Origin of the sequence: Rhizobium leguminosarum bv. viciae USDA 2370 (assembly GCF_002008365.1) — a bacterium.
In the GTDB taxonomy this organism is placed as follows: domain Bacteria; phylum Pseudomonadota; class Alphaproteobacteria; order Rhizobiales; family Rhizobiaceae; genus Rhizobium; species Rhizobium leguminosarum.
In genome coordinates this window covers 286793-517478 of sequence record NZ_MRDL01000036.1, presented here as the reverse complement: position 1 = coordinate 517478, position 230686 = coordinate 286793, and the positions used below count along the sequence as shown (strand labels likewise).

Below are 230686 nucleotides of genomic sequence, written 5' to 3'. Positions count from 1 at the left end.
GCTTTGCGGAATGGCATCGCCGATGAGAAAGGCGAAGGAAGCGACCTTGCCGGAGCCGGCATCGAGTTGGCATTTGAACTGAATATTGTACCACTTCCGTTTGCTGCGGAAGGCGCCGCCCTTCACCTCGACCCTGTTGCCGGTGACCTTTTCCGCCGCCATCGCATAGGGCGCGAGCGCATCCGGCGCCATCGCCGGCTGCGCGCGGCGCACCTGCTCCATCGCCTCCAGATCACAGAGCTGTAGATTGCGCTCGCTGCCGGCAAGGCCGCGCAGCGCCTCGCGGGCGCGCCGGCTGCGCGAATCTGACAACACCGTCTCCGAAAACAGCTGGCCCGCCTGGACGAATACACCAGGCTTCGGCGCGGCACCGGAGGGACGGAAGCCACTTCCGGCGACCTCGCGGCCGTCGGCGCCTCCTCCTGATGCGGCGGAGCGATCTCCTGGACCGACGCACTCGCGTCCGGCTTTGCCGTAGTGGGTGCAGGCGTCGCGACCCGCTGCGCTATCGCAGAAGGTTTGGCGACTTCGGGAACGATATCAACCGTAATGCCGTCGTCCGGCAACGGTGCCGGCGGCTCAGGTCTCGGAAGCAGCAGGAGCAGCAGTGCAAGCATGACGGCATGCAGAGCGAACGAGGCGAAAGCGCCCCGCTCGATGCCTTCGTCCCGATTTTCCCACACCAGTGCCATCGCTCAGGAAGCAGTTGTCGGACAATCGAAGGCAGCCATAAAACCCGGGAACGCTTTCATCAAGAGCCCTGCCGATACGCCACGAGGAATTAAGGACAGGGCGACAGTGCCAGTCTGACGCGAGTTGCGCAACGCTTATGATCGCCGATAGCGGTCCTTTGTCGCGATCAACCAAGCGAGCCGATGATCTCTCGATAGGCGGCCTCCGGGAATGCCTTCAGTGTCTGGGTGCGGACATTGCCGCCCATCGCCAGCGAGAGGCCAAACCGCGCCATGACGGCATCGTCAGGCGCTTCGCAGACAGCCACCATGTCGTGGCCGCCCATCGTCAGAAAGAACTGGTTGAAGGAGCCGCCCATGTCGCCGAGCAGCTTCTTCGCCGCATCCAGCCGTTTTGACGAGTCGCGAACATTGCGCACACCTTGGTCCGTCCAGTTGATCAACACAATGTAAGTGGTCATTTTGCACCTCCCAGCGGAGGATTCGCCCGACACGGGCATGCGTCGGTCCTCGCTCGCGCATCGCGATCGATTTCTTCCCCCGTGGCCGGACTATAATCTTGTCACCACCGAGCGACAAGAAAGCCGCCGGGATCATTGGTATTAGGCGTGTCGCCCAAAAGTGTGCGGCAGTGGCGCAAAGATCGAAAGCAAAAGCCGGACATGAAGCCCGGCTTTCGCAATCGTAGAGTTCTTGTCGCCCCTTAGCTGTCGAGGAACGAGCGCAGCTTTCTGGAACGGCTCGGATGCTTCAGCTTGCGCAGCGCCTTCGCCTCGATCTGGCGGATACGTTCGCGGGTGACCGAGAACTGCTGGCCGACTTCTTCGAGCGTGTGGTCGGTGTTCATGCCGATACCGAAGCGCATGCGCAGAACACGTTCTTCGCGCGGCGTCAGCGAGGCGAGAACGCGGGTCGTCGTCTCGCGCAGGTTCGCCTGGATGGCGGCGTCGATCGGCAGCAGCGCGTTCTTGTCCTCGATGAAATCGCCGAGATGCGAATCCTCTTCGTCGCCCACCGGGGTTTCGAGCGAGATCGGCTCCTTGGCGATCTTCAGGACCTTACGGACCTTTTCGAGCGGCATCGCAAGCTTTTCGGCCAGTTCTTCCGGCGTCGGCTCGCGGCCGATCTCGTGCAACATCTGGCGCGACGTGCGGACGATCTTGTTGATCGTCTCGATCATGTGCACCGGAATGCGGATCGTGCGGGCCTGGTCGGCGATCGAACGGGTGATCGCCTGGCGGATCCACCATGTCGCATAGGTCGAGAACTTGTAACCGCGGCGGTATTCGAACTTGTCGACCGCCTTCATCAGGCCGATATTGCCTTCCTGAATGAGGTCGAGGAACTGCAGGCCGCGGTTCGTGTACTTCTTGGCGATGGAGATGACCAGGCGAAGGTTCGCTTCGACCATTTCCTTCTTGGCGATACGCGCTTCGCGCTCGCCCTTCTGCACCATATGAACGATGCGGCGAAATTCCGAGATCGAGATACCGGTTTCGGTCGCCAGATTCTGGATTTCCTGGCGGATGTCACGGATCGTCGTGTTTTCGCCCCTGGCGAATTCCTTCCAGCCGCGGGCGGCCAGATTGCCGATCGACTTCATCCAGTTCGGATCGAGCTCGGCGCCCTGGTATTGCTCCAGGAAGGAGTCGCGCTTGACGCCGTAGGATTCGGCCAGACGCAGCAGGCGGCCCTCGTTGGAAACGAGGCGCTTGTTGATGTCGTAGAGCTGCTCGACGAGGGCGTCGATGCGGTTCTGGTTCAAGGACAGAGATTTGACAGCCTTGATGAGCTCATCTTTGAGTTCCTTGTAACGGCGCTCCTGGGCAGTGGACAGCGTGCCGGAAGCCGACAGCCGCTGCTCGACCTGCTGGTCCTGCAGCTTGCGCAGCTTCTTATAGGTCTCGGCGATCGTATCGAGCGTCTCCATTACCTGCGGGCGAAGCTCGGCTTCCATCGCCGCCAGCGAAAGGTTGGATTCGTCCTCGTCCTCTTCCTCCTCCTCGGGAGGCAGGCCTTCGCCGCCGACATCGGTGATGTCGTCGTCGCCGGAGCGGGCGCGACGGGTCTTTTCCTTCTCTTCTGCGAGCTTGCGATCGGCTTCGATCTTCTCCGGGCTCTGGAACTGCGGCGCAGCCTTGGCTTCAGGGCCGGAATAGGTCGTTTCGAGATCGATGATCTCGCGCAGCAGCGTCGTGCCTTCGTTGAGTTCGTCGCGCCAGATGATCAGCGCCTGGAAGGTCAGCGGGCTCTCGCAGAGACCCGCGATCATCGTCTCGCGGCCGGCCTCGATGCGCTTGGCGATCGCGATTTCGCCCTCGCGGGAAAGAAGCTCCACCGAGCCCATCTCGCGCAGGTACATGCGAACCGGATCGTCGGTACGGTCAGTCGGTTCTTTTTTCTTGGCGGTCGCCAGCGCCGTGCCGCTCGAAGGCGCGAGTTCGCCGCCTTCGCTCTCCTCGTCGCCGCCGGCGTCGTCGTCGTCGCTGCTGCCGGAAGCACCGGCTTCCTCGGCTTCCTCGTCTTCAATGACGTTGATGCCCATGTCGGACAGCATCGACATCGTGTCTTCGATCTGTTCGGACGTCACTTCTTCGGACGGCAGGACCGCGTTAAGCTCGTCCATGGTCACATAGCCGCGCTTCTTGGCGGCCTTGATCATCTTCTTGACCGCGTCGTCGGAAAGATCGAGAAGAGGGCCGTCGCTTGCGCCGTCGCGTTCGACTTCCGCGTCTTCGTTCTCTTTGACCTTGGTTGCCATTTATATCGTCGCCTTCCTGACGCTATCCAATCTCGCTACGGTGAACGGGCTGTCTCAGGGCCTGACGCGCCGCACGCGCCGCCCTCGAATCACCTTTGCCCACCTAACGGGATGACATTTAAAGCCTGATTAACCACGATTACCGGCACCGGACAGCAAAGCTTTCTTGCTCTTGGATTTCCGGCCATGGTTGCGCGATCCGCCTTGACCCAGTTCACCATTCAACAAGTCGAACGGTGATTCCCACATTTTTTGTTCTCGTCAAGCTTTTCCAGAAAAAAAGCCCACAAAAATACGGAAAAAGCCTTATCCACAGGCTTTGAACCGCGGCAGCGATCGCGAAGCCTTATTTAAGATGCGGCGAACAAAAGACAAGGGCAGCAAATATTTTGCCCGCCGTACCCAGTTGTTTCCATCATCTTTGCAGTTGTGCAGACGGTATATGCACCTTTAGAGCGCCGTGCGTCCTTTCGGACGCACAAAAGACGCTCTAACTCTTTCAATCCTCGCATCGTGCCTTACGAAAATGATTCCGATTCTCGGGCCGATGCGCTGGCCTGAGAAATAGTGGCTAATGCGCCGCGCCGTCATACGCCTTCACTGTCAGCGCGCCGAGATCGACCGCGGGAATGCAGCGCAGATTGATCGAAGCCATTGCCGCGCCGTCCGGGGCCACGCCTTCGCCGAACGGTGCAATGCCGCAATTGGCGCAGAAGTGATGCCAGATGACATGCCGGTTGAAAGTGTAGGTCGAGACACTGTCCTCCGGTGTTTTCGCACCAGCTTCTCGCGCGGCACGAAGGCGAGAAGTCCGCCCCGCCGGCGGCAGAGCGAGCAGTTGCAGTCGAGCGCCTCGGTGAATTCGCCTTCGACTTCGAAAGCCACATTGCCGCAATGGCAGCTTCCTTCATAGCGCATGTCGTCCTTCCTACATCCAGTCCATCACAACCTTGCCGGAATTGCCTGACCGCATCGCCTCGAAACCGTCACGAAAATCGTCGATGCCGATCCGGTGGGTAATGACGGGCGCGAGATCGAGGCCGCCCTGGACGAAAGCGATCATCTTGTACCAGGTCTCGAACATCTCGCGGCCGTAGATGCCCTTGAGATTGAGCATCTTGAAGATCACCTTGTTCCAGTCGATCTCGAAGCCCGCCGGCGCGATGCCGAGAATGGCGATCTTGCCGCCATTGTTCATCTTGTCGATCATGTCGCGGAAGGCAGGTGCGGCCCCCGACATTTCAAGCCCGACGTCGAAACCCTCCGTCATGCCGATCGCCTTCATGACGTCGGTGAGGTTTTCCTTCGATGCGTCGACGACGTAATCGATGCCGAGCTTGCGCGCCAGCTCCAGCCGGTGTGGATTGATATCGGTGATGACGACCTTGCGGGCGCCGGATCGCTTGGCGACGAGCGCGCCCATGATGCCGATCGGCCCGGCACCGGTGACGAGCACGTCCTCACCGACGAGATCAAAGGAAAGCGCGGTGTGCACGGCATTGCCGAACGGATCGAAGATCGCGGCGATCTCGTCTGATATATCATCCGGAATCGGCACGACATTGCTTTCGGGAATGCAGACGAATTCGCCGAAGGAGCCCGGGCGGTTGACGCCGACACCGAGCGTATTTCGGCAGAGATGCCCCCTGCCCGCCCGGCAGTTGCGGCACTTGCCGCAGACGATATGCCCCTCACCGGAGACCCGCTCGCCGACATGATAGCGGGTGACCGCCGAGCCGATCTCGGCGATCTCGCCGGAGAATTCATGGCCGACTACCATCGGCACCGGAATGGTCTTCTGTGCCCACTGGTCCCAGTTCCAGATATGGACGTCGGTGCCGCAGATCGCCGATTTCTTCACCCGGATCAGCACATCGTTCGGCCCGACCTCGGGCACCGGCACATTCTCCATCCAGAGCCCGACTTCCGGTTTCGCTTTGACCAGCGCCTTCATCATGTTCGACATCAACGATATCCCGCCTTGTTCTGGTGCCCGACTTTGCGACTCCCTCTTCTCCCCGTCGGGGAGAAGGTGCCCGTAGGGCGGATGAGGGGGCGGCACGGCACGCCATATAAACCTTACTTTGTTCCTCGCTTACCGCTCGAAACGTCGCTTCGCTCCTCCCCCTCATCTGTCCTGACGGACATCTCTGCCTGGGTCGAGCCACGGGTCTCGACCCGTCCTTGGGACCCCCGCTGGGGAGAAGAGGGAGATGGCAACGCTATTCTCAAATCACACCCAGTTCCCGCCCTGCCTCGGCAAAGACCGCGATCGACCGCTCCACATCTGCCCGCGAATGCGCCGCCGACATCTGCGTGCGGATGCGGGCCTGGCCTTTTGGCACGACGGGGAAGGAGAAGCCGATCACATAGATCCCCTTCTTCAGCATCAGGCCGGCCATATCCTGGGCGAGTTTGGCGTCACCCAGCATGACGGGAATGATCGGATGGCCTTCGCCGGCAAGTGTGAAGCCGAGCTTGGTCATCTCTGTGCGGAACAGATCCGCATTGTCGGAAAGACGCTTGCGCAAGGCATCGCCTTTTTCGATGAGGTCGAACACCTTGAGCGAGGCAGCGGCAATGACGGGCGCCAGGGTGTTCGAGAACAGATAGGGCCGCGAGCGCTGCCGCAGCCATTCGACGACTTCCGCCTTGGCGGAGGTATAGCCGCCCGAGGCGCCGCCGAGCGCCTTGCCGAGCGTGCCGGTGATGATGTCGATTCGGCCCTCGACGCCGCAATGTTCGGCAGAGCCGCGACCGTTCTTACCGACGAAACCGACGGCATGGCTGTCATCGACCATGACCATCGCGCCGTATTTCTCGGCGAGATCGCAGACACCGCCCAAATTGGCGATGATGCCGTCCATCGAGAAGACGCCGTCGGTGGCGACCAGTTTGAAGCGGCTGCCTTCGGCCTTTTTCAGTTCCTCCTCGAGCGCCGCCATGTCGTTGTTGGCGTAGCGAAAACGCTTGGCCTTCGAAAGCCTGACGCCGTCGATGATCGAGGCGTGGTTCAGCGCGTCCGAGATGATCGCGTCCTCCTCCGAGAGCAGCGTTTCGAAGAGACCACCATTGGCGTCGAAGCAGGAAGAATAGAGGATCGTGTCTTCCATGCCGAGGAAGGTGGAGATGCGCGCTTCGAGCAGCTTATGCTCCTCCTGCGTGCCGCAGATGAAGCGCACCGAGGCCATGCCATAGCCGTATCGGTCGAGCGCCTTCTTGCCGGCCTCTGCCAGCTCCTCGTTGTCGGCAAGGCCGAGATAGTTGTTGGCGCAGAAATTCAGCACCCGCTCGCCGGTGGAAATCGCGATCTCGCCCGCTTGCTTGGAGCTGATGACACGCTCGGATTTATAGAGACCGGCATCCTTCAGCGCCGAAATTTCAGCTTGAAGATGGGAGAGAAATTGCGAGGTCATGGGGCGGCCCTTCGTGAAGATTTCTCTACAGCGCCGCGCGTCTTTTCAGACGCGCAAAGGACGCCGTAACACTTTGAATTTGCGCATCGTGCTTTCCGAAAATCAATTCCAATTTCGGGCCGATGCGCCAGCCGAGTTAGCATATCACCATCTGCTTGTCTTCTTCAGCGCTGGACCGAGATCAGCACGAACATCGGCCGGTCCAGCTCCTCCGCCCAATCTGGATTGTCGTGGAGCTCATCTTCGTTCGGGCTCCACTCCTCGACATGGCGAATGGCAAAACCGGCCGCGATCAAGGTGTTGAGCGTCGTGCCGAGCTTGCGGTGCTGCTTGACGACACCCTTGGCGAGCCAGTCGGTGGTGCGTGGACCTTCGACGGAATAGCGGTCGAGCGGCCAGATGCGCCGCCCCTCGGCATCGGCCGCCCAGGCCGGGTGGGTCGGCGCCATGAAGATCGGATGCTCGATGGTGAAGACGAATTGCGATCCCGGCAAAAGCGCGCGATGGACCGTCGCGACCAGACCGGCGAAATCCTCGATATAATGCAGCGCCAGCGAGCTATAGGCAAAATCGAAAGAAGCTTGAGCAAGCCTGAGATGCTCGAGATCGGCGATCTCGTAGGTGATCACGGCTTCAGCCGTATCGGCCCTCGCTCTGGCGATCATCTTTTCGGAGATGTCGAGCGCCAGCACACTTGCAGCACCTTGGCTCGCGGCGAAACGCGAAAACCAGCCGAAGCCGCAGCCGAGATCGACGATACGCTTGCCGGCAAGATCAGGCAGCATCGCACGCACGGCCGGCCATTCGGACGCCCCGTCGAGCCCGTGAACGGATCGTCTCATGCCGCTATATCCGGCGAAGAATTCCGGTCGGTCGTAGATATTCTGGGCCATCGGCGCTCCTCCTCCAGAGGCAGCACTACCATGCCCCCTCGCCCGATCTCAAGGATCAGGCGGGCCGTTGTCCTGCGCCAGGATGATCTCCAGGAAGGCATCGCCGTAGCGTTCGAGCTTCGCCTGCCCGACACCTGATATGGCGAGCAATTCCTTGCGGCTGCGCGGCTTCTCGGTGGCGAAGGCGATCAGCGTCGTATCGGGAAAGACGACATAGGGCGGCACGCCGAGCGATTTCGCAATCGCCATACGCTCGGCCCGCAGCGCCTCGAAGAGACTGCCGTCTGCGCCTGATAGTCCCGATTTGCGCTCGCTGCGCTCCGCCTTCTTCGTGCGCCGTTCCGAGGCAGGCCGGTCTTTGCGGAAGAACACCTGTCGCTCGTGCTTGAAGACGGCGCGCGCCTCCGGTTCCAGCTTCAGCGCCCCGTAAGCCTCATGATCGACGCGGATCAATCCCATGGCAAGCAACTGGCGGAAGACCGACTGCCAGACGCGCGCCTGAATATCCTTGCCGGCGCCGAAGACCGGCATTTCGGCATGGCCGAAACGTTCGGTCTTTTCGTTGACGTTGCCGAGGAGCACGTCGACGACATGGCCAGCGCCGAAACGCTCGCCGGTGCGATAGATGGCGGCCAGCGCCTTGATCGCCGCCTCCGTGCCCTCCCAGGTCTCGACCGGCTTCAGGCAAGTGTCGCAATTGCCGCAATGGCCGGCATGCGCCTCGCCGAAATGGGCAAGGATCGCCTGGCGGCGGCAGGAGGCGGTCTCGCAGATCGCCAGCAATGCGTTGAGCTTGGCGCGTTCGACCCGTTTGATTTCCGCGGCGGCATTTCCCTCATCGATCATCCGGCCGCGCTGGATCACGTCGGCCATGCCATAGGCCATCCAGACCTCGGACGGCAGGCCGTCGCGGCCGGCACGCCCGGTCTCCTGATAATAGGCCTCGACGGAGCCCGGCAGATCGAGATGGGCGACATAACGCACATTCGGCTTGTCGATGCCCATCCCGAAGGCAACGGTGGCGACCAGGCAAAGGTTCTCTTCTTTGAGGAAGGCATCCTGATTGGCGTCACGAACCGACCTGTCCATGCCGGCATGATAGGCAAGCGCGCGGATGCCCTGACCGTTCAGCCATTCGGCCGTATCCTCGACCTTGGCGCGCGACAGACAATAGACGATGCCGCTGTCGCCCTTGTGGCCGGACAGGAACCGCAACAGCTGCTGGCGCGGCTGGTCACGCTCGACGATCTCATAGGCGATGTTCGGTCGGTCGAAGCTGGTGGTGAATATCTGGGCGGCATCGAGCCCCAGCCGCTCGATGATGTCGTCGCGTGTGTGCGGATCGGCCGTCGCAGTCAGCGCAACGCGCGGCACACCGGGATATTGCTCGCCGAGCCGGCCGAGCGCGCGATATTCCGGCCGGAAATCATGGCCCCATTGCGAGACGCAGTGGGCCTCGTCGATGGCAAACAGCGCGATCTTCTCGTTGGCGATCAGCTCGCGGAAACCATCGGTCAGAATGCGCTCGGGCGTGACGTAGAGAAGGTCGAGCTGGCCCGCCGAAAGCGCGCGGCGAACCTCGACGAACTCCTCGCGCGACAGCGACGAGTTGAGTGCCGCAGCGCGGATGCCGAGCTGCTTCATCGCCTCAACCTGATCGCGCATCAGCGCAATCAGCGGCGAAACAATGATGCCGACGCCATCGCGGCAAAGCGCCGGGATCTGGAAGCACAGTGATTTGCCCGCACCAGTCGGAAAGAGCACGACCGCATCGCCGCCGGAAACCACGTGCTCGACCACCTGCTGCTGCTTGCCGCGGAAGGAGGAATAGCCATAGACCTGCTTGAGAATATCGAGCGGCGAGCGGCCGGAAGAAAACAACGCGCCGGAAGCGGAAAAACCCGGTTCATTCCGTTCAGTCAGCGACATCAGTGGTTCGCCGCCCCTTTGACGCGGCCAGAAAGCACGCCGAAGCCATCGATGATTGCCTCCTGGTTCTCAAGGCGCACCCCTTCGAAATGCACTTCCTGCTGCGCTCGCATCAGCTGAACGATCGCCTCGCCGTCGCCGGCTTCGGTCGCCAGCGCGATCTCGCGCTCGAGCTCGATCTTCTGCCGGCGCAGCGCCTTCGCCCGCTTGTGGGAGGCCAGCGCCTGGCGGTATCCCTCACGCGCGTCCTCCATCGCCGCCTCCTCGGTCGCGATCCACAGCCGGGCATTGCGCACCTGCTGGTCGAGGCTCTTGATGAGCGGGCCGAAGCCTTCGAATTCCAGCCTTTCGGTCAGATATTCGCGCGTCAGATGCGGGCCGGCGACGGCCGCGGCTGCCCCCAGCATCGCCGACCAGAGCCGCTGCAGCTCGCGGCTGTCATATTCGATCGCGGCGATCTCGTCATAATCGTCGATCATCAGCGAGGGGTGATTGACGACGGTCAGCGCCAGCACGCTTTCCCGCAGCGCCGTATTGTTCTGGTGGCCGCGCACGGGGCCCGAGCGGGCGAGCCTTTCGGAAATGACGCTCGGGCTTTTCGGCCCTGCCTTGCCCGCATTGTCGCGGCCCGCCCGGTAATTGCCATTGCCGTTGAAGCCGCCACGGCGATCGCCATTGTTGCGGTTCTGGAACTGCGGCTGGAAGAAGGCATTCAGGCGGTCGCGAATATCCTGCTGGTAGTGGCGGCGCACGTTCTCGTCGGCGATGACGGCGACCAGTTGCTTCAGCCGCGCCTCCAGTTCGGCGCGCGCCTCGGGCGTATCGAACTTGCCGGTGTTGATCTCCCGGCTCCAAAGCATCTCGGAGAGCGGCTTTGCCTGGCTCATCACCTTGTCGAAAGGCGCGCGCCCGTCATCGCGCACGAGATCGTCGGGATCCTTGCCGTCGGGCAGAAGCGCGAAGCGAACGGAACGGCCGGGCTTCAGATGCGGCAGCGCCAGTTCGGCGGCGCGATTGGCGGCGCGGATGCCGGCGCCGTCGCCGTCGAAGCAAAGCACCGGTTGCGGCACCATCTTCCAGAGCAGCTCGAGCTGGTTTTCGGTGAGCGCTGTGCCGAGCGGCGCGACGGCATTCTCGATGCCCGCCTGATGCAGCGCGATCACGTCCATATAGCCTTCGACGGCGATGATGGTGCCGGTCGCATTGTCATCCTGAGAATCGCCGCGGCCCGGTCCCTGGATTGCGCGCCGCGCACGGGCGAAATTGTAAAGGACGTTGCCCTTGTGGAAGAGCTCCGTCTCGTTGGAGTTCAGATATTTCGCCGGCGCGTCGGCCGACATGGCGCGGCCGCCGAAAGCGATCACCTTTTCCCGCGACGAAAGGATCGGGAACATGATGCGGTCGCGGAAACGATCGTAGGAAACCGGCACGTTTTCATGGACGACCAGACCGCAGGCCTCGATCTGGTCCTTGGAGACACCCTTGCCGGCGAGGAATTCCTTGAGCGCATTGCGGCTGTCGGGCGCATAGCCAAGACGGAAGGTCTCGATGGTGCGCCCCGTCAATCCGCGGTCGCGCAGATAGGCGCGCGCCCTCGCCCCATTTGCCGTCTGCAACTGATCCTGGAAAAATTGTGTCGCCATTTCCATGACGTCGATCAACGAGCCGCGCTCCTTCTCGCGCTTCTCCATCACAGGATCGGCAAGCGGCATCGGCACGCCTGCCATATCGGCGATCTGCTGCACTGCCTCGGGAAAACTCAGGCCCTCCAGCTCGGTGAGAAAGCGGAAATGGTCACCGGTGACGCCACAGCCGAAGCAGTGATAGCGGCCCTTTCGGTCCTCGCAGTGGAAGCTCGGCGATTTCTCGCCGTGGAACGGGCAGCAGGCCCAGTAATCGCCGCGCGACACATTCGTCTTGCGCTTATCCCAGCTCACGCGGCGCGCGATCACGTTCGAAATCGGAACGCGGTCGCGGATATCATCGAGAAAGGTGTTGGAAAAGCGCATTTATACCTCTTGGCCAACCTCCATATAAGCTGCTTTGCCGCTCCATGCCACGAAACTTGTCATGAAAACCCGCTATTCACAGGCTATGTGGCCGTCATCGGCGGCTCCGGTTATCCGATCAACAACGCGTTATCGCCCCCTGCGACAGGGTGCGACATTATTGTCCCTTCAGAGCCGGAATTCCGCCGGCAGAAAAACTTCAGCAAGCGCAGCGGTCTCTGACGGAGACGAAGAATCCCTTTTAGAAACAAAAGATTAGCACCTCGGATGATTGCGCCTCATCAACCTCCGCGCCACCTCCCGAGAGTCCGCTTCGACGCCTCCAAACCGCCGATTCCGGCAATTATTATTTTTTTGTAATTTGAATAAGCCGCCGCACCGCAATAGGTTCGATCTCAACAAAGCGATCCCCGAGCGAAGCACCATCCCTACCCCCGGCGCCGCTTCGCAAGGGTGCCTTTGCAAATACCCTCCGGCTTGGGCTTCGGCCCTGCGTGCCGGTGGAAGCAAAGAGCAAGAAGGCAGGAGCGCCCCCAGCTCCTGCCTTCTTAAATTTTTGGCTCTCCCTGCGACAACTCTCCCTTTGAAATTAACCGCTTATTAACAAAACCGTTGACAGGCGGCGCTCGCATGAAAGATGTATGCGCCGAACTCCCTGGACCTCTCCAAATGGCTTTTACCGCGGACAATCTTGCAGCAGACGATCGCTTTCTCGCTGCCATCCTGCATTGCGCCGATCAGATGCTCTCCATTTATCGTGAGAGCCCGCGCATCGCCTCGATCTTCGCCGCGCAGCAGCGCTGGCTGATGGCCCATGCCGGCTTCGCGCTTCATTACGGTTATTCCGACGACGGGAAGAGCGGCGGCCTCTATTCCGGCCGCTTCATCGATTTTGCGGTCAGGAACGACATCGCCAGCCGCAACACGGCCGCGGCCTTCATGCAGGAGATGCTGGCCTATCGCTTCCTGCGACCGGTCCCCGGCCCCGACAAGCGCACACGCTACCTCGAGCCCACCGAAATCGCCGAGCAGCATTTCACCCGATGGCTCGTCGCCCATATGAGGATCCTCGACAGTCTCGACAGCGGTGAGCGCGCCGGTAAGATCACCGCCGATCCCTCTGCGATGATGGCAGCAATCCAGCCGCTGATCGCAAGGGCGATCATCGGGAGTGAAGCGGTGCGCAATCCGGGCGCCACCTTCAACCTCTTCAACTGGGCAAATTCCGGCGGCCTGGTGATGGACTACCTGATCTCGCGGCTTCCGGAATTTCCAAGGACGGCCGACCGCGCCGTTCTCGGTCCTCTGTCGCTCAGGGAAATCCGTGAACAGTTCATGATCTCCAACACCCACCTGAAGCGGCTTCTGACGCAGGCAGCGACCATGGAAAGCGTTGGCTGGACAGAACCCTCCCGCAAGGGCGACTTCTGGCTGTCGGGCCACTTCATCGGCGAATATTGGAATTATCAGGCGGCGAAATTCGCCATCATCGATGCCGCAGCGGAAGCGGTGCTCGGGCCTGCGGTTCGTAACGAACCGCAGGCAAGGCTCGTCATATGAGGCTTATCCGTTCAACAGTTCCTTGACGGTCGCCGACGCCTTGGCAAAATCCATCTGGCCGGCATAACGCTCCTTCAGCGCCGCCATCACCTTGCCCATGTCCTTGGCGCCCGCTGCACCCGTCTCGGCGATGATCGCCGAGACGTTGGCGCGCACTTCGCTGTCTGAAAGCTGCTTCGGCATGAAATCCTGAATGACGATGATTTCGGCACGCTCCTTGGCGGCAAGCTCCGGCCGGGAATTCTCCTCGTAGATCTTTGCCGATTCGTCGCGCTGCTTTACCATCTTAGCGAGGATCTGCAGGATTTCGTCGTCGCTCGCCTGTTCCTTGCCAATGCCGCGATTGGCGATATCGCGGTCCTTAACCGCGGCCTGGATCAGCCGGACGGTGGAAAGCCGCTCTGCATTCTTGGCCTTCATCGCCTCTTTCAGCTGGGTGGCGAGTTGATCGCGCAGCATGGTCTTCACTCCTGTTTTGATGCCGCTTCATAAACCACGCTGATGCGGGGGATCAAATAAATTGCGCGGTCAGTGCGATAAAGCGCAGGAAAATGGCAGCAATCTCGGCTACAAAGATTGACGCTAAGCGATTGCGTGGCTATTTACCGCCACCTGCACCAAAATTCGTGATCAGGCCTGAAGCGCGCGGCATTGCCGCGTCCACGCGCCTGCGAGATCAAAAGGCGGCGAGCCGCGGCAACGCGCGCACCGAACGCCGGAAACGGGATGAAGATGACCGCGACAGCACCCTGGACAATCGAGAAGCCGACCGCCCTGCTCGTTCTTGCCGACGGCACGGTCATCGAAGGCAAGGGCATCGGCGCCACCGGCAAGGTGCCGGCCGAAGTGGTCTTCAACACCGCGCTGACCGGCTATGAGGAGATCCTGACGGATCCCTCCTATCTCGGCCAGATCGTCACCTTCACCTTCCCGCATATCGGCAATATCGGCACCAACGATGAAGACATCGAGGATCTGACGCCTGCCGCCCGTCACGGCGCCGTCGGCGTCATCTTCAAGGCCGACATCACCGACCCTTCGAACTACCGCGCCGCCAAACACCTCGACCAATGGCTGAAGGCCCGCGGCGTCATCGGCCTTTGCGGCATCGACACGCGGGCGCTGACCGCCTGGATCCGCGAGAACGGCGCCCCGAACGCGGTGATCGCCCACGACCCGAACGGCGTCTTCGACATCGAGACGCTGAAGGCTGAAGCCAAAGCCTGGAGCGGCCTCGAAGGTCTCGACCTCGCCAAGATTGCCTCGTCGGGCCAGTCCTCGCAATGGACCGAAACGCCGTGGGTGTGGAATGAAGGTTACGGTGAACTCAAGGCGACGGAGGCGAAATACCACGTTGTCTGCCTGGATTACGGCGTCAAGCGCAACATCTTGCGCCTGTTTGCCGGCCTCGGCTGCAAAGTGACTGTTGTGCCGGCGGCAACGAGCGCCGAAGACGTGCTCGCCATGCAGCCGGACGGCATCTTCCTGTCGAACGGCCCGGGCGATCCGGCGGCAACCGGTGAATATGCCGTGCCTGTGATCAAGACGCTTGTTAAGACCGATATCCCGGTCTTCGGCATCTGCCTCGGCCACCAGATGCTGGGCCTCGCACTCGGCGCGAAGACCGAGAAGATGCATCAGGGCCATCACGGCGCCAATCACCCTGTCAAGGACCATACCACCGGCAAGGTCGAGATCGTCTCGATGAACCACGGCTTCGCGGTCGACTCGAAGTCGCTGCCAGATGGTGTTGAAGAGACTCATATTTCGCTTTTCGACGGCACCAATTGCGGCCTGCGTGTCCTCGGCAAGCAGGTTTTCTCCGTCCAGCACCATCCGGAAGCCTCTCCGGGGCCGCAGGACAGCCACTATCTCTTCCGTCGCTTCATCAACATGGTGCGTGAGAAGAAGGGCGAACCGGCGCTCGCCGAGCGCTGATTTCAAACAATGCCCATTTCAGATGAAGGCCCACCCAAGTGGGCCTTTTTCTCTAATCGCCTGTTGACCTCAACTTAACTTGAGGAACTACAGATCTGCCTGCAAACATTTATGCGGGAGAAAACCGGATGAACGGCGTTTTCTACAGGATCGACAAGTTCGCCGTGCCGGCCCCGGCACGCGACGAGTTCCTGATGCATATGGTGTGCACACATGCTGCAGGCGCAGGAAGGATTCACCGGACACTCTGTCCTGGAGCAGGTCGCCGGACCCGGCGAATTCAACTTCGTGACGATCGCCGAATGGGAAAATGCCGAGGCGTTCGAGCAGGCGCAGGCAGCGATCGCCGCCGCGCGGGCGACGGCAAACCTTAGTCCGCAGGAAATGTTCGAACGGCTCGGCATCAGCGCCGATATCGCCGGCTACAAGCCGGTCGCAGCCTGACCAGGAGATATCAGGCGCCGGCCGTCACTCCTTCGCGGCGAAGGAGAAGGTAGAAGCGCGCGCAGAGCATGACGGCGGCGGCGGCCAGCCCGACGAGGAAGCCGAACCAGATGCCGATGCCGCCGAAACCCAGCGGGAAGGCAAAGGCCCAGGCAAGGAAGAAGCCGATCGGCCAGTAGGCGATCAACGCCATGATCATCGGCACGCGTGCGTCCTTGAGGCCGCGCAGCAATCCATTGGCGATCACCTGCAGCCCGTCGACGAGCTGGAAAAGCCCGGCAACGACGATCAGCGGCCCGGCATAGGCAAGGACCTCGGGCGCCTCGGCCGCATTGACGTCGAGGAACCAGCTGCCGAGGAATTGCGGCATGGTGGCAAAGAGCACAGAACCCACCGCCGAAATGGCGCAGGCGAGGACGAGCACCGTGATCGAAGCGCGCACCAGCCCCTGATAATCACCCTGCCCGTGCGCGACACCGACGCGCACCGTCGCCGCCTGGCTGAGGCCGAGCGGGATCATGAAGGCGATCGAGGCCCATTGCAGGGCAATGCCATGAGCCGCAAGCTCGATCGTGCCGATATAGCCCATCAGGAGCGAAGCCACCGTGAACAGGCTGACCTCGGCAAGGATGGTGACGCTGATCGGGAAACCAAGCCGGATGACCTCCAGCAGCGCATGCCAGTCGGGCTTCCAGAACCGCACGAAGATCTCGTAGCGCCGAGTCTCCTCCCGCCGCTGCACGAAAGCCAGGATGAAGATGAAGCCGGCCGTCTGCACGACGACCGAAACGATCGCAGCACCTTCGAGCCCCATCGCCGGAAAGCCGAAATGGCCGAGGACAAGGATATAGGCGAAGATCGCGTTCATCACCAGCGTGGCGATGGTGACGTTGAGGATGATACCCGCCTTGCCGATGGCGCTGACCAGCGCCCGCATGACGTTGAAGAGCAGCGCCGGCAGCACGCCGAACTGGCCGATCATGATGTAGCCGTGGGCGAGCTTGGCCACCTCGGGCTTCTGCTGCGCGAAGAGAAGGATCTGCTCCGAATTGAAGAAGGCCGGCTGCATGATCACCCAATAGGCGATCACCACCCACAGACCCATGCGCAGCGACCGGCGCACCGACACGACGTCGCCGCGGCCATAGGCCTGCGCCACCATCGGAATGACGGCGATGGCAAAGCCCGAGCCGAAGATCAGGATCGTGAACAGGAACTGCGCCGCAAGCACCATCGCCGCTAGATGCTCGGCGCCGAGCCGGCCGACGATCATGACGTCGGTGGTGTTGATGCCGAGCTGGGCAAGCTGCGCGCCGATCAGCGGAATGCCGAGCGCCAGCGTTGCACGGAAATGTGCGCCCCAACGATTATCGGCTGTCGGCGCAAGCCTGCGCGTGTCGATCGGCGTGTCCATGACACCAGTCCTGTGATTGAAATATGCGTCGCCGCAGCTTGCGGCGAAATAACATCCGGACTTAGAGCAAAGCCCCGCAAAGAACCACCCCAGATGAGGCAAATGATGAAAAATTCATCATCGCATCAGCGTTTCTGATCGATCAACCTGCCGCTTCCAGCGCCTGGGCAGGCTCACGGACCCGGACCCGCATGAGGAACACGCCGGCGGCCAACAGGATGAACAGGGCGGCGGCAAGATAGGGCGCGCCGGCAAAAGTGACCGGCGCCTCGGGCCGCGTGAAATAACCGAACATCTGCGTGAAGATTAGCGGTCCGAGGATGGTGGTAATGCTGCTGAGGCTGGTGAGCGCGCCTTGCAGCTCGCCCTGTGCCGAGGGCGGCACCATGCCGGCGGCGATGCTGCGCAGCGGCGGATCGGCGACGTTTTCCATGACAGTCGCAACGATGATGACATAGACGACCCAGCCCTCCCAGGCGAAGGCATAACCGGTGAGCCCGACGGCCGAGAAGCAGAGGCCGAGAAGAGCGGTCTTCCACTCGCCGAGCACCGGCACGATCCGCGGCAGAACCAGGCCCATGACGATCGCGGCGCCGATGCCGTAAATGCCGAGCGACAAACCGATCTGTCCCTCGCTCCAACCGTAGCGATAGGTCGAGACGAACGACCAGACCGAGGGATAGACCGCATGCGCCAGGAAGAACAGGAACATGACGAGGCTGACCCAACCGATGCCGGGATAATGGCGCATCTGGCGCAACGCGCCGAGCGGATTGGCGCGCTTCCACTCGAACCGGCGGCGGTTTTTCGCCTCCAGCGTTTCCGGCAGCAGGAAGCAGGCGGCGATGAAATTGACCAGCGATAGCGCGGCCGCGCCAAGGAACGGCACACGCGGGCCGAATTCGCCGAGCAAACCGCCGATGACGGGACCGATCGTGAAGCCGACGCCGAAGGCGATGCCGATCAGCCCGAAATTCTTCGCGCGGTTCTCCTCCGTGCTGATATCGGCAATATAGGCCGAGCAGGTGGCGAAGCTGCCGCCACTGATGCCGGCAAGCACGCGGCCGACGAACAGCATCCAGTAGCTGGTGGCGATGCCACAGATGAAATTGTCGATCGCGAAGGTCAGCACCGAAAGCAAAAGGATCGGCCGACGGCCGAAACGGTCGGACAGGTTTCCGAGCAGCGGCGCAAACAGGAATTGCATGCCGGCATAGACGAGCATCAGCCAGCCGCCGTCAATCGCCGCGTCGCTGACGCTGCCGCCGGTCAGTTGCTCCAGATAAGCGGGCAGCACCGGCATGATGATGGCGATGCCGATAATGTCGAGGAAGAGGATGATAAAGACCAGAAAAAGGCCGCGGCGAACGAATTTAGGGTCAAGCATGAGGCATCTCTACAGCGATCGGTTCTGAAAAGACGATCTCGTCGCCAAGAAAGTGACATAGCTCAGAAAGGAAACCGAAACAATCCGTGAACATTTCAAAGTTTTTGATAATGCAGAACGGGAAGTTTATGAGACGTCTCAACCGAGGGGCGCGCGCTGCCGTTCCAGCTTCAGAAAATCGACGAAGGCGCGCAATGGTGCCGGCATATGCCGTCGACTGGCGTAATAAAGATACGGACCAGAAAATTCGCTGGCCCAATCGTCGAGGATAGCGACCAGTTGACCGGAGGCGAGGCCCGATTCCAGGAGCTCTTGGAATGAGCTGATGATGCCCAGCCCCGCGACGGCGGCGGCGAGCTCTATCTCGATCGAATTTGACGTAAGCGCACCGCTTGGCGAGATGGCAAAAGTCTCCCCGCCGCGCTCGAATTCCCAGGTGAGCCCGATCCCGCTGAGAAAGCGATGCCGGATGCAGCTGTGCTCCAGCAGGTCACGCGGATGTTGCGGCATGCCCCTTTCCTGCAGATAAGCCGGTGAAGCGGCGGTGACATAGCGCTGCCGGCTCGGACCGATCGGCACGGCGATCATGTCGCGCTCGATGCGCTCGTCATAACGGATGCCGGCGTCGAAACCGGCGGCGAGCACGTCGATGAACGTATCCTCGGCGACGATCTCCAGCTCGATCTCGGGATAGAGCTTCAGGAACCGGCAGGCAATGTCGGGCAGGAACAGCCGCGCCGCGACCGCCGGCACGTTGAGCCGCAGCGTGCCGGCCGGCCTGTCGCGGAAATTGTCGAGCGCCCCGAGTGCGGCGGCGACCTCGCCGAGCGCCGGCTCTAGTTGCGCCAACAATCGTTCCCCGGCGGCCGTCGGCGTGACGCTGCGCGTCGTCCGATTGAGCAGGCGCACGCCGAGCCGCTCTTCCAGCCGCCGCAGCGAGTCGCTGAGCGATGAGGCCGAAACCCCACGCTTGCGGGCGGCGGCGCGAAAGCTGCGCTCCCTTGCAATCGCCGTGAAGGCATCCAGATCACTCAAGGGAAGATCGCTCATTGTGCATTTTTCCGTACGGCCTGTTCGACACTATCCGGATTATCGCACAAATACGAAAGCGCTAAAACGGTGTCCGGCAGCGCCGCCCCGGCGCGGACGTCCGATAGCGCGCCGCTCCGGCGCAAAGAAGGAGAAGACAATGCAGACCTATCGTTTGGGAAAGACCGGACCTGATGTCTCGGCCATCGGCCTCGGCTGCATGGGCATGTCGGGCATTTATGGTCCCTCAGATCGCGCAGAAAGCATCGCGACGATCCATGCCGCGCTCGATGCCGGCGTCAACCTGCTCGACACCGGCGATTTCTACGGCATGGGCCACAATGAAATGTTGATCGGCGAGGCATTGAAGGGCCGCAGGCGCGAGAACGCCGTCATCAGCGTCAAGTTCGGCGGCCTGCGCGATCCGGTCGGCGGCTGGAACGGCATTGACGCCCGCCCGGTCGCGGTCAAGAATTTCCTCGCCTATTCGCTGCAGCGCCTCGGCGTCGACTATATCGACATCTACCGCCCCGCCCGCCTCGATCCGAACGTGCCGATCGAGGACACCGTCGGCGCCATCGCAGATTTGGTCAAGGCGGGTTATGTCAGGCATATCGGCCTGTCGGAAGTCGGCGCCGATACGATCCGCCGCGCCGCCACTGTTGCCCCGATCGTCGACCTGCAGATCGAATATTCGCTGATCTCACGCGGCATCGAGGAGAAGATCCTGCCGACGACACGTGAACTCGGCATCTCGATCACCGCCTACGGCGTGCTGTCGCGCGGCCTGATCAGCGGCCACTGGCAGAAGGGCCAGGGTGCGACGGCAGGCGACTTCCGTAATTACAGCCCACGCTTTCAGGAAGGCAATATCGAGCAGAACCTCGCTCTGGTGGAGAAGCTGCGCGAGATCGCCGAGGCAAAGAGCGTCTCGGTCGCCCAGATCGCCATCGCCTGGGTCGCCGCCAAGGGCAAGGATATCGTCCCGATCATCGGCGCTCGCCGCCGCGACCGACTGAGCGAGGCGCTCGGCTCACGCGCCGTCGACCTATCGCCAGAAGATTTCGAAGTTATCGAACGCGCCGTGCCGAAAGACGCGGCCGCGGGTGGGCGTTATCCCGAGCATATGCTGCAGCATATGGACAGCGAGAAGTAAGCAAGGGATGGAAGGGGCTGCGATGTGCTTGTGCCATGCGCCCCTTCTCACTACTCCTCAAATCGGGCCGGAGAACGTATCGCAGGCTGACAACTGGCCGCTGTCGAAGCCACGCTTGAACCATCTGACGCGCTGCTCCGAGGTGCCGTGGTTGAAGCTTTCCGGCACGACATAACCCTGTGACCGCTTCTGCAGCGAGTCGTCGCCGATCTGCTGGGCGGCGTTCAGCGCTTCCTCCAGATCGCCGGACTCCAGCAGGCCCTTCTGCTGGGTATATTTGCCCCAGATGCCGGCGAAGCAATCGGCCTGCAGCTCGACGCGCACCGACATCTTGTTGGCGTCGGCCTCGCTCATGCGCTGACGAGCCTGGTTGAACTTCGGCAGGATTCCGAGCAGGTTCTGCACGTGATGGCCGACCTCGTGGGCAACGACATAAGCCTCGGCGAAATCGCCGGACGCGCCGAAGCGGTCGGAAAGCTCCTGGAAGAATTCGGTATCGAGATAAACCTTGTGGTCGCTGGGGCAGTAGAACGGGCCTGTTGCAGATGATGCGGAGCCGCAGGCCGATGCCGTCGAGCCCGAGAACAGCACGAGGCGTGGCTCCTCGTAATTCTGGCCCTGCGCCTGGAAGATGCCCTGCCAGGTATCTTCGGTCTCGGCAAGAACGGTACGCATGAAAGCAGTCATCTCGTCATTGGCGGGCGTGCGTGTTCCGCCGGACTGGCTCTGCTCGTAGCCGGGACCGCTCGTCGTGCCGCCGGTATCGAGCACCTGCATCAGGTCGATGCCCATCGCCTTGAAGATAAAATAGATGACGACGAGGAAGATGATCGTACCGATGCTGAGGCCGCCGCCGGCGCGGCGAACGCCGCCGCCGGAAGGGAAATTAAAGCCGCCGCCGCGGCCGAAACCGCCACCGGTCGGATCGCCGCGGCGATCTTCGATATTGTCGGACTGACGCCGGCCTCTCCATTCCATCTTCGCTCTCCCCGGCAATGCCTGTGCTTGCACTCAAGGAGTCTATATATCCGTCGGCGGCTGGAATTCCAGCGACTTCATCGGGCAATCAGGCGCCTGCGTCGGCGGCGCGATTCTCCTCACCCGGACGGTAGTGTATCGTCCCGCCGCTGTTATAACCCGTTGCGATGATGAAATCGCAGATGCGGCGCAACATCGGCTAATCATCTTCTCGACCGATGTGCGTGACGAGAGCGGCACTCCTCTACCATTTCACGCTGAACCCGACCTTCGCCCCGATGGCGTTGCTGTCGCCAAAGTCCTTGAGGCTCGTGCGGGCAAAGGCTTCGCCGTTGAGCGCATAGCGGTCGTCCGACCAACTGAGCGAGCCGCCCACACCAAGGCCGCCCCAGAGCGCCTGGTTCTCGCTGACGAGGCTGGTCCCCGAGACATCGACATCCGAGCCGTTGAGGAAGTCATGATAGAGATTGGCGATGCCGTAGAGCTTCACGCGGTTGATCTTTCCGGAGGCATCCTTCCAGTCGCCGTCATAATCGGCCGAGATGCCAAGACGGCCGGTCAGGCTGTCGCCGTCGTCGAGCGATACATCGGCGCCATATTGATCGGTGAAGCTGTCGAAGCGCACGGAGGAATAGGCAAGCTGCGCCTGCGGCGTCAGCGACCACTGGTTCGTCAGCGCGATCTTCTGGCCGGCTTCGACGCTGAACCCATAGCCGAAGCCGTCATTGCCGTCGGTAAGCGTGGTACGAAGGGTCGAGGATTTGAGATCGCTGCTGTACCAGGTCACGCCAGCCTGCGTATCCACGTAAAAGCCGCTATTGCCGTACCAGGTCAACGTGCCGTCGAAGCCGTAGCCTGTCGTGTCGATGTCACCCTTCCCGAAGCGCGAGGAAATGTCGGCCGAGGCGGTATCGACATGGAAGCTCACGCCGCCGATCAGCGCGCCGGCTCCGCTTTCATGCAGCATTCCGTCGACGCCCGCCTGCAGCGTCCAGCTATTTACATCGTATTCGGTGCCCGCCGTCGAGGTCTCCGGCTCAAAATGCGAATGCGTTCCATCGATGCGCGTCCAGATCGCCCTTGTTGGCCCGTTCCCGGCGTCGTCGGCCGATTGACCGTCGTCTTCCTCGCGCCCGCCAGTGCGCTGGCGCAGCGTGCCGAACTCATTGAGGCTCTGCAGCACGCCGGCATAGGCTTCGTAGAGCGGCACACCGGGCGCATAGAGTGGCACGATCTCGGCGCCGGAGGGATCGAGCAGGGCCGAGCGAAGATACCAGTCGCCGTCAGCCGGGGTACTGGTGCCACCTTGGTAAAGGCGATAGCCATAGGCCCCGGCGACCACGGCTTGATCCCCTTCGAACACATAATCACCAAGCAGCGAGAAGCTGCCGGCCGAGGTGCCGCCGACATCGACGATCTTGATGCCTTCGAGGGTTTGCGCGCCACCGCCTCCGAGGTTGATCACTTTGACATTGGTTGTGCCTGACGTGTTGCCGGTGACGACGAGGCGGTCGGTCGATGACGTATCGTCGCCGAGCACGCTCTCGATTTCGAGCGTGCCGCCGCTGCCCGTATAGTTGCCGGAGATCGTCAGCGTGCCGATCGAATTGCCCGGCGCGATCGTGCCGGCATTGATCACATCGCCGAAGATCGTGCCGGTGCCGCCGAGAATGCCGGCTCCCGATGTCGTGACCGGGCTGGTGATCGAGCCGTTGACGGCAAGCCGGCCACTGCTCACCGTCGTCGCGCCGGTATAGGTGTTGACGCCCGAAAGCGTCTGCCTGCCACCAGTGACGGTCAGTCCGCCCGTGCCGCCGATGACGCCCGCGAACGTGTCGTTGGCATTGGTGATCGTCAGGGTTTGGGCTCCGAGCGCCACGGTGCCGCTGCCGGCCAGGCTCTGGATGGCAGGAGATGCAGAGGCGGAAACGTCAAAAGTGCCGTCGGCGACAACCCGGCTCGAACTGGCGATGGCGCCGGCGCCGGAAAGGGCGAGGCTGCTGCCGAGGTCGATCTGCGTCTGGCCTGAGTAAATGCTGTTTGCCAGCAAGCTGAAAGTACCGCCACCCGTGACGGTCAGACCGCCGACGCCGGTGAACCCGGACGCTGCGTCGGTGCCCAGCGCGAAGCCGGCGGTGTCAATCGTCAGCCCGCCGGCGAGCAGATTGAGCTCAGTACCGTTGAAACTGTTGATGAAGGTGGCATTATTGGCCCCCGCGCGCAGAATTCCGTTGTCAAAATTGGCCTGGCTCCCGCCGGGGCCGCCCCGAAGGGACAGCGTCTGCAACGTACCGCCGCCGCTGATGTTGAGTGTGCCCGACGACACGGCATTGCCACCCAGCACCGTATTGGACCCCGTGGTGACTTGTCCGTCGTTCTCAACGTTGAGCGTGCCGATGCCGAAAAAGCCGACATAAAAAGTTCCGCTTGGTATGTTCCATTGCGATCCAGGGCCGGTGACAGTGACGGTCCCGGCGCTTCCGGCTGGTACCCCAAGCCGGGAGCTGCCCGTGCTGGTCAGACGGCTGCCGTTCTGGATCGTCAAAGTCCCAGGCACAGTAGCGCTCTGGCCGACATTTATAGTACCCACCGAGACGCTGACCGAGCCGGTGACACCGAGGATTGCCGGTGTATTGCCCGGTGCACCCGGCGTACTGATGTTGACGGTTGCACCGGCACCAGGAACGGTGCCTCCCGACCAGTTACTCCCGTCCGTCCAGTCGCTGCTTGTCAGTCCGTGCCAGTCAGCGGTTTGAGCCGCCCCGGCGGATAGGACCACAAGCGCCGCCGCCGATACAGTCGAGAGGTACCGGTGTCGCCGAACTGACCACCGACGCCTTCCCGCGCCACTTACCGCAGTTCTCCTGTTAAATAAGACACCCGCCCGCATTATATCGCCCCTCAAAATACCCTTAGAGATTGACTCTAAACGGGATTCAACCGCAATTTACAACCCAGTCGCGAAAAGAACTAGCGGGTGTTCAGAAATTGTCACAGGCGCGGGTGAAAAATGACACCGGACCGCTCGGCAAGCGGCCGCGAGTTCAGCCGCCATTATCTTGGTGAGCTAAGGTCGTGGGCCCTGACGAAGCGAAAGAGCGGCGCGCCCTAGTCGTCTTTTGCCCGCGCTTCAAGGCCTCGTCTTCGGGTCGCTTGAATCTCAAGGGTTTTCTATAAGTGGGGCCGCATTTTCTGCCAATTGAATTTCCGTCCCACTTTCGTTGACCGCATCCCTTAGTTTTCAATGGCTTGCGATTTGAACGCTTGGGCCGGTCAGCCGCTGGCCGCCGTTTAGTGCCGAGATCTCGCGCGCAAACTCTCCGCTCGCTTCCGCCGCTTCCCCCCAAAACCCCTTACAGATCAGACGGTCCCGCGAATTCCCGGTAATTCCCAGATAATACCGGTTAGTGCCATGTGCTCTTGCGGGTTACATCACCGCCGCAGCAAGGGCAGCCGGCCATTCCGCTCCGGTGAAGACGACCGCGTGCATGATCCGGCCAGGCACGAAAGTGAACAGGCCGGCGAGGACGATGCCGCCGAAATAAAGGCCGGCGACGATGCGTTTGTGCAGACGGATATCGCCGCGGCGGGCCGCCGCGATCGCATTCCAGCTGCCGAACAATGTTGCGATCGACAAAATATGGATCGGGCTGACCCCGTAGAAGAGATCGACTTGGTGAATGAAGAAACTTGATATTGCCGTTACAATCATCAGCACCATCCAGATCCTGCCGAGCAGCCGGTGCAGCGGCGTGCCCTTGGGGCGCAACAGGATATAGGCGCCGAGAAGGGCCGCCGGCGTAACAGCGGCGACATGGATCTGAACGGCGAGCGGGGCATCGAAGAGCGGTTCGAGGGTCATGAGCGGCATCCGGTTGAATTCGATCGCTCTTTCCGCCAAGACTTCATCTGCCTCAATCCGAACCGCGCGAACGGCAGGAAAACTTCGTGATTCACCCCTTCTTGCAATCCACGCTTCGCGAATTGCAGGTCTTTCTCCACTCCCGGCGCTTCTGGGGAACCTTTGCCGCGATCGTCCTGCTCTTTGCCTTCACCGGCCCCTACGGCACGATGCAAAGCATGGCCTTCGGCGAACGCCTCGCCTATTGGCTGAGCCTGCATGCCCTTGCCTGGGTGATCGCCATCCTCTGCGCGGTCGCGGCCGAAAGACTGCTGCGGGAGGTGATCGTTTCCATGTTCGCCCGCATGATGACGGGTTCACTCGCCGCCGCCCTGCCGATCGGCTTTGCCATCGGCCTCGTCGACTATGTCTTCACTGGCGAAACGACCACGCTGCAAAGCGGCCTGCAGCGCGCGCTTTTTGCGGTGCCGCTCTGCGCCCTCTTCTGCCTTTTGACCTACATGGCGATGAGCCAGAAAATCGCCGAAGCCGCAGCACCTCACGAAACCAGCCCCGGCACCTCGATCCTCGACCGGCTGAAGCCTGAGAACCGTGGCCCGCTGCTGCGCCTTTCTGTCCAGGATCACTATACCGAGGTGGTGACCGGCCGCGGGCGCGAACTGGTGCTCTTGCGTTTTGCCGACGCGCTGAAGGAAACCGCCGCAACGCCGGGCCTTCGCGTTCATCGCTCGCACTGGGTGGCCGACGCCCATGTCGACAGCCTGAAACGCGACAATGGCAGGCTGCTGATCCTCACCCGCGACGGCACGAAAATCCCGGTCAGCCGCAGCTATGCCGAGGATGTGCGCCGCCGCTTCACGTAAAGAAGACGCGCCAAACGCTTGACGGGACTCCCGCTTTCGCTCCTCCTGAAGCAGGGTGGCGGCAAAATCCGGGTGGTGGTCGTGCCTGACGGGAAATAGTCTTTCGTGCCGTGTTGGATTCCTGTCGATTCCGCGATTTATGGGGTTCCGTTTGCAAATACATTTGCCTATAAGCCGCTTCTAGCCTGAAAAGACCCAGCATGCGCGACCCGACCCGGTGATCTCCCACCCTGGCCGGCTTTCTGCGCAGCCAGAAAACGGAAGCACTCATGCCGAAGCGCCAAGATATCAAATCGATCCTCATCATCGGCGCGGGACCGATCGTCATCGGCCAGGCTTGTGAGTTCGACTATTCCGGCACCCAGGCCTGCAAGGCACTGAAGGAGGAAGGCTACCGCGTCATCCTCGTCAACTCCAACCCGGCGACGATCATGACCGATCCGGGCCTTGCCGACGCCACCTATGTCGAGCCGATTACCCCCGAAGTCGTCGCCAAGATTATCGCCAAGGAGCGCCCGGATGCGCTGCTGCCGACCATGGGCGGCCAGACGGCGCTGAACACCGCGCTTTCGCTGAAGCGCATGGGCGTGCTCGACCGTTACAATGTCGAGATGATCGGCGCCAAGCCCGCCGCCATCGACATGGCCGAGGACCGCGCGCTGTTTCGCGAGGCGATGGCCCGTATCGGGCTGGAAACCCCGCGCTCGATGCTGGCGAACGCCACCGACATCAAGGACCTCGACCGCAAGACGCACGAGGCCGAGCGCAACAAGCTGCGCGAAAGCCTCTCCGGATCCGATCTCGACAAGGCGCTGGACGAGCTGGAAAATCAGTGGAACCTCGGCGAGAGCGACCGCAAGCAGCGCTACATGAGCCATGCCATGGCGATCGCCGCCCAGGCGATCGACCATGTCGGCCTGCCCGCCATCATCCGCCCCTCCTTCACGCTCGGCGGCACCGGCGGCGGCATCGCCTACAATCGCTCGGAATTCTTCGAGATCGTCGGCGGCGGCCTCGACGCCTCGCCGACCACCGAAGTGCTGGTCGAGGAATCGGTGCTCGGCTGGAAGGAATATGAAATGGAGGTCGTCCGCGACAAGGCGGACAACTGCATCATCATCTGCTCGATCGAGAACATTGATCCGATGGGCGTCCACACCGGCGATTCGATCACCGTCGCGCCGGCGCTGACGCTGACGGACAAGGAATACCAGATCATGCGCAACGCCTCGATCGCGGTGCTGCGCGAAATCGGGGTCGAGACCGGCGGCTCGAACGTCCAGTTCGCCGTCAATCCGAAGGACGGCCGTCTCGTCGTCATCGAAATGAACCCGCGCGTCTCGCGCTCGTCGGCGCTCGCCTCGAAGGCCACCGGCTTCCCGATCGCCAAGATCGCCGCCAAGCTCGCGATCGGCTATACGCTGGACGAACTGGATAACGACATCACCGGCGGCGCAACGCCTGCCTCCTTCGAACCGTCGATCGACTACGTCGTCACCAAGATCCCGCGTTTCGCCTTCGAGAAATTCCCCGGCGCCTCGCCGGTGCTGACGACCGCGATGAAATCGGTCGGCGAAGTCATGGCGATCGGCCGCACCTTCGCCGAATCGCTGCAGAAGGCGCTGCGTGGCTTGGAAACCGGCCTGACCGGCCTCGACGAGATCGAGATCCCCGGCTTTGAAGAGGGCGAATCCAGCCAGAACGCCATCCGCGCCGCAATCGGCACGCCGACGCCCGATCGCCTGCGCATGGTCGCCCAGGCGCTGCGCCAGGGCATGAGCGAAGCCGAAGTCCACGAAGGCTGCAAGATCGACCCCTGGTTCATCGCTGAACTGAAGGCGATCATCGAGATGGAGGCCCGGATCCGCGAGCACGGCCTGCCTGATGATGCCGCTAACCTGCGCAAGTTGAAGGCTATGGGCTTTTCCGACGCGCGCCTGGCGACGCTAACCGGCAAGCGCCCGAAGGAAGTGGCCGAGCTGCGCAATAGCCTGAACGTCCGCCCTGTCTTCAAGCGCATCGACACCTGTGCGGCCGAATTCGCCTCGCCGACGGCCTATATGTACTCCACCTATGAGACGCCTTTCGTCGGCGCCGCCCGCTCCGAAGCTGAAGTCTCCGACCGCAAGAAGGTCGTCATCCTCGGCGGTGGTCCGAACCGTATCGGCCAGGGCATCGAGTTCGACTATTGCTGCTGCCACGCCGCCTTCGCGCTGAAGGATGCGGGTTATGAGGCGATCATGATCAACTGCAACCCGGAAACCGTCTCGACCGACTACGATACGTCGGACCGCCTCTATTTCGAGCCGCTGACAGCCGAGGACGTGATCGAGATCCTGCGGGCAGAACAGGAAAAGGGCGAGGTCGTCGGCGTCATCGTCCAGTTCGGCGGCCAGACGCCGCTGAAGCTCGCCGAGGCCCTCGAAAAGAACGGCATCCCGATCCTCGGCACCGCGCCTGACATGATCGACCTTGCCGAGGACCGCGACCGCTTCCAAAAGCTCCTGATGAAGCTCGACCTCAATCAGCCGAACAACGGCATCGCCTATTCGGTCGAGCAGGCCCGCATGGTTGCCACCGAAATCGGCTTCCCGCTGGTCGTACGTCCCTCTTACGTGCTCGGCGGCCGCGCCATGCAGATCCTGCATTCGGAAGGCCAGTTGCAGAGCTACCTGCTCGATACCGTGCCTGAACTCGTGCCTGAGGATATCAAGCAGCGCTATCCCAACGACAAGACCGGCCAGATCAACACCCTGCTCGGCAAGAACCCGCTGCTCTTCGACAGCTATCTCAGCAACGCCATCGAAGTCGATGTCGACTGCCTCTCCGACGGCACCGATGTCTATGTCGCCGGCATCATGGAGCATATCGAGGAAGCCGGCATCCATTCCGGCGACAGCGCCTGCTCGCTGCCGCCGCGCTCGCTGTCGGTCGAACTGCTCGACGAGCTGGAGCGCCAGGCCAAGGCCATGGCCAAGGCGCTCAATGTCGGCGGCCTGATGAACGTCCAGTTCGCCATCAAGGATGGCACCGTCTACGTTCTCGAAGTCAATCCGCGCGCCTCGCGCACCGTGCCCTTTGTCGCAAAGACCATTGGCGCGCCGATCGCCAAGATCGCCGCCCACGTCATGGCCGGCGAGAAACTCGATGCGACCTTTGCCGCCTATGGGCAAAAGCCCGATCCGCGCAAGCTGAAGCACATCGCCGTCAAGGAAGCCGTCTTCCCCTTCGCCCGCTTCCCCGGCGTCGACACACTGCTCGGCCCGGAAATGCGCTCGACGGGTGAGGTCATCGGCCTCGATACCGATTTTGCGCTGGCCTTCGCCAAGTCGCAGCTCGGCGCCGGCGTCGAGCTGCCGCGCGACGGGACGGTCTTCGTCTCCGTCCGCGACGCGGACAAGCCGCGCGTGCTGCCGGCGATCCGCATCCTCGTCGAGCAGGGCTTCAAAGTGCTGGCGACCGGCGGCACTGCCCGCTTCCTTGGCGAAAACGGCATCACAGCTACCAAGATCAACAAGGTGCTCGAAGGCCGTCCGCACATCGAGGACGCGATCCGCAACCGCCAGGTCCAGCTCGTCATCAACACCACCGATGGCAACAAGGCGATCTCGGACTCCAAGTCGCTCCGCCGTGCGACGCTGATGCAGAAGGTGCCCTACTACACGACGATGGCAGGCGCAGAGGCCGCCGCCCAGGCGATCAAGGCGCTAAAAGCCGGCAATCTCGAGGTGCGGCCGCTGCAGAGCTATTTCGCCTGAGATATTGAACGCCATCGCTCGATGAGCGATGGCGCCAGCCTTGCCATTGCGGCGTCGCCGGAGGCTTCGGAATCAGTTTATGCAGCTGCCAGCATAAGGCGCTGAATTGTCAGCATATCTTCGCGGAATCGTGCCAGTTCATCCGCTTTCAGCCGCTCGTCGGGAATACGCAGCAGATAGGATGGATGCACCGTCACGAAGAGCGTTCGCCTCTCGTCGATCGCGATCGCTTTCCCCCTGACATCCTGCAGCCGCTGTTTCGTATCGGTCAGCGCCGCAAGCGCCGTCGCGCCCATGGCGACGACCAGCTTCGGCTTGATCAGCGCCATCTCCAGATCGAGCCACCAGCGGCAATGCTTTACCTCGCCCATATTGGGCTTCTGATGGATGCGACGCTTGCCACGCGGCTCATATTTGAAATGCTTGACGGCATTGGTGACGTAAAGCGATGAGCGGTCGATGCCCGCTTCAGTGATCACTTGATCGAGGAGCCTGCCGGCGGGACCGACGAAGGGGCGCCCTGATATATCCTCCTGGTCGCCCGGCTGCTCGCCGACGAACATCACCTCGGCATCGCGCGGCCCCTCCCCGAACACGGTTTGCGTCGCCTTCGCATGAAGCGGACAACGGGTGCAGGCGGCAGCTTCCGCGCGCAGCGCTTCCAGCGTGCCCGCCGGTGCTTCAGGTTCGGCGGGAAGGCTGCGTGCCGCCTGCTGAAGCCGGTCATGAAAAGGCAACGACTGGGTCGCCTCTCGTGCGGCCATGGCCCGCACCTTGCTCTCCGCCGATGCGATTAGCCCAGGGATGAGATCGGCTTCTGGCAGGTTCTTCCAGTATTTTTTCGGCATCTCCGCCTGCATCGCCTTCAGCTTCAATCGCGCCGGATTGAAAATGCTGGCGTAGTAGGTGCGCCAAAGTTCATCGGCAGCATCGGTGAGATTGGGTTTTTCGCACGGCTCGTCGCTCATCGTCAGCCGCTCGCCATCCCAGGCGGCCGATCCCTTGGGCGTGACGATCAGCCAGTCCATGTCGGTGAAGCGCCGTTGGAAGAAGGGGGCAGTGCGCCTGACGATATGGTGATCCGGTTCGAACCAGGCGAGGAATTTTCGACGGTCAGCCGATACCGCACCAACCTCCTTGAAGCGGACGAAGGCCGTCATCTTGTGCGCGTCGCGTCGAACGTTTTTCGCCATCAGCCTGGCACGGGCAACGTCCTCGTCGGAAGCCACTTCAAGCAGTTGCCGGTCCAGTTGCAGCCGCCAGAGCAGACGGTAAAGCAGGGAAAAGCGCGCCGGGTCGGAATGGCAGAGAACTGTCTGCGCGAGCTCGATGAAGGCGGGCGGCACCGTCATCGGCTTGCGTGCCATGATAGGCGCCGGCGGCATGGCGTCGCGTTGAAACGCAAGGTCCGCCTCCGCACCTTTTTCGCGCCAATCGATCTCTTCCGGCAGGATGCCCGCAGCCGCGAAAGCGCGCGCGGCGTCGCGCCATTCGGCAAGCTCCCCGCGTCCCGTAAGCACGACCCGGCGCATCACAGCAACGACAATTGTTCGGGTTGCGGTTCGAACATGGCGCGAAGGTCGGGGCGCTCGATCAATCGGCGCGGCGACCAGCCTTCCGCCGAGATGAAGGATTGGACCTTCTTGATCGAAATGCCGAGCCGCTGGAGATCGTCCAACCGCAACCGGCGAAAACGCCGGGCCGAAACGATCGCTTTGACTGTCTTGGTGCCGAGACCCGGCACGCGCAGCAACCGTTCACGCTCGGCTTTGTTGATATCGACGGGAAACTCGGCCCGGTTGGCGAGCGCCCAGGCAAGTTTGGGGTCGAGCGTGAGATCGAGCATGCCACCCGCCTGGTTCGCGGTGATCTCGTCGATGCCGAAACCGTAGAATCGGTAGAGCCAATCGGCCTGATAGAGCCGGTGCTCGCGCATCAGCGGCGGCTTGATCAGAGGCAGATTTTTCGACGAGTCCGGGATGGGGCTGAAGGCGGAATAATAGACGCGCTTCAGGCCGTAGCTGCTGTAAAGCCGGCCGCTGGTCGCAAGAATCGTCGCATCGTTCGCCCCGTCGGCGCCGACGATCATCTGCGTGCTCTGGCCGGCCGGCACGAAACGTTGACGCTTCTTCGTCCGCAGCGTCGGTTCGCTGGCGGCCTCGATCTTCAGCCTCAGATCTCCCATCGATCGCCGGATATTGGCAGGCTTCTTTTCCGGCGCGAAGCGGGTGATGCCGTTGTCCGTCGGCAACTCGATGTTAAGCGACAGCCTGTCGGCATAAAGCCCCGCCTCCTCGATCAGACGCGGTGACGCCTCGGGGATCGATTTCAGATGGATATAGCCGCGGAAATTATGGGTCACACGCAGTTCGCGGACGATGCGGACCATCTCTTCCATCGTGTAATCGGACGAACGAATGATGCCGGAGGAAAGGAACAGGCCTTCGATATAGTTGCGGCGGTAGAATTCCAGCGTCAGCCAGATGACCTCCTCGGGCGTAAAGCGCGCCCGTTCGACATTGCTCGACGAGCGATTGACGCAATAGGCGCAGTCGTAGATGCAGAAATTGGTCAGCAGTATTTTTAGAAGCGAAATGCACCGCCCGTCCGGTGCATAGGCATGACAGATGCCGGATCCCTCGGTCGAACCGAGCCCGCCACTTGCCCGGGAATCACGTGTCACCGTGCCGCTGGAAGCGCAGGAAGCGTCATATTTCGCGGCATCGGAAAGGATGGCCAAGCGTTCTGTGAGCGACTTCTTCATTAGTATGTTCACTATATGTTCTCTTATGCGGAGTCAATCGGGACGATCGGATTTCTGCCCATTCTCAAGGCGCACCACCTGATATCGGGGCGGGCGGCGTTTCTCTTATGCGAATTTTCTGGAAATCGGCCTTGGCGATCTGCTATAAGCGTCCGACTAAGATTGTGGCACGGTTCCGAAGCTCCCCTTCGGGACCTGTTTTCTTTTGTGTTCGCCGCTGATTGTGCGGATACGAGGATTGAAGGACAGAAAAATGGTTGAAAAGGTACCGATGACACCGGGCGGTTTCGTCAAGCTGCAGGAAGAGCTGCGCTGGCGCCAGCAGGAGGAGCGCCCCCGAATCATCGAGGCGATCGCCGAAGCCCGTGCTCATGGCGACCTTTCCGAAAACGCCGAATACCACGCCGCCAAGGAAGCCCAGAGCCACAATGAAGGCCGCATCAGCGAGTTGGAAGACCTGACGGCGCGCGCCGAGGTCATCGACCTCACCAAGATGTCGGGCGACAAGATCAAGTTCGGCGCCAAGGTGAAGCTCATCGACGAGGACACCGAGGAAGAAAAGACCTACCAGATCGTCGGCGACCAGGAAGCCGACGTCAAGGCCGGCCGCATCTCCATCTCCTCGCCAATCGCCCGTGCGCTGATCGGCAAGGAAGTCGGCGATTCCATCGAGGTCAACGCGCCGGGCGGCTCCAAGGCCTACGAAATCCTCCAGGTTTCCTGGGGCTGATCGCCCGCGAGCCGCGAGACCCCTCCCTTGCCTGATATCCGTGACGTCGAGATCATTGCGCCCAATTTCAAGCGCCGGCTCTCCGGCGTCACGTCGACGATCGTCCAGCTCATCCCGTGCCAGATCCGGCTCGGCATCAAGATCGCGACACTCGGCCCCGGCCTGCCGGAGGACCTGCCGAAACTGAAGTGGCGGCAGCTCCTCGGCCTTTGGCGCCCGCCGGCGCGCCGGCGCCGGCGTGTCTGGCACGCTCGCCGCAACAACGAGATGGCCGTCGGCATCCTGCTTCGCCATCTCACGCGCATGCCGCTGAAGCTTCTCTTCACCTCGGCCGCGCAACGCCGCCACACCGCCTATACGAAATGGCTGATCCGTCGCATGGACGCCGTCATCGCGACCAGCGACCGTTCCGGCTCGTTCCTCGAGGTGCCGCACACGGTCATCCAGCACGGCGTCGACCTTGCTCTGTTCCATCCGCCGGAAGCCGCAGAGGACGGCATCGCCGCCACCGGCCTGCCCGGCCGCCATCTGGTCGGCTGCTTCGGCCGTGTGCGCCATCAGAAAGGCACTGATCTTTTCGTCAGGGCGATGATCGAACTGCTGCCGCAGCATACTGAGTGGACGGCAGTCGTCTCCGGCCGCGTGACGGCGGAGCACGTGGCATTCGCAGACAAACTCAAGGCGGATGTCGTCGCCGCCGGACTGAGCGACCGTATCCTCTTTCTCGGCGAAGTGCCTGACATCAAGATCTGGTATCGCCGCCTGACGCTTTACGTCGCCCCCTCCCGCAACGAGGGCTTCGGCCTGACGCCGCTCGAAGCCATGGCCTCGCGAACCGCGGTGGTGGCATCGGATGCGGGCGCCTATGCCGAGCTCATCGTCACGGGCGAGACGGGTTCGGTCGTCGCCGCCAGCGATGGCGAGGCGCTGACGCGGGCAATCGCGCCCTATATCGCAGATCCCGCTCTGGCGGTCGCGCATGGCGAGAATGCGCTGCGGCATGTCAGGGCGAATTTCGCGCTGGAGAGGGAAGCAAGTGCGATCGGCGCCGTTTATAACAGTCTTCTCGGCGACAATCGCAGCTGAAGCCGAAAAGAGAAACGGCCCGTTGGATGACGGGCCGCTGCAGGGTTTCTAAGGATAAGGGGATAGCGGCTGACTATTCGGCCGGCTGCAGCCCGGCAGCCGAAGTATCCTCTCCGGTCTGGCCGCCCAGTGCTGCGGCGAGTTGCACCGTATCCAGCTCGTTTTCCCAACGTGCCACGACGATCGTCGCCACCGCATTGCCGACGAGGTTGGTCAGCGCCCGGCATTCCGACATGAAACGGTCGATGCCGAGAATGAGCGCCATGCCAGCGACCGGCACGGATGGGACGACGGAGAGCGTTGCGGCAAGCGTGATGAAGCCGGCGCCGGTGATGCCTGCGGCACCCTTCGAGCTCAGCATCGCCACCAGCAGCAGCAGGATCTGGTCACCCCAGGAGAGATGGATGCCGGTTGCCTGAGCAATGAACAGCGCTGCCAGCGTCATGTAGATGTTGGTGCCGTCAAGATTGAAGGAATAGCCGGTCGGGATGACGAGGCCGACGACCGAGCGCTTGCAACCGGCCTTTTCCATCTTGTTCATCAGCCCCGGAAGTGCGGCTTCCGAAGACGAGGTGCCGAGGACCAGCAGCAGTTCTTCCTTGATGTAGCGCAGCAGCGCCACGATCGAGAATCCGTTGTAGCGGGCAACAGCACCGAGAACGATGAAGACGAAGAGCAGAGACGTGATGTAGAAAGTGCCGATTAGCATGGCAAGGTTGGCGATCGATCCGACGCCGTACTTGCCGATGGTGAATGCCATGGCGCCGAAGGCGCCGATCGGGGCAGCCTTCATGAGGATGGCGACGAGCTTGAACACGGGAGCCGTCAGGGAATTGAGGAAGTTGACGACCTGCTCGCCCTTTTCGCCGACCATGGCGAGCGCGATGCCGAAGAGCACCGAGAAGAACAGAACCTGCAGAATATCGCCATCGGCAAAGGCGCCGACAATCGTCGTCGGGATGATGTTGGTGAGGAAGCCGACGATGCTCTGCTCATGCGCCTTGGCGGCAAAGGTGGCGACGGCGGCCGGATCCAGCGAGGCCGGATCGATGTTCATGCCGGCGCCTGGCTGGACGACATTGGCGACGATCAGGCCGATGATGAGCGCCAATGTCGAGAAGGTCAGGAAGTACAGCATCGCCTTGCCGGCGACGCGGCCGACCTTCTGCAGGTCGCTCATGCCGGCAATGCCGGTCGCAACCGTCAGAAAGATCACCGGCGCAATGATCATCTTGACGAGCTTGATGAAGGCATCGCCGAGCGGCTTCAGCTGGGTGCCGAGTTCGGGATAGAAATGACCGAGAAGGATACCCGCAGCGATGGCCACGAGAACCTGAACGTAAAGATGGCTATAAAAGGGCTTCTTGCCCTTGCTGCCTGCGACTGCATCGAGTGGTGCTGCGATCATGATGTCCTCCTAGTGGCTCGTCCGGAACGAACTCCGGCCTCCCGAGCCGTTCGCTTCAAGTCCAACAGCTCAGCCGTTGTTGCCACCTCCTTCGCAATCGCCGTGCCAGTTTTAAGTCGCCAACCAACCGATTGAATTTATTAATGAAAAATTTACGAGACTGCTAACAACTAACTAAGCAATGCGGAAATCCGCACAAATCCATTTGCGTTTCGTGCAGAAAAATGCACAAATCCGCCATGTCCGTGTCGCAGAAATTGTGGCCTTCCCTGCCCCTGCAACACCGCATCCGCCGGATGTGGTGGACCTATGCCGCGCTCGCCTTCCTCGCGGTCGTCGCAAGCCTTTGGACCAGCGGCGAGATCGGCCAGCACCGGGCGGAGGCTGCCCTCGAGGAGCAGGCCCGCATGGATGTGACGCTGAATGCGGCGTTGCTGCGCACGGTTCTTGAAAAATACCGGGCGCTTCCCTTCGTGCTGTCGCAGGACACCGCGCTCGCCGCGGCCCTGGTGGGAAACGATGCCGGCACGTTCGAGCGGCTCAGTCAGAAGCTCGAAATACTGGCGGCGGGCACGAAGGCCGCCGTCATCTATGTCATCGACAAGGACGGCATCGCGGTTTCGGCCAGCAACTGGCGCGAGCCGACGAGCTTCGTCGGCAATGACTACCGCTTCCGGGAGTATTTTCAGGGGGCGGTCGAACGAGGGCAGGCCGAGCACTTCGCGCTCGGCACGGTCAGCAAGAAACCGGGTCTTTATATCTCGCAGCGGATTTCGGGCAGCAATGGCTTGCTGGGTGTCGTTGTGGTCAAGGTCGAATTCGACGACGTCGAGGCGGATTGGAACGCCTCCGGCACCCCGTCCTACGTCGTTGACGAGCGTGGCATTGTCCTCATCACCAGTCTTCCATCATGGCGGTTCATGACGATCGGCCGGATCGCCGAAGATCGCCTGACAGCGATCCGCGAAAGCCTCCAATTCGGCGCTGCGCCACTTCAACCCCTGCCCCTCGACATGGTCCGAAACCTCGGCGAAGGGCTCGATGTCGTCGAGATCGTCATGCCCGGCGATGCCGGGAAAACCAGGTTTCTCGATGTCGCAACGTCGGTGCCGGCGACCGGATGGCATTTGCAGCATCTGGTGGCGTTGGGGCCGTCCGTCGATGCGGGGATTCGCGAAGCCCGCATGCTGGCATTGCTCATACTCTTGCCACTGCTGGCCGGAGCAGCCTTCCTCTTGCGCCGCCGCCATACGATCGCCCTGCGGATCTCGAGCGAACAGCAAGCACGAGAGGAACTGGAACGGCGGGTAGTCGAGCGGACGCTGGATCTCAGCCAGGCGCGAGACCGGCTGCAGGCTGAAATCATCGGCCACAAGAGCACGGAGCAAAAGCTGCAGGCGGTGCAGCAGGATCTGGTGCAGGCCAATCGGCTGGCCATCCTGGGCCAGGTAGCCGCCGGCGTCGCTCATGAGATCAACCAGCCGGTGGCGACCATCCGTGCCTATGCGGATAATGCCCGCACCTTCCTCGATCGCGGCCAGACTGCGCCTGCCGGCGAAAATCTCGAGAGCATTGCGGCGCTGACGGAACGCATAGGTTCGATCACCGAGGAGCTGAAGACCTTTGCCCGCAAGGGCCGCGGCAGCGCCGAACCAACAGGATTGAAAGACGTCATCGAGGGCGCGGTGATGCTGTTGCGCAGCCGGTTTGCCGGCCGCATGGATACGCTCGACATCGACCTGCCGCCCGACGAACTGCAGGTGATGGGAAACCGGATTCGTCTCGAGCAGGTCCTCATCAACCTGCTTCAGAACGCCCTGGAGGCGGTGGCGCCGAAGGCCGGAGAGGGTCGCGTCGAGATCAGAACATCAACTGACGCGGGGATGGTAACGGTGACAGTCGCCGACAACGGCCCCGGCATTCCCACGGAAATCCGCAAAGGCTTGTTCACGCCGTTCAATACCTCGAAGGAAAGCGGTCTCGGCCTTGGCCTCGTTATCTCCAAGGATATCGTCGGCGACTACGGCGGCCGGATGGACGTTGCAAGCGACAGCGGTGGTACCCGGTTTATCGTTCAGCTGAGGAAGGCTTGAGGTCATGGACACACTGATGCCCGTTGCGCTGATCGACGACGACAAGGATCTGCGCCGTGCCACCGCGCAGACGCTCGAACTCGCCGGATTTTCCGTTTCCGCCTATGACGGTGCGAAAGCCGCGCTGGCGGACCTGCCGGCGGACTTTGCCGGCCCCGTCGTCACCGATATCCGCATGCCCGAGATCGACGGACTGCAGCTCTTCGCCACGCTGCAAGGGATGGATGTCGACCTGCCGGTGATCCTGATGACCGGCCACGGCGATATTCCCATGGCCGTTCAGGCGATTCAGGACGGCGCCTATGATTTCATCGCCAAGCCCTTCGCAGCCGATCGGCTCGTGCAGAGCGTGCGTCGCGCAAGCGAGAAGCGCCGGCTTGTTCTGGAGAACCGCATGCTGCGGAAAGCAGCCGAAGATGCGCAGGAGAATTTGCCGCTGATCGGCCAGACGCCTGTGATGGAAAACCTCAGAAACATTCTTCGCCACATCGCCGATACCGATGTGGACGTACTCGTCGCCGGCGAAACGGGCAGCGGCAAGGAAGTGGTTGCCCAGATCCTGCATCAGTGGAGCCACCGCCGGAAAGGCAATTTCGTGGCCCTGAACTGTGGCGCCCTGCCCGAAACCGTCATCGAAAGCGAACTGTTCGGCCACGAGGCCGGCGCCTTTACCGGCGCCCAGAAGCGCCGCACGGGCCGCATCGAACATGCAAGCGGCGGCACGCTGTTCCTCGACGAGATCGAAAGCATGCCGGCCGCCACGCAGGTCAAGATGCTGAGGGTGCTGGAGATGCGCGAGATCACGCCGCTCGGCACCAATGAGGTGCGCCCCGTCAATCTTCGCGTCGTCGCGGCTGCCAAGATCGACCTCGGGGACCCCGCGGTTCGCGGCGATTTTCGCGAGGATCTCTATTACAGGCTGAATGTCGTGACGATCTCCATTCCGCCGCTGAGAGAACGGCGGGACGATATTCCGCTGCTGTTTTCCCACTTCGCCGCTCGCGCCGCGGAGCGCTTCCGTCGCGATGTCCCGCCGCTTTCACCTGATGTGCGGCGGCATCTCGCCTCGCACACATGGCCAGGCAATGTCCGCGAGCTCTCGCATTATGCCGAACGCGTGGTGCTTGGCGTGGAAGGCGGCGGAGCGGCAGCGGTCCCTCCTCAGCCGACGGGTGCGACGCTCCCCGAACGGCTGGAACGCTACGAGGCGGAGATCATCCGCGACACGCTGTCAGCCAATGACGGCGACGTGCGCCGCACCATCGAGGCGCTCGGCATTCCGAGAAAGACGTTTTATGACAAACTTCAGCGCCACGGCATCAACCGGGGCGGCTATAGCTCGCGCAAGTAATCCGTGACGACGATTAACCTGCCAAGGTCGTTTTAGACTTCAACCAGTCCCAGCTTCTTCACCTGCCGGATCGTCAGCATGGTGCGCACGGTATCGACATGTTCGTTCGCCGTCAGCACCTCGATGACGAAATCCTGAAAGCGGGTGAGGTTCTCCGCCACGCAATGCAGCAGGAAATCGCTGTCGCCCGAGACCATCCAGGCCTGGCGCACCAGCGGCCATTCGGCGGTGGCAGCGGCGAAAGCCTTGAGATTGCCTTCCGACTGGTGCTTGAGGCCGACCATGCAGAAAGCGACGAGGTCGAAGCCGAGCTTCGGGCTGTTCAGCATCGCGTGGTAGCCCTCGATGATGCCGGCTTCCTCGAGCTTGCGCACACGGCGCAGGCAAGGCGGCGCCGAGATGCCGACGCGATCGGCGAGCTCCACATTGGTCATGCGGCCATCGGCCTGCAGTTCCCGGAGGATCTTTATATCGATGACGTCGAGTTCCGCACGCCCCACATCATTGCCTTTCTTTAATTCTCCGCGGGGAGCTTCTATATAAAGCCGCGGAATACGCAAGAAAGTTTCACGCCGATGACGGATTCTTGCACATCTGGGCGATTTGCCTTGTTGGTAACGCAAGGCTGCCCTTGAATAAAAGCATTGGACGTTCATAAATGGCGCATGGACCGCGAAACGGCCGCAATCGCCACTTAGCCGCCGCCCTCCTGCCAGTCGAAAGGAAATGACATGCCCGCCCGCCACACCAAGGTGCTCATCATCGGTTCCGGACCCGCAGGCTATACTGCCGCGGTCTATGCCGCGCGCGCCATGCTGAAACCGGTTTTGATCGCCGGTCTCGAACAGGGCGGACAGCTGATGATCACCACTGATGTCGAGAACTATCCGGGCTTTGCCGATCCGATCCAGGGTCCCTGGCTGATGGAACAAATGCTGCAGCAGGCAAAACATGTCGGCGCCGAAATCGTCAACGACCTGGTGACCGAAGTCGACATGAATCAGCGTCCGTTCGTCGCCCGCACGGACAGCGGCCAGGTCTGGACCGCCGATACGCTGATCATTGCCACCGGTGCCAAGGCCAAATGGCTCGGCATCGAGAGCGAGCAGCATTTCCAGGGCTTCGGCGTTTCGGCTTGCGCCACGTGCGACGGTTTCTTCTATCGCAACAAGGACGTGATCGTGGTTGGCGGCGGCAACAGCGCCGTCGAGGAGGCGCTCTATCTCTCCAACATCGCCAAGTCGGTTACATTAGTGCACCGGCGCGACTTCTTCCGAGCCGAGAAGATCCTGCAGGAACGCCTGTTCTCCAAGGAGAATGTCAAGGTGCTGTGGAATACCGAAGTGGCCGAAATAACAGGCACACCGGCCAAGCCGCCAATGCCGCAATCCGTATCCGGCGCGCGCCTGCGTGACGTCAGAACCGGCACGATCACCGACATGGTGATCGATGGCGTCTTCGTCGCGATCGGCCATGCGCCGGCAACCGAACTCTTCAAGGACAAGCTGAAGCTGAAGGACAATGGCTATCTCTGGACCGCGCCGGATTCGACCGCGACCAGCCTGGACGGGGTCTATGCCGCGGGCGACGTGACGGATGATACGTTCCGCCAGGCGATCACTGCCGCCGGCCTGGGGTGCATGGCTGCACTTGAAGCCGAGCGATATCTGACGGGCCACATGCCCGTCGCCGTGGCCGCGGAGTAAGATCGGCATGAGGGGTGGGGGAATGCCATTGGATTGGGACAAGCTGCGTATTTTTCACGCAGCTGCCGAGGCGGGTTCGTTCACGCATGCGGCGGATAAACTGCATCTGTCCCAATCCGCCATCAGCCGCCAGGTCAGCGCGCTGGAGCAGGATGTCGGCACCAAGCTGTTTCACCGCCATGCACGCGGCCTGATTCTGACGGAACAGGGCGAACTGCTTTACCGCACCGCCCATGACGTGCTGCTGAAGCTCGAAACCGTGAAGATGCAGCTCACCGAGACGACCGAGACGCCATCCGGCAAGCTGCGCGTCACGACGACGGTCGGTCTCGGCCAGGGCTGGCTGACCGACAAGATCCAGGAATTCCTGCAGCTTTATCCCGATGTGCAGATCCAGCTGATCCTCGACAACGAGGAAGTGGATGTGAACATGCGTCATGCCGACTGCGCGATCCGCCTGCGCCAGCCGCAGCAATCCGACCTCATCCAGCGTAAGCTCTTCACCGTGCACATGCACGTCTATGCGGCCCCGTCCTACATCAACCGTCACGGCGAGCCGCAGAAGGTCGAGGATCTCGACAATCACCGCATCATCACCTTCGGCGAGCCGGCGCCGAGTTACCTGCTCGATGTCAATTGGCTTGAGGTCGCCGGCCGCTCCTCCGACAACAAGCGCATCCCGCATCTGCAGATCAACAGCCAGACCTCGATCAAACGCGCCGCCCTGCTCGGAATCGGCGTCGCCTGCCTGCCGGATTACATCGTCGGTCGCGACCCCGGCCTGATTCAGCTGGCGATCAATGCCGACGTCCCCTCCTTCGACACCTATTTCTGCTATCCAGACGAGATCAAGAACGCGGCCAAGCTGAAAGCCTTCCGCGATTTTATCGTCAGCAAGGCCAGAAACTGGAACTTTTGAGCCCGGTTTTATTGATGAATCGCCGACTATGCAGAACGTGCATGACTGGCATGCACAAATGAGGGTTGCCGTTTGCCCAATAAACCACCATATCGCACATAGCTGATGCACATGGTGGCTTTTCCTCCCAGTTCCACCGCATTAGCTGTTCCCCTCTGGAGGTTTTCGACCTTCACACTTATAAGGGCCCTGGTTTTCCAGTGGCCCTCTTTTTTTGCCCTTACTTCCTCGATAAATGCCGCACCGCAAAAAAATTGTGCGGCGCATAGCAGACATGCACAAAAAAGCATTGAAACCTGCTCAAGGAAGCACCATATCTCTCTCAGCTGATGCATCTTGTGGTTTCTCTCCCAGTACCACCGCATTAGCTGTTCCCCTCTGGAGGTTTTTGACCTTCACAATTACAAGGGCCCTGGTTTTCCGGTGGCCCTCTTTTTTTGCCCAAAATTTGCGCACTCACTAAAAACCACGGCCTCACGCCTCCGTGATTTGCATATCGAAGCCTGACGATCAATATATCGATTAAACACGATTTATAGTTCGGCGAACAACGATGGACAAAGACGAAATTATCAAGGCACTCGCCCATCCCACCCGGATGGACATTCTGAGCTGGCTGAAAAACCCCGAGGAACATTTCCCCTCGCAGGAGCATCCTTTCGAAATGGGCGTCTGCGCCAGCCAGTTCGAGCGCTGCGGCCTGTCGCAGTCGACGGTCTCGGCCCATCTCGGCACGCTGCATCGCGCCGGCCTCGTCACCACCAAACGCGTTGGCCAGTGGATCTTTTACAAGCGCAACGAAGAAACGATCGCCGCCTTCCTCAAGCAACTGACGCAGGATCTTTAGAATGCCCCTCGCCCTCCTCGTTCTCGCCTTGAGCTCGTTTGCGATAGGCACCACCGAATTCGTCATCATGGGTCTGTTGCCGGAGGTGGCTGCCGATCTCTCGGTCAGCATCCCGCAGGCCGGGTGGCTGGTCACCGGTTATGCCCTGGCGGTCGCGATCGGCGCCCCTGTGATGGCCATTTCGACTGCGAAGCTGAAGCGCCGTACCGCCCTGATTGCGCTGATGGCATTCTTCATCGCCGGCAACCTGCTTTGCGCTCTGGCGAGCGATTATTGGGTGCTGATGATCGCCCGAGTCGTGACGGCACTCTGCCATGGCGCCTTCTTCGGCATCGGCTCGGTGGTTGCCGCCGGCCTCGTCGCCGAGGATCGCAAGGCCCGCGCCGTCGCGCTGATGTTCACCGGGCTGACGCTCGCCAATGTTCTTGGCGTGCCGCTCGGCACCGCGATCGGCCAGGCCTATGGCTGGCGCGCCACCTTCGGCGTCGTCACCGTCATCGGTATCGTCACCATATCAGGCCTGATCGCCATCCTGCCCAGGGATAAGCAGCAAGAGAACGGCAGCATCCTGCGTGAGATCGCAGCCCTCAGGAATGGCCGCCTGTGGCTGGCACTCTCCACCACCGTCTTCTTCGCCGCCTCTATGTTCGCTCTCTTCACCTATATTGCGCCGCTGCTGCGCGACGTCACCGGCGTTTCGCCGGAAGGCGTCACCTGGACGCTGTTTCTGATCGGCCTCGGACTGACCATCGGCAACCTCGTCGGCGGCAAGCTTGCCGACTGGCGGCTCGGCGCGACGCGTGCCGGCGTCTTCGCCGCGATCGCCATCACCTCGATCGCCTTCAGCTATACGAGCCGCTTCTTCATCCCGGCTGAAATCACCCTCTTCCTCTGGGCGATGGCAAGCTTTGCCGCCGTGCCGGCGCTTCAGGTCGGCGTCGTCGGCTTCGGCAAAGACGCTCCGAATCTCGTCTCGACGATCAACATCGGCGCCTTCAACACCGGCAATGCGCTCGGCGCCTGGGTGGGCGGCTTGGTCATCGACGCCGGCTTCGATCTCACCCGCGTTCCGCTCGCCGCAGCCCTGATGGCCCTGACCGGCCTCGGCGCCACGGCACTCACCTATCTCTCCGCCAGGGGCCGGGCCGCCCTCGCCCCTGCCGAGTGATCCACCCGCAAAAGAAAGGACCATCATGGCCAAGCTTTTCGAACCCACGAAAGTCGGCGACATATCAGTCAAGAACCGCATCGTCATGGCGCCACTCACCCGCAACCGATCGCCGGGCGCAATCCCCAACGACCTCAACGTCGAATATTACCGCCAGCGCGCCACATCAGGCCTGATCATCACCGAAGCAACCGCGATCACCCATCAGGGCCAGGGTTATGCCAACGTGCCTGGTCTCTACACCAAAGAGGCTCTCGACGGCTGGAAGCGCGTCACCGACGCGGTCCATGCATCAGGCGGCAAGATCGTCGTCCAGATGTGGCATGTCGGCCGCATCTCGCACACGACATTGCAGCCGAACGACGGCAAGCCGGTTTCATCGACCAATCGTGTCGCCAAGGCCAAGACCTATCTGGTCAATGCCGACGGCACCGGCAGCTTTGCCGACACCTCCGAACCACGCGCGCTCGAAACCGCCGAAATCCCTGGCATCATCGAGGATTACCGCAAGGCTGCCCGGGCGGCGATCGACGCCGGCTTTGACGGTGTCGAGATCCACGGCGCCAACGGCTACCTGCTCGACCAGTTCATCCGCGACGGCGTCAATGACCGTACTGATGCATATGGCGGCTCGATCGAAAACCGCACCCGTCTGACTTTCGAAGTCGTCGATGCCGTGGTGAAGGAAATCGGCGCCGGCCGCACGGCGATCCGCATCTCACCGGTGACGCCGTCCGGCGAAAGCTACGATTCCAACCCGCAGGCGACCTTCACCCATGTCGTCGAGGGACTGGCCAAACACGACCTGGCCTATATCCATGTCATCGAAGGCCAGACCGGCGGCGAACGGGACTATAAGCAGGGCGACAATCCCGCCTTCGATTACAAGGGACTGCGCCAGACTTACGAAAAGGCTGGCGGCAAGGCCGACTGGATGGTCAACAATGGCTATGATCGCGATCTGGCGATCGACGCCGTCGCAAGCGGCCGCGCCGATCTCGTCGCCTTCGGCAAGCCTTTCATTGCCAATCCCGATCTCGTCGAACGCCTGGTACACAATCTGCCGCTCAACACGCCCGACCAGTCGACCTTTTACGGCGGCACCGGCAAGGGCTATATTGACTATCCGGTCCTCGAAAAAGTCGCCTGAACCTTTCACACGCGAATGGGAATCCCGCCGAAAGGCGGGATTCCCATTTTCACGACCTCTCGGTAAGTTGCACCATGTTTAGTCCCCATCTTGATCGCTGGTCGCTGATATCAGACGGTGAACCCATCATCACCCATTCCAGCCGCCTGCTGCCGGTCCGCTGGCAGGGCAGGCCAGCCATGCTGAAAGTGGCGGCCGATATCGACGAACGTTATGGCGCGCTATTGATGCAATGGTGGGACGGCGACGGCGCAGCCTATGTCTACGCCCATGAGGGCGACGCCGTGCTGCTGGAAAGGGCGACGGGAAAACGCTCATTGCTTGCCATGGCGATGAACGGCGAGGACGACGAGGCAAGCCGCATCCTCTGCCGGACAGCGGCACGGCTGCATGCGCCGCGCGAAAAACCGCTTCCCGATCCCATACCCCTCACCCGCTGGTTCCGCGATCTGGAGCCGGCAGCAGGCAAGCATGGCGGCACGCTTACCGATTGCTCGGCGATCGCCAACACCCTCCTTGCCGATCAGCGTGAAGTCACCATCCTCCACGGCGACATCCACCACGACAATATCCTCGATTTCGAGGCACGCGGCTGGCTGGCAATCGATCCGAAGCGGCTCCATGGCGAACGTGGCTTCGATTTCGCCAATATCTTCGCCAACGAGGAACTGCCAACGATCACCGATCCCGCCCGTTTCCGCCGCCAGCTCGCCATCGTCTCAGCAGAGGCGAAACTGGAGCCGAAGCGGCTGCTGCGATGGATCGCCGCCTATTCCGGTCTTTCCGCCGCCTGGTTCCTCGGCGATCCGAATATTCAGCAGGCAGAGACAGCCCTGACGGTCGCCCGGATCGCGCTGGCCGAACTCGAGAGCTAACCCGCGTTCTGCGACGGGTGCCCGATAAGGGCGGCCGCGGCTTGACGGTGCGGTTCGGGCAGGCAGCCAAGCGCCACGAGCGAAGCCCTGACCGCCTCGTCGATCGGCGTCTGCGGCTCCTTGCCGAGTTCGGCCGTAAGCCTGGTATTCCGCATCCGCACCGGCACCTTCCAGAGATAGCGCATCTCCTTGATCTCCCGCATCACGGGAACGAAAGGAGCGGTCAGCGGCACGATCCACCAAGGGAAGTTGCCGATCTTCGCCCTACCGCCGACGACGCGCTTGATCGCTTCGGCCATCTGCATGCCGTCCGCATCCCAGAAGCCCTCCATGTGATAGACGGCGAAAGGCGGCAGTCGATCGGCCCGCTCGACGAGTTGGGCAATGGTTTCTGCCATGTCGGGCAGGTAGGCCCATTGATGGCCGATGCCGCGCCGTGCCGGGTTCCTGATCGTGCCGACCGGCTTGCCTGGGGTCACGAGGCCGGACGAAAACCAGCTATTGGCCGTCGTGCCTGGACCGAAGAAATCCCCTCCCCTGACGATGATGGCGCCGGCGCCGGACTGCGACGCCGCCTTCATCCGCTTCTCCATTTCGACGCGGATCGCCCCCTTCTTCGTCACCGGATTCTGTGGGCTTTCTTCCGTCGGCGCCGGCAGGGCATCGGGACCAAAATTATAGACGTTGCCCGGCAGCACGACGCGCACGCCGACTACGCGAGCAGCGGCGATGGTATTGTCGAGCATCGGCAGCACCAGCGTTTCCCAGTCGCGATAACCGGGCGGATTGACAGCATGGACGATCAGGCCGACGCCTTCAGCCGCCCTCAGGACGTCGCCGGCATTCATCGCATCGCCCTGCACCCATTCGAAAGCCGGCTCGTTCCTCGACGCTTTGGCGGCGTCACGGTTCAGCGCCCGGATGCGCCAGCCGCGCGCAAGCAGCTTGCGGGCAACCGCGCCGCCGATACCGCCTGTGGCGCCGAGAATGAGGGCCGTCGTCTTCATTTTGCTGCTCATGACAATCATCTCCTTCGATCGGATGAGAGGATCATGCCCCCAGGAGGGAATAAACGAAATTGACGAAATAAATGCATCTGCTATACAAAAATATATGAGCGTCGAACCAAGCTGGGATTTCTACCGCAGTTTCCTGACCGTGCTCCAGCAAGGGTCGCTGTCAGCCGCCGCCCGCGAACTGGGGCTGACTCAACCGACCATAGGCCGCCATGTCGACGCCCTGGAACTGGCGATCGGCGCCGAACTCTTCACCCGCTCACCGAACGGCCTGCTGCCGACCGACGCCGCACTGGCGCTCAAGCCCTATGCCGAAACGCTGGCGGCAACCACCGCCGCCCTTTTGCGCACAGCATCCGGCCAGCGCGATTGCGTGACGGGAACGGTCAGGGTCAGCGCCAGCGAGGTCATCGCCGTCGAAGTACTGCCTGCGATTCTCGGACCGCTGCAGGAGACTTATCCGGAACTTCAAATCGAGCTCTCGGCTTCCGATACGATCGAGGACCTGGTGAACCGCGAAGCCGATATTGCCGTGCGCATGGCCGAACCGCAGCAGGACGCACTCGTCGTGCGCCGAATCGGCGATATCCCGCTCGGCTTTCACGCCCATCGCCGCTATCTCGAACGATACGGCATTCCGCAGACCCTGGCTGACCTCGCAAACCACCGGCTCATCGGCTTCGACCGGCAGACGGCCTATGTCCGCATGGTGATGAAACGTTATGCGGTGCCTGGCATCGAGTTCTCCTTCCGCTCCGACAGCAACCTTGCCCAACTTTCGGCGATCCGTGCAGGCGTTGGCATCGGCATCTGCCAGACAGGGCTCGCGCGTGAAAATCCAGACCTTGTTCACATCCTGCCTGATGCCTTCAGCATTCCGCTCGGCACGTGGGTGGCGATGCATGAGAGCCTGAAGTCTTCGCCGCGCTGCCGCGCTACCTTTGATGTATTGGTCAAGGGACTTCAGGACTATCACCGATATTCGACCAGCGCATAATCGCGAAAATCAGAATCGATTTTCGCAAAGAATCATGCGCAAATTTCGAAGCGATAGAGCCTCCTTAACGCGTCGAGCACCACAGCGGGATGAAAATGATAACGCACAGCCCGGTTGAACTCGTGCCTCACGATCTGCAATGGCCGCAAGCCTTCCAGCGCATCCGCGACAGGCTGCTGACCTTGCTGCCGCAGGCGCTCTCCATCGATCACATCGGCAGCACGTCCATACCGGGCATGACAGCCAAGCCGCTTATCGATATCGACATCGTTCTTCCCGACCTCGGGCATATCGAGGGCGCCACACGCGTGCTCCTGGTAGAAGGCTACGAGCCACGCGGCAACCGCTATGACGACGAGGTTTGGGCTTTTCTATCGAGAGGTTCAGTGCCGGCGGAACGGGTCTACCTTTGCCCTTCCGGCAACGGCACGCATCGAAACAGGCTGGCTTTCCGGGATTATCTCATCGCGCATCCGCAAGCGGCGGCCGATTATGCCGCGCTCAAACGCAGGCTGGCAGCCGAATTCAGGATGGACGGCGACCGCTACACTGCGCATAAGCGCGAATTCGTCGATGCGATCGTCGCGCGGGCATTGACGGGCGATGCTTAGCTTCAAATGCCTTGCGATGCCTCGGCCGTGCGGTCCTTCCACAGGCCGTCCACCACTTCGGTTTCCGGCCGGTCGCCGCCCTCGGCATATTCCTCATGCCATTTGCCGTTCTCGTCCTGCCAACTGATCTCGGCGGAATCGCCGCCGACCTGCTGTTCGGCCGCGACGATGCGCGCAGCTTCGAGCGCCTCGGCATGGGTCGGGAATGCCTCGGAATAGACACCTCCCAGCCTGTAGGCCCAGCCGCCGTCATGTGGCACGACTTCGTAGACCACCTTGATCATGCATCCGTCTCCTCATCTTCTTGTTGCGCATTCGCACGCTTCCGGACAGGATCCGGATCATCGCGGCCGCTTGACGAGAATTCGAGGACGCCGCGATCTGCTTTCCGGCCCCGATGACGTTCAGTATTCCATTAAACGCCGAAGACTGCAAATGGCACTCGACCGGAGCTCGCTTGATAGGCGAAATCAGCGACTTAGATAAAATGCGTGAATCTGGACAGGAGCTGAGGCTTGAGGATCGCGTCACGCTTTAAAGAAGAAAAGTTTCTGGTCGCCGCACTTGTCGTTGCAGGGATCGCTTATCTCTTGGAACACGCCGTGATCGGGATGGGGCGCGGCGTCGCGCTGATCGCAGCCGTCGTCCTGGTCGGCACCATCGTGCTCGCCTCGATCCGCGTCGCCCATCATGCCGAACTGCTCGCCGTCAAGGTCGGTGATCCCTATGGCACGATGATCCTGACGCTCTCGGCTGTTGCCGTCGAAGTCATCATCCTCGCCATCATGATGGGCGGCGAGAGTTCGCCGACGCTGGTGCGCGACACGATCTACTCGGCCCTGATGCTCGATATCAACGGCATTCTCGGCCTTGCCGCCCTGCTCGGCGGCCTCAAGCACGGCGAACAGCCCTATAACGACAATTCCGGCAAGACCTACGGCGTGATGATCCTCACCGCCATGGGCATCTCGATGATCGTGCCGGAATTCGTGCCGAGCGACAAATGGCACTATTATTCCGCCTTCACCATCGTCGCGATGATCGCGCTCTACGGCCTCTTCCTGCGCATGCAGGTTGGCCAGCACAGCTATTTCTTCAGCTACAGCTACCCGCGCTCCGAACGGAAGAAAGAAAGTCCGGACGAGCATAGCGCCGACGAGTCGACCACAATCTCGATCGCCACCATTCTCGTCGGCGTCGTCATCATCGGCCTGCTGGCGGAGTTCATGGCGACCTTCATGACCGAAGGCCTGCGCGACAGCGGCGCGCCGATCGCCGTGACCGCCGTCGTCGTCGCAGCGATTTCGGCGGCCCCCGAGATCCTGACCGCATTAAGGGCGGCACTCAGGAACCGCATGCAGGCGACGGTCAACATCGCCATGGGCGCCTCGCTGTCGACGGTCATCCTGACGGTGCCCGTCATGGAGGCGATCGCGCTCTATACCGGCCAGCCCTTCATCATGGCGATGACCCCGGTGCAGACGGTGATGGTGGCGATCACGCTGATTGCCGCCGCGATCAACCTCAACGACGGCGAGACCAACGCCATCGAGGGCATGACGCACTTCATCCTCTTCGCCACCTTCGTCATGCTGACGGCGCTGGGACTTTGAGGGCTTCCCTTCTCCTGACGGGGAATGGAGAGCAGCCATCCGCGCGCGGAACGTTAGCTCAAAGCGCAACTTTCTTGACAGCCTCGCCTTTGGGGAGGGCTTTCGACAGTCATTCCTTCGACTTTTCGAGGAAACGCTGCTTGCGGGTTTTCGGCTTGAAGCGCCGGAAGAAACCCTCAATGGCGCGGATCGATTTGGTGACGGACATCAGCCTGTCGATCTGGCCGTTCGCATTGTGGAGCCGTTCCGACAAAACTTCAGCCGCGGTCATCGCGATCTCGATCGGCGGCACCTGTGGGAAGCGTTTGGCGAGTGCCGCATAGGGGCCGGCGTCCACGCCGCCCAACATCGAGATCGTGCCCATCCTGGCAAAGAGACGCAGGAAGATCTGCTCGAACGTCCAGTCGTGCACGTCGAAGACCTTCCACTTCTCGCTCCTCTTGGCCGAAAAGCCGGCAAGCAGGATCTTGCCCGGCGGTTGCAACTCGGCGAGCCAAAGCGCCATCGCAAAGCCGCTCGTCGCGATTTTGCCTGTCGGATAGAGGTCGCCGAGCATTTGCGTCAGATCGAGATGGCGGGTTCTGGCGCCCTTGAAGCCGCTCGCGTCACTGAAGTTCTCCTCCGGGGAGACGCGAATGTTGACGACGCCCAGAAAATCGTCGCCGGCAAAGAAACGCAGGACATCCACCACCTCGCGCCGGTGAACGATATTGGCGCCCATCACGCCGCTGCGGGCAATCAGCACCGCATGGCCGGCGAAGGGTTCGTCGAGCACCTTATAAACATTGTTGAAGAAAACGTAGAGCGCCGTCTCCGGCAATTCGCTTCGCAGCCGTCCGAAATCGACTGCTTCGCTGTTTGCCACCAGCACGACGTGGGAATAGGGTGACAGCAACGCCTTCCACGCCTCCGGCATCAGGACGTTGAAGCCGCCATCTGCGGCGGCGGCACTCTGCGTATCACTGGGGATTGCTTCCATACCGGCTCACATGCACTTTCCAAGGACGATGCGCTCTGCCCGCCTTACTAGCTGTTGCTGAAATAGGCGCGCGTTCGTGCCAGCCGCGTCAGCCCGCCGATGCGCTTTCCCAAATGCGAGAAGAAACCCGCAACTCGACCCGCCATTGACGGCTGCCTACAGAAAGAGGCCCACGGTGTGTTGCTGAGATCCTCGATATAGTGCTTGGCCATCCGCCGGTGCACCCAGGGCACGGTGGCCTGCCACGGCTTTTTCCGGCCGGTGAAATGAAGGATCGCCGGCCGGCCGACGAAGGGCAGCAGGCCCGTCTGCGTGTTCCAGCGCGGACCGAGCACCAGCCAGTCGCCGTCGAAGGTGACATTCAGCGCATCCTGGTCGTTATTCTCGAAAAGATGCGACCGCTCCTCGAAGATCTCCCGTGTCCTGGCAAAAAGCTGCCTCTCCCGGCAGGCCGACCAGTCGAACAGCAGCACGCCGGCATTGAAATAGCGGCCGCCCTCGCGCATGCCGATCTTCCGCTGCCGGGCACCGGCCTTTTCAGGAAAGGCCATGACATAATCGTCGACCGCAGCCAGCGCTTTGCCTTGAAAATTTCTCGTGAAGAGTTCGTCGACCGGCGAAACCGCCAGCACATCCGCGTCGAGATAGAGCAGGCGCTCGATATGATCGGGTATATGCAGATCCATGTAGAGTCGCGCCAATGTCGCGCCCGACCAGCGGCCCCGCGCCTGCAGCGCCGTATCCGGCGTATTGTAGGACAGCACCCTGATCGCCATATCATGCAGCCGCGCGAAATTTCCCACCTCGGCGATCTCGTTCGGCTTGAGGTCGATGCCGAGAAGCAGGAACTCCACGGCAGGACCTGAGAGATTGCGCTTGACGGAAAGCAGGGTGCAGCAGGCGGCAGGCAGCATGTTGACATCCGAACAGACGATCACGGCACTCTGCTGCAAAATCCCGGCCTCCCGAAGCGGCACTTAAACTTGATGCCGGATATCTAGTTGGTTTGATGCCAACCCGCAACCGCAGATCACCCGCCGGACCGTCACTCTGCCGTCACGTTTTGAATCGGATTTCAACGACTTGAGAGGCAAAGCGGAATCAACTCCGCAGCATGTTGAATCGGGATGTGAGCGATAATCGCAGCGCCAGCCCAACGTCGCCGCAAACAAAAAGGCCCGCCGTCGCCGGCAGGCCTTCGATCGGTGTTTTTGAAAACCCGCTTACTTGCAGGCGCCGCAGAAGCGCTGGATGCGGCGGCAGGCTTCCTCGAGCTGCTCTTCCGAAGTCGCATAGGAGATACGGAAGTTCGGGCCGAGGCCGAAGGCCGAACCGTGAACAACGGCGACGCCTTCCGATTCCAGCAGCTCGGAGACGAAATCCTCGTCCGTCTCGATGACCTTGCCGGAGGGCGCGGTCTTGCCAATCAGACCCTTGCACGAGGGATAGACATAGAAGGCGCCTTCCGGCACCGGGCAGACAATACCCTTGGCCTGATTCAGCATCGAAACGACGAGATCGCGACGGCCTTCGAAGATCTTCTTGTTCTCAGGGATGAAGTCCTGCGTGCCGTTCAGCGCTTCGACAGCCGCCCACTGGGCGATCGACGTCGCACCCGAGGTCTGCTGACCCTGGATCATGTCCATGGCCTTGATGAGCTGGATCGGGCCGGCCGCATAGCCGATACGCCAGCCGGTCATCGCATAGGCCTTGGAGACGCCGTTCATCGTCAGCGTGCGGTCGTAAAGCTGCGGCTCGACTTCCACAGGCGTGACGAACTTGAAGTCGCCATAGGTCAGGTGCTCGTACATGTCGTCGGTCAGCACCCAGACCTGCGGATTCTTCATCAGCACATCCGTCAGCGCCTTCAGCTCGTCATGCGTATAGGCGGCCCCCGTCGGGTTGGACGGCGAGTTGAAGATGAACCACTTGGTCTTCGGCGTGATCGCCTTTTCGAGATCGGCCGCCTGAAGCTTGAAGTTATGCTCCTGGGTGGCAGAAACGAAAACCGGCGTGCCGCCGCACAGTGCCACCATCTCAGGATAGGAAACCCAGTAAGGCGCCGGGATGACGACTTCGTCGCCGGGGTTCAGCGTTGCCATGAAGGCGTTGAAGAGGATCTGCTTGCCGCCGGTGCCGACGATGGTCTGCTCCCAGGAATAGTCGAGGCCGTTCTCGCGCTTGAACTTGGCGGCGATCGCCTTGCGCAATTCCGGGATACCGGAAACCGGCGTGTACTTCGTTTCGCCGCGGTTGATCGCGTCGATGGCCGCCTTCTTGATATTATCGGGCGTATCGAAATCCGGCTCACCGGCGCCGAGGCCAATGACGTCACGTCCTTTTGCTTTCAGCTCGCGCGCTTTCTGGGAGACGGCGATGGTGGCTGAAGGCTTCACACGGGAAAGAGCATCGGCAAGGAAAGCCATGATAACGGTCCTAATGGTTGAAACGGGCAGAAAGCCGGGACCGGAGTTCTGCGGTTAGCTCTATGTCCAATGTATGACGGCATTTCAAGCGGAAAGGCGTCATGGTGGCATGATTCTTATTGATCGGTTCGCCGCGCCATCAGCCCGGCATGCCGCCCCCTTGGGAGAGGCTTGCGTCACCTGGTCGAAACGCCAGGCGCAGATCTTGAATCAATCTCTGAAGTCATCCGGATTTATCCCCTGAAATCAGAGGCATCGTCGAATTCGGCCATCGCCACGAATAAGCCGCAACAAATGCCGCGCCACGCCGCAATTCGGTCGCGAGCGCGCCGAGATCGAAGCCGCATCATCCGGCATCCGAAATTGGTTATTGAGGGTATGCCAATGTTTCTGGAAGATGAGTTTGCCATAGGGCGCATTCGTGCGCGCCGAATTTCCGTTTCAGTCCTTGTTGCATTCACTATCTTTGCGGCCTGCATCACCGCGGTGCTGGGACTTGCCTCCGCCGCCCGCGCCGCCGAGACGCCGCAGGCATCCGCTGAGCTCGCAGCACTTGTCCGGCCGAACGACGTCCGCAGCGGCTCGCTGCTCTTTCCGTCGAAGGAGCCGGGCTTCTATGTCGAAGCGCCGCGGCTGAAGAGTGATGTCGCCATCGATGTCTCCGGCCCGATCGCCAGGGTGAAGGTGACGCAACGCTTCCAGAATCCGAGCCAGGGTTGGGTCGAGGGCACCTACGTCTTTCCACTGCCGGACAATTCCGCCGTCGACACCCTGAAAATGCAGATCGGCGAACGCTTCATCGAAGGCCAGATCAAGCCGCGCCAGGAAGCCCGCGAGATCTACGAGCAGGCCAAGGCCGAGGGCAAGAAGACGGCGTTGCTCGAGCAACAGCGGCCGAACATCTTCACCAACCAGGTCGCCAATATCGGTCCCGGCGAAACTATCGTCGTCCAGATCGAGTATCAGCAGATGATCCACCAATCGGGCGGCGAGTTCTCGCTGCACTTCCCGATGGTCGTCGCCCCGCGCTACAATCCGGCGCCGATCGTCCAGACCGTCGAGTTCAACAACGGCGCCGGTTTTGCCACACCGCGAGACCCGGTGGAAAACCGCGACAAGATCGAAGCCCCCGTGCTTGACCCGCGTGAGAACGCCAGGATCAATCCGGTTTCGCTGACCGTCGATCTCAAGGCCGGTTTCCCGCTCGGCGACGTCAAATCCTCCTTCCACGCGGTCGATATCAGCCAGGACGGCGACCAGGCGAGAACGATCAGCCTAAAGGCGGACTCCGTTCCCGCCGACAAGGATTTCGAGCTCACCTGGAAGGCCGCCCCCGGCAAGATGCCGAGTGCCGGCCTCTTCCGTGAAGTGATTGATGGTAAGACCTATCTGCTCGCCTTCGTTACCCCGCCTATTGCCCCCGATACGGCAGCGCCGCCGGCGAAACGCGAGGTGGTCTTCGTCATCGACAATTCCGGCTCCATGTCCGGCCCGTCGATCGAGCAGGCAAGGCAGAGCCTGGCGCTTGCGATCTCCAAGCTGAACGCCGACGACCGCTTCAACGTCATCCGTTTCGACGATACGATGACCGATTATTTCAAGGGTCTCGTCACTGCCACCCCTGACAATCGCGAAAAGGCGATTGCCTATGTCAGAGGCCTGACTGCCGACGGCGGCACGGAAATGCTACCTGCCTTGCAGGCTGCGCTGCGTAACCAGGGACCGGTCGCAACCGGAGCGCTGCGCCAGGTCGTGTTCCTGACGGATGGCGCGATCGGCAACGAACAGCAGCTTTTCCAGGAGATCACCGCAAACCGCGGCGATGCCCGTGTCTTCACCGTCGGCATCGGCTCGGCGCCGAACACCTATTTCATGACCAAGGCCGCCGAAGTCGGCCGCGGCACCTTTACGGCGATCGGCTCGACCGATCAGGTGGCGAGCCGCATGGGCGAGCTTTTCGCCAAGCTGCAGAACCCAGCCATGACCGATATCGCCGCAACCTTCGAAGGCATCGCTGCCGAGGATATCACGCCGAACCCGATGCCGGACCTCTATAGCGGCGAGCCTGTCGTGCTGACCGCGCGACTGCCTGACGATAAGCCCGCCGGCAAGCTGCAGATCTTCGGCAAGACAGGCGAGCAGCCCTGGCGCGTCGAGATAGATATCGCCAATGCCGCCAACGGCAACGGCATTTCCAAGCTCTGGGCGCGGCGCAAGATCGACGATTTCGAGGCGCGCGCCTATGAACGTCAGGATCCGGCCGCGCTCGACAAGGATATCGAGACCGTCGCGCTCGCCCATCACCTCGTCTCCCGCGTCACCAGCCTTGTTGCCGTCGATGTCACCCCGTCTCGCCCGGTCGATCAGCCGCTCGGCTCGACCAAGCTGCCGCTCAACCTGCCGGAAGGTTGGGACTTTGATAAGGTCCTAGGCGAAAACCCTGCCCCTCTTGACGGCGCGGAGCGCCATGGCTCGGCTACGCCGACAGGAAACGCCGGACCGGAGCAGGCTGCGGCCGAAACACAGGAGCTCACCGCGTCGCCTGAGATCGCAAACATGATGGCCGCAGCCCCGACCGCCAAGGCCGCCACCATGATCGCGCAAAAGAGCACGACCGTGAACCTGCCGCAGACGGCGACGCGCGCCGACGAACAGATCATCCGCGGGCTGACCATGTTGCTCCTCGCGCTGATGGCGGCAAGCGGCCTGGCCGTCTGGCGGCGGCGCCTCAAGGGCATTATTGCCGTCGGAGCCAAACGAAATGGTCTCTAGGCTCTCTGCAAGCCAGAATGAGGAAGCGGCCGAATTCGAGCCGCTTCCGACCTATCTGGAACTCGCCATGGCCGCCGCCACGGCCTATGACCGACCGAAGATGCGCCAGAAGAAGGGCTTCTTCCTCTGGCGCCTTTCCTCGATCGAAAAAGCAATCGCCTTTGCCATCGCCGGCCTTGCCCTCTATGGCTTGGCGCTGATCGGCGACGGCTTCCTGCTGAAGGCGAAGGCGGAGCTTTCCCAGGTGCTGCTGAAACGCGCCTTCGCCGCCGAATTACGGGGCGAAGAAACAAAACCCTGGCCCTGGGCGGATTTCACCACCGAGGCCAAGGTACGCGCCCCGCGCCTCGGCAAGGAGGCGATCGTGCTCTCCGGCGCCTCCGGCGAAGCTCTCGCCTTCGGTCCGGCCTGGCTCGTCAACACGCCACAGCCCGGAGAGGAAGGCGCCTCCGTGATTGCTGCCCATCGCGACACGCATTTCCGCTGGCTGCAATATATAAGGCCCGGCGATACGATTGAAGTCACGCGCCGCGACGGCAAACTATTGACCTTCAAGGCCGGCGAGGGCCGCATCGCCCCGTGGGATGCAAGCGGCATCGATCCCTCCTCCGATGGCCGCCACCTGGTGCTGACCACCTGCTGGCCCTTCGACGCGACGGAACGCGGGCCGTTGCGCTACATCCTCGAGGCGGAATTGGTCGATGGCTAGAGCGCCGTGCGTCCTCTTGGACGCGCAAAGGACGCTCTACCTCTTTTGAATCTGCGCGACGGGATCGGTTCAACCGGTAAACACAAAGCCGTTATTGCAGGTCGAATGAGGGTTGAAGCCCTCCCCTGCCCGCTCCACGTTCAGCCTGGAGAGACGACGGGGAAGCACGATGAAGAGAATGTCCGCCTTCCATTTTGCCGCAGCGCTGGTCCTGTTCGGCACCGTATCGGCGGATGCAGCTGATACTGTCAACACGCAGGATCTCGCGGTGCGGGTCGACAAGCTCGCCGACGGCCTCCAACATCCCTGGGCGGTCGAGGTCATGCCCGACGGCGCCTATCTCGTCACCGAGCGGCCGGGCCGCATGCGCATCGTCCGCGACGGCAAGCTCTCCGACCCGATCGGCGGCGTGCCTAAGGTCAGCGCCCGTGGCCAGGGTGGCCTGATGGACGTGGCGCTCGCACCGGACTTTGCGACGAGCCGCAAGCTCTATTTCACCGCCGCCATCGCCAACAGCCGGGGCTCCGGCACCGAAGCCTTCAGCGCCACGCTTTCAAATGACGAAAGGACGCTTCACGCCGTGACGCCTGTTTTCACCATGCAGCGCTTCACGTCAGGCAATATCCAGTACGGCTCGCGCATCGCGATTGCCCGTGACGGCTCGCTGTTCATCAGCGTCGGCGACCGCGGCGACCGCGACCGCTCGCAAGACTGGCAGGACGATGCCGGCTCGATCATCCACATCAATGCCGACGGCAGCATCCCTGCCGACAATCCGTTCAAAGACGGCGCCAAGGCGCTGCCGGAAATCTGGTCGAAAGGTCACCGCAACCCGCAGGGCATCACCTTCGACGCCAAGGATGGCAAGCTCTATACCGTCGAGCACGGCGCGCGCGGCGGCGACGAGATCAACCAGCCCGAGGCCGGCAAGAATTACGGCTGGCCTGTTATCACCTATGGCCGCGATTATTCGGGCGCAGAGATCGGTGAAGGCACGGCCAAGGAAGGGCTGGAACAGCCGCTGCATTATTGGGATCCTTCGATCGCACCCGGCGCGCTCGTCGTCTATCGCGGCGCCATGTTCCCGGAATGGGACGGCAATTTCATCGTCGCGGCGCTGAAGTTCCAGCTGCTCTCGCGGATGCAGCGCGACGACGGCGGCGCCTTCGTCACCGAAGAGCGTCTGTTCGAGGGCGAATACGGCCGCATCCGCGACGTCGTCGTCGCACCCGACGGCGCCCTGCTGATGGTGACGGACGAGGACAACGGCGCGCTGCTCAGGATCTCCAGAGCGCAGGCCCGCAACGGCTGAGACGTCACAACGCGCCGCGCAATTCTTTGCGGATGACGAATTTCAACCCGGACCAGATTTCGTCGACGGCGCAGACCTTGATGTCGACGAGGCCCATCGGAAGCAGAACCTCCCGCAGCACGTCCTCGGTGATATCAGTCGGCACCCTCGAGCTCTTCTTCGGCCATGATATCCAGACCATCCCGTCCGGCCTCAGGACACGGAAAAGCGCGGGCGCAATGGCGTCCAGCGCCGCACGTTCTGTCGTAAACAGATGCACATAGTCGAATACGCGTCCGGGCGTCTCCGGAAGTGCCCGAACGACCGAAGCAAAACCGTCGAAACCATTGATGTCGCCGATCGTTTCGGGAATGCCGAGAAGAGCGGCTGACTGCCCCTGTGCAAGGCCGAGTTTCCTGACGAGCGGCGTGCCGGAATAGCCGACCACCCTGGGCGCGGCCACGTCGCCGGCCGGCTTCCGTTCTTCGCCTCGCATGCCTTCACCTCCGTCAACCGGCACGAAGTCTTCACCCTTGCCGAAAGGAAACGCAACTGCTAACCGCTTGCGCACATCTCCCTTCCCCATCGAGGACGACATGACGCGCGTTCAGGCGAACCTCCTCCTATTGCTTGCAGCCGGCATTTGGGGCGGCGGCTTCGTCGCGCAGTCGACGGCGATGAAGGCGATCGGCCCTTTCTGGTTCATCGGCCTGCGTTTTGCCGTCGCCACGCTGGCCGTGCTGCCCTTCGTCCTTTTCGAAGCGCGCAAGGCAAAGGAGAAGACCAGCGCACGCCATGCGAAGCTCTATATCCTGATCGGCCTTGCCCTTTTCGGCGGCGCGGCCACACAACAGGTCGGCCTGCATACGACGACGGTGACGAATTCCAGCTTCATCACCGGCCTCTATGTGGTCTTCGTGCCGCTGATCGCCGTGTTCTTCCTGCGCCGTGCCCCGCATTGGGTCATCTGGCCGGGCGCGCTGATGGCGGTCACCGGCATCTATCTTCTGTCCGGCGGCCATCTCTCGGCACTGACCCCAGGCGATCTGCTGACCGTCGTCTGCGCCGTCTTCTGGGCGATCCAGATCACCCTTGCCGGCACGACCGTTTCGGAGACCGGAAGGCCGCTCGCGCTCTCCGCGGTGCAATTCGCCGTCACCGCAGTCTGTGCGCTGGCCGTTGCCGCAGCTGTCGAACCGGTCAGCCTTTCGGCGATACGGGCCGCGGCGCCGGAGATCCTTTATGTCGGTATCTTCTCCTCGGGCGTGGCTTTCGTCCTGCAGGTGATCGGCCAGCGCTACACGACGCCCTCGCAGGCCGCGATCTTCCTTTCTTCCGAAGCACTCTTTGGCGCCTCACTCGCTGCCCTGCTGCTCGGCGAGACGATGCCGGTAACAGGCTATGCAGGTTGCGCGCTAATGTTTATCGCTATGCTTGTAGTCGAACTCGTGCCGGGACTGACCCGCCGGCGCTTGCCAGCCGCGTGAACACGCGTCCAAATATGGGTGAGTCACGCATCGGAAAAAAAATTCATTTGCCGCGAGAGACGCGTTCACGTTGCATTTTTGGGAAAATCTGCTCGGAACTTATATTGCAGACGATATAAAACGTTAATCATTCCCTATCAGCGAAGGAAATTTTGCGTTTTTTCGCAAATTGGATGTCGGCAGGGGTGTGCCCGGAACGACACGTTAAAAAACTTTTGCTTGCCAAAATCCTTTAAACGCAGCACTCTCAGCGCGTTCGGGCATTTTGCGAGCATGGGAAGTCCTTAAGTATTTGCGCGCCGGGAACGCTAATATTCCGGTCAGCCGGTTCCGAAAATGGCGGGCGAAAGTCCTGCCTGGAACAGGCCGAGGTAGAGGGGACCTTTTTCTCACATTTCAAGAATTGCCTGCCAACACCTCCCCGCAAGGAGGCAATGCTATGATGCTGCCCGTGTGGATGGCGGGCAGAGAGAAAAGGACCTGAGGCATGGCAGAGACTGGCACTGTAAAATTCTTCAATACCGACAAAGGCTTCGGCTTCATCAAGCCGGACCGGGGCGGCGCCGATATCTTCGTTCACATTTCTGCCGTTCAGGCCTCCGGCCTGGCCGGTCTGACGGAAAACCAGAAGGTAAGCTTCGACACGGAGCCGGATCGCCGCGGCAAGGGCCCGAAAGCCGTCAATCTGCAGATTGCGGGCTGAACCCTTAACAAGGCTGGCGAGTTCGAGTTGAAGCCCGGCAGCAATGCCGGGTTTTGTCGTTCAGCCTTCGTTCAGCTACAAATCTGTACTTCTCTCATCATCGAGAAAGGGGCCGGCGTTCGGTTCCCGGGATTAGGATTTATGCTTATGAACAGGCTCGCCAAGACCATTCTGATGACGGCAACCGCTGCCGCACTCACGCTTTCCGCCATCGGTGAAGCGTCGGCCCGCGACCGCCACTGGCGCCACGGCAATCACGGCAACAACGATGCGTGGGTCGGCGGCGCCGTCGGCCTTGCCACCGGCCTGATCGTCGGTTCGGCCATCGCAAACGCCAATAACGGTCCGGTCTACGAAGAACGCCGCTACATCGACCCGGCCTACGAGCCGGATTATTACGAGCCCGCCCCGGTCTATCGCGCGCCCCGCCGCGTCTATGTCGATCAGCCGCAATATTACGCGCCGGTCCGCACGGCGGTGGAGCCCTGGTCGCCGCAATGGGAGCGTTACTGCTCTTACCGCTACCGCTCCTTCGATCCGCGCAGCGGCACCTATGTCGGCAATGACGGCCGCAGCCACTTCTGCACCGCCGGCTGAATCGTCGAATATCCCTGATGCAAAGCGCCGCTTTTCAGCGGCGCTTTTGTTTTGCCTGCGTCAGCCGGTCTTCTTTTCCCAGGGCATGGGCTCGGCCTCAGCATCAAAATCGGTCGAGACACTCACGGTGCGCCACATCCGATCGGCTTCGATACGCGCGGCATCCGCCTTTTCGACATTGCGTACCGCATCGCTGCCAAGCAGCAGCCGGAACGGCGGCTCGTCGAGACCGGCGATGTGGATGACCACTGCCGCCGCTCTGGCAGGATCGCCGGGCTGGCGACCATCGTACTCACGCTGGAAACGCACCGTAGCGCCGACCGTGTCCGCATAGTCCCGCCGCCCTTCGGCAAGCACCGTCGAGGAGCCGGCGAAATCGGTCCTGAAGCCGCCGGGCTCGATCACCGTCACCCTGATGCCGAACGGCGCGACCTCCTTCGACAGCACCTCGGAAAAGCCCTCGACACCGAATTTTGCCGCCGAATAGGCGCCGCGCCCGGCAGGTCCGATCCGGCCGCCGACCGATGAGAACTGGATGATGTGCCCCGCCCCCTGCCCGCGCATCAGGGCGATGACCGCCTTGGTCATGATGATGGTGCCGAAGAGGTTGGTCTCGATCTGGGCGCGGAAATCGGCAAGACTGGTATCCTCGATCGAGCCGACATTGCCGTAGCCGGCATTGTTGACGAGCACGTCGATGCGCCCGAACCTCTTCACACCAGCCTCGACTGCTGCCGCTGCCGCCACCTCGTCGGTCACGTCAAGCGCCAGCGTCAGGACCTGATCGCCATACCGCTCGGAAAGATCGGCAAGCTGGCCGGGATCGCGCGCAGTTGCCACCAAATTGTCGCCGGAGGCCAAAACCGCCTCGGCCAGCGCCCGGCCAAGACCGCGCGAACTCCCTGTTATCAACCAGACTCTGAACATCGGAAACCCTCCTGCTTTGGTTCCCGGCTCATGTATGGTCTATTGTATCCAATCGAAAGAAGGTACCCGGACGATCTATACACACCTTGAGGTAACTGACTTGACCAGTGACATCTTCGATTTCTGCAGCAGTATGACGGACGAACAGGATGGGCGGGCCCGTGAACTGATCGAGCGGGCGGCGGCGAAATGGCCGCTGCGCATCCTGCACGTACTCTCCGATGCCGGCGCACCCCTGCGCTTCTCACGCCTTATGGAGAGGGTCGAGGGCATCAGCCAGAAAGTGCTGACGCAGACGCTGCGCACCCTCGAAAGAGATGGCCTCATCATCCGCACGCTCTATCCCGAAGTGCCGCCGCGCGTCGAATATGAGTTGACGCCGCTCGGACGCGACCTCCTCATGCAAGTCGTCACGCTCTGGCGCTGGATCGTCGAACACCTGGATGATTTCGATGCGCGCAAAGCCGTGAAGCTGACGGCCGCCGGCGTCTAAAGCGCGTCGCAATCTTTCAGATTCGCTCCGTACGCTTTGGGTCTCTATTTTTCCGCATGTCGTTATCGCAAAACCGCTGCACATTTTTGTGCGACATGCCTTCAAGCCGGAATGCGGATCGTTGCCCTCAGTCCGCCGAGCGGGCTATCGCTGAGCGTGACATTGCCGCCGTGGCTGCGGGCGATGTCGCGGGCGATCGCAAGGCCGAGGCCGGTGCCCGACGCATCCAGGTTGCGCGCCGTATCCAGCCGGAAGAATGGCTTGAACACGTCCTCGCGGTTCTTCTCAGGAATGCCCGGCCCATCATCGTCGAAGACGACGGTCAGCCATTTGGCGTTGTGCTTGGCTTCGATGTCGAGCCTATTGGCATAACGCCGCGCATTCGAGGCCAGGTTGGTGACGAGCCGCATGAAAGCGTTCGGCCTGACGGATATGTCGTCATCGCCTTCGATGGAATAGCTGAATTTTTTGCCGTGCAGGGCGAAATCGGATTCCAGCTTCGCGAAGATCTCACTGAGTTTCAGCTCGCCGACATCCTCTTCGACCTCGCCGCGTGCAAAGGCCATGTAGGCCTCCAGCATGGTTTGCATGTCGTTGACGTCATCGTTCAGCCCATGCAGGTCGGGATTGTCGCCAGCCAGCGCCAGTTGCAGCTTGAAGCGGGTGAGGATGGTGCGCAGGTCATGGCTGACGCCGGAGAGCATCGCGGTGCGCTGTTCGATCTGCCGTTCGATTCGCTCCCGCATCAGAATGAAGGCAAGACCGGCGCGCCTGACCTCGTCGGCGCCGCGCGGATAGAAATTATCGGGCTTCTGCCCCTTACCGAAGCTTTCGGCCGCGCGCGCCAAGGTCAGGATCGGTCGGATCTGCCCGCGCAGGAAGAGGATCGAGATGCCGATCAGCACCAGCGAGGTGCCAACCATCCAAACGATGAAGATATGGGTGTTCGACGCATAGGTCTGACTGCGTTTGGTTAGCACCCGCAGGATCTTGTTGTCGAGTTTGATGCGGATCTCGACGAGGTTTGAATTGCCGACCGTGTCGATCCAGAAAGGCCGGTGGATCTCGTCGGTGATCTCGTCGCTGAGGATGCCATCGAGAATCGAGAAGAAAGGCTTGACGCGCGGCGGCGGCAAATCGCCGTCCGGCTCGATCGAGATCTGCAGGCTGAGCTGGTCGCGGGCGATGCGGATGATCTCGCTATAGTCCGAGTTCTGCGGATAGGTCTCGATGATTTCGATGATGGCGGCGATGTCACGGGTGACGGCAAGCGACAGCCGCTCCGTCACCATTTGCCAGTGGCGCTCCATGAACACGGCGGCGACGACGGATTGCAAGAGCACCATCGGAATGATGATGATCAGCAGCGAGCGCGCGTAAAGTCCGGTCGGCAGCCGGCGGCGCAGCCACCGGACGATCCAGCGCCAGCCCGGCGCAGAAGTGCGGTCTTCCCGCCGCAAGCTGTCGATCGTCACCATCAGCGCCGGTCCCGAACCTTGAGTTTAGTCGATGCTCAGCCTGTATCCGATGCCGCGCACGGTCTGCAGCCAGACGGGATTGGCGGGATCATCCTCGATCTTACGCCGCAGCCGGTTGATCTGCACGTCGATCGTCCGCTCGCCGACTTCGGTATCGTTGCCGATCAGTTCATGGCGGGGGATCGTGTCGCCGGCGCGCCGTGCAAAGAGCAGCATGATCTCCTGCTCGCGGTCGGTGAGCCGGATCACCTCGCTGGCTTTCTTCAGCTCCTTGCGGGTCAGCGAGAAGGTGTAGGGGCCGAACATCACTTGTTCGATCTTCGGTCCCTCGCCGCCGGCGTTGCGGCGCAGGATGTTGTTGATGCGCAGCACCAGTTCGCGCGGGTCGAAGGGCTTGGAAAGATAGTCGTCGGCGCCCGCCTCGAGGCCTTCAATGCGGTTGCCCGATTCTGCCAGCGCCGTCAGCATGATGATCGGGACGTTCTTGATGGCGCGAAGCCCGCGGGTGACGTCGATGCCGGATTCGCCCGGCATCATCACATCCATGATGATCAGGTCGAAATCGAGACCCGCAAGCTTGCGCTGCGCCTCGGCGCCGTCGGCGGCGACGGTGACGCGGAAGCCGTTCTCGGCGAGATAACGATTGAGCAGCGCGCGGATACGGGAGTCGTCATCGACCACCAGCAAATGCGCCGCATCGTCGGAAATACCTGTCTTGACCGCCATTCAATCCGCCCTCTGTCTGTCCCGCATGCCGCTGAGGAAAGCTTTTACGCCCTCCCGCACCTCCGCAGAAGCCCCTTCGAATGCCCGCTCAATGCGGCGCGATTGCGGCTCGGCAAGGGCAAGCGCCAGCTCTCGTCCCGATTGTGTCGGATAAAGCTTGCGCTGCCGCCGGTCCTCGGGACCTGCCACCTGGCGAATATAGCCTGAATCGATCAGCTGTTTCAGCACCCTTGCGAGGCTCTGCTTGGTGATCTTCAAGGTATCGAGAAGATCAGCCACCGTCATGCCGGGATTGCGGTTGACGAAATGCACGACGCGATGGTGCGCCCGGCCGAAGCCGCTCTTTTCGAGGATGGCATCCGGATCGGAAACGAAGTCGCGATAGGCGAAGAAGAACAGCTCGATGATCTCGAAATCGATGATATCAGTATCTTCCATCGGCGTGCCCAGCGGCTCTGGCTTGCCTGCTTTCGGGCCGGTCTGTCGTGACACTCGGCATTCCTTTCTCGTTCCGCGCGCTGCGGGAAACTTTCGCGAAGATATGTCAGCTTTATTGACATAAATTTGGCTGTTAGCTTCCGCGAACTCTGCGGGAGGCCCGCACGGTCTCCTCATTTCCCTGGCACTTCCTGGAAACTAAGGCCCGTCTGGCACTCCGACGCAACACGCGATTTCCCCTTGCGTCTGTGGATAAGACGTAATGGGGACAACAATCAACAGGCATGGCGCGTGAAGCGCCGGAGGAGTTAGGGATGCGCCGGTCGCTTCGGCGACCTGGCCGCGATAATCGAGCACCATAGCATCGGCGTGGCCTAGGCTGCAAAACGCCGCAGCATCGAGGTAATCGAACGCGCGATCCTGCCGGAGGAACTCCCCGGCTTTAGCGAGTGCTTCCTCACCGGTTCGGCTGCGGAAGTGACCCCGGTTTCCGAAACCGGCCCGTACCGCTTCACGCCGTCGACGATCTCCGAAATGAACGATTACATGAAGGAAGTCTATCCGGCGGTGATCGCCGCCGAATAAGACCCTCAGGAAATCGGCCGGCTACTGCATAATTCCTTAAATCGAAATCGATTTAAGGATAAAATTATGCAGCAATTTAAAGTGCTACAGCGTTCTTTGCGCGTCTCAAAAGACGCGCGGCGCTGGAGATAAACGCCTGCCGGGCCTTTTTACCTGTGCGCCCGTGCCATGACCAGTCCGGCGAGCGTCGAGAGAATGCCGCCGCCGATCAGGCCGCCGATGCCGTCGGCGATCAGGCCGGTCATAGCCGCTTCCCCACCGACCATGCTGAGCAGCATACCGCCGGCAACGCCGCCGATCGCACCTGCGATCGTACGGGCGACGACGTTGATCGCCTGCTGCTTCAAAGCGGCGCTCGCGGCGTTGCCGCCGATTGCACCGGCAATCAATTGTGTGATGAGCGGAAGTAGGGCTTCCATGATTTCCTCCTCTGGCGATCTCCCCGATCGCCCTGCTACGCCGATCTTTGGCGTATTAGTATTTTATCATATTTCGGAGGAAAGCGTTAAGAAAAATCAACCGATGCGGGATTAAGGCAGGGAGAAGCGCCCCGGAACGAGGCGGTCCGACGTCCGCCTCGCCTCAGTTTCTGTCGATCACGTCATTGATAGACGTAGACGATCCGGCGCGTACCGGGATCGACCAGCACCGGCCGATCGTTGATCCTCGTATAGCGGTACTCGTAGTCCGGAATCGTCTGGAAGGTAACGTCTGCAGGCACTTCCGCGCCGACGACGACATCGCCGCCAAGCTGCACCGTCTCACCCGGATTGGTGTCGATGTAGGTGCGGACCGTCTCCGGCGGGGTGATAGTCTCGACCGACCCGACGGGGCCGAGCAACTCGTCGCCCGGCGCCGGCTGTGGCTCGGCCGGAACGACACTCGCGGTCGACTCGTAGGTCACGCTGGGAACGCCGATCTCGGTGCGGTGCTGCTCGACGATGACTGAGCTGCCGCCGTGATCGACCTGCAGATAATCGGCATAGACCCAGCCGCGCATGCCGTTGACGTCGACACGGCACCAGCGGCTGCCTTCGATGCAGCCGTCGAGGACTGCGGTGGAGCCGCGGGTGGCAAGACCGACCGAGGGATATTGTGGGCCGGGGCCAGCACGGACGTTGAGATCGTTGACCGTCGTCGCCATCATCTCCGCCTGCGCAAGACCGGCGCTAGCCATCAGCACCGCGCCTGCCAGCAGAATGTTTCTCTTCAAGGTCATGTGAGCGTCTCCTTGGTTTCGATGGGCTGACAACGCACGGGGTTCCACGATGTTCCCCTGTGCTCCGCCGAGCGAAACACTACCTGCGGGAGATTTCATGCAAATATTTGGAAGAATTGAGAGAAAAACGATTTTATCACCCTGCGACGATGGCAAAGAGGGGCATAAATTCTTGTTGCAGTCCGTCTTTTTACCGTGAGGCACACCGCCCATGGCACAAGATTCCGGCTGTCCTTGCCGCGGTTTCGGATTATACCCAAAGCAGCAGAGACACCAAGCGAGGCACTTATGGACATGCTCCAGGCCGGCATCATTCCGGTGACACCCTTCCAGCAAAACTGCACGATCTTCTTCGATCCCGATACCAAGGAAGGCGTCGTCGTCGATCCCGGCGGCGACGTGCCGCTCATCCTGCAGGCGATCGCCCAGAACGGTCTGACCATCAAGGAAATCTGGCTGACACACGGTCATCTCGACCATGCCGGCGGCGCCGGTGAACTGAAGGAAACTCTCGGCATCGACGTGGTTGGCCCGCATCAGGACGACCTGCCACTGCTGCAGCGGATCGAGACCCAGGCCGCGAAATACGGCATATCAGGATTGCGTAACGTCGTGCCCGACCGCTGGCTGAAAGACGGCGACAAGATCTCTTTCGGCGCCCATGAATTCGAGGTCTATCACACGCCCGGCCATGCCCCCGGCCACGTCATCTATTTCAACCGTGCGCAGAATTTCGCCCATCTCGGCGATGTCCTCTTCAACGGCTCGATCGGCCGCACCGACCTGCCGGGCGGCGATCATCAGCAGCTTCTCGATTCGATCCGCGACAAGGTGTTGCCGCTGGGCGACGATGTCGGCTTCATCTGCGGCCACGGCCCGGGCAGCCGCATCGGCGACGAGCGGCGCAGCAATCCGTTTCTGCGGGAGATCAGACCTCGGGGAGTATCCGATGGCGGCACATCAGGCGAAGCCCCGAACATCTAATGCATGTCGCCCAAAAGCGGGCAGCGGTTTTGGGATAACGACTTGCATAAATCCGATTCGACGCGACGCGCTTTAAGTGTGAGCTTGAGCTCACATCATCTTTCGGCCGTTCGGGACCGGCTGTTCGACGGCAGCAAGCACGATCGCGCCGTTCTCGTCCTCGAATCCCAGCGTCAGCACTTCCGAGCGGAATGGCCCGATCTGGCGCGGCGGAAAGTTGACGACGCCGAGCACCTGCCGGCCCAGCAGGCTTTCCGGCGTATAATGCACAGTGATCTGCGCTGAGGATTTTTTGGTGCCGATATCAGGGCCGAAATCGATCACCAGCTTGATCGCCGGCTTGCGCGCTTCCGGAAAGGGACTGGCCTCGATGATCGTGCCGACGCGAATGTCGACACGCTCGAAATCGGCGTAGGTGATCTCATCGGCCATATGGTCTCCGTCAGCCGGCCAGTTCCTCGGCCCGCTTGCGCGCCGCCGCGAGTGCTGCGTCGAACAAGGGCTGCATGCCGTCTTCGGCCATCAGTACGGCCAGCGCCGCCGCCGTCGTGCCACCGGGAGAGGTTACATTCTCCCGCAGCCGCGAAGCGTCGTCGGGGGACTGGTGCATGAGTTCACCAGCCCCCGCGACTGTTTCCCGCGCAAGACGCATGGCGAGGTCCGCCTGCAGACCGAGTTTACGGCCTGCCTCCGCCATACATTCGACGAGATAGAATACATAAGCCGGGCCGCTGCCCGAAAGCGCCGTCACGGCATCGATATCGGCTTCCGCGGGCACCCATTCGACTGGGCCCGAGACGCGCAGAAGGGAATGGACGCGTTCGCGCTGCCGATCGCTGACCCTTGAATTGGCAAAGGCGCCGGTGACGCCACGCCCGACCATGGCCGGCGTGTTCGGCATGGCCCGCACCATGGCGGCCTTGCCGAGATGTTTCTCGAGGAAACCGAGCGTCTTGCCGGCCGCGACCGAGACGACGACCGTGTCAGGCCCGACGGCGCTCTTCACCGCCGGCAGCACCGTCTCCATCACCTGCGGCTTGACCGCCAGGAACAGCACGCTTGCCTTCAAATCCGTGGGAAGCGCGGTCAGATGGGTGGCGCCAGCCTCGTTGATCGTCGCCAGCATCGCCGGCGACGGACCGGGATCGACGACAATGACGGCCGAGCCCGGAACGCCGCTCTTCAGCCAGCCGGAGAGCATCGCCCCGCCCATATTTCCGGCGCCGATCAGTACGACGGGATGTGTCGAGGAGAAAGCCTTCGTCGGCATCTCAAGCCTCGCCGACCGTTTCAAACAGCACGGCTTCCATCGCCTTCGTCGCTTCCATGCCGGACCAGACGACGAACTGGAATGCCTGGAAATAGGCCTCGCAGGTATCAAGCGCACTGGAAAGCAGCACCTCAACCTGGCGATTGGTAGGCTCCGCACCGCCGGCAAGCAGCAGAGATTGGCGGAAAATGACGACATCTTCCTGGCGCCAGAGATCGAAATGACCCATCAGCACCTGCCCGTTGATCGCCGAGAGCAGCTTGACCACCTCGTTGACCCTGATGTCGGGAACTTTGATATCGAAGGCGCAGCCAAGATGCAGCGCCTCGAATTCCTCCATCCAGGAGAAGGAGACGTGGTAGTCCGTCCAGCGCCCCTCGACCGTCATCGCGATCTCGTCCTCGCCGGACCGTTCGAACGACCAGTCGTTGTTGGAGGCAACGTACTCGATCATGTCGACCGGGTTCGACTGACGCTCGACTTCCAATTCCATCAGGTTCATGCAGCACCTTCTTGACCGGAACGAATGCGACCTAACTTGGTGTACGAACACAAGAAAGACACACGCAAATACCGGAAACCACCACTCGGATGATCGTTGAACCGCTGCCAGACTTAACGCAGATAACCTGCCCGGAGCTTACCAAGTCGCTTCGAATCATCATTTAAAATCAGTGTATAGCGCCCCTTGCCCCCTGCCAGCCCCCCGAACGGAAAATAGGACCGGCCACTGTGGAAAGGCTCTTCGAAATTCAATTCAGAAGGGAGAATAAGCGACTCTGCGAATTGGCTTTTTTGGCAGTGTCCACAGGTGGAAAACTCACCTGGTTTTTTTACGGAAGATGCGGCGTGTGGCATGAAGGCAACGCCGCATCTGTGTCGTACTAGGATTTAAGCGCCCTCGCCGGCAAGCTTTGCCTCGAGTGCTGCGATGCGGGCGGCAAGCGCCTCATTCTCGTCGCGTGCCTTGATCGCCATCTCGCGCACAGCCTCGAACTCCTCGCGCTTGACGATGTCCATGCTGTTCAGCCAACGCTCGGCTTGGGCGTTGAAGGCGGTTTCGATCTCCTTGCGGACGCCCTGGGCGGCACCGGCCGCATCGGTCATCAGCTTGGCGAATTCGTCCATGATGCGGTTCGTTCCGGTCGTCATGGCGGTTTTCTCCCTTCGCATGAGGTGAATTCAGCCCTTCAGGGCTTCAAGAGTTGAGGTAGGGCTTCACCATCGACGATGCAAGCGCTTTGCACGGGATAAGCTTGCCGGAACCGGCCGGGAACGAGCCATCACGAACAATGGACTTGACCGTCCGGGATCGCAGCGGCATGTTCCGCGCAACTCAACAGGTGGAAAACCTTGCCGATAACAGCCGATCTCCTTGCCATCATGCCTTTCCCGGATATCGATCCGATCGCCTTTTCGATCGGTCCGCTGGCGATTCACTGGTACGGCCTCGCTTACGTCGCCGGCATCCTGCTCGGCTGGGCCTATGCGCGCCGCCTCGCCGCCAATGAAAGTCTCTGGCCCGTCAACGTCTCGCCGATATCAAGGACGCAGCTCGATGATTTCATCGTCTGGGCAGCGCTTGGCGTCGTCCTCGGCGGCCGTCTCGGCTATATTTTCTTCTATGATCTCCCTGCCGTCCTGCGCAGTCCCGTCCGTGCGCTCGAGATCTGGAACGGTGGCATGTCCTTCCATGGCGGCCTGACCGGCACGACGATCGCCATGATCCTCTTTGCCCGCCGCAACGCCATCCCGATCTGGAGCCTGTTCGACATCGTCGCCACCGTCGTTCCCTTCGGCCTGTTTTTCGGCCGCATCGCCAATTTCATCAATGGCGAGCTCTGGGGCCGGTTGACCGACGTGCCCTGGGCCGTGGTCTTCCCGACTGGCGGCCCGTTCGCCCGCCATCCGAGCCAGCTTTACGAAGCCGGCCTCGAAGGCATCGTTCTGCTCCTGGTGCTGGCCGCCTTGGTCTACGGCATGCGCGCGCTGAAAAGCCCCGGCTTCATTACAGGCGTCTTCGTTTGCGGTTATGCGCTGTCGCGCATCTTCGTCGAATTCTTCCGCGAGCCTGACGCCCAGCTCGGTTATCTCCTCGGCACGAACTGGCTGACCATGGGCATGGTGCTCTCCTCCCCGATGATCCTGCTCGGCCTCTGGGCGATGCTGCGGGCCCGCCGCCAGGCTGCGCTGCAGCTCTGAAAACGGCAGGACGCGCGACATGACCACCGCTCTAGGCGAAAAGATCAAGGCGATCATCCAGGCCAACGGCCCGATCAGCGTCACCGATTATTTCTCGCTCTGCCTCGCAGACCCCGAACACGGCTATTACCGCACCCGCGAGCCCTTCGGGCGTTCCGGTGATTTCGTCACCGCGCCCGAGGTCAGCCAGATCTTCGGCGAGATGATCGGCGTCTTCATCGTCCATGCATGGCAGCGCCACGGCACACCGACGGACGTCCGCCTCGTCGAGATCGGCCCCGGCCGCGGCACCATGATGGCCGACATGCTGCGCGTCATCTCCCGCATCGCTCCACCGCTTTTCGACGCCATGACCGTGCATCTCGTCGAAACCAGCGAGCGCCTGCGCGACGTCCAGAGCCAGACGCTCGAACACCACGGCGAGAAGATCACTTGGCACGATGGCTTCGATGAAGTACCGCCCGGCTTCACGCTGATTGCCGCCAACGAACTCTTCGATGCCATCCCCATCCGCCAGTTCGTTCGCATGCCGACGGGTTTCCGCGAGCGCATGGTCGGCATCGACGCCGATGGCGAGCTGACCTTTGCCGCCGGCGTCGCCGGCATCGACCCCACCTTGCTGCCCGAACCGGTGCAGGACGTGCCGGTCGGCACGCTCTTCGAGATCTCGCCTGCCCGCCAGGCGGTGATGATGGCGATCTGCGAGCGGCTGCGCGCCTTCGGCGGCACGGCGCTTACGATCGACTACGGCCATCTCGTCACCGGCTTCGGCGATACGCTGCAGGCCGTGCGCATGCATGAATTCGACCCGCCGCTCGCCCATCCAGGTGAAGCCGATCTGACGAGTCATGTCGACTTCCAGCAACTCGCCGAAACGGCGCTTGCGGCCGGCCTCCATCTGAACGGCGCCCTGCATCAGGGTGATTTTCTGACCGGTCTCGGCATCCTCGAGCGCGCAACCGCCCTCAGCCGCGATCGCGAGCTGCAAACCCAGCAGGTCATCCAGACGGCGGTCGAAAGGCTCGCCGGCGCCGGTGAAGGCCGGATGGGCGAACTCTTCAAGGTGATGGCGGTCTCCTACCCCGCCATCGATCTCATGCCCTTTCGTCCGGTGGATTGACAGGGCGCACGCGGCTGGTTCAACATCCGCCCGAAACAAGAACTTGAAGCGCGCCGCATATGCGATGCGCTTGGGATCATGACAAACCCCTCGAAAACCCCGGAATCACAGATGCAGGACGCGGCCTCTCCCGCACCGATCGAAAGCGCGCTGCTGAACCAGGCGGCGGGCAGCACGATCCGGCACGGTTATTTCACTCGGGCCGGCGGCGTTTCCGAAGGGCTTTATCGCGGCCTCAATGTCGGCCTCGGCTCCAGCGACGAACGCGACAAGGTCCTGGAAAATCGCCGTCGCGTCGCCGCCTGGTTCGGCTTGCCGGTCGAGCGGCTGGCAACCGTGCATCAGGTCCATTCCCCCGATGTCGTGACGATCGGCGCCGATTATGACGGCATCCGCCCCGACGCCGATGCGATGGTAACGGCAGCCCCTGGTATTGTGCTTGGCGTGCTTGCCGCCGATTGCGGACCGATCCTGTTTGCTGACCCGGACAATCGCGTCATCGGCGCCGCTCATGCCGGCTGGAAGGGCGCATTGACGGGCGTGCTCGAAAATACCGTCGCCGCCATGGAGGCGCTGGGTGCGGACCGCGGCAGCATCGTCGCCTGCCTCGGCCCCTCGATCAGCCAGGCAAGTTATGAGGTCGGTCCCGAATTCGTCGAGCGTTTCGTCGCCGAAAACCCGGACGACGAGCGCTTTTTCGTGCCTTCCGCAACGCCCGGCCACGCCATGTTCGACCTGCCGGCGCTGACCGTCGACCGGCTGGCGAAAGCCGGCGTGCGGGCCGAAAGCCTCGGCCTCTGCACTTATCCGGACAACGAGCGCTTCTTTTCCTACCGCAGGACGACACATCGCAAGGAGCCGGATTACGGCCGCCAGATTTCCGCGATATCAATCAGGGAGACTTGAGCAGAATGGCACTGCACTTCGAAAAGGCCGAATTCGCAAGCCGGCTTGCGCGCCTCACCGAGAAGATGAAGGAAGAAAAGCTCGACGCCTTGCTGCTCTTCGCCCAGGAAAGCATGTACTGGCTGACTGGCTACGACACCTTCGGCTACTGCTTCTTCCAGACGCTGGTCGTCAAGAGCGACGGCACCATGGCGCTGATCACCCGCTCGGCTGATCTTCGCCAGGCCAGGCATACCTCAATCCTCGAGGACATCCATATCTGGGTCGACCGGGTCAATGCCGACCCGACGCTCGACCTGAAGAACCTGCTGGTCGAGATGGATCTGCTCGGCGCCCGCATCGGCGTCGAATACGATACGCATGGCATGACCGGCCGCGTCGCCCGCCTGCTGGACGCGCAATTGACCACCTTCGGCCAGATCGTCGACGCCTCCTACCTCGTCAGCCGCCTGCGCCTGATCAAGAGCCCGACGGAGGTCGCCTATGTCGAGCGCGCCGCCGCTCTCGCCGACGATGCGCTCGATGCTGCGATCCGGCTGACAAAACCCGGCGCCGACGAGGCCGATATCCTCGCCGCCATGCAGGGCGCGATCTTTTCCGGCGGCGGCGACTATCCCGCCAACGAATTTATCATCGGCTCCGGCGCCGACGCGCTGCTTTGCCGCTACAAGGCCGGCCGCCGTAAGCTCGACGCCAGCGACCAGTTGACGCTCGAATGGGCCGGCGCCTATGCGCATTACCATGCCGCCATGATGCGGACGATCGTCATCGGCGAGCCGACGCATCGCCATCGCGAGCTTTACAACGCCTGCCGCGAAACCATCGAGGCGATCGAGACCGTGCTGAAGCCCGGCCAGACCTTCGGCGATGTCTTCGACATGCACGCCAGGATCATCGATGAGCGCGGCCTGGCCCGCCACCGGCTGAATGCCTGCGGTTATTCGCTCGGCGCCCGTTTCTCGCCCTCCTGGATGGAGCATCAGATGTTCCATGTCGGCAATCCGCAGCCGATCGAGCCGAACATGTCGCTCTTCGTGCACATGATCATCGCCGATTCCGATACGGGCACGGCGATGACGCTCGGCCAGACTTATCTGACGACACCGGATGCGCCGCGCGCCTTGTCGCGCCATCCGCTCGATTTCATCGGGCTTTGACCGGTGAGAATCCGGAATTGACAGACGACCGTCCCCACCCGCATAAATTCGGGTGGGGCTGATTGCGATTGTGGGAAGGACGGATCAAGGGATGACGCGAGCTGCGATTGTGCCCACGTTCCTGTTCGTCATGGCTCTGCTGACCGCCTGCAACACCACCGATGCGCTGACGCCGCAGGTCGATATCGGCGATTCCTCCGGCCGCCCGTCGTCGAGCCCGGTAACGCAGAGCGAAGCCGAGCGGTTGGCGGGCACCCGCCAGCCGAGTTTCTCGGCAAGCTCGCAGCAGGGCGGCTACCATCCAGCCTATGATCAGTCACAGCAGGCCTATCGGCCCGGCACCGGCGCGCCGCCGACGACGATGCAGGAGCAGGCAGACGCCCTGTCGAGGAGCAGCTCCTCGCCGGCCGCCTCCGCCCCGATCGACGGACAATCGCTGCCACCGCCGGTGGCCAGTGGTGGGCTTCCCGCACAGTCGGCTCAGCCGGCCGAGGCACAACAGCCGCAGCAGACCGCCGCCCTCCCCTCCAGTTCCTCCTCCGTTCGCGGCAGTACCGTGCGCTTCCTGCCGATCATCGGCGCGCCGGTGCAGGCCGTGACACCGCTCTCGCGCCAGCTCGGCACCGAGGCGCGCGCGCACGGCCTTTCCATCAAGAGCTCGAACGATGCGAGCAGCGATTACATCCTCAAAGGCTATCTCTCCGCCTTCAGCGACGACGGCAAGGTTACCGTCGTCTATGTCTGGGACGTTCTCGACAGCGGCGGCGGCCGCTTGCATCGCATCCAGGGACAGGAAAGCGTGCCGACGGCCGCGGCCGATCCCTGGGCGGGCGTTCCGGCCTCGGTGATGCAGCAAATCGGCTCAAAAACCATCGCGGAATTCTCCTCCTGGCGGCAGACTCAAGGCGGTTAGTCACAAACTTTTTGCAAATATGGAAGCCTGTGGCGCCTTTGCCCTTGCATTCACGGGGAAGCTGACTAAAAAGCGCGGCTATCAGCGCGTAACAGGCGGACCAAAATGAAGGTTTTCGCAGGCAATTCGAACCGGCAACTCGCCGAAGCGATCTGCAACTATCTCAATGTTCCCTTGGGGAAAGCCAGTGTTCGAAGGTTTGCCGATCAGGAAATCTTCGTGGAAATCCAGGAAAATGTGCGCGGTGAGGACGTTTTCCTCGTGCAGCCGACCGCCTTTCCCGCCAACGACCATCTGATGGAACTGCTGATCATGATCGACGCGATGCGTCGTTCGTCAGCCCGCCGCATCACCGCCGTCCTACCCTATTTCGGCTATGCCCGTCAGGATCGCCGGGCCTCCGGCCGCACGCCGATCTCCGCCAAGCTGGTCGCAAACCTCATTACCGAAGCCGGCGCCGACCGCGTCATGACGCTCGATCTCCATGCAGGGCAGATCCAGGGCTTCTTCGATATACCCACAGACAACCTCTTTGCCATGCCCGTGCTGACCCGCGACATCAAGAGCCACTATGACCTCAGCAACGTCGTGGTCGTCTCGCCCGACGTCGGCGGCGTGGTTCGCGCCCGCGCGCTCGCGAAGCGCCTGGACTGTCTTCTGGCCATCGTCGACAAGCGTCGCGATCGGCCGGGTGAATCCGAAGTCATGAACATCATCGGCGACATTGCCGGCAAGGACTGCCTGCTGATCGACGATATCGTCGATTCGGGCGGCACGCTCTGCAACGCGGCCGACGCGATGCTGGCCAAGGGCGCATCCAGCGTCACCGCCTATATCACCCACGGCGTTCTCTCCGGCGGCGCGGTCACCCGCGTCACCTCCTCGAAGCTGCGCGAACTCGTCATCACGGATTCCATCCAGCCGACCACGGCCGTCCTCTCGGCCCACAATATCCGCGTCGTAACGACGGCGCCGCTGATCGGCGAAGCCATCAGCCGCACGGCTCAGGAAGAGTCCGTCTCCAGCCTCTTCGATTAAAAGGAGCCGGCGTTCGACCGGCTCTTTCAATTTCTACTTCAGATGGACCAAGCTATTGCCGGGCATGCTCTCCGAGCCGCATGAATTGCTGGCCGTTGATTGTCGCGGAGCCGCGTCGCAAACCGCCGTCCCGATCGTTGGTCTCCGCAGGGCTTGTGACGCAAGACGCAAAAGGCCGGCACAATGCCGGCCTCTTTCACTTCTGATGCCAATTGATAACGCTCAAGGTTGCTGCGGCGGCGCAGGTACCGCGTCCTGACCCTGATCCGGTTCCTGCTGGTCTGGCTCCAGCTCCTGATCTTGATCCTGATCAGGACCATCCGGACCCTTGATCTGCTGGCCATTGATCGCCACGGAACCATCGCGACTGATGCTGATGTCCCAGCGCGAGCGGCCATCTGCATCGGTCTTGGCAAAGCCCTTCACCATCATGATGCCGAAGGAGACCTGGTTGAGGTCGGGATCTGTCTTGGCAAGCTCCTGAACCGCGGCGATCGTCTTGTCGAGATCGCGGGCAAGGATGGTCGCCTCCATCGAATAGTCTTTCTGAGTATCGACGCGTCCCTCGATCTTGCCCGTCATGTCGACGTCGTAGACTTCGGACTTGGCGCTGACCTTCGGAAACTCGACGGTGAGCCGGCCATCGCGGAAGAGCTTTTTCGCCATCTCGTCGCCGCTTTGCTCCGGCGGCTTGGCGTTGAAATCCATCGCCATGAGCGCGTCGCCGAAGGTTGCGAAATCCAGATTCGGAATGGCGAGTTGCAGATCGAAATTGGTCGGCACGAAGGGCGAATAACTTGCCGGCATCGCCGGGCTGTCGAGGCTGATGTCCTGAGCGTCGATACCGAAGCCGAAACGCATGGCATCGCTCGGCCCATCGATGGCCAGGTTGTAACTGAACGCCTTGACGCCGCCATTGCCTACCTGGCTGCTGATGGTCAGGTTATTGACCCCGATTGTCTCGCTGAACGAGGCAAGAATCGGAAAGGCTTGCTTGAGCATTCCCTTTATCTTGTCGCTGTTCTCCGGGCTTAGTTCCTTCTCCTCGAGATGGTCGAGAATGAAAAGGACGATCTCGCGGATTTGCTTGGCCGGCAGGCCGTTCACCTTGGCATCGAAATCAATGGAGTCGGCACGGATTTCAACAGGCGGCATTTGCAGGCCGGAAACCTGCTCGACGAAAGTCGACATCGAGCCGCTACCGGCAAAATCGATACGCCCATTGCCGCCTGCGCTGTCCGTTGAAGTCAGCTTTTGGTCCATCCCGGCAAAGCTGGCATGGACTTCCTCGGTGTCGGATTTGCTGGCGACCTTGATGTCCTTGGCGGTGAAAGTGCCGGAGCGCAGATAGCTGATCGCCGGATCGAAGACGCCGGTGTAGACAAGCGAAGCGATGGAGTAGGAGAAATCCGTTGGCTTCTGGTCGGGGCCTTTGAAATGGCCGGAGACGTTGAGCTTGTTGTCACCCTCAATGTTCCAGAGCCCGCTGTCGAGCGGCGTAGCGAACATCGAGAACGGCGTCAGCCCGTTGATCGCGAATGTCGCCGGATCGGCCTTGGCAAGCAGCTTCGCCAGATCGTAAATGATCTCGTAGCGAGTGCCTGCCGGATTGACGGTAAGCAGGCCGCTCTTCGCAAGATCCTCGGGAAGCAGCTTCGTCAGATTGTCCTTGACCGCATTGGCGCCATCCTGATTGATCTCGACACCCTGAGCCGTGGTGACAAGGCAAAGTGCCAGCAAGCTCGTTGCCGTGACAAGTTTGAGACGCATAGTCCGATTTCTCCTCAGCCCCTTTTTTGAATGCGGCCATCCAAAGATGCGAAGCGCGCCGATGTCAACCTCAGCTGTGGCAGAGAATGGCAATTTCGCCGTTCATACGGCCGCGTATTTCGGACGGGCGAGGATATCGCCTCCTCGTATGCGCCATTCGGCTCGCCGTTGACGATCGACGCAATGCTCGAATGCGGTTTCGGCTTGTCGAAGCGTGTATATCACCGGAAAACAGCCCGAATCCGCAACTTGCGTTTCCGATCGACTTATAATATAGGCCACCGGTCCGTGTAGACACCCTTGGAGGCAACGCGGATGAGGTCGGGTCATACCGCCTCCGGTTCGTCGGAACAAGGCTTTTGCCCGCCGCCGAACTCTCCATATAACCTCGAAAGGAATAGCCATGAGCCAGGAAACTTACGAGCTCAAGGCCGAGGCGCGCGAACGGGTTGGTAAGGGGTCCGCCCGTGAACTTCGCCGCAACGGTTTGATTCCCGCTGTCATCTATGGTGACAAGCAGGCCCCCATTGCCATCGCTCTCAACACCAATGAGGTGACGAAGCGCATTCACGCCGGTGGTTTCATGACCACCGTGGCGACGATCGAAATCGACGGCAAGAAGCACAAGGTTCTGCCGAAGGACTACCAGCTCGATCCGGTCCGTGACTTCACGTTGCATGTCGATTTCCTGCGCGTCTCCGGCAACACCCAGGTGACCGTCGAAATCCCCGTTCACTTCATCAACGAAGAGAAGTCCCCGGGCCTCAAGGTCGGCGGCGTTCTGAACATCGTTCGCCATGAAGTCGAAGTTCATTGCCCGGCCGATGCGATCCCTGAGTTCTTCAACATTGACCTCAGCGGCAAGAAGATCGGCGACAGCATCCATATCTCGGAAGTCACCCTGCCGAAGGGCGTGACCCCGGTCATCGACCGCGACTTCACGATCGCGACGATTATCGCTCCCGCTGCCGGCATCGACGAGAGCGCCGCGGAAGGCGAAGCCGAAGCCTGATCGCTTCGACCAATTTATAAAGCATATGGCCCGCTTTCCCCTGGAAGGCGGGCTTTTCATTGCCCAGAAATGCCCCGTTTCAGCAACATTTAACAAATTCGTGAAAGCATGATCCGTCAGCTGCGAAGAAGCCCGCCTCAACGCGCGACAGCAAATATGGTCGGCCTGGGGAGTAGACGGAACCATGAACAATTCCGTTGAGAACAGATTTTTTGCGATAGTTTGCGGAGCGCTGCTCGTTTTTGTCGCTCCCCTCTTTGTTCTCTTCCTTTTTCTTTCCTCGGAACGGGCCGACAAGGAAATACGTGACCACATCTCCGTTCTTCTTGTCGCCAATGCCCAGGCGCTGGCCAAACCCCTGTGGGACCTCGATGAAGACAGCGTTACCCAGATCAGCGCGACGGTCGTTTCCCAAGGCGCCATCGTCAAGGTCGAAGTGCGTGACCAGTCAGGCCAGCTCGACGTCAGCCAGTCCACCATTCCGCGCTCATTCGACGGCAAGCTGGTGCAGGTGTCGCGCGCCATCATCTACAACACCGTCGACGGTCCGAGGAACCTCGGCAGCATCAGCGTCTATTATCCCGCGCTCGGCCTGTTTTCCGGCCTGAAGCAGGAAGAGGTCGTCTTCATCTCGATCTTCATCTTTGCGGTATTGACCGTTTTCGGCACGGCACTGATCGGCAACCGCTTCTTCGTCATCCAGCCGCTGATGCGGCTAACGGCAGCGATCGAAGCCACCCGCCAATTGGGCTCCCGCCATCATGTCGACTGGCAGTCGAACGACGAGATGGGGCGACTTGCCCATAGCTTCAACGAGATGCAGACCAAGCTCGAAAGCGAGGAAAAGGAGCTGAAGTTCGCCCACCGCCGCGCCACCGACATCTACAATCTGACTCCCGCCATGCTCTTCTCGCTCGACGAGGAGGATCGCATCACCGCCGTCAGCGATTATTGGCTGCTTGCCACAGGTTACAACCGCGCTGCCGTCATCGGCCGCAACTTCGCCGATCTCGTCACCCCCACCACCCGCGACAAATTCGTTAAGCGCCGCCGGGCCGAAAGCGGCTTGACCGTCACCGTCAAGTTTGTCTGCCTGGACGGCCGCACGATGGACGTCCTCATCATGGAATCGGAGGCGGGAGCCGGCGCTCACGACCGCCTCTCGCTATCGGTCATGACCGATGTCACCGAACTCAAGGCCTCCGAAGACCGCAACCACCGCCAGGCAATCACCGATCACTTGACTGGGCTTCTTAATCGCCAGGGCTTCGAAGCCGTCCTCGACAACAAGATCGCCGCCGCCGACGCCGCCGGCCAGGAACTCGCCTGTCTCTTCGTCGATCTCGACCGCTTCAAGTGGATCAACGACAATATGGGCCATGCCGCCGGCGACATGGCGCTGGTCGAGCTCGTCGAGCGCCTGAAGGCCCATCTTGCCCCTTCCGACGAGGCAGCCCGTCTCGGCGGCGACGAATTTGCCATCCTGTTGCCGGCGAAGGATGCAGAAAAACGCGCCAGGGTGATGTGCGAGCAGATTGCCTCGATCTTCGAAACGCCATTCGCCCCCGACATGCATCTGAGCGCTTCCGTCGGCATCGCCATCTATCCGCATCATGCTGCAACCGCGGCCGAACTGCTGCAGAAATCCGACATGGCGATGTATGCAAAGAAACGCGACGGCAAGAACGGCGCGCAGCTCTTCGACAATGCCATGCTCGACCGTGCCCGCAGCCGCGCCGAAATCGAAGCCAACATCGAAGCCGGCCTCGTCGACGACTGGTTCGAGGCCTTCCTGCAGCCGATCGTCAACCTGAACGGCCGCGGGATTGCCGGTTTCGAGGCGCTGATGCGCCTCAACCATCCGCAGAAGGGCTTGATGCCGCCGGCCGAGATCATCAGCGTCGCCGAGGAGACGGCAAAGATCGTCCGGGTCGGCAACGTCATCATGGAAAAGGCGATCGCCAACCTCGCAAAAATTTCCCGCATATCAGGCATGCAGGATACCTATCTCGCCATCAACTTCTCGCCACTGCAGTTCGAGCCGGCGCTGCCGGCCCGTCTTGCCGCCTTCGTCGGTCGCCACGGCATCCGCCCCGAGCGCATCGTCGTCGAGATCACCGAAGCTGTGCTGATGCACGACAATCCTGAGATTCGCATGATCGTCACGGAGCTTCGTCGCTTTGGCTGCCGTATCGCGCTCGACGATTTCGGCACCGGCTATTCGTCGCTGAGCTACCTCAACCGCTTCCCTGTCGACATCATCAAGATCGACCAGTCCTTCACCCGCGCGATCAACGACGGCGACGACGACGTGCGCCAGAAAAGCCGTATGCTAATCGAAGGCATCACCACGCTCTCCCATAAGATGAATTGCACCGTCATTGCCGAGGGTATCGAGACCGAAGAGGAATGCCGCACGCTCCACCAGATGGGGCTTGACTATGGTCAGGGCTACCTCTTCCACCGTCCGCAGCATGCAGCCACACTGATCGAGAACCTGATGGCCTCGCAATCGGCCGTCGCACGCGCCTCGTAAACGAAGAACGAAGGAGATGATGCCGATGAAAAAGCTCCTGCTTCTCGCATGCCTGGCGCTGCCCTGCACCGCCCATGCGCAAAGTGTGACCTTCACGACCGAGGATTATGCCCCCTTCAACTACCGCGAAGGCAAGGAGATCAAGGGCGCGACCGTCGAGCAGGTCGAAAAGGTAATGGCCGCAATCGGCGTCGACTACACGATCGAGATCATGCCCTGGGCGCGCGCTTTTAGCCTTGCCCGCACGGCGCCGATGACCTGTGTCTTCGCGACCGCCCACAACGGCGCACGCGACCCGTTGTTCAAATGGGTCGAGCCGCTGCTCATCGACCGCAACATCCTGATCACTCGCAAGGGTTCGGGCGTCACCGCCGGCAATCTGGACGAGGCAAAGAAATATACGGTAGGTACTCAGCGCGAGGATTACACCGAGACGATCCTGAAGGAGAAGGGCTTCACCAAGCTCGATGTCGCCAGCGACTTCAACGCGACGCTGCGCAAACTGCTTGGCGGGCGCATCGACATGATGCCGATCTCCGAACTCTATTTCGAAAAGCTGAAGGTCGACCAGCCGGTGGAAATGGTGACCGTGCTCTCCGCCCAGCCGATGGGCATCGCCTGCGAGAAGAACTTTCCGGACGATCTGCTGACCAGGATGCAGGCTGCCCTCGACAAGCTGATCGCGGATGGCGACCAGAAGCAGATCTTCCTGAAATACGGTATGAACCTCTCGGAATGACCCTGCTCGGCGGGCTGCTGCCCTTTCCGCTTGACTTTGCTTTCGTTTCGCGGTGGTGAACGGCGGGAAGTTTTAGCGAGGGAAGACAGGCCATGCTGATCATCGCGGGTCTCGGCAATCCCGGCGGCAAATACGCCGGCAACCGCCACAATGTCGGTTTCATGGCCGTCGACGCCATCCATCGGCGCCACAGCTTCTCGCCCTGGTCGAAGAAGTTCAGGGCCGAGATCGCCGAGGGCGAGATCGCCGGCGAAAAGGTGCTGCTGATCAAGCCGCAGACCTTCATGAATCTCTCCGGTGAGTCCGTCGGTGAGGCGATGCGCTTTTACAAGCTCCAGCCCGCCGACCTTGTCGCGATCTACGACGAACTCGACCTCCCCCCGGGCAAGGCGCGGCTCAAGACCGGCGGCGGCCATGGCGGCCACAACGGCATCAAGTCGCTGGACGCCCATTGCGGCAGGGAGTACCGGCGGCTACGCCTCGGTATCGGCCATCCCGGCGTCAAGGAAATGGTGCAGAACCATGTGCTCAGCGATTTCGCCAAAGCCGACAAGGCCTGGCTGGAACCGCTTCTCGACACGCTCGCCGACAATGCCGACATGCTGGTGCGAAACGAGGATTCGCAGCTGATGAACAAGATCGCGCTGGCGCTCGGCGACAAGGCCGAGGAGGAGAAACCGCGAAAGGAAAACAAGAATACCGAAAAGAAGCCGGCCGGCCAGTCGCATATCCATCAGGCCCGCAACCACAATCAGCCGAAGCTGCTGACATCAGGGCCGATGGCCGACATGTTGAAGAAGATGTTCGGCAACAAGGGCGACTGAAGCCATGACGGACCGGGACTTCGTCATCCGCCCTGCTGCCCGCAGCGATCTCCCCAGTCTCATGACGCTTTACCGTCACCTGAACCCGACCGATCCGGTTCTCGACGAGGCACTTGCCGAGGAACGCTTCTCCGCCATCCTCTTGCAGCCGGGCATGACCGTGTTCATCGGCTATGCCGGTGATGTCGCCGCCGCAACCGTCACAAGCGTCGTCGTGCCGAACCTGACGCGGAGCGGCGCTCCTTATGGGCTCATCGAAAACGTCGTTACCCACGCCGATCATCGCAAGCGCGGTTACGCCGGCGCCGTTATCCGCCACGCGATCGCAGACGCCTGGAACGCAGGCTGCTACAAGGTGATGCTGCTCACCGGCTCCAAGAATCCGGCCACGCTGCGCTTCTACGAGAATTGTGGATTCGCTCAGGACAAGACCGGCTACCAGATCCGCCGACGCTGAGCCCCTCTCGGGACTGCCCCCGGCAAAGCGCCTATTCTTCCGGCTCTGTGGTGAACATCAGCGGAAAGCCCATGCCCTTGGCGAGGTCGATGCCTTCCTTGGCCTTGGTCTCGGCGATGTCCCTTACGCAGACCACGACCACACAGGAACCGAGCTTGTGCGCCGTCATCATCACCCGGTAGCCGGTCTCCTCGCTCATGCGGAAGACGGACTTCAGGATCATGATCACCAGTTCGCGCGGCGTATAATCGTCATTGACCAGAATGACCTTGTAGAGCTTCGGCTTATCCAGCTTCGGCTTCACCTTGGTCTTCGGTTTCAGGGCAACGTCATTGTCACTCATCGGAAAAATCCACCCGTTGATGACATGGAAAAGGCGGAGAAAACGTCCGCCGACAATATATTGCACCGTAAGCACGGCAGTTCAATGACGTAAATATCACTCAGCGGAAAGCGGAGGCAATCCCGGCCACGTTTTTCGAGAATCGCCGCAGCCTTCCTGTCATCCGGAGAGCCGTTGAACTTCAATTCCTGTTGCGAACCCTTGACCCAGGGCGGCCATTCCCGCATAGGCAGGGCAAAGTTACAAACAGATATGGATCAAGCCATGGGCTTCAAATGCGGTATCGTCGGGCTGCCGAATGTCGGCAAATCGACCCTCTTCAACGCGCTCACCAAGACGGCCGCCGCACAGGCGGCGAACTATCCCTTCTGCACCATCGAGCCGAACACCGGTGAAGTCGCCGTTCCCGATCCGCGTATGCGCAAGCTTGCCGACATCGCCAAGTCCAAGGAACTGATCCCGACCCGCATCTCCTTCGTCGATATCGCCGGCCTCGTACGCGGCGCCTCGAAGGGTGAAGGCCTCGGCAACCAGTTCCTCGCCAATATCCGCGAGGTCGATGCCATCGTCCATGTGCTGCGCTGCTTCGAAGACAGCGACATCACTCATGTCGAGGGCCGCATCAATCCTGTCGCCGACGCCGAGACGATCGAGACCGAGCTGATGCTCGCCGACCTCGAAAGCCTGGAGCGCCGCACCGAGCAGACGCGCAAGCGCGCCACCGGCAAGGACAAGGATTCGGTGGCGATGCTGCCAATCATGGAAGCCTCGCTGAAGCTGCTCAACGAAGGCAAGCCGGTGCGCACGCTGCTCTCGACGCTCGATGCGGAAGAGATCGTCATCCTCAAGAGCCTCAATCTTTTGACGTCGCATCCGGTGCTCTACGTCTGCAACGTCGCCGAAGGCGATGCCTCGACCGGCAATGAGTTCACCGAAGCCGTCGCCGTGATGGCTAGGGAACAGGGTGCCGAAACCGTCGTCATCTCGGCGGCGATCGAAGCGGAAGTTGCCCAGCTTCCCGAAGAGGAAGCCAAGGAATTCCTCTCCGCCCTCGACCTTGACGAGGCAGGTCTCGACCGGCTGATCCGCGCCGGCTACAAGCTGCTCCACCTCATCACCTATTTCACTGTCGGCCCTAAGGAAACGCGCGCCTGGACGATTGAGCGCGGCACCAAGGCGCCGCAGGCCGCCGGCGTCATCCATTCGGATTTTGAGCGCGGCTTCATCCGCGCCAATACCATCGCCTATGACGACTACATCAAATACAACGGCGAAGTCGGCGCCAAGGATGCCGGCAAGGCGCGCGACGAAGGCAAGGAATACGTCGTCCAGGACGGCGACGTCATCCATTTCCGCTTCAACACCTAAAGCAATTCCAGGAAAAATGCGAAGCGATTTTCCCAGGCAAAGCGCGAGGCGTTTTTGCCGGGAATTGCGTGAAAACAAAGGGTTAGAACGGTTCTGCGCTTCCATGAAAAGCTGAACCGCTCTAACCGGAAATCGCTGCTGTCCCGACCAATGCTTGTCGCCCAACTGCTGAGTAGATTGGGCGACATTTGTTTTACGACGTCGCCGCTAAGACAGCAGGCGGCAGTTTTTGCGAAATGGCAGCTGGCAGCGCCCGCAGCACGATGCGGCGCAGCGGCATCCAGCCTGTTCCGATGATGAGTACGATCGCTCCGACGACAATCAGCGTCGTGTAGATATAGGTATCAACAGTCGCACTCCCCTGCCGGAAAATGCCATAGATCGCAAAACCGAGCGACAGCAGACCTGACGTGACGAAGGCACGGCGGTCGATGACAAGGCCGATCAACATTAACACCGCCACGCTGACAACAACGACGGGCGTCTTGATCGACACCGACTGGGCAACATCCAGCCAGCTGCCGTCGAACGAAATCAGCAGCCTTACGCTGAAGAGCAGCGCCGGCGCAGCACCCAGATGAAGCCAGAAGGCGATATCGGAGCGTGTCGTCCGGCGCAGCCGATCGCCAAGGTCGAAATAGAGCGCCGTCGCGAACAAGCCCAGCGCGCAAGCGAGGAAGACCACCGCCAGCACCATGGGATGATTGCCGAAAAACGCAGGATCCCCGCTCGCCCATTGCACGAGCCGCAAAAGCAGGGTGAGGACGAGTGCAAGGGCCGACATGATGCAGAGCGCCAACGCCAACGGCACTCGATAGCGGGCATAATAAAGGCCGAGAATGATCGGGAAGCCGGCGACGAACTGCGTCATGTCCGCCCCGATGTCGTTAAAGAAGGCTGTTCCCGGCTTGAAGAAGAAGGACATCAGCAGGACTGTCCAACAGAACAGCGCGATTGTCAGGCTGACGGCCGGCAGGGCAAGCCGCTGGTGGCGTACCAGGATTTCCGAGAGCACGATGATTGCAGGCAGCACGGCATAGAGCGCGGCAAGCCCCCAGAGACCGCCCAGCGCCACGGCGACGCCGATGGTGATCAGCACATCGTGGAAGCCGCGCACGAAGCGCGGCGTCTCGGTATCCGACCAGGCCTGTCCCTCCGCCGCCATTGCCGGCTGCGCCTCAGCGACGCCGACACCGCGCTCCGTCAGGAACGGCAAAAGCCGCCCGCCGGCCTCCGGCGAGATCAGCTCTTGGCGCACGGCCTCATCGAGTATCGACCTTAGTTCAGTCATGCCGGTTTATCTCCCCGGAATCATTGAGCCCGCGCGGATGCTATTGTAAGCATTGTGCGCTGCATATGGCGGGAGGAGCGAATGTCGGCAGAAAAGCTTTCCTTCGAGGATTTCCAGCCCGGCCGCGGCTTCACGCTCGGCCCGAAGCTGGTGACCGCCGAGGAGATCATTGAGTTCGCAAGCGAATTCGACCCGCAGCCGATGCATCTCGGTGAGGCCGCCGGTCGCGCCAGCATTCTCGGCGGGCTTGCTGCTTCCGGCTGGCATACCTCTTCGATGTTCATGCGAATGATGGCCGAGAGCTATGTGCTGCATTCGCTCTGCGAGGGTGCGCCGGGCGTCGATCTGATGGAATGGCGAAAGCCGGTGCTTGCCGGCGACACGCTGTCGGGCCGCTCGACCGTGCTCGAAGCCCGGTCGATGCGCTCGCGCCCCGGTATGGGCATCGTCAAGTTTCGCCACGAGGTGGAAAACCAGCGCGGCGAACTCGTCTGCGTCTCGGAGAATTCGGTCATGTTCGGCATGCGCGTCCGGCCCGCAGATATCGGCATAAGCCCGGAGACATCCGCATGAGGATGTCCGAGCTTTACACCGTCGGCGAAAAGGCCGAGATCGGCAGCTACACCTTTACCGAGGAAAACATCATCCGCTTCGCGACGCGCTACGATCCGCAGCGTTTTCACGTCGACAAAGAAGCCGCCAAAGACACCCTCTTCGGTGGCCTCTGCGCCTCGGGCTGGCACACCACCGCCGCCTGGATGCGGACCTTCCTCGCCTTTTGGGAAAGGCAGAGCGCCGCACTCGCGCAAAAGGGCCTGACATCGCCGAACCTCGGCCCTTCACCCGGCTTCCAGAAACTGCAATGGCTGCGGCCGGTTTTCGCAGGCGACGTCGTCACCTATTCCGTCGCCTTCCTCTCCAGCCGGCCGCTCGCATCGCGACCAGGCTGGCACCTCAACACCATCCTCTGCGAGGGGGTCAATCAAAACAGCGATCCCGTTATCCGCTTCGAAAGCGGCGTGCTCGAATTCGACTGACACTGCAGGCGGCCGGACGAGGGTTCAGTGCCCGGAGAATTCGACCAGAGTGTGCACGACAACGCCGAGCTCTTCCAGTTTCTTGCGGCCGCCAAGGTCCGGCAGATCGATGACGAAGCAGGCGCCGACCACCTCTGCGCCGATCTGGCGCAACAGTTTCGTGGCACCCACAGCCGTACCGCCAGTGGCGATCAGGTCATCGACCAGGATCACCTTCTCGCCAGGCTGCACCGCATCGCGATGCATCTCCATCTCGTCAACGCCATATTCCAGGCTGTAGGCGATGCGCACGGTCTCGTGCGGCAGCTTGCCCTTCTTGCGGATCGGCACGAAGCCGGAAGAAAGCTGATGCGCCACCGCGCCCCCAAGGATGAAGCCCCGCGCCTCCATGCCGGCGATCTTGTCGATCTTCATGCCCGCATAGGGCTGCACGAGTTCGTCGACCGCCCGGCGGAACGCACGGGGGTTGCCGAGCAGCGTGGTGATGTCACGGAAAATGATGCCGGGCTTGGGATAGTCGGGAATGGAGCGGATGCTGGCTGCGAGCTCCGAAGTCGTATTGTCCATGGAAAGTCCATATTCTGCGAGGGCATGAAACTGGCCGCACCCTATCAATTGCCAGGGGTGGAACCAACAAAAAAGGCGGCCCGAGGCCGCCTTTTGAATGTCGATCGGAAACCGCTCAGTGTTCCTTGTTGGCGTAGATCGAGCGCTTCGTCAGGTAGATCAGCACCGTGAAGATCGCCAGGAAGATCATGACCATGAAGCCGGTGCGCTTGCGCTCCTCGAGATGCGGCTCTGCGGCCCACATCAGGAAGGCGGAGACGTCTCTCGAATACTGGTCGACCGTCGCCGGCGCGCCATCGTCATAGGTCACCTGCCCGTCGGAGAGCGGCTTCGGCATGGCAAGGACGGCTGCAGCGTGGAAATATGGATTGTAATGTGAGCCCTGCGCCACCTGAAAGCCGGCTGGCGGCTCTTCATAGCCGGTCAGCAGCGCGTGGATGTAATCCGGGCCACCCTCCTGATACTGCGTGAAGATGTCGAAGACGAATTGCGGGAAGCCGCGTTCGACCTCGCGGGCCTTGGCGATCAGTGAAAAGTCGGGCGGAGCCGCACCGTTGTTGGAAGCAGCAGCGGCCTCTGCATTGGGGAAAGGCGCCGGGAAGTGATCGGAAGGGACGGCCTTGCGGCTAAACATCTCGCCGGCCGCGTTCGGGCCGTCCTGAACCTCGTAGTTCGCAGCGAAAGCCTTTACCTGCGCCTCGGAATAACCGAGCTCATCGAGCATGCGGAAGGGCACGAGGTTCATCGAGTGGCAGGCGGAACAGACTTCGGTGTAGACCTTGAGGCCACGCTGAAGCTGACCCTTATCGTAATGACCGAACGGACCGGCGAAAGTCCATTCCTCCTCCGTCGGCTCCTTCAGCGGATAGTGCGGCGTCTCACTTTCCGCGTGATGGGCAGGAGCCGCGCCATTGGCGGGCGTCGCCTCCTGGGCCAGCACGGCACTGCCAAGACTGGCAGCGAATGCGAACGAGAGAATGCTTGTAACAAGCGTTTTCATATTTCTATTCCCTTCCGTCGCTCGCTTATGCCTTGACCGCTAGGGTCTTGTTGCGCTTTTCGAGCACCGCTTCGGTGATCGAGTTCGGGATGCGGCGCGGTGTTTCCACCAAGCCGAGAACCGGCATCGCGACCAGGAAGAAAGCGAAGTAGAGGAGCGTGCAGATCTGCGAGATCGTGGTGAACAAGCCTTCCGCCGGCTGCGAGCCGAGCCAGCCGAGGATGATCGCGTTGATCACGAACAGCCAGTAGAACAGCTTGTACCAGGGGCGGTAGACGGCGGAACGGACCTTTGAGGTATCGAGCCAGGGCAGGAAGAACAGCACGATGATCGCGCCGAACATCACGAGCACGCCGCCGAGCTTGGAGTCGATCGGGCCGACGTTGAAGGTGATCGAACGCAGCATCGCGTAGAACGGCAGGAAGTACCATTCCGGAACGATATGGGCCGGCGTCTTCAACGGGTCGGCCGGGATGTAGTTGTCGGCATGGCCAAGGAAGTTCGGCAGGTAGAAGACGAAATAGGCATAGACCAGCAGGAAGATCGAGACGCCGAGAGCATCCTTCATCGTCGCATAAGGCGTGAAGCGCACCGTGTCCGTCTTCGTCTTGACCTCGACGCCCGTCGGGTTCGTCTGGCCGACGACGTGCAGCGCCCAGATGTGCAGGATGACGACGCCGGCGATCATGAAGGGCAGCAGGTAGTGCAGCGAGAAGAAGCGGTTCAGCGTCGGGTTTTCAACCGCGAAGCCGCCGAGCAGGAACTGCTGCACCCATTCGCCAACCAGCGGAAAGGCGGAGAAGAAGCCGGTGATGACGGTGGCGCCCCAGAAGGACATCTGGCCCCAGGGCAGAACGTAGCCCATGAAGCCGGTCGCCATCATCAGGAGGTAGATGACCACGCCGAGTATCCAGAGGATCTCGCGCGGCGCCTTGTAGGAGCCGTAATAGAGGCCGCGGGCGATGTGCAGGTACACCGCGACGAAGAAGAAGGATGCGCCGTTGGCATGCATATAGCGCAGCAGCCAGCCGTGGTTGACGTCGCGCATGATCTTTTCGACGGAGTTGAAGGCGACCGACGATTCGGCGGCGTAATGCATGGCGAGCGTGACGCCCGTCAGGATCTGCACCACCAGCATGACGGCGAGCATGGCGCCGAACGTATAGGCATAGTTCAGGTTACGCGGAACCGGATAGGCGATGAAGCTGTCATAGACCATGCGCGGCAGCGGAAGGCGCGCATCGACCCATTTCTCGAGGCCGGTTGATGGCTCGTAGCTGGAATGGCCACTCATTAATCAGTCTCCCCTCAACCGATCTTGATCTTGGTATCGGACAAAAATGAAAAGGTCGGAATCGCCAGGTTCTGCGGCGCCGGGCCTTTGCGGATGCGGCCGGCCGTGTCGTAGACCGAGCCATGGCAGGGACAGAACCAACCATTGTATTCGCCGGCCTGGCCGAGCGGCACGCAGCCGAGATGCGTGCAGGTGCCGATCATGACGATCCAGTTTTCCTTGCCCTTGCCGCCCGAACGGTCAACAGCCGTTGCCTGAGCGTCGACAGGAAGGTTTGCATTGCGCGCGATCGGGTCCTTTAGATCAGCAAGCTGGACGGCGTTTGCCGCTTCCACTTCCTCAGGCGTGCGATTGCGGATGAAGATCGGCTTGCCGCGCCATTTGACCGTCAGCGACATGCCGGGCTCAAGGCTGGCAACGTCGACTTCGATGGAGGCGAGAGCGAGCGTCGAAGCATCAGGACGCATCTGATCGATGAACGGCCAAGCGACCGCAACGGCGCCGACGGCGCCTGCCATACCAGTGGTGAGATAAAGGAAATCACGGCGAGTGGGTTCGCCCATGCCCTCGCTTGTCGTTTCGTGTTCGCTCACGGCTAACATCCTCTGCGCAATTTTCGCGGAATTCCGCCCTGCCCCCTCTACCGGCGAATCTCTCTGGACACAATTCGGCCATAGATTCCCCGGCAATCCGGCGCGTTCTATGCTTGATCGCAAATTATGTCCAGCCTTGGCAAGGGGATGAGGGCACAATGTCGCGGGAAATTTCGGATGAATTTTTTAAGGCAAACACGCGCTTGCCATTATGTTGCATTGCAACAAAAATGCCCCCGTGATAGGCGCAGTCGCAGCCATGCCAGCGAGCCGGACCGGAGCGGATGAGAGACACGATTTTTTGCGTATTCAGCGTTCTCACGACGCTCGTTCTCGCCATTGTCTCCCTCCGATACGTCACCGATTTCTATCTGCTGTCCTTCTTTTACAGCTTCCAGGTCCATCTGGCGGTGGCCGGCGCCGTGGCCTCGGTCGCTGCCCTTCTCGTCAAACGGCACTGGTATGCGCTGCTGACCCTCGCGGTATCGGTGGTCCTTGCCGTCCATGGTGTCGTGATGATGCGCGAATTTGTCGAGCCGGCTGTCGAGGAGAGCCGCCCCGCCCTCTTCAGGCTGATGTCCTTCAATATCGAGAATGATAATTTCGCAAACGGCCCTGACATCGCCGATATGGTCATTGCCTCAGGCGCCGACGTCGTCAGCATCCTGGAGGCCGAACCGCTGCTGTCGGAACTGCCGCGGTTGTTGAAGATCTATCCCTATTACATCGGCTGCGGTGTCGGCATGGAGCAATGCGATACGCTGGTGCTGTCGAAGCGTCCGTTGATCGAACCCCGTATCCGCAATCTCGGCCTGCTCTGGCGCAACCGGCTGACGATCTCGACGATCGATTTCGATGGCCAGAAGATCAATTTCCTCGCCGCGCATCTGACCAAACCTTATTACGACGAATTCCACGGCCTGGAAATCGAGGATCTTGCGGAGATCATTCCCTCCCTTTCGGGACCGCTCGTTCTTGCCGGCGATTTCAATACGTCGATTCTGGCGCCCGACGTGCAGTATCTCATGCGTAGCCAGGGCTTGGGCACGGTATCGCTGGAGCCCGCGACATGGCCAATCCGCGCCGGTGCTTTCGGCATTCCGATCGATCATATCTTTACCCGCGCGCCCCTGCGGCTGAAATCGGTTCGCCGCATCGCGAACGGCTTCGGATCAAATCATTTTGGCCTCATGGCGGAATTCGTCGTCGACCCCTAGGCCCGCATCCTCATCCGTAGCGAGGAAGCCGCCAGACTGGCGCGCCCAAAGTTCCGCATAGAGTCCACCGCGGCGAAGCAGTTCGTCATGGCTGCCCTCCTCGATGATCCGGCCGAGATCGACGACGATCAGCCGGTCGAGCGCTGCGATCGTCGACAGCCGATGGGCGATCGCAAGCACCGTCTTGCCTTCCATGATGCGATGGAGATTGGACTGGATTGCTTCTTCTACTTCCGAATCGAGCGCCGACGTCGCTTCGTCGAGAACGAGGATCGGCGCGTCCTTCAGCATGACGCGGGCAATCGCGATGCGCTGCCGCTGCCCGCCTGACAGTTTGACGCCGCGTTCGCCGACATGCGCATCGAAACCTCTGCGGCCCTGCTGATCTTGCAGGCGTTCGATGAACTCGATGGCTTCGGCGCGCCCGGCCGCCTCGACCAGCCCCTCCTCGCCGGCATCGGGCCGCCCGAACAGGATATTGTCCCGCACTGAACGATGCAGCAACGAGGTATCCTGGCTGACGACGCCGATCTGCATCCTGAGAGATTCCTGCGTCACGGCTGCAATATCCTGGCCGTCGATCAGAATGCGCCCGTCCTGAATATCGTAGAGGCGCAGCAGCAGGTTCATCAGCGTCGATTTCCCCGCGCCCGAACGGCCGACGATCCCGACTTTTTCGCCCGGCCGAATGGTCAGGGAGAAATTCTCGACGACCGGCTGATGACCCTTGCCGTAGCGGAAGGAAACATTGTCGAAGCGGATGCCGGGCTGCCGGATCACCAGGCCTCTGGCATCCGACCGATCGACGAGCCCCAGAGGCTGGGAGATCAGCTCGGCGGCGTTCTGGATGGTGCCGAGATTACGCATGATGCCGTTGAACTGCGTCATCAGCCGTCCGAGGAGGAAATTCAACCTGAGCACCAGTGCCAACGAGAATGCCACGGCACCGGAGCTAACCAGGCCGCGCAACCAGAGATCGACGCTCAACCCCGCCATCGTCACGATCATCAGGCCGGAGAGCAGCGCCATCGAGGCCCTGACGCCCGTGATGAACCGCGTGAAGCGCAGCACCGTATCCTGGTAGATATCGAAACCCTGCCGCATATAGCGGTCGCTCTCCTCGTCGCGGGCAAACAGCTTCAGCGTCTGCATGTTGCTGTAGGAGTCGACCATCCGGCCATTCAGCATCGATCCAGCTTCCGCCGTTTCGCGGGAATGATGGCGGATCCGCGGAACGAAGTGGCGGGCAAGCAGACTGAAGGCGCAAAGCCAGAACAGCACGACGGCAGCCAGGGAAAAGTCCAGCCGGGCAACGAGCACAAGCGTCGTTGCGGCATAGATGCCGACGAACCAGACGCTTTCCATCAGCGAGGTGACAAGATCACCGGTTGCCTGCCCGGCCGACCAGACTTTGGTGACGATGCGCCCGGAGAAATCACTCTGGAAGAACGACAACGACTGCCTGGAGACGTGGAGATAAGATTGCCAGCGTGCGAGATTGTAGAAGCCCGGCGTGATCACCTGCTGGTCGACGAGGGCAATCAGGAAGGCGACGACGAAACGCACGAGCCCGATGAGGGCGAGCATGCCGAACAATTCGCCGCCATGGGCGGCGAGAAGACCGTTCCAGCCGGCCCCAGGCGTGATGCTGCCGAGGATATCGACCAGGCGTCCGACGAACCAGAACAGTGCGGCTTCGATCGCCGCCGATGTCCCACCCAGAACGAGCATGGCGACGAACGGCATCCTCGCCTGGCCGATATAGAACCAGATGAATCCGAGCGTCGAGCGCGGCGGCTGGAGATTGGCGCGTGGGCGGAACGGATCGATCCAGGTTTCGAACCGGCGGAGGATGGGGTTCAGCAACATAGAAGCGATATAGGCGGATTAGCCGAGCCGGCAAAGGGAATGAAAAGCGGACAGAATGTTATATTTTGGTAATTATCGGTAACATCGGCGGCATACCCATTGAATGCCCCCGAACTGGTCACAATCTCACGTTACGATCGCGGTTTACCGGAGACCACTTCCATGGAAACGAAAATGCTCGATGTGCATGTTCCGCTTCCGCTTGCAGAAAGGCTGGATGCCCTGGCATTCGCCCTGGGGTTGCCGCGCGACGAGATCATCGCCGAGGCCATCACCACCTGGATCGATCAGGAGGAGCACCGCCGCCTTGTCGCCCTGCGCACGATCGCGGCTGTCAACACCATGGTCGTCGTCGAGCATCACCGCGTGATCGATTGGGCCGACAGCCTTTGAACGGATAAGAGGCAAACGGAGTCAGTTCTTCAGCAACCGTCCGGCAAGCTTATAGCCATCCTAAGAATTCAAGAGGCCCTCCCCGCTTTCGCAGGGAGGGCCCCATTGCATCTTATTGCGCCGCCACTTCCGCTTCCTCGGCGTGATCGGAGAGGAAGCCACCGGACTGGCGGTTCCAGAGGTCGGCATATATGCCGCCTCCTTCGACCAGCTCGATATGCGAGCCGGCCTCGATGATCCGGCCTTTGTCGAGCACGATCAGCCGGTCCATCTCCGTCAGCGTCGAAAGCCGGTGGGCGATCGCGATCACCGTCTTGCCCTCCATCAGGGCGAAGAGGTTTTCCTGGATCGCGGCCTCGACTTCCGAATCGAGCGCCGAGGTCGCCTCGTCGAGTACCAGGATCGGCGCGTCCTTCAGGAAGACGCGGGCGATCGCGACACGCTGCCGCTGGCCGCCGGACAACTTGACGCCGCGTTCGCCGACCTGTGCGTCGAGCCCCGCGCGGCCCTGCATGTCGACGAGACCTTCGATGAACTCCCAGGCATTGGCGCGTTTGGCGGCCTCGATCACCTCGTCGTCCGTTGCTTCGGGACGACCATAAGCAATGTTGTCGCGGATCGAGCGATGCAGCAGCGAGGTGTCCTGCGTCACCACGCCGATCAGCGAGCGCAGGCTTTCCTGCGAGACGCCGGCGATGTCCTGCCCGTCGATGGTGATGCGACCGGCCTCCAGATCGTAGAAGCGCAGCAGCAGGTTCATCAGCGTCGTCTTGCCGGCACCGGAACGGCCGACCAGGCCGACCTTCTCCCCCGCCTTGATGTCGAGCGACAGATTGTCGATGACGCCCTTGCTCTTGCCGTAGTGGAAGCGGATGCGGTCGTAATGGATCGCGCCCTTCTTCGCCGTCAAGGTGGGTGCACCCGGCTTGTCGACGATGTCGTGCTGTTTGCTCATCATCTCCATGCCGTCATAGACCGTGCCGATATTCTCGAACAGCGCCGAGACCTCCCACATGATCCATTGCGACATGCCGTTGACGCGCATGGCAAGACCGATGGCGATGGCGATGGCGCCAACCGAGATCGCGCCGTTCAGCCAGAACCAGATCGACAGGCCCGAGATGACGAAGAGTGCAACACAGTTGTTCACGTAGACGCAAATATGAAAGAGCGTCACTTTGCGCATCTGCTTGTGCACGGTCTGCAGGAACTCGTCCATGCCCTCCTTGGCATAGACCTCCTCGCGGCCCGCATGCGAAAACAGCTTGACGGTCGCGATATTCGTATAGCTGTCGACCACGCGCCCCGTCATCATCGAGCGCGCATCCGCCTGCGCCGCCGCGATCTTGCGAAGCCGCGGCACGAAATAGGCGACGATGCTGATATAGACCGCGAGCCAGACGAGGATCGGGATCATCAGCCGCCAGTCGGCCGCTGCGATAACGATGATCATCGTCAGGAAGTAGGTGACGACATAAACGAAGACGTCGAGGATCTTCATCACCGTCTCGCGCACGGCAAGCGACGTCTGCATCACTTTGGTCGCGACACGTCCGGCAAACTCGTTGGCGAAGAACGACATGCTGTGGCGCAGCAGGAAGCGGTGCATCTGCCAGCGTGCGATCATCGGATAATTGCCGAGCATCATCTGATGCATGATGAGCGAATCGAGCCCGGCCGTCAGCGGCAGGCCGACCAGCACCAGCGCCGCCATCCAGAAAAGCTTGTGGCCTTCTCTCTCCAGGAATGTGGCGCGGTCGGCATTGGTCAGCCAGTCGACGATGTCGCCGAGGAACTGGAAGAGCGCCACTTCGCCGATCGCGATCAGCGCGGTCAGCACGGCCATCAGGCCGAGCCAGGGCGCAGCCGGTTTGCTGTAGTGCCAGCAAAAGGCAAAAAGACCTTTCGGCGGGGCGACAGGGTCCTCGCTTGGAAAGGGATTGAGTCGCTGTTCGAACCAGCCAAACATGAAATTGCTCCGAAACGTCACCGTTCCGGCTCCCGGCTTCGCGCCATCCCAGCGCACTGCAAGCACATATGGGAACCGAACGTTCAAGGGGCGAGGCTGAGACAGCCGCACAATGGATCAAAAAAGGAAATTCAGGGAAGAAATCCGCACTATCGGCGGAAAATCGCACCGCTTGGCATCACGGCCTGGACGCGCACATACAGCAAAATATTCATTCTGGCGCTCCTTGCTGGCGATTAAAGATATGCACCGATAACGCGAAAACGAGGAATTTTCCAGCCCTGTTCTGCCGAAAAATTCATCTTTTCGGGTCCAAACGCGCCATGTTGCGTCGAAATCACAGTTGCATTAGGCCTTTTGTGGTGAAAGCGGGAAGATGGCGCATCATGACTTCACTCAGACTGGCACTCTACCAGCCGGATATTCCCGGCAATACCGGCACGATCCTGCGTCTTGCCGCCTGCCTTGGTTTCGCGGTCGATCTGATCGAGCCCGCCGGCTTCGACATCTCCGACCGCAACTTGAAACGGGCCGGTATGGATTATATTGCCGCCGCCGCCCTCACCCGCCATGTCAGCTGGGACCGCTTCGAGGCATGGCGTCTGACCACCGGCCGCCGCCTGATCCTCGCCTCGACCAAAGCTGCGGAGCGCTATACCGATCTTGCCTTTCGCCCGGACGATATCCTGCTCTTCGGTCGCGAAAGCGCCGGCGTGCCGGATCAGGTGCATGAGAGGGCCGACGCCCGCATTCTGATCCCGATGCTCGAAGGCCAGCGCTCGATCAACGTCGCCGTCTCGGCCGCCATGATCGTCGGCGAGGCGATGCGCCAAACCGTCTGGGCCTGACGGACACCGACGCCGAGGGAGCAAAGCCCGCGGAATTGCCGATCCGCTCCAGACCATGTCGCAAAATAGCGTTGTCTATCTCTCAAACCGGCGTATATTTATTAGCCGGGCAATCAAAAATTCAGTATTGGCCTCCATGATTCCAACACGTTGGAATGGCCATGTGAGGAAAACCGCATTTCTCCAGATCTGTGAAAGAAGAATAAAAACAACAAAATGGACTCTACAATCATCATGATCAACTTGTTCGGCGCCGTGGCTCTGCTGCTGTTCGGCCTCGCGCAGGTGAAGGATGGCGTATCCAGAGCCTTCGGCGCCCGCCTGAGAACGGGGCTGGCGACCGGGACACGCGGCAGTCTTCGTTCCTTCCTGTCGGGCCTCGTTGCAACCGTCGCACTGCAGAGCTCGACGGCAACGGCGCTGATGACTGCTTCCTTCGTCGAGCGTGACCTGATCAAGCCGCGCATGGCGCAGATCGTTCTGCTCGGCGCCAATGTCGGCACCGCGATCACCGCCTGGATCGTGGCAACGGGCATAGAATGGCTCTCTCCTCTTCTCATTCTTGTTGGCATTGTGCTTTACCGCGGCCGTTCAAGCACCAGCCAGGGCGGCGGCACAGCGCTGATCGGTATCGGGCTGATGCTGCTGTCGCTGCACCTCCTCGGTCTTGCGACGGAGCCGATGCGCGCCTCCCCTGCTCTCGCCGCCTTCATCGGCCTGCTGGATGGCGCCCTGCCCGTGGCAATGATCGTCTCGGCAGCACTTGCCTTCGCATCTTCGTCGAGCCTTGCGGTGGTGGTGCTCATCCTGTCGCTCGCCTCGGCCGGCGTCGTCTCCGCCGAACTCGTCATCGTGCTCGTGCTCGGCGCCAATCTCGGCGGCGCAATACCGCCTGTCGTCGCGACATTGTCCGGTCCGGTTTCGGCGCGGCGCGTCACCCTCGGCAATCTCGCCGTCCGCACGCTCGGCTGCCTTATCGCCTTGCCGCTGGCGGGTTATGGGGCGGAACTCATCCAGTTGCTGCCCTTCGGTCCTGCCAAGCTGCCGGTCGATGCGCATCTTGCCTTCAACCTTCTGCTGGCGGCGTTGGCCTGGCCATTCTCCCGGCCGCTCGCCACCCTGATGGCCCGCCTGGTGCCGGATCAGGCCGAGCCTGACAGCGCCCCAAAATATCTGGATGCGCAGGAACTTTCGACGCCGGTCGTGGCCCTGGCCAGCGCTACCCGCGAAGTACTCGGCGTCGGCGACTTGATCGAGCGCATGCTGATCCGGGTCTCCGAAGCCTTCGAGCGTAACGACGCATCGAAGCTTGCCGAGATATCCGCCCTCGAAGAGCGCGTCGACCGACTGCAGCAGGCGGTGAAGGTCTATCTCTCGAAGCTCGGTCGCGAGGGTCTCAGCGACGAGAACGCACGCCGCTCGATCGTCGTCATCGATTATGCGATCAACCTCGAACATATGGGCGACATCATCGAGAAGGGCTTGCTGGAGCAGGTGGCGAAGAAGATCTCCCTCGGCCTGAAATTTTCCGAGGACGGTCATCAGGAACTGCGGAAGCTGTTCGATCTGACGATCGACAATCTGCGCGTCGCTCAGACGATCTTCGTCACCCGTGACTTCAATCTCGCGCGCCAGATGATGGAGGTAAAGGTCGAGGTGCGCCGGATGGAAAAACAGTCTGCCGAGCGCCACCTTGAACGTCTGCGTGACGGCCGCGCCGACAGCCTGCAGACGAGTTCTCTGCATCTCGACATGCTGCGCGACCTGAAGCGCCTCAACGCCCACATCGTCTCGGTGGCGCATCCGATCATGGACGAAAACGGCCTGCTGATCGAAAGCCGTGTGCGGGCGACTACGAAGTGACCGTCAGTCGGCCGAAGGCAGGCGGCGCATGGTGAATTCGATCTGATCGCCGTCGAGCTGACGCCAGCTCTCCACCTCGGTCCAGTAGGCCGCTTTCGGATATTCGTCGAACCATTCGCGCGCCTTGGCGCGTGCGTCCATGAGGCCGAGGCAATATGTCTCACGCACGAAATGGTCTTTCCTGCTCGGGGGATTTTCCGCCCGATGTCTCGCTATCCTGCGCTTCAGGCCGTCGAAGGACGGAGGCCCTGGAACTTTTTTCATCAAACCTACCTCCTCGGAAAAGGTAGTATCGAAATTCTTGATTTGCGAGTCGAATCTTGGAAGCGCTCAGCGGTGCTTGGCCACGCTTGGCGAGATGCAGCACCAACTGCTAATCATGGCGCGCAATCAAGAATGAGCGAGTCGCCTCCGAAGGAGATGTCGACCGTCGGAGGCGTAAATGGAAAGACCGGAACTGCCGATCGGCTTGCCTGACGATATCGAAGAGAAGAAGGCTGCCGCCCGCAGTTGGTTCGAGGGATTGCGCGATACGATCTGCGCCTCCTTCGAGGCCCTCGAGGATGAGTTGGAAGGGCCACTCTCCGACCAGGAGCCCGGCCGCTTCGTCGCCAAGGACTGGTCGCGCGAAAACGGCGCCGGCGGCGGTGGCCGGATGTCGATGATGGAAGGCCGCGTCTTCGAAAAGGTCGGCGTCCATACCTCCACCGTCTACGGCGAATTTGCCCCGGATTTCCGCGCCCAGATACCCGGCGCCAAGGACGATCCGCGTTTCTGGGCCTCGGGCATCTCGCTGATCGCCCATCCCGTGAACCCAAACGTTCCGGCCGTGCACATGAACACTCGCATGGTCGTCACCACCAGCCGCTGGTTCGGTGGCGGGGCCGACCTGACGCCGGTGCTGTCACGCCGCCGCACGCAGGAGGACGAAGACAGCCAGCTCTTCCACAAGGCCATGGAGATCGCCTGCCGCAATCATGCCGTCGCCGATTACGATGCGTACAAAGCCTGGTGCGACGATTATTTCTTCCTGAAACACCGCAACGAGGCCCGAGGCATCGGCGGCATCTTCTACGACTGGCTGCATTCAGGCGAGGAAGCCGGCGGCTGGGACGCCGATTTCGCCTTCACGCGTGATGTCGGCCGGGCCTTCGCCATGGTCTATCCAAAAATCGTCCGCTCCAACTTCAACAAATTGTGGACAGAGGCCGATCGCGACGAACAATTGATCCGCCGGGGCCGCTACGTCGAATTCAATCTGCTGTATGATCGTGGCACGATCTTCGGCCTGAAGACCGGCGGCAACGTTGAATCCATTCTCTCTTCGTTGCCCCCCGTCGTCCGCTGGCCATGAAACTGTGATATCTCGTCGATAAATTCGAGGTGATAGACCTTCACGAAAATTCAGTGCGTCCTAACTTTATAGTATGTGCGTAACAATCGGAGGAGGATTGTCATGACGATACAAAGTGGCTCGCCAGCGTCTACGGATGTCCAGGAAACATCCCGCACGATCGACACATCCGAGTTTCTGACGCGCATCGCCGAGAAACTGCGGACCAAGAGCGGCTCGGATCTGCCGCTGTCCTGCTTCATCGAGCAGGTCAAGCTGCAACTGGCCGGCGGGAAGTCGCCGGAACAGCTGCAGAACGAAGCAGCGGCCGCCAACAGCAACATGCCCGGTCAGCTTTCGGATACCTACAAAGCCTGGGCGATGCCCGACTGATACGGCCTTTACTGGCCGGCATGTCGATGCCGGCCGGAACCTTCCCTCCCCCCGCACATTCATAAATCGCGTAAGATCGCGATCGTCGTTGTGTTTTGAACAGAGGAGAAGACCATGCGACTTTTCGAATGCGGCACTCTCGTTCCGGGCTGCGCCTGGCATACACGGGCGGATAGCGACGCCGAGGTGGTTCGCCGTGCCGTCGAGCACCTGAAAGATGCTCACGGCGAAACCACGATCCGCGAGAACATGGTGGATAATATCAAGGCTCGCATCCGTGACGAAGCGACCGCCGCCTGATTATTGCACGCGTTCCTGCAGCCGGGCGAGCAGCGCCGCCCGGTCGGAAACGAAGTTTTCCTCCACCCACTGGTTTTCCAGGCCGGCAAGCAACTCGCCGACGCGCGGACCGGACGCGATTCCTGCCGAAATCACGTCGCCGCCATTCAGCGGAAACTGCGGTTTCTTCCAGTGCATTGCCTTGTCCAGCAACTTGATAAGCCGCGCCGACCGCGCCATTTCGTCGAAATCGCTTTCAGCCTTGCCGCGCGCAACCGCAAGCGCCAGCTTCAGCCGTGTCGTGATGCCATCGGCACCGTTGCGGTAAAGCAGCCGTTCGAAGGCCGCCGACGACACGTCGTCATTAACAGGCGCTGTCATTGCCCAGGCCTTGAGATAGGCCGCTTCCGCATTCGAGAGCTTGAGCCGGGCTGCGAGCGCCTCCATGCGCGCCGCATCGGGCGGCACGATCGCCGCAAGGCGCAGCAACGGATCGGGCGTCCAGCCGAGCGCCTTTTCGGTGGTGATCAGCGAAGGGATCGCATCGATCCCCCATCGTTCCGATTCCGGGAGGATTTCCGTCAGCACCGCCACCTGCCGCATCCAGAGCAGCGCCCGGCCGGGATCGCCGGCGCCAAGCAGCTTTCGCAGTTCCGACCAGACGCGTTCTGCTGAAAGCGTCGTCAGTTTCGAACGCGCCGCGGAACACGCCTTCAGCCCCTCGGCATCCGGCCGTCCGGAACCGTAATAGGCAAAGAAGCGGAAGAAGCGCAGGATGCGCAAATGATCCTCGGCAATACGCCTTGCGGCATCGCCGATGAAGCGGATGTTGCGCGTCTCGATGTCGGCAAGTCCGCCAACGAGATCCACCACCTCGCCCTCGGCATCGGCATAAAGCGCGTTGATCGTCAGATCCCGCCGTTCGGCATCCGCCCTCCAGTCTGTGCTGAAGGCAACCTTGGCGTGGCGTCCGTCGGTCTCGACGTCGGTGCGAAGCGTCGTCACCTCGAAGGGCTTGCCGTCGATCACGAGCGTCACCGTGCCGTGCTCCAGGCCGGTTGGGACTGCCTTGATGCCGGCCGCCGCCGCCCGCTCCATCACCGCCTCCGGTCTGAGTGTCGTGGCTATGTCGACATCATTGACCGGCAGGCCCATCAGGCTGTTGCGCACCGCCCCGCCAACCACACGCCCTTCCCCGCCATCGGCGCTGAGAAGTGCTAAGATCCGGCCGAGCGCCGGGTCGCGGAACCATGCTTGGTCGGCAAGGCCGGTCATGCATAAAGCCTTTCGTAAAGCGTGCGGACGATGCCGGCGGTGATGCCCCAGATCATTCTGGTTTCATAGGGCACGCGGTAGAAATGCCGGTCGATGCCGTCGATGACACGCCTGTCGCGGGTGTGATTGGCAGGATCCATCAGGAAGGAAAGCGGCACCTCGAACACGTCGTCCACCTCGGTCGGGTTCAGCGTCAGCGCAAAGCCCGGCGTGACGACGCCGAGCACCGGCGTGATGCGAAAGCCCGTCGAGGCAAGGTAATTCGGTAGCCGCCCGACGGTTTCGACGAAGGAACCGGCCAGTCCGATCTCCTCCTCCGTCTCGCGGATCGCCGCCATTTCAGGGGAGATATCGGTGGGATCGATCGAGCCGCCGGGAAAGGCGATCTGCCCGGAATGTTTGCGCAGCGTCGCCGTGCGCTTGGTGAAGATCACATGCGCCTCTTCGCCGTCGTCGACGACGGGCACGAGCACGGCGGCGTCGCGCAGTTTGAAGGTCTCGACCTCGGCGACGATGTCGGGGTTGAGGATATGGTCCCCGTGATCGCGCCAGGCATGGTCGACCGGCCCGCCATTCTGATTGAGCGCGCGGCGGCGGAATTCGGTTGCGGAAAACAGCGGGTAGCGGTGGGTGATCGCATCATTCATCGGCAAAGCGCATCCAGTTCGTCGGCCGGCATGACCGGGAAGACCTCGCCGGCGGAGCAGATCGCAAACATCGCCCGCCCCTCCACGTCGAAAGTCTCGCCGAGCGCGACCAGTTCATACATCACTGCACGCGACACCAGCGCCTCCAGCCGCCCGCGCACATGCAGATAGGGTTTCAATTCGGCGTTGCCGTCCGCAATGGCAAAGCGCAGCCGATGCTCCCCTCCCGCCTCCACGACATCGCCGACATTGGTGCGGAAGGTCAACACCTGTTGACCTTCGCTCTCCGTCACGCTCATCTCCACGGCGATGAACGGAGCGTCGACGACCCTTATCCCGACCTTTTCCACAGGAGTTACGAGATAGGTCTTCTGGTCGTCGTCTTTCCTCAAAACCGTCGAAAACAGCCGCACCAGCGCCGGCCGGCCGATCGGCGTACCCATGTAGAACCAGGTGCCGTCAGCCCGGATTTCCATGTCGATATCGCCGCAGAATGGCGGATTCCACCGTTCGACGGGCGGCAACCCTCGTTTTTTCTCGCCACTTTCCTCAGACGCACGCGAAATCAGTGCGGCAAGTCCCGCCGCATCCGCCTGTCCGCTGATTTCCTCGGCTGCCATTCTTCCGTCCCGGTTTGTCCTTAACGAAGTAAAGTCACGAGATAGTCATTCGCAACGAACTTGTCAGCCCGTCACATCTCCATAACTCTATCGGGTATGAGGCACATGTATAAGTCCGCCGATTCGCTGCCGAATGATTTCAGCCGTTGGAGATACGCATGGGTATGATGAAGACCGAAGCCAGCCTCGATGAAAAGGCGATCGTCGCCGCCGCCGAAAAGGCGCTCTCCGATATTGCCGCCATCCGCGGGGAAGTCTCGAAAGTGATCTTCGGTCAGGAAAGCGTCGTCGAGAACACCATTCTCGCTGTGCTGTCAGGCGGTCATGCCCTGCTCGTTGGCGTTCCCGGTCTTGCCAAGACCAGACTGGTGACGACGCTCGGCGAGGTGCTCGGCCTTGCCGCCAACCGCATCCAGTTCACGCCGGATCTGATGCCCTCGGATATTCTCGGCTCCGAGGTAATGGACCAGGACGACAGTGGACGCCGCTCCTTCCGTTTCGTCAAGGGCCCGGTCTTCGCCCAGCTTCTGATGGCCGACGAGATCAACCGCGCCTCGCCGCGTACCCAGTCGGCCCTTCTGCAATCCATGCAGGAATATCACATCACAATCGCCGGCCAGCGCTATGACCTGCCGGCGCCCTTCCATGTGCTCGCCACCCAGAACCCGCTCGAGCAGGAAGGTACCTATCCTCTGCCCGAAGCCCAGCTCGACCGCTTTCTGCTGCAGGTCGACGTCAACTACCCCGAACTCGCCGCCGAGCGCCAGATCCTGCTCGAGACGACGGGCTTGGGCGAAACCCGGCCGGAAGCCGTCATCGATGCGCAGCGGCTGATCGAGATCCAGACCCTGGTGCGCCAGATGCCGGTGAGCGACACGGTCGTCGATGCCATCCTGGCGCTGGTGCGTTCCGCCCGCCCCGGACAGGGCAATGCCTCGACCGACAAGAACGTCGCCTGGGGTCCAGGCCCGCGCGCCGGCCAGGCAATGATGCTCTGCGCACGCGCCCGCGCGCTCTACGAAGGCCGTCTCGCACCGTCTCTGGACGATATCTTCGCGCTCGCCGAACCCATTCTCCAGCACCGCATGGCGCTGACCTTCGCCGCCCGCGCCGAAGGCATGTCGGTGCGTGATGTCATCGCCGGACTGGTCAAGCAGGCAAAGGGATAAGGAAGCCGGACGCGTGGCATCTATCGGACAGATCGTCAATCCGACACCCGGCAGCGATGCCCTTTCTCGCGCCAGGCAGCGGGCCGCCCTGGTGCCGGACTGCCTGGTGGAAGCCAAGCGCATCGCCAACACAGTGATCGCCGGCTGGCATGGTCGCCGCAAGCGCGGCATCGGAGAGAATTTCTGGCAGTTCCGTCCCTATGCCGAGGGCGAGAGCCTGTCGCGCATCGATTGGCGCCGCTCCGCCCGCGACGACCACACCTATGTGCGCGAGCGCGAATGGGAGGCGGCGCACACGATCTGGCTCTGGTGCGACATGTCGCCCTCGATGATGTACAAGTCGAGCTATGGCAACGTGTCCAAGGAAAGCCGCGCGCTGGTCATCATGCTGGCGCTTGCCGAAATCCTCGCCCGCTCCGGCGAGCGCATCGGCTGCCCCGGCATCATGGAACCCGCCTCCGCCCGCAACGCCGCCGAACGCCTCGCAGCCGCGCTCATGCACACGCCGCTGACCGGCGGCCTGCCGGAAACGGCGATGATCCGCGGCTGGAGCGACCTCGTCCTTATCGGCGATTTCCTCGACGATGCGCCGGCAATCATGGAACGGCTCGGCCCGCTCGCCCGCCGCGGCCTGCGTGGCCACGTGGTCGAGATATCAGACCCCGCCGAAGAGATATTCCCCTATAGCGGCCGCACCGAATTCACCGATCCGGAGAGCGGCGCCAGGCTCGTTTCCGGCCGCGCCGAACACATCCGCGAGGCCTATCGCAACGCCTACCTCGCCCGCAGGGACAGCCTCGGACAGTCGCTGCGCCATCTCGGCTGGACCTTCGCGACCCATCGCACCGATCATCTTGCTTCGGAAGCACTGGTCGCGGTGCACATGTATCTGTCCGGCATGCCGGCCAAGGCAACGCATGGAGGGCAGCTATGAGCGCCCTTCCCTTCGCTTTCGCCTATCCCGCCATTCTCGGCGCGCTCGTTGCCTTGCCGGTCATCTGGTGGCTGCTGCGGCTGACGCCGCCACGTCCGAAGACCGAGGTCTTCCCGCCGCTGAAGATCCTGGCCTTGGTGTTGAAGCGCGAGGAGACGCCGGCGCAAAGCCCTTGGTGGCTGACGCTGCTGCGCATGCTGCTCGCCGCCACCATCATCCTTGCGATCGCCGATCCGGTTTTCAATCCGCGCACCAGTTCGCTCGCATCAGGTGGCCCGCTCGTCCTCCTCGTCGATAACAGCTGGGCGGCGGCACCCGACTGGGAGCGCCGCATCCAGACCGCCGACGCGTTGATAGACGATGCCGAATCCGCCGGCACACCCGTGTCTATCGCTTTCACCGCCGATCCGACCAACGACGCCGTGCCCGGCACCGCCGCTGCCGCTCGCGACAAGCTGCGCGCTGCCGAGCCGCGACCGCTGGTACCGGACCGTGAGCGCGCCTTCCAGGCGCTGCGCGCCGCCCTGAACGGCATAAAGCCCGGCACCCTCGCCTTCCTGACCGACGGTGCCGCCGCCAAGGCCGACGACACGACGGTGCGCAGGCTGGCCGAACTCCAGCCCGCTGATCTGCGCCTGATTGAGGGCGATGCCGCAAGGACGGTCGCGATCACCGCGGCCAACAATGCGGCTGATGCCATGGCCGTCAAGGTCACTCGACTCAACACCTCGCAGGCCGCATCCGTGGCGCTGAACGCCGTCGATAGCCAGGGTCGCTCGATTGCCAATGGCAGGGTGGATTTCCGCCCCGGCCAGAGTGTTGCGACAAGTTCGATCACAGCACCCTTCGAGATGCGCAACGATTTCGCGCGCGTCAGCGTCGACAATGGCGCGACGGCCGGCGCGGTCCATCTTCTCGACGACGCGTTCAAGCGTCGCCGTGTCGTCTTGCTGTCAGGCGAAGGAGGGGATGAGTTCCAGCCGCTGCTCTCGCCGCTCTATTATATCCAGCGGGCACTGCAGCCCTATGCGGATCTGATCCAGCCCGCCGATTCCGATCTCTCGGTCGCGATACCAAAACTTCTCGCCAACAATCCCTCCATCATCATCATGGCCGATATCGGCCGGCTGCCGGAGGAGACCTACGAACCTCTGACGCGCTGGATATCGAATGGCGGCATGCTCCTGCGTTTTGCCGGCCCGCGCATGGCGGCGGCTCCCGCAGACGATCCGCTGATCCCTGTCATCCTGCGCCAGGGAGAACGGGCGCTGGGCGGCACATTGTCTTGGAGCGAGCCGCAGTCGCTTGCCGAATTTCCGAGTTTCGGGCCTTTTGCCGGCATAGCGCGCCCTGCCGATGTCGTCGTCAAGCGGCAGGTGCTTGCCGAACCGACGCCCGATCTTGCCGAGCGCACCTGGGCTAGCCTGGCTGACGGCACGCCGCTCGTCACGATGAAGCAGATCGCATCCGGCCAGATCGTCCTGTTTCATGTCACCGCGGAAGCAACCTGGTCCGATCTGCCGATCTCAGGCACTTTCGTCGACATGCTGCGTCACCTCCTGCAGATATCGCGCTCGGGCGGCGTGACGTCGGAGGCGCGCGGCAATGCGCGTGTCTCCGAAACCCTGCCGCCATTCCGTATGCTGACGGCCAAGGGCACGCTGGTCTCCGAGACGGGTTCGGCGCGGCCGCTCATTCCGCAGGCCGGAGCTGAACCGACGGCGAATTTCGACAACCCGCCCGGGCTCTACGGTTCGGAGGACGGTTTCACTTCCCTGAACGTGCTGCCCGAGAACGCCGAACTGACGCCGCTCGACACGGCAGGGACCAATGCCGTGCGCGAAGGCCTGATCGGCGGCGAAAGCTGGTCGGCAAAACCCGCACTCTTTCTCGCAGCCTTTCTGCTGCTACTGGCCGATGGCCTGATCGTCCTCTTCATGAATGGCGCGTTCTCGCGATTGCGCCCGGCCGTCCGCACCGCAGCGATGATCGCGGTCGCCGTCGGCGCCGGCTTTCTCATGCAGCCCGGCATACTTCACGCCGACGACTCCCAGCCCGGTGACGACCTCATCTTGCAGAGGCTTGATAACACGCACCTCGCCTATGTCGTCACCGGCGAACAGGACGTGGACAATATTTCCGAGCGCGGTCTTGAGGGACTCACCCAGTTCCTGACTTTCCGCACGACGCTGGAGCCGGCACCGCCCGTGGGCATCGACCTCACCAAAGACGAGCTCTCTTTCTATCCGATCATCTACTGGCCGGTTTCCGCAACGGCGCCGATGCCGTCGACCGCGGCAATCAGCCGTATCGACGCCTATATGCGCAACGGCGGCACCGTGCTTTTCGATACGCGCGATCAGATCAGCGCATTGGACAATGGCGGCAATGTCAGCGCTAACGGTGAGAGGCTGCAGGCAATCCTCGCCAATCTCGACATTCCGCCGCTCGAACCGGTACCATCAGACCATGTGCTGACGAAATCCTTCTATCTCCTGTCGAGCTTTCCCGGTCGTTATACCGGCAGCCCTCTCTGGATCGAATCCCGGCAGGGTGGTCAGGGGCCGAGCGAAAAATCGGCGGCAACGGCCGACGGTGTTTCGCCGATCCTGATCACCGGCAATGATTTCGCCGGCGCCTGGGCGATCGATGACAACGGCGTACCGATACTGCCGACCGTGCCGTCGGATGAAACGCAGCGCGAATATGCCTACCGTTCCGGCGTCAACATCATGATGTATATGCTGACCGGCAACTACAAGACCGACCAGGTCCATGTTCCCGACCTCCTCGAACGGTTAGGACAATGAGATGACGTTCGACTTTTCGCCCTTCCTGCCCTGGTCGGTTCTGGCTGCACTTGCCGTCGTCAGCGCTGTTATCGCCGCCTTCGCGATCTGGCGCGGCATTCGCGGCGCCTGGATCAGAACGCTGGCAGCACTCGCCATGCTGACCGCCCTTGCCAATCCTGTGCTCCTGCAGGAAGACCGGGATCAGTTGTCGACGATCGTCCCGGTTCTTGTCGATCGAAGCCAGAGCCAGCAGACGCCCGATCGCGTCAAGATGACCGACGATGCGCTTGCGGCCTTGAAGGGACAGCTCGCCCGCTTCCCCCAGATTGAGCCCCGCTTCGTCGATGTCGAAGGCGACGTCAATTCCGACGTGCCGTCCACGCGCCTGTTCGACGCGCTGTCGGCCAACATCGCCGATGTCCCGCCCGCCCGTATCGGCGGCGCAATCATGCTGACCGACGGTGAGGTCCATGATGTTCCGGCCGCCAATCAGGCGCTCGGTTTCGACGCGCCGATCCATGGCCTCGTAACCGGCAAGGCCAACGAATTCGATCGCCGCATCGAAGTCATCAAGGGGCCGCGCTTCGGCATCGTCAACGAGGAGCAGCAGGTGATCTTGCGCGTCTTCGACGACGGCCCGAGCCCGGGCGGCGCGGCCGATGTCACGGTGAAGCTGAATGGTGACGAGATCGCCACCCTGCAGGCGACACCAGGGCAGGATACGCCCTTCTCCTTCAAGGTGCCGGGTGGCGGCAGCAATGTGCTCGAATTCTCGGTCGCAGCACTTCCTGGCGAAGTCACCACCGCCAACAACCGTGCCGTCCACGTCATCGACGGCATCCGCCAGAATCTCCGCGTCCTGCTTGTCTCCGGTGAGCCGCATGCCGGTGAACGCGCCTGGCGCAACCTGCTGAAATCCGATGCGTCGGTCGATCTCGTCCATTTCACCATCCTGCGTCCTCCGGAAAAGCAGGACGGCACGCCGATCAACGAGCTGTCGCTGATCGCCTTCCCGACGCGTGAACTCTTTGTCGACAAGATCAAGGATTTCGACCTGATCATCTTCGATCGCTACCAGCACCGCGGCGTGCTGCCGCTGCTCTATTACGATTACATCGCGCAATATGTCGACAATGGCGGCGCGCTGCTGATCGCCGCCGGCCCCGAGCACGCCGGCCCCGATTCCATTGCACTGACGCCACTCTCCTCGGTCCTGCCAGCAACGCCCACCGGAGAGATGATCGAAAAGGCCTTCTATCCCCGCCTCTCCGAGGAAGGCCGCAAACATCCCGTCACGCGCGGCCTTGATGGTTCGGGCGAGGAGCCGCCGCATTGGGGCCGATGGTTCCGCAGCGTCGATGTCGACCGGCCGCAGGGCGAGACGATCATGCTCGGCGCCGACAAGCACCCGCTGCTGGTGCTGAACCGCGCCGGCCAGGGCCGCGTCGCCATGCTGCTTTCCGATCAGGGCTGGCTCTGGGCGCGCGGCTTCGAAGGCGGCGGTCCGAACGTTTCGCTCTATCGCCGTATCGCCCATTGGCTGATGAAGGAGCCGGCGCTCGAGGAAGAAGCGCTGACGGCGCGCGCCTCCGGCCGGACCCTTGAGGTCACGCGCCAGACGATCGGCGACAATCCCGGCAACTCCACCGTGCGTTATCCCTCCGGCAAGACCGAAACCCTGCCGCTCACCCAGTCCGAACCGGGCCTCTACAAGGCCGAGAAGAGGATGGACGAGATCGGCCTCTTCGAAATCCGCAACGGCAAGCTGTCGACGCTTGTCCATATCGGCGCCGTCGACGCGCCGGAATTCAAGGCGATGATCTCGACAACCGATGTGCTGCAGCCGGTCGCCGACAGAAGCAAGGGTCTCGTCGCCCGCGTTTCCAATGCAAATGGCGCGATCTCCGTCCCGCCGATCCTGCCGGTGCGCGGCCAGGTTCGCGTCTCCGACAACGATCGCATGATGATCCGCATGACCAGCGAGACGGTCTTGAAGGGCATCAACACGCTGCCGCTCTTTGCCGGGTTCGCTGGCGTCGGCATCCTGCTTCTCGCCTTCGGCGCCATGTGGTGGCGCGAAGGCCGGTAATCTCATGCCGGAATTCGAGCTCACCGCTTCGCCCTCGCCGGAGGAACTAGCAGTGATCACCGATGCGCTCTCGGCCTTCAACAACAGCGATGTCGGCCCCTCGGATCGCCGGCCGCTTGCGGTCCTCATCCGCGACACCGACGGCAAGGTGACGGGCGGTCTTTCCGGCTTTACCGCCTGGGGCTGGCTCTTCACCCAGATGCTCTATATTCCCGATACACTGCGCGGCACCGGTATATCAGGCAATATCCTCGCAAAGGCGGAAGAAGAGGCCAGGGCGCGAGGGTGCCGCGGCGCCTGGATCGACACGTTCAGCCCTCAGGCTCTGCGCGTCTATCTGCGTCAGGGTTATGAGATTTTCGGAGAGCTCAAGGATTTCCCGGAAGGTCGCACGCGCAGCTTCCTCCGGAAAAGCCTCTAGCAGGATGCGAGGATCGAAAGAGTTAGAGGTCCTTTGTGCGTCCGCGCACGGCGCTCTAAATCATTCGCGCCAGGCGATCGTGCCTTTCAGCCGCTCGTGCACGCCCTCGGCGATCGGAACGACGAGCACACGACGGGGATCGACCGGGCCTGGAAAAGAAAGCGCGTTGTAGGCGACCTTCTCGAAGCCGAGCGGTCCGTAATAAGGCGGGTCGCCGACGAGGATGACAGCTTCCGAGCCCTTGCGACTTGCCGCCTCCACTGCGATCCGCACCAGTTCCCGGCCGATGCCCTTGTTCTTGTGAGAGGGACGGACGGCGAGCGGGCCGAGCAGATGGCCCTTCACTGTACCGGCCAGTACCGGCGTCATGCGCACGGAGGCTATCGTCTCGCCGTTATCGGTGCAGATGAAGGAAAGCGACAGGTCATGCGGTCCCTGCTCACGGATGCGCGCGGCAGCGCGCGTGAAGCGGCCTGGACCGAAGGCTTCTTCGTTGATGTGTTCGATGGCGGCGTCATGGGACGCGTCTTCAGTGAGGTAGACGAGATCGTGCTTGTACATGATGACAGAAACCGGATGGACAGATTGATGGGTCTCGAACACGCCTTGGGCGTTCGGGAGCATCAGCGTCGTCGCGGGTTTCTGGAAATGAACATCAAGCAGGGGTCCGAAAATCGTGAAAAGGCCGATAGCAGGAAAAATTTCCGCCGTCCAACGCAAAATGCACGACGTGACGCACTGTTCAATCTTTGCCGCCTGTAAAGCCCTGCCATCTGCGATATCTTCCATTCCAACACGCAATCAAGGGAATGTAGACCATGGGAATGCTGGTGGACGGCGTTTGGCATGACGCCTGGTACGACACGAAGGAGAGCAAGGGCCATTTCAGGCGGCAGCCCTCGCAGTTCCGCAACTGGGTGACATCAGACGGTGAGGCCGGCCCTTCCGGCAGCGGCGGCTTCAAGGCCGAGGCCGAGCGTTACCATCTTTATGTCTCGCTCGCCTGTCCCTGGGCGCATCGCACGCTGATCTTCCGCAAGCTAAAGAAGCTCGAAGAGCTGATCTCGGTCTCCGTCGTCGATCCGCTGATGGTCGAGAACGGCTGGGAATTTAAGGTCGGCGATGGCGCCACCGGCGATCACCTCTTCGGAGCGTCCGCGCTTTGGCAGATCTATGTCAGGGCCGATCCGCACTATTCCGGCCGCGTCACCGTTCCCGTGCTCTGGGACAAGAAGACCGGCACGATCGTCAGCAACGAATCCGCCGAGATCATCCGCATGTTCAACAGCGCCTTCGACGGGCTGACCGGCTCGACAGCTGATTTCTATCCCGAGGACCTTCGGGCCGACATCGATGCACTGAACGCCACCGTCTACGACACCGTCAACAACGGCGTCTACAAAGCGGGCTTTGCCACCACCCAGGAAGCCTATGAGGAAAATGTCGGCAAGCTGTTCGAAACACTCGACACGCTCGACGAACGCCTCGGCAAGGGCCGCTACCTCTTCGGCAACAGATTGACCGAGGCCGACTGGCGCCTATTCACCACGCTGGTGCGCTTCGACCCCGTCTATGTCGGCCATTTCAAGTGCAACATCCGCCGCATCGCCGATTACCGCAACCTGCCCGGCTATCTCAGGGACCTCTACCAGACGGCAGGCGTGGCCGAGACGGTGAACCTGTACCACATCAAGCAGCATTATTACCGCAGCCACAAGACGATCAATCCGACCGGCATCGTCCCCGTCGGTCCGGCGCTCGATCTCGACAGCCCGCATGGCCGCGCCAGGCTAAATGCCGCCTGATACTTCTTACCACCAGTGATCGGGCTCCTGCTCGCCCCGAAGCTCGGCGAGGCGGCGATGCGTCGCCTTGGTCGTGCCCTCGGGCAAGCTGTCGAGGGAAAAGAAGCCGCTGTCGGATATCTCCCAGTCCGGCGGCCGCGGCGCCGTCTGCTCGACGGTCGCCCGATAGAAGACGACATGGTCGCGCCTTGTCGTCGTGGTATTGAAATAGACCTGGATCAGTTGCGGCTTGCCGATGATCCTAAGGTTGCCCTCCTCGCGCAATTCCTTGACAAGCGCTTCCTCGACCGTCTCGTTGCGCTCCAGCCCGCCGCCCGGCATATGCCAGCCGCCGATATAGCTGTGGCGCACGAGAAAGATGCGTCCATCTTCATCGAAACAGGCGGCCCGCACGCCCACGGTCATGCTGCGGACGAAACTGAAATAGACATGCAGCAGGCGCAACGCCAGCCTCGTGTAGAGGGGCCTGTTCTCTTTATCCACTATCGCTCCGTTTCAGCTCTTCATCGCGCCCGATGTGTTTGATTTGTCAATAAGCTGGTCTATGTCTCGTAACATGTTCAAGCTCGCGCATATCTCCGACGTCCACCTTGGGCCGTTGCCCAGTCTTTCCATTCAGGAGCTGTTTTCAAAACGCATAACAGGCTTTGTGAACTGGCATCGAAATCGACGCAAGCACCTTTTCGGCAGCACGTTGGATCTGCTGCTCGACGACATCCGCGCCCATCAGACCGATCACGTGGCCGTCACCGGCGACCTCGTCAATCTGGCGAGCGGCATTGAGATCCGCGCTGCGGCCGCATGGCTGCGCGCGCTCGGCGATCCCGCGAACACGTCAGTCGTTCCCGGCAATCATGACGCCTATGTGCCAGGCGCCTATGAGAAGTCGATGCGCGCGTGGTACGACTATGTCCGCGGCGATCTGGCCCCGCCGCAATGGCAGGACGACCGCCATATCTTCCCCTATCTGCGCGTCCGCGGCAAAGTCGCGATTGTCGGCTGTTCGACGGCGGTCGCCACCCCTCCTTTCGCCGCATCTGGCTTTTTCGGCGCGCGACAGGCCCGCGATACTGTCAACATACTGCGTGCGGCTGGCGAAGCCGGTCTCTTCCGCGTCGTCATGATCCATCACCCGCCGATCCGCGGCGCCACGGCCTTCTACAAACGGATGATCGGCATCCGCCGCTTCGCTGCCGTGATTTCGACGGGCGGCGCCGAACTCGTGCTACACGGCCATACGCACCTGAACACGCTGCATTGGCTGCGCGGCCAGGTGCAGCCAGTGCCGGTCGTCGGCATCGCGTCAGCCTCGCAGGGACCGGGCAGCATCAAGCCGCCCGCCGCCTACAACCTCTTCTCCATCGACGGCTCTCCCGGCGCCTGGGAGCTCAGCGGCGAGCGCTTCAGCCTCAACAGGGCCGGCGACGCGGTGATGCCGGAAAGTGCCAATATTTTCGCACCTTAGCGCCGGGTCCGGACTCTATTTATGCAGCACTTGAATCGATCTGCGAGGAGATCCGGCCACCGCTGCAACATTTGCCGTGGAGGTTGCTTACCCTCTTGGTATTTTTAGTGGTAAGCGTACAATTCGAGCAACTGCATTGCCTGAGAACGGAGCGTGCCGATGACTTCTTCTTTCCGTCACCTGTCCAGACTTTCGCTCGCCGCCGGCTTTGCCTTCGGCTTCGCCACGGCCGCTTTCGCGGTCGGCGACAACAACGATGACACCAATCCGCCGCCGAAGACCCAGACGACCAAGACCTGCACCGGCGGCAAGGTCTGGGACAAGGCCAAGAAGGAATGTGTCAACCCGAAGAAGAGCAGCTTCAACGACGACGATCTCTATAAGTTCGCCCGCGAGTTTGCCTATGCCGGCCAGTATGACAACGCCATCACCGTGCTCAATCTCGCCCGCAACCAGAACGACCCGCGCATCCTGAACTATCTCGGCTACGCCAACCGCAAGGCCGGCCGCATGGAGCTCGGCATGTCCTACTACCGCAAGGCGCTGCAGGCGGATGAGAATTACATCCTCGCTCGCTCCTACATGGGCATGGCGCTGGTGGAACAGGGAGATATCCAGGGCGCCCGCGTCCAGCTGGTCGAAATCCGTGATCGCGGCGGCGAAGGCACCTGGGCCTATCGCGCTCTGCTGCAAAGCTTGAACGGCTACAAGACATATTGACGCAAGCTTTGCGGGCCACAATACGAAAATCCCTTGGGAAAGAGGGATGAAGACGACCGGATGCTTGCGAAGTGCAGGAGACTTGTTTCATAAAGCACATGTATCGCCGGCGCCAACCATGTCGGCTTCGCGCCGAGGGTGAACCCTTCGACCGCGAAACCATTGTGAATGCTTCTTGGATAGACAATGCGTCAGCCCGCAACGACCATCGATCTCCGGCGTGATCTCGTCGGCCTCCTGCCCCGCCTCCGCCGCTTCGCGATCACGCTCGCGGGTGAGGTTGCTGTGGCCGATGAACTCGTTCAGTCCGTCTGTCAGCGCGCCATCGCCAAAGGTCATCAATGGAGCGGCGAAGGCCGGCTGGAAAGCTGGATCTACACGCTTGCCCGCCAGCAATGGACCGACGACAACCGCAAGCGCAAGCCTAAGGCTTCCGTCCGCGGCAACGTCACCGATATTCGCGAGGCCGCGCGTGAACGCTCGGCCGCGGTCGATCCCGACACCATCCATCACATGATTTCCGATATGCCGGATGGCGTTTCCAGCATGTTCCTGCTTGTCGACGTCGAAGGCCACAGCTACCAGCAGGCGGCCGACATCATGGGCATTCCGGTGGCAAACGTCGTCTCGCAACTCGCCACCGCAAGGCTGCAATTTGCCGGGCTTGCCGGCACCCACCCGATCCACAGGTTCTGAATTTGCTCGATCTTAGGAAACTGCCGCTCGAAGCCCAGCTCACCGCCCTTCTCGATGGCGAAGTTTCGCCCGAACAGCGGCACGAACTGGAGCAGCGTCTGGCAAGCGACGAGAATGCGCGCCGGCTGCATGAGAAGCTGCGCCACGGGGCTGATTTCGGCCGCCGCCGCCTGGACGATATCCTGAAGGAGCCGGTGCCGCTCGCCCTCGTCCGTTCCATCAAGAGCACGCAACCGCCGAAAACGTCGATCGCCCAGCGCGCCACGCGCCCGCAAGTGAAACTGGCGCCGAGCGGCCCGCAGGCGCTGGCCGCCGCCCTCATTCTCTTTGCCGTCGGTTGCGGTATCGGCTATTTCGTCGGCACCGCCCCGGATGCCGACGAGATTGCCACCACGGCCACCACCAATCCGGCTCCGGCCAATACCAACGACTGGCTCGGCGACGTCACCGCCTATCAGCGCCTGCTGATCCGCCAGCCCCGCCATCTCGTCGAAGTGCCCGCCTCGCAGGCCGAGGAAATTTCCAGTTGGCTGACGACCGCGATCGGCGTGCCCTTCCGCGTGCCGGATCTGAGCGCAGAAGCCTGGACCTTCCAGGGCGCGCGCGTCATCCTCGGCGACAGCCGCCCTGTCGGGCAGCTCGTCTATTCGAATGCCGATGGCGACATCATCTCCATTTGCTTCCGCAAGGACGCGCAGCCGCCGGAGACCGACGACTTCAAGGAAACGATCAAGGACGAGATCGGCCTCGTGACCTGGCACAATGCCGGCACCTCCTACGTGCTCGCCGGCCCTTCCGCCGAAGCAACGCTCGGCCAGCTTGCCATGGAGATCGCCACCGCGATCTGATTGCCGGAGCATGATGACGAGCGGTTTCGCACGACGTCGTGCTCGCCTTCTTTGACTTAAGGCACCAGCACCACCTTGCCGACCGCCCTCCGCTCCTCGATGGCGCGATGCGCTTCCGCCGCTTGATGCAGTGGGAAACGACCGCCGTCGGTAACCGTCAAGGCGCCCGCTGCGGCAAGCTCGAAGAGCGCGGCAAGATCCTCCCGCACACCCTCAGGCGTCAGCAGCGGCAATAGCGAAAATCCCTTGATTGACTGATTGTCATCAAGCATGTGCTCGACATCGGCCGCCTCAAGCCCAAACCGCCCCATCGCCGCCAGCACCAGCTCGCCGCAAGGCGCCAGCACATCGAGCGCCGCCCGTGAAAACGCCCCGCCGACGGTTTCATAGATGATATCCACGCCGAGCCCTCCGGTCAGCCTCTTGACGTCCTCCTGCCAGCCGGGCGCCGTATAATCGGCCGCATGATCGGCGCCGAGAGATAGGGAAAGCGCCCTCTTTTCGTCACTGCTCGCCGCTGCGATCACCATCTTCGCCGCGTCGCGCCTCGCCAGTTGCAGGAGCAGAGAACCAACACCCCCGGCTGCTGCGTTGACGAGAACGATTTTGCCTTTCACGGGACTGCGGCGTAGGAGGTGCAGCGCCGTCAACCCCTGCACCATCAGCGCGGCAGCCGCCTCGAAGGAGACCGCGTCGGGCAGCGGCACCACCGCCCCGCCATCGACCGCGGCGAACTCGGCATAACCGCCCGAACCGCGCCCGATCGCAAAGAGAGGAACGGCAACCCGCGTGCCAATCAGCGAGCGGTCGGCACCAGGCCCTGCTCGCTCGATTATACCCGCGACCTCGACACCGGGAAACATCGGCAGGTCAGGCGTTGCGGCATAGCGGTCGGCCCGCATCAACACCTCGAAGAAGTTGACACCCGCCGCGTGAACGCGGATGAGAACCTCGCTCGGGCCCGGCTCGGGAACCGGCAGTTCCACGAGCTCGAGGACATCGGGCGGACCGAAGCGAGTGAATTGAACGGCTTTCATGGCAGATGAACCTCACGTCTGATTGGCGTGGGGCAGGTTTAGCAATAGGATATCAGGCAAAAATACACACTCTTTCGTGCCCTACCCACCAGGAGGTGACCATGGCTGAGCCGATGAAAAGACTGCCGGAACTGCCGGTCGAACGCGCGCTCAAGGTGATCTCGGGGCGCTGGAAGCCAGTCATCCTCTACTACGTCTTCTCCGGCCCGAAGCGTCTGTCGGAGCTGAAGCGGATGATGCCCGCCATCACCCAGAAGGTGCTGATCCAGCAGCTGCGCGAGATGGAGGAGCACGGGCTGGTCGCCCGCCAGATCTTCGCCGAAGTCCCCGGCCGCGTCGAATACAGCGCGACCGAACTCGGCCTCGGTCTCGAACCGGTGTTGCTGGCGCTCTGCCAATGGGGTCAGCGGCACGCCGAGGCGCGCGACGAGGCCGACGAGATCGCCGACTGCATCGTCAGGCCGCGCAGCGCTACAGCGCCGCGCGTCTTTTCAGACGCGCAAAGGGCGCTGTAACATTTTGAATTGCTGCATAATTTTATCCTTGAATCGATTCCGATCTAAGGAATTATGCAGTAGTGCGATCGCGGCCTGAGACCTGCCGAAATCAGGCCTTGCCAGCCTTCACGTCGAGCACGCGGTTGGCGGCCGAGACGATCGCCTCCAGCGAAGCTGCGACGATGTTGGTATTGATGCCCGCGCCGAAAAGTTTGCCACCGGGATAGGAGGTCTCGACGTAGGAGATCGCCGCTGCGTTCGAGCCATGCTGGAGCGAATGCTCGGAATAGTCCTCGACCGACATCTCGATGCCGAGATAATGCGACAGCGCGTTGATGAAGCCGTCGATCGGACCGTTGCCGCGCCCTTCGATGCGCTTGATATCCCCATTGTCGGTGATCTCGGCTGCGACGATCCGCTGGCCCTTGTGCTCAGTGTCAGGATAGGTGTGATGGTCGACGAAGCGCAGGCGCCCTTCCGGCTGCGTCACGTAGCGCTCGATGAAGCGGTCATAGATGCGCCGGGACGGAAGCTCTTTACCCTCTACGTCGGTGATGCGCTGGATATCTTCGCGGAATTCCACCTGCAGGTTGCGCGGCAGGTTCAGCCCGTAATCCTGTTGCAGGATATAGGCGATGCCGCCCTTGCCGGACTGCGAGTTGATGCGGATGATCGCCTCGTAGGAACGACCGACATCACGCGGGTCGATCGGCAGGTACGGGACTTCCCACACGGGATGATTGGCGACCTGTGCTGCCTTCATACCCTTGTTGATCGCATCCTGATGCGAGCCGGAAAAGGCGGTGTAGACCAGCTCGCCGACGTAAGGATGACGCTCGCCGATCGCCATCTGGTTCGAATATTCGAACACTTCCTTGATGCGCTCGATATTCGAGCAGTCGATCTCGGGATCGACGCCCTGCGTGAACATGTTCAGCGCCATCGTCACCATGTCGACATTGCCGGTACGCTCGCCATTGCCGAACAGCGTGCCTTCGACGCGGTCGGCACCTGCCAGCAATGCCAGTTCGGCAGCAGCGATGCCGGTGCCGCGATCGTTATGCGGATGCAGGGAAACGATCAGGTTCTCACGATTGTCGAGGTTGCGGCACATCCATTCGATCTGGTCGGCATAGACGTTCGGCGTCGCCATCTCGACGGTGGACGGCAGGTTGATGATCAGCTTGTTATCGGGCGTCGGCTTGACGACCTCGATGACGGCATTGCAGATCTCCAGCGCCACATCGAGTTCGGTGCCGGTAAAGCTCTCCGGCGAATATTCGAAACGGTAACCGCCGCCGGCCTTCGTGGCCATATCGGTGATCATCTTGGCGGCATCGACGGCGATCTGCTTGATCCCCCGCACATCCTTGGCGAAGACGACGCGGCGCTGCAACTCGCTGGTGGAGTTGTAGAAGTGCACGATCGGCCGATTTGCGCCTTCCAGTGCTTCGAAGGTACGGGTGATGAGTTCCGGGCGGCACTGTACCAATACCTGCAGGGAGACGTCGTCGGGCACATTGCCCTCCTCCACGCACCAGCGGGCAAAGTCAAAATCGGTCTGCGAAGCCGAGGGGAACCCGATCTCGATTTCCTTGAAGCCCATCTCGATCAGCAGTTGGAACATGCGCGCCTTGCGATCGTGGCCCATCGGGTCGACGAGCGCCTGGTTGCCGTCGCGCAGGTCGACCGAGCACCAGACCGGTGCCTTGGTAATGGTCTTCGTCGGCCATGTGCGGTCGGGAATGTTCACCTGCGGATAGGCCCGGTATTTCACGGCGGCGTCGGGCATGCCTTTTGCGGGGGCCGTCTTGTTTGTGGAGGCCACCTTATTTTGGGAAGATTGCGTCTTCGCGTCCATCGTATCGTCTCCTCGTCCCGGCATTTGCCCGCTCTTAGCCGATCACGTCGGGCTTGGCGATAAACAAATGCGGACCTTGTCGGTCGTTAGGTCAATTTTGAAAGTGAGTCGCGAGGAGCGATGGCCGGGCGGGCTTTCGGCCGCCGGGCGCTCCTCAAAGGACCCGGCAACCGCGCGTAAGGCCGAGGAGAAGAAGCGAGGTCAGGGCGCGCGTATTGTCACGCAGGGCGATGCGGCCGCGTGTAATCGTGTCAGAAATTCTGGCGCCAGTGGTCTTCATGCCCGCGCTTATAGCCTCGGACGGTAAAGCTGGCAAGTCCTTGGCCGGCTTTTGGTGGCCGCCAACATTCGACGAACTGCCCAGCTATTGCCGGCGGAGCTGCTTGAAAGCGCCAGAATCCGGCATTTGGAGAGCACAACGACCTTCCGTTACCTCGACTGAGCTCGGTCTTTCCAAATCTTCACCAACCGCGACAGCGCCAGCATCAGCCCACCCGCGATCAGGCCCCAGAAGGCACCGGAAATGCCGCCGAAGGAAATGCCGGAGGCGGTGACAAGGAAGGTGATTGCCGCCGCCTCTCGCGAGTCCGGCGCCTGGAAGGCCGACATTGCCGAGGACGAGAAGGCTCCGACCAGCGCCAGCCCCGCTACCGCCTCGATCAGGATCGAAGGTGCGAGCGCGACGAAGGCCGTCACCGCGCCGGCGAGCAGCCCGAGAATGATATAACCGACGCCGGCGATCAGTGACGCCCAATAGCGCCGCTTCGGATCGGCATGGGCGTCCTGTCCGGCGCACATTGCCGCGGTGATGGCTGCCAGATTGACCGCGTGGCCGCCGAACGGCGCCGACAGCAGCGAGAAGAAGCCGGTGACGGCAAAGAGCGGACCGGGCTTTGGATCGTAGTGGTTGACCTTCAGCACCGCGATACCCGGAATGTTCTGCGAGGCCATGGTGACGATGAAGAGCGGCAGCGCGATCGAGATGAGGCCGGCAAGATTGAACACCGGCCGGACGATCTCCACCGTCGGCACCAGTGATTGTTCCAGCGAGCCGAGCGCATCGTCGGGGATATCGACGCCGAAGGCGAGCACCAGCACGAACGCCGCGAGTGCTGCCGGCACCGCCCAAAGCCGCTTGAAGGCGCCGACGACGATCCAGGCGACGACGATCGGCAGGCCGAACAGCGGATTGAAGCCGATCGCCTTCACCGGCGCGAAGCAGAGGCCGATCAGCACACCGGCAAGCATCGCATTGGCGAGTGGTGCCGGAATGGCGGCAACCGCCCGCCCTAGCGGCTTGAACAGTCCCGCAACGATAATCAGCATAGCACAGATCAGGAATGCCCCGACCGCCGCATTGAAGCCGCCCTCGACCGCCCCGGTACTTGCCAGCAGTGCGGCACCCGGTGTCGACCAGGCGATGCTGACCGGCAATCGGGTCACGGCACTTAGCACGATCGCGCAGACGCCCATGGAAATCGACAATGCCATCAGCCCGGAAGCCGCCTGTACATCCGTAGCGCCGACCGCCTGCAGCCCGTGCAGCACAACGGCGAAGGAGCTGGCGGAACCGACGAAGGCGGTCAGCAACCCCATGAACAGGGCTTGGACGGAAAAATCTTTGAGCATGGCGGGACTCGAGCTGCGCGAATGGCGCATGGAGCATGATGGTTGTCGAAGGCGCAAGTCCGGATTCATTGCTTTCCGTTCAGACCTTGCCGCTAGCACTATCCGAAAACAGAACGCCCTCACCTGCGATCGGCAGGCAAGGGCGGGTTCTTGCAGTTTTGGCTGAGAAAACTCAGATATCGGCCTGCGACGTCACGATCCGTGAAACGAGGCCATATTCCTTCGCCTCTTCGGCCGAAAGCCAGTAGTCGCGATCCGTATCCTTGTCGATCTTGTCGAGCGGCTGGCCGGTGGCCGCTGCCATGATCCTGTTCAGACGCTCGTTCATCTTGATGATCTCGCGCGCCTGGATTTCGATGTCGGATGCCATGCCGCGCGTGCCGCCGGAGGGCTGATGCAGCAGGAAGCGCGTGTTCGGCAGGCACAGGCGCCGCTCCTTCGGAGTGGCGACATAGATCAGTGCGCCGGCGGAGGCGACCCAACCGGTGCCGATCATCCAGACCTTCGGCTTGATGAACTTGATCATGTCATGAATGGAATCGCCGGATTCGACGTGGCCGCCGGGCGAATTGACATAGATGCGGATGTCCTCGTCGCTGGCAGCAGCAAGCGCCACAAGCTGCGAGCAGACCTTCTGCGCCAATTCCTGATTGATCGGTCCGTAGATGAAGATCGAACGCGACTTGAAAAGATTCGCCTCCGTTTCCTTGCCGAGCGGCAGTTCCTTCGTCTTGTCGTCCTGGTCTTCGTCGTTCATTCGAACCTCTTGGAGATGAATTCGGGTTCCTCGCACATAGTGCGACTCAATGCCTAAAACAATGCGGGAAAAACACAAGGCACCGAAGCGATGGAGATATCCTTAAGAAGCCGCGCGCGGTTCTGCAAGCCTTACTGAATTGTAACGGCGAAAGGCTTTGAAAAGCCTAAATCCGTTCCTACCTCAGCCTCACGCGGCAAATGCCGCATCAGATCATTAGGAGGCAGGACAATGTCACCCGAAGAACGCCAATTGCTGACCGCCCTCTTCGACCGCGTGCGCACCGCCGCAGCCACGCCGCGCGACCGCGACGCCGAAGCCCTGATCGACCAAGCGACGCGTGAGCAGCCGTCGGCCACCTATTATCTGGCCCAGGCCGTCATTGTTCAAGAAAAGGGGCTGGAGGCGGCCGCCAACCACATCAAGGAACTCGAGGAGCATGTTCGCCAGCTGGAAGCCGGCGTGAGCGAGCACCGCCAGGCCGAACAGGGCGGCGGCTTCCTGAGCTCGATCTTCGGCAACACCCAGACGCAGCAGCCGGCCCCCGTTCCGTCCAACCCCGGTCCTTGGGGCCAGTCCCGCAGCTATGACGATCCCCGCGACGGCAATGTCCGCCAGACGCCACAACAGCCGACCGGCCCCTGGAGCCAGCAGGCCTATGCGCCGTCGGCCGGCGGCAGCTTCCTGCGCGGCGCACTCGGCACGGCAGCGGGCGTTGCCGGCGGCATGCTGCTTGCCAATTCGCTGAGCGGCATCTTCGGCAACCACATGTCCTCGCTCGGCTGGGGCTCGCCCTTCGGCGCCAATCCCTTCGGCAATGCCAGCGCCCCCACAGAGGAAACCGTCATCAACAACTATTACGGCAATGACGACACCCGCCAGGCCTCCGATAACGCCGGCGACAAGGACGACGACAACGCCAACGTGCAGCAGGCCGATTACGACGACGGCGACGATTACGCCGACGACTCGTCCAGCGACGACGTTACGGATGTGTGAGATCTAGCGGCCAAAGAATGGGCGGCCGTTGGCTTTACCATTGCCGCACCGTCGCCCGGCCCTTCGCTTGGGCTCAGGGCGTTCGCTGCTGCAATCGATTCACTGGATCGATTGCTCGGGCTGCGCCCGAACGCAATTCACCCACGGCCGCGATAGCTGGCAACGCCCTGTTCCGGCAGCCACACGCCTTCCGGCGGCTTGCCCGTCTGCCAGAAGACGTCGATCGGAATGCCGCCACGCGGATACCAGTAGGCGCCGATCCTCAGCCACCGGGGATCGAGCAGTTCGACGATGCGCTTGGCGATGTAGATCGAGCAATCCTCGTGGAAAGCGCCGTGATTGCGGAAGGAATGCAGGAAGAGCTTCAGCGACTTCGATTCCACCAGCCATTCGCCCGGAATGTAGTCGATGACCATATGGGCGAAATCCGGCTGCCCGGTCATCGGGCAGAGCGAGGTGAATTCCGGCGCGGTGAAGCGCACGACGTAATCGGTGCCGGCATGGTTGGACGGCACTTTTTCAAGCACCGCCTCCTCCGGCGATTGCGCGGTTTCGGTCTGCTGACCCAGCATCGACAGGCTGGAAACATCGGTACTCGGCATTATGCCTCCTTGACGACTTTGACGCGGATGCCGTGAGCCTTTTCGCCCTCCGGCTCCACATGAATTGCGATAGTGGCGCCCTCGTGCACTGCCCTGATGGCATCCTCAAGGCGGTCGCATATATCATGCGCCTGCCGCACGGACATCCCACCGGGCACCACCATGTGAAAATCGATGAAGGTGACGGTGCCTGCCCGCCTCGTTTTCAGGTCGTGCACGCCGATCGAACCCGCCGCATGGGTGGCAATCGCCTGCTTGATCGCTTCTTCCTCCTGCGGCTCCACCGCCTGGTCCATTAGCCCGCCAATCGATTGCGAGATCACCTTCCAGCCCTGATAGAGGATGTTGACGGCAACGAGAATGGCAAGCACCGGGTCGAAGATCGCATAGCCCGTTGCCAGCGCCAGCAGCAGACCGACGAGCACGCCGACAGAGGTCACCACGTCGGACATGATGTGCTGTCCATCCGCCGTCAGCGCTGCGGAGCGATGCCTGCGTCCGGTTCTGATCAGCAACCGCGCCCAGACCGCATTGATGACACCGGCCGCGAAATTGATCGCAAGCCCGAGCACAGGTGCGTCCAGCATGCGCGGCTCGGCGAGATAACCGACGGCTTCGTCGACGATCAGCAGGGCAGCGACGACGATCAGCACGCCCTCGGTCACGGCAGACAGATATTCCGCCTTATGATGGCCGAAGGGGTGATCGTGATCGGCCGGCTTCTGCGCATAGCGGATCACGAAGAAGGCGATGAAGGCGGCAGCGACGTTGACCGACGATTCGAGCCCGTCCGACAGCAGCGCCACCGACCCGGTAACCCACCACGCCACCATCTTCAGACCCATGACGCCGAGCGACAGTGGAATCCCCCACATCGCCAGCTTCCGAACCGTAAGATCGCCGTTGTCACTCATATCGTCCCCCTGCGGTTGCGAATGAATTGCAGCATCTAAGCCGTTGAAACGCAAAACCGCCCACGCGAATGTCGCGCAGGCGGTTCAGTTGAGGGTGATATGGGCGATGATGGAGGATTTGTCAAAGGGGAATGACACGCCCTTCACAGGCGTTACCGTCCCCGGCCGGAAAACAGCCCCAACGAGCGATCCCGATGCCCGGTACAGCGCGGCTCAAGGAGCGGGGTCGGAGAGCAAAGATTGCGGCCAGCGCAAAAGAGCAGCCTGCCCTACAGACGTCAGGGCGTAGACGCCCTTGTCCACGCGTTCGAACCATCCGTAGACGTTGTCACGCAGGATCGAGCCGGCCTTGGGCGTAAGCGCCTTCATATCCCGCGGCCGCACCAGTCCCTGGGCGAGTGCTGAAGCACAGAGCAGCGCCTGTTGGCGATAGGCGGTCATGATCGGCGCCCGCGAGCCACCACCGACGGCGGGATCCCCACGGCGGCGCTGATGCTCCTTGACGAGGCGCGAGCGCCGTTTCGGATTGGTGCGCGGCATCGGCGAGACGGAACTGACGATGACGCTGACCTCGCCCCCATCGGAGACGCCGAGCATGCCGATACCGAGCCTTCGGCAGAGATCACGGTAGCGTCTATCGGCCTCTCGCCCGCGGCCCTTGGCGGAAACGCGGGCCGCAACCCAGACTTCATCGCTCAACGCCGCGCGATCGACCGCCTGGAGAAGCAGTTCGAGGTTGAAGGAGAGTTTCAATTCGCAGACCACCACGACCGGCGGTTCGGCACCGCTCAAGCCGACGAGATCGCATCCGCCGACCTCGCCCTTCACGACATAACCGGCCGCCTCCAGGAAGGCTTTGACCGGCAGGTAGAGCGACGTCTCCATGGTGAAAACGGCGCCTCAGGCGGCGTTGAGATCGGCAATCTCGCCATATCGTGCAAGCAATCGCGGCGACGACATGTCGCCGGTTTCCTCGTCGACGATCACGGCATAGGCGGCCACGCCGACGAAACGCTCAGCCATCGCCGAAGCGATCTTTTCCGCGCTGACGGAGTTCGATGCCTGGCGCATTTCGCCGGGCACGAGATTGCCACGGTTCTTGCGGTAAGGGAGAACGATGAACTTTTCAGCATTGGCCACGGCGATAGGTTCCAATTGATCGTTCCTGAAATGTTCTGATTTGCCGGAAGAAGTCAAGTCGCGGCCCGACGGCCCAATGGCCGGCCCTTCCCACAGGAGGAAGGGCCAGGCGAAATTGCGGTCACGCAGCCTTCGTCTTCACCTTGCGTGCCAGATGCGCCACGACATTTTCGATCATCCGCATCCCGGCATCGCCACCGAGCGTCATGATCGATTCCGGATGAAACTGCACCGCGGCGATTGGCTCCTTGGCATGTTCGATGCCCATGATCGTGCCATCGTCGCTTTCCGCCGTGATGATGAACTCGCGCGGCAGCGTCGAGGGATCGGCAAAGATCGAGTGATAGCGACCAACCGTCACCTCCTTGGCAAGGCCGGAGAAGACGATGCCTGGCTCCAGCACGCGGATGCGCGACGGCTTGCCGTGCATCGGCAGCGCCAGATGGCGCAGTTCCCCGCCGTAGGCTTCGGCGATCGCCTGCAGACCGAGGCAGACACCGAAGATCGGCAGGTTGCGCGCCCGCGCCTTCTTGATCGTCGCCTTGCAGTCGAAATCCTTGGGCGTTCCGGGTCCGGGTGACAGCACGACGAGGTCCGGGTTCAGCCTGTCGAAGATTTCCTCCGGCACCGGCGTGCGCACGGTCGAAACCGTCGCCCCCGTCTGGCGGAAGTAATTGGCGAGCGTGTGGACGAAGCTGTCCTCGTGATCGACGAGCAGGATGCTGACGCCCTTGCCGACGCTCGCGACGTCGCGCTGGACCCTGCCGGAATTGCCGGTCTTGGCGTCTCGGATGGCGGAAAGCATGGCAGAGGCCTTCAGTTCTGTTTCGGCTTCTTCTTCGTCAGGAATGGAATCGTTGAGCAGCGTCGCACCGGCGCGCACCTCGGCGATACCGTCCTTGATGCGCACGGTGCGCAGCGTCAGGCCGGTGTTCATGTCGCCATTGAAGCCGACCATGCCGATCGCCCCACCATACCAGGCGCGTGGGCTTTTTTCATGGCTCTCGATGAAGCGCATCGCCCAGAGCTTCGGGGCGCCGGTAACGGTGACGGCCCAGGCGTGGCTGAGAAAACCGTCGAAAGCGTCCATGTCGTCGCGCAGCCGCCCTTCGATATGGTCGACCGTGTGGATGAGGCGCGAATACATCTCGATCTGCCGGCGGCCGATCACCTTGACCGAACCCGGCTCGCAGACACGGCTTTTGTCGTTGCGGTCGACATCCGAGCACATGGTGAGCTCGGACTCGTCCTTCTTCGAATTCAGGAGCTTCAGGATCTGCTCGCTGTCGGCGATCGGATCGTCACCGCGCTTGATCGTGCCCGAAATCGGGCAGGTCTCGATGCGACGGCCGGAAACGCGCACGAACATTTCGGGCGAGGCGCCAACCAGATATTCCTGATGGCCGAGATTGATGAAGAAGGAATAGGGCGACGGATTGATCGCCTTCAGCCGCTTGGAAATGTCGGACGGCTTGCTGTCGCAACGCTCCATGAATTTCTGCCCGGGCACGACTTCGAAGAGGTCGCCCTTGCGGAAACTTTCCTTCGCCTTGGTGACGAGCTCGGCATATTCGCCTGGCCGGTGATCGCTCTTCGGCGGAATGGCATCCGTGTGTTTGAAGGGCTCCGCTGCGATATGCTGGGCCTTGCCCTCGGTCGTCACGCCGTCTTTTTCGAAGTCGTAACGGTCGACCCAGGCCTTGGCGGCGTAGTTGTCGACGACGAGGATCTCGTCCGGCAGGTAGAGCACCATGTCGCGCTGGTCGGAGGGTCGCGTCAGCTTCAGATCGATCGCGTCGAACTGGAAGGCGATGTCGTATCCGAAGGCGCCGTAGAACCCGAGGCTCGCATCCGCCTGCGAATAAAACAGGTCGGTGACGGCGCGCAGCACGGTGAAGACCGTCGGCATCTTCGAGCGCTCTTCCTCGGTAAACACCCGGTCCGGCGTCTTGACGGTGAGGTCGAGGCGACGGGCGGAAGAAGCGCCGAGCACGATGTCGGACACCGTCTTCAGCCGCTCGGTCACGAAGCCGAGGATTACCTCGCCGCGTTCATTATAGGCCTCGATCCAGACGTCGCGCCCGAAGGAAGAGATGCCGAGCGGCGGATCGACGACGGCGGTATCCCAGCGCGTATAGCGGCCCGGATATTCGTAGTTCGACGAAAACACCGCACCGCGGCGCTCGTCGAGCTTGTCGACATAGGAAGAGACCGCATCGCCGTAGGGGATCGCCCGCCGCTGCCGCGTGACTGATATGCCGCCTTTGGTCTCGTAGATTTCCGCACCATCATCCCGCAGGATCGTTACCATTGTTCCACTCCGTTATCGGGGCCCGGACGACAGGCGGCCATAAAACAAAAAAAGCCGCCTCGAAGTTTCGGGCGGCTCACTCGTCGTCTTTGAACACGATTGGTCGAGGCCGCCTTAGCGAACCCACCACCAAACTGCAATGTTCAAGGACTTGATCATGGAAAAATTGTTAGCCTGAGATCAGCCATTGCGCAAGAGGCGAATGCGGGAATGAAAAGGGGTGGCCCGAAAGCCGCCCCCCCAGCCTTGAAGAGGTGATCGCGATCAGAAAGTCTTGGTGATCGACACCTTGAACGTACGGCCCGGCTCCGAATACCACTCCTGCGGCTGCGACGCCGTCACCGAGGTCAGGTTGACGTCGCGCACGGCGAGCGCATTGTAATGCTCCTGATCGAAGATGTTGTAGACACCTCCCTGGATCCGCAGACCCTTCAACTGTTCCGGCGTCCACCATGCCGTCAGATCGACGACACCATAACCAGGCGCATCGAATGTGGTCGCAACATCGTCGTCAGGCATGGCTGCCGAAAGCGTCGAGGAAAGATCGAAACCGTAGTTGTCGTTGCTCCAACCGCCGCCGATGATCGCCTTGAAGGGAGCAACCGATCGCAAGTATTTGCCTGTATCCTCGTTCCGGCCATAGGCATAGGCAAGCGACGCATGCAGGTTGATGCCGTTGTTGAACGTCTTGACGGCACTGGCTTCAACACCCGAAATCGTGGCCGCAGACACGTTGGTGTAGTTAAATGTCGTGAAGCCGGTCGCGTCGACGCTCGTCACCGTCTGGATAAAGTTCTGGTAGCGGGTGTGGAAAGCCGCAAGCCGACCGGTAAAATCGCCCGTGTCGAAATTGGCGCCGATTTCGACGCCGCGGCCGATTTCCGGTTCCAGATCAGGATTGCCAAGCTGGGCATAACGACCCGTCGGGTTGTAGAAGCGGCTGTAGAGCTCGTCCACGGTGGGTGCACGGAAACCGACTGCCAGCTGTGCGTAAATCTGCACGTCAGGCGTCAGCTCGTATGTCGCAAGAATCTTCGGCGACAGGCCGGCTTCCGTCCGATCGTTCAGGTCCCCGAAACGGGTAAGCCCGGTATTGCTTGCGAAACTTCCGCCGGTCGAGGGATTGTAGTTGAACCAGTCGAAGCGGAAGCCGGGTGTCAGCGCGAAGCCGGTATTGCCGATTTCGATTTTGTCTTCGAAGGTCAGCCCAAGATTCTGGCTGTCGACATTGGGCACTTCCGCCTGGTTGTTCAGCGCCGGGCACGTTGTGGGCGTCGGGCAAAGGGCCCAGCTATACTGGCTCCAGCTCGAAACGCCGACGTCGAGACCAACGCGAACGGAATGGCTGAGACCGGAATATTCGAAATCCTTCGTCGCCGTGCCGCTGAAGCCCCAGGCTTCGTTTTCTATCTGGTTGTTACGGCCATAAGCCACATTGGCAGTCGTACGGCCTATGCTGCCGGCTTCCTTCTTCAAATCCAACCAGTAAAGCGTGGCTCGCGCACTGCTGAAGAATGCGTCGGAAGACTGCGCCTCATAATCGTAATCGAGAGAAACGCGGTCGCGGTCGCGCAATTCGCGGCCGTCATAATTGTCGATCAGGAAGTTGCGGGGCGTGGTGCCGCCCTGAAGCTCGCGCAGGTCGGTCTTGAGATCGCGTCGGAAGCGTTCGGCCGTCAGGCCGATGCGATGACCACCTTCGAGCTCCTGGCGCAGCTTGAAGAGCAGGTTGTGCTGGTCGAAATCGGCGGGATCCGCCTCGGTGCGAGGACGACCATAGCTGTCATTGTCGCCCATATTGTCGCGTTCATGGCCCTTGCGGTAGCCGCCCTGAAACAGGATCGACGTGTTGCCGATCGTCTTGGCAGCCGCCGCCGAGCCGGAAATGCTGCGGTCTTCGCTGTCGTATGTCGACTTGACGATCGCACCCCAATCACGGCCTTCGGGAATAAGATCCTCCGGCTCGAGCGTATTGAGAACGATGGCGCCGCCGAGCATTCCCGAGCCACCCTTGCTCGAATCCGCGCCGCGGACAATATCGAGCGAGGAGAGCGAATCGAAATCGAAGGTGTCGCCGCCGCCATTGGCGTTGGCCGGCGCGAAAGCGCCTTGGCGTGAACTATTCGAAATATACGGGATCGGAATGCCGTCGATGGTGGTCAGGATGCGAGCGCCGGAAAGGCCGCGCAGGTTGAAGCCCGCGTCGCCACGTGAATAGTTCACACCTGCATCGACGCTGCGGCCGATATCGTCAAAATTGGTGACCTGCTTTTCTTCCAGCGTCTTGGCGGTGATCTCGGTCGCAAGCGGCGTGTCGGCGACGCTGCCCGGCGCCACGCGTTTGCCCTTGACGACGATCTTCTGCAGGACGGTGCTGTCATCCGTCGTGGCTTGTGGCGTGGTTGCCGAAGCGCTTTGCGCGAAAGACTGCGAAACAGGAAGAACAACTGTGGCTGCCGTGCAGACCAATAGAACCGAACGCCAATGCCGGACGATCATAACCTACCCCTTAATGATGATTACCGGGCTGGCTGGTCGTGGCGCGTCGAACGCTCGATGGGCTGGCTGGGCTTTTGCGGATGAAGACGATGCAGAATTCCGCCTTCTTTTCGCCGCATAAAAAACATGAGAAGTATTGTCAACATAAACCGGCGACTTATGTTGAATAAACTTATCAAGTTTTAATGATCTGTCCCGACGTTGCGAAATTGCAACGAAATCCGCCCGCTTGCGTTATCCCTAGCTATCGACACCAGGGAATCGGATGCGTTGAGAAAACTTGCGATACTGGCGATCCTTCTCGCCGCAACCGCCGTTCTTGCCGGTGCCCGCCTGCCCGTTCACGGCCCTCTGCCACAACAAAGGCCGGATATCGAGGGCACTTCCGCACCCACCCCCGATTCAAATGCCGGAGGCACGCAACCGCCGCCGGCCGCAGAAATGCCCACTCCTGAACCGAAGCCCGACAATCAAAAACCAGAGACCCAAAAACCAGAGACATCGACGCCGAACGAACCGGCGACGCCGAAAACTGAACCCGCCAAACCAATGCAGGGTCCGCCACTTCCCCCAGGGAAGGAAAACCCGCAGGCTCCGACGGAGGAGAACAAGCCCCCCGCCGCACAAACACTTGAGGAACAGCATCTGACGATCGAGCCCGAAAGCGATGCCGACCACGCCGAGTGCACGGCCGCGCTTCAGGCCCTGGGCGTCGTCTTCAAGGACGCGCCGCGCATCGACGACGGCAATGGCTGCGGCATCGACAAGCCGATCATCGTCTCCGAAGCCCTGCCCGGCATCAAGCTGAAGCCGGAGGCGACGATCCGTTGCCCGGCGGCCCTTGCCCTTGCCCGCTGGATGAAGGAGAGCGTCATCCCGGCGGCCTCCACCGCTCTGCCGGAACGGGGCCGCATCACCACCGTCAACCAGGCAACGTCCTATATGTGCCGCCTGCGGAACGGCGCCGAAACGGGCAAGATCTCCGAACATGCCCGCGGCAACGCCATCGACATTGCGAGCTTCCATTTCGAAAAGGGCGAGGATGTCGCCGTCCGCTCTCGCCGCGAGGATCCGACGCTCACCGGCGCCTTCCAGCGCACCGTCAGCGCCGCCGGCTGCCTCTACTTCACCACCGTCCTCGACCCGGAAAGCGACGCCGCCCACGAAACGCATTTCCATCTCGACGTCATCGAGAGGAAGGGCAACTATCGTTATTGTCACTAGAGCATAATGCTGAAAGCAAAGCCGGATGGCGGCGAGCTTGCGTATCGCATGATCCTTCTCGGCAGGCCGAGGCCAAGCGCAATCTGCTTGGCCTCCAGATGGGACATTGCCGCTCAGCACCCCGACTTCCGCTTACGGCGCGTGAAGCAGACTTTCCGGTGGATCGCGGTTTCAAGCCGCCAGGCTTGCGATCCTTTGGACCAGCCAGAACATCGCGGCGGTGCCCACGATGTAGGCTGCCCCCTGACGTGCCAGCGTGGGCCGTATTGTGCTCAAGGCGCCCGCCACCTTGAACAGGATCAGCACTGCGGCCACGAAGATCAGCTGTCCCGCCTCGACGCCAAGGTTGAATGTCAGAAGGCCGAGCGGCATATCCGATTGCGGCAGACCGATCTCCTTGAGAGCGCCAGCAAAGCCGAAACCATGCAGCAGCCCGAACGCGAAAGCCACGACCCACGGATAGCTCTCGGAAAGTCGCCTTTCGCCAGGCCTGATCTTGATCAATTCGCTGGCGACAAACGCTATGCTGAGGGCAATCGTTGCTTCTACTGGCCTCTGCGGCAGACTGAAATATCCAAGCGACGCTCCAGCCAGAGTGATGCTGTGAGCGACGGTGAAGGCCGTGATCGTCTTCATCAGCATCCATCGATCCCGAATGAGCAGGATGAGAGCAAAAACGAAAAACAGATGATCGATGCCGGAAAGGATGTGGTCGACCCCCAGCAGGAAATAGGTTTTCGCCACCTCGATGCTGGTTTGCGCTCCGGCTGCGGCGAAGGATGGCATTTCCGGCTTGAGACGGGCAATCTCCTTATTGCCGCGCGCGTATTCGATGCGGACAAGGGCATCGGTCATGGTTGACTGCAGCCCGTTGATACCGATTTCGCCACCTTTCAACCCGCCTGCGCAGGTGACCGTCCATCGCTCGATATATGCGCCGCCTTCGATCGACTTCGTGCGCATGGCCTTCTCCCTGCACGAGACCGGCAGGCGTGCGTAAAGGCTGAGCCGCATCTCGCCTTGCGCCGGGATCTTCCAAACGACCGCGAACTCGTTCGGGGCGGTTTCGCGCATATCGAGATAAGCTGGCCGAATTTCATGGCCGTATCCCGGCACGCTTAGAAATACCAGGAGGAGTAGGCCCAGTAGGGCTCCGAGCCGCATCATGGGCTGGTTTTCGCGTCGGTTAGGCTCTCGATGCGCACGACATACCCTTTGAGAAGCTCCGCAAAACGTTGGTCATCGAGTTCCCTCCGTTTTGCATTGATCCACTCGCGCGTCACGGCGTCGCGCACCTCGTCGAGGCTCGGCACTCGGCCTGGCTTGCGTTCTACCACCCGGACGAGATGAAATCCAAAGCTCGAAAGGACGGGACCTGTCCACTGCCCCACAGGAGCCTTGTCGAGTGCCTCGGCGAAATCCATCCCGAAAGTCTGAGCGATCGATGTCTTGTCGGTAAGTGGCAGATCGGACGGAAGCATAGTGGCATCACCGAGCGATGTGTAATCTACCGCAGGATTGGTCAGCAGTACCTGCAGGTTGGAGGTTGCGTCCCGTGCGACTGTCTCGCCACGCCGCTCCGGGTTGAGGAAGCTCTGTTGGAATGCCAGCTTCGCATCGACATCGAACGCCCTCGGATTGGCCGCCAGATAGGCCTCCAGTTCAGCATCGGTGGCACCGAGCGCATCGGCGTCCGCGACGTTCAGGAACTCCATCTTCTGGCGCAAGCGGCGACGAACAACCGTGTCGTCCTCGTCGAGCCCAAGCGCAAGCGCCTGACGAACGAGGATCTCCTCCTTCACATAGTCGTCGATGAGGCCCTTGAGTTCTTCCGCAGTCGGTGAACGCTGCCAGGTCTTGGTGAACAGGATGGCCATCTGCTCGATCTTCGGTGCCGTTACCACGATGCTGTCCGGCCCGTCTTTCGCGTCGGTGCCGATTGCCCCGTAGGCCGCGAAAATCAGCAGCGCCAACAGCAGGAAGTGGACCAGCGGTTCCCTCAACACACTCTTCAACACCATCGCACTTGCTCGTTTACGGAGTGAATGAGCCCCGAAAGGTTCGGCGGCCCACATAGCCGCCGGCATCGTGAAAAAATGTCCTTACATCAAGGCGTATACCAGATCGGTGAGGTGTAAGCGCGTTCGGTGATGGTCATCCGCGTCCCCTCCAGCGGCTTGACGCCGAACCGCTTGGCGTCATAGGCGGTCCAGCGCGGTGTCGGAATTTCAATGACGCGCCCGTAATAGAAGGCCTTCTGCTTCGGGTCGAAGCCCGGATCTTTCCAGACCGCGATTAATTCCGGTGCGCCGATGGTATTGGTCCAATTGGCATTCTCGATGTCCACGGTGTTGCCGACCGGCGGCACCTTGCCGTCGGCGCCTGGCTTGCGGTCGCCGCCCCAGACAACATCGTAAACCTCTTCGTGGGTCTCGCCGTTCTCGTCGAGCCAGCCCTTCACAATCTGGTAGCGGTCGAGATTGGCTCCGATCGGATCCCTCAACGCAGCGACGAGGAATGTCGGCGCCCTACCTTCCGGCGCGGCAGTGAGGTCGCCGCCCATAGGCACGCCCTTGCTATATCCGACAGCGCCGGGATTGCGGCTCTGGGCATCGGCTGGCTCGAAGTCCCAGCCGCCAAAGAAGCGCACGGTCATTCGTGGTCCAGTAGTGGCGTAAGTCTCCTTGCGCTGCATCGCATCCCAGATCGACTCTCGGGTATTTTCCATCGCCCAGGCGGCGGCATAACCCGACGCGCCCACTTCCCAATCCATGACCATGATATTCGTTTTAGGATTTTTTACGAAAGTCGCCGTGAGACGCTCCGGGCTTGGCTCTTGCGGCGTCGTCTTGCCGAAGAAGTTTTCCTCCTCCATGGCCGCAAGTCCTGTATGCGCATCGGAACTGCCGACCAAGCCGAACTTATACGGATTCGTGCCAAGCTGCGCTTCGAGCTTGAGGCCATTTCGCAATGCGGACCGCGTATATTCGAACTCGAGCATATCCGGAGTTTTGGGGACGCTGGCATCGAGATTGCCGAAATCCCAGATCTCGAAATCGGCGAACTCGTCGTTTGGAGACAGAGTGGGATGGGCCTCACCGGTACCCTTCGTCTGGCTTGTCTCGTAGAGACGTTCCCACTTTGCACGCTCCTCGACATATTCTTTGTCGACCGGCTTGCCAGTGAATGACTCGATCATCGGAAACATCCGACCGTTAGACAGGTTGCCGTTATGGGCGATCGCCAGCACATTGCCGCCTGTCTTCTCTTCATACGCCTGCATCCATTTCCACAGGTCGCGGGGGTTGTCACTGCCCAACGGCTTCAGGGTCGTGTAGGGAACGACCTGATCCGCCTTGTCGCCGTTGTCGCGGAAGATCACATTGCGATGCAGATTGTTTCCTGCAGTGTTCGAGGTCCACTCGTAGCCGATAAAGGCGGTGAATCGGCGGGGATCGTTGTACTCTTCGGCGGCTTTTACCGTATCCTGCCACGCTGTCTTGTAGGGACGCGTCTCCGGGCCATAGATCATCGACTTAGGAAGCGTTCCCTTGCCGAAGCTGAAGATGATCTCCAGCGCTGCCGTGCCGCCGTCACCCGACTTGATCATATCGTACCAAGTCTTGGCCTGCGGATCGGCGATAACATCCGGCTTGCCGGCAAAAAGATCAGGAAACATGCCCATATTATCGGAATGGTCTGCGACCACCAGGAAATCGAGTGGCCGCGACAGCTTGGCCGGTTGGCCGCTCGACGCCATGATTTCCTCACCGCGCGCGAAGCGATATGCATCGCGGGGCGTCAGCCTCGCACCGAATGCCCCGGCATCAAACGACGCTCCGGTGTGTAAATGAGTGTCGCCGAAAAACGGCCGGGTCGGAAAGTTACGCCCTACATAGGGCGAATAGGCCGGCTTGCTGGCAAACGCCCTATTGGCGGTGGCCTTATCGAGCGCGCCGATATCCGTGGCCTCCTGGGCTGCGGTCGCCAAGGGCAAGCCCAGACTGATGAGCCCGGCAAGAATCAGCTTCACGGATGTGTTTTTCATCGTTCCCCCCTTTTTCTTCCGCGTCATACTGACATCCTGACGGGGCATCCTTTGATCTGCCTCAACGACAGGACCCCTGCCTCCCGGTCCTCGGTCATTTCTAGGCGTGTTGTCGTGAATGCGGCTTCAATCATAGCACGCCGCCAAAACCTGTTCAGTCTCTCATTTTACAACCTCCAGAAGAAATCTAACTCATGTAGCATCTGGTTTCTGCAAACGCATCGCGGCCTGCCAGTTTGGCTTTGGCCGAGAACTGAACGTTGAACGAGCATGATGGGAATGGCGGTCGTTGGCGCTTCCGCAAATACCTCAACGGCCCCTATGTCCGATCCCTCTGAAACCGGACGTTGCGGTTCGTGAGCAGAGGACATAATTGTTTCAAAAGCCTGCAATCCGCGCTTGAATCAGGCCGTGAAATATCCAAATCAAAGATGCAAATGCAAAGACAAGGGTTGGCGGCGAATGAAGATCATCGCATACTTCATTGCCGCTCTCTTTTTCGTCGCCATTGGATCGGTTACCGGCGAACTGCCTTGGTTCCTTGTCATCGGAATGCTGTTTTCCGCCCCTCTGGAAAAGCTTTTCATCTGGCTGTTCATCGATCCGGACTTTGAGAAGCGCCAGCGTCGTCTGGCCGAACGGCCCGTCCAGCGCTCCCAGGATCAGAACAATCCCTCGATATAACCTTGATCGTTGAGGAAAATCCGCTCCGCCGACGGCGATTTCGGCAGGCCGGGCATCGTCATGATCTCGCCGGTGATGGCGACGACGAAACCGGCTCCCGCCGAAAGCCGCACCTCTCGCACCGTGACGATATGGCCTTCCGGCGCGCCGCGCAGGTTCGGATCGGTCGAGAAGGAATATTGCGTCTTCGCCATGCAGATCGGCAGATTGCCGTAGCCCTGCTCCTCCCATGTCTGCAGCTGGTCGCGTACCGCCTTGTCGGCCGTCACTTCGCCGGCGTGATAGATCTTCGAGGCGACGATCTCGATCTTCTCGAACAGCGAAAGATCGTCGCCGTAGAGCGGCTGGAATTTCGCCTGTCCTGACTCGGCCAGTTCCACCACCTTGTGTGCCAGTTCCTCGATGCCGGCCGAACCCAGCGCCCAGTGGCGGCAGAGGATCGCCTCGGCGCCCAGTCTCGAGACAAATTCCTTCACTGCCGCGATCTCGGCGTCGGTATCCGAGACGAAATGGTTGATCGCCACGACGACGGGCACGCCGAAACGGCGGACATTGGCGACGTGCCGGCCGAGATTGGCGCAGCCCTTCTTCAATGCGACGACATCCTCCGTGCCGAGATCGTCCTTCTTCACCCCGCCATTCATCTTCAGCGCCCGGACGGTGGCGACGATCACCGCCGCATCCGGCTTCAGCCCGGCCTTGCGGCACTTGATGTCGAAGAATTTCTCCGCGCCGAGATCGGCGCCGAAGCCTGCTTCCGTCACCACATAGTCGCCGAGCTTCAGCGCCGTCTTTGTCGCCGTTACCGAATTGCAGCCATGGGCGATGTTGGCGAAGGGCCCGCCATGCACGAAGGCCGGATTGTTCTCCAGCGTCTGTACCAGGTTCGGCTGCATCGCATCTTTCAACAGCACCGCCATGGCGCCGTCGGCTTTCAGGTCGCGCGCATGCACCGGTGTCCTGTCGAAACGATAGCCGATGATGATGTCGCCGAGCCGCCGCTCCAGATCCTTGAGATCGGTGGCAAGACAGAGGATCGCCATCACCTCGGAGGCGACGGTGATGTCGAAGCCGCCCTGGCGCGGAAAGCCGTTGGCAACGCCGCCGAGCGAAGAGACCATGCTGCGGAGTGCCCGGTCGTTCATGTCCATGACCCGCCGCCAGGTGATGCGGCGGATGTCGATATTCTCTTCGTTGCCCCAGTAGATGTGGTTATCGACCATCGCCGCCAGCAGATTGTGCGCCGAGGTGATCGCATGGAAGTCGCCGGTGAAATGCAGGTTGATGTCTTCCATCGGCACGACCTGCGCGTAACCGCCGCCGGCCGCCCCGCCCTTGACGCCGAAGCAGGGGCCGAGAGAAGCCTCACGAATGCAGACAATCGCCTTTTTGCCGATCCGGTTCAGCCCGTCGCCGAGCCCGACGGTGGTCGTCGTCTTGCCCTCGCCCGCCGGCGTCGGGTTGATCGCGGTGACGAGGATCAGCTTGCCGTCCTTCTTGCCTGTCTGCGCGGCGATGAACTCGGCGCTGACCTTTGCCTTGTCGTGACCATAGGGAGCGAGCTGCTCGACCGGAATGCCGAGCTTCGCCCCGATCTCGAAAATCGGCTTCTTGGCTGCGGCGCGCGCGATCTCGATATCGGATTTGATGGATGGCATGAATGTTCCCCGTCCCGACCTCCGCAGACGCGGAGTTATTTGTTCTCTCTTTATCGGGATAGCGAAATATCGGCGGGGTGTGAATAGCGCCGCGCCTTGCGGCCGCCACGCCGGATGTTTATGTGGCGGGCAACGATCGCGGTTTTACAGGGTGAAGACATGAAAGCACTGGAACTCATCATCGAGCGCATCATCCTGTCGAGCCGCTGGATCCTCGTCGTCTTCTATATCGGCTTGGTAGCGGCGCTCGCTGTCTATGCCGTTTCCTTCGGCTACAAGTTCCTGAAGATCGCCTCCGGCGTCTTCGAACTCGATGAGGCGGAGATGATCCTTGCCATGCTCGGCCTGATCGACGCAGCTCTCGTCGCCAGCCTGATCGTCATGGTGATGATCTCTCGGGCTACGAGAATTTCGTCAGCCGCTTCGACGAGGCCAGCGAGGCCGACAACGAGGTCTCCTTCCTCGGCAAGCTCGATTCAGGCAGCCTGAAGATCAAGGTCGCCTCCTCGATCGTCGCCATCTCCTCCATCCACTTGCTGCAGGTCTTTCTCAACGCCGACCAATACGAGGACGGCAAGATCATGTGGCTCACGCTGATGCATCTCGCCTTCGTCGCCTCCGCCGTCATGCTCGGCTTCCTGGAGAAGCTCATGAGCGTCACGTCAAAGAACGATTTGAAGGATAAGGCTTAGAGGACGGCACAGGGGCCCTTTGAGTGGGTGAACAAGCAGCTGCCCGACGCAAAACGCCGCGCTATGCTCTTTCGCGTCCCGATATCAATTGACCGAAGCAGCAGCAGGAACGGTCTCTGCTTCAGCTTTCCTGGGGCATCGAAGGCTTTCCTTGGCATCCGGCCCACACAGGTGATAACCGGGCTCCTCATCATAAGGGATGATCCCATTGATGATGCCGAGATCGAGCGCCTGAGAACGAAGTATATTCCGTTGCTCAATTGATGTCGCAAGCATCATGGTCTCGTATGTCTCGGCCCTGACGCCCATCTCGTCGAAGTAGGCGAAGAATTTCGTATATTCAGCCGCCGTGGGTCTGACGAGGCCGATAGCGGAATATCCGACAATCCGCGGCGTTCCGCTCGTCAAGACAACAGTACAGGTCGAAAGGCAGTACGCACGGCCGGCAAAGACTTCACCCTCTGTCGGTCCGCTTTTGGCGATGCTGGCTATGCAACGCGGATCCAGCTTAGGACAATTCGGCAATTGCGTTCTGCCAATTGATGTCTCCAGACCTGCCGCACGGATCATACGCCCCATCGCGAAAGCCGCATCCATGTCCCCGCCATTAGACTGAAGGACGACCGGCAGCTTTCTTTCGCCGAGCGTCGTCAACATCGCCTTCAGCCGAGCCGGCGTGTCCGGCGTGATGTCTCCATCCGCGGAAATCCACTGCGTGCACTCCTCCTGGCAATTGCCATTGTACATCAGGAGAAAGTCCATCGGCCGGGTTCTCGGCAGTCTCTCGCTTATGTCTGCGGCCGCATCCTGCACGGGCGACTCAAATACCGGCGTCTCAGATACAGGCGCCTTAGCCGCCACGGGCGCTTCGGCTACCGGATGGCCGTGACACACAGCTTCGGCCGCTGCATCCGGCGCGCAGAGCGGCATGCCGGGCCACTCATTGTAAGACAGCATGTCCGTGATGAGACCTGTTCGAAGTGCCTCTGCAGCCGGTACGATATTGATGTTGTCAGGCGTGGCGCTCATCATCAGACCGATCACATCTTCGCTGACGCCCATTTCTTTCAAATAGGCCGTCAAGGCAGCGGTAGCCTTCTTTCCAAGTTTGGTGGAACTGCTCTGCCCCGCCACCTTGCGCCCAACCTCCTTGCGGGAGATTTCCTTCTTCTTGCCGTTCACGATCTTGTATTCGATGCGATAGGAAACACGCACCTTGTTGTAGACGGTCGTGATCTGGTGGACGCCGATAAAGGCCCATTGCGACGAGACACGCGACGCACCGCCCGCTAACGCCAGCGGACAGGCGGAAAGACAGTATGCACCAGCAGAATAAGTGTAGCCGCCCGAGGCACCTTCCTTCGCAATAGCGGCTTCGCAGCGCGTATCCCCAACGGGGCACCCCTTCAGCCGCGTACCGCCTACCGCCGTTTCCAGCCCGGCCTTGCGAATTATCCGGCCCATCGCATAGGCGGCATCGACATCGCCACCCTCCGAACGGAAGACGACAGGCAATTTCCGGCCGCCGATCTTCTTGAGAATTTTTCTCAGCCGCGCGGGGGTATCGGACGTTATGCGTCCCTCCGCCGATATCCATTCCGGACAGTTTTCCCGGCAGAGAAAACTACGCACGAGGATGAAGCTCATCGGCGGCTGTGCTGCCTTCTTCTCCTCGGCAGCCTGCGAGGTTACCGCTCCGATCGGTAAGGTCAAAAGGAGAAAAACAAGTAATAATCTGAAAAATAGACACTTCACCAAAAAGGAAACTGCAAAGCGCACGATTAAATTGCCTCAGTTGTACTGAACATACGCTTAGCAATTGGATTGAACGCCAGCAAGCCGGATTTCGACGCCCGCTGCGGCCCTCTTACCTTTGTTCTCTCATTCGCAATCCGGCTTACATGGCGCCCCGCTGCGGCCGTGTTCACGCAGTTCATCTGCTCCAGCGCAAGGTGCTGCAGGTGGACCGGTCCATCGCCTTTCGCCGGTGCGAGAAGACCGGAGTTCTCATCGAACTCACTCAGGTGATTCTCCGCCTGCCCTGCTGCGTGAGGCCATAGCTATGCCGTCACGAAGCGCCTCAAGATACCGCAACGTTATCTTTGCAAGTCGAAACTCAATCAGAGCGCGATCTCCCGTGGCTAATTTCTCACAATTTGAATGAATCGGCCTGCCTTAAGTTAATTGGGGCTAGCATCCTGCAGATTTTCTGTGTTTGATAGCGGTAACATTGAGGCTGCCGGAGGCGTACAAATGTCTTACATGACTACCTCTGAAAGACAGTCATTGCTTTCGGCAGAGCTTGCGACCGCTCGAACGCGCAGCCTTTTTGCGCAGGCGCTCGGCAGGGTTTCCACAGCCTTCGGATTGTCGCATGCGACGCTGATGCACGCCCCCTCCCCCGAAGACCTTCTCTTGAAACCTCTGCTGATCGAGAGCTCGCTTCCGGCCGCCTATGTCAGGGATTTCGACCGCGCCCACATGATGCGCGGCTGCCCTTTCGGCCTAAGGCTGAGGCAGTCCGCTGTGCCGCCGGCTTGGCACCTCAACGACGCCGTCAGTGGTCAGGCCTTTCCCGCCGAACTGCGCGCCCTGATGTTGCGCCATGCCATACCGGCAGGCGTTGCCATGCCGACCATCGCAGCCGACGGCCAGCGCCTGGTCTTTTGGTTCTGCGGCGAGCGCACCGCACTCGGCCAGAGCGAGATCAACGAGCTGGTAATGATCATTCTCCATGCACTCGATGCATACAATGCAGTCAAGCGCAACGAGGAATGCGCGCATACCGCGCTATCGAACCGAGAACTAGAAGTTGTGCGATGGGCGGCCCAGGGCAAGACCTCGATCGAAATCGGCCAGATCCTGACGCTCTCGGACCATACGGTGAACGCCTATATGACGAATGCGATCAAAAAACTCGATTGCGTCAACCGCACCCAGTTGGTAGCTAAGGCAATTCGATTGAAGCTGATCAACTGAGGAATCGGAAGAGAGTCGGCACGTCGTCCCGTGATCTGGGGGAATCGTGCCTCTTCACTTCGAACAGCCCGTCATTGACAAGACAGAACAATCCCGCGCCCACATCGGCATTACCGATGCGGACGTCGTCCAGATGCTCGCTGCCTACCGTCTTTTCGGCTTTTGGCGCATCGACATCGAGACAGGACATTTCTTTGCAAGCGAGGATGTCCACGCGATCTTCGGCCTCCCTTACAGCGACGGCCCTGTCAACCTGACAGAGCTGATGTCGCGCATCCACGAGGAAGACCGCAGCCTGATCGCCCAAACCTTCGAAGAAGCAAGCCTTCACGGCGTCGGCTTCCATTTCGTCTATCGCGTCGACAATCGGCTTGGCGGCTATAAGCTGGTGCGCAGCGTCGGCCGCTTCCGTGACGATGAAAGCGGCGGCGGCATCGTCGGCGTCACCTATGAATTCGTCGAAAGACTGCGCGTCGTCGGCTTCGAGGACAACACGATACCCCGCTGATTCAACAACGATAGCGCGTCCTGCTGGACGCGCAGGATCCAAAGCATGTCGCGCGACACCGACATGCGTAAAAGCAAAGAGCCAAAGCGCGAGGAGCGAATCTGAAAGATCGCGACGCGCTTTAGCGGTCGAGCACCGAACGGATCTCGACGAGGTTCGAGCGCACCCTCAGAATATAGAAGCCCATCGTGGCGAGATGGCTCGGCATGATCCAGCCATCCTCACGCCCGTTCGAGATGATCGCCGGCTGGATGCGCAGCGCCGACTGGAACTGCCGCATGGTCCCGCCCCAGATCGCTCCGAGATTGCGTTCCGCCACCACCTGCGAGAAATCCGCCTGGGCGGCCGCCATGATCGCGTAATAGCCGTAGAGCTGGCCGTAGGCGAACCAGAACCGGTCGTCGGCACGTGTATCGAACCAACCGCGGTTGTGGTTTTCAGAACGCTCGGCGAGCATGTCGGAGGTGCCGCCGAGATCGTTGGCGATGCGGTCGATGAATTGGACAAGATTGTCGGCACGTCCGTCGAAAATGGCGTTGCAGGCGGCAAGATCGGTGTTGAATTTGCGCAGCTTGTCGATCGCCGTGCGGTAATAAGCAGGCGTCGGCGTCTTCACTCCGAAGGGATCGAGCCCGAAATACCAGCTATATTCGTCGAACTGCAGATTGCCGCGCGCGCTCTGCAGGTCGTTGTTGATGCCCGACGTCCCGCGCACGCGCCCGAGCGTGTCGACAAGCTCCACCGAGGTACGTCGGACCGCCTGGTTGACGCCGCGCTGGAACGACGCCTTGTTGTCGAAGAAGGGCGTGTGGTCCCAGTCGATGCCGAAGAAGCCCGCCTTGTAGAGCACCATGGAGGAAATCCATGCGTTCTGGTTGACGTTAAAATCGGTCAGGTCGGCCGCGACGTCGACGATCGCCGAGCGCTGGCAGGTCTTCGGCGCCGTGGCAGCAGCCCCCTCGGCGACCGGCACATCCTGCCCGGCGGCGACCTTGCGCTCCGAAAGCCGATATTGGTCGACGAATGCGGGATTGAAATTCGTCCAGGCCTGCGTCTGCCAGAAGAAATAACCGTAGAGCGCGACCAGCAGCGCCGCGAACGCGATGACCGGCAACCGGATGATCCAGCTCCGGCGCTGACACCAGCCGTGCGCGGCAAGAAAGGGCCAGAAGGCCCAGGCGGAAAACAGGCGGGCCCAGCGGCCGATCATCTGGCCGATCAGCCTGAAAAAACCGGCTATCCGGTCAAGCATCGTCGTCTCCTGTCAGGCGAGGCGAACATCGGGACATTGCCGCCCCGCTACATCCCACATATGCGCTCGATGGGCCGAGCACAACACGAGCCCTTCGATTTTCCGGAATGAAAGCATTGGGAAGAGGGGTATGTCTGCGCCTGTGGGTCAGGAGCGCAGGAAAGGCAGGCTGAAACGGAAGGACCTGCGCGCTGTGTCGATCAGAGGTGCTCCCGATGTTTCCGGCGGCAGTTCGGCATAGGTCGGGAACCTTCTGGCGAATTCGAGATCGACACGGCCCTTGCGCCGCTCCAGATCCTGGGCGACCAGCATGCCCTTCTCGAACAGCCTGATCGGCGCAGCGATATCAGGAAAGAGTTCCGGCTTGATCCTCACCTTCATGCCTGGCCGGTCGGTATCGACCTGCGCCTGGTAGATGATCAGCCGCTCCTCTACGTCGATCAACAGCTTGCGCAGCAGCAGGTTGCAGGCAGCGATCCGGCCATTCAGCGAATCGACAAAAGCCTGGAACAGGCCGATGAAGCGCTCACGCCGCTGGCTGTCGTCGCGCATCTCGTGTTCCCCGGCGGAAATCCGCTCGGCTTCCGCCTTCAGCGCCCGCCGCTCCGCCTCCATCTGCTCCCAGTGCGCCCTGTTGCCATAGACGCCGATACGGCCTTGCGTCGTCAGCGCCTTGGCATTGAGCTCCTTCATTTTGAGACGGGCGATATCGATGGAAACGACCAGTCGGCGCCTCTGCTCGACGATGTCGACGAGGTTGAGTTCGGCTGCCCTGTGCCGTTCGGTGAGCGCGGCGCGCTGGCAGGCGATCAGCCTGGCGAGAGCGTCCGATTTCGTCAGAAGGTCGAGCAGCCGTTCGATGACCGGCGCCTCCCGCACGCGTTCCGTATACATGCGCCACATCCGCTGGCGCGACACCCAGCCGGCCATCTTCTCACGCGGCGTCAGCCCCCGGAAACTATCGAGATCGGCAGAAACCTCGGCCGTCAGCCGGTCGAGGGAAAAAACCAGCTCGGCCAGTTGGGCGTCAAGCGTCGCAGCATCGGCGATATGTGCTTGGAAGCGGGCATTCTGCTCGAGGAAGACCTCGTCGGCCGACCGTGTTTCGTCGCCGCCGAAGGCGCCGATCGCGGCCACGCAATAGGACCCCTCGGCCGCAATCCTCTCGGCAAGGCTGTCGGCGGCTTCGTACTGGCTGTCGAATGGCGGGGGTTTGCGCACCTGATCTCTCCAGGGAATCTCCTGACCCCAAGCTAGTCGCTTGCGGCGCCAAAGAAAACAGGCGGCGTCGCCGGCTTCAGACCGGCTCGGCGATCCAGGCACCGTTCATCGCGTCGTCCCAATGCCTGCGGCAGAGCGAGACATATTTCTCGTTGCCGCCGACATCGATCTGGGCGCCTTCGTGCAACACTTTTCCTTCGCCGTCGAGCCGCACAACCATCGTCGCCTTGCGCCCGCAATGGCAGATCGTGCGCACTTCGCGCATTTCGTCGGCGATCGCCAGCAGTTCCTGCGAGGCCGGAAACAGCTTGCCCTGGAAATCGGTTCTCAGCCCGTAGACCATCACAGGGATTCCGAGCCTGTCAACGACGCGGGCAAGCTGCCAGACATGGACAGGCGTCATGAAATGCGCCTCGTCGACGAAGATGCAGGAAATCGGTGCTCCTTCGCCGCTCAGCGTCGCAACCAACCGGAACAGATCCTCATGCGGCTCGAAGGGAATGGCGCTCGCCTCCAAGCCGATCCGCGAGCCGATGACGCCTCGGCCCGCGCGCTCGTCGAAAGCGGCGATCAACTGCACCGTCCGCATGCCGCGCTCCTGGTAATTGTAGGAGGCCTGCAGCAGCATCGTCGACTTGCCGGCGTTCATCGTCGAGTAGTTGAAATAGAGTTTTGCCATCCGATTTCTCCTTAATCGGCTTATTGAAAGCTTGGAATGGCAAAGAAAAGCCCCGTGACGGCGATAATCACAGGAATCCACGCTCAAAAACCGCCGAAAGCCCAGAAACTAAGGCGTCGCGAAAAAATCCACCGACGTCGCAATCGCATGGGTCGATACGACGCAAACGCACTGAGGTCGCTTGTCAAACTCGGCTATTGATGGTTGGCTTGGGAACTTAAAGACTGGGAGTCTAAAATGAAAACAACAAGCACGTTCAAACTCGTTACCGCAACTGCCGTCGCCGCCCTCTCCGTTGCGACCGCCGCCTTCGCCGCCGATCCCGACAGCTGCTCCACCGTTCATTTCTCGGACGTCGGCTGGACTGACATTACCGCTACCACCGCCACCGCATCCGTCGTCCTGAAGAGCATCGGCTATCAGACCGACATCAAGGTTCTCTCGGTGCCGGTCACCTACACCTCGCTGAAGAACAAGGACATCGACATCTTCCTCGGCAACTGGATGCCGACACAGGAAAAGGACGTCCGGCCCTATCTCGACGACAAGTCGGTCGAATCCTTCGGCCCCAACCTCGTCGGCGCCAAGTATACGCTCGCCACCAACGCCAAGGGCGCCGAGCTTGGCATCAAGGACTTCAAGGACATCGCCGCTCATAAGGACGAGCTGGATGGCAAGATCTATGGCATCGAGCCCGGCAATGATGGCAACCGCCTCGTCATGGACATGATCGAAAAGAACACCTTTGGCCTGAAGGATTTGGAAGTCGTCGAGTCCTCCGAGCAGGGTATGCTCGCTCAGGTCGCGCGCGCCGACAAATCAGGCAAGCCCGTTGTCTTCCTCGGCTGGGAACCCCATCCGATGAACACCAACTTCAAGCTGACCTACCTGACTGGCGGTGACGATATCTTCGGTCCGGATTTCGGCGGCGCCAAGGTCTTCACCAATGTCCGCGCCGGTTATCTCGACGAATGCCCGAATGTCGGCACGATGCTGAAGAACCTGACGTTCTCCCTCGACATGGAGAACCACATCATGGGCAAAATCCTGAACGACGGCAAAGAGCCGGAGGCTGCAGCTTCCGAATGGCTGAAGGCGAACCCCACAGCACTCGAGCCCTGGCTCGCGGGCGTCAAGACCCGCGATGGCAAGGGCGACGCTCTCGCCGCCGCCAAGACCGGCCTCGGCCTCTGATGATACGAACGGGGCGGCTCGCCGCCCCGTTTCATTTTTGTCCGATTGTTGTTTTTCTGGATGGGCGCGCCCTTGAATTGGATCACCGAATTTAAGATTCCCGTTGGCCCCTGGGCCAAATCCTTTGTGGACTGGCTGACCTCGAACGGCGAATGGTTCTTCAACCAGATCGCCTTCCTGCTCTCGAGCGCCATAGACGGCCTGCTCTTCGTGCTGCAGAAGCCTCATCCGCTGATCGTCATCGCGGCCATCACCGCCATCGCCTTTTGGCTGCGCCGCTCGATCGCGGTCGCCGTCTTCACCTGTCTCGGGCTGCTGCTGATCGTGAACCAGGACTATTGGAAGGAAACGACGGAGACGCTCGCCCTCGTGCTGGCCGCCACCTTCGTCTGTATGGTGATCGGCATTCCGCTAGGGATTGCTGCCGCCCGCCGCCCTTGGATCTATGCTGCCATGCGCCCGGTACTCGATCTCATGCAGACCATACCGACATTCGTCTACCTGATCCCGGCGCTCATCCTGTTTGGCCTCGGCATGGTGCCGGGCCTGATCGCCACCGTCATCTTCGCAATCCCCGCCCCGATCCGGCTGACGCGCCTTGGCATCATCTCGACGCCGCCGTCCCTCGTCGAAGCCGCCGTCGCTTTCGGCGCGACGCCGATACAGGTGTTGCGCAAGATCGAGCTTCCCTACGCCACGCCGCAGATCATGGCGGGTCTCACCCAGACCATCATGCTGTCGCTGTCGATGGTTGTCATCGCCGCCCTTGTCGGCGCTCCCGGGCTTGGCGTGCCCGTCGTCCGTGCGCTGAACACCGTCAATATCGCCAAGGGCTTCGAGGCGGGCTTCTGCATCGTCATCCTGGCAATCATTCTCGACCGGATGTTCCGCACGGCGGGTGAAGGAGGCGGTGCATGACCGCGGTAAGCTTTAACAATGTCAGCATCATCTTCGGCGATCGGCCGGAAACCGCGCTTGCCATGGTCGATCAGGGCAAATCGCGCGACGAAATCGGCGCCGCCACCGGCTTGGTGCTCGGCGTCGCCGATGCCTCGCTGACGATCGAGGAAGGCGAGATCCTGGTGCTGATGGGCCTTTCCGGCTCCGGCAAGTCGACGCTGCTGCGCGCCGTCAACGGGCTCGCTCCCGTGGTGCGTGGTGATGTCGCCGTCTCCACGACCACCGGCCCCGTCAACCCTTACAGATGCAATGCCAAGGCGCTGCGGGATCTGCGCACGCACACCGTCTCCATGGTGTTCCAGCAGTTCGCTCTCCTGCCATGGCGCACGGTCGCCGAGAATGTCGGCTTCGGCCTCGAGCTCGCCGGCATGCCGGAAGCCGAACGCAAGCTCCGCGTCGGCGAGCAGCTTGAACTGGTCAACTTGACGAAATGGGCGGGCCGCAAGGTCAACGAGCTTTCCGGCGGCATGCAGCAGCGTGTCGGCCTGGCCCGCGCCTTTGCCACCGGCGCCCCGATCCTGCTCATGGACGAGCCTTTCTCGGCGCTCGACCCATTGATCCGCACCCGCCTGCAGGACGAGCTCCTGGAGTTCCAGCGGCGGCTGAAGAAGACCATTCTTTTCGTCAGCCACGATCTCGACGAGGCCTTCCGCATCGGCAATCGCATCGCCATCATGGAGAGCGGCCGCATCATCCAGTGCGGAACGCCACACGACATCGTCAAGAACCCCGCAGACCAGTATGTCGCCGATTTCGTGCAGAACCTCAATCCGATCAACATGCTGACGGCGGCCGACGTCATGCAGCCGGGCCTTGGCCAGACTGCCGCCGGCATGAGCGTCAGCGCCACGGCCCGCGCCGCGACCCCGCTCATCGATATCCTCGATGCCCTTGCCCGCCAGCCAGGCAGTATCGGCATCGTCGAGAACGGCGCGATCGTCGGCACCATCTCGGCTCAGGATATCGTTGCCGGCCTCACCCGCCATCGCCGCAAGCAGGAAGCTTGATGTTTTCCATCCGCTTTGTCACAAAGTGGATATGAAAGATCAGCCCTCGCCCTTACGCGAAACCGACGACGATGCCCGAAAGCTCGCCCGCGTGCTTCTGCGCTCCGCCAGGCACGCGGCGATTGCCGTTCTCGCCCCCGAGACCGGCTTCCCCTTCGCCAGCCGCGTGCTCGTCGCCACCGATATCGACGGCATCCCCGTCATCCTTGTTTCGCAGCTGTCGGCTCATACCAAGGCGCTCGCCAGAGACCCGCGCGCCTCGCTCCTGACCGGCGAGCCCGGCAAGGGGGATCCCCTTGCCTATCCCCGCCTGACGACCCAATGCCTGGCAGAACCCATCGAGCACAGCAATCCATTCTACGCGCGGATCCGCGCGCGTTTTCTCGCTCGCCACCCCAAGGCGAAGCTTTATATCGACTTTCCTGATTTCCTATTCTTCCGTCTCAAGCCTGAGCAGGCCAGCCTCAATGGCGGTTTCGGCCGCGCCTACCAACTCGATGGGAACGATCTCGTAATCCAGTCGGCCGCTAATGAGGAGATTGCCGCCAGGGCAACAGAGACAGTGCGAGATTTAGTAGAACGCCACCCCGATGTGGAGGAAAGCCTTGCTACCAGGCTAAGGGCGCCGGAATCGGGTACTTGGCGCATTTGTGGTGTGGATTCCTCAGGTTTCGACATGATTTCCGGCGATTTTCTGCTGCGATACGAGTTCGAAACCCTCGCTGTGGATGCCGATCACATTTGTTCAAACATATCTAAAATAGCATACTCGATACCTTAAATTTAGGTATATACAATCTTCGAGCCCAGTTGCTAGTTTTTGACGTCAGTCAAAATCCCGGCTGGCGGCCTGCGCCAACACACTTGATGTACGTTTCGCATTAGGAAGATAACATATGGAAACCTCTGATTTGGCCGATCACACGAACGTGGCGGCAGCTTTATTGTCGGCCATGGCAAACCCGAAGAGATTGCTGATCCTGTGTAGCCTGGTGAAGGGCGAAGTGGCCGTCGGTGTGCTTGCGACGCAGGTCGGGCTCAGCCAGTCGGCTCTCTCTCAACACCTGTCGAAATTGCGCGCTCAAAAGCTGGTCAAGACCCGCCGGGACGCACAGACCATCTATTATTCGAGCACCTCCGAGCCGGTCATGAAGATCCTGGCAACGCTCGAAGACATCTACCTCGTGCAGAACCGGAACAGATCCGCCGCTTAATGATAGCGCTGACATGAATGTCGGCCGATGCCAGGCTGCAAGGGAATGTTCCCGGAGGCTTGGCAAGGATATTTCAGCACGTGAACCTTATGGCACGACCGGCAAATTTGCGATTTGCCGGTCGTGTCTTTGCGCGCCCGGTCTTTTGCTCCTTTCGCCGGCGGGGAAAGAATTGCAGCCTGATCGAGCTGAAGCGCTCGCCCCGTGATCGACCGAGACACGTTGAACTTCCCGTTAGGAGCCGTTCTCGGGACTTTTCCCGTTGACGCCTTGGGAAGCCCTGATAATTTGACCGGGCAGTAAAAATATGGGCGTAAAGCCCCCGGGAAAGGGCCGTCAGCGGCCAGGAGAACAGCATGTCCAATCGCCTCAACGCACCGAACGATCTTCGCGCCTTCTGGATGCCGTTTACGGCAAATCGCCAGTTCAAGAAGGAGCCGCGTTTGTTCGTTGGCGCCAAGGACATGTACTATACGACCCATGACGGCCGTCAGGTGCTGGACGGCACCGCTGGTCTCTGGTGCGTCAATGCCGGCCACTGCCGCCCGAAGATCACCGAGGCGATCCGCGAGCAGGCCGGCGAGCTCGATTACGCGCCGGCCTTCCAGCTCGGCCATCCCAAGGCCTTCGAACTGGCAAACCGCCTGGTCGACATTGCCCCGGAAGGCCTGAACCACGTTCTCTACACCAACTCCGGTTCCGAATCCGTCGAGACCGCGCTCAAGGTGGCGCTCGCCTATCACCGGGTGAAGGGCAATGGATCGCGGTTCCGCCTGATCGGCCGCGAGCGCGGCTATCACGGCGTCAATTTCGGCGGCATCTCCGTCGGCGGCATCGTCACCAACCGCAAGATGTTCGGCACGCTTCTGACTGGCGTCGATCACATGCCGCACACCCACCAGCCCGGCAAGAACAACTTCACCCGCGGCGAGCCCGAGCATGGCGGTGACATCGCCACCGAGCTGGAGCGTATCGTCACCCTGCATGACGCCTCTACCGTCGCCGCCGTTATCGTCGAGCCGGTGGCAGGCTCCACCGGCGTCTTGATCCCGCCCAAGGGCTACCTGCAGAAGCTGCGCGAGATCTGCACCAAACACGGCATCCTTCTAATCTTCGACGAGGTCATCACCGGCTTCGGCCGCCTCGGCGCCCCCTTCGCCGCCCAATATTACGACGTCAAGCCCGACATGATCACCGCCGCCAAGGGACTGACCAATGGTGTCATCCCGATGGGCGCCGTCTTCGTCACCTCCGAGATCCATGATGCTTTCATGAACGGCCCGGAGCACATGATCGAGTTCTTCCACGGCTACACCTACTCCGGCAACCCGATCGCTTCCGCCGCCGCACTCGCCACGCTCGACACCTATAAGGAAGAGGGGCTGCTGACACGCGCCGCCGAGCTTTCCGACTACTGGGCCGACGCGCTGCATTCACTGAAGGACTGCCCCAATGTCATCGACATCAGGAACACCGGCCTGATCGGCGCGATCGAACTCGACCCGATCGCCGGCGAGCCGACCAAGCGTGCCTTCACCGCTTTCCTGAAAGCCTATGAAAGCGGCCTGCTGATCCGTACCACCGGCGATATCATTGCACTCTCGCCGCCGCTGATCATCGAGAAGCACCATATCGACGAGCTCTTTGGCAAGCTGCGGACCATCCTGCAGAACAACATCTGAGAAGCTCTGAAATTTCCGGCAAAAGGGCATGCAGCACGTCAAAGTGTCATAGCGCCGCGCGTCTGAAAGGACGCGCGGCGCTATGACTCCACACAGGCCGGTTTGTTGCGAAGCTGGATAGACCTCAGGTCACGGCGGCGACGGAAAGGCAGAGGGCGAATTTCTTCAAGAGCCGGCGATCGAAGTGCCCTTCGTTACCAAGCATCCATTTCAATGCTTGGCTCGCGCTCCATGGCGCCCTGTACGGCCGCACCGAGGTGATGGCGTCGTAGACGTCGCAAATCGCAGCAATACGCGCATGGAGGCTGACCTGCGCCTCGGAAAGTTTGCGGGGATAGCCCTTGCCGTCGATACGCTCATGATGGTTGAGGCAGACGTCGAGAACGATCTCCGACATGCCTTCCTGGCGCGACAGGATTGCGTGTCCCTTTTCCGGATGGTCGCGGATCATCTTGATCTCGTCCTCGTCCAGGGGGCCCTCCTTGTTGAGTATCTCGAGCGGAATTTCGAGCTTGCCGACGTCGTGCAGCAATCCTGCTGTGCCGAGCATCTGAACAGTTGTCTCGTCAAGTCCGAGATGACGGCTGAAAAGGATCATCAGCGCGCTCACCGAAATCGAATGCAGGAACGTCGCCTCGTCCTTGGATTTCAGACGCGTAACGCTCAGAAAGACCGTGGGACTCTGATCGATAGACTTGGAGACTGAGGAAATCACCGGCGCCACCTGATCGACGCTGATCCCATCGCCATGCTGGAGTCGACCGAAAACGCTTTCCAGCACTTGCATGGATTTCTGGATGGTCTCGCGTGCCGCCTTGGTGTCGATCTCGATATTGCCACCTGGCAGGCCGTCAATATCCAGGCCTCTGCTGGTGTTGATGATCACGCCTGTCATGCCGTTCTTGCGAAGCTTCTGGGCATCGATTTCACGGCGCAGAAGAAATCTTCGCTTGGACAGAAAGGGATCGTGCCATGCACCCTCGATGGCCTCTACAAACATTCCGGTGCGCACCTGCCTGGCTTCGACCCGCTTGAGCATCCAGCTCTCTATTCCTGAAATAACTCTCTGTTTATTGTCGACCGTTCTTTTGCATCGCAGCAATATATGCGCGAACAATGGTTCTACTCTAATTGGTAGAATCAAATGTTAATCTCGAAACAGAATTCGAATATTCAGAAAGACGAAGAGAGCCTCCGCGAAATTCGCCAGGTTTCATCGGCGCATCGCTGACGCGGGGTACCGGCACCCTCTAGAAATCGGCAGACGGCATCAAAATCGACGATTTCGCACGGGATCGGCTCAATTCTCGTTTCATTTTGCTATCAACTTGCGAAATCTCACCAAAATTCCTAGAAATCTTGCCGTTGCACCCATTCGAGCCAAATATGGCCGGAGGGCGCATTGATCGCGCCGATATCGATCGTCCTTGGCACGGCCTTAGGGCCGTTGAACGATCCGGAAAAGCCGGCGCGACGCTTCATCGCGGGTCGAATGACCCCATCCAAGGAGACAGACAATGACCCTCAAGACTTTGACGGCGACCCTCGTCGCGTCACTCGCCTTTGCGCCGCTTGCCCACGCCGATATTACCATCGGCCTGATCGCGCCGCTGACCGGCCCCGTCGCTGCCTATGGCGACCAGGTGAAGAACGGCGCTCAGACAGCCGTCGACGAGATCAACAAGAAGGGCGGGATTCTCGGCGAGAAGGTCGTCCTCGAACTGGCCGACGATGCCGGCGAGCCGAAGCAGGGCGTTTCCGCCGCCAACAAGGTCGTCGGCGACGGCATCCGTTTCGTCGTCGGCCCGGTGACATCGGGCGTCGCCATTCCCGTTTCGGACGTGCTTGCTGAAAACGGCGTGCTGATGGTCACCCCGACCGCGACCGCCCCTGACCTGACCAAGCGCGGTCTCACCAACGTGCTGCGCACCTGCGGCCGCGACGACCAGCAGGCCGAAGTCGCCGCCAAATATGTGCTGAAGAATTTCAAGGACAAGCGCGTCGCCATCGTCAACGACAAGGGCGCCTATGGCAAGGGCCTAGCCGACGCCTTCAAGGCGACGCTGAACGCCGGCGGCATCACCGAAGTCGTCAATGACGCGATCACGCCTGGCGACAAGGATTTCAGCGCGCTCACCACCCGCATCAAGTCGGAAAAGGTCGACGTGGTCTATTTCGGCGGCTACCACCCGGAAGGCGGCCTGCTCGCCCGTCAGCTGCATGACCTCGCCGCCAACGCGACGATCATCGGCGGCGACGGCCTCTCCAACACCGAATTCTGGGCAATCGGCACCGATGCGGTAGCAGGCACCATCTTCACCAACGCTTCGGACGCCACGAAGAGCCCGGATTCCAAAGCCGCAGCCGACGCGCTCGCCGCGAAGAACATCCCGGCCGAGGCCTTCACGCTCAACGCCTATGCCGCCGTCGAAGTGCTGAAAGCCGGCATCGAGAAGGCCGGCAGTGCCGAGGATGCGGAAGCCGTTGCGACCGCGCTGAAGGGCGGCGAAGAAATCCCGACCGCCATCGGCAAGGTCACCTACGGCGAGACCGGCGACCTGACCTCGCAGAGCTTCTCGCTCTACAAATGGGAAGCCGGCAAGATCGTCGCCGCCGAGTAAACCATCGCGGACCGTCGACCACCGGGCGCCCCTATGGCGCCCGGTTTCGTTTTGCGGCACTCGCTTGTGGCGGCAGATCGGTTATAAGTTTCGGAATCGGTTGTAATGTGAGCAATGCCATGACCACCAAGCTCGAACGTCTCATTGACCAGGGCGTCGGCCGCGTGCCGGCCGATATCGTGCTGAAGGGCGGCCGTTTCTTCGATCTCGTTACCGGCGAACTCGTCCTGTCGGACATTGCGATCGGCGCCGATCGCATCGTCGGCACCTCAGGCGATTATGATGGCGAGACCGAAATCGATATATCGGGCAGGATCGTCGTTCCCGGCTTCATCGACACGCATCTGCATATCGAATCTTCGCTCGTCACACCGCATGAATTCGATCGCTGCGTTCTGCCCTACGGCGTGACGACCGCGATCTGCGATCCGCACGAAATCGCCAATGTGCTCGGAACCGCCGGCATCGAATTCTTTCTGGAATCGGCGCTGGAGACGATCATGGACATCCGCGTCCAGCTCTCCTCCTGTGTTCCGGCGACGCATCTCGAAACCTCCGGCGCCGACCTCCCGATCGAGCGCCTCCTGCCCTACCGCCACCACCCGAAGGTCATCGGCCTTGCCGAATTCATGAATTTCCCCGGCGTGATCCACAAGGATCCCGTCTGCATGGCCAAGCTTGATGCCTTCCAGGGCGGCCATATCGACGGTCACGCGCCGCTACTGTCCGGCAACGACCTCAATGGCTACCTCTCGGCCGGCATCCGCACCGAGCACGAATGCACGACTGCCGCCGAAGCGCTGGAAAAGATCCGCAAGGGCATGCATATCCTTGTGCGCGAGGGTTCGGTATCCAAGGATCTCGCGGCGCTGATGCCTATTATCACCGAGCGGCTTTCCCCTTACCTGGCACTCTGCACCGATGACCGCAATCCGCTCGATATCGCCGAACAGGGCCATCTCGATCATATGATCCGCACGGCGATCGCAAGCGGCGTCGAGCCCCTGGCGATCTACCGCGCCGCCTCGATTTCGGCCGCCCGCGCCTTCGGCCTCAGGGACCGCGGCCTGGTCGCGCCGGGCTGGCGCGCCGATCTGGTGGTTCTCGACAGCCTGGAAAACTGCCGCGCCGACATGATCTTCTCCGCCGGTCGCCGCGTCACCGATGCGCTCTTTTCTTCGCGCAGGCCGGTTGCCCCGATCGGCCTCGACAGCGTCAAGGCCAGGCCCGTCAACGCCGCCCATTTCGGCGTCCCGGTCGCCGAGGGCGAAACGCCTGTCATCGGCGTCATGCCAGGCAAGATCATCACCGAGCATCGCCGCTATCGCCTGCCCGTCAGGGGCAACGAGACGACGGTCGATCTTGCCAACGATATCATCAAGGTCGCCGTCATCGAGCGCCACGGCAAGAACGGCAACCATGCCAACGGCTTCGTCCAGGGTTTTGGCCTGAAGAAGGGTGCGATCGCCTCGACCGTCGGCCATGACAGCCACAATATCTGCGTGGTCGGTGTCAGCGAGGACGACATGGCGCGCGCCGCAAACCGCCTCGGCGAGATCAAGGGCGGCTTCGTCGTCGTCGAAGACGGCAAGGTCACCGGCGAAATCGCCCTGCCCATCGCTGGTCTTATGAGCCTCGAGCCCTATGAGACGGTTCGCGACATCCTGCACCATCTGCGCAAGGCCGCCTTCGCGCTCGGCGCCACGTTGGAAGAACCCTTCCTCCAGCTCGCTTTTCTACCGCTGCCGGTCATCCCGCACCTGAAGATATCCGACCGCGGCATGGTGGATGTGGACAAGTTCGCGCTCATCGGGTGATGCGATTGAAGCAGGGCTGGCTCCGCGGTGGACAACCTCTCGACGTTCGCCTTTAGAGACACAGCAGTCGAACATCAAACCCGCGCGCAAAACCCGTCGAGCGCCGCAAGCTTCACTGATCCCGCGCCCGCTACCGCCTCGAAGCCCGGCATATCAAGCGGTTCCCCGAGCACGATGCCATCAGGCAGGCGGAATTCCGCCGGTTTGCGCGTCAGGTTGAAAACGAAGAGCAGTTTTTCTCCGTCCTTTTCGCGAGTGAAGGCGAGTAGGTCCTGGTTGGTGCCGATGAAGGCCATGTCGCCGTCGACCAGCGCCGGATGGCTCTTTCGGAATGCAAGCGTCTTGCGGTAGTGGTGCAGCACCGAGCTATCGCTCGCCTCCTGCGTATCGACGGAAAGTGCTGCCTGCTCGTAAGGCACCGGCAGCCAGCTCTTTTCCGCGGATGTGAAGCCCGCATGCGCCTTGCCGGCTTCCCAGGGCATCGGCGTGCGGCATCCGTCGCGGCCCTTGAAGGCCGGCCAGAAGCGGACGCCGTAGGGGTCGCGCAGATCCTCGAAGGCGAGCTCGGCCTCCGGCAGGCCGAGCTCCTCGCCCTGATAGAGGCAGATCGAGCCCCGTAGCGCCGCAAGCACCGAAACCGCCAGCTTGGCGATGACGGGCCGCTCTTCCTCCGTGCGCGCGAAACGGCTGACATGGCGCATGACGTCGTGGTTGGAAAAAGCCCAGCAGACCCAGCCGTCCGTGACTGCCTTGTGGAAGGCCTCGACGCAGCCGCGAATATGCTCGGCGGTGAAATCCGGCCCGAGCAGATCGAATGTGTAGCACATGTGCAGCTTGTCGCCGCCGCTCGTATAGGCGCCAACCGTCTTCAGCGAACGCGCGCCATCGCCGACTTCGCCGACAGTCGTGCGATCCTCGTACTGATCGAGCAGCGCCCGGAAGCGCTTTAGGAAATCGACATTTTCCGGCTGCGTCTTGTCGTAGAGGTGGTTCTGCATGCCGTAGGGATTGCTGTCGGGCGCATCAAGGCCTGCGTCATCTTCATCCGGCTCGTGCGGCGGATTGCTCCTGAGCTGCTTGTCGCAGAAATAATAGTTGACCGTATCCAGGCGGAAGCCGTCGACGCCGCGGTCGAGCCAGAACTTCACCGTCTCGAGGACTGCATCCTGCACGGCCTTGCTGTGGAAGTTGAGGTCTGGCTGCGAGGTCAGGAAATTGTGCTGGTAATATTGCCGGCGCACGCCATCCCATTCCCAGCCCGGCCCGCCGAAGATCGACAACCAGTTGTTCGGCGCCGTACCATCCGGCTTCGGATCGGCCCAGACATACCAATCCGCCTTGGGATTGGTCCGGCTCGACCGGCTCTCGACGAACCAGGGATGCCGGTCGGAGGTATGCGAGATCACCTGGTCGATAACAACCTTGATGCCGAGCCTGTGCGCTTCGGCCATCATCTCGTCGAAATCGGCTAGCGTCCCGAAGATTGGATCGACGTCGCAATAATCGGAAACGTCGTAGCCCATGTCGGCCATCGGCGACTTGAAGAAGGGCGAAAGCCAGATCGCGTCGACGCCGAGGCTGGCTATATGCGGCAGCCGGCGGGTGATTCCCCTGAGATCGCCGAGACCGTCGCTGTTGGTGTCCTGAAACGAGCGCGGATAGACCTGATAGATCACCGCGCCGCGCCACCAGTCCGCACTCCCGCCTGCCTGCAATGCCATCGGCTACATCTCCTGCCTCGTTTGCGCTCGCCACACTAAAGCGGACAAAACAAAAGACAACCGGGTGAAGCTGTGATGAGAGCGTGGCGGATGTCACGGCGCGTCGTCGCGATCCGACAAGGGGGAGACGTATATAGGCTTGTCCACAACCCGTTTCCACACTCCGGATTTGGGGTTGCAACGCAAAGCCTTTGCGATAATGTGCGCGCTGACCTGCACGTAAGAGGTCAAACACCGGGAACAAATGTCTAATAAAGGCGAAAAGCCTAGAAAGGTGGACCCACCATGAACCATTTCGCGAAAAAATTTCTCGCCTCTGCAATGCTTGGCACATTGCTGGCGTTTTCGGCCCATGCGGCCACGCTCAACATTCACAATGGTGGCGACCCGCAGTCGCTCGATCCGCAGAAGCTTTCCGGAGACTGGGAAAACCGTATCGCCGGCGACATTTTCGAAGGCCTCGTCACCGAGGACGCCAAGGATAATCCGATCCCGGGCCAGGCCGAAAGCTGGACGATTTCGCCTGATGGCAAGGTTTACACCTTCAAGCTTCGCGACGGCATCAAGTGGTCAGATGGCCAGCCGGTAACGGCAGGAGACTTCGTCTTCGCCTTCCAGCGCCTCGTCGACCCGAAGAACGCCGCCGACTATGCCTATCTGCAGTTCACCATCAAGAACGCCGAAAAGATCAACAAGGGTGAGATCACCGATCTCAACGAACTCGGCGTCAAGGCGATCGACGACAAGACGCTCGAAATCACCCTCGAAAATGCCACCCCCTATTTCATCAATGCCCTGATGCATTACACCGCCTACCCGCTGCCGAAGCATGTCGTCGAGGCGAAGGGCCAGGATTGGGTCAAGATCGGCAACATCGTCACCAACGGCCCCTACAAGCCCGTCGAATGGGTTCCGGGCTCGCATGTCACCACAGTCAAGAACGATCAGTGGTATGACACCAAGGACCTGAAGATCGACGGAGCGAAGTTCTTCGTGCTCGAAGACCAGGAAGCCGCGCTGAAGCGCTACCGCGCGGGCGAATTCGATATCCTCACCGACTTCCCGACCGACCAATACGAGTGGATGAAGAAGAACCTGCCCGGCCAGGCGCATGTCGCCCCCTTCTCCGGCCTCTATTATTACGTCGTCAACTCACAGAAGCCGCCCTTCAGCGACAAGCGCGTCCGCCAGGCTCTCTCCATGGCGATCAACCGTGAAGTCATCGGCCCGCAAATCCTCGGCACCGGCGAGCTGCCGGCCTATTCCTGGGTTCCGCCGGGCACGGCGAATTACGGCGAGCCGGCCTATGTCAGCTGGAAGGACCTGCCCTATAACGAGAAGGTCGCCGAAGCCAAGAAGCTTCTGACCGAAGCCGGTTTCGGCCCGGACAAGCCGTTGCACGCCGTGCTCAGCTACAACACCAACGACAACCACAAGCGCATCGCCGTCGCCATCGCCTCCATGTGGAAGCCGCTCGGCGTCGATGTCGAGCTCGTCAATGCCGAAACCAAGGTGCATTACGACCAGATGCAGCGTGGCCAGGTCGAAATCGGCCGCGCCGGCTGGCTCGCCGACTACAACGACCCGGACAATTTCCTGAACCTTCTGGTGACAGGCGTCCAGATGAACTACGGCCGCTGGTCCAATCCCGAGTACGACAAGATGATCAAGGAAGGCAACGCCGAGACGGATCTCACCAAGCGTGCCGCGATCTTCAAGAAGGCCGAACAGCTGGCGCTGGATGAATCCGCCGCCCTGCCGATCTACTACTATGTCTCGAAGAACGTCGTTTCGCCGAAGATCGAAGGCTTCGTCGATAACATCCAGGACATCCACCGCACCCGCTGGCTGTCGATGAAAGAGTAAGGGAAAACGGTCCTTTCCGCGCGTTGCGGAAAGGACCGGCCCACGACCATGATCAAATACGCCCTCCGTCGCCTGCTGTCGACGATCCCCGTCATGTGGATCGCCGTAACAGCCTCGTTTTTTGTTTTGCGCCTTGCCCCCGGCGGCCCCTTCGATGGCGAAAGGCCATTGCCGCCGGTGATCCTGAAGAACCTTGCGATCCACTACAATCTCGACAAGCCGCTCATCCAGCAGTACCTGATCTATGTCGGTGACCTGCTCCGGGGCGATCTTGGCCCCTCCTTCGCCAGCGAAGATTTCACCGTCGCCCAGCAGATCATGATCGGTCTGCCCTACACCTTCACCATCGGTACGGCTGCCTTCCTGATTGCCATCATCGTCGGTGTCGCTGTCGGCTGTCTTGGGGCGCTCTATCAGAACAAGGCACCGGATTATATTCTGGGCGCGCTCATCCTGATCGGCGTCGTGCTGCCGAACTTCCTGATCGCGCCCATCCTGCAGCTCGTCTTCGGCATCCATCTCGCGTGGTTTCCAGTCGGCGGCTGGGGTGACGGCTCGATCAAATACCTCATCCTGCCGATCGTCGTTCTCGCCCTGCCGCATGCCGGCCGAATCTCGCGCATCACGCGCGGCTCGATGATCGAGGTGATGAACCAGAATTTTATCCGTACCGCCAAGGCAAAGGGCATCGGCCCTCGACTGACGGTCATGCGCCACGCGCTGAAGCCCGCCCTGATGCCGGTCGTCTCCTATTTGGGTCCGGCAGCAAGCTATCTTCTCACCGGCTCGCTTGTTGTCGAGAGCATCTTCGGATTGCCCGGCATCGGCCGCTATTTCGTCAACGCAGCGCTGAACCGTGATTACGGCATGGTTCTCGGCACGGTCATCTTCTACATGGTGCTGATCGTGTTCCTGAACCTTCTCGTTGATATCGCCTATGCGTGGCTCGATCCGAAAGTGAGAAACAGATGATCCTCAACCCCGCAAAACGCGAGCTGCTTGCCCAGGAGCTGCTGGCGGCGGAAGGCCTTGCACCCGAAAGCCGCTCGCTCACTAAGGATGCGTTGCGCCGCCTCGGCCGCAACAAGGCAGCCGTCCTGTCGATCGTCGTCCTGACGCTGCTGATCCTCGTCGCCTTCATCGGCCCCTGGTTCATTCCCTTCAACTATGAAGATCCCGACTGGGCGGCCTTCCGGATCCCGCCCTCGTTCGAGACCGGTCATTATTTCGGCACCGACCCGAACGGCCGCGACCTTCTCGCCCGCGTCCTTTACGGCACCCGCGTCTCGCTGGCCGTGGCGCTGACGGCGACCGTCGTTTCCGTCTTCATCGGCGTCCTCTACGGTGCGGTATCGGGATATATCGGCGGCAGGCTGGATGCGATCATGATGCGCTTCGTCGATATCATGTATGCGCTTCCCTATATCCTCTTCGTCATCCTGCTGATGGTGATCTTCGGCCGCAACGTCTATCTGCTCTTTGCCGCCATCGGCGCGCTGGAATGGCTGACCATGGCCCGCATCGTTCGCGGCCAGACGCTATCGATCAAGCATCGCGAATTCATCGAAGCGGCCCGCGCATCCGGGCAGCGGCCGTTCAAGATCATCATCAAGCACATCATCCCGAACCTCGTCGGACCCGTGGTCATCTTCGCAGCATTGACGGTGCCTGAAATCATCGCCACCGAAAGCTTCCTTTCCTATCTCGGCTTCGGCGTGCAGGAACCGCTGACCTCGCTCGGCACGCTGATCGCCGAGGGGACCGATGCCATGGAAAGCATGCCTTGGCTGCTGGTCTTCCCGGCAAGCTTCCTCGTGGCCCTGCTGCTCAGCCTGCTGTTCATCGGCGACGGCCTGCGCGACGCGTTCGACCCGAAGGATCGTTAAATGACGGATACCCTCCTCGAACTCAAAGACTATTCGATCACCTTCAAAACGCCGGACGGTGAGGTGAAGGCAGTCTCGAACATGAACCTGACGGTCAAGCGCGGCGAGCGCATCGCCATCGTCGGCGAATCCGGTTCCGGCAAGAGCCAAACCTTCCTCGGCATCATGGGCCTGCTCGCCAAGAACGGCAAAACGACGGGACAGGCGTTGCTCGAAGGCAAGGACGTGCTGGCGCTGAAACCGCGCGAGCTCGACCAGATCCGCGGCAAGGACATGGCGATGGTCTTCCAGGACCCGATGACCGCCCTCAATCCGTCGCTGAAGATCTCCCGGCAACTGACGGAGCAGCTCGAGGTTCACGGCGGGCTGACGGCGCGCGCCGCATCCGCCGCCGCACTCGACATGCTGAAACGCGTCGGCATCCCCGACCCGACACGACGCTTCCATCTCTACCCGCACGAGCTCTCCGGCGGCATGCGCCAGCGCATTGTCATCGCCATGGCGCTGCTCACCCGGCCGAAGCTTCTGATCGCCGACGAACCGACGACGGCACTCGACGTCACCATCCAGGCGCAGATCCTCGATCTCTTCAACGACCTGACGGCGGAGATGAACACAGCGCTCGTCATGATCACCCACGATCTCGGCGTCGTTGCCGGCCTCGCCGACCGCGTCGCCGTCATGTATGCCGGCCGCATCGTCGAGGAGGCTCCGGTCGACGAACTCTTCGACAATCCGGCCCATCCCTATACCGCAGCACTGCATGCCTCGATCCCGCGCCCTGACCAGGATGTCGACGACCTCGTCGTCATCCCCGGCCGTCCGCCAAACCTGCAGCACCTGCCGAAGGGCTGCAATTTCTCGCCGCGCTGCTCGCAGGTCCAGGACGATTGCATCGACCGCCCGCCGCCGCTCGAAACCCTGGCGCCGCACCATTGCGCCGCCTGTTACCACCCCTTCCCGCGTCGCGAGGAGCTGTTGAACCATGGCTGAACGATCGCTTCTGAGGGTCGAGAACCTAACGACCCAATTCGAACTGCCGGCAAAAGGCCTCTTCAAGCCGCCGATCTTTCTCACAGCCGTCAACAATGTCAGCTTCGACCTCAGCGAAGGCCGCACGCTCGGCATCGTCGGCGAATCCGGCTGCGGCAAGTCCACGCTCGGCCGCTCCATCCTGCGGCTGTTGAAATCGCAGAAGGGCCGCATCCTCTGGCAGGGCCGGAACCTGCTTGACCTGTCGGATGAGGAAATGCGCGCCGCGCGCCGCGACATGCAGATCATCTTTCAGGATCCGATCGCCTCGCTCGACCCGCGCATGACGGTCGGCGACATCATCGCCGAGCCGCTCACCGTCTTCGAGCCGAAACTCTCCAAAGCCGAGCGCACCGAACGTGTCCGCGAGATCATGACCGCCGTCGGCCTGGTGCCGGAAATGATCAACCGCTATCCGCACGAATTCTCCGGCGGCCAGGCGCAACGCATCGGCATCGCCCGCGCGGTCGTCACCAAACCGAAGCTCATTATCTGCGACGAGCCGGTTTCGGCCCTCGACGTCTCGATCCAGGGTCAGGTCATCACGCTCCTGCGCAAGCTGCGCAAGGAATTCGGCCTGACGCTGATCTTCATCAGCCACGACCTCTCCGTCGTCCGCCTGATCTCAGACGATGTGCTGGTGCTCTATCTCGGCAGGGTGGTGGAAGCCGGCGACTGCGCCACCGTCTTCGATCATCCGGCCCACCCCTATACGCAGGCGCTCTTTTCCGCCGCGCCGATTCCCGATCCGAAGCTTGCGCGCCTGCGCACCCGCATCCGCCTGCAGGGTGACCCGCCCTCGCCGCTCAACCCGCCGAAGGGCTGCGTCTTCTCACCGCGCTGCTGGAAGGCGACCGACATCTGTCGCACCGAAATGCCGCCGACCGAGGAGGTCCGCCCCGGGCAGAAGGCCGCCTGCTATCATATGGACAGGCCATGAACGGAAAGACGGCCGCCCAGGCGGCCGTCGCCTTGAATGTCCGACCGCCGTCCATCCCGGGACGAAGCGGACTATTTTTGGATCTAAGGTCCCCGATAAGAAAGATTTTATGAGCGAATGCTATCCCATTTCGGCCTAATCGCAAGCCAGGGGAACGCATACATGAAATCGAAAATATCAGCTTTGATCGCACTCGCCGCCACGATGATCGCCGCCTCCGCCGTTTCGTCGCATGCCGAAGATCTGAACTTCAAGCTCACCAACGGGACGAACTCCGTCCTGACACGTTTCTACAGCTCGCCGACCGGCGTCGGCGAATGGGAGGATGACGTCTTCGGTGACGACGTTCTCAATCCGGGCGAAAGCATCGATATCACCATCGCCGATGGCCGCACCGTCTGCAAATACGACATGCGCTTCGAATTCGAAGAAGGCTCAAACCTCGCAACCACGGAAGATACGCAAGATCTTTGCGCGATGGGCAGCTACACCATCCACGAATAGGCGTCCTTCTGAAAGCCCGCCTTCGCCTCGCCCGCGAAGACGGGCTTCATCTCCTGTAATATCGACGCTTGTCACTCTGCCCGGCTCCGCGTATCAGCGAATGAAGACCTGCGGATAATCCGCCAATTCAAAGTGATAGAGTGTCCCTAGCGCGTCCTGTTGGATCCGCAGCACTCTAATGCCGGGAGGACAAGGTGAGCAGACGGTTTCTATCGATCGGTGAATGCATGGTGGAACTCTCGCAGGCAGGCGACGGCCTGCTGCGCAAAGGCTTTGCCGGCGATACCTTCAACACCGCCTGGTATGCCCGCGCCTGCCTTGCCGCCGACTGGTCGGTCGATTATTTCACCGCCCTCGGTGACGACGCCATGTCGGACGAGATGCTGGCCTTCATCGACACATCAGGCATCGGCACGAGCCTCATCCGCCGCATCAGGGGCAGGACGCCCGGCCTCTATATGATCAATCTGAAGAACGGCGAACGTTCCTTCAGCTACTGGCGCGACGGCTCGGCAGCCCGCAGCCTGGCGGCTGATCCGGACCGCCTGCGCGAGGCGGTGGAGAGCGCTGCCGTCATCTATTTCTCCGGCATCACCCTTGCCATCCTGCCACATGAGGATGCCGAGACTTTGCTTGCCGAAGTCCGTCGCGCCAAGGCCGCCGGCAAGCTCGTCGTCTTCGATCCGAACATCCGTCCGCGCCTCTGGTCGAGCTACGACGTGATGCACACGACGATCAGCGAAGGCGCCCGCTCCTCCGTGCTCGTCATGCCGAGCTTCGACGACGAGGCGGCCCATTTCGGCGATGATTCCATTGAGGCGACGATTCACCGCTATCGCGCACTGGGCGCCGTCGATATCGTCGTCAAGAACGGCGCTGACGGTGTCACGCTGAATTTTGCCGGCGCGCAAACCTTCGTTCCGGCTGAAAAGGTGAAGAAGGTGGTCGACACGACCAGCGCCGGCGACAGCTTCAACGGCGCCTTTCTCGCACGATACCTCGAAGCAGGCGATGCGCCTGCCGCCGCCCGCTTCGCAGCAAAGGTCGCTGCCCGCGTCGTCAGCGAACATGGTGCATTGGTCGTAAGGGAAAAGCTCGGACTGGATGGCGGCTAGCCGCACATGCTGACGCAGTACTAACGCCATGCACAGGCGCTTCCCGCCTCGTCGGCATCGTTTGCTCCGCTGATCCCTCAAATCGATTTCGATTTCAGGGTTATACGAAAGAAAAAATCAGGACTTCGTCGGCCGATCGGACTCGCGAACTGCCTCGTCATGGTACCAGCAGCTGTCGAGCGCAGCATCGCAGACGTCTGCTGCCTCGCGCTCCATCAGCCTGGCGCGTTCGAACCGGTTGGCGTTTCGTATCGCCTTCACGGGAAACTGGTAGATCGTTGCGGATTCACGATGGAAACCGGTGGGCATGAGATCGCCTCCATTCAGTTCGGCGCATCAACATTTCAGGACCATCTACATAGCACAATGCACATAGTTTATGCAAATTGCATAAAATAAGGGCAATGTTACAATTGTAATCGGTCGGCATGCTGTCTCGGCTAAAAGCTTCCGATAATTTGTTTAACACTTCATCATTTCAGCCTAACGCCGCAATTTTCATCCAGTTCCAGATGGGAAAAGTGCGTTTTGATGGGCGATACCGCCTGTGAGCGTTAAAAGCAGCCCGATTTTCCAAAAGAGAAAAAATCGGCCGGCACGCTGATTCGCAATTTTTCTTTTGCGTGGCGCCAAAACTGGCACGCTACGTGCTTTTAAAGCGTCATCCCTGGCGGTCGGATGCGCTTGCGCGCCGAGATCACCTCCGGATTTGCTCACCTTCGTAGCATTGAGAGAGTCACGATGACAAAATATAAGCTCGAGTATATTTGGCTCGATGGGTACACTCCGGTACCGAACCTGCGTGGCAAGACGCAGATCAAGGAATTCGACGCATTCCCGACGCTGGAACAGCTTCCGCTCTGGGGCTTTGACGGCTCCTCGACACAGCAGGCTGAAGGCCGCAGCTCCGATTGCGTGCTGAAGCCGGTCGCCATCTATCCCGACCCGGCCCGTACCAACGGCGCTCTCGTCATGTGCGAAGTCATGATGCCGGATGGCGTCACGCCGCATGCATCGAATGCCCGCGCCACCATCCTCGACGACGAAGACGCCTGGTTCGGCTTCGAGCAGGAATATTTCTTCTACCAGAACGGCCGTCCGCTCGGCTTCCCGGAGCAGGGCTACCCCGCTCCGCAGGGTCCGTACTACACCGGCGTCGGCTATTCGAACGTCGGCGACGTTGCCCGCGAAATCGTCGAAGAACATCTCGACCTCTGCCTCGCTGCCGGCATCAATCACGAAGGCATCAATGCCGAAGTGGCCAAGGGCCAGTGGGAATTCCAGATTTTCGGCAAGGGCTCCAAGAAAGCCGCCGACCAGATCTGGATGGCACGCTACCTCTTGCAGCGCCTGACCGAAAAATACGGCATCGACATCGAGTATCACTGCAAGCCGCTCGGCGACACCGACTGGAACGGCTCGGGCATGCATTGCAACTTCTCGACCAAGTACATGCGCGAAATCGGCGGCAAGGCCTATTTCGAAGCGCTGATGGCGCAGTTCGAAAAGAACCTGATGGACCACATCAACGTCTACGGTCCTGACAACGACAAGCGCCTGACTGGCAAGCACGAAACGGCACCGTGGAACAAGTTCTCCTACGGCGTTGCCGACCGTGGTGCTTCGATCCGCGTTCCGCACTCCTTCGTCAAGAACGACTACAAGGGCTATCTGGAAGATCGCCGCCCGAACTCACAGGGCTGCCCCTACCAGATCGCTTCGCAGGTTCTGAAGACGATCTCGGAAGTTCCGACAGCAAGCTCGGCTTCCGCTGCCGCTTAACCTCCCAAACGGCGCCGGTCCTGGACCGGCGCCGTCATTCTCTATGCATGAAACCGCCGCCCGCCGCCGACATAATCGAGGCGATCAGGCCAGCGAACGCCCCTGCAATCCTTGCAATATGGGCTGTAATATTTCCATCATGGTCATGCCTCAAAATAAGCAAGCGGGAATCGCCGTTCCGGAACCCCGCTGAGGGGTTGAGCGTTGCCAGATCACTGCGACGCGGATGGAAATCGTGACATGCTGCAACGTCCGGCAAACACTTATAGCGGCGAGAGCTGGGCCAATGCCGCAGCCGCCGGAAGCCTGCCCGAGAGGCTGGTGATCGTCACCGATGCCTGGCACCCGCAGGTCAACGGCGTCGTACGCTCGATCGAGAACACCAATCGCGAACTGGCGAAGATGGGCGTCGAGGTTTCGATGGTGACGCCGGAGCGCTTCAACAGCATCCCCTGCCCGACTTATCCCGAGATCCGCCTATCGATCGCCAATTACCGCCGCATCGCCCGCGAGATCGAGAAGCACAATCCCTCCTACGTGCATATTGCCACCGAAGGTCCGCTGGGGCTGACCGCCCGCCGCTGGTGCCTGAAGAACCGCATGCCGTTTTCGACGAGCTACCACACCCGCTTTCCGGAATACGTCTCCGCGCGCCTGCCCATACCGAAGAGCTGGCTCTATTCCTTTGTCCGCTGGTTCCACAATGGCGGCGCCGGCTGCATGGTGGCGACACCGAGCCTTGCCCGCGAACTGTCGGAAAAGGGCATCCGCAACCTCATGCCCTGGAGCCGCGGCATCGACGCCACCCAGTTCCGTCCGATGGCGCTCGAGGAAAACCCGTTCGGCCTGCCACGTCCGATCTTCATGACCGTCGGCCGTGTGGCGCTGGAAAAGAACCTGCCGGCCTTCCTCGATCTCGACCTGCCGGGTTCCAAGGTCGTCGTCGGTGACGGTCCGGCCCGCGCCGAGCTCGAAAAGCAATATCCCGACGTCTTCTTCGCCGGCGTGCAGTTCGGCGAGGATCTGGCGAAAGCCTATGCCCAGGCCGACGTCTTCGTCTTTCCCTCGCTCACCGACACCTTCGGCAACACCATTCTCGAAGCGCTGGCATCGGGCGTGCCGGTCGCAGCCTACCCGGTCACCGGCCCGCTCGACATCATCGGCGAGGACAGTGACGTCGGGGCGCTCGACGCCAACCTGCAAGCCGCCTGCCTTGCCGCCCTCTCCGCCTCGCGCAGCAAGGCGCGTGAACTCGCTATGCAATATTCCTGGGAAGCGGCGACACTGCAGTTCATCAACAATATCCGCGCCGCCAACGGCGTCATCACGCCGAAATGGAAGAAGGCCTGGCAGTTTGCCAAATCGCTTCCAAGAAGCAGAAAGCCCGGCGAAACCGCCGGGCCCCTCCCGTCCGCAGACTGATTGGTTTTACTTGTGAAGCGCGCTGCGAAGCGTGTCGTTCGCGACCGCAATCGCGCTGCGTGCGGCAGGCGTTTCGGCAATGGCGTTTAGCAGCACGAAGTCGTGGATCGTGCCGTTATAGCGCATCGACGTGACCTTCACACCGGCCTGGCTGAGCTTGCGGGCATAGGCCTCACCCTCGTCGCGCAGCACGTCATTTTCGTCAACGATGACGAGCGCCGGCGGCAGGCCGTTCAACTGCTCCAGCGATGCCTGCAGTGGCGAAGCCGTCGGCTCCTTGCGCTTGGCTTCGTCGGGCAGATAGGCGTTCCAGAACCACTTCATCGCCTCCTTGGTCAGCCACGGGCCATCGGCGAACTGGTTGTAGGAACCATTGTCGAAATTGGCGTCGGTGACGGGGTAGAACAGCACCTGCTGATCGATGGCAGGACCGCCGCGTTCCTTGGCAAGCAGCGTCACCACCGCCGCCATGTTGCCGCCGACGCTATCGCCTGCGACCGCGAGCCTGGAGGCGTCGACCTTGAACTCCTTGGCATGCTCGGCGACATATTTGGTCGCAGCATAAGCCTGCTCGATGGCAACGGGATAGCGGGCTTCCGGCGAGCGCTCGTAGTCGACGAAGACGACAGCGGCATCGGCGCCGTTGGCGATCTCGCGCACCAGCCGGTCATGCGTATCCGCATCGCCCAGCACCCAGCCGCCGCCATGGAAATAGAGAATGACTGGCAGTGTGCCCTTGGCATGTTCCGGGCGGACGATGCGCAGCTTGATGCTGCCTGTCGGACCAGCCTTGATGACCCTGTCCTCTTCCTTGGCGGCAAGTTTCTTCACATCGCCCTTCTGCGCGCCAGCCAGGACATTGCGGGCATCGGCCGGCGACAGCGTGTAGATCGGCTTGCCGCCGGCAAGCCCGTCGATGAATTTCTGCGTTGTCGGCTCGAGTACCGGATCGGCAAGCGCGCCAACGGCGGAGGCTGCGAGCAGTGCTGCTGCGGAAACTACGGTCTTGATGGTCGACATTGTCTTGTCCTCTCGGTTTCGATGTTCGTTGTGAACACTGACTTTTATATCGCGCACGATTGTTTATCGCACAATTTATATTTCTGCATAGCTACCATGCATAAAAAGCGGCTACGATTATTTATCGCACGATGTAAATTTGTGTGATTTTGGAGATTTTTCATGCAGGATCAGTTGAAGCTCGACAATTTCATCTGCTTTGCCGTCTATACGGCAAGCCACGCACTGAACCGCGTCTACAAGCCGCTGCTCGAGACGCTCGGCCTCACCTATCCGCAATATCTGGCGATGGTTTCGCTCTGGGAACAGGACGGCCAGACCGTCGGCGGCTTGGGTGAAAAGCTCTTCCTCGAATCGAGCACGCTGACCCCGCTGCTCAAACGCCTTGAAACCGCAGGTTATATCAGACGCGAACGCAGCAAGGACGACGAACGCGTCGTGATGCTTCGATTGACGGACGAAGGCAAGCGCCTCAAGGAAAAGGCGATCGGCATCCCCGGCTGCATCGCCGCTGCCAGCGGTCGCGATACAGTCGACCTCACCCGCCTCCAGGCCGAGATCGTGGCGCTGCGTGAAGCGCTGAACAAAAGCGTGGCTGAGATTGCCGGATAGCTATCACAGTGCCTGTGATCCCCCCCTTCTGCCCTGCCGGGGCAAGGCAGAGGGATGCTCCACGACACGTGCGCAATGCCCCACCAATCAGTGCAAGCTCCCCGCCTACGTCCGCCTCTTCTTGCCTTCGAACGGATTATCAGGCGAGCGGAAATGGATGCGGATCGGCACGCTCGGCATGTCGAAATCGGCGCGCAACCCGTTGATTAGATAGCGTGTATAGGATTCCGGTAGCGCATCCGAGCGGGTGCAGGAGATCATGAAGGCCGGCGGGCGGGCCTTGACCTGCGTCATATATTTCAGCTTGATGCGGCGGCCGGAAACGGCCGGAGGCGGATGCTGAATCTGCTGCGTCTCCAGCCAGCGGTTGAGACGCGCCGTCGAGATGCGTTTGTTCCAGACCCTGTCCGTGTCGATGATCGACTGCATCAGCTTGTCCAGTCCCCAGCCGGTCTGGCCGGAGATCGGCACGGCGCGGATGCCGCGCGCCTGTGGCAGCAGGCGGTCGGTCTTTTCGCGCAGATCCGCAAGCACCGCCTGCCGGTCTTCGATCATGTCCCACTTGTTGAAGGCGAGCACGGCGGCACGGCCCTCGCGCAGCACCAGGTCGACGATCTGCAGGTCCTGCTTTTCGAAAGGGATCGTTGCATCGAAGACGATGACGACGGTTTCCGCGAAGCGGATGGCGCGCAGCGCATCGGCAACCGAAAGCTTCTCCAGCTTCTCGATCACCCGCGCCTTGCGGCGCATGCCTGCCGTATCGAACATCTTGATAGTGCGGCCGCGCCAGTCCCATTCGACCGAGATGGAGTCGCGGGTGATGCCCGCCTCCGGCCCGGTCAAAAGCCGGTCCTCGCCGAGGAAACGGTTGATCAGCGTCGATTTTCCGGCATTCGGCCGACCAACGATCGCCACCCTGAGCGGCTTCGTCTCGTCATAGGCCGGCTCTTCGTCCGCGTCGCTGTCCTCGCCTTCCGTCTGTGGAATGTCGACATCTGTAACGGCGACATCCTCCTTGGCGGGATAGGCTCTGTCCTCGCCGATTGCCGCAACGATCGCATCGCGCAAGTCGAGCATACCCTGCCCATGCTCGGCCGAAATCGGCGTCGGCTCGCCGAGCCCGAGCGTGTAGGCGTCATAGAAGCCGCTGTCGGAGCCCCGCGCTTCGGATTTGTTGGCGACAAGCACCACCGGCTTGCCGCGCCGGCGCAACATTTCGGCAAGGTCGGTATCGACGGGCGTCAATCCGCTCTTGGCGTCGACGACGAAAAGCGAAAGATCCGCCTCGTCGATCGCCGCTTCCGTCTGCGCCCGCATCCGGCCTTGCAGGCTTTCTGCGTCGGCCTCTTCCAGACCAGCCGTATCGATGATCGTGAAAGTCAGGCCCATTAGCCGCGCATCGCCCGGCCGGCGGTCGCGGGTAACACCCGGCGTGTCGTCGACAAGCGCCAGCTTCTTGCCTACCAGCCGGTTGAAAAGTGTCGACTTGCCGACATTCGGACGACCGACGATGGCGACCGTGAAACTCATATCTTGTCCTTAACGCGATCAGCCCTGAGCGGCGGGCGCCTTGCCGGATGCGGTAATCAGATCAAGCATCATATGGGCGCGATTGGCAACATTGCGTGGGCTGTCGGTATCATCGACAATCGACTGGAACCACTGCCGCGCCTGCGCCATGTTGCCGGCTTTGTAAGCGGCAAGGCCGAGTGCCTCGCGCGCCGAATGACGGAAGGCGTTTCCGGGAACGGCCATTTCCTCGATCGCGGCCGAAACCTGTTCGTAAGCGCCGTTCTCGATGAGCAGCCAACCGGCACGCATCTTGGCGGCATCGCGCACGGCGGCCGGAACGGCATTGTCCTTGCCGATCTCGTTGAAGGCGGCGATTGCCGCGGCGGTATCACCCTTCTGCACCTGGACGGTCGCGGCCCGCATCCGCGCCAGCACCGGATAGGCGCCATGGCCTTCCTTCTCGAGCTTGTCGAGCGCGGCCAGCGCCTCGTCGTTCTTGTTTTCGTCGGCAAGCTTCATCGCCGCCAGGAACTGGTCGCCGGCGCCGGAGGAACGGTTGTCGTCCCAATACTCGTAGAGAACCTTGCCGGCTGTGCCGACGACGATCAGAATGGCGACGACGATGATATAGCGGCCGAACCGGCGCCAGACGCCCTTCATCTGGTCGGATCGCAATTCCTCATTGACTTCACGGATGAAGCTGTCGTCGTTGAATGCCATTCTCGTCTCCGGCCGCGGAAATACCCATACACAATGCAAAACGCATATTATCGGGCCTTCTACCCCATTTTGCAGCCGTTGTAAGGGGGATGTGAAAGATTAGAGCGCCGCGCGTCCAACAGGACGCGCTAAGGACGCTCTAACACTTTGAATCCGCGCATAATCCTTCCCGAAAATCGGAATCGAATTTCGGGGTTATGCGCCGGTCACATGACGAGCGGCGAAACCCCGATCAACCATTCGTGCAGCTTCCAGATGATCAGCGCCCAGACGACGATGCCGATGACGACGGCATAGAGGTCGTATTTGGCCGAGACGAACGGCCGGAGTGTGATCTCACCCGCCCGCTGCCGCCGTTTCAAGGAAATGCGCAGGATGACGCCCCAGGCGAGAAAGGCGGCAAACAGCAGGACCGACGACGTCTCGCCATTGGCGAGCAGGTGCGCCAGCGCCCAGATCTTCACCGACAGCACCATCGGATGTTTGGTCTTGGTCGCGATATGCCCCGCCGGCAGCAGCGAGGCGACGAGACAGATCATCGCGATCAGCATCAGCGTGATTGTTATATGCGCCATCCAGACTGGCGGATTGTAAAGCATGCCGGTCACATCACGCGCCTGCCCGAAGCCGTAGATCAAAAGTATCAGCGTGGCGATGCTGGCGATCGAATAGGCTACTCGCCAGCCTTTCTCGCCGAGGCTTGCGATCATCGAACGGCGAAAGTCCGGCGACACCACCCGCACCAGATGCACCCCGAGGAAAAGTATGATGCCGACGATAAGCAATGTCATTGCGGATCCCTTCCGTACCGTTTGTCACATCTGACCAGGAAAGGCTCTAACGGCTGGCGTGAAGAAATGCCAGCGCGACCGCAGCTTCGCCGCAATTCTGTCGGAGGGAAACCGCGAACAAATTGTCGCGGTGTCCATGTCCCGTCTTCTCCTCTCCACCTGTCTGGCTGCCTCGTTCCTGCTCCCGGCAATCGCCGAGGCGGCCGACCGGCCGAAACAGCTCGTCATCATTTCCTTCGACGGCGCCCACGACAACGCGCTCTGGCTGAAGAGCCGCGAGATGGCGGCGAAAAACGGCGCCCACTTCACCTATTTTCTCTCCTGCACCTTCCTGATGAATGAGGCGGCGAAGAAGGCCTATCAGGCGCCGCACCAGAAACGCGGAAAATCGAATGTCGGCTTCGCCCAGAGCGACGACGAGATCCGCGAGCGCCTCGGCAATATCTGGCACGCCCACCTCGAAGGACACGACATATCGAGCCATGCCTGTGGCCATTTCGACGGCCGCCTCTGGAGCGAGGCCGACTGGTCGGCCGAATACGCAACCTTTCATGCGACGTTGAAAAACGCTTGGAAGAGCGTCGGCCTGCAGGAGCCGGCCGGCTGGCAGGATCTGGTCGATCACAGCGTCAAGGGCTTTCGCGCCCCCTATCTCTCGGCAACCGCGGGCGCTGACATGATCGCCGCCGAAAAGAGGGCGGGCTTCACTTATGATGCGAGCCTGGTCACCAAAGGGCCTGCCATGCCTGTCGAGGAAGACGGCATCATCCGCTTCGGCCTGCCGCTGATCCCCGAAGGCCCGAACGAGAAGCCGATCATCGGCATGGACTACAATCTCTTCGTCCGCCATTCCAAGGGTGAGGAGGATACGGCCGATTCCGCGGAATTCGAGGATCGCGCCTATGCCGCCTTCAAGGAAGCTTTCGACAAACAGTATGCCGGCGCCCGCGTCCCGCTACAGCTCGGCTTCCACTTCGTCGAAATGAACGGCGGCGCCTATTGGCGGGCGCTCGACCGCCTGGTCAGCGACGTCTGCCACCGCGCCGACGTCGCCTGCGTCAGCTATTCGGAGGCGATCCCGATGATCGAGGCCCGCGGCAGATTGCAGACGTCAGGTCTTTGATGGCGGCTATGGCGCGGTCGAGCCTGCAGGGTGTCTCTAAGTTCCCTTGAACGAGAAGATGTGCCGGGCCGCCCCCTCATCTGCCTACCGGCATCTTCTCCCCGCGGTGGAGAAGAGATTCGTAGCGACGCTGCGATTGCCCCTCCTACCCAGCGAGGAGGAGGCGCCCCAAACGCCAATCTTCCGATGCTCGCAAAGATTCCCTGCCCATCAGCCGTCGGCGTGCACGACCCCCGTCTCACGCTCCAGGTAGCGCTGGTCGATTTCAGGCAGCGGTTCGTCGTCGATCGCAGCCTCGAAGGCCTTGAGGCGTTTGTGGATCGAGAGCAGTTCAATGATCGTTGTCCAGGAGTTGACGAGATACTGAAACGAGTTGCTGACCTGTCCGAAGGCGGTCGAGATCTGCTGGAAGATACCGTAAGTGATGGTGCCCGCCACGATCGTCGGCACCAGCATGAAGACCACGAAGAGCGCGTCGGCCTGGATGTAGAAATAACGGGCGACATTGAAATACATGTAGTGGAAATACATGCGATAATAGTTCCGGCGAACGTTGCCGAAGAGCTCCCTGACGGTCAGCGGCTCAGCCCGTTCCGCATGGTCTTCACCATAGACGAGCTCCTTGCGATACGCCGCTTCGACGCGCTGGTTGCGGAAATTCAGCCCCGGCAGCTTGACGCCGGCGACCGCCAACAGAAGCGTGCCGAAAGCCGACCAGAACAGCGCCAGCCAAAAGAGCGAATTCGCCACTGGCCCGATGAACGGCAGCTCGGTCACGTAATGCGACAGGGCCAGAAGGATCGGAAGGAATACCACGAGCGTCATCACCGAGTTGATGAGGCTGATGCCAAGACCTTCGAGCGTGCTCGAAAAGCGCATCGTATCTTCCTGAACGCGCTGGGAGGCGCCTTCGATGTGACGAAGCTTTTCCCACTTCGACATGTAGAAATTGTTCATCGCCGTTCGCCAGCGGAAGATGTAATGGCTGGTGAAAAAGTCGGTCATGATCGATACGAACATGCTGAGGAATGCGATCTGGCAGAAGACCCACATCAGGCTGTAGAAATTATCGACGGAAATGCCTGGCTGCTTCGACAATGCGTTCTGCAGAAGGTCACCAAACGGCCGGCGCCAGTTATTGATCACAACGCTGATCTGGACGCCAAAGTAGGTCACGAAGATGATCAGTGCCGAACCCCAGATCGACCAAATCTTCCAGGGGTGGTTCAGCGCCTTCAGATGCCATGCACCGCAGAAGATCACTGCCGACAGAAAGAAATAGCTGTAGAACCAGACATTTTCGGGCAGCAGGAAGAACGAAAGGTCGATCGGCTGCTGCTCTTCGGCAACCGGCGCATAACCGAGCGATACACCGAGGCTCGCGGCGAAGAGATACCAGCCGGCAATGGAAATCAGGGTCCAAACGACGAGCGAACTAAAGAACGCCTTTGGCTGCGGAAAAAAGGAATGAAACACGGGAGGCTTTGCTTTCCTGAACTGTGAGTCTCGGGAGTGTCGTCGAACACTGATTGTGCCGGAAACTAAGGCAGTTCGAAGGAAGCAGCAATGGGTTCGGCCGATTGTTACGGAGATGTAACCGGTTAAGAGATTTTCTTGATCACCGGCATCACCAGCGCCGCGCAGGCGACGAGCGCGATCGCGGCGATCACCGTCGGGACGGTAAAACTGCCGCTGCGCTGGGCGATCCAGCCGGCAACAACAGGTCCGACGATCTGGCCGAGGCCGAAGGCGGCCGTCATCATCGCCAGGATCCGCCGCGGACTGTCAGGCGAAAGCTTGCGGCCGATCTGCAGCCCATAAGCAGTGATTGCCAGGAACGTCGCCCCGAACAGCGCCCCGCCGATCAGCGGTGCGACGGAAGGCGGCAGCGCTACGGTCGCAAGCACACCGGCGGCCTCGATCAGAAGCGCTGCGACATAGACCCCGCCAAGCCCGAGCGGCTTGACCAGCGGCTTCCAGGCAAACAGCGCCACCGCCGCCGTCAGGCCGGCGATGAACCAGCAGAGGAATTCGACGAAGGGTCCGGTTGCAGAAAGGCGCGCGATGGTAACGAGGAAGGTCGCGGTGATGACGTAGCCGAAGCCGAACAGGCCGTAGGACAGCGTCAGAAGCACCATTGGCCGGTTCCAGGTGAGCGCCGACTCCTTGCCCACCTGCGCCGATTGCGCCGGCGCCGACGGCAATAGCAGGAAGACGACGACAAGGCTTGCTGCGCAATAGAGCGCCCCGCCGATCCAATCGGCCCGCCAGCCGCCCGGTTCATCGTGAAAGCCGAGGCCGATCAGCAGCACCATGACCGAAGACAGCGCGATACCCGCACCCGGCCCGCCGAAATGCGCTGCTTGCACATGATCGTTGCCAGCGGCAGCCCCGTGGCTGAGCACGATCGACGAGGTGAAGACCATCGCAAAGGCGCTGGCGACGCCGGCCAAGAAACGAATGATGGCAAAGACGGCGACGGAATCGGTGGCGGCCATGGCGGCAAGCAGGATCGCGGTTGCCAGCAGCGACAACAGCGCCACCAGCCGCTCCCGCCCCGCCGCCCAGCCATAGGCTGCAAGCACGGCGCCGACGAGATAGCCGACGAAATTGGCCGACGCGATGAAGCCTGCATCCGCTGCCGAAAGCGGAACGCCGCTGATCATCCCGGGCAGGATCGGCGTGTAGGAGAAGCGCCCGAAGCCCATGGCGGCGGCCATGGCAACGGCGCCGGCAGCGGCAGTGGAAACAAGGTTCGGTGGGGAGTGACGGATGCGCTCGAGCATGCCGCGTTTATCACGCCGCAGCACCGGCATCACAATCAAGTAATTCTGATCGATCTATCAATTTCCAGAAACGTCAAAAATTTTCGGTCGCGCTTGAAAGCGAATATCTTACGATATATATTTTACGACATAGCTAACGATACTTCTAACGATGAAAGGAAGAATCATGAGAGGTTTTAAAGGCGGCATGTTCGGCGGAGATTTCCGCATGGGCCGCAAATTCGCGGCCGGCGATCTACAACTGGTCATCCTGGCGCTGCTCGCTGAGCAGCCGCGCCACGGCTACGAATTGATAAAGATATTGGAAGAGCGCTCGGGCGGCTTCTACGTGCCGAGTCCGGGCGTCATCTATCCCGCCCTCACTTATCTCGAGGAAACCAGTCTTGCCGAGGTGGAGGCTGAGGGCGCCAAGAAGCTCTATCGCATCACCGAGGCCGGCCGCCGCCGCGTCGAGGAAAACCGTGCCATGATCCTGCATACGTTCGCCAAGTTGGAACGCATCGGCGAGAAGATGGCCCACGTGAAGCGTGTCTTCGAAACAGACCGTCACGGCGCCGACGACAGTGATGACGGCGACTTCATGCAGGACGGCGGCGATATCCGCGCCGCCCGTATGCTGCTGCGCTCGGCGATGCGCATGCGCTATCCCTGGTCGAAACCCGAAGCTGCCCGCATCGCCGGCATCCTCGAACGCGCCGCCACCGAAATCCTGCAAGGCGGCAGGCCGGAAACGCGGAGCTGAGACGAAGACTGTACGGCGGGATTTGAGACAGAGTCAGCTCCCGCCGCCTTTCTTCATTGTTCAGTACCGGTCTTACGCCCGCTCATCCGGCAAGGTCAGAACCACCGGCCCGTTGCGCGTTGCGACCACCGTATGCTCATATTGCACGGTCGGCGCCTTCGGATCGGCATAGAGCGTCCAGGCATCGTCGCCGCCTTCGGCCCATGTTGCGCCGAGCGAGAGAAAAGGTTCGACGGTGAAGACGAGACCTTCCGTCATCATCCGTTTTTCCGAAGGGTCCGGCCAGGTCGAGAGCTCGGCCGGCTCCTCGTGCAGCGAGCGGCCGACGCCGTGGCTCGCCAGATTGGCGACCAGCGTATAGCGGTTCTTCTGCGCAAAGGCGCCGACGGCGGTGCCGATCTTTGCCAGTGGCTCGCCCGATTTGACCTGGTTGAGCCCGACCCAGAGTGCCCGTTTGCCGTCGCGGCAGAGCCGCTCGATCTTTGGCTTGATCGGCGGCACCGCGAAGGAAGCGCCAGTATCGGCAAAGAAGCCATCCTTTTCCGCCGAGACGTCGATATTGATGAGATCGCCGGCGCGGATGACGCGCGGGCCGGGAATCCCGTGGGCGATTTCCTCGTTGATACTGATGCAGGTGGCACCGGGAAACTGGTAGCAGAACTCTGGCGCCGAGCGCGCGCCCGAATCCTCGAGCACCTTGCGGCCGATCTGGTCGAGCTCCAGCGTCGTCATGCCGGGCTCCATCGCCGCTGCCATCACTTGGATGGCGTTGGCGCAGATCCGCCCGATCTCCTTGAGCTTTACCAGTTCGTCGTCGTTTGCGATAACCATTCGTCTGTTCCGGCCTTGCGCAGGACGGCCGCGGCCGCCTCAGAGCTCGATGCCGAAACGTGTGAGCGGTTTTCGGACAACATGATGCTCTAACTATCTAATTTAGAACCGGATTCAAATTTTAGGCCGACCCGGTCTAAAATCATCCTGTTCTAGACCGCCGCGCGTTCGACAGGACGCGCGAAGGACGCTCATCACGTTGAAGTGGCGCACAATCCTTTTTCGAAAATCGATTGCGATGTTCGACGTTATGCGCTCGTCAGGCCGTGGCTTTCGCCTCTTCGCCCCTTTCAGTCAATGCCTTTCTGACGATCGGCGCGACTTTCGTGCCGTAAAGCTCGATGCCGCGCATGATCTCGGCATGCGGCATCAGGCCGATCGCCATCTGCAGCAGGAAGCGGTCGTTCTTGAAGAGTGCATGATGGGCGATGATCTTTTCGGCGACCGCCTCGGGATCACCGACGAAGAGCGCGCCGTTCGGCCCGCGCGACATGTCGAAATGCGCCCGGTTCGTCGGTCCCCAACCGCGCTCACGGCCGATGCGGTTCATCACCTCGGCTTGAGGCCCGTAGAACTGATTGGCCGCCGCCTCCGTTGTATCGGCGATGAAGCCATGGACGTTGATGCTGGTCTTCAGCTTCGCTGGATCCTGCTCTGCCCGGCGCGCCGCCTCGCGGTAAAGATCGAAGAGCGGCGCAAAACGACGCGGCTCGCCGCCGATGATCGCCAGCGCCACCGGCAGGCCCAGTGCGCCGGCGCGCGCCACCGACTGCGGCGTGCCGCCGACGGCAACCCAGAGCGGTAGCAGATCCTGCAGCGGTCGCGGATAGACGCCGCGCCCGTTGATCGGCGCGCGAAGCTCACCCTTCCATTCCACAACCTCGTTGTCGCGCAGCGCCAGCAGCAGATCGAGCTTCTCCTCGAAAAGCTGGTCGTAGTCTTCGAGATTGTAGCCGAATAGCGGGAAGGACTCGATGAAGGAGCCGCGCCCCGCCATGATCTCGGCCCGGCCGTTGGAAAGCAGATCAAGCGTCGAGAACTGCTGGAAGACGCGCACGGGATCGTCGGAGGAGAGCACGGTGACGGCACTGGTCAGCCGGATACTTCTGGTCTTGACGGCGGCCGCGGCCAAGACGACTGCGGGAGCGGATGCGGCATAGTCCGGCCGATGATGTTCGCCGAGCCCGAAGACGTCGAGCCCCACTTGGTCGGCAAGTTCGATCTCCTCGATCAGGTTCTTCAGCCGCTCCGCCCCTTCGACGCCTCTGCTGCCGGCAGGGTTGGGATTGACGTCGGCGAATGTGTAAAGCCCCAGTTCCATCATCGGCATCCTGTTGAATTCTCGGCTGAGATAAGGATGCCGGGGATAGAGCGCAAATACAAATTTTGAAACGGAATGTTCGAGAATTTCGATGGGCGGCGTGATGTCTTCGGCGATCTGGAAGACCGATCGGCGACCAATTCGAATCTGAATTCAACGACTTCGAAGCACCACTAGAATCATCTTTCGAACCGCCTCAATCTTTGCTTCAAGCGTCAGGACGATGCGGTCTCGCCGCGCCGCTCACATCTTCGCCAGCAGTTCCGCCAGTTGGTCCGCAGCCTTGCCCCATCCCTCGTGAAATCCCATCTTCTCGTGCGCTTCCTTGTCCTCGGCGCGCCAGTGCAGCGCCTTGGCCGTATATTTCGTCCGGCCGTTGCCGAGATCTTCGAGCAGGATGACGCCCGTGAAGAAAGGTTTCTCGGAAGGCACCCAGGCGCTTGTATAGGCATCGGTGAAGACGATCTTCTCGTTCTCGATGATCTCGAGATAGACGCCGCGGTTTGGGTACTGATTGCCCTCGGGGTCATGCATGACGACCACACTGGAACCGCCGGGGCGGACGTCGAGCGTCGCTTCCGCCACCCCCCAGGGACGCGGCACGAACCACTGCTTCAGCAGATCAGGATTAGTCCATGCCTTGTAGATCTTCTCGCGTGGCGCATCGAATTCGCGAACGAGGACGAGTTCATGTTGCGTGCTGGCGGTCATGTCGACATCTCTCCATTTGAATGAAACCTGTCTCCTGTCAGGTTGTTACGAGGACGTGTCGAAGTTCGACATTCCGACAGCCCGCAGGCCCTTTCGCATTTTATTTTGCGATCGGCTGCGTGGTCTCTTCCTGCATCTTGTCGATCTGTCGGCGGATATGGGCTGCCTCAGCCGCCGAATGGGCAAGTGCAATGGCCCGGTCGAAGGCTTCGCGCGCCTGACTGGTCAAGCCAAGCTGCTTCAGCAGCCCGCCCCGTAAGCCGTGATAGTAGAAATAGCCGCCAAGTTTTTCGCCAAGCGGATCGATGAGGTCGAGCGCATCCTGCGCACCCTGGAGCTTGGAGACGACGACGGCCCGGTTGAGCGTTATGACAGGCGACGGCTGGAGACGCTCCAGCGCGCGATAAAGCAGATCGATCTCCACCCAGTCGGTATCCCCAGCGCGTTTTGCGCGGGAGTGAACAGCAGCGATGGCCGCCTGAATCTGATAAGGGGCAGGCTGACGATGGCGCAGCGCCTTGTCGAGCAGCGCTAAGGCCTCATTGATGAAGGGCTGGTTCCACAGCGACCGGTCCTGATCTTCGAGCAGGACGATCTCGTCCCCGGCGTTGAAGCGTGCCGGCCGGCGCGAGATCTGCAGAAGCATGAGCGCAAGCAGCCCCATCAGCTCCGGTTCGGATGGGAAGATATGCAGCATCAATCGCGCCAGCCGGATCGCTTCGTCGCTGAAGGCAGCCGCCTCATGCCTGGGATCGGCCTGGCTGTAGCCCTCGTTGAAGATCAGGTAGATCATCGTGCTGACGATCGAGAGCCGTTCGGCCCTCTCCTGCGGGCTCGGCGTTTCGAAAGGCACGCCGGCCTTGGCGACGCGCGCCTTGGCCCGGGTGATGCGCTGTTCCATGGCGCTCTCGGAAACCAGGAAGGCACGCGCGATCTGCGGCACCGAAAGACCGGATACGATGCGCAACGCCAGCGCGATCTGCTGGGTCGCCGGTAGATCGGGATGGCAGCAGATGAACAACAGCCGCAGAATATCGTCGCGATAATTGGAATCGTCCAGCCGCTCGACGATATCGCTTTCGGCATCCTCGGTATCGGAGATGACGTCCTCATCCGGCAGAGCCTGGATCTTCGCCCGCTTGCGCACCGCATCGATACCGCTGTTTCGACCGACGAAGATGAGCCAGGCTGTGGGATCGCGCGGTGGCCCTTTCTCCGGCCATGTTCGGATCGCCCTCAGACACGCCTCCTGAAACGCCTCTTCCGCGGTATCGAGATTGCGGAAATAGCGCAGCAGCGCGCCGAGCGCCTTCGGGCGGGCCGATGCAAGCGCGAGGTCGATCCAGGCAATGTCTGTCATGATGAAGCATCTCCGGGCCTGAAGACGTAGAAAGGCCGAATTTCGTAAGAGGTGGAACCTGGATTGACGGATGAAAGCTGCTTCGAGAAGCCGATCGCCTCGTCGAGCGTTTCAAAGTCGACGACGTAGAAGCCGAGAAGCGCCTCTTTCGTTTCCGCAAAGGGCCCGTCAATGACCAAGGGCTCGTCCTTGCCCTTGCGCACGGTGGTCGCAGCCGTCGTCGGCATCAGCCGACCGACGGGGCCGAGTTTGCCGGATGCGGCAAGCGGCTCCTGCACGGCGTAGAGTTTCTCCATGACGGCAGCTTCTTCCTCCTTGGTCCAGGCGAAGACAGTTTCCTCATGGGCGTAACAAAGGATTGCATAAAGCATCGCTCACTCCTCTTTTTGAATGACGAAGGAGTAACCGCTTACCCGACAGGCCGCATCAAAAAATTATTGACCGGAACTTCGTGATCTTCCGGAGCACGGACGGCGTCATAGCTGAAGAAATGGCCGGGCATCTCCCGGGACGAGCGGCGCTACATGACGGTGCTGATCGCGCCTCAGCCCTCGCTCAGCGTCCGCTTGACCGCATTCTTCCAACCCTTGAGCTTCGCCGCCCGCACCTTCTCGTCCATGTCTGGCTCGAACCGGCGATCCCGTTTCCAGCTCGCCGAAAAACCGTCCCTGTCCGGCCACACCCCTGCCCGGCTGCCGGCGAGCCAGGCAGCCCCCAGCGCCGTCGTCTCCAGGATCATCGGGCGATCGACCAGCGCATCGAGCAGGTCGGCAAGGCGCTGCATCGTCCAGTCGGAGGCGACCATGCCGCCGTCGACGCGCAACACTGTGTCCTCAGTGCCGTTCTTCCAGTCCTTCTGCATGGCGTCGAGCAGATCGCGGGTCTGATAGCAGACGGCCTCCAGCGCCGCTCGGGAGAGTTCCGCCGGGCCACTGTTGCGCGTCAGCCCGAAGATCGCGCCCCGCGCCTTGGCATCCCAATGCGGCGCGCCGAGACCGGTGAAGGCGGGCACGAGATAGACCTCTTGCGTCGGATCGGCCCTTTCGGCAAGCGCGTTGGTCTCCGCCGCGCTGCCGATGATGCCGAGCCCGTCCCGCAGCCATTGCACGGCCGCGCCGGCGATGAAGATCGAACCCTCGAGCGCATAGGTCGTCTCGCCGTTCAGGCGATAGGCGATGGTGGTCAGCAGCCGATTTTTGGAGCGCACGATGTCAGCGCCGGTGTTGAGCAGCGCGAAACAGCCAGTGCCGTAGGTCGATTTCATCATGCCCGGCGCAAAACACGCCTGGCCGATGGTCGCCGCCTGCTGGTCGCCGGCAACACCGAGGATCGGGATAGCAGCACCGAAAATATCAGGATCGACCGTGCCGAAATCGGCGGCGCAATCCTTGACCTCCGGCAGCATGGCGGCAGGGACCCTCAGAATATCGAGCAGATCCTCGTCCCACGCGTTTTCGGCAATGTTGTACATCAGCGTGCGCGAGGCATTGGTGGCATCGGTGACGAAGCTCTTGCCAGCCGTCAGCCGCCAGATCAGGAAAGTGTCGATCGTGCCGAAGCAGAGATCGCCCCTGGCAGCGCGCGCCCGCGCGCCCTTCACGTTTGCAAGCATCCAGGAAAGTTTGGTGCCGGAAAAATAGGGATCGAGGATCAAGCCGGTCTTCTTCGTGAACAGCCGCTCGAGATCCTGCCTTTTCAGATTGTCGCAATAGCTTGCCGTGCGCCGGTCCTGCCAGACGATGGCATTCTGGATCGGCCGACCCGTCTCGCGTTCCCAGACGACCACCGTCTCGCGCTGGTTGGTGATGCCGAGTGCTGCAAGATCCCTAGCCTCGATCCCGGCATCGCGCAGCGCCATGTGGACGGTGGAGACGACCGAATCCCAGATTTCCTCGGGATCGTGCTCGACCCAGCCGGAGCGCGGGTAGATCTGGGTAAATTCCTTCTGGCCCTTGCCGGCGACATGCATGTCGCCATCGAAGACGATCGCCCGCGTCGACGTCGTTCCCTGATCGATCGCCAGAACATATCCGCTCATGAAAACCCTCCCTCAGCATGTCAATTGTCGAAGCAAATCAATAGGACACGGATGGGGGCGAGAAAAGCGAATAAAGCGGAATTGCCAGCCCGCCGGCTTTGGGCATAACCTCGCAGCTAAGCGCTGCACCGCAGCATCGCCATTTCAGGGAGAACAGCATGAGCAGAACAGTCGTCGTCACCGGTTCCACCAGCGGCATCGGTCTTGCGATCGCCACTGCCTTCGCCGAAACGGGCGACAACATCGTCATCAACGGTTTCGGAAAGGCAGATGAAATCAAGGCGATCGTCGAGCGGCTTGAATCATTGTCCAAAGGCCGGGCGCTCTATCATCCGGCCGACATGACCAAGCCCGCCGAGATCGCCGACCTGATCGAAACGGCGGCCAAGACCTTCGGCGGCGTCGATGTCCTGGTCAACAATGCCGGCATCCAGCATGTCGAGAAGGTCGAGGATTTCCCGATCGAGAAATGGGATCAGATCATCGCGATCAATCTGTCGAGTTCCTTTCATACCATGCGCGCCGCGATCCCGCTGATGAAGGCGAAGAAGTACGGCCGCATCATCAACATTGCCTCCGCCCACGGGCTCGTCGCCTCCCCTTTCAAATCCGCCTATGTCGCGGCAAAACATGGTATATTAGGCCTGACGAAGACGGCAGCGCTGGAACTTGCCGAATTCGGCGTGACCGTCAACGCCATCTGCCCCGGCTACGTGCTGACGCCGCTCGTCGAGAAGCAGATACCGGATACCGCCAAGGCCCGCGGCATGACCGAGGAACAGGTGAAGAGCGAGGTCATCCTCAAGGCGCAGCCGACGCATGAATTCGTCAAGGCCGAAGAAATCGGCGCACTGTCGCTCTATCTCGCCAGCGATGCCGCCCGGCAGGTGACGGGAACGCACATCTCGATTGACGGTGGCTGGACGGCGGCTTAACCATTTGGAAAACAACAACAGGAACATCATGAACGACAGCATCCGCTTCATCCTGAATGGCGAGGACGTCACGCTTACCGATGTCAGGCCAACCGAGACGCTTCTCGATTTTCTGCGGTTGAAGCGACAGCTGACGGGCACCAAGGAAGGATGCGCGGAAGGCGATTGCGGCGCCTGCACCGTGCTCGTCGGCCGGCTGGCCGACGGCAAGCTCGCCTATGAATCCGTCAATGCCTGCATTCGTTTCATGGGTTCGCTGCACGCCAGCCATGTGGTGACCGTCGAGCATCTGGCCGGCAAGAACGGCGCGCTGCATCCCGTCCAGCAGGCTTTGGTCGATTGTCATGGCTCGCAATGCGGCTTCTGTACCCCGGGCTTCGTCATGTCGCTTTACGGTCTCTGGCTCGCCAAGGAAAAGCCGAGCCGCCAGGAAATTGAAAAGGCGCTACAAGGCAATCTCTGTCGCTGCACGGGCTACGAGCCGATCGTCAAGGCCGCCGAGCAGGTGAGCCTGGTGCGGCCGAGTACGCTCTTCGACCCGCTGGAACGGACGCGCTCGGAAATCGTCGCGCGGCTTTGGGCAATGCAGGCAAGCGGCACGATCAGGATTGGGAATGGCGAAGACCGGCTGATCGTGCCGGCTTCTGTCCAGGCGCTGGCCGAGGTCCTTTCACAGGAACCCGACGCGATTATCGTCGCCGGCGCGACCGATGTCGGCCTCTGGGTGACGAAGCAGATGCGCAGGCTGAGCCCGGTCGTCTTCATCAATCACCTCAGCGAATTGCAGTCGGTTACGGAAGGCGAGGACGGCGTCACCATCGGCGCCGGCGTCAGCTACACCAGGGCCTTCGAGGCGATCTCCAAGAAAATCCCGGCGCTCGGGCGGCTGATCGATCGCATCGGCGGCGAGCAAGTGCGCAACATGGGCACGATCGGCGGCAACATCGCCAACGGCTCGCCGATCGGCGATAGCCCGCCGCCGCTGATCGCGCTCGGCGCGACGCTGACGCTGCGATCCCTGCAGGGCCAGCGCAGAATGCCGCTCGAGGATTTCTTCATCGCCTATGGCAAGCAGGACCGGAAGCCCGGCGAATTCGTCGAGAGCGTCTTCGTGCCCTACCCCGCAGCAATGAGCCGCTTTGCCGCCTACAAGATCACCAAGCGCCGCGACGAGGACATCACTGCCGTGCTCGGCGCCTTCCTGCTGACGCTCGACGATGCCGAGATGATCACCGATATTCGCGTCGCCTTCGGCGGCATGGCGGCGACGCCGAAACGCGCCCGCACGGTGGAGGCCGAGTTGATCGGCAAACCATGGACGGAAACGACGATCGAGGCAGCCCGCCCCGCATTCGACGCCGATTACCAGCCGCTGACCGACTGGCGCGCGACGGCGGAATACCGCCAGCTGACGGCGAAGAACCTGTTGACGCGGTTCTATCTTGAGACCGTCGGCGCGCCGGCCGAACTGAAGCGGTTCGAGGAGGTGGCGTGATGGAAAAATCGATCTTCAGCCTGATCTCCAAGACCTGGTGGCAAGCTTCGATGGGAACGGTCGCGGTCGCCTCCCCTCACTCCCTTCGCGGAGGGAGGCGCTAATGGACAAGTCCACCTTCGAAGACCGCAAGGCCATCATCGCAGGCCCGATGCACGGCTCGCAGCGACATGATTCAGCGCATAAACATGTGACCGGAACCGCCGATTATATCGACGATATTCCGGAACCCGCAGGTCTGCTGCACGGCGCCCTCGGCCTCTCCGACCGGGCACATGCCGAAATCGCCGCTATCGATCTCTCCGCGGTCGCCGCCTATCCCGGCGTCGTCTGGGTCTTCACCGGCAAGGATGTCCCCGGCGCCAACGACGTTAGCTCCAACGGCAGCCATGACGAGCCGCTGCTGGCCGAAACTTTAGTTCAGTTCCACGGCCAGCCGATCTTTGCCGTCATCGCCGAGACGCGTGATGCCGCCCGCCGCGCCGCGCGGCTGGCAAAGATCGACTATCGCGACCTGCCGCATTGGAGCGATATCGACGGGGCGCTCGCCAATGGCAGCCCGCTCGTCATCACCCCGATGACGCTGCGGCGCGGCGAGCCGGATACGGAAATGACGAATGCCGCCATGCGTGTGAAAGGTCAGATGCGCATCGGCGGACAGGAGCATTTCTACCTCGAAGGCCATATCGCCGTGGCGATCCCCGGCGAGGACGACGAGGTCACCGTCTGGTCCTCGACGCAGCATCCAAGCGAGATCCAGCACATCGTCGGCCATGTGCTCGATATTCCCTCCAACGCCGTGACCGTCAACGTGCGCCGCATGGGCGGCGGCTTCGGCGGCAAGGAGACGCAGGGCAATCAGTTCGCAGCACTTGCGGCGATTGCCGCCAAGAAGCTCGGCCGCGCGATCAAATTCCGCCCGGACCGCGACGAGGATATGAGCGCTACCGGCAAGCGCCACGATTTCCTCGTCGATTACGAGCTCGGCTTCGATGCCGAAGGACGCATCCACGCGGTCGACGCGACCTATGCGGCACGCTGCGGCTTCTCCTCCGACCTCTCAGGGCCGGTAACCGACCGTGCCCTCTTCCATGCCGATTCCAGCTATTTCTACCCGCATGTGCATCTGACGTCGAAACCACTGAAGACGCACACCGTCTCCAATACCGCCTTCCGCGGCTTCGGCGGGCCGCAGGGGATGCTCGGGGCCGAACGCTTCATCGAGGAAATCGCCTATGCCGTCGGCAAGGATCCGCTCGATGTCCGCAAGCTGAATTTCTACGGCCAGCCGGGCTCCGGGCGCACGCTCACCCCCTACCATCAGGAGGTCGAGGACAATATCATCCCCCGCATCGTCGAGGAGCTGGAGGAAACGTCCGAATACCAGGCACGGCGCAACGCCATCATCGCCTTCAACCGCGACAGCCGCTATATAAAAAAGGGCATCGCGCTGACGCCGGTGAAATTCGGCATCTCCTTCACCATGACTGCCTTCAACCAGGCCGGCGCCCTCGTCCACATCTACCAGGACGGCTCGATCCACCTGAACCATGGCGGCACCGAAATGGGCCAGGGCCTCTATACGAAGGTGGCGCAGGTGCTGGCTGACAGCTTCCAGGTCGATATCGACAGGGTGAAGATCACCGCGACGACGACGGCCAAGGTGCCGAACACCTCGGCCACTGCCGCCTCCTCCGGCTCGGACTTGAACGGCATGGCCGCCTATGACGCTGCTCGCCAGATCAAAGAACGGCTGGTCGCCTTCGCCGCCGAGAAGTGGGATGTTGGGCCTGCCGACGTCGTCTTCCTGCCGAACCGCGTGCGCGTCGGCGAGATCGAGATCCCCTTCCCCGATTTCATCAAGCAGGCCTATTTCGCCCGCGTCCAGCTTTCCGCCGCCGGCTTCTACAAGACGCCGAAGATCCACTGGGACCGCAAGGCCGGCCGCGGTACGCCCTTCTATTATTTCGCCTACGGCGCCTCCTGCACCGAGGTGTCGATCGACACGCTGACCGGCGAATATCTGATTGACCGCACCGACATCCTCCACGATGTCGGCCGCTCGTTGAATCCGGCGATCGACATGGGCCAGGTCGAAGGTGCCTTCGTCCAAGGCCTGGGCTGGCTGACGACGGAGGAACTCTGGTGGGACGACAAGGGCCGGCTCCGCACCCATGCCCCCTCGACCTACAAGATCCCGCTCGCTTCCGACCGTCCGAAGATCTTCAACGTGCGCCTCGCCGAATGGTCCGAGAACACTGAGGCCACCATCGGCCGCTCCAAGGCCGTCGGCGAACCACCCTTGATGCTGGCGATCTCGGTGCTGGAAGCGCTGTCGATGGCGGTAGCAAGTGTCGCGGATTATCGGGTCTGCCCGAGGCTCGACGCACCGGCGACACCGGAGCGGGTGCTGATGGCGGTCGAGCGGATGAAGCGGGTGTAGGAAAATGGGCGCGCGTCAGGCTCGTTTGCTATCCTCGGCGGCGACCCCATCGGTCAGCCACCCATGACCGACATCCGCCGCTTCCTCGCCGCCCACCCGGACTGCATCCTCATCGACATCACCGGCACACAAGGCTCCACCCCGCGTGAGGCCGGTACCTTCATGCTGGCATCGCAAACCGCGTTATGGGGCACGGTCGGCGGCGGCCAGTTCGAATTCATGGCGATCGAGAATGCGCGGGACATGCTCGCGGGAACGGGTGGGATGGCGGAGATGGATATCCCGCTCGGCCCTGACATCGGCCAGTGCTGTGGCGGACGCACGCAACTGCGGTTTCGCCGGGTGACAAAAGCGGTTGCTGAAGAAATCGAAGCCAGGCTAACCAGTGAGATCGAGTGTCTGCCGGAGGTCTATCTCTTCGGTGCCGGCCATGTCGGCCGGGCGCTGGCTGCGGCCTTGGCGCCGCTGCCGCTGTCGGTGACGGTCGTCGAAACGCGGCAGGAAGAGCTCGCCAACCTGCCGGCAGAGACGAAGGCGCGGCTTGTGCCGATGCCCGAAGCACTGGTCAGGGATATTCCGGCCGGCGGCGTGGTCGTCATCCTGACGCACGACCACGCGCTGGATTTCCTCATCGCCCGCGAGGCGCTGGAAAAGACCGACCTCGCCTATACCGGCATGATCGGCTCGGCGACCAAACGCGCCACCTTTGCAAGCTGGCTTTCCCGCGAAGGTGGCGGAGAGCGCGGCTGGATGGAGCGGCTGACGCTGCCGATCGGCGGCTCGGCGGTCAGGGACAAGCGCCCTGAGGTGATCGCCGCCATGACCGCCGCCGAAATCCTGACGGCGCTCGCGGCCTACCGCATGCGCTCGTCCTCGTAATAGGGATCGCGTCCGTCGAGAAAACCGAGATCGCGCTTGACGCGATCCGGCACCGTGTCGAGATCGAGGCTGGGCATGCGCCAGATCCGCGTCAGCCGACCGCCGATGCGCCGGAAAATTCCGATGGTCTGCTGCGGCGGGCTCTGTTCGATAGCATAGCAATCCATGACATCACCTTGATGGTTTGATGGTATGAGTTGCAGTTTGACGGTAAAAATGCTGCAATTCCAATCGAACGACCGTCTGCCTGCATCAAGAGAACTTATCCATGAAACTCTCCAAACAATTCCCGCTGAATGCGCTGCGCGTCTTCGAGGCCGCTGCCCGGCTCGGAAGTTTCACCAAGGCGGGCGACGAGCTCGGCATGACGCAGACGGCCGTCAGCTACCAGATCAAGCTGCTGGAGGAGAATGTCGGCGAGCCGCTCTTCCTGCGCCGTCCCCGCCAGATCGCACTGACGGAGACCGGCGAGCGGCTGGCGCCGAAGGTAACCGAAGCCTTTGCCTTGCTGCACGACGCGATGGCGACGGCGCGCGACAGCGTCGAAGGCACGCTCGCCATCAGTTCGACCCATACCTTCGCCTCGAAATGGCTGGCGCCGCGCCTCGGCTCCTTCCACTTGAAACATCCGGCGATCGCGGTGCGCTTTCAGGCGAGCTCTGATATCATCGACTTCGCCCGCGAGCAGATCGATGTCGGTATCCGCTGGGGCGACGGCAACTGGCCGGGGCTGACGCTGCACCGGCTGATGGGCCTGGAGTTCACCCCGATGCTGAGCCCAAAGCTGGCGGAGACGGCAGGCGGCATCAGCGAGCCGCGCGATCTCCTGAAGTTCGATCTCTTCGACGCCGGCGACATCTGGTGGAAACAATGGTTCGAGGCAGCCGGCGTCACGGAGACGGATCTCGATCGGCGCCCGCGCAACCAGCTTGGCTCCCAGGCGGTGGAAGCCGATGCGGCGATCGCCGGCCATGGCGTCGCCATTCTCCATCCGGCCTTCTATGCGGCCGAGATCGCGCTCGGCCGGCTCTACCAGCCTTTCGAACTGACCCGTAGCGACGGCAAGGCCTACTGGCTCGTCTACCCCGAAAACCGTCGCAACGTGCCCAAGATCAAGGCCTTCCGCAACTGGATCCTTGAGGAGATGAAGGCAGCCGGAAATTGATGCATGCCGCCTGAAACTGTACAGCGGTTTTCGGACAACGACATACCGGACCCGGTTGGTGAGCCGGGTCCGGTGCTGTGGTCCGCCTTCAATATCCCATTTCCGGCGCATAGAAACAGCGCGGCGTATCCTCGTTCGGGAACAGACAGAGATGATAGTCGTTATCGCCGGATTGCATTGCCTTCGTCATTGGCAGCAGGAAGACATGAGCATGCGTCACCAGCCGGTGGTCTCCCGGCATCAGCGTCACACGATATCCGCCTGGCGTCACCGCCACGCTTTTCGAAGGGATCATCTGGCAATCGCCATTATGACTGTCGCCGTTGCAACAATAGGGGTCATAACTCCACCCCGAAGGTGCGTCGTGAGCCGTCGCCAACGACGCATACGCAATCATCACACACGTCAGAATACTGCGCATGGGCATCTTCTCCGTCGATGAATGCGCCGCCGATGATCTAACGGTTCTTATTTTATTCCGGCGGCCTGCAAAAATAACTGTAATCGAGTCGTCGCAGTTCCAGATCTGCTGAATTAGCAGATTCAGTATAAGGCAGAGATAATGCACAGCCTTCTCGGCAGCTTTTAGGCACGCGACAGCAGATCGGCGATCCGGCCGCGATCGGCAGCTTCGGCAAAACCGCTCAAGATCTCGACGAGCGCGGTGATCATTCCATTGCTCCTTTGGCCGCGCCGGTCGTCGCGCGTGTGCAGTTCTTCAATCTCCTCTTCCCTCCCCGCCAAAATTTCCGCAATGTCACGAGTCGGAGGAAGATAGGGGAACTCGATGTACGAATATGCCATAGCATGGGAATGGCTCGCCTTCGCGGCACGCTGGTTCCATGTCATTACCGCGATCGCCTGGATCGGATCGTCCTTTTATTTTATCGCGCTCGATCTCGGACTGGTGAAACGCCCACATCTGCCGCCCGGTGCCTATGGCGAGGAATGGCAGGTTCATGGCGGCGGCTTCTACCATATCCAGAAATATCTGGTGGCGCCCGCCCAGATGCCGGAGCATCTGACCTGGTTTAAATACGAAAGCTATTTCACCTGGATTTCCGGCTTCCTGATGCTCTGCATCGTCTATTATGGCGGCGCCGACCTCTTCCTCATCGACCGGCATGTGCTCGATATCAGCCCGCCCGTCGCCATCCTGATCTCGCTGGCGTCGCTTGCCTTCGGCTGGATCGTCTACGACCTGCTCTGCAAATCCCCGCTTGGGCGGAATACCTGGGGGCTGATGGCGGTGCTCTATGTCGTGCTCGTCTTCATGGCCTGGGGCTATACGCAGCTTTTCACCGGCCGCGCCGCCTTCCTGCATCTCGGCGCCTTCACCGCCACGATCATGTCGGCCAACGTCTTCATGATCATCATTCCGAACCAGAAGATCGTTGTCGCCGACCTTATCGCCGGGCGCACGCCCGACCCGAAATACGGGCAGGTCGCCAAGCAGCGTTCGCTGCATAACAACTACCTGACGCTGCCCGTCATCTTCTTCATGCTGTCGAACCATTATCCGCTGGCCTTCGGAACGCAGTTCAACTGGTTGATCGCCGCCCTGGTCTTCCTGATGGGCGTCACCATCCGTCACTGGTTCAACACCACGCATGCCAGAAAGGGCCGGCCGACTTGGACGTGGATTGTCACCGTCATCCTCTTCATCCTGATCATGTGGCTTTCAACCGCGCCGAAGCTGCTGACGGGCGAGACGGATGCGGCCGCGGTCGCGCCCGCCTTCCAGCAATTCGCCGGCGATCCGCATTTCCCCGCCGTCAAGCAGCTGGTCTCGACGCGCTGTTCCATGTGCCACGCGGCCGAGCCCGTCTATGAGGGCATCGTGCGGCCGCCGAAGGGCGTGCTGCTCGAAAATGACGCGGAAATCGCCGCCCATGCCCGCGAAATCTATATACAGGCGGGCCGCAGCCATGCCATGCCGCCCGGCAACATCACCGACATCACGCCGGATGAACGCAAGCTGCTCGTCGCCTGGTTCGAGAGCGCAGTCGAAGGCAAGACACAATGACGACGACACTCCTGCGCGGCCGCCTGCTTTCCTTCCATCGCGCGCCGCTAAGCCTTACCGACGGCCAAAGCTATCTCTACGAGGAGGATGGCGGCCTGCTGATCGAGAATGGGCTGATCGCGGCAATCGGCCCCTACGCAGACATCAAGGCAAAAACAGGCGAGGACATGGTCGAGATCGACCACCGCCCGCATCTGATCATGCCCGGCTTCATCGACATGCACCTGCATTTTCCGCAAATGCAGGTGATCGCCTCCTATGCGGCCAACCTGCTCGAGTGGCTGAACACCTACACCTTTCCCGAGGAATGCCGTTTCGTCGAAAGTGCGCATGCTGAAAGGATCGCCACGCATTTCTATGACGAGTTGATCCGCCACGGCACGACGACGGCGGTCGCCTATTGCTCCGTGCACAAGACCTCGGCCGACGCCTTCTTTGCCGAGGCGCTGAGGCGCAATATGCGCATGGTCGGCGGCAAGGTGATGATGGATCGCAATGCCCCGCAGGGCCTGCTCGACACGCCCGAGATGGGCTATGATGAGACCCGCCAGGTGATAGCGGCCTGGCACGGCAAGGGCCGTAACCATGTCGCCATCACTCCACGCTTCGCCATCACCTCCACGCCGGCGCAGATGGAGGCGACATCAGCGCTTGCCCGCGAATTTCCCGACCTGCACATCCAGACGCATCTTTCGGAAAACCACGACGAGATCAAATTCACCTGCGAGCTCTATCCCGACGCGCTCGACTATACTGACATCTACGCCCGCTACGGCCTGCTCGGGCCGAAGAGCCTCTTCGGCCACGCCATCCACCTGTCCGAGCGCGAAGCCGATGCCATGAGCGAGGCGGGTGCCGTCGCCGTCCACTGCCCGACCTCGAACCTCTTCCTCGGCTCAGGCCTGTTTCCGCTGAAGGCGCTGACACGGCGCGAAAAGCCGGTTCGCATCGGCGTGGCGACCGATATCGGCGGCGGCTCCAGCTATTCGATGCTGCGGACGATGGACGAGGCCTACAAGATCCAGCAGTTGCTCGGCGAACGGCTAAACCCGCTGGAAAGCTATTACCTGATGACCCGCGGCAATGCCGAGGCCCTGTCGCTGGCGGACCGGATCGGCACGCTGCAACCCGGCACCGAGGCCGATCTCGTCGTTCTCGATGCCGCGGCGACACCGGCCATGGCGCTGAAGATGGAAGTGGTGAAGACGCTGCCCGAGGAGCTTTTCCTGCTGCAGACGATGGGCGACGACCGGGCGATCGCCGAGACCTATGTGGCCGGCGTTGCGTCGAAGAAGGAGCTTCAATGAGACGCCCTGTTGCTCTTGAAATCGGAGCGTGAAAGCTGCCTGGCACGGCCAATTTCCCGTAACGCTCCCACGAAATTCATGTTATGGCCGATAGCCGCATTCAGATGTGAAGGTTCAATTCATGGCCGCTCCGCTCACCATCGCTGACCTGAAAAAGCTCGCGCAGCGCCGTGTGCCGAAGATGTTTTTCGACTATGCGGATTCGGGCGCCTGGACGGAATCGACCTACGCGGCAAACGAGAGCGATTTCAGCCAGATCAAGCTGCGCCAGCGGGTGATGGTCGACATGACCGACCGCACGCTGGAAACGACGATGATCGGCCAGAAAGTGTCGATGCCGGTGGCCCTGGCGCCGACCGGACTGACCGGCATGCAGCATGCCGACGGCGAGATGCTGGCGGCACGCGCCGCCGAGGAGTTCGGCGTTCCCTTCACGCTCTCGACGATGAGCATCTGCTCGATCGAGGACGTCGCTTCGGTGACGACGCGCCCCTTCTGGTTCCAGCTCTACGTGATGAGGGACAAGGATTTCGTCCTCAACCTCATCGACCGCGCCAAGGCCGCCAAATGCTCGGCGCTGGTGCTGACCGCCGACCTGCAGATCCTCGGCCAGCGGCATAAAGACCTGCGCAACGGCCTGTCGGCGCCGCCGAAATTCACGCCGAAACATGTCTGGCAGATGGCGACCCGGCCCTTCTGGTGCCTGGATATGCTGCAGACCAAGCGCCGCACCTTCGGCAATATCGTCGGCCACGCGAAGAATGTCTCCAATATTGCCTCGCTCTCCGCATGGACGCACGAGCAGTTCGACCCGCGGCTGTCCTGGGCGGATGTCGCCTGGATCAAGGAACAATGGGGCGGCCCGCTGATCATCAAGGGCATACTCGATCCGGAGGATGCGAAGGCGGCCGCCGACACCGGCGCCGATGCGATCGTCGTCTCCAATCACGGCGGCCGCCAGCTTGACGGCGCCCCCTCCTCGATCAGCATGCTGCCGAAGATCGTCGACGCCGTCGGTGACCGTATCGAGGTCCATCTCGACGGCGGCATCCGCTCCGGCCAGGACGTGCTGAAGGCCGTGGCGCTCGGCGCCAAGGGTACCTATATCGGCCGCCCCTTCCTTTATGGTCTCGGCGCCATGGGCAAGGAAGGCGTATCGCTGGCGCTCGGCATCATCCGCAAGGAGATGGACATCACCATGGCGCTCTGCGGCAGGCGCGACATCAATGACGTAAATTCGTCGATCATCGCAGGGCGGCAATGACCTGCTTGAGAAGCCAGCTTAGGAGAGTCACCAATACCGGAATCGTCGTCGCGATTGCTGAGTGATTGAGCACACGATTCTGAAGAGCATGCTGTCCGGGCGTCCGTTTCTGGTATTCCACCTCGAACGCCAGATAACAGCAAAGAGGCTCGAGGAGAGAAATCGGCACTGGCTGAACGTCCCTGATGGCGTGGGCGAGACCTGCCAGACGCGTGCCGGAGAGCACCCGCATCTATCGCCTGCCGTCGTATTCAGCAGAGCGGCTGCCCATCGGTCGCATCGAGCAGAAGGATCGCGAAAATCACGAGAGAGATGGCGAGCGCAAAACGCTGCCGCCAGACGATGCGGCGCGATCCGGCAATCCGCCTCTCGAGGTCAGGCGGTATCCCGTCAGGCTTGCGAAGCTGCATTCGGGACAACAGGTCGTCGACGGCGGCAAGACCGGCCGTCTCGGTCTCGTGGCTCGCCGCGAGCCGAAACAACAGCGCATCGAAGAGGAGATGGATCGCCAGCGCAAGAACAATCACGCAGAAAACGAGCATCAAAAGCCAGCCGAGCGGGGGAGCGAGGCCTCGATATCCCACGGTGACCGGGCCGACAATCAGTGGCAACAGCGCTGTCAGCCCGCAGAAGATTGAATTGCGGCCGAGATTTCGCGCAGCCGCCGAGGCCGTGGTATTCCACTGCGTCATTGCACGCCCTCCGCTATGGCATGGATACTTTCCGCCGGCAGATGAACGCGCCACCCCGCCCGTTCGATCAGCCGCAGTGCTTCGGCTGGATTTTCGCAACGTCGGCTGATGAGCAGCCAGCCCACGATAACGCAGGCGCTCCGCTGGAAACCTAGCGCACAGCAGACGAGGACCGGTCCCTGCTGGCGCGCATCCTCGACGAGGTTCGCTGCGGCGAGCGTCTGGATCTTGTCGAGGGCTGTAAGATCAAGGGTGGGAAAGCTGCACCAGCGCGCGCGTGTCCCGCCGGGGCGCCGAAGTTCGCCGGTAATGTCGATCACCGTGGCAAAACGGTCGGCCTCGTGGCGACGTGGAAAACGACCGAGATGGACGCCGTCAGCGATCACCACAGAAGCCGGCATTCTCCGAGTCCAGAGCCGAATGTTGATGAGAGCGCCGAGCCGGTAGGGTGCCAATAGCCAGCGGCTGGCAAGCGTGGCCCGGCCATCGACGCGTTTCTGGAATATCTGCGGGCCGGCGCCGAAATATCCGACTGCGACGATCACCAGCGCAATAGCCGGCCAGAGCAACAGAAGCGCTGCGGCCGATAGAGGCGTGCAGAGCGCTCCAAGGCCGAGAAATGCGACGGCACCGCACAGATAATAGACGCCGAGACGGCGCGACTTTGGATCGCCGCTCATCGCAAAGTTCGCGAGAGGCGACCCGGCATCGCGCGGAAAAAGCCAGACGGCAGACAGACCGAGCAGCATGCCGGTCGGTATGTCGATGACGTGATGCTGCCACGTGGTCAGCACGGAGACACCGATCAGGAGGCACCAAAGGTGCCAAAGAAGCCGTGCCTTCCGCGGCAACCGGCCGCGCAGATGATCCCAGATCACCACCAGGAGCGCGATATGCAGCGACGGCGCCTGGTTGAACGGCTTATCGAAGCCACCGAGTACGGCGAACATGAAACCGGGCAGGCCGCTCGTTGCCGGCCGCACGAAAGTCGCTTGGAGCGGAAACGCGACGAAGCAGGCGACGGCCACTATCTGGATCGTCAGATAACGTCGCGCGAGCATATCCACGTCGCGCGGCGTCGTGTTGATGAACAGGCAGAGTGCATAGAACAGATTGATCGACCAATATGGAATAATAGTCCATCCAAGGAACGGAATGGCGCTTTCCCATGCGAAGGCGACGTTCGGCACATGAGCGCGTTGCGATGCCAGCCAATTGGCGCCGCCATAGCTCAGATAGAAGAACGGTCCCAGGAAGACGAGCCAGAGCGCCGCCCGCTTCGGGACCGGTGCTGCCGCGGAAAAAGTAGAACGTGCCCTCTCCACGCTTTGCCCTCAGACTCTCTCGGCCAGCGAGACAGTGAAAATGCCCCATTGATCGATGCGCTGTTCGATCTTGCGGAAACCGGCTGCGGCGACCAGTTGGTCCATTTCCTCTTGCGTCCGCCGCCGCATCACCCACGCCTCGCCGCCGCGGTGGGAGGTCAGTGCGCGGGCGATCATCTCCAGTTGTGGATGCCATGGCTGGTTGGTGTAGACAAGCAGACCACCGGGCAGCATCGCGCGGGCGATCCCGTTGAGCGACGCGGCGATCATCGCATTGTCGGAAAACAGCTCGTAAAGGCCGGAGACGATCGCGAGATCCGGAGCCGGCGTGATTGCAGCCAGACCCTCGCAGTCAAAGGCATCCTGCTGGCGGAAGCTGACGAAATCACTCAGTCCACGCGCCGCAATGCTCTTGCGGCCGGCATCGACGTTGATGGAGGAATAGTCCTGCAACCGCGCACTATCGGGACGCACGGCAGCCGTCTCGATCGCATCAAGGACATAACGGCCGTGCCCGGCCGCTATGTCGAGCATGTGGGTATTGCGGCCGACTGCTTTCAGGCGCTGCAGCGCGCGGTCGATCAGTTCCTGCAAGTGTAGCTTGCGCTGCCTGATGCCGCGCCAGCCGATCGCATCGAGGAACACCTTGTCGATCAATCGCCCGCCGGGACCGAGCCCGCGCGGCTTGTTCTCGTAGACGTAATCGAGGGTCGAGCCGGAATCAAAACCGGTCTTGACCCCTGTCTTTATGCCTTCAGACACCAAGGCACCGATCTTGATGTTGAGGCGGCTGAGCGCCCAGTAGATGCCACGTGGGGATGTGGCGTCCAGCGGGCTCGCGAGCCGGTCGGCCTCGTCCTTTGTATAGCCCTGGATATGGGCGGTGCAAAGGTTGGCAGGCGCCCGGGGCTCGGCGAAACGCGCGTCTATAAAACGGCGGACTTCGGCCAGGGCAATCGCGCGCTCCTTTTCGCCAAGCGTGTCATGGTAGAAGCCGGCAAGCACATGCCGTTCCTTGATCCGGCTGCCGAGGTTTTCGTAAAACCGGTGCTGCGGCGCGTGTCGCACCACCCAGTCGCTGCCAGAGATCAGCAATTGGGTCGGGACGGTGATGGCGCGGGCGTCGCCGACAACGCGGGCTGCCGCCTCATAGAGCTGCATCAGGATGTTGGAGGCAATTGGCCGGGAGATCAATGGGTCGGATTCGTACGAGGCGATGCGCTCGGGGTCATGCGTCAGAAACCTCGCCTTGACATAGGAATTGACGAAGAATGTCCCCTTAACCTTTTCCCAGAGCGCAATGCCTTCTTTGGCGAAAGGCACGTAGAGCTTGACGCTGAAGGCAGGTGAGGCAAGCACGAGCGCACGGATCGGCGGCGCATAGTCGTGCACCCAGGTGGCGGCGAGGACCGCGCCGACGCTCTGCGCAATGACGGCGATGTCTTCGACAGCAGTACCGCTTGTCTCGCTGACATGGCGGACGAAGCAATCGAGATCATGCGCCGAGGCAGCAAAGGATGGCGAATAGCCGCGCTCTCCCGGTGAACGTCCATGGCCGCGTGCGTCCCAGGCGTAGAAGGAAAAATCATTGAGGCCGAGCTCGGTGGCGAGATGGGTGACGCGGCCGCTATGCTCGTGGCCGCGATGGAGAAGAATGATTACGCCCTTCGGGGCAGCGCCCGTCGAGGGCCACGCCCGATAAAAGAGTCGAGTGCCATCATGCGATGCGAATTCGGATTCATGCATTGGTCTGGCCGTCGAGGACGGTTGCCCACTATCGGCAGTTTGCAGCACGGTCTTCTCCAATTCTGATTGGTGGGTGGGTTACAACCATTGGCGGGAACAGTGATTTGCCTGCATTGCAAAAGTCTAGTTGCAAATGTAAGTCCTTTACGAGAACCGATATGAAGTGTGGCTTTCCTCATAAGTAAGATGATCTGCACCCGCGAGAGGCGGGGATAGACTATTTCGATGCACGAAATTCCAATGAGGTAGCATGTCTGTCTATCAATTGAAGTCCCGATTTCAGAATATTCTTCGCCCTCTGGTGCGTTCCCTCGCGGCGCGAGGCGTCACCGCCAATCAGGTGACTTCAGTTGCCGCCGCCGTCTCGGTTGCATTGGGCTTTTTTCTGAGCGTCGCCCCGCTGCCGCATTGGTTCCTGCTGGTGCCTGTATGGTTTCTCCTGCGCATGGGTCTCAACGCCATCGACGGCATGCTCGCGCGCGAACATGGGCAGAAGAGCATTTTAGGCGCGTATCTGAACGAGATCGGTGATGTCGTGTCGGATGTCGCCCTGTATTTGCCGTTTGCGCTCATCGATCCGAACGGCTTTGTGCCGGCGATGGCGGTCATATTCCTCTCGGCGCTGACGGAATTTACCGGCGTTCTGGGTCAAACGGTCGGGGCAAGCCGGCGTTACGACGGGCCGCTGGGCAAGAGCGACCGCGCGGTCCTTTTCGGCGCGCTCGGCATCTTTGCCGCGGTTGGTGGTACATTTGCAGCATGGACTTCGTGGCTCTGGGCGGTGGTGGCTCTACTTCTCATATGGACCACCATCAACCGTATCAGCGCCGGTATTCGCGAGGCGCATACGGCCGCCCGATAGGGAACGGAGCCGATCTGCTGCCGGTTCTTTCATCGGCACATGTGATCCGGAATTGTGTCGAGGCTTTTGCTGCCGGTCACGCGTTGGGCTTCAAGAGTCCGTGACTCTTTTCACAAGGCTGCTCACTGCCGCCAGCTCGCGACATCTCTCGATAATGGACATGCCTCAGTCCTTCCAACCGCACGTTAAGCCTAGGTTGTATTTTTATCACCACCTCTTGAAAGCACAAAAGCGGTGCTTTATGTTTTACCTATGGTTATCACAGGCAAGACACCACATCCATCGCTGCTGCGCTACACGCTGGCGCCTGACGACAACGCCCGGCAGGCGCTGGACGATACCATTGCCGCCTATCTCAGGATGATCGAAATCCTGACTGGCCTCGTCTCCGACAGGACGGGCGCCAATCTCGTCGTGCTGCATGACCTTGCCTATGAAACCGTCCGCGAGCAGACGGGCTTGCCGGCAAGGCTGGTCACGCTCGGCCTTCGCGATTTCGCCGCCAATCGCGGCGTCACCGCCGATCCGCCGCATCTGCCGCTCGATGACAAGCTCTTCGCCATCAAAGGCCCCTCGGACCTGACGATCGCCACGGTGCACGGACGTGTTGCCGTGCCCTTCGATGTCGCGGGTTATTCCAGGGGATGGGAGAGTATTTTTCCGGCCTACCTCGTTGCAGGCCAGGATCGCTACGAGATTCACATCGGCGTTACGCCGAATTCCGCTCGGATGGAGGAAAACATGACGAACGAAGGCATTCTCTCACGCATGGGCCGTCTGATCGCGGGCATCGCGAATGCGGCGATCGACAAGGCGGAAGGCGTAAACAAGATCGCCGTCATCGAACAGGCGATCCGCGAGATCGATGCAGCGGCGGATGAGGCCCGCACCGATCTCGGCAAGGCGCGCGCGGAGGAATACCGCATCCAGAGCCGCAGGGACGAAATCGTCGACGACCTGAACGCGCTCGACCAAAAGATCCGCATCGCCGTCTCGTCAGAGCGGGATGACCTGGCAAAGGCCGGCGTTGCTCGCCAGATCGATCTCGAATCCCAGATCGCAGCGCTCGACAAGGCGCTGGCCGATGCCAGGGAACAGGTGGACGAAGGCCAGAAAGCCTTGCAGGCCGTCCTCGCCACGCGCCGCGAGGCGGACGCCCGCCTTGCCGATTTCAAGCGCAGCATCGCCCGGCATCCCGAACACGCGGCGACCGGCCACAGCCAGCCCGCACCGGGTGCAGATGCTGCCCGCGCTGCCGCGGCAGTCTCCCGGCTGACCGGGGTTCCTACTGGCGAGCATGCCCATAGTTCCGAATTGGACGAACTCGACCGGTTGCATCGCGAACAGGCGATCGAGGCGCGCCTCGCACGCTTCAAGGCGGATAACCGGTAACGCCGATGGCCCTTCTCTTCGCTCCCGAATGTGCTCCCTTTGCCATCGCCGCCGCCGTGCTTGCAGGTCTGACCGCGATCGAGATGCTTGCGATGGTCATGGGTTTTTCGATGACGGAATTTCTGGGAAAGCCGGAGGTTCATGGCCATGACGGCATCCTGGCATACCTGTCCTGGCTCAATCTCGGCGGTGTTCCCCTGCTGATTCTTCTGATGATGACTCTCGGCTTCTTCGCGATGACGGGGTTTGCCTTGCAGGCCGTCGCCAGCGCCTTCTGGGCGCCGCTGCCGAGCTTCATCGCCGTCATACCTGCCGCGCTCGCAACCATCCCCATGGTCAGGGCATCGAGCCGAACTGTGGCGCGGCTCGTACCGCACGACGAAACCTATGCCGTCGATCTCGACGCCTTCCTCGGCCGGACCGCCGAGGTGTCGATCGGCCCGCTCGATCAGGGACTGCCGGGCCGCGTCCGTGTCAAGGATCAGCACGGAAACTGGCATGTGCTTCGAGCCCGAGCCGCCAAGGGCGAGGGTCCGCTTGGGATCGGCTCTTCGGTTCTTCTCGTCGATCACAAGGCCAATGTGTTTATCGCCATTCCCGCGCCGGTCGACCCCACCGATGCGAACAATCAATCTTTCAGGGAGCAGCAATGATGTACGACGTTATTCTACCAGCCGGCATTGGGATTGTTCTGATCTTCGGCATCGGTTTTGTCCTCGCCTCTCTTTACACGCGCTCCAGCCGCGATGAGGCCTATGTGCGCACCGGTCTCGGCGGTCAGAAGGTCGTGCTCGACGGCGGTTCGGTCGTCCTTCCGATCTTCCATTCGACCGCGCGGGTCAACCTGAAGACGCTGCGGCTCGAGGTTCGCCGCGGCGAAGGCGATGCACTGATCACCAAAGACCGCATGCGCGTCGATATCGGCGCCGAGTTCTATGTGCGCGTCAAACCCGATGCCTCCTCGATTGCGCTTGCAGCTCAGACACTCGGCAATCGCACCAATGACGCCGAGGCCCTCCGCATCCTGATCGAGGCGAAATTCGTCGACGGTCTTCGCTCGGTGGCCGCGACGATGAATCTCGACGCGCTGCAGGAACAGCGCATGGATTTCGTCAAGGCCGTGCAGGAAGCTGTCGGCGCCGATCTCCAGTCGAACGGCCTCGAACTCGAATCCGTGTCGCTGACACGCCTCGACCAGACCGATATCAAGCATTTCAACGCCAACAACTTCTTCGACGCGCAGGGCCTGGCGGCATTGACCCGCATCACCGAGGGACGCAAGAAGGAGCGGAACGAGATCGTTCGCGACACCGAAGTCGCCATCGCCCAGAAGGATCTCGAGGCCCGCCAGCAATCGCTGACCATCGAGCGGACGAAGCGAGAGGCCGAACTCAGCCAGGAAAGAGACATCGCCAACAAATCCGCGGCGACACGCGCCGAAACCGCGCAGCAGGAGCAGGCCGCAAAACGCGCCGAGGAGGAAGCCCGCATCGCCTCCGAACAGGCGATCGCCGAACGCGAGGCATCCGCCAAGCAGGCCCGCGAAAGCGCCAACATCGACGCCGCCCGCGCCGTCCAGCAACGCGAAACCGAAGCCAAGCGTGACCTCCAGATCGTGGCGCAGGAAAGCGCGATCGCCGTTGCCAACAAAAGCCGTGAAGAATCTGAAGCGAAGGCGGCTGCGGAAACGGCCCGCGCCCTGGCGATCGCGGCAGAGGAAAAAGTCGGCACAGCCAAGGCGATCGAGATTGCCGAACGCGAAAAGCAGATTGCCGTGATTGATGCGCGCAAGAAAGCCGAGACGGAAGCAACCGCCGTCACCGTCGGCGCGGAGGCCGAAAAGCAGGCAGCAAGCGACCAGGCCGAGGCCATCAAGACGCTCGCAACCGCCGAGGCGGATGCGGCGATCATCAAGGCCAAGGGCATTCTCGAAACCGGCAAGGCCGCGGCCGAGAGCGAAGCATTGCTCAACGACGCTCGCAACAAGCTGAGCTCTGCTATCATCGAGTTCGAGATCACCCGCGAACGGATCCGCATCATTCCGCAGGCGCTCGCCGAGGCGGTCAAGCCGATCGAGAAGATCTCCGATATCAGGATATTCGATACCGGCGGCATGCTCGGCCGCGGAAACGGAGCGGCCGGCGGAAACGGCATCGGGCTCGGCGAAGGGCTGGCCAGCCAGCTCCTCTCCTATCAGGCGAATAAACCGATCCTCGACAAATTGCTGAAGGAAGCCGGCTTCGACGGCGACGATGCCATCTCATCACTTCTTGGAAATCTCGATGGCGCAAAACCGGCAAGACCGGCAACCGCCGCAGCCCCGGCAAAGCCGGCAACACCGGCCCCAGCCCCCACACAAACGATCATCCCTCCGGCCCCGAAGCCGGCACCAAAGAAGGACTGATCACCGCGCAAGCGGGTCTGGACTAGAACAGGATGATTTTAGGCCGGTTCGGCCTAAAATCTGAATCTTGTTCTAAATTAAATAGTTAGAGCATGATGTTGCCCGAAAACTGCACATACTTTTCGGCATCATGCTTTATCTCACCCAACCCGTTGCCAGCGCGCCTGCCCAGTCGGCACGGCCCCTTTCGGCGGCCAGTGCCGACATCGCCATATGGTCATAGGCGACCGTTCGGAACTGCCATATCCATCCGGCCGCCATCTTTTCCAGAATGGCGTAGCTCGCCAGCGGGTGGCCGACTTCCACCTTGTGGTAATAGGGCAGCTCGTCGTCATAGGCCGCGCAGCCGACGCTGCCGGGGTTGACGATGAGACGGCCGTCGGAAAGCCTGATAGCGCGGGGGATGTGGCTATGGCCGCAAAGGATCAGCGGCAGGTCGATGCCGTCGGCCAGCGCCTCGATTGCCTCGATCGGCTTCAGGAAGACGAAACCCTCCGACGAAACGGATTCCAGCCAGTAGAGATTGTCGTCCTTCGGCGTCGCATGGCAGAGATAGACCTCATCGCGATAGACGGTATCGAATGGAAGACTACGGATCCAATCGAGATGGGCTGGCGACAATTGGTGATAAGCGGCGGCATCCGAAACATGCAGCGCCGCCGGATCCTGTTCGATCAGGTAGCGGTCGTGATTGCCGCGGATCGAGGTCAGGCCGAGCGGCATCAGCAAGTCTGCCGTCTTGCCGGCTTCGAGCGGCCCGCTAAAGAAATCGCCGAGATTGACGATCTCCTCGATGCCCTGTGCACGAATATCCGCAAGCACCGCCTCGAGCGCCAGATGGTTTCCGTGGATATCGGCAATTGCCGCAAACCGCATTTTTTAGCTCCCTCGATAGGTAGAATAGCCATAGGGCGAAATCAGCAGCGGCACATGGTAATGCGCCGTGACGTCGGCAATGCCGAAGCGGATCGGCACGAGATCGAGGAAGGCCGGATGCGGCAGAGGCGTGCCGCTCGCCCTCAGATAATCGCCGGCGTGGAAGACCAGCTCATAGGTACCGGCTCGAAAATTTTCGCCAATGAGGATAGGGCCGCCATCAACCCGGCCGTCGGCATTGGTCTCGACCGTCTTCAGATGCCTGCGAATCTCGCCGTCGAGCTGAAAAAGATCGATCCTCAGGCCCTCGGCCGGCTTGCCGAGGGCGGTGTCGAGAACATGCGTGGTCAGTCCGGTCATGGGGCTGGCTCTTTGATGATAAAAGGGGCTTCGAAGAAGAATTCTTCCAGATTGTTGCCTGGCCCGTCGCGGTCGACGACCAGGAAGTCTGAGGCTTGGTCGAGCGCCATCAGCGGATGATGCCAGACATTGCGGCGGTAGTTTACGCCCTGGTCGCCGCGCGCCAGAAACACCTGCGGCCTGCCCGGGCGGCCGTTCTCGTCCTCGGAGACGACGACGAGAAAAGGACGGCCCGAGACCGGCGAGAAACTCTGGCTGCCGAGGGGGTGGCGCTCCATCATCCCGACGTCATAGGGGAAGCTGCGCGGCTGTCCGCGAAAGAGGTTGATGATGACGCCTGCGCCCTCGCCCGTCGCATCAGCGGTGGCCAGCGCATGAAAACGCTCCGTCGTGCCGCCATTGATGAACCGCATCGAGGCCGGATCGGCCTCAATCACCTCGCCGAAGGGAGCGAAGGCGGATTTGGTGAGCGGGCGGATCTCGAGAAATTCGGACATGGCTTCATTCGCCTTGGGCATGCCAGTAACGGACAGCATCGATCGCGGAAAGAAGCTCCGGCAGCGTGCGATAGGTCGCCTCCCATATGTTCGACGGACTGAGATCGAAGACTTCCTCGAGGATACGGTTACCCATGCCACAGATTCTCGTCCATGGCAGATCGGGATGCTCAGTCGCAAATTCCGGATGGTTGACGAGCAGTCGGGACGCCGCCGCACCGATGGTGAAGTGGCAGAAGGCAACAGCCTTGAAGGTGAGCTTGTCCCCGGCGAACGCCGCCTCATCCATTCCGCCGACGAAAGACAGCGCTTCGGATGCCGCCTCATACATTTCATTGAGATAGTCGATGGCGCGCCGCTCTTTCATTCAGCCTCCGGCAGCATCGATGTCAGCCGCAGCAGCGCGATCCGTTCGACCTGCGCCGTCGCGGTCACAAATTCCTCATGCCGATCATTGCCGATCCGTGTTTCGAACGCCGACAGGATATCGTCCTTGCCGAGACCCTTGACGGCGATGATGAAGGGAAAGCCGAATTTTTCGACATAGATCGAATTGAGTTCGGTGAATCGGGCATACTCGGCTGGGCTCAAGCGATCGAGACCGGCGCCGGCCTGCTCCTTCCGGCTGTCCTCGGTGAGTTCGCCCGATATCGCGAGGCGCCCGGCAAGGTCAGGATGGGCGTTGAGCACGCCGAGACGCTCCTGCGGGCTTGCCGCGCGGAAGATGGCGGTCAGCGACGCATGCACGCCGGCCGCCGTCAGCGGCTCTATCACGGGGCCGGCGTCATAGGCGCGCTCGGCGATGAAAGGCGAATGTTCAAAGACGCCGCCGAAGCGGGAGACGAAATCCTCGCGCGACACCATCAAAGCGCTTCCGGCTGATGGTGCTTGTGCCAGTGTTCGGCGATCTCGATGCGGCGTGGAATCCAGACATTGTCGTGCTTCAGCACATATTCGATGAAGCGTTTCAGCGCCGCTGCCCGGCCCGGACGTCCGACGAGGCGGCAATGCAGGCCGACTGACATCATCTTCGGGCTGCCCGCCTTGCCTTCCTCATAAAGCGTATCGAAGGCATCCTTCAGATAGGTGAAGAACTGATCGCCGGCATTGAAGCCCTGCGGCGTCGCAAATCGCATATCATTGGTTTCAAGCGTATACGGAATGATCAGGAAGGGTTTCCCGTCGACGCCCTTCACCCAGTAAGGCAGGTCGTCGGCGTAGGAATCGGAGGAATAAAGGAAACCGCCCTCCTCCTGCACCAGTCGCAGCGTGTTGTCGGAAGGCTTGCCCTGATACATGCCGTAGGGCCGCACGCCGGTGAGTTCGGTGTGCAGTCGCACGGCTTCGAGGATATGCTTGCGCTCCAGATCTTCGGGAAAATCCTTATATTCCAGCCAGCGGTAGCCGTGGCTGGCGATCTCCCAGCCGGCCTCCTTCATCGCAGCGACGGCCTCGGGGTTGCGGGCCATCGCCAGCGTCACGCCGTAGACGGTCGCCTGCACCTTGAGATCGGTGAACATGCGCCAAAGCCGCCAGAAGCCGGCACGCGAACCATATTCGTAGATCGATTCCATGTTGAGGTTGCGCTGCCCTGGCCAGGCGGCCGCACCGACGATCTCCGACAGCAGGTTTTCGGAAGCTGGATCGCCGTCGAGGATCGAGCTTTCGCCGCCCTCCTCGTAGTTGATGACGAACTGCACGGCGACGCGTGCCTCGTCCGGCCATTTCGGATCAGGCGTCAGACGCCCGTAACCAACGAGATTGCGCGGATAAGTCTCGGATACCATCAAATCACCTTCTGAAAAGACGGGGAACGGTAGCATCCGCAGCCGGAATGTCGAGACGGAAACTGCTCTGCCGGATTTTGCCTTTACGGCACAAGGCTTTAGCTCATCAGCATCCTTAGGCGATTTTGCGCGCGCTGACCTTGCCCATCGGATGCAGCGAGTGAACGCGGAAAGGACCGCCCGTGCCCTCCTCTATCATCAGCGCCACGTTCGAAACCGTGACAGGCTCGGTGAGGACAGGCTCGAAGATTGTCCGCAACACCGGCTCGATGCGCGGCATGTCGATCGCGTTGACGGGACCCGTCACCGGCATATGAAAGCGGAATTCCTCCATCACGTAGGGATTGCCCCAGCGATGCAGATTGGCAAATTGCGTCGCCGATAGCCCGTCCGGATCGCTGCGTTCGATCTCAGCCTCGCTGAGCGGCGCGCGGAAACGATCGAATTCCTGCACGATCGCCGAAGCGAGATACTGGATCTGCTCGCAGGGAGTGCTCGGCAGCAGGCTGTAGAAATTGCCGAGCCGGGCGACTTCGATGCGCGGAATCTGGAAGGGAACAAAGGTCCCGGAAAAACGCATCAGATCGCGCAGGAGTTGCGATTCGGGCATGTCGCGGGACAAGTGGAACGGCGCCTTCAAAACGCCGTGAAATCCGTAGCGCCGCGGCACCGCGGTATGGAAGGCGATCTCGTGAATGCCGAGGCCACGGACTGCCGGAGGCTCCATCATATCGCCCGAAAACACGTTTCGGCCAAGCCAATTGGCGGCCACGAGCGACAACGGATCGCTCGCCGGAGGCGTGAAGCAAATGGCATAGCGCATGCAATTTCCTCCATCAAGGAAGTGAGCGCCGGTGAGATCCGGCGCTGTCGATGCGCAAGCAGATAGGTGATTTCCATGACAGAATAACGAAACGCAGCGGCGCCTAATTCACGTTTAACGTGAAGCCGTCGCAATATGGCTTGAAATTGCGAAGCTTTCCGGCAGCAGAAATCCGCAGTCTGTATCGCCTGCGATACATATCGCCGCCTCCGCCAGCCGGTGGGCGAGGCCGAAGCTGACCTTGAAGCCGCCGGTCAGCGCGATCAGGCGCCGGTGATCGGGATGGCGGCCGATCATTGGATCCCGGTCGATCGCCTTCGGACGAAGCCCGGCCCAGCGTTCGACAACGGGAGCGTCGCGAAGCGTCGGCACGATGCCGCGCGCCGCCTCGATCAGCACGTCGAGCTGGGCGTCGGTCGAGGTGGGATCGTCAAAACGGTTCTCGCTGGTGCTGCCGATTGCCACGTGCCCGCCCTCATGCGCGATGACATAGAGCCCGTCGAGAAAGATCGTCGGCAGCGCCGGGTCAATATCGGCTTTCAACAGTGCTGCCTGTCCCTTGACCGGCTGGCCGAGCGGTTGTTTCAGCCCCGGCGTCAGTTCTTGCAGCAATGGAAAGGAGCGATGGCCGGCGGCCACGATGCAGTGACTGAAAGTGATCGTTTCACCGTTGATTTCGGTCGTGCCGCGATCAGGATCGAGGCCGGCAACCGTCGCATGCTCCAGGATACGAACATGCTTTGCTCGCCGAAGGAAGGCGATAAGCGCTGCGATCAGCAAGCGGGGCGCAACGCGCGCGGCGAGCGTGTCGTGCACGAAGCCGCTCTCGCCGGCGGACGCCTCGATCCAGCCGTTGACCGGTGGCCTGTCGAGCACATGCCAATGGAAGCGGCGCTCGCCCACCCGCCAATGCTGTTCAGCGTCCTCGAAATGGCCGCGCGCTATTTTTTTGAGATGCGGCTTCGGCAGCGGGATCAGCCGTCCGGACCTGTTATACCCGGCGGAAAGCCCGGTCTCGGCTTCGAGCGCTGTGATTTCGGCTTCGAGCGAGACCAGCGCATCGAACTGGAACTGCTTCTTCTCCGACCACCGGTCCGGCATATGCGGCATCAGCGCGCCGAGCAGGCCGCCGCTTGCACCTTCGCCCAACCTCCCGGCGTCAGCAACAAGAGTACGGATGCCCCGGCGCTCGGCATGGACGGCCGCCCAGAGCCCCATGATACCGCCGCCGACGATCAGCAATTCTGAGGATGATTGACCTGAGACCGGCTGAGGACTATCGGCTTTTTCCATGACAGACGTGAACCCCGATCAGATTGGCGCGGGCGCGCCGCAGCCGCTCGAATGGCGCGACGGCGATATGCCCTATTCCACCGCCTTTGGCGATCATTTTTATTGCCAGACCGATGGGCGGCTGGAATGCGGCCACGTTTTTCTCGCCGGTAACGGCCTGCCGGAACGCTGGAACGGGCGGCAGAGATTCCGGATCGGAGAACTCGGCTTCGGCACCGGCCTGAACTTCGCCGAAACCTGGCGGCAATGGAAGCTCCACCGTGCCGACGGCCAGCACCTGCATTTCACCTCCTTCGAACTCCACCCGATGCGCGGCGAAGAAATCGGCCGGGCGCTGTCGCACTGGCCGGAGATCGATGCCGAACGTCCGGTGCTGACGGCGGCCTGGCCGGAAATACCGGCCGGTATCGTGCGACTCGATCTCGACGCCCAGACGACGCTCAGCGTCGTATGCGGCTATGCCTTGGACGGCGTCGCGGCAGCCGAAGACGACTTCGACGCCTGGTATCTCGACGGCTTCGCCCCGTCGCGCAACAGCGATATGTGGTCGGAGGAACTGATGCGGCTCGTCTGCGAGAAAAGCGCAGCCGGCGGCACTTTCGCCACCTATGCGGCTGCCGGTTTCGTGCGCCGTAATCTCATCGCCGCGGGTTTTGCCGTCGAGCGCCGTACGGGCTTCGCCGGCAAGCGCGAAATGCTCTGTGGCATCAAGGCATCCCCCAGTCAGCGCGCAGATCAGTAGCTGGTGCGCTCCGGCTGCTGCTCGCTCGTTCCGAGCCACTGGCGGATTTTTTCCTCGAGCAGCTCGGGGCTGATCGGCTTCGACATGTAGTCGTCCATGCCGGCATCGAGGCAGAGCTCGCGGTCGCTTTCGAGCGCATGGGCGGTGACGCCGATGATCGGCACCCGGTGCCCCTGCCCGTTTTCGCGCGCGCGGATCGTCTGGGTCGCCTGATGGCCGTTCATGACGGGCATTGAGACGTCCATCATGATAATGCGCGGCGTATACCGCTCCCAGGCGGCGACCGCCTCCTCGCCATTGTCGACGACGAGGAAGGAAAGACCCGTGCCTTGCAGGATCTGTGTGAAGACGATCTGGTTGACCTCGTTGTCCTCGGCGACGAGCACGTCGACGAATTCAGCGGTTCGCTTCTGCGGCGCAGGCGCGGGCGCCTGCACGGCCACTTCCGTCTGCAGCCGGGCAATCTCGGCCTCGGATGCCTGCTTGACGCGGCTGGCGCGCACCACCTCGACGACCGTGTTGCGCAGCACGTTGGCGCGCGCCGGCTTCATCAGATGCGCGTGGCCGTTCAGCGCCGCGAATTCCTTTTCCGTGCCGGAAATATCCATCGACGTCAGGAAGATGATCGGCAGTTCGACGAAGCGGGGATCGGCTCGTAGCCTGCGCGCGACATCGGCGCCGTTCATATCGGGCATGTGATAATCGAGCACGACGGCATCGACGGTGACGCCGAGATTGGCCGCCGCCTCCAGAATCGCAAGACCGGTACCGCCGCCTTCGGCGGCCACGCCGTCGAAGCCCCAAAGGGACAGCTGTTCGGTCAGGATTCGCCGGTTCACTTCATTGTCGTCGACGACGAGGATGCGCGCACCCTGCACGTTGATCGGCAACGGCTTCGGCTCAAGGCGGGCCGCCGCAACCGCAAACGGAAGGTTGACGGTGAAGACCGAGCCCTTGCCCCATTCGCTCTCGACATTGAGATAACCGCCGAAGAGGTCGACGAGCCCGGCCGTGATCGCAAGACCGAGGCCTGTACCCTCATGCCGCCGGGTCGATGAGGCGTCCACCTGCGAGAATTTGTCGAAGACCGATTCGAGCTTCTCCGGCGGAATGCCGATACCAGTATCCTCGATGCGGATGCTCGCCATGATCTCGCCGCCTGCGGCCGGCTGGAAGCCGACATCGACAAAGACATGGCCGCGCTCGGTGAACTTGACGGCGTTGCCGACGAGATTGGTGACGATCTGGCGGAAGCGCCCGGCGTCGCCAATGACCGCGGCGGGCAAATCGGGCGCGGCTCGCACCAGGAGCTCGATGTTCTTCTCGGCGGCGTGCGAGGACAAGAGTGTCGCTACGTCCTCCACCGCTTCGGTGATATCGAAGGCGGCTTTGCGCAGTTTCATCTGTCCGGCATCGATCTTCGAGAAGTCGAGGATATCGTTGATGATCGTCAGCAGCGCATTGCCCGACTTGACGATGATATCGACGAAGGTCTTCTGGCGCGTATCAAGATTGGTCTTGGCAAGCAGTTCCGCCATCCCAAGCACGCCGTTCATCGGTGTGCGAATCTCGTGGCTCATATTGGCAAGGAATTCGGATTTGGCGCGGTCGGCGGCTTCGGCGCGCGACAGCAGCTGGCGCAGTTCCTCTTCGCGGCTCTTGAGTTCGGTGACGTCGGTAAAAAGCGCCACCCAATGCTGTCCCCGGCTGACCGTTGCATCCATGTTCACCCAGCGCTCGCCGCCGACATGGAAGGCAGTGGAGATCGGCAACCTCGCCGCGATATTGTCGCGCCAACCCTGCAGAATCTCGGCCGCGTCCTCGTGGAAGTCGCCGCGCGCAGCGCAGAACTCGAACATGCCGAGCCAACCCTGCCCGGTCTCGATATAGGTGGCGGGAATTTCCAGGATATGAGCCAGCGCCTCATTAGACATCCTGATAATGCCGTCCTGGACGATGGCGAGGCCCTGCGGCATGGCGTGTGTCGCGTCGCGCATCAATTCGCCGAGATGCTCCAGCGCGGCGCGGGCCTCGTGGACTTCATTTTCCCGCTCACGCACGGCCGTGATGTCGGCATAGGTCAGCAGTATCCGGTCGTTTGAGATACGGCGGCTGTCGAAAATGACGGATTTGCCACCCGCCCAGCCGAGCTCGATCGGCTCGGGCTCCTCGGTTTCGAACAGGTGCTTGCGGAAAGCGTAGATCTCCTCGGGCGTCTGTGTGCCGTCGTAGCGACCGAGCTCATAATTGCGGCGGATGACATCGATGAAGGGGCGGCCGTCGAAGGGATCGTCGAGCGGCAACTCCCAGATGCTGTAGAACTCGTCGTTGACGGAGAGGATCCGGTGGTCGTTATCGAGGATCAGCACGCCGATCGGAAGCGAGCGTAGGATATTCTCGATATCCCGGTGCAGCACCTCTTCCTGCTTCTGCGCCTCGATCAGCGCCTTCTCTCGTTCCTTGAGTGGCGAGATGTCTGAAAAGGAGCCGACGACATAGGGCCGACCATCCGCTGTCACAACGCGGTTGACGCGCGAGAGGACGGAATAGATATGGCCGTCCTTGCTCGGCAGCAGGCTTTCGATCTCCTTCGACTTGCCTCCCTCCAACGCCAGCAGGTTTTCCTGGTAGATCGCCTCGCCGCCGTCCGGACCGAACATTTCGTGTTCGGTCATCCCAAGGACCCGAGAACGGCTATGGCCGCTGAAGGTTTCGTAATATTGATTGGCATAGACGAGGCGATGCTTCTCGTCGCGCACGAAGGCCGCGACCGGGAGGTCCTCCAGGATGGTCCGCAGCAGGTCGAGCTCGTTGACGCTCTCATGCCAGGCCGTGTCGCTGACAGCCGCAGGCTTTGCGTCGTTGCGATAGGCGGCGTTGACGACCAGCGGCCGGCCATCCTCGGCAAAGATGCCGATCGGATGGTCGAGCTGTTCCAGCGCCTCGCGCACGCGGGCGAAATCGGCGGCGGCGCTATCGTCCGCGGCGCGGCGCGGCGGCGCTCGCACTTCGAAAATGCCGAGCACGTAAGCCCGGTCCAGCGATGGCGAAAAGCTTTCTATCTGGATGCGTTCATGGCTGAGGCCTGCCGCATCGAAGCAGATCGCGTTTTCCTCAGTGGCGAATACCAGCGCGCGGCGCTCCTTGTCCTCACGATCCTCTTCCTCGGGACGGTCGAGAAGCTCGCGGCTGCGCCTGCCGATAAAATCGGAGATTTCGCGACCCAGAAAACGGGCATAGGCCTCGTTGACGGCGACATAGCGCAACTCGCTGTTCTTGACATAGGCCGGGGTATCCAGATCAGCGATCCGGCGACAAGCCAACTCCAGAAGTTCCCCGGCTGATTTCAAAAAATATCGCTCCCGCAATGAATGAAATATCGACTACAAAAACTAAAACGCCAAGGCTTTTAACAAGGTTTTAACCATAAATTTCGACAGCGGAATTTTACGAGCCGGCTCACCAAGCTGAAGATAATTCGAGATTACGAGCCCGGGCTTGCACGAGACTGAAAGGACGCTCGCAATAATTCTTTCGACGTCGGGATCCCTTGAAATCATGACGAAAATTTAATGCCGAAACCGCTTGCGCGGCCATTGCGTCGCCGCGATCCGGGCCGAGTCTCGGCATGGCTTTATCGAAGCCATGCCCATGAAAGGAAAATACCATGTCCGTTCTTCATAAGACCATGGCGACGGGCCTGATCGCCCTGACCTTCGCCGGCGCCTCGCTCGCCACCGCCACCACCGCCGATGCCCGTCCACGCGATGCCTTCTGGGGCGGCCTTGCCGCCGGCGTCGTCGGCGGCGCCCTGCTGTCGGAGGCCGCCCGTCCCGCCTACCCGGTCTATCCCGATTATCCCGCTTACCGCCCCTACCCCGTTTACCGGACTTACTATCGGCCGGACTATTGCCATTTCGAATGGTTGCACGACGATTGGGGCAATCCCTATCGCGTCAAAGTTTGCCAGCGATAGCGGAACCGCATCCGGCGTCGCCTGACCTCCCGTCGGCGCCGGTCAAATTACAGCGCCGCGCGTCTTTTCAGACGTACAGAGGATGCTGTAACGCTTTGAATTGCTGCATAATTTTATCCTTAAATCGATTCCGATTTAAGGAATGATGCAGTAGTCGGAACGACAATCAAATGAAACTGGCGGATTTTCATCCGCCAGCTCAAAGCCGATCAGATCGCATTTTCAACCGTTACGGAGAAAGCTCCTCCAGCACGCGATCCTTGGTTTCGACCGCAAACAACACCGTGATGATCGCACCGACGATCAGAATGGCTGCGAAGCTCGCAAAGACATACTGGATGCCCATGGAAGACATCACCGTGCCGACGAGGATCGGACCGGCCGATGATCCCAAGCGAAGCCAGGCGCTGCCGGTTCCTGTTCCCAGTGCCCTGAGGCGCGTTGGGTAGATCTCTGCCGAGTATAGGTACAGGGAGAATGTGACGGTCTGGACAATCGCATAAGCGAGACCGGCAAGAACCAGAACCTGGATGGGAGACGTCGCGCCGAGCCATGCGAGAGCCAGCAGCGGCACGGGAGCGAGAAGCAGTGCACCGGTGTACCAGCGCTTGCGTCCCACTTTGTCGATGAGCAGCGCGCAGATGACGGCGGCGATCACGCCGCCGACCGACGTCAGGAAACCATAGAAGATGCTGGTTTGAAGCGGCAGATTGAAGACCTGTCGATACAGGGTCGGCAGCCAGGTGATCGTACCGTTGGCCACCGTATAGGCGGTTTGCCCAGATGGAAAGCGTCCGCTTCAGGTAAATGCCCTGGAAGAGCTCGCGCCAGTCCGACTTGCGGCGGACCGGCGCCTGGATGAGCTTCGGCTCGGGCAGTTCCTTGCCGGCTGCGCGGGCACTCTCTTCCATGCGGCTGACGATAGCGTTTGCTTCGCCATAGCGGCCGTTGGCAGCCAGCCAACGCGGTGATTCCTTCAGGAACCAGCGCAGAGGAATCATGATGATTGCGGGAACGAGACCGACGACGAACATCGCCTTCCAGCCGTAAACCGGTACCATGGAAGTAGCCGATCAGCCCGGCGCCGACGAGGCCCAGCAGGAACATGACCTCATAGAGGAGGAAGAACTTGCCGCGCCCCTTCGACCCGATCAACTCGTTGATATAGGCGCTGGCGACCGGAACCTCGCCGCCGGTGCCGATCCCCTGGACGAAACGAAAGGCCATCATCATGCCGGCTCCGGCAGCGAACAGGCATGCGACATCCATGCTGACGAAGAGCAGGATCGTGAACAGAAGAACTTTCAGCCGGCCGACCTTCTCGGCAAGCCAGCCAAACAGGATCGCACCGATCAACTGCCCCAGATAGCCCATCGACAGGATCATGCCTGTCTGTGAGGGAGTCAGGCCCCACTCGCGGACGAGGACGGGCATGGCATATGCGATGGCGATGACCGTGTAGCCGTCGAAGAATGTTGCCGCGCCGACGATATTGCGCGCCCAGAATACCTCGCGGGTGATGGGAAGGCGCTCCAGACGAGCGCTGATTTCGGCCTGAGGATCAGCGGCATTCGCCGTCTCAGCCGGCATAGGCTGCATGACATCCATTGGTTCCTCCTTCTCGCCCCGTGGCCTACCACTCTCCCGGCCAGGGGCGCTCCTGCTTGATGGTTGCTACTGCGCGTCAGTTCGTCCTGTCAGAGCAATGGCCTGCAAAGACGTTCAAGTCTGCCTCGGCGAGTTTCCATGGTTTCCTCCTCCCTTCGGAATGCGCCCCTGCGACCTGCGCAGGGGCGTCAAAGAGGTCACTCGGCAGCCAGCAACTGGTCAACGCGACCGATACCGGCGGCGTCGAAGGCAGCAAAGATCTCCGCTTCGGCCTTTTCGCCAAGGCTCTTCAGCGGCTCGCGGATCGTAGCGTGGTCAAGGATACCGCGGTGCACGAGGCCGAGTTTCAGGGCCACGGTGCCTTCCATATGAGAGCCGCGATGATAGACGGCACGCGTCACCGGAAGAAGGCGCTCGAAGATCTTGCGCGCTTCCGGATAGTCCTGCGCCTTGCCAGCTTTGATCAGGTCGATGAGCAGCTCCGGCGCGATATTGCCATAACCGACGAGCAGACCGTCGACATCGAACATGGTTGGCAGCAGCCATTCATCGTGGCAGCTCAGAACCTGCAGCTTTGGATTGGCCTTCTTCAGCTCCGGAATTTCGACATACCAGCGCTTCATATTGCGCACGCCGTTCTTGGTGGCGACGACGCCTTCCTGTGTGGCAATCGCAAGCTGTGTATCGAGATCGTATGATGCCTTGGTGGCGTCGGGATATTGGAACAGGATGCACTGAAGGCCAGACTCCTGCCAGATTGCCTTGTAGCGATCCTGAGGCGCTCCCTTCTGAAAGCCGAAACGCAGCCAGCCGTGGTTGGGATAGACGAGTGCGCCGGTGGCACCAGCGGCCTTGCATTTCCTGGCCTCTTCAGCGGCGACCTTCGTGCCTTCACCGGTAATCCCGGCAATGATCGGAACGGCACCGTCGACTGCTTCAACATAAGTGTGGATGAGAGCAAGGCGCTCCTCTTCCGTGAGGAAGGTGCCCTCGCCGGCATGACCGAGGATGACGAGGCTTTTGACGCCTTCCATCGAGACCAGCCATTTGGCGAGTTTGGCGTTGGCTTTGTGATCAACTTCACCGTCGCGGGTGAAAGCGGTAACGGGGGCCGGGCTCAGCCCGCGCATATCCATCGGTTGCATGTTGGTCTCCTCCTTCGTGCGATCGCAGTTCGCTCGCGATCGATATAGGATCGTTTACGGGAACGTTCCCACTATCGTTCTCGAAATCTCTGGAGTCAATATCTTTTTTGGTGCATGCTGAGAGAGCGGCGGCGTCTTGCTGACTCGATTGGAAAAGGCTCAATGAATTCAAAGACGGATGAAGTTCCGGGGCAGACCCGCGTCACTATTCACGGCGTCGCTGCCGCAGCCGGTGTCTCCAAGTCTACCGTGTCCCGCATACTGGACGAGAGGCTACCCCGCTCCGACAGCGAGACCGCGCGGCGCGTGCGCAAGGTTGCCGAAGAGCTGGGATACGTCCGGGATGTTTCCGCAGCGAGCCTTAGGCGCGGCAACACAATGACAATCGGGGTGATCGTGCCCAGGTTGACGGATACGGTCATGGCCATGCTTTACGAAGCACTGGCCAAGGCTTGCAGCCGTAGTGGCCGCTTCGCCATTGTCGCAACGACCGACGACAAGCCAAAGGCAGACCGGCTCGCGGCCGAGTCTCTGCTGAAGCGCGGTGTCGATGGACTGATTCTTTCGACAGCGCGGGAAGACGATGACTTTCCGGACGAGCTGGCAAAACGCGGTATTCCTTATGTCCTGGCACTCCGGACGGATGGCCACAGCCTCTCGTCGGTCGGCGATGACCGGCTCGGTGGTTACCTCGCGGCACGCCACCTCCTCGATCTCGGCCATCGCAGAATTGGCGTCATTGCCGGTCCATCCTATGCCTCCAGTTCGCGGGGCCGAGTGGAGGGTTTCCGGCACGCCCTGGAAGAAGCTGGACTGAATGCGGATCCCTCCTACATCATTCCCTCGACTTTCGGCATCGAGTCCGGTGCGGTAGCCGTCGAGACACTGATGCATCTTAGTCCGCGCCCAACCGCTATTTTCGCCGTCAACGACAACACCGCCATCGGCGCCTTGTCGGGACTGACGAAACTTGGCCTTTCCGTGCCGCAGGACATCTCGATCGTAGGCTATAACGATATTCCGATTGTAAGCCACCTCCCCACACCGCTCACGACGTTGCGGGTGCCGTTTGAGCAAATTGCATCAAACGCCCTTGATCTTCTCGCCGGTGACAACAGCGCTGCCGACGAGCGTATTCGGATCTCGGCTCCAACCCTCATTCCAAGGAAATCGACGGCACCGATACGCTAAAGCTCGCGTCACACGCATCCCGCTATCTCCACACGATCCGATAGCAAATGGCCAGATGTTTCGCAGACCCTCATGCGGGCGGCATGCGGCGGCCGCATAGAGAGGAAGGACCAGCATGCCAGAACCGCTCAAGAACCTGCTGCATGAGGCATTGGTCGGCGATATGGCCGATCGCATTGCCGGCAACGCGCCGACTTTCGATAAAAGCCGCTTCGTGACGCTGGCGACCGAGGGCCTCACCGCGTTGGAGCTGATGGAGCGCTCGGCCCTGATCCGCGACGCACTGTTTGCAACACTTCCCGGTGATTTCCGAGAGGCCGCAGCCATGCTCAAGGCAAGCCTGCCCGCCGCCGGCAGGCCGGGGCTCTCCGGCTGGATGCTGCTGCCGGTCAATCAGTTCATCGCCGCACGCGGCCCCGATCACTTCGATCTCGGTCTTGCTCTCCTGAAGGCGCTGACGCCACATTTCACAGCCGAATACGGCATCCGCCCCTTTATCCACCGCGACCAGCAGCGCGCGCTGGCCATCATTTCAGGCTGGGTCGACGATCCCGATCAGCATGTGCGACGGCTGGCGAGCGAAGGAACGCGGCCGCGCCTGCCTTGGGCGATGCGTCTGCCGCAGCTCGTGAAGAATCCAGCGCCGATCCTGCCCATCCTGACCGCGCTGATGGATGATCCGGAAGATTATGTGCGCCGCTCCGTGGCCAACAGCCTGAACGACGTCGCCAAGGACCACCCGGACCTGGTCGCCGCCTTCATCGCCAGTCATATCGACGGCGCTTCATCCGAACGTCGCTGGCTGCTGAAACACGCCTCGCGCACGCTTCTGAAGAAAGGCCACGCGCAGGCGCTCGCCAATTTCGGCTTCGCCGCGGCCGCTTCGCTCGAATGCGAACTGCGGCTCCGGAATGCTGAGGTGATGTTCGGCGAAGGGCTGGATTTCGAAATCCTGGTAACAAACGCCGGCGAGCGAGCGCAGTCGCTGATGATCGACTACGCCATTCACCATGTGAAGAGCGACGGTTCGCTCTCACCCAAGGTCTTCAAGTGCAAGGCAATAATGCTCGCTCCGGGGCAAAGCCATACAATTGGGCGCCGCCACGCCATGCGGCCAATCACGACGCGACGCTATTATCCAGGCGAACATCGCATCGCCATCCTCGTCAACGGCGTTGAGACCGCATCGCAAAGCTTCGTCCTCGTCATGCCCTCCCCTGACCCGGCTTGAGGCTTTCTTGTGCACTGCACTTGACTTTCCACGCGAACTAGCCCAAATGCGGGTCAGCTTTCACCCTTCCGGCCGCCGCGTGAGCGTGCCCCTGCTGAAAAATACAGACGCAGGAAGAAGGGACAAAAGCGCATTTCGATAGAGCGCCGCACTCCCATGAGCGGCCAGAAGCGCTGGAAAGCTTTTTCCAACTCACAAGTTCCCACTTCACGCGGGGTTCTTGACGCCAGAATGAAACCGGATCGCATGGTGCGTTCCGGCGATAGTCATTGTGGCGCCCCGAAAGGTTATACCTTGACTAATTTTGAATCGCTTGGTGTCTCCAAGCCGATCGTTGCTACTTTGTTCCAGCTCGGCATCGAAACGCCGACGCCGATCCAGGAACATGCCATTCCCCTCCTCCTCGAAGGCCGCGACCTGATCGGCCTTGCCCAGACCGGCACCGGCAAAACCGCCGCTTTCGGCCTGCCGCTGATTGAAAAGCTGCTCGCCGACGAGCGGCGTCCCGACAACCGCACGACGCGCACGCTGATCCTGGCGCCAACCCGCGAACTGGTAAACCAGATCGCCGAGAGCCTGAAGAAGTTCATCCGCAAGTCGTCGCTGCGCATCAACGTCGTCGTCGGCGGCGTCTCGATCAACAAGCAGCAGCTTCAGCTCGAAAAGGGCACCGACATCCTCGTCGCCACGCCGGGCCGCCTGCTCGACCTCGTCAATCGCCGCGCGATCACGCTGACCACGGTCCGCTATCTCGTGCTCGACGAAGCCGACCAGATGCTCGACCTCGGCTTCGTGCATGATCTGCGCAAGATCGCCAAGATGGTGCCGAAAAAGCGCCAGACCATGCTCTTCTCGGCCACCATGCCGAAGGCGATCGCCGATCTCGCCGGCGAATATCTCGTCGATCCCGTCAAGGTCGAAGTCACGCCCCCGGGCAAGGCTGCCGACAAGGTCGAACAGTACGTCCATTTCGTCGGCGGCAAGAACGACAAGACGGAACTGCTCCGCAAGTCGCTGACCGAAAACCCTGACGGCCGCGCCATGGTCTTCCTGCGCACCAAGCACGGTGCGGAGAAGCTGATGAAGCATCTCGAGAATATCGGCTATTCCGTCGCTTCGATCCACGGCAACAAGAGCCAGGGTCAGCGCGAGCGGGCGCTGAAGGCCTTCCGCGACGGCAGCATCAAGACGCTGATTGCCACCGACGTCGCCGCCCGCGGCATCGACATCCCTGCTGTCAGCCACGTCTACAATTACGACCTGCCTGAGGTGCCTGACGCCTATGTCCATCGCATCGGCCGCACGGCGCGTGCCGGCCGCGACGGTATCGCCATTGCTTTCTGCGCTCCCGACGAAGCCAAGCTGCTGCGTGATATCGAGCGCCTGATGGGCATCGACATCACTGTCGCAAGCGGCGAACCGCCGGCCAACATCAGCGGCGGACCCCGCCGTGCCAACGGCAATGGCAACAACCGCAACCGTAATGGCGGCCAGGGTCGCGAAGGTCAGGGTCGTGGCGAAGGCCGTGGCGACCAGAACCGTTCGGAGCATCGCGGCAACCGTCAGGAACGCCGCCCGCGCCGCGAAGGTGAAGGCAGCGAAGTCCGCGCCGGCGGCGACGAGCGTCGTCCGCGTCCGGAGCGCCCGACCAGCCGCAACGAGGATTTCCGCGGTCAGCGCCGCGGTGAAGCGACCCCGGATCTCGGCCCCGACAACGATCTGGCCTCGACCTCCGATTTCCGCTCCTCTGCAAAGCCACAGCGTCCGGCCCATCACGGCGCCCATGCCAATGGTGAACCGAGCGGTCATCACCGCGGCAACAGCCGTCACGCCCACGGCCGTCCGACCCGCAAGCACGGCGAGGACCGCGGCCCGCAGCAGGCCCAGGCCGGCGAACCGCGCCGGGATGGCAACGGCGGCAACCGTCGCGGTGGCTCCGGCTCCCGCAACGGCAGCGGCCAGCGCCGCGAACGCGCCTGATAATTGAACGATCGAAAAGCAAAAAGGCCGGGGATATCTCCGGCCTTTTTGTTATCCAGCGCATCGGCCCGAAAATCGGAGTCGATTTTCGGAAAGCACGATGCGTAGATTCAAAGAGTTAGAGCGTCCTTTGCGCGTCCGAAAGGACGCACGGCGCTCTAAACCTCCGCAGGCCTATGCTCGCTGAACGCCTTGCGGTTGGTGAGATAGACGCCTGTCACGACCACCACGGTGCCGACAATCAACGGCAGGGTCAGCGGTTCTCCGAAGGCGATGAAGGCTTCGAGAGCGACCGCTGGCGGCATAAGGTAGATCAGCGAGGCGGCGCGTGACACCTGGCCCCGACGGATCAGATGAAGCAGCAGCCCGACGCCGCCCATCGACAGGCCGAAGACCGACCAGGCAAGCGCACCATAGGCCTGCGCGGCGCCGTCGAAATGCTGATGCTCGAAGATCAGCGAAAGCGGCAGGGTGAGGATCAGCGCGCCGATATATTGCAAGGTCGCGATGGTTCTGAGGTCGCCGGATTGCAGGTGCTTCTTCTGATAGAGCGTGCCGTAGGTGACGGACGCCATGGCGACCAGGTTGATCGCCAGCGGCAGGGCGGCATGCGTGAGATCGGCGGTCGCCGGATCGAGCAGCTTCGGCGAAATGGCGATGGCAATGCCGATGAAGCCGAGGGCAAGGCCGAGCTTCTGTGCCTGCTGCAGCCGTTCGCCGATGAGGAAGGGAGCTGCCATCGCCGTCAGCAATGGCTGCAGCGCCGCGATGATGCCCGATATGCCGGCCGGCACGCCATTGGCGATCGCCCACCAGAGCCCGGCGAGATAGAAACCATGCAGGAAGAAGCCGGAATAGACGGCGCGCAGCGCCGCCGCCCGGCTGGGCCATTGCGCCCGCACCACCAGGCAGAGCGCCAGGAATGCCGCCGCCGACAGCGCATAGCGTATCGAAAGAAAGGTGAAGGGCTCGGAATGCAGCGAGGCGTATTTCGCCACCACCCAGCCCGTGGACCAGAGCAGGACGAAAACGGCGGGGGCAAGGCGATCGAGAGACATGGGGCATGGCTCGGGAGAGAAGGGTTCGCCGTGCTGATAGCCCCACCCGGCGGCTGCAGTCAAAAGCGAAGCGTTGATGCTTATTTGAAATTTCGCTGATGCAACGACCCGATGGCGGTTGCCACTGAGGGCAGCGAAGCTCGCGCACATGACCATATTCGATCGCCCTGGCCGAACGAAAAACGGTCACATGCTCAGATTTTGCGCAGCCCTTGCGATTGATTATCCGCCATGCCGCACCGCATCACCTTAAATGCCCAGATTTTCACCCGTTTCCCGCAGCGCAAAATCTTTTCCTCGAACTGCGCATGGTTCTTGCATTGCCATTTGCGTTGTATTCAAATGAACAAAAAGGGGAGCCGAGCCTTTGGCATTTGACGAAATGATTACCGGGGACGAAAGTCCTCGCGCGCCTTATGAAAAATACTTCGAGTGGTACAACAGCCAAGACCGGGCGCATCTGATATCCAAGTCCCGCGATGCGGAAAACATCTTCCGGAAGACCGGCATCACGTTCGCGGTCTACGGCCACGCCGACAGTTCCGAAAAGCTCATCCCCTTCGACATCATTCCCCGCATCATCTCCGCTCGCGAATGGCGCAAGCTCGCCCAAGGCATCGAGCAGCGGGTGATCGCGCTTAACGCCTTTCTGGACGATATCTACCATAAGCAGGAGATCATCCGCGCCGGCCGCGTTCCGCGTGAACTGATCGAGAACAACGTCACCTTCATCCCCGAAATGATCGGTTTCCGGCCGCCCGGCGGCGTTTACACGCATATCGTCGGCACCGACATCGTGCGCACCGGAGAGGACCAGTTTTACGTGCTGGAGGATAATGCCCGCACGCCCTCCGGTGTCAGCTACATGCTGGAAAACCGGGAAACCATGATGCAGATGTTCCCTGAACTCTTTCATGAGAACAAGGTGCAGCGTGTCGAGGATTACCCCTATCTGCTGCGCCAGAGCCTCGCCTCGCTCGCCCCTCCTGGCTGCAAGGGCAAGCCGCGCGTCGCCGTGCTGACGCCGGGCATTTACAATTCCGCCTATTATGAGCATTCCTTCCTCGCCGACATGATGGGCGTCGAGCTGGTCGAAGGCTCGGATCTGCGCGTCATCGACGGCAAGGTGAAGATGAGGACGACACGCGGTTACGAAGCGATCGACGTGCTCTACCGCCGCGTTGACGACGACTTCCTCGATCCCCTGACTTTCCGGGCCGATTCCGCGCTCGGCATTCCCGGCATCATGGATGTCTACCGCTCCGGAAACATCACCATCGCCAATGCGCCGGGCACCGGCATTTGCGATGACAAGGCGATCTACTCCTACATGCCCGAGATCGTCGAATTCTATACCGGCCGCAAGGCGCTGCTCGAAAACGTGCCGACCTGGCGCTGTTCGGAAGCCGACAGCCTGAAATATGTGCTGGAGCATCTGGAAGAGCTGGTGGTCAAGGAGGTGCACGGCTCCGGCGGCTACGGCATGCTGGTCGGCCCGACGGCATCGAAGAAGGAGCGCGCCGATTTCGCCGAGAAGCTGAAGTCCAAGCCGAACAATTACATCGCTCAGCCGACGCTGTCGCTCTCCACTGTGCCGATCCTCGTCAACAAGGGCATCGCGCCGCGCCATGTCGACCTTCGCCCCTATGTGCTTGTATCCGACAAGGTTCAGATCATTCCGGGTGGTCTCACCCGCGTGGCGCTGAAGCAGGGCTCGCTGGTGGTCAATTCCAGCCAGGGCGGCGGCACCAAAGACACCTGGGTATTGGAGGACTGATGCTCGGAAGAACCGCAAACGGCCTATACTGGATGTTCCGTTACATCGAGCGCGCCGAAAATATCGCCCGCCTCGTCGATGCTGGGCTGCGCATGTCGCTCACCCGCAGCAGCGCAGGCGATGACAATTGGGATGGCGTGCTGCAAAGCGCTGGGGTGCGCGAGGCATATGACGAGGGCCACACGAAGCTGACGAATGCCGACGCGATCGACTATCTGCTGCGCGATCGCGCCAATCCATCGAGCGTCATGTCCTGCATCGAGTCCGGCCGCAACAATGCCCGCATGGTGCGCACCGCGCTGACGCGGGAGACCTGGGAAGCCACCAACGAATGCTGGATCGACTTGAAGTCGCTGCTCGAAAAGCGTGTCAAGGCGGCCGAAATGCCAGAGGTGATCGATGTCATCAAGCGCCGGGCGGGCCTCATCCGCGGTGCCTTCCATGGCTCGACACTGCGCAACGAGCTCTATAATTTTGCCCGCATCGGCACCTTCATCGAGCGGGCCGACAATACCAGCCGCATCCTCGACGTGAAATATTACGTGCTGCTGCCCTCGGTCTCGGCCGTCGGCTCCTCTCTCGACAATGTGCAGTGGGAATCGATCCTGCGCTCGGTCTCCGCCCACCGCGCCTATAGCTGGGCCTATGATGGCGAATACCGGGCGATGAACATCGCCGACTTCCTGACCCTCAATGTCCAGATGCCGCGCTCGCTTGCCTATTGCTACGAGAAGATCGTCAGCAATCTCGGCTATCTCGCCCAGGATTACGAGGAGCGGCTCCCTGCCCATGATACCGCGGATGCGATCCGCACGACACTGCAGACGAGGGCGATCCGGGATATCATGGATCAGGGCCTGCACGAATTCCTGGAGGATTTCGTCTCGCGCAACAACAAGCTCGGCGCGGAAATTTCCGACGGCTACCGGTTCTATGTATAAGCGGATAACAATATGAGACTGAAAATCAGCCACCTCACCGAATACCGCTACGACGGACCGACGCAGTTCTCGCTGCAAAGGCTGCGGCTGACGCCGCCGACGAGCCCCGCCCAGAAAGTGCTCGGCTGGGCGCTGAACGTCGAGGGCGCCACCCCCGAAGTGGAATATGACGACCAGTACGGCAATCACGTCAATCTGGTCTCGCTGGAAGGCGAGCAGGATGTGACGCGTATTCTCGCCGAAGGCGAGGTCGAGACGGAGGACAATAACGGCGTCACCGGCCCGCATACCGGCTTCTGCCCGCTTTGGCTCTTCCTGCGCGACACGCCGCTGACCAAGGGCGGCAAGTTGGTCAAGGAACTGATCAAGGGCGTCGGTGGCGATAACGAGCTTGCCCGCATGCACGCGCTGATGGCCGCAATCCACGAAACGGTCGACTACAAGCCCGGCACCAGCAACACCGAGACGACCGCCGAACAGGCGTTAGAGAAGAAGAGCGGCGTCTGCCAGGACCATGCGCATATTTTCATTGCCGCCGCCCGCGCCTTGCAGGTACCGGCGCGTTACATCTCCGGTTATTTGATGATGGAGGAAAAGATCGAACAGGCTGCGACCCATGCATGGGCCGAGGCCCATATTCCCGGCCTCGGCTGGGTCGGGTTCGATCCCGCGAACGAGATTTGCCCGGACGCGCGCTACATCAGAGTCGCCTCCGGCCTCTGCTATCGCGACGCCGCGCCGATTTCAGGCATGCGCATCGGCACGCCGGGCGAAACGCTGTCGGTTACCGTGAAGGTCGAGGACGGCGGACAGATGCAAAGCCAGAGCCAGAGTTGAGCCGACCGCAAAGACAAATGGCCGGCGATCCGCGCACTCTTCGAACATAGCCTCGACAAGGATCCCAGCATGGCCATGTCGAACGGCTGATTGCCGTTAGCCTGGAAAAACCGGCGGACAAGAAAAAAGCGGGGTGATGCCCCGCTTTTTCCAATCTTGGGTAACCCGACTAGTGGCTGTCCTTGCCGACCGCGTTTCCGCGACATCCCTTGAGGAAGTCGAGGTCGGCGCCGGTATCAGCCCCCTCGACATGCTGCTGATGCAGGAAGGCATAGCCGGATGTCGGCAGATCATGGTTCGGCTGCCACTCGGCGAGCCGCCGCGCCAGTTCCTCCTCGGAAATGTCGAGATGCAGACGACGGTTCGGCACATCCAGCTCGATCATGTCGCCGTTTTTCACAACCGCGAGCGGCCCTCCAACCGCCGCTTCCGGGGAGGTGTGCAGCACGACGGTACCGTAGGCCGTTCCGGACATGCGGGCGTCGGAAATGCGCACCATGTCGAGGATGCCCTTCTTGAGCACCTTCGGCGGCAGCCCCATATTGCCGACCTCGGCCATCCCGGGATAGCCCTTCGGCCCACAGTTCTTCATGACCATGATGCAGGTTTCGTCGATGTCGAGGTTATCATCGTTGATCTTGGCCTTGTAGTCGTCGATATCCTCGAAGACAACAGCCCTGCCCCGGTGCACCAGCAGATGCGGCGAAGCCGCTGAAGGCTTCAACACCGCGCCCTTCGGCGCGAGATTGCCGCGCAGCACGACGATGCCGCCCGAAGCTGTCAGCGCCTTTTCGGCCGGCAGGATCACGTCTTCGTTCCAGTTGACGACGTCCTTGACCTCGTCCCAGACGGTTTCGCCAGATACCGTCAGCGCATCCTTGTGCAGGAGGCCCGCCTCGCCGAGGCGCTTCAGTACCACCGGCAAGCCGCCGGCATAGAAGAACTCCTCCATCAGGTACTTGCCCGACGGCATCAGGTTGACGATGGTCGGGACGTCACGGCCACAGCGATCCCAGTCGTCAAGCGAAAGATCGATGCCGACACGGCCCGCGATGGCGAGCAGGTGGATGACGGCATTGGTCGATCCGCCGATGGCCGCGTTGGTGCGGATTGCATTCTCGAAGGCTTGCTTCGTCATGATCTCGGAGGGCTTCAGGTCGTCCTTGACCATCTGCACGATACGCCGGCCGGTGAGCTGCGCCATGACCTTGCGGCGGGAATCAACGCCCGGGATCGCGGCGTTGCCGGAGAGCGCCATGCCGAGCGCCTCGGCCATGGAAGCCATGGTGGAGGCCGTGCCCATGGTGTTGCAGGTGCCCGACGAACGGCTCATCGAGGCTTCCGCCTCGAGGAATTCCGCCTGCGTCATCTCGCCGGCCTTCACCATTTCGGAAAACTTCCACAGATGCGTGCCCGAGCCGACCCGTTCGCCGCGGAAATAGCCGTTCAGCATCGGCCCGCCAGTGACGACGATCGAAGGCAGGTCGCAGGAAGCCGCCCCCATGATAAGCGACGGCGTGGTCTTATCGCAGCCGACCAACAATACGCAGCCATCCATCGGCTGGCCGCGGATCGCCTCTTCCACCGCGAGCGCGGCAAGATTGCGGTACATCATCGCCGTCGGGCGGAAGGTGTTTTCGGATGCCGAGAACACCGGCACCTCAAGCGGGAAGCCGCCGGCCTCCCATACGCCCGCCTTCACCTTTTCAGCCAGCTCTCTGAGATGACCGTTGCAAGGGGTCATATCCGACCAGGTGTTGAGGATGCCGATCACCGGCCGGCCGTCGAACAGGTCGTGCGGATAACCCTGGTTCTTAAGCCAGCCGCGGTGATAGATCACGTCGCGGCTCGTACCGCCGTACCATTCCTGCGACCTCAGCTTGCGCGGCCATTCCGCTTTCTTTTTCATCGTCTCTATCCTTCGGGATATCGCCGGACCGCCTCGTACGGCCCGGTTCATCGCATTTGTCTCAAGCCAGCGTGTAGGCGGTCTTGACGGTTGTGTAGAACTCGGCGGCGTACTTACCCTGCTCGCGCGGGCCGTAGGACGAGCCCTTGCGGCCGCCGAAGGGAACGTGGAAATCGACGCCGGCGGTCGGCAGGTTGACCATCACCATGCCGGCCTCGGAATTGCGCTTGAAATGCGTCGCATATTTCAGGCTCGTCGTCGCGATGCCGGCAGAGAGCCCGAACGGCGTGTCGTTGGCCGTCGCCAGCGCCTCGTCGTAATCCTTGACCCGGATCACCGACACAACAGGCCCGAAGATCTCCTCGCGCGAGATCCGCATCTGGTTGGTCGCTTCGGTAAACAGCGTCGGCTGCAGATAGAAGCCGGGCGTTTCGCGGGATATCACTTCGCCGCCGAAGGCGAGTTTCGCGCCTTCTTTTCTACCGATCTCGATATAGTCGGTATCGGTCTTCAGCTGCCGCTCATCGACGACGGGGCCGATATGCGTGCCGGCCTTCAAGGCGTTGTCGACGACGAGCGTCTTCAGCTTGTCGGTCAGCGCCGCCACGAACTTGTCGTGGATGCCCTCGGTGACGATGAGGCGCGATGACGCGGTGCAGCGCTGGCCTGTAGAGAAGAAGCCGGAATTGGCGGCTGCCTCGACGGCGACGTTGAGATCGGCATCGTCGAGCACGACCATCGGGTTCTTGCCGCCCATTTCCAACTGGAACTTGCGGTTATGCTCGATGGAAGCAGCGGCGACGCGCCTGCCGGTGCCGGTGGAACCGGTGAAGGTGATGCCGTGAACGTCGGGGCTTTCGAGCATGGCTTGGCCGACGACCGAGCCCTTGCCCATGACGAGGTTCAGCACGCCCTTCGGCAGGCCGGCGCGATGCAGGATATCGACGATCGCCCAGGAACAGGCGGGCACCAGTTCGGCCGGCTTGAAGACGATGGTGTTGCCGTAGCAGAGCGCCGGCGCGATCTTCCAGGCGGGAATGGCGATCGGGAAATTCCACGGCGTGATGATGCCGATGACGCCGAGAGCCTCGCGGGTGATCTCGATGCCGATATTCGGACGAACCGACGGCAGGACCTCGCCGGCCAGCCTCAGCGCCTCACCGGCGAAGAATTCGAAAATCTGCGATGCGCGGATAACCTCGCCGGTGGCTTCCGGCAGCGTCTTGCCTTCTTCGCGGGCAAGCAACGCCCCGAGCTCGTCCTTGCGCGCCATGATCTCGTCGCCGGCCTTCTTCAGGATGACGTGGCGCTCCCAGATGCCCGAGCGCGACCAGGCCGGGAAAGCGGCCTTGGCGGCAGCGATGGCGTTTCTCGTGTCATCAGCGCTGCCATCGGCATAGAGGCCGACGACCTCATTCGTATCCGACGGATTGATGTTCTTCGTCGCGTTCGAGCCGACCCATTCGCCGGCGATCAGATTTTGATAAATGGTCATGGGCTTAACAAGCATCCTTTACCGTTTACGAGCAAAGATCCGGCCGCCGATGCGGCCAGGTCTGGAATTCAGAGCTGCCTGACGGCGATCTCTTCCTCGGCGGCAACCTTGAGCGGATTACGGAGCGAAAGGCCGAATTCGGCGACTTCGATCTCGAAGACATCGCCCTCTTCCGTCTTGACGCCATCGGCAAAGGAAAGGGTCGCCGTGCCGAACATATGGACGTGAACATCGCCCGGAACACGGAAGAGGCCATATTTGAAGTGGTGATATTCCAGATTGGCGAAGGTGTGCGACATGTTCGCCTCGCCGGACAGGAACGGCTTTTCGAAAATCACCTTGTCGCCGCGCTTGATGCGCGAGGTGCCGCGAATATCTTCCGGGG

General features: G+C 61.3%; 206 protein-coding genes and 6 pseudogenes (2 of these 212 cut by a window edge). 106 read left to right on the top strand and 106 right to left on the bottom strand.

Annotation, left to right across the window (positions count from 1 at the left end):
• From BS629_RS40350 to dnaG, 9 genes and pseudogenes are all read right to left on the bottom strand, one after another.
• Positions 1-692, bottom strand: a pseudogene (locus BS629_RS40350) (DUF930 domain-containing protein) (it extends 51 nt beyond the left edge of the window).
• A gap of 167 nt (positions 693-859) precedes the next feature.
• Complete coding sequence (locus BS629_RS17370) at positions 860-1153, bottom strand: GYD domain-containing protein (protein ID WP_018242976.1); 294 nt, start codon at positions 1151-1153, stop codon at positions 860-862.
• 242 nt (positions 1154-1395) lie between these two features.
• A complete protein-coding gene (gene rpoD, locus BS629_RS17365) occupies positions 1396-3453 on the bottom strand; it encodes an RNA polymerase sigma factor RpoD (RefSeq protein WP_011652885.1) in 2058 nt (685 codons plus the stop codon).
• Positions 3454-4024: 571 nt separating this feature from the next.
• Positions 4025-4371 (bottom strand): annotated as a pseudogene (locus BS629_RS39775) (GFA family protein).
• Between the two features lie 10 nt (positions 4372-4381).
• The gene (tdh, locus tag BS629_RS17355; RefSeq protein WP_018242977.1) at positions 4382-5419 is read right to left on the bottom strand and encodes an L-threonine 3-dehydrogenase; all 1038 of its coding nucleotides are present in this window, start codon (positions 5417-5419) and stop codon (positions 4382-4384) included.
• 262 nt (positions 5420-5681) lie between these two features.
• The gene (locus tag BS629_RS17350; RefSeq protein WP_018242978.1) at positions 5682-6869 is read right to left on the bottom strand and encodes a glycine C-acetyltransferase; all 1188 of its coding nucleotides are present in this window, start codon (positions 6867-6869) and stop codon (positions 5682-5684) included.
• A gap of 164 nt (positions 6870-7033) precedes the next feature.
• Positions 7034-7762 (bottom strand): class I SAM-dependent methyltransferase, encoded by a 729-nt coding sequence (locus BS629_RS17345; RefSeq protein ID WP_018242979.1) that lies wholly within the window; start codon positions 7760-7762, stop codon positions 7034-7036.
• Between the two features lie 48 nt (positions 7763-7810).
• Entirely contained in the window at positions 7811-9691 is a 1881-nt protein-coding gene (gene recQ / locus BS629_RS17340; protein WP_018242980.1) for a DNA helicase RecQ, read from the bottom strand.
• Positions 9691-11700 (bottom strand): DNA primase, encoded by a 2010-nt coding sequence (gene dnaG, locus BS629_RS17335; protein WP_018242981.1) that lies wholly within the window; start codon positions 11698-11700, stop codon positions 9691-9693. Before dnaG ends, recQ begins: the two co-directional genes overlap by 1 nt.
• A gap of 669 nt (positions 11701-12369) precedes the next feature.
• Between dnaG and BS629_RS17325 the strand changes: the two genes are divergently transcribed.
• The gene (locus tag BS629_RS17325) at positions 12370-13260 is read left to right on the top strand and encodes a hypothetical protein (RefSeq protein ID WP_018242982.1); all 891 of its coding nucleotides are present in this window, start codon (positions 12370-12372) and stop codon (positions 13258-13260) included.
• Positions 13261-13263: 3 nt separating this feature from the next.
• Here BS629_RS17325 and BS629_RS17320 read toward each other — a convergent pair whose 3' ends face one another.
• A complete protein-coding gene (locus BS629_RS17320; RefSeq protein WP_018242983.1) occupies positions 13264-13719 on the bottom strand; it encodes a GatB/YqeY domain-containing protein in 456 nt (151 codons plus the stop codon).
• A gap of 273 nt (positions 13720-13992) precedes the next feature.
• Here BS629_RS17320 and carA point away from each other — a divergent pair, with 273 nt between their 5' ends.
• Positions 13993-15198 (top strand): glutamine-hydrolyzing carbamoyl-phosphate synthase small subunit, encoded by a 1206-nt coding sequence (gene carA, locus BS629_RS17315; protein WP_026230698.1) that lies wholly within the window; start codon positions 13993-13995, stop codon positions 15196-15198.
• A gap of 128 nt (positions 15199-15326) precedes the next feature.
• Positions 15327-15642, top strand: a pseudogene (locus tag BS629_RS17310) (antibiotic biosynthesis monooxygenase).
• A 10-nt stretch (positions 15643-15652) separates the two neighbouring features.
• On the opposite strand, the gene BS629_RS17305 reads toward BS629_RS17310, so the two are convergent.
• From BS629_RS17305 to BS629_RS17295, 3 genes are all read right to left on the bottom strand, one after another.
• Positions 15653-17056, bottom strand: a complete 1404-nt coding sequence (locus BS629_RS17305) for an MATE family efflux transporter (protein WP_018242985.1) — start codon at positions 17054-17056, stop codon at positions 15653-15655.
• A 142-nt stretch (positions 17057-17198) separates the two neighbouring features.
• On the bottom strand, positions 17199-18443 hold the full coding sequence (locus BS629_RS17300; protein WP_018242986.1) for a TCR/Tet family MFS transporter: 1245 nt from the start codon (positions 18441-18443) through the stop codon (positions 17199-17201).
• A gap of 138 nt (positions 18444-18581) precedes the next feature.
• The gene (locus tag BS629_RS17295; protein ID WP_018242987.1) at positions 18582-19493 is read right to left on the bottom strand and encodes a LysR family transcriptional regulator; all 912 of its coding nucleotides are present in this window, start codon (positions 19491-19493) and stop codon (positions 18582-18584) included.
• Between the two features lie 139 nt (positions 19494-19632).
• On the opposite strand from BS629_RS17295, the gene BS629_RS17290 reads away from it, so the two are divergent.
• Positions 19633-20628, top strand: coding sequence for an aldo/keto reductase (locus tag BS629_RS17290; protein ID WP_018242988.1), 996 nt, complete (start codon positions 19633-19635; stop codon positions 20626-20628).
• 57 nt (positions 20629-20685) lie between these two features.
• Here the strand turns inward: BS629_RS17290 and ypfJ are convergent, their stop codons facing one another.
• From ypfJ to BS629_RS17275, 3 genes are all read right to left on the bottom strand, one after another.
• Complete coding sequence (gene ypfJ / locus BS629_RS17285; RefSeq protein ID WP_018242989.1) at positions 20686-21606, bottom strand: KPN_02809 family neutral zinc metallopeptidase; 921 nt, start codon at positions 21604-21606, stop codon at positions 20686-20688.
• Between the two features lie 244 nt (positions 21607-21850).
• On the bottom strand, positions 21851-24151 hold the full coding sequence (locus BS629_RS17280) for an autotransporter family protein (protein ID WP_018242991.1): 2301 nt from the start codon (positions 24149-24151) through the stop codon (positions 21851-21853).
• A gap of 882 nt (positions 24152-25033) precedes the next feature.
• Positions 25034-25507, bottom strand: a complete 474-nt coding sequence (locus tag BS629_RS17275) for a DUF2306 domain-containing protein (RefSeq protein WP_077988330.1) — start codon at positions 25505-25507, stop codon at positions 25034-25036.
• Between the two features lie 47 nt (positions 25508-25554).
• Between BS629_RS17275 and BS629_RS17270 the strand changes: the two genes are divergently transcribed.
• Entirely contained in the window at positions 25555-26331 is a 777-nt protein-coding gene (locus tag BS629_RS17270; protein ID WP_018242993.1) for a LytTR family DNA-binding domain-containing protein, read from the top strand.
• Positions 26332-26600: 269 nt separating this feature from the next.
• A complete protein-coding gene (gene carB, locus BS629_RS17265; protein ID WP_077988329.1) occupies positions 26601-30089 on the top strand; it encodes a carbamoyl-phosphate synthase large subunit in 3489 nt (1162 codons plus the stop codon).
• 77 nt (positions 30090-30166) lie between these two features.
• Here the strand turns inward: carB and BS629_RS17260 are convergent, their stop codons facing one another.
• Positions 30167-31621, bottom strand: a complete 1455-nt coding sequence (locus BS629_RS17260) for a UdgX family uracil-DNA binding protein (RefSeq protein ID WP_018242995.1) — start codon at positions 31619-31621, stop codon at positions 30167-30169.
• On the bottom strand, positions 31621-32853 hold the full coding sequence (locus BS629_RS17255; RefSeq protein ID WP_018242996.1) for a putative DNA modification/repair radical SAM protein: 1233 nt from the start codon (positions 32851-32853) through the stop codon (positions 31621-31623). The genes BS629_RS17260 and BS629_RS17255 overlap by 1 nt, the downstream gene beginning before the upstream one ends.
• A gap of 253 nt (positions 32854-33106) precedes the next feature.
• Here BS629_RS17255 and greA point away from each other — a divergent pair, with 253 nt between their 5' ends.
• Positions 33107-33583: a transcription elongation factor GreA gene (gene greA / locus BS629_RS17250; RefSeq protein ID WP_003541639.1), complete on the top strand. Its 477-nt coding sequence runs from the start codon at positions 33107-33109 to the stop codon at positions 33581-33583.
• A gap of 27 nt (positions 33584-33610) precedes the next feature.
• Positions 33611-34669: a glycosyltransferase family 4 protein gene (locus BS629_RS17245; RefSeq protein WP_018242997.1), complete on the top strand. Its 1059-nt coding sequence runs from the start codon at positions 33611-33613 to the stop codon at positions 34667-34669.
• A gap of 73 nt (positions 34670-34742) precedes the next feature.
• Here BS629_RS17245 and BS629_RS17240 read toward each other — a convergent pair whose 3' ends face one another.
• Positions 34743-36077: a dicarboxylate/amino acid:cation symporter gene (locus BS629_RS17240; RefSeq protein ID WP_018242998.1), complete on the bottom strand. Its 1335-nt coding sequence runs from the start codon at positions 36075-36077 to the stop codon at positions 34743-34745.
• A 224-nt stretch (positions 36078-36301) separates the two neighbouring features.
• Here BS629_RS17240 and BS629_RS17235 point away from each other — a divergent pair, with 224 nt between their 5' ends.
• Together BS629_RS17235 and BS629_RS17230 are read left to right on the top strand one after the other, a co-directional pair.
• Positions 36302-38170 (top strand): ATP-binding protein, encoded by a 1869-nt coding sequence (locus tag BS629_RS17235; protein ID WP_018242999.1) that lies wholly within the window; start codon positions 36302-36304, stop codon positions 38168-38170.
• A gap of 4 nt (positions 38171-38174) precedes the next feature.
• Entirely contained in the window at positions 38175-39521 is a 1347-nt protein-coding gene (locus BS629_RS17230) for a sigma-54-dependent transcriptional regulator (RefSeq protein ID WP_018243000.1), read from the top strand.
• A 32-nt stretch (positions 39522-39553) separates the two neighbouring features.
• Here BS629_RS17230 and BS629_RS17225 read toward each other — a convergent pair whose 3' ends face one another.
• Positions 39554-40021, bottom strand: a complete 468-nt coding sequence (locus BS629_RS17225; RefSeq protein WP_003541645.1) for an Lrp/AsnC family transcriptional regulator — start codon at positions 40019-40021, stop codon at positions 39554-39556.
• Between the two features lie 231 nt (positions 40022-40252).
• On the opposite strand from BS629_RS17225, the gene trxB reads away from it, so the two are divergent.
• From trxB to BS629_RS17195, 6 genes are all read left to right on the top strand, one after another.
• Entirely contained in the window at positions 40253-41227 is a 975-nt protein-coding gene (gene trxB / locus BS629_RS17220; RefSeq protein WP_018243001.1) for a thioredoxin-disulfide reductase, read from the top strand.
• Between the two features lie 22 nt (positions 41228-41249).
• On the top strand, positions 41250-42146 hold the full coding sequence (locus tag BS629_RS17215; protein ID WP_018446649.1) for a LysR family transcriptional regulator VtlR: 897 nt from the start codon (positions 41250-41252) through the stop codon (positions 42144-42146).
• A gap of 553 nt (positions 42147-42699) precedes the next feature.
• Positions 42700-42993 (top strand): ArsR/SmtB family transcription factor, encoded by a 294-nt coding sequence (locus BS629_RS17210; protein WP_018243002.1) that lies wholly within the window; start codon positions 42700-42702, stop codon positions 42991-42993.
• A 1-nt stretch (position 42994) separates the two neighbouring features.
• Complete coding sequence (locus BS629_RS17205) at positions 42995-44161, top strand: MFS transporter (protein ID WP_027690487.1); 1167 nt, start codon at positions 42995-42997, stop codon at positions 44159-44161.
• A gap of 25 nt (positions 44162-44186) precedes the next feature.
• Positions 44187-45311 (top strand): alkene reductase, encoded by a 1125-nt coding sequence (locus BS629_RS17200; protein WP_018243004.1) that lies wholly within the window; start codon positions 44187-44189, stop codon positions 45309-45311.
• A 74-nt stretch (positions 45312-45385) separates the two neighbouring features.
• Positions 45386-46186, top strand: coding sequence for an aminoglycoside phosphotransferase family protein (locus BS629_RS17195; RefSeq protein ID WP_018243005.1), 801 nt, complete (start codon positions 45386-45388; stop codon positions 46184-46186).
• Here the strand turns inward: BS629_RS17195 and BS629_RS17190 are convergent.
• Positions 46183-47205 (bottom strand): NAD(P)H-binding protein, encoded by a 1023-nt coding sequence (locus BS629_RS17190; RefSeq protein WP_018243006.1) that lies wholly within the window; start codon positions 47203-47205, stop codon positions 46183-46185. The two genes, BS629_RS17195 and BS629_RS17190, sit on opposite strands and share 4 nt — an antisense overlap.
• Before the next feature lie 94 nt (positions 47206-47299).
• Here BS629_RS17190 and BS629_RS17185 point away from each other — a divergent pair, with 94 nt between their 5' ends.
• On the top strand, positions 47300-48199 hold the full coding sequence (locus BS629_RS17185) for a LysR family transcriptional regulator (RefSeq protein WP_018243007.1): 900 nt from the start codon (positions 47300-47302) through the stop codon (positions 48197-48199).
• Between the two features lie 95 nt (positions 48200-48294).
• Complete coding sequence (locus BS629_RS17180; RefSeq protein ID WP_018243008.1) at positions 48295-48810, top strand: GrpB family protein; 516 nt, start codon at positions 48295-48297, stop codon at positions 48808-48810.
• 2 nt (positions 48811-48812) lie between these two features.
• Here the strand turns inward: BS629_RS17180 and BS629_RS17175 are convergent, their stop codons facing one another.
• Positions 48813-49094, bottom strand: a complete 282-nt coding sequence (locus BS629_RS17175; RefSeq protein ID WP_017965291.1) for a DUF2188 domain-containing protein — start codon at positions 49092-49094, stop codon at positions 48813-48815.
• 231 nt (positions 49095-49325) lie between these two features.
• On the opposite strand from BS629_RS17175, the gene BS629_RS17170 reads away from it, so the two are divergent.
• Positions 49326-50423: a calcium:cation antiporter gene (locus tag BS629_RS17170; protein ID WP_018243009.1), complete on the top strand. Its 1098-nt coding sequence runs from the start codon at positions 49326-49328 to the stop codon at positions 50421-50423.
• Positions 50424-50532: 109 nt separating this feature from the next.
• Here the strand turns inward: BS629_RS17170 and BS629_RS17165 are convergent, their stop codons facing one another.
• The 3 genes from BS629_RS17165 to BS629_RS17155 form a co-directional block, all read right to left on the bottom strand.
• Positions 50533-51402 carry a hypothetical protein gene (locus BS629_RS17165; RefSeq protein ID WP_018243010.1) on the bottom strand — a complete coding sequence of 290 codons (870 nt, stop codon included), beginning with the start codon at positions 51400-51402 and terminating at the stop codon, positions 50533-50535.
• Between the two features lie 47 nt (positions 51403-51449).
• Positions 51450-52355 carry a glycosyltransferase family 8 protein gene (locus BS629_RS17160; protein ID WP_018243011.1) on the bottom strand — a complete coding sequence of 302 codons (906 nt, stop codon included), beginning with the start codon at positions 52353-52355 and terminating at the stop codon, positions 51450-51452.
• A 270-nt stretch (positions 52356-52625) separates the two neighbouring features.
• Positions 52626-53828, bottom strand: a complete 1203-nt coding sequence (locus BS629_RS17155) for a pyridoxal phosphate-dependent aminotransferase (protein WP_018243012.1) — start codon at positions 53826-53828, stop codon at positions 52626-52628.
• 384 nt (positions 53829-54212) lie between these two features.
• Between BS629_RS17155 and BS629_RS17150 the strand changes: the two genes are divergently transcribed.
• From BS629_RS17150 to BS629_RS17140, 3 genes are all read left to right on the top strand, one after another.
• On the top strand, positions 54213-56600 hold the full coding sequence (locus BS629_RS17150; protein ID WP_026188477.1) for a marine proteobacterial sortase target protein: 2388 nt from the start codon (positions 54213-54215) through the stop codon (positions 56598-56600).
• Entirely contained in the window at positions 56590-57309 is a 720-nt protein-coding gene (locus BS629_RS17145; protein WP_018243014.1) for a class GN sortase, read from the top strand. The genes BS629_RS17150 and BS629_RS17145 overlap by 11 nt, the downstream gene beginning before the upstream one ends.
• A 169-nt stretch (positions 57310-57478) precedes the next feature.
• Positions 57479-58621, top strand: coding sequence for a PQQ-dependent sugar dehydrogenase (locus tag BS629_RS17140; protein WP_018243015.1), 1143 nt, complete (start codon positions 57479-57481; stop codon positions 58619-58621).
• A 4-nt stretch (positions 58622-58625) separates the two neighbouring features.
• On the opposite strand, the gene BS629_RS17135 is transcribed toward BS629_RS17140, so the two are convergent.
• Entirely contained in the window at positions 58626-59096 is a 471-nt protein-coding gene (locus BS629_RS17135; RefSeq protein WP_026188478.1) for a hypothetical protein, read from the bottom strand.
• 100 nt (positions 59097-59196) lie between these two features.
• Here BS629_RS17135 and BS629_RS17130 point away from each other — a divergent pair, with 100 nt between their 5' ends.
• The 3 genes from BS629_RS17130 to BS629_RS17120 all read left to right on the top strand — a co-directional run bounded on the left by BS629_RS17130 (position 59197) and on the right by BS629_RS17120 (position 61387).
• Positions 59197-60087, top strand: a complete 891-nt coding sequence (locus tag BS629_RS17130) for a DMT family transporter (protein ID WP_018517488.1) — start codon at positions 59197-59199, stop codon at positions 60085-60087.
• Positions 60088-60574: 487 nt separating this feature from the next.
• On the top strand, positions 60575-60790 hold the full coding sequence (locus BS629_RS17125; RefSeq protein ID WP_003561293.1) for a cold-shock protein: 216 nt from the start codon (positions 60575-60577) through the stop codon (positions 60788-60790).
• 141 nt (positions 60791-60931) lie between these two features.
• The gene (locus BS629_RS17120; RefSeq protein WP_018243018.1) at positions 60932-61387 is read left to right on the top strand and encodes a BA14K family protein; all 456 of its coding nucleotides are present in this window, start codon (positions 60932-60934) and stop codon (positions 61385-61387) included.
• Between the two features lie 60 nt (positions 61388-61447).
• Here BS629_RS17120 and BS629_RS17115 read toward each other — a convergent pair whose 3' ends face one another.
• Complete coding sequence (locus BS629_RS17115; RefSeq protein WP_018243019.1) at positions 61448-62314, bottom strand: oxidoreductase; 867 nt, start codon at positions 62312-62314, stop codon at positions 61448-61450.
• A 34-nt stretch (positions 62315-62348) separates the two neighbouring features.
• On the opposite strand from BS629_RS17115, the gene BS629_RS17110 reads away from it, so the two are divergent.
• The gene (locus tag BS629_RS17110) at positions 62349-62807 is read left to right on the top strand and encodes a winged helix-turn-helix transcriptional regulator (protein WP_018243020.1); all 459 of its coding nucleotides are present in this window, start codon (positions 62349-62351) and stop codon (positions 62805-62807) included.
• Between the two features lie 101 nt (positions 62808-62908).
• On the opposite strand, the gene BS629_RS17105 is transcribed toward BS629_RS17110, so the two are convergent.
• The 3 genes from BS629_RS17105 to BS629_RS17095 are packed head-to-tail and all read right to left on the bottom strand — an operon-like array spanning position 62909 to position 65503.
• On the bottom strand, positions 62909-64285 hold the full coding sequence (locus BS629_RS17105) for an ATP-binding protein (protein WP_018243021.1): 1377 nt from the start codon (positions 64283-64285) through the stop codon (positions 62909-62911).
• A 24-nt stretch (positions 64286-64309) separates the two neighbouring features.
• Positions 64310-65011, bottom strand: coding sequence for a response regulator (locus BS629_RS17100; RefSeq protein WP_003581129.1), 702 nt, complete (start codon positions 65009-65011; stop codon positions 64310-64312).
• Entirely contained in the window at positions 65012-65503 is a 492-nt protein-coding gene (locus BS629_RS17095) for a MarR family winged helix-turn-helix transcriptional regulator (protein ID WP_018243022.1), read from the bottom strand. It abuts the gene before it with no gap.
• 327 nt (positions 65504-65830) lie between these two features.
• Here BS629_RS17095 and BS629_RS17090 point away from each other — a divergent pair.
• Positions 65831-66034, top strand: a pseudogene (locus BS629_RS17090) (branched-chain amino acid aminotransferase); the annotation flags it as partial.
• Positions 66035-66183: 149 nt separating this feature from the next.
• Here the strand turns inward: BS629_RS17090 and BS629_RS17085 are convergent.
• A complete protein-coding gene (locus tag BS629_RS17085; RefSeq protein ID WP_003541697.1) occupies positions 66184-66453 on the bottom strand; it encodes a hypothetical protein in 270 nt (89 codons plus the stop codon).
• 182 nt (positions 66454-66635) lie between these two features.
• Positions 66636-67253 (bottom strand): DUF1236 domain-containing protein, encoded by a 618-nt coding sequence (locus BS629_RS17080; protein WP_026188479.1) that lies wholly within the window; start codon positions 67251-67253, stop codon positions 66636-66638.
• 288 nt (positions 67254-67541) lie between these two features.
• On the opposite strand from BS629_RS17080, the gene BS629_RS17075 reads away from it, so the two are divergent.
• Positions 67542-68237, top strand: a complete 696-nt coding sequence (locus BS629_RS17075) for an MBL fold metallo-hydrolase (protein ID WP_018243025.1) — start codon at positions 67542-67544, stop codon at positions 68235-68237.
• 90 nt (positions 68238-68327) lie between these two features.
• Here the strand turns inward: BS629_RS17075 and BS629_RS17070 are convergent, their stop codons facing one another.
• From BS629_RS17070 to BS629_RS17055, 4 genes are all read right to left on the bottom strand, one after another.
• Entirely contained in the window at positions 68328-68669 is a 342-nt protein-coding gene (locus BS629_RS17070) for a tRNA-binding protein (RefSeq protein WP_018243026.1), read from the bottom strand.
• A 10-nt stretch (positions 68670-68679) separates the two neighbouring features.
• Positions 68680-69507: a pyrroline-5-carboxylate reductase gene (gene proC / locus BS629_RS17065; protein ID WP_018243027.1), complete on the bottom strand. Its 828-nt coding sequence runs from the start codon at positions 69505-69507 to the stop codon at positions 68680-68682.
• Between the two features lies 1 nt (position 69508).
• On the bottom strand, positions 69509-70009 hold the full coding sequence (locus BS629_RS17060; protein ID WP_003541709.1) for a type III secretion system chaperone family protein: 501 nt from the start codon (positions 70007-70009) through the stop codon (positions 69509-69511).
• Between the two features lie 389 nt (positions 70010-70398).
• A complete protein-coding gene (locus BS629_RS17055) occupies positions 70399-70659 on the bottom strand; it encodes an accessory factor UbiK family protein (RefSeq protein WP_003541711.1) in 261 nt (86 codons plus the stop codon).
• 201 nt (positions 70660-70860) lie between these two features.
• Between BS629_RS17055 and lgt the strand changes: the two genes are divergently transcribed.
• The 6 genes from lgt (at position 70861) to BS629_RS17025 (ending at position 76843) form a co-directional block, all read left to right on the top strand.
• Positions 70861-71709: a prolipoprotein diacylglyceryl transferase gene (lgt, locus tag BS629_RS17050; RefSeq protein ID WP_018243028.1), complete on the top strand. Its 849-nt coding sequence runs from the start codon at positions 70861-70863 to the stop codon at positions 71707-71709.
• A 19-nt stretch (positions 71710-71728) separates the two neighbouring features.
• A complete protein-coding gene (locus tag BS629_RS17045; RefSeq protein WP_018243029.1) occupies positions 71729-72829 on the top strand; it encodes a class I SAM-dependent methyltransferase in 1101 nt (366 codons plus the stop codon).
• Between the two features lie 111 nt (positions 72830-72940).
• Positions 72941-73735 (top strand): peptidoglycan editing factor PgeF, encoded by a 795-nt coding sequence (gene pgeF / locus BS629_RS17040; RefSeq protein WP_018243030.1) that lies wholly within the window; start codon positions 72941-72943, stop codon positions 73733-73735.
• Positions 73736-73740: 5 nt separating this feature from the next.
• A complete protein-coding gene (locus tag BS629_RS17035) occupies positions 73741-74892 on the top strand; it encodes a M24 family metallopeptidase (protein WP_018243031.1) in 1152 nt (383 codons plus the stop codon).
• A gap of 91 nt (positions 74893-74983) precedes the next feature.
• Positions 74984-75805, top strand: coding sequence for a hypothetical protein (locus BS629_RS17030; RefSeq protein ID WP_018243032.1), 822 nt, complete (start codon positions 74984-74986; stop codon positions 75803-75805).
• A 105-nt stretch (positions 75806-75910) separates the two neighbouring features.
• Positions 75911-76843, top strand: coding sequence for a ribose-phosphate pyrophosphokinase (locus BS629_RS17025; RefSeq protein ID WP_018073974.1), 933 nt, complete (start codon positions 75911-75913; stop codon positions 76841-76843).
• A gap of 222 nt (positions 76844-77065) precedes the next feature.
• Here the strand turns inward: BS629_RS17025 and BS629_RS17020 are convergent, their stop codons facing one another.
• Positions 77066-78613 carry a hypothetical protein gene (locus BS629_RS17020; protein WP_018243033.1) on the bottom strand — a complete coding sequence of 516 codons (1548 nt, stop codon included), beginning with the start codon at positions 78611-78613 and terminating at the stop codon, positions 77066-77068.
• A gap of 403 nt (positions 78614-79016) precedes the next feature.
• Here BS629_RS17020 and BS629_RS17010 point away from each other — a divergent pair, with 403 nt between their 5' ends.
• The 5 genes from BS629_RS17010 to BS629_RS16990 all read left to right on the top strand — a co-directional run bounded on the left by BS629_RS17010 (position 79017) and on the right by BS629_RS16990 (position 84181).
• Positions 79017-79625 (top strand): 50S ribosomal protein L25/general stress protein Ctc, encoded by a 609-nt coding sequence (locus BS629_RS17010; protein ID WP_018243034.1) that lies wholly within the window; start codon positions 79017-79019, stop codon positions 79623-79625.
• A gap of 184 nt (positions 79626-79809) precedes the next feature.
• Entirely contained in the window at positions 79810-82161 is a 2352-nt protein-coding gene (locus BS629_RS17005; protein ID WP_018243035.1) for a putative bifunctional diguanylate cyclase/phosphodiesterase, read from the top strand.
• A gap of 25 nt (positions 82162-82186) precedes the next feature.
• A complete protein-coding gene (locus BS629_RS17000; RefSeq protein WP_018446677.1) occupies positions 82187-82900 on the top strand; it encodes a substrate-binding periplasmic protein in 714 nt (237 codons plus the stop codon).
• A gap of 92 nt (positions 82901-82992) precedes the next feature.
• Entirely contained in the window at positions 82993-83724 is a 732-nt protein-coding gene (gene pth, locus BS629_RS16995) for an aminoacyl-tRNA hydrolase (protein WP_018243037.1), read from the top strand.
• Positions 83725-83728: 4 nt separating this feature from the next.
• Entirely contained in the window at positions 83729-84181 is a 453-nt protein-coding gene (locus tag BS629_RS16990; RefSeq protein ID WP_018243038.1) for a GNAT family N-acetyltransferase, read from the top strand.
• Between the two features lie 31 nt (positions 84182-84212).
• On the opposite strand, the gene clpS is transcribed toward BS629_RS16990, so the two are convergent.
• Positions 84213-84524, bottom strand: a complete 312-nt coding sequence (gene clpS, locus BS629_RS16985) for an ATP-dependent Clp protease adapter ClpS (protein ID WP_026188480.1) — start codon at positions 84522-84524, stop codon at positions 84213-84215.
• A gap of 264 nt (positions 84525-84788) precedes the next feature.
• Between clpS and ychF the strand changes: the two genes are divergently transcribed.
• On the top strand, positions 84789-85892 hold the full coding sequence (gene ychF, locus BS629_RS16980; protein ID WP_026188481.1) for a redox-regulated ATPase YchF: 1104 nt from the start codon (positions 84789-84791) through the stop codon (positions 85890-85892).
• A gap of 193 nt (positions 85893-86085) precedes the next feature.
• On the opposite strand, the gene BS629_RS16975 is transcribed toward ychF, so the two are convergent.
• Positions 86086-87183, bottom strand: coding sequence for a hypothetical protein (locus BS629_RS16975; protein ID WP_018243041.1), 1098 nt, complete (start codon positions 87181-87183; stop codon positions 86086-86088).
• A gap of 81 nt (positions 87184-87264) precedes the next feature.
• Here BS629_RS16975 and BS629_RS16970 point away from each other — a divergent pair, with 81 nt between their 5' ends.
• Together BS629_RS16970 and BS629_RS16965 are read left to right on the top strand one after the other, a co-directional pair.
• Positions 87265-87756 carry a MaoC family dehydratase gene (locus tag BS629_RS16970; protein ID WP_018243042.1) on the top strand — a complete coding sequence of 164 codons (492 nt, stop codon included), beginning with the start codon at positions 87265-87267 and terminating at the stop codon, positions 87754-87756.
• On the top strand, positions 87753-88220 hold the full coding sequence (locus BS629_RS16965; RefSeq protein WP_018243043.1) for a MaoC family dehydratase: 468 nt from the start codon (positions 87753-87755) through the stop codon (positions 88218-88220). The genes BS629_RS16970 and BS629_RS16965 overlap by 4 nt, the downstream gene beginning before the upstream one ends.
• 24 nt (positions 88221-88244) lie before the next feature.
• Here BS629_RS16965 and BS629_RS16960 read toward each other — a convergent pair whose 3' ends face one another.
• From BS629_RS16960 to petA, 4 genes are all read right to left on the bottom strand, one after another.
• A complete protein-coding gene (locus tag BS629_RS16960; RefSeq protein ID WP_018243044.1) occupies positions 88245-88787 on the bottom strand; it encodes an adenine phosphoribosyltransferase in 543 nt (180 codons plus the stop codon).
• A gap of 115 nt (positions 88788-88902) precedes the next feature.
• The gene (locus tag BS629_RS16955) at positions 88903-89787 is read right to left on the bottom strand and encodes a cytochrome c1 (RefSeq protein ID WP_018243045.1); all 885 of its coding nucleotides are present in this window, start codon (positions 89785-89787) and stop codon (positions 88903-88905) included.
• Positions 89788-89812: 25 nt separating this feature from the next.
• On the bottom strand, positions 89813-91081 hold the full coding sequence (locus tag BS629_RS16950) for a cytochrome b (RefSeq protein WP_018243046.1): 1269 nt from the start codon (positions 91079-91081) through the stop codon (positions 89813-89815).
• 14 nt (positions 91082-91095) lie between these two features.
• Complete coding sequence (gene petA / locus BS629_RS16945; protein ID WP_026188482.1) at positions 91096-91674, bottom strand: ubiquinol-cytochrome c reductase iron-sulfur subunit; 579 nt, start codon at positions 91672-91674, stop codon at positions 91096-91098.
• Between the two features lie 284 nt (positions 91675-91958).
• Here petA and BS629_RS16940 point away from each other — a divergent pair, with 284 nt between their 5' ends.
• Positions 91959-92891, top strand: a complete 933-nt coding sequence (locus BS629_RS16940) for an endonuclease/exonuclease/phosphatase family protein (RefSeq protein ID WP_018243048.1) — start codon at positions 91959-91961, stop codon at positions 92889-92891.
• Here BS629_RS16940 and BS629_RS16935 read toward each other — a convergent pair.
• A complete protein-coding gene (locus BS629_RS16935) occupies positions 92847-94760 on the bottom strand; it encodes an ABC transporter ATP-binding protein (protein WP_018243049.1) in 1914 nt (637 codons plus the stop codon). The genes BS629_RS16940 and BS629_RS16935 overlap by 45 nt on opposite strands.
• 162 nt (positions 94761-94922) lie before the next feature.
• Here BS629_RS16935 and BS629_RS16930 point away from each other — a divergent pair, with 162 nt between their 5' ends.
• The gene (locus BS629_RS16930) at positions 94923-95153 is read left to right on the top strand and encodes a CopG family ribbon-helix-helix protein (RefSeq protein ID WP_018446685.1); all 231 of its coding nucleotides are present in this window, start codon (positions 94923-94925) and stop codon (positions 95151-95153) included.
• 112 nt (positions 95154-95265) lie between these two features.
• Here BS629_RS16930 and BS629_RS16925 read toward each other — a convergent pair whose 3' ends face one another.
• Positions 95266-97122: an ABC transporter ATP-binding protein gene (locus BS629_RS16925; RefSeq protein WP_018243051.1), complete on the bottom strand. Its 1857-nt coding sequence runs from the start codon at positions 97120-97122 to the stop codon at positions 95266-95268.
• A 386-nt stretch (positions 97123-97508) separates the two neighbouring features.
• Here BS629_RS16925 and BS629_RS16920 point away from each other — a divergent pair, with 386 nt between their 5' ends.
• Both BS629_RS16920 and BS629_RS16915 read left to right on the top strand, forming a co-directional pair.
• Positions 97509-97970, top strand: coding sequence for a tRNA (cytidine(34)-2'-O)-methyltransferase (locus BS629_RS16920; RefSeq protein ID WP_018243052.1), 462 nt, complete (start codon positions 97509-97511; stop codon positions 97968-97970).
• Positions 97971-98186: 216 nt separating this feature from the next.
• The gene (locus tag BS629_RS16915) at positions 98187-99833 is read left to right on the top strand and encodes a Na/Pi cotransporter family protein (protein ID WP_018243053.1); all 1647 of its coding nucleotides are present in this window, start codon (positions 98187-98189) and stop codon (positions 99831-99833) included.
• A gap of 3 nt (positions 99834-99836) precedes the next feature.
• On the opposite strand, the gene BS629_RS16910 is transcribed toward BS629_RS16915, so the two are convergent.
• Positions 99837-100097 (bottom strand): hypothetical protein, encoded by a 261-nt coding sequence (locus BS629_RS16910; protein ID WP_018243054.1) that lies wholly within the window; start codon positions 100095-100097, stop codon positions 99837-99839.
• A 178-nt stretch (positions 100098-100275) separates the two neighbouring features.
• Between BS629_RS16910 and hemF the strand changes: the two genes are divergently transcribed.
• The 3 genes from hemF (at position 100276) to BS629_RS16895 (ending at position 101859) form a co-directional block, all read left to right on the top strand.
• On the top strand, positions 100276-101187 hold the full coding sequence (gene hemF, locus BS629_RS16905) for an oxygen-dependent coproporphyrinogen oxidase (RefSeq protein ID WP_018243055.1): 912 nt from the start codon (positions 100276-100278) through the stop codon (positions 101185-101187).
• A gap of 102 nt (positions 101188-101289) precedes the next feature.
• Positions 101290-101559 (top strand): hypothetical protein, encoded by a 270-nt coding sequence (locus tag BS629_RS16900; protein WP_018243056.1) that lies wholly within the window; start codon positions 101290-101292, stop codon positions 101557-101559.
• A gap of 114 nt (positions 101560-101673) precedes the next feature.
• A complete protein-coding gene (locus tag BS629_RS16895; RefSeq protein WP_003561358.1) occupies positions 101674-101859 on the top strand; it encodes a DUF1059 domain-containing protein in 186 nt (61 codons plus the stop codon).
• On the opposite strand, the gene BS629_RS16890 is transcribed toward BS629_RS16895, so the two are convergent.
• From BS629_RS16890 to BS629_RS16880, 3 genes are read right to left on the bottom strand one after another with little or no spacing between them, the layout of a single operon-like run.
• On the bottom strand, positions 101860-103113 hold the full coding sequence (locus BS629_RS16890) for a CCA tRNA nucleotidyltransferase (RefSeq protein ID WP_018243057.1): 1254 nt from the start codon (positions 103111-103113) through the stop codon (positions 101860-101862).
• On the bottom strand, positions 103110-103760 hold the full coding sequence (locus BS629_RS16885) for a CoA pyrophosphatase (RefSeq protein ID WP_018243058.1): 651 nt from the start codon (positions 103758-103760) through the stop codon (positions 103110-103112). The genes BS629_RS16890 and BS629_RS16885 overlap by 4 nt, the downstream gene beginning before the upstream one ends.
• Entirely contained in the window at positions 103757-104380 is a 624-nt protein-coding gene (locus BS629_RS16880; protein WP_018243059.1) for a DUF1285 domain-containing protein, read from the bottom strand. The genes BS629_RS16885 and BS629_RS16880 overlap by 4 nt, the downstream gene beginning before the upstream one ends.
• Before the next feature lie 158 nt (positions 104381-104538).
• Here BS629_RS16880 and BS629_RS16875 point away from each other — a divergent pair, with 158 nt between their 5' ends.
• Genes BS629_RS16875 through BS629_RS16855 form a run of 5 tightly spaced genes read left to right on the top strand, consistent with a single transcriptional unit; the run spans position 104539 to position 111785 of the window.
• Positions 104539-105549, top strand: a complete 1011-nt coding sequence (locus BS629_RS16875; RefSeq protein WP_003541786.1) for an AAA family ATPase — start codon at positions 104539-104541, stop codon at positions 105547-105549.
• Between the two features lie 13 nt (positions 105550-105562).
• A complete protein-coding gene (locus BS629_RS16870) occupies positions 105563-106483 on the top strand; it encodes a DUF58 domain-containing protein (RefSeq protein WP_018243060.1) in 921 nt (306 codons plus the stop codon).
• On the top strand, positions 106480-109293 hold the full coding sequence (locus tag BS629_RS16865; RefSeq protein ID WP_018243061.1) for a DUF4159 domain-containing protein: 2814 nt from the start codon (positions 106480-106482) through the stop codon (positions 109291-109293). Before BS629_RS16870 ends, BS629_RS16865 begins: the two co-directional genes overlap by 4 nt.
• Before the next feature lies 1 nt (position 109294).
• A complete protein-coding gene (locus BS629_RS16860) occupies positions 109295-111364 on the top strand; it encodes a membrane protein (RefSeq protein WP_018243062.1) in 2070 nt (689 codons plus the stop codon).
• Positions 111365-111368: 4 nt separating this feature from the next.
• Positions 111369-111785, top strand: coding sequence for a GNAT family N-acetyltransferase (locus BS629_RS16855; protein ID WP_018243063.1), 417 nt, complete (start codon positions 111369-111371; stop codon positions 111783-111785).
• A gap of 60 nt (positions 111786-111845) precedes the next feature.
• Here BS629_RS16855 and BS629_RS16850 read toward each other — a convergent pair whose 3' ends face one another.
• On the bottom strand, positions 111846-112409 hold the full coding sequence (locus BS629_RS16850; RefSeq protein WP_077988344.1) for a GNAT family N-acetyltransferase: 564 nt from the start codon (positions 112407-112409) through the stop codon (positions 111846-111848).
• Positions 112410-112603: 194 nt separating this feature from the next.
• Here BS629_RS16850 and BS629_RS16845 point away from each other — a divergent pair, with 194 nt between their 5' ends.
• Positions 112604-113590 carry a glutathione S-transferase family protein gene (locus tag BS629_RS16845; RefSeq protein WP_018243065.1) on the top strand — a complete coding sequence of 329 codons (987 nt, stop codon included), beginning with the start codon at positions 112604-112606 and terminating at the stop codon, positions 113588-113590.
• A 6-nt stretch (positions 113591-113596) separates the two neighbouring features.
• On the opposite strand, the gene BS629_RS16840 is transcribed toward BS629_RS16845, so the two are convergent.
• Positions 113597-114073 (bottom strand): NUDIX domain-containing protein, encoded by a 477-nt coding sequence (locus tag BS629_RS16840; protein ID WP_018243066.1) that lies wholly within the window; start codon positions 114071-114073, stop codon positions 113597-113599.
• Positions 114074-114146: 73 nt separating this feature from the next.
• On the opposite strand from BS629_RS16840, the gene BS629_RS16835 reads away from it, so the two are divergent.
• The 4 genes from BS629_RS16835 to BS629_RS16820 all read left to right on the top strand — a co-directional run bounded on the left by BS629_RS16835 (position 114147) and on the right by BS629_RS16820 (position 117319).
• On the top strand, positions 114147-115055 hold the full coding sequence (locus tag BS629_RS16835; RefSeq protein WP_032980518.1) for a metallophosphoesterase family protein: 909 nt from the start codon (positions 114147-114149) through the stop codon (positions 115053-115055).
• Between the two features lie 159 nt (positions 115056-115214).
• Entirely contained in the window at positions 115215-115775 is a 561-nt protein-coding gene (locus tag BS629_RS16830; protein ID WP_018243068.1) for a tetratricopeptide repeat protein, read from the top strand.
• 186 nt (positions 115776-115961) lie between these two features.
• A complete protein-coding gene (locus BS629_RS16825) occupies positions 115962-116471 on the top strand; it encodes an RNA polymerase sigma factor (protein WP_018243069.1) in 510 nt (169 codons plus the stop codon).
• A 2-nt stretch (positions 116472-116473) separates the two neighbouring features.
• Complete coding sequence (locus tag BS629_RS16820) at positions 116474-117319, top strand: anti-sigma factor family protein (protein ID WP_018243070.1); 846 nt, start codon at positions 116474-116476, stop codon at positions 117317-117319.
• Between the two features lie 56 nt (positions 117320-117375).
• On the opposite strand, the gene BS629_RS16815 is transcribed toward BS629_RS16820, so the two are convergent.
• A complete protein-coding gene (locus tag BS629_RS16815) occupies positions 117376-118356 on the bottom strand; it encodes a quinone oxidoreductase family protein (RefSeq protein ID WP_018243071.1) in 981 nt (326 codons plus the stop codon).
• 5 nt (positions 118357-118361) lie between these two features.
• Here BS629_RS16815 and BS629_RS16810 point away from each other — a divergent pair, with 5 nt between their 5' ends.
• Positions 118362-118871, top strand: a complete 510-nt coding sequence (locus BS629_RS16810) for a winged helix-turn-helix transcriptional regulator (protein WP_018243072.1) — start codon at positions 118362-118364, stop codon at positions 118869-118871.
• A gap of 91 nt (positions 118872-118962) precedes the next feature.
• Here the strand turns inward: BS629_RS16810 and leuA are convergent, their stop codons facing one another.
• The 3 genes from leuA to BS629_RS16795 all read right to left on the bottom strand — a co-directional run bounded on the left by leuA (position 118963) and on the right by BS629_RS16795 (position 123100).
• Entirely contained in the window at positions 118963-120714 is a 1752-nt protein-coding gene (gene leuA, locus BS629_RS16805) for a 2-isopropylmalate synthase (RefSeq protein ID WP_018243073.1), read from the bottom strand.
• Positions 120715-121143: 429 nt separating this feature from the next.
• Entirely contained in the window at positions 121144-122373 is a 1230-nt protein-coding gene (locus tag BS629_RS16800; protein ID WP_018243074.1) for a benzoate/H(+) symporter BenE family transporter, read from the bottom strand.
• Positions 122374-122515: 142 nt separating this feature from the next.
• Positions 122516-123100: an ATP-dependent Clp protease proteolytic subunit gene (locus BS629_RS16795; RefSeq protein WP_003561390.1), complete on the bottom strand. Its 585-nt coding sequence runs from the start codon at positions 123098-123100 to the stop codon at positions 122516-122518.
• A 231-nt stretch (positions 123101-123331) separates the two neighbouring features.
• Between BS629_RS16795 and BS629_RS16790 the strand changes: the two genes are divergently transcribed.
• Positions 123332-124099 carry a DUF2076 domain-containing protein gene (locus BS629_RS16790; protein ID WP_018243075.1) on the top strand — a complete coding sequence of 256 codons (768 nt, stop codon included), beginning with the start codon at positions 123332-123334 and terminating at the stop codon, positions 124097-124099.
• A 137-nt stretch (positions 124100-124236) separates the two neighbouring features.
• On the opposite strand, the gene queF is transcribed toward BS629_RS16790, so the two are convergent.
• The 6 genes from queF to BS629_RS16755 all read right to left on the bottom strand — a co-directional run bounded on the left by queF (position 124237) and on the right by BS629_RS16755 (position 131565).
• Entirely contained in the window at positions 124237-124701 is a 465-nt protein-coding gene (queF, locus tag BS629_RS16785; RefSeq protein WP_018243076.1) for a preQ(1) synthase, read from the bottom strand.
• A complete protein-coding gene (emfA, locus tag BS629_RS16780) occupies positions 124701-125615 on the bottom strand; it encodes a CDF family cation efflux transporter EmfA (protein ID WP_018243077.1) in 915 nt (304 codons plus the stop codon). Before emfA ends, queF begins: the two co-directional genes overlap by 1 nt.
• Before the next feature lie 213 nt (positions 125616-125828).
• Positions 125829-126500 carry a DUF2161 domain-containing phosphodiesterase gene (locus BS629_RS16770; RefSeq protein ID WP_018243078.1) on the bottom strand — a complete coding sequence of 224 codons (672 nt, stop codon included), beginning with the start codon at positions 126498-126500 and terminating at the stop codon, positions 125829-125831.
• A 15-nt stretch (positions 126501-126515) separates the two neighbouring features.
• Entirely contained in the window at positions 126516-126755 is a 240-nt protein-coding gene (locus tag BS629_RS16765; protein ID WP_003561395.1) for a hypothetical protein, read from the bottom strand.
• A gap of 121 nt (positions 126756-126876) precedes the next feature.
• Complete coding sequence (locus BS629_RS16760) at positions 126877-129066, bottom strand: anthranilate synthase (RefSeq protein ID WP_018243080.1); 2190 nt, start codon at positions 129064-129066, stop codon at positions 126877-126879.
• A 264-nt stretch (positions 129067-129330) separates the two neighbouring features.
• Positions 129331-131565 carry a TonB-dependent hemoglobin/transferrin/lactoferrin family receptor gene (locus BS629_RS16755; RefSeq protein WP_018243081.1) on the bottom strand — a complete coding sequence of 745 codons (2235 nt, stop codon included), beginning with the start codon at positions 131563-131565 and terminating at the stop codon, positions 129331-129333.
• Between the two features lie 270 nt (positions 131566-131835).
• Here BS629_RS16755 and BS629_RS16750 point away from each other — a divergent pair, with 270 nt between their 5' ends.
• Positions 131836-132789: an extensin family protein gene (locus tag BS629_RS16750; protein ID WP_026188485.1), complete on the top strand. Its 954-nt coding sequence runs from the start codon at positions 131836-131838 to the stop codon at positions 132787-132789.
• Positions 132790-132960: 171 nt separating this feature from the next.
• Here BS629_RS16750 and BS629_RS16745 read toward each other — a convergent pair whose 3' ends face one another.
• The 3 genes from BS629_RS16745 to BS629_RS16735 are packed head-to-tail and all read right to left on the bottom strand — an operon-like array spanning position 132961 to position 136837.
• Positions 132961-133956, bottom strand: coding sequence for a HupE/UreJ family protein (locus BS629_RS16745; protein WP_018243083.1), 996 nt, complete (start codon positions 133954-133956; stop codon positions 132961-132963).
• On the bottom strand, positions 133953-134864 hold the full coding sequence (locus BS629_RS16740; protein ID WP_245268238.1) for a peptidyl-prolyl cis-trans isomerase: 912 nt from the start codon (positions 134862-134864) through the stop codon (positions 133953-133955). The genes BS629_RS16745 and BS629_RS16740 overlap by 4 nt, the downstream gene beginning before the upstream one ends.
• Before the next feature lie 32 nt (positions 134865-134896).
• Positions 134897-136837: a DUF3604 domain-containing protein gene (locus BS629_RS16735; RefSeq protein WP_077988327.1), complete on the bottom strand. Its 1941-nt coding sequence runs from the start codon at positions 136835-136837 to the stop codon at positions 134897-134899.
• Positions 136838-137299: 462 nt separating this feature from the next.
• On the opposite strand from BS629_RS16735, the gene BS629_RS16730 reads away from it, so the two are divergent.
• A complete protein-coding gene (locus tag BS629_RS16730; RefSeq protein ID WP_018243087.1) occupies positions 137300-137521 on the top strand; it encodes a hypothetical protein in 222 nt (73 codons plus the stop codon).
• Here BS629_RS16730 and BS629_RS16725 read toward each other — a convergent pair.
• Positions 137500-139179 (bottom strand): formate--tetrahydrofolate ligase, encoded by a 1680-nt coding sequence (locus BS629_RS16725; RefSeq protein ID WP_018243088.1) that lies wholly within the window; start codon positions 139177-139179, stop codon positions 137500-137502. The genes BS629_RS16730 and BS629_RS16725 overlap by 22 nt on opposite strands.
• Before the next feature lie 159 nt (positions 139180-139338).
• Between BS629_RS16725 and BS629_RS16720 the strand changes: the two are divergent.
• Positions 139339-139871, top strand: a pseudogene (locus BS629_RS16720) (TIGR00645 family protein).
• A gap of 84 nt (positions 139872-139955) precedes the next feature.
• Here the strand turns inward: BS629_RS16720 and BS629_RS16715 are convergent.
• Positions 139956-141650: a hypothetical protein gene (locus tag BS629_RS16715; protein WP_077988326.1), complete on the bottom strand. Its 1695-nt coding sequence runs from the start codon at positions 141648-141650 to the stop codon at positions 139956-139958.
• 474 nt (positions 141651-142124) lie between these two features.
• Between BS629_RS16715 and BS629_RS16710 the strand changes: the two genes are divergently transcribed.
• Together BS629_RS16710 and BS629_RS16705 are read left to right on the top strand one after the other, a co-directional pair.
• Complete coding sequence (locus BS629_RS16710) at positions 142125-142850, top strand: helix-turn-helix transcriptional regulator (protein WP_077988325.1); 726 nt, start codon at positions 142125-142127, stop codon at positions 142848-142850.
• A gap of 46 nt (positions 142851-142896) precedes the next feature.
• Entirely contained in the window at positions 142897-143358 is a 462-nt protein-coding gene (locus BS629_RS16705) for a PAS domain-containing protein (RefSeq protein WP_018243092.1), read from the top strand.
• Between the two features lie 121 nt (positions 143359-143479).
• Here the strand turns inward: BS629_RS16705 and BS629_RS16700 are convergent, their stop codons facing one another.
• The 3 genes from BS629_RS16700 to BS629_RS16690 all read right to left on the bottom strand — a co-directional run bounded on the left by BS629_RS16700 (position 143480) and on the right by BS629_RS16690 (position 146510).
• Positions 143480-144610 carry a DUF2333 family protein gene (locus tag BS629_RS16700; protein WP_018243093.1) on the bottom strand — a complete coding sequence of 377 codons (1131 nt, stop codon included), beginning with the start codon at positions 144608-144610 and terminating at the stop codon, positions 143480-143482.
• A 147-nt stretch (positions 144611-144757) separates the two neighbouring features.
• Complete coding sequence (locus BS629_RS16695; RefSeq protein WP_018243094.1) at positions 144758-145831, bottom strand: hypothetical protein; 1074 nt, start codon at positions 145829-145831, stop codon at positions 144758-144760.
• 76 nt (positions 145832-145907) lie between these two features.
• A complete protein-coding gene (locus tag BS629_RS16690; RefSeq protein ID WP_018243095.1) occupies positions 145908-146510 on the bottom strand; it encodes a thymidine kinase in 603 nt (200 codons plus the stop codon).
• Positions 146511-146747: 237 nt separating this feature from the next.
• On the opposite strand from BS629_RS16690, the gene BS629_RS16685 reads away from it, so the two are divergent.
• The 6 genes from BS629_RS16685 to aptA all read left to right on the top strand — a co-directional run bounded on the left by BS629_RS16685 (position 146748) and on the right by aptA (position 152567).
• Entirely contained in the window at positions 146748-147704 is a 957-nt protein-coding gene (locus BS629_RS16685) for a choline ABC transporter substrate-binding protein (protein ID WP_018243096.1), read from the top strand.
• Positions 147705-147776: 72 nt separating this feature from the next.
• Positions 147777-148622 carry a choline ABC transporter permease subunit gene (gene choW, locus BS629_RS16680; protein ID WP_026242356.1) on the top strand — a complete coding sequence of 282 codons (846 nt, stop codon included), beginning with the start codon at positions 147777-147779 and terminating at the stop codon, positions 148620-148622.
• Positions 148619-149671: a choline ABC transporter ATP-binding protein gene (gene choV, locus BS629_RS16675; protein ID WP_018243097.1), complete on the top strand. Its 1053-nt coding sequence runs from the start codon at positions 148619-148621 to the stop codon at positions 149669-149671. The genes choW and choV overlap by 4 nt, the downstream gene beginning before the upstream one ends.
• Before the next feature lie 31 nt (positions 149672-149702).
• A complete protein-coding gene (locus tag BS629_RS16670; RefSeq protein ID WP_026188488.1) occupies positions 149703-150452 on the top strand; it encodes a HugZ family pyridoxamine 5'-phosphate oxidase in 750 nt (249 codons plus the stop codon).
• Positions 150453-150567: 115 nt separating this feature from the next.
• Positions 150568-150885 carry an ArsR/SmtB family transcription factor gene (locus tag BS629_RS16665; protein ID WP_003561417.1) on the top strand — a complete coding sequence of 106 codons (318 nt, stop codon included), beginning with the start codon at positions 150568-150570 and terminating at the stop codon, positions 150883-150885.
• Between the two features lie 356 nt (positions 150886-151241).
• Entirely contained in the window at positions 151242-152567 is a 1326-nt protein-coding gene (aptA, locus tag BS629_RS16660; RefSeq protein WP_018243099.1) for an omega-aminotransferase AptA, read from the top strand.
• A 124-nt stretch (positions 152568-152691) separates the two neighbouring features.
• On the opposite strand, the gene BS629_RS16655 is transcribed toward aptA, so the two are convergent.
• On the bottom strand, positions 152692-153606 hold the full coding sequence (locus tag BS629_RS16655) for an HD-GYP domain-containing protein (RefSeq protein ID WP_018243100.1): 915 nt from the start codon (positions 153604-153606) through the stop codon (positions 152692-152694).
• A gap of 478 nt (positions 153607-154084) precedes the next feature.
• Here BS629_RS16655 and BS629_RS16650 point away from each other — a divergent pair, with 478 nt between their 5' ends.
• A complete protein-coding gene (locus BS629_RS16650; RefSeq protein ID WP_018243102.1) occupies positions 154085-155188 on the top strand; it encodes a branched-chain amino acid ABC transporter substrate-binding protein in 1104 nt (367 codons plus the stop codon).
• Between the two features lie 119 nt (positions 155189-155307).
• Positions 155308-157005 carry an adenine deaminase gene (ade, locus tag BS629_RS16645; protein ID WP_018446727.1) on the top strand — a complete coding sequence of 566 codons (1698 nt, stop codon included), beginning with the start codon at positions 155308-155310 and terminating at the stop codon, positions 157003-157005.
• 74 nt (positions 157006-157079) lie between these two features.
• Here ade and bglA read toward each other — a convergent pair whose 3' ends face one another.
• Entirely contained in the window at positions 157080-158726 is a 1647-nt protein-coding gene (gene bglA / locus BS629_RS16640) for a beta-galactosidase BglA (protein ID WP_018243104.1), read from the bottom strand.
• Between the two features lie 285 nt (positions 158727-159011).
• Here bglA and BS629_RS16635 point away from each other — a divergent pair, with 285 nt between their 5' ends.
• The 7 genes from BS629_RS16635 to BS629_RS16605 all read left to right on the top strand — a co-directional run bounded on the left by BS629_RS16635 (position 159012) and on the right by BS629_RS16605 (position 166069).
• Positions 159012-160592 carry a peptide ABC transporter substrate-binding protein gene (locus tag BS629_RS16635; protein WP_018243105.1) on the top strand — a complete coding sequence of 527 codons (1581 nt, stop codon included), beginning with the start codon at positions 159012-159014 and terminating at the stop codon, positions 160590-160592.
• Between the two features lie 48 nt (positions 160593-160640).
• Positions 160641-161564: an ABC transporter permease subunit gene (locus BS629_RS16630; RefSeq protein ID WP_017965401.1), complete on the top strand. Its 924-nt coding sequence runs from the start codon at positions 160641-160643 to the stop codon at positions 161562-161564.
• Positions 161561-162478: an ABC transporter permease gene (locus BS629_RS16625; RefSeq protein WP_018243106.1), complete on the top strand. Its 918-nt coding sequence runs from the start codon at positions 161561-161563 to the stop codon at positions 162476-162478. The genes BS629_RS16630 and BS629_RS16625 overlap by 4 nt, the downstream gene beginning before the upstream one ends.
• On the top strand, positions 162479-163471 hold the full coding sequence (locus BS629_RS16620) for an ABC transporter ATP-binding protein (RefSeq protein ID WP_018243107.1): 993 nt from the start codon (positions 162479-162481) through the stop codon (positions 163469-163471).
• Entirely contained in the window at positions 163464-164450 is a 987-nt protein-coding gene (locus BS629_RS16615) for an ABC transporter ATP-binding protein (RefSeq protein WP_018243108.1), read from the top strand. The genes BS629_RS16620 and BS629_RS16615 overlap by 8 nt, the downstream gene beginning before the upstream one ends.
• Before the next feature lie 162 nt (positions 164451-164612).
• The gene (locus tag BS629_RS16610) at positions 164613-164954 is read left to right on the top strand and encodes a hypothetical protein (RefSeq protein WP_018243109.1); all 342 of its coding nucleotides are present in this window, start codon (positions 164613-164615) and stop codon (positions 164952-164954) included.
• Between the two features lie 194 nt (positions 164955-165148).
• Complete coding sequence (locus BS629_RS16605; RefSeq protein WP_018243110.1) at positions 165149-166069, top strand: sugar kinase; 921 nt, start codon at positions 165149-165151, stop codon at positions 166067-166069.
• A 117-nt stretch (positions 166070-166186) separates the two neighbouring features.
• On the opposite strand, the gene gstI is transcribed toward BS629_RS16605, so the two are convergent.
• Complete coding sequence (gstI, locus tag BS629_RS16600; RefSeq protein WP_018243111.1) at positions 166187-166378, bottom strand: glutamine synthetase translation inhibitor GstI; 192 nt, start codon at positions 166376-166378, stop codon at positions 166187-166189.
• A 432-nt stretch (positions 166379-166810) separates the two neighbouring features.
• Here gstI and BS629_RS16595 point away from each other — a divergent pair, with 432 nt between their 5' ends.
• A complete protein-coding gene (locus BS629_RS16595; RefSeq protein ID WP_018243112.1) occupies positions 166811-167851 on the top strand; it encodes a glutamine synthetase beta-grasp domain-containing protein in 1041 nt (346 codons plus the stop codon).
• Between the two features lie 240 nt (positions 167852-168091).
• Positions 168092-169273, top strand: coding sequence for a glycosyltransferase family 4 protein (locus BS629_RS16590; RefSeq protein WP_018243113.1), 1182 nt, complete (start codon positions 168092-168094; stop codon positions 169271-169273).
• A gap of 6 nt (positions 169274-169279) precedes the next feature.
• Here BS629_RS16590 and BS629_RS16585 read toward each other — a convergent pair whose 3' ends face one another.
• Entirely contained in the window at positions 169280-170293 is a 1014-nt protein-coding gene (locus BS629_RS16585) for an alpha/beta hydrolase (protein WP_018243114.1), read from the bottom strand.
• A 162-nt stretch (positions 170294-170455) separates the two neighbouring features.
• On the opposite strand from BS629_RS16585, the gene BS629_RS16580 reads away from it, so the two are divergent.
• A complete protein-coding gene (locus BS629_RS16580) occupies positions 170456-170905 on the top strand; it encodes a MarR family winged helix-turn-helix transcriptional regulator (RefSeq protein WP_018243115.1) in 450 nt (149 codons plus the stop codon).
• 105 nt (positions 170906-171010) lie between these two features.
• On the opposite strand, the gene der is transcribed toward BS629_RS16580, so the two are convergent.
• The 3 genes from der to BS629_RS16565 form a co-directional block, all read right to left on the bottom strand.
• Positions 171011-172435: a ribosome biogenesis GTPase Der gene (gene der, locus BS629_RS16575; protein ID WP_018243116.1), complete on the bottom strand. Its 1425-nt coding sequence runs from the start codon at positions 172433-172435 to the stop codon at positions 171011-171013.
• An 18-nt stretch (positions 172436-172453) separates the two neighbouring features.
• A complete protein-coding gene (locus tag BS629_RS16570) occupies positions 172454-173137 on the bottom strand; it encodes a tetratricopeptide repeat protein (RefSeq protein ID WP_018243117.1) in 684 nt (227 codons plus the stop codon).
• Between the two features lie 206 nt (positions 173138-173343).
• Positions 173344-173928, bottom strand: a complete 585-nt coding sequence (locus BS629_RS16565; RefSeq protein ID WP_018243118.1) for an NnrU family protein — start codon at positions 173926-173928, stop codon at positions 173344-173346.
• Positions 173929-174064: 136 nt separating this feature from the next.
• Here BS629_RS16565 and BS629_RS16560 point away from each other — a divergent pair, with 136 nt between their 5' ends.
• Positions 174065-175051, top strand: a complete 987-nt coding sequence (locus BS629_RS16560) for a polysaccharide deacetylase family protein (protein ID WP_026188489.1) — start codon at positions 174065-174067, stop codon at positions 175049-175051.
• 210 nt (positions 175052-175261) lie between these two features.
• Here the strand turns inward: BS629_RS16560 and sbmA are convergent, their stop codons facing one another.
• Positions 175262-176527: a peptide antibiotic transporter SbmA gene (sbmA, locus tag BS629_RS16555; protein WP_018517002.1), complete on the bottom strand. Its 1266-nt coding sequence runs from the start codon at positions 176525-176527 to the stop codon at positions 175262-175264.
• Positions 176528-176652: 125 nt separating this feature from the next.
• On the bottom strand, positions 176653-177837 hold the full coding sequence (locus BS629_RS16550; RefSeq protein WP_026188490.1) for a YbfB/YjiJ family MFS transporter: 1185 nt from the start codon (positions 177835-177837) through the stop codon (positions 176653-176655).
• A 166-nt stretch (positions 177838-178003) separates the two neighbouring features.
• Between BS629_RS16550 and BS629_RS16545 the strand changes: the two genes are divergently transcribed.
• Positions 178004-178579: a PadR family transcriptional regulator gene (locus tag BS629_RS16545; RefSeq protein ID WP_018243122.1), complete on the top strand. Its 576-nt coding sequence runs from the start codon at positions 178004-178006 to the stop codon at positions 178577-178579.
• 72 nt (positions 178580-178651) lie between these two features.
• On the opposite strand, the gene map is transcribed toward BS629_RS16545, so the two are convergent.
• The 6 genes from map to glpK form a co-directional block, all read right to left on the bottom strand.
• A complete protein-coding gene (map, locus tag BS629_RS16540) occupies positions 178652-179410 on the bottom strand; it encodes a type I methionyl aminopeptidase (RefSeq protein ID WP_018243123.1) in 759 nt (252 codons plus the stop codon).
• A gap of 259 nt (positions 179411-179669) precedes the next feature.
• The gene (locus BS629_RS16535; RefSeq protein ID WP_026188491.1) at positions 179670-180731 is read right to left on the bottom strand and encodes an LLM class flavin-dependent oxidoreductase; all 1062 of its coding nucleotides are present in this window, start codon (positions 180729-180731) and stop codon (positions 179670-179672) included.
• A 243-nt stretch (positions 180732-180974) separates the two neighbouring features.
• Positions 180975-181442, bottom strand: coding sequence for an SRPBCC family protein (locus tag BS629_RS16530; protein ID WP_018243126.1), 468 nt, complete (start codon positions 181440-181442; stop codon positions 180975-180977).
• Positions 181443-181542: 100 nt separating this feature from the next.
• Positions 181543-182802: an RNA polymerase sigma factor gene (locus tag BS629_RS16525; protein WP_018243127.1), complete on the bottom strand. Its 1260-nt coding sequence runs from the start codon at positions 182800-182802 to the stop codon at positions 181543-181545.
• Positions 182799-183173, bottom strand: a complete 375-nt coding sequence (locus BS629_RS16520; protein WP_018243128.1) for a YciI family protein — start codon at positions 183171-183173, stop codon at positions 182799-182801. Before BS629_RS16520 ends, BS629_RS16525 begins: the two co-directional genes overlap by 4 nt.
• 173 nt (positions 183174-183346) lie before the next feature.
• Complete coding sequence (gene glpK / locus BS629_RS16515; RefSeq protein ID WP_018243129.1) at positions 183347-184840, bottom strand: glycerol kinase GlpK; 1494 nt, start codon at positions 184838-184840, stop codon at positions 183347-183349.
• Positions 184841-184998: 158 nt separating this feature from the next.
• On the opposite strand from glpK, the gene BS629_RS16510 reads away from it, so the two are divergent.
• The 4 genes from BS629_RS16510 (at position 184999) to xdhC (ending at position 190592) form a co-directional block, all read left to right on the top strand.
• Positions 184999-185775 carry a 3-hydroxybutyrate dehydrogenase gene (locus tag BS629_RS16510; protein ID WP_018243130.1) on the top strand — a complete coding sequence of 259 codons (777 nt, stop codon included), beginning with the start codon at positions 184999-185001 and terminating at the stop codon, positions 185773-185775.
• 28 nt (positions 185776-185803) lie between these two features.
• A complete protein-coding gene (gene xdhA, locus BS629_RS16505; RefSeq protein ID WP_018243131.1) occupies positions 185804-187270 on the top strand; it encodes a xanthine dehydrogenase small subunit in 1467 nt (488 codons plus the stop codon).
• Between the two features lie 103 nt (positions 187271-187373).
• The gene (gene xdhB, locus BS629_RS16500) at positions 187374-189713 is read left to right on the top strand and encodes a xanthine dehydrogenase molybdopterin binding subunit (protein WP_018243133.1); all 2340 of its coding nucleotides are present in this window, start codon (positions 187374-187376) and stop codon (positions 189711-189713) included.
• Positions 189714-189776: 63 nt separating this feature from the next.
• Positions 189777-190592 (top strand): xanthine dehydrogenase accessory protein XdhC, encoded by an 816-nt coding sequence (xdhC, locus tag BS629_RS16495; RefSeq protein WP_018517003.1) that lies wholly within the window; start codon positions 189777-189779, stop codon positions 190590-190592.
• On the opposite strand, the gene BS629_RS16490 is transcribed toward xdhC, so the two are convergent.
• The gene (locus BS629_RS16490; protein ID WP_018243135.1) at positions 190568-190759 is read right to left on the bottom strand and encodes a hypothetical protein; all 192 of its coding nucleotides are present in this window, start codon (positions 190757-190759) and stop codon (positions 190568-190570) included. The genes xdhC and BS629_RS16490 overlap by 25 nt on opposite strands.
• Before the next feature lie 101 nt (positions 190760-190860).
• Here BS629_RS16490 and BS629_RS16485 point away from each other — a divergent pair, with 101 nt between their 5' ends.
• On the top strand, positions 190861-191757 hold the full coding sequence (locus BS629_RS16485; protein ID WP_018243136.1) for a LysR substrate-binding domain-containing protein: 897 nt from the start codon (positions 190861-190863) through the stop codon (positions 191755-191757).
• A gap of 88 nt (positions 191758-191845) precedes the next feature.
• Here BS629_RS16485 and BS629_RS16480 read toward each other — a convergent pair whose 3' ends face one another.
• Positions 191846-192178: a hypothetical protein gene (locus BS629_RS16480; RefSeq protein ID WP_018243137.1), complete on the bottom strand. Its 333-nt coding sequence runs from the start codon at positions 192176-192178 to the stop codon at positions 191846-191848.
• A gap of 164 nt (positions 192179-192342) precedes the next feature.
• Entirely contained in the window at positions 192343-192561 is a 219-nt protein-coding gene (locus BS629_RS38915) for a hypothetical protein (RefSeq protein WP_018243138.1), read from the bottom strand.
• Here BS629_RS38915 and puuD point away from each other — a divergent pair.
• The 3 genes from puuD to BS629_RS16465 all read left to right on the top strand — a co-directional run bounded on the left by puuD (position 192545) and on the right by BS629_RS16465 (position 196354).
• On the top strand, positions 192545-193783 hold the full coding sequence (puuD, locus tag BS629_RS16475) for a urate hydroxylase PuuD (protein ID WP_018243139.1): 1239 nt from the start codon (positions 192545-192547) through the stop codon (positions 193781-193783). The genes BS629_RS38915 and puuD overlap by 17 nt on opposite strands.
• Positions 193780-195090, top strand: coding sequence for a guanine deaminase (gene guaD / locus BS629_RS16470; protein ID WP_018243140.1), 1311 nt, complete (start codon positions 193780-193782; stop codon positions 195088-195090). Before puuD ends, guaD begins: the two co-directional genes overlap by 4 nt.
• Positions 195091-195211: 121 nt before the next feature.
• Positions 195212-196354 (top strand): alpha-hydroxy acid oxidase, encoded by a 1143-nt coding sequence (locus BS629_RS16465; protein WP_018517005.1) that lies wholly within the window; start codon positions 195212-195214, stop codon positions 196352-196354.
• Here the strand turns inward: BS629_RS16465 and BS629_RS39485 are convergent.
• Genes BS629_RS39485 through BS629_RS16445 form a run of 4 tightly spaced genes read right to left on the bottom strand, consistent with a single transcriptional unit; the run spans position 196335 to position 200165 of the window.
• Complete coding sequence (locus tag BS629_RS39485; RefSeq protein ID WP_018243142.1) at positions 196335-196586, bottom strand: hypothetical protein; 252 nt, start codon at positions 196584-196586, stop codon at positions 196335-196337. The genes BS629_RS16465 and BS629_RS39485 overlap by 20 nt on opposite strands.
• 19 nt (positions 196587-196605) lie before the next feature.
• Positions 196606-197046, bottom strand: coding sequence for a hypothetical protein (locus tag BS629_RS16455; protein WP_018243143.1), 441 nt, complete (start codon positions 197044-197046; stop codon positions 196606-196608).
• Positions 197043-198371, bottom strand: coding sequence for a phosphatase PAP2/dual specificity phosphatase family protein (locus tag BS629_RS16450; RefSeq protein WP_018243144.1), 1329 nt, complete (start codon positions 198369-198371; stop codon positions 197043-197045). The genes BS629_RS16455 and BS629_RS16450 overlap by 4 nt, the downstream gene beginning before the upstream one ends.
• 9 nt (positions 198372-198380) lie before the next feature.
• On the bottom strand, positions 198381-200165 hold the full coding sequence (locus BS629_RS16445; RefSeq protein WP_018243145.1) for a bifunctional alpha/beta hydrolase/class I SAM-dependent methyltransferase: 1785 nt from the start codon (positions 200163-200165) through the stop codon (positions 198381-198383).
• Between the two features lie 202 nt (positions 200166-200367).
• Here BS629_RS16445 and BS629_RS16440 point away from each other — a divergent pair, with 202 nt between their 5' ends.
• The 4 genes from BS629_RS16440 to BS629_RS16425 all read left to right on the top strand — a co-directional run bounded on the left by BS629_RS16440 (position 200368) and on the right by BS629_RS16425 (position 204775).
• Positions 200368-200979: a CDP-alcohol phosphatidyltransferase family protein gene (locus BS629_RS16440; RefSeq protein ID WP_018243146.1), complete on the top strand. Its 612-nt coding sequence runs from the start codon at positions 200368-200370 to the stop codon at positions 200977-200979.
• Between the two features lie 234 nt (positions 200980-201213).
• Positions 201214-202371, top strand: a complete 1158-nt coding sequence (locus tag BS629_RS16435; protein WP_018243147.1) for a PspA/IM30 family protein — start codon at positions 201214-201216, stop codon at positions 202369-202371.
• A gap of 5 nt (positions 202372-202376) precedes the next feature.
• Positions 202377-203024, top strand: a complete 648-nt coding sequence (locus BS629_RS16430; RefSeq protein ID WP_018243148.1) for an OB-fold-containig protein — start codon at positions 202377-202379, stop codon at positions 203022-203024.
• Complete coding sequence (locus BS629_RS16425) at positions 203021-204775, top strand: flotillin family protein (RefSeq protein WP_018243149.1); 1755 nt, start codon at positions 203021-203023, stop codon at positions 204773-204775. The genes BS629_RS16430 and BS629_RS16425 overlap by 4 nt, the downstream gene beginning before the upstream one ends.
• A gap of 135 nt (positions 204776-204910) precedes the next feature.
• Here BS629_RS16425 and BS629_RS16420 read toward each other — a convergent pair whose 3' ends face one another.
• The 8 genes from BS629_RS16420 to BS629_RS16385 form a co-directional block, all read right to left on the bottom strand.
• Positions 204911-205651 carry a metallophosphoesterase family protein gene (locus tag BS629_RS16420; protein WP_018243150.1) on the bottom strand — a complete coding sequence of 247 codons (741 nt, stop codon included), beginning with the start codon at positions 205649-205651 and terminating at the stop codon, positions 204911-204913.
• Positions 205652-205654: 3 nt separating this feature from the next.
• Complete coding sequence (uraH, locus tag BS629_RS16415) at positions 205655-206011, bottom strand: hydroxyisourate hydrolase (protein ID WP_003541961.1); 357 nt, start codon at positions 206009-206011, stop codon at positions 205655-205657.
• Positions 206008-206508: an ureidoglycolate lyase gene (locus BS629_RS16410; protein ID WP_032980743.1), complete on the bottom strand. Its 501-nt coding sequence runs from the start codon at positions 206506-206508 to the stop codon at positions 206008-206010. Before BS629_RS16410 ends, uraH begins: the two co-directional genes overlap by 4 nt.
• 4 nt (positions 206509-206512) lie before the next feature.
• Positions 206513-206875, bottom strand: coding sequence for a HepT-like ribonuclease domain-containing protein (locus tag BS629_RS16405; protein WP_018243152.1), 363 nt, complete (start codon positions 206873-206875; stop codon positions 206513-206515).
• The gene (gene uraD, locus BS629_RS16400) at positions 206872-207372 is read right to left on the bottom strand and encodes a 2-oxo-4-hydroxy-4-carboxy-5-ureidoimidazoline decarboxylase (protein ID WP_018243153.1); all 501 of its coding nucleotides are present in this window, start codon (positions 207370-207372) and stop codon (positions 206872-206874) included. Before uraD ends, BS629_RS16405 begins: the two co-directional genes overlap by 4 nt.
• A complete protein-coding gene (puuE, locus tag BS629_RS16395; protein ID WP_018243154.1) occupies positions 207372-208295 on the bottom strand; it encodes an allantoinase PuuE in 924 nt (307 codons plus the stop codon). Before puuE ends, uraD begins: the two co-directional genes overlap by 1 nt.
• Before the next feature lie 115 nt (positions 208296-208410).
• Positions 208411-209118 (bottom strand): DUF1045 domain-containing protein, encoded by a 708-nt coding sequence (locus BS629_RS16390; protein WP_018243155.1) that lies wholly within the window; start codon positions 209116-209118, stop codon positions 208411-208413.
• Between the two features lie 114 nt (positions 209119-209232).
• The gene (locus BS629_RS16385; RefSeq protein WP_018243156.1) at positions 209233-210411 is read right to left on the bottom strand and encodes an NAD(P)/FAD-dependent oxidoreductase; all 1179 of its coding nucleotides are present in this window, start codon (positions 210409-210411) and stop codon (positions 209233-209235) included.
• Here BS629_RS16385 and mnmC2 point away from each other — a divergent pair.
• The gene (gene mnmC2, locus BS629_RS16380) at positions 210410-211153 is read left to right on the top strand and encodes a tRNA (5-methylaminomethyl-2-thiouridine)(34)-methyltransferase MnmC2 (protein WP_018243157.1); all 744 of its coding nucleotides are present in this window, start codon (positions 210410-210412) and stop codon (positions 211151-211153) included. The genes BS629_RS16385 and mnmC2 overlap by 2 nt on opposite strands.
• Here the strand turns inward: mnmC2 and BS629_RS16375 are convergent.
• The gene (locus tag BS629_RS16375) at positions 211147-214503 is read right to left on the bottom strand and encodes a PAS domain-containing hybrid sensor histidine kinase/response regulator (protein WP_018243158.1); all 3357 of its coding nucleotides are present in this window, start codon (positions 214501-214503) and stop codon (positions 211147-211149) included. The two genes, mnmC2 and BS629_RS16375, sit on opposite strands and share 7 nt — an antisense overlap.
• 317 nt (positions 214504-214820) lie before the next feature.
• Between BS629_RS16375 and BS629_RS16370 the strand changes: the two genes are divergently transcribed.
• A complete protein-coding gene (locus BS629_RS16370) occupies positions 214821-215129 on the top strand; it encodes a hypothetical protein (RefSeq protein ID WP_018243159.1) in 309 nt (102 codons plus the stop codon).
• A 229-nt stretch (positions 215130-215358) separates the two neighbouring features.
• On the opposite strand, the pseudogene BS629_RS16365 reads toward BS629_RS16370, so the two are convergent.
• Together BS629_RS16365 and BS629_RS16360 are read right to left on the bottom strand one after the other, a co-directional pair.
• Positions 215359-216737: pseudogene (locus BS629_RS16365) on the bottom strand (MFS transporter).
• Positions 216738-216934: 197 nt separating this feature from the next.
• Positions 216935-217882, bottom strand: a complete 948-nt coding sequence (locus BS629_RS16360) for a dihydrodipicolinate synthase family protein (RefSeq protein ID WP_018243161.1) — start codon at positions 217880-217882, stop codon at positions 216935-216937.
• Positions 217883-218044: 162 nt separating this feature from the next.
• Here BS629_RS16360 and BS629_RS16355 point away from each other — a divergent pair, with 162 nt between their 5' ends.
• The 3 genes from BS629_RS16355 to BS629_RS16345 all read left to right on the top strand — a co-directional run bounded on the left by BS629_RS16355 (position 218045) and on the right by BS629_RS16345 (position 222284).
• Complete coding sequence (locus BS629_RS16355) at positions 218045-219073, top strand: LacI family DNA-binding transcriptional regulator (protein WP_018243162.1); 1029 nt, start codon at positions 218045-218047, stop codon at positions 219071-219073.
• A 115-nt stretch (positions 219074-219188) separates the two neighbouring features.
• Complete coding sequence (locus BS629_RS16350; protein WP_018243163.1) at positions 219189-220304, top strand: DNA alkylation repair protein; 1116 nt, start codon at positions 219189-219191, stop codon at positions 220302-220304.
• A 246-nt stretch (positions 220305-220550) separates the two neighbouring features.
• The gene (locus tag BS629_RS16345; protein ID WP_018243164.1) at positions 220551-222284 is read left to right on the top strand and encodes a DEAD/DEAH box helicase; all 1734 of its coding nucleotides are present in this window, start codon (positions 220551-220553) and stop codon (positions 222282-222284) included.
• A 158-nt stretch (positions 222285-222442) separates the two neighbouring features.
• Here the strand turns inward: BS629_RS16345 and BS629_RS16340 are convergent, their stop codons facing one another.
• Positions 222443-223342 carry a DMT family transporter gene (locus tag BS629_RS16340; protein ID WP_026188492.1) on the bottom strand — a complete coding sequence of 300 codons (900 nt, stop codon included), beginning with the start codon at positions 223340-223342 and terminating at the stop codon, positions 222443-222445.
• A 367-nt stretch (positions 223343-223709) separates the two neighbouring features.
• Here BS629_RS16340 and BS629_RS16335 point away from each other — a divergent pair, with 367 nt between their 5' ends.
• From BS629_RS16335 to BS629_RS16325, 3 genes are read left to right on the top strand one after another with little or no spacing between them, the layout of a single operon-like run.
• Positions 223710-225119 (top strand): circularly permuted type 2 ATP-grasp protein, encoded by a 1410-nt coding sequence (locus tag BS629_RS16335; protein ID WP_018243166.1) that lies wholly within the window; start codon positions 223710-223712, stop codon positions 225117-225119.
• Positions 225119-226060, top strand: coding sequence for an alpha-E domain-containing protein (locus tag BS629_RS16330; RefSeq protein ID WP_018243167.1), 942 nt, complete (start codon positions 225119-225121; stop codon positions 226058-226060). Before BS629_RS16335 ends, BS629_RS16330 begins: the two co-directional genes overlap by 1 nt.
• A gap of 12 nt (positions 226061-226072) precedes the next feature.
• On the top strand, positions 226073-226897 hold the full coding sequence (locus tag BS629_RS16325; RefSeq protein ID WP_018243168.1) for a transglutaminase family protein: 825 nt from the start codon (positions 226073-226075) through the stop codon (positions 226895-226897).
• Between the two features lie 169 nt (positions 226898-227066).
• Here BS629_RS16325 and araD read toward each other — a convergent pair whose 3' ends face one another.
• The 3 genes from araD to araD1 form a co-directional block, all read right to left on the bottom strand.
• Positions 227067-228806: an L-arabinonate dehydratase gene (araD, locus tag BS629_RS16320; protein ID WP_018243169.1), complete on the bottom strand. Its 1740-nt coding sequence runs from the start codon at positions 228804-228806 to the stop codon at positions 227067-227069.
• 61 nt (positions 228807-228867) lie between these two features.
• Complete coding sequence (locus BS629_RS16315) at positions 228868-230301, bottom strand: aldehyde dehydrogenase family protein (protein WP_018243170.1); 1434 nt, start codon at positions 230299-230301, stop codon at positions 228868-228870.
• A 68-nt stretch (positions 230302-230369) separates the two neighbouring features.
• A protein-coding gene (araD1, locus tag BS629_RS16310) for an AraD1 family protein (RefSeq protein WP_026188493.1) crosses the window boundary here: on the bottom strand, positions 230370-230686 show its 3' portion. The gene runs 679 nt beyond the window's last position; the window shows 317 of its 996 coding nt (coding positions 680-996); its start codon lies off the right edge, out of view; its stop codon occupies positions 230370-230372.

Coding starts and splice junctions, on each gene's coding strand:
- BS629_RS17370 (WP_018242976.1), bottom strand. CDS start 1,153: ATGACCACTTACATTGTGTTGATCAACTGGACGGACCAAGGTGTGCGC.
- rpoD (WP_011652885.1), bottom strand. CDS start 3,453: ATGGCAACCAAGGTCAAAGAGAACGAAGACGCGGAAGTCGAACGCGAC.
- tdh (WP_018242977.1), bottom strand. CDS start 5,419: ATGTCGAACATGATGAAGGCGCTGGTCAAAGCGAAACCGGAAGTCGGG.
- BS629_RS17350 (WP_018242978.1), bottom strand. CDS start 6,869: ATGACCTCGCAATTTCTCTCCCATCTTCAAGCTGAAATTTCGGCGCTG.
- BS629_RS17345 (WP_018242979.1), bottom strand. CDS start 7,762: ATGGCCCAGAATATCTACGACCGACCGGAATTCTTCGCCGGATATAGC.
- recQ (WP_018242980.1), bottom strand. CDS start 9,691: ATGTCGCTGACTGAACGGAATGAACCGGGTTTTTCCGCTTCCGGCGCG.
- dnaG (WP_018242981.1), bottom strand. CDS start 11,700: ATGCGCTTTTCCAACACCTTTCTCGATGATATCCGCGACCGCGTTCCG.
- BS629_RS17325 (WP_018242982.1), top strand. CDS start 12,370: ATGGCTTTTACCGCGGACAATCTTGCAGCAGACGATCGCTTTCTCGCT.
- BS629_RS17320 (WP_018242983.1), bottom strand. CDS start 13,719: ATGCTGCGCGATCAACTCGCCACCCAGCTGAAAGAGGCGATGAAGGCC.
- carA (WP_026230698.1), top strand. CDS start 13,993: ATGACCGCGACAGCACCCTGGACAATCGAGAAGCCGACCGCCCTGCTC.
- BS629_RS17305 (WP_018242985.1), bottom strand. CDS start 17,056: ATGGACACGCCGATCGACACGCGCAGGCTTGCGCCGACAGCCGATAAT.
- BS629_RS17300 (WP_018242986.1), bottom strand. CDS start 18,443: ATGCTTGACCCTAAATTCGTTCGCCGCGGCCTTTTTCTGGTCTTTATC.
- BS629_RS17295 (WP_018242987.1), bottom strand. CDS start 19,493: ATGAGCGATCTTCCCTTGAGTGATCTGGATGCCTTCACGGCGATTGCA.
- BS629_RS17290 (WP_018242988.1), top strand. CDS start 19,633: ATGCAGACCTATCGTTTGGGAAAGACCGGACCTGATGTCTCGGCCATC.
- ypfJ (WP_018242989.1), bottom strand. CDS start 21,606: ATGGAATGGAGAGGCCGGCGTCAGTCCGACAATATCGAAGATCGCCGC.
- carB (WP_077988329.1), top strand. CDS start 26,601: ATGCCGAAGCGCCAAGATATCAAATCGATCCTCATCATCGGCGCGGGA.
- BS629_RS17260 (WP_018242995.1), bottom strand. CDS start 31,621: ATGCGCCGGGTCGTGCTTACGGGACGCGGGGAGCTTGCCGAATGGCGC.
- BS629_RS17255 (WP_018242996.1), bottom strand. CDS start 32,853: ATGAAGAAGTCGCTCACAGAACGCTTGGCCATCCTTTCCGATGCCGCG.
- greA (WP_003541639.1), top strand. CDS start 33,107: ATGGTTGAAAAGGTACCGATGACACCGGGCGGTTTCGTCAAGCTGCAG.
- BS629_RS17240 (WP_018242998.1), bottom strand. CDS start 36,077: ATGATCGCAGCACCACTCGATGCAGTCGCAGGCAGCAAGGGCAAGAAG.
- BS629_RS17235 (WP_018242999.1), top strand. CDS start 36,302: ATGCACAAATCCGCCATGTCCGTGTCGCAGAAATTGTGGCCTTCCCTG.
- BS629_RS17230 (WP_018243000.1), top strand. CDS start 38,175: ATGGACACACTGATGCCCGTTGCGCTGATCGACGACGACAAGGATCTG.
- trxB (WP_018243001.1), top strand. CDS start 40,253: ATGCCCGCCCGCCACACCAAGGTGCTCATCATCGGTTCCGGACCCGCA.
- BS629_RS17215 (WP_018446649.1), top strand. CDS start 41,250: ATGCCATTGGATTGGGACAAGCTGCGTATTTTTCACGCAGCTGCCGAG.
- BS629_RS17210 (WP_018243002.1), top strand. CDS start 42,700: ATGGACAAAGACGAAATTATCAAGGCACTCGCCCATCCCACCCGGATG.
- BS629_RS17205 (WP_027690487.1), top strand. CDS start 42,995: ATGCCCCTCGCCCTCCTCGTTCTCGCCTTGAGCTCGTTTGCGATAGGC.
- BS629_RS17200 (WP_018243004.1), top strand. CDS start 44,187: ATGGCCAAGCTTTTCGAACCCACGAAAGTCGGCGACATATCAGTCAAG.
- BS629_RS17195 (WP_018243005.1), top strand. CDS start 45,386: ATGTTTAGTCCCCATCTTGATCGCTGGTCGCTGATATCAGACGGTGAA.
- BS629_RS17190 (WP_018243006.1), bottom strand. CDS start 47,205: ATGAGCAGCAAAATGAAGACGACGGCCCTCATTCTCGGCGCCACAGGC.
- BS629_RS17185 (WP_018243007.1), top strand. CDS start 47,300: ATGAGCGTCGAACCAAGCTGGGATTTCTACCGCAGTTTCCTGACCGTG.
- BS629_RS17180 (WP_018243008.1), top strand. CDS start 48,295: ATGATAACGCACAGCCCGGTTGAACTCGTGCCTCACGATCTGCAATGG.
- BS629_RS17175 (WP_017965291.1), bottom strand. CDS start 49,094: ATGATCAAGGTGGTCTACGAAGTCGTGCCACATGACGGCGGCTGGGCC.
- BS629_RS17165 (WP_018243010.1), bottom strand. CDS start 51,402: ATGGAAGCAATCCCCAGTGATACGCAGAGTGCCGCCGCCGCAGATGGC.
- BS629_RS17155 (WP_018243012.1), bottom strand. CDS start 53,828: ATGGCTTTCCTTGCCGATGCTCTTTCCCGTGTGAAGCCTTCAGCCACC.
- BS629_RS17150 (WP_026188477.1), top strand. CDS start 54,213: ATGTTTCTGGAAGATGAGTTTGCCATAGGGCGCATTCGTGCGCGCCGA.
- BS629_RS17145 (WP_018243014.1), top strand. CDS start 56,590: ATGGTCTCTAGGCTCTCTGCAAGCCAGAATGAGGAAGCGGCCGAATTC.
- BS629_RS17140 (WP_018243015.1), top strand. CDS start 57,479: ATGAAGAGAATGTCCGCCTTCCATTTTGCCGCAGCGCTGGTCCTGTTC.
- BS629_RS17135 (WP_026188478.1), bottom strand. CDS start 59,096: ATGCGAGGCGAAGAACGGAAGCCGGCCGGCGACGTGGCCGCGCCCAGG.
- BS629_RS17130 (WP_018517488.1), top strand. CDS start 59,197: ATGACGCGCGTTCAGGCGAACCTCCTCCTATTGCTTGCAGCCGGCATT.
- BS629_RS17125 (WP_003561293.1), top strand. CDS start 60,575: ATGGCAGAGACTGGCACTGTAAAATTCTTCAATACCGACAAAGGCTTC.
- BS629_RS17120 (WP_018243018.1), top strand. CDS start 60,932: ATGCTTATGAACAGGCTCGCCAAGACCATTCTGATGACGGCAACCGCT.
- BS629_RS17115 (WP_018243019.1), bottom strand. CDS start 62,314: ATGTTCAGAGTCTGGTTGATAACAGGGAGTTCGCGCGGTCTTGGCCGG.
- BS629_RS17110 (WP_018243020.1), top strand. CDS start 62,349: ATGGTCTATTGTATCCAATCGAAAGAAGGTACCCGGACGATCTATACA.
- BS629_RS17105 (WP_018243021.1), bottom strand. CDS start 64,285: ATGGTGACGATCGACAGCTTGCGGCGGGAAGACCGCACTTCTGCGCCG.
- BS629_RS17100 (WP_003581129.1), bottom strand. CDS start 65,011: ATGGCGGTCAAGACAGGTATTTCCGACGATGCGGCGCATTTGCTGGTG.
- BS629_RS17085 (WP_003541697.1), bottom strand. CDS start 66,453: ATGGAAGCCCTACTTCCGCTCATCACACAATTGATTGCCGGTGCAATC.
- BS629_RS17080 (WP_026188479.1), bottom strand. CDS start 67,253: ATGACCTTGAAGAGAAACATTCTGCTGGCAGGCGCGGTGCTGATGGCT.
- BS629_RS17075 (WP_018243025.1), top strand. CDS start 67,542: ATGGACATGCTCCAGGCCGGCATCATTCCGGTGACACCCTTCCAGCAA.
- BS629_RS17070 (WP_018243026.1), bottom strand. CDS start 68,669: ATGGCCGATGAGATCACCTACGCCGATTTCGAGCGTGTCGACATTCGC.
- proC (WP_018243027.1), bottom strand. CDS start 69,507: ATGCCGACGAAGGCTTTCTCCTCGACACATCCCGTCGTACTGATCGGC.
- BS629_RS17060 (WP_003541709.1), bottom strand. CDS start 70,009: ATGAACCTGATGGAATTGGAAGTCGAGCGTCAGTCGAACCCGGTCGAC.
- BS629_RS17055 (WP_003541711.1), bottom strand. CDS start 70,659: ATGACGACCGGAACGAACCGCATCATGGACGAATTCGCCAAGCTGATG.
- BS629_RS17045 (WP_018243029.1), top strand. CDS start 71,729: ATGACCACCGCTCTAGGCGAAAAGATCAAGGCGATCATCCAGGCCAAC.
- pgeF (WP_018243030.1), top strand. CDS start 72,941: ATGCAGGACGCGGCCTCTCCCGCACCGATCGAAAGCGCGCTGCTGAAC.
- BS629_RS17035 (WP_018243031.1), top strand. CDS start 73,741: ATGGCACTGCACTTCGAAAAGGCCGAATTCGCAAGCCGGCTTGCGCGC.
- BS629_RS17030 (WP_018243032.1), top strand. CDS start 74,984: ATGACGCGAGCTGCGATTGTGCCCACGTTCCTGTTCGTCATGGCTCTG.
- BS629_RS17025 (WP_018073974.1), top strand. CDS start 75,911: ATGAAGGTTTTCGCAGGCAATTCGAACCGGCAACTCGCCGAAGCGATC.
- BS629_RS17020 (WP_018243033.1), bottom strand. CDS start 78,613: ATGCGTCTCAAACTTGTCACGGCAACGAGCTTGCTGGCACTTTGCCTT.
- BS629_RS17010 (WP_018243034.1), top strand. CDS start 79,017: ATGAGCCAGGAAACTTACGAGCTCAAGGCCGAGGCGCGCGAACGGGTT.
- BS629_RS17005 (WP_018243035.1), top strand. CDS start 79,810: ATGAACAATTCCGTTGAGAACAGATTTTTTGCGATAGTTTGCGGAGCG.
- BS629_RS17000 (WP_018446677.1), top strand. CDS start 82,187: ATGAAAAAGCTCCTGCTTCTCGCATGCCTGGCGCTGCCCTGCACCGCC.
- pth (WP_018243037.1), top strand. CDS start 82,993: ATGCTGATCATCGCGGGTCTCGGCAATCCCGGCGGCAAATACGCCGGC.
- BS629_RS16990 (WP_018243038.1), top strand. CDS start 83,729: ATGACGGACCGGGACTTCGTCATCCGCCCTGCTGCCCGCAGCGATCTC.
- clpS (WP_026188480.1), bottom strand. CDS start 84,524: ATGAGTGACAATGACGTTGCCCTGAAACCGAAGACCAAGGTGAAGCCG.
- ychF (WP_026188481.1), top strand. CDS start 84,789: ATGGGCTTCAAATGCGGTATCGTCGGGCTGCCGAATGTCGGCAAATCG.
- BS629_RS16975 (WP_018243041.1), bottom strand. CDS start 87,183: ATGACTGAACTAAGGTCGATACTCGATGAGGCCGTGCGCCAAGAGCTG.
- BS629_RS16970 (WP_018243042.1), top strand. CDS start 87,265: ATGTCGGCAGAAAAGCTTTCCTTCGAGGATTTCCAGCCCGGCCGCGGC.
- BS629_RS16965 (WP_018243043.1), top strand. CDS start 87,753: ATGAGGATGTCCGAGCTTTACACCGTCGGCGAAAAGGCCGAGATCGGC.
- BS629_RS16960 (WP_018243044.1), bottom strand. CDS start 88,787: ATGGACAATACGACTTCGGAGCTCGCAGCCAGCATCCGCTCCATTCCC.
- BS629_RS16955 (WP_018243045.1), bottom strand. CDS start 89,787: ATGAAAACGCTTGTTACAAGCATTCTCTCGTTCGCATTCGCTGCCAGT.
- BS629_RS16950 (WP_018243046.1), bottom strand. CDS start 91,081: ATGAGTGGCCATTCCAGCTACGAGCCATCAACCGGCCTCGAGAAATGG.
- BS629_RS16940 (WP_018243048.1), top strand. CDS start 91,959: ATGAGAGACACGATTTTTTGCGTATTCAGCGTTCTCACGACGCTCGTT.
- BS629_RS16935 (WP_018243049.1), bottom strand. CDS start 94,760: ATGTTGCTGAACCCCATCCTCCGCCGGTTCGAAACCTGGATCGATCCG.
- BS629_RS16930 (WP_018446685.1), top strand. CDS start 94,923: ATGGAAACGAAAATGCTCGATGTGCATGTTCCGCTTCCGCTTGCAGAA.
- BS629_RS16925 (WP_018243051.1), bottom strand. CDS start 97,122: ATGTTTGGCTGGTTCGAACAGCGACTCAATCCCTTTCCAAGCGAGGAC.
- BS629_RS16920 (WP_018243052.1), top strand. CDS start 97,509: ATGACTTCACTCAGACTGGCACTCTACCAGCCGGATATTCCCGGCAAT.
- BS629_RS16915 (WP_018243053.1), top strand. CDS start 98,187: ATGGACTCTACAATCATCATGATCAACTTGTTCGGCGCCGTGGCTCTG.
- BS629_RS16910 (WP_018243054.1), bottom strand. CDS start 100,097: ATGAAAAAAGTTCCAGGGCCTCCGTCCTTCGACGGCCTGAAGCGCAGG.
- hemF (WP_018243055.1), top strand. CDS start 100,276: ATGGAAAGACCGGAACTGCCGATCGGCTTGCCTGACGATATCGAAGAG.
- BS629_RS16900 (WP_018243056.1), top strand. CDS start 101,290: ATGACGATACAAAGTGGCTCGCCAGCGTCTACGGATGTCCAGGAAACA.
- BS629_RS16895 (WP_003561358.1), top strand. CDS start 101,674: ATGCGACTTTTCGAATGCGGCACTCTCGTTCCGGGCTGCGCCTGGCAT.
- BS629_RS16890 (WP_018243057.1), bottom strand. CDS start 103,113: ATGACCGGCCTTGCCGACCAAGCATGGTTCCGCGACCCGGCGCTCGGC.
- BS629_RS16885 (WP_018243058.1), bottom strand. CDS start 103,760: ATGAATGATGCGATCACCCACCGCTACCCGCTGTTTTCCGCAACCGAA.
- BS629_RS16880 (WP_018243059.1), bottom strand. CDS start 104,380: ATGGCAGCCGAGGAAATCAGCGGACAGGCGGATGCGGCGGGACTTGCC.
- BS629_RS16875 (WP_003541786.1), top strand. CDS start 104,539: ATGGGTATGATGAAGACCGAAGCCAGCCTCGATGAAAAGGCGATCGTC.
- BS629_RS16865 (WP_018243061.1), top strand. CDS start 106,480: ATGAGCGCCCTTCCCTTCGCTTTCGCCTATCCCGCCATTCTCGGCGCG.
- BS629_RS16860 (WP_018243062.1), top strand. CDS start 109,295: ATGACGTTCGACTTTTCGCCCTTCCTGCCCTGGTCGGTTCTGGCTGCA.
- BS629_RS16855 (WP_018243063.1), top strand. CDS start 111,369: ATGCCGGAATTCGAGCTCACCGCTTCGCCCTCGCCGGAGGAACTAGCA.
- BS629_RS16850 (WP_077988344.1), bottom strand. CDS start 112,409: ATGCTCCCGAACGCCCAAGGCGTGTTCGAGACCCATCAATCTGTCCAT.
- BS629_RS16845 (WP_018243065.1), top strand. CDS start 112,604: ATGGGAATGCTGGTGGACGGCGTTTGGCATGACGCCTGGTACGACACG.
- BS629_RS16835 (WP_032980518.1), top strand. CDS start 114,147: ATGTTCAAGCTCGCGCATATCTCCGACGTCCACCTTGGGCCGTTGCCC.
- BS629_RS16830 (WP_018243068.1), top strand. CDS start 115,215: ATGACTTCTTCTTTCCGTCACCTGTCCAGACTTTCGCTCGCCGCCGGC.
- BS629_RS16825 (WP_018243069.1), top strand. CDS start 115,962: ATGCGTCAGCCCGCAACGACCATCGATCTCCGGCGTGATCTCGTCGGC.
- BS629_RS16815 (WP_018243071.1), bottom strand. CDS start 118,356: ATGAAAGCCGTTCAATTCACTCGCTTCGGTCCGCCCGATGTCCTCGAG.
- BS629_RS16810 (WP_018243072.1), top strand. CDS start 118,362: ATGAACCTCACGTCTGATTGGCGTGGGGCAGGTTTAGCAATAGGATAT.
- leuA (WP_018243073.1), bottom strand. CDS start 120,714: ATGGACGCGAAGACGCAATCTTCCCAAAATAAGGTGGCCTCCACAAAC.
- BS629_RS16800 (WP_018243074.1), bottom strand. CDS start 122,373: ATGCGCCATTCGCGCAGCTCGAGTCCCGCCATGCTCAAAGATTTTTCC.
- BS629_RS16795 (WP_003561390.1), bottom strand. CDS start 123,100: ATGAACGACGAAGACCAGGACGACAAGACGAAGGAACTGCCGCTCGGC.
- BS629_RS16790 (WP_018243075.1), top strand. CDS start 123,332: ATGTCACCCGAAGAACGCCAATTGCTGACCGCCCTCTTCGACCGCGTG.
- queF (WP_018243076.1), bottom strand. CDS start 124,701: ATGCCGAGTACCGATGTTTCCAGCCTGTCGATGCTGGGTCAGCAGACC.
- emfA (WP_018243077.1), bottom strand. CDS start 125,615: ATGAGTGACAACGGCGATCTTACGGTTCGGAAGCTGGCGATGTGGGGG.
- BS629_RS16770 (WP_018243078.1), bottom strand. CDS start 126,500: ATGGAGACGTCGCTCTACCTGCCGGTCAAAGCCTTCCTGGAGGCGGCC.
- BS629_RS16760 (WP_018243080.1), bottom strand. CDS start 129,066: ATGGTAACGATCCTGCGGGATGATGGTGCGGAAATCTACGAGACCAAA.
- BS629_RS16755 (WP_018243081.1), bottom strand. CDS start 131,565: ATGATCGTCCGGCATTGGCGTTCGGTTCTATTGGTCTGCACGGCAGCC.
- BS629_RS16745 (WP_018243083.1), bottom strand. CDS start 133,956: ATGATGCGGCTCGGAGCCCTACTGGGCCTACTCCTCCTGGTATTTCTA.
- BS629_RS16740 (WP_245268238.1), bottom strand. CDS start 134,864: ATGTGGGCCGCCGAACCTTTCGGGGCTCATTCACTCCGTAAACGAGCA.
- BS629_RS16735 (WP_077988327.1), bottom strand. CDS start 136,837: ATGAAAAACACATCCGTGAAGCTGATTCTTGCCGGGCTCATCAGTCTG.
- BS629_RS16730 (WP_018243087.1), top strand. CDS start 137,300: ATGAAGATCATCGCATACTTCATTGCCGCTCTCTTTTTCGTCGCCATT.
- BS629_RS16725 (WP_018243088.1), bottom strand. CDS start 139,179: ATGCCATCCATCAAATCCGATATCGAGATCGCGCGCGCCGCAGCCAAG.
- BS629_RS16710 (WP_077988325.1), top strand. CDS start 142,125: ATGTCTTACATGACTACCTCTGAAAGACAGTCATTGCTTTCGGCAGAG.
- BS629_RS16700 (WP_018243093.1), bottom strand. CDS start 144,610: ATGCTTGACCGGATAGCCGGTTTTTTCAGGCTGATCGGCCAGATGATC.
- BS629_RS16690 (WP_018243095.1), bottom strand. CDS start 146,510: ATGGCAAAACTCTATTTCAACTACTCGACGATGAACGCCGGCAAGTCG.
- BS629_RS16685 (WP_018243096.1), top strand. CDS start 146,748: ATGAAAACAACAAGCACGTTCAAACTCGTTACCGCAACTGCCGTCGCC.
- choV (WP_018243097.1), top strand. CDS start 148,619: ATGACCGCGGTAAGCTTTAACAATGTCAGCATCATCTTCGGCGATCGG.
- BS629_RS16670 (WP_026188488.1), top strand. CDS start 149,703: ATGAAAGATCAGCCCTCGCCCTTACGCGAAACCGACGACGATGCCCGA.
- BS629_RS16665 (WP_003561417.1), top strand. CDS start 150,568: ATGGAAACCTCTGATTTGGCCGATCACACGAACGTGGCGGCAGCTTTA.
- aptA (WP_018243099.1), top strand. CDS start 151,242: ATGTCCAATCGCCTCAACGCACCGAACGATCTTCGCGCCTTCTGGATG.
- BS629_RS16655 (WP_018243100.1), bottom strand. CDS start 153,606: ATGCTCAAGCGGGTCGAAGCCAGGCAGGTGCGCACCGGAATGTTTGTA.
- BS629_RS16650 (WP_018243102.1), top strand. CDS start 154,085: ATGACCCTCAAGACTTTGACGGCGACCCTCGTCGCGTCACTCGCCTTT.
- ade (WP_018446727.1), top strand. CDS start 155,308: ATGACCACCAAGCTCGAACGTCTCATTGACCAGGGCGTCGGCCGCGTG.
- bglA (WP_018243104.1), bottom strand. CDS start 158,726: ATGGCATTGCAGGCAGGCGGGAGTGCGGACTGGTGGCGCGGCGCGGTG.
- BS629_RS16635 (WP_018243105.1), top strand. CDS start 159,012: ATGAACCATTTCGCGAAAAAATTTCTCGCCTCTGCAATGCTTGGCACA.
- BS629_RS16630 (WP_017965401.1), top strand. CDS start 160,641: ATGATCAAATACGCCCTCCGTCGCCTGCTGTCGACGATCCCCGTCATG.
- BS629_RS16625 (WP_018243106.1), top strand. CDS start 161,561: ATGATCCTCAACCCCGCAAAACGCGAGCTGCTTGCCCAGGAGCTGCTG.
- BS629_RS16620 (WP_018243107.1), top strand. CDS start 162,479: ATGACGGATACCCTCCTCGAACTCAAAGACTATTCGATCACCTTCAAA.
- BS629_RS16615 (WP_018243108.1), top strand. CDS start 163,464: ATGGCTGAACGATCGCTTCTGAGGGTCGAGAACCTAACGACCCAATTC.
- BS629_RS16610 (WP_018243109.1), top strand. CDS start 164,613: ATGAAATCGAAAATATCAGCTTTGATCGCACTCGCCGCCACGATGATC.
- gstI (WP_018243111.1), bottom strand. CDS start 166,378: ATGCCCACCGGTTTCCATCGTGAATCCGCAACGATCTACCAGTTTCCC.
- BS629_RS16595 (WP_018243112.1), top strand. CDS start 166,811: ATGACAAAATATAAGCTCGAGTATATTTGGCTCGATGGGTACACTCCG.
- BS629_RS16590 (WP_018243113.1), top strand. CDS start 168,092: ATGCTGCAACGTCCGGCAAACACTTATAGCGGCGAGAGCTGGGCCAAT.
- BS629_RS16585 (WP_018243114.1), bottom strand. CDS start 170,293: ATGTCGACCATCAAGACCGTAGTTTCCGCAGCAGCACTGCTCGCAGCC.
- BS629_RS16580 (WP_018243115.1), top strand. CDS start 170,456: ATGCAGGATCAGTTGAAGCTCGACAATTTCATCTGCTTTGCCGTCTAT.
- der (WP_018243116.1), bottom strand. CDS start 172,435: ATGAGTTTCACGGTCGCCATCGTCGGTCGTCCGAATGTCGGCAAGTCG.
- BS629_RS16570 (WP_018243117.1), bottom strand. CDS start 173,137: ATGGCATTCAACGACGACAGCTTCATCCGTGAAGTCAATGAGGAATTG.
- BS629_RS16565 (WP_018243118.1), bottom strand. CDS start 173,928: ATGACATTGCTTATCGTCGGCATCATACTTTTCCTCGGGGTGCATCTG.
- BS629_RS16560 (WP_026188489.1), top strand. CDS start 174,065: ATGTCCCGTCTTCTCCTCTCCACCTGTCTGGCTGCCTCGTTCCTGCTC.
- BS629_RS16550 (WP_026188490.1), bottom strand. CDS start 177,837: ATGCTCGAGCGCATCCGTCACTCCCCACCGAACCTTGTTTCCACTGCC.
- BS629_RS16545 (WP_018243122.1), top strand. CDS start 178,004: ATGAGAGGTTTTAAAGGCGGCATGTTCGGCGGAGATTTCCGCATGGGC.
- map (WP_018243123.1), bottom strand. CDS start 179,410: ATGGTTATCGCAAACGACGACGAACTGGTAAAGCTCAAGGAGATCGGG.
- BS629_RS16535 (WP_026188491.1), bottom strand. CDS start 180,731: ATGGAACTGGGGCTTTACACATTCGCCGACGTCAATCCCAACCCTGCC.
- BS629_RS16530 (WP_018243126.1), bottom strand. CDS start 181,442: ATGACCGCCAGCACGCAACATGAACTCGTCCTCGTTCGCGAATTCGAT.
- BS629_RS16525 (WP_018243127.1), bottom strand. CDS start 182,802: ATGACAGACATTGCCTGGATCGACCTCGCGCTTGCATCGGCCCGCCCG.
- BS629_RS16520 (WP_018243128.1), bottom strand. CDS start 183,173: ATGCTTTATGCAATCCTTTGTTACGCCCATGAGGAAACTGTCTTCGCC.
- glpK (WP_018243129.1), bottom strand. CDS start 184,840: ATGAGCGGATATGTTCTGGCGATCGATCAGGGAACGACGTCGACGCGG.
- BS629_RS16510 (WP_018243130.1), top strand. CDS start 184,999: ATGAGCAGAACAGTCGTCGTCACCGGTTCCACCAGCGGCATCGGTCTT.
- xdhA (WP_018243131.1), top strand. CDS start 185,804: ATGAACGACAGCATCCGCTTCATCCTGAATGGCGAGGACGTCACGCTT.
- xdhB (WP_018243133.1), top strand. CDS start 187,374: ATGGACAAGTCCACCTTCGAAGACCGCAAGGCCATCATCGCAGGCCCG.
- xdhC (WP_018517003.1), top strand. CDS start 189,777: ATGACCGACATCCGCCGCTTCCTCGCCGCCCACCCGGACTGCATCCTC.
- BS629_RS16490 (WP_018243135.1), bottom strand. CDS start 190,759: ATGGATTGCTATGCTATCGAACAGAGCCCGCCGCAGCAGACCATCGGA.
- BS629_RS16485 (WP_018243136.1), top strand. CDS start 190,861: ATGAAACTCTCCAAACAATTCCCGCTGAATGCGCTGCGCGTCTTCGAG.
- BS629_RS16480 (WP_018243137.1), bottom strand. CDS start 192,178: ATGCGCAGTATTCTGACGTGTGTGATGATTGCGTATGCGTCGTTGGCG.
- puuD (WP_018243139.1), top strand. CDS start 192,545: ATGTACGAATATGCCATAGCATGGGAATGGCTCGCCTTCGCGGCACGC.
- BS629_RS38915 (WP_018243138.1), bottom strand. CDS start 192,561: ATGGCATATTCGTACATCGAGTTCCCCTATCTTCCTCCGACTCGTGAC.
- guaD (WP_018243140.1), top strand. CDS start 193,780: ATGACGACGACACTCCTGCGCGGCCGCCTGCTTTCCTTCCATCGCGCG.
- BS629_RS16465 (WP_018517005.1), top strand. CDS start 195,212: ATGGCCGCTCCGCTCACCATCGCTGACCTGAAAAAGCTCGCGCAGCGC.
- BS629_RS39485 (WP_018243142.1), bottom strand. CDS start 196,586: ATGCGGGTGCTCTCCGGCACGCGTCTGGCAGGTCTCGCCCACGCCATC.
- BS629_RS16455 (WP_018243143.1), bottom strand. CDS start 197,046: ATGACGCAGTGGAATACCACGGCCTCGGCGGCTGCGCGAAATCTCGGC.
- BS629_RS16440 (WP_018243146.1), top strand. CDS start 200,368: ATGTCTGTCTATCAATTGAAGTCCCGATTTCAGAATATTCTTCGCCCT.
- BS629_RS16430 (WP_018243148.1), top strand. CDS start 202,377: ATGGCCCTTCTCTTCGCTCCCGAATGTGCTCCCTTTGCCATCGCCGCC.
- BS629_RS16425 (WP_018243149.1), top strand. CDS start 203,021: ATGATGTACGACGTTATTCTACCAGCCGGCATTGGGATTGTTCTGATC.
- BS629_RS16420 (WP_018243150.1), bottom strand. CDS start 205,651: ATGCGGTTTGCGGCAATTGCCGATATCCACGGAAACCATCTGGCGCTC.
- uraH (WP_003541961.1), bottom strand. CDS start 206,011: ATGACCGGACTGACCACGCATGTTCTCGACACCGCCCTCGGCAAGCCG.
- BS629_RS16410 (WP_032980743.1), bottom strand. CDS start 206,508: ATGTCCGAATTTCTCGAGATCCGCCCGCTCACCAAATCCGCCTTCGCT.
- BS629_RS16405 (WP_018243152.1), bottom strand. CDS start 206,875: ATGAAAGAGCGGCGCGCCATCGACTATCTCAATGAAATGTATGAGGCG.
- uraD (WP_018243153.1), bottom strand. CDS start 207,372: ATGGTGTCGCGCGAGGATTTCGTCTCCCGCTTCGGCGGCGTCTTTGAA.
- puuE (WP_018243154.1), bottom strand. CDS start 208,295: ATGGTATCCGAGACTTATCCGCGCAATCTCGTTGGTTACGGGCGTCTG.
- BS629_RS16390 (WP_018243155.1), bottom strand. CDS start 209,118: ATGCGCTATGCCATTTGCTTCACGCCTCCGGCGAGCGATCCGTTGTCG.
- mnmC2 (WP_018243157.1), top strand. CDS start 210,410: ATGACAGACGTGAACCCCGATCAGATTGGCGCGGGCGCGCCGCAGCCG.
- BS629_RS16385 (WP_018243156.1), bottom strand. CDS start 210,411: ATGGAAAAAGCCGATAGTCCTCAGCCGGTCTCAGGTCAATCATCCTCA.
- BS629_RS16370 (WP_018243159.1), top strand. CDS start 214,821: ATGTCCGTTCTTCATAAGACCATGGCGACGGGCCTGATCGCCCTGACC.
- BS629_RS16360 (WP_018243161.1), bottom strand. CDS start 217,882: ATGCAACCGATGGATATGCGCGGGCTGAGCCCGGCCCCCGTTACCGCT.
- BS629_RS16355 (WP_018243162.1), top strand. CDS start 218,045: ATGAATTCAAAGACGGATGAAGTTCCGGGGCAGACCCGCGTCACTATT.
- BS629_RS16350 (WP_018243163.1), top strand. CDS start 219,189: ATGCCAGAACCGCTCAAGAACCTGCTGCATGAGGCATTGGTCGGCGAT.
- BS629_RS16345 (WP_018243164.1), top strand. CDS start 220,551: ATGGTGCGTTCCGGCGATAGTCATTGTGGCGCCCCGAAAGGTTATACC.
- BS629_RS16340 (WP_026188492.1), bottom strand. CDS start 223,342: ATGTCTCTCGATCGCCTTGCCCCCGCCGTTTTCGTCCTGCTCTGGTCC.
- BS629_RS16330 (WP_018243167.1), top strand. CDS start 225,119: ATGCTCGGAAGAACCGCAAACGGCCTATACTGGATGTTCCGTTACATC.
- BS629_RS16325 (WP_018243168.1), top strand. CDS start 226,073: ATGAGACTGAAAATCAGCCACCTCACCGAATACCGCTACGACGGACCG.
- araD (WP_018243169.1), bottom strand. CDS start 228,806: ATGAAAAAGAAAGCGGAATGGCCGCGCAAGCTGAGGTCGCAGGAATGG.
- BS629_RS16315 (WP_018243170.1), bottom strand. CDS start 230,301: ATGACCATTTATCAAAATCTGATCGCCGGCGAATGGGTCGGCTCGAAC.